Here is a 226,448-nt window from a genome sequence, read left to right as displayed (position 1 = left end):
GGATATCCAGCGGGCTAATATCCACTTCCCCTTCAAGCGGATCATGATATTTTGTATCCCGAATCACAACACAGCGAGCAGGAAGGTTGACGCCCCATGCGAGCGTTGAGGTTGAAAACAGCAATTGGACCGTTCCATCTTTAAACCACGACTCAACGCGATCGCGATCGGCTTTTGAGATTCCCGCGTGATGGAATGCCACCCCGTCAGGAATCGACTTTCGGAGCGTTTCATTATCGAGTTCCTTCGCATCGGTGTGGAGATCATAGTCTCCACGCGCACCCATTGGGATATCTTGCTCTGCGATCACATCACGTGACTTTGTCGCGGCGCGAACGGCGTCCTGTCTGGAAGAGACGAACACAAGCGCCTGTCCACCATCGTTGATATGTGGTTTGGCAAGATCGATCGCTTTGAACAGTCGTCGATACTTATCAGCAAACGCGTTATCACCGTGGTTGTACGTCTTCACTTTTGCATGGAGATCAACCGGTCGATAGCCATCATCGAAGACAAACGTTGACGCAGGTGGTGCATCCAGCCAGGCAGCGACATCCTCGATGTTTGGCATCGTAGCAGAGAGTGCCACCACTCGTGGGTCACAGATGCGTCGAAGCCGAGAGATCGTTACCTCCAGAACGGCACCACGACCATCCGAATCAAGCAGGTGAACCTCATCAATCACACAGCAATCAATATCTCTAATAAATGAATAGCGTGCAGACGTATGCTTCCGGGTCGCAGAGTCCGTTTTTTCTGGTGTCATGACCAGAATATCTGCGCGTGCTGCCCGCCGTGGATTTAGATCGCGCTCCCCAGTAACAACATACACTGAATAGCCGAGCGCTTCAAATCGCTCCCAATCTGACTCTTTTTCGTTTGTCAACGCACGGAGTGGGGCAATGAAGAGCGCGGTTCCACCGTCGCGAAGCGTTTTACAAATCGCAAGCTCAGCAAGGGCAGTCTTTCCCGAGGCTGTGGGTGCACTCGCAACGACGTTTTCGTCGCCGTCAATGAGTGCGGGCAGCGCCTCCCGCTGCATCTGATTGAACTCGGAAAACCCGAAGGCGTCGGCGAATTCGGGGACCGCTTCGGCGACCTTCACAATCGCTCACCGCCGGCGTGACTCATCATATGACGGGGAGAACTACGGAGTCAAAGGCGTTTCCTTCGCGGCTCTTCGAGACAATAGATATGTGTGAAGTAGTATTTCATAAAGATTTAACAGTGAGTACTGGTAGCATATAGATGACATAGACAATCATGCAAGACTGACAGACAGAGTCAGTGAGATGTTGTCATATAGTTGGACCCCTATCGTATCATGAGTACACCACCACGATCGCAGATGACACGACGAAACGTTCTTGGAAGTATGGCCGGGCTTGGGCTGTTTTCGCTTGCCCCAAGCGGTGCTGCTGCCGATCGAATTGCAGACCGAGTCGAATCGGGAAATATTGGTGCCGATTCGTATCATCCTGGACACCCGCGGGTTGTCCACGTTGGTGAGAAACTGTGGAATCCGGTGTGGGTTTCGCCGGAGTTTATCAACGATCGGGATAACCTCGCACCGCGAGTGCCGAATCCGAGCGCTGAGCCAGAAAACTACGATCCTGATGATTTCAACTGGCGTGTCAAGGATCGACCCGAGGGCAGTAGCGCGGAGATCACATATCAAAGTTCGCTTCTCGATGAGCAGCCACGATGGGACGCCGAAAAAGACAACGTTGGAGAGTTTGAAGCTGATGTGGCGGGCAACTACACGATCGAACTGGAGGCACCGGATGGAACGCACGAGTGGACACTCTATGCATTCCCTGAAGCAAGCGGGGCGACTGGTGGCCCGCCTCGACTCGAATTAGATGCCACAGTTGATGATTCGTCGTTCACGATCGAGACAAACGGGGCGCTCGCACCGAACAGTCGCCAATCGTCACAGGATCTCGAAGCACACTTTTTTGCCGACGATCGGGACGCACTCGAGACGGCGGATATTGATGTAAATGGACTCAGTGCAGTTGTTGAGACCGCTGCGCTTTCCGATGAATCCGCTCGCGTACACGCGGTCGTCTACGATGGTGATCAGGCAAGCGTTATTGATACGATCGAACTCCATCCGGACGGCACGTTTGCGCTTCCAAACCGAGCGCCCGAGTGGATGGAAAATGGCGTCATGTATCAGATCTTTACGCGATCGTGGGCAGGGCGTCGCGGGGAGACAACGTTTGAGACACTCATGAACGGTGATGAGATCGCCCGTGGTGTCTCATATCTCGATGAGTTAGGTGTCGATGTGGTCTGGCTAACGCCGATTCATCCCGCAGTCAGCCCCGAGCGAGAGCTGGCCGGCGGTGGGCCACACGGCTACGACATTACGGACTATTTCGATATCGCACCGGATCTTGTCCCCGATGAAATGGACAGCCTCGAAGCATATGAGCAGTTCATCGAGGTCTGTCACGAACACGGTATCAAGGTCTGTTTAGATGTCGTTGTCAACCACTGTGGACGGTGGATGGATGAGTTCCAAGCGACGATCGAACGCCAGACGTCAGCGCCGGAGTTTTGGCCGATCGTCGAAGAATGGGATACCGAGTCAACATACTTTGACTGGTTCGATCGACTCGATGCACCGTTTGAGCACGATGGGGAACCGCTCGAAGTCGCGCCACGAGTGACCGGCTTTTGGGACCTGCAGCTGCATCCAAACTTTAATTTCGAAAACGTGGCCGTTCGTGAGTACATGCTCGCATTTGCGGACTTTTGGTCCGGCGAAATCGGCGTTGACGGCTTCCGCTGTGATATTGCATGGGGCGTCCCACACAGTTTCTGGAAGGAGATGCGTGAGGTTGTGCGGGCAAACAACAGCGAATTCCTGTTGTTAGATGAGGCAATCCCGAACGATCGTGCGTTCTCGGAGAACGAGTTTGATATGCATTTTGATACGGAGGGGTTCACCGTCCCGTGTCACGCAATTGCGCGTGGAGAAGCTGATATTGTCGAGCTATTTGATGCGGTTCGCGATCGGCAGAATCAGGGCTTTCCTGACTACTCGCTATTTTTGAACGCGATCGAAAATCACGATGAACACCGAACGCTTAATGAGGCGTTGGATGGAACGCGTGACGACCCGAAAAAAGCCCAGCGTGCAGTGTGGGCGGCAGGTGTTGCGCTGCCGGGCGTTCCATTCGTTTACTACGGGCAGGAACGGGCGATCTCCGTCTATGGAGACGGTCGCCATATGGGAGACGATGATCCTCGTGACGAAGGGGATGTCAACCCTGGTGGGAAACAGCGCGCGTTCATGAATTGGGAGGAGTACGACGAGGAGCAGGTAGCCTTCTATAAGTCAGTTATTTCGGCATATCATGAGCTGGATGTGTTGAAACCAACCGCCAAACTCTCCGGTGCATGGCACAACAGCTTCGGAGACGTGCTTGTCTTTGGCCGGGATGCGAGCGGACTGGATGACGTGAGTGGGCCAGAGCGCGTTGTCGTGCTTGTCAATCCGGACCCCGGAGCGGCACAGGTGTTCCTTCGACCAGGCGTCGAGGGAACAGACCTCATTACTGGCGAAGACATCAGCCAAGATACACCGTCAAATGCAACCGAGGTTGCAGTAGACACGATCGCAGTGCTTGAGACACCGGATCTGCTTGAGATCGGTGCTGACGTCTCAGTATTCGATGTTGAGACAGGGACCGATTACGGTCCGGGGTCATACGTCTATCCGGAAAACGAAGCCTACACTGCCGGCGCATTGGACATTGAGGAGTTTACGATTCACGAAACGCCACAGGAGTACCAGTTCCGGCTCTTGATCGAGGGTGATGTTGAGAACCCATGGGAGCTACCGGAAGGCTTCTCGGTGCAACATCTGCAGGTGTATCTGCACGATCCTGCGGAGGATTCGGGAACGACCACCCTACGCGATGGCGTCAATGCAACGGGAGAGGCGCCGCATCAGTACCGAGTGGTTGTCGATGGAGCGCATGGATCGCGGTTGGAAGATTACAACGGGAACGAACTGACAGCAGGGACGGTTCGCGTGAATGAGGTGACCGGCGGAATCATCGCCGCACTCCCAAAGGCAAGCCTCGATCGGCCAATCGAATCATACAGCATGGCACCGATCCTGCTTGGATACGATCCAGACGAGACAGGCAATGTTGCTCGCGTGACTGCTGAACCGAGCGACACAACATTCGGTGGCGGTGTCGATGATGACACGAATCCAAACATTATCGATATCGTGACGGATGCGACGGAGGAGCGATCGGATGCACTCAGCTATGAGTCCGAAACACAGGCGGAGATCAGCTATATCCCGCTTGAGACGCCGTTTGAACACGTCGAAACGATCGACGTTGAAACGGGCAAGCCGTACGGGCCGGGAACGTATGCAGTACCAACTGGCAGCGATTACTATGACGGCGCATGGGACATCTCGGAGTTAACAATCAACGAATCGCGTGATGATGTGCAGTTCGAGTTCACGTTTGCGGAGCCGATTCAGAACCCATGGAACTTTGATCCCGGGTTCAGTCATCCATTCTTCCAACTCTATATCCACAACCCGGATACCGATGATGAGGGAACGACCAGTGGGCGATCGGGGACACACATCGAGACTGAAGTCCCATATCACACGCGTGTTGTGGTTCATGGAGAGGGAACGATGGGTGTTGAAGCAGCCGACGGGAGTGGAGTCACCCGTGATGTCTACGCAGAGACAGATGATGAGACAGTAACGATTACCGTTCCACGACGTGCGATCGGCTGGGATCTCGACGAAAGTGGTATTGCAGTTGCGGCAACCGTGATGCCATATGATGGCTTCGGTGAGGGTGGGATCCGTCCGATCGGGGCGGATGCAGACGAACACACGATCGGTGGCGGCCAAAGCGACCTCCGCGATCCAGCCGTAATGGATATGGTAACGCCGGAGGGCGTCGATCGAACAGCCGTCCTCTCGGATTACGACTCTGACACGCGGCCGGCAATCCCGTTCGTCACGTTCGGTGAGCTACAGCGCGAAGATATTGTCGAACACGATACAGAATCAGCGGATGACGGCGACAGCCAAGATGATGAAGACGAACAGCGCGATACGAGCGACGCCGACGAGGCGGATGAAACGACACAAACCGATGATGGAATTCCTGGCTTCGGGATTGGGACCGGCGCAGCAGTGATCGGTGGGGGCGCATTGGCCGCGAAACGACTCGCCGATCGAAACGCAGGGTCGGACGAGCTATCAAAAAACGAATAGCTAAACCTCATGTTTTTGCCTCCCCGGACGAAGGGGTAGGTATGGCAAGCAGGCGACGGAAACCCGACTGGCTGAAGATGCGGCCCCCAGCAGGTCAGCGGTTCACCGACATCAAAGAAACCCTGCGCGATCGAAACCTCCACACCGTCTGTGAGGAGGCAAACTGTCCAAATCTTGGTGAGTGTTGGAGCGGCCGCGACGGACCGGGGACGGCGACATTCATGTTGATGGGCGATCGCTGCTCACGCGGCTGTAACTTCTGTGACGTCCAAACAGGCGGCATGGATGCGCTCGATCCGGATGAGCCGGAAAACGTAGCTGATGCGGTTGCGGAGATTGGGCTGGACTATGTTGTGCTCACGTCCGTCGATCGAGATGACCTCAAAGATGGCGGCTCCGCACACTTCGCACAGACGATTCGAGAGATCAAAGATCGCGACCCTTCAATTTTGGTCGAAGTACTGATTCCTGATTTTCAGGGAAACCGCAGGCAAGTACAACGGATTATTGATGCGCAGCCGGATGTGATCGCACACAACGTCGAAACAGTCGAACGGCTCCAGTGGCCGGTGCGCGATCGACGCGCAAACTACGAGCAGTCGTTTTCGGTTCTCAAACAAGTGAAACAGGAATCGGACATCTACACAAAAACAAGTTTGATGTTGGGACTTGGCGAGTACGATCACGAGATCTATCAAACGCTGTCCGACCTCCGGCAGATCAACGTTGACATCATCACCCTCGGACAGTATCTCCAACCATCGTTGTCGCACTTGGATGTGTTCGAGTACGTTCATCCGGATTCGTTCAATACATGGGAACGGGTAGCTGAAGAGGAGCTTGGGTTCCTCTACTGTGCCTCGGGACCGATGGTTCGATCGTCATACAAAGCCGGTGAACTGTTTATTGATGCACTGTTGCGAGAAGGGAAAACCGTTGCAGAGGCCAAAGCGACTGCAGCGGCCGCAGAGTAACATAGCCGACACGTTGCATAACGTCTATTGTCTTGTCGCCCGAATATGGGGGCATGGTTGAAGCAAAGACCCTCCTGAAATGGGCCGCGATCGGTCTGGCAGTGCTAGTACTGTTCCGGATTGCGCTGTGGGTACTCGGTGTGGTCGTCAGTGCGGTGTTTTGGGCGATTCAGATAGCATTCCTGTTGTTGATGCTTGGAGCCGTTGGATTTGGAGCATACTGGCTCTACAAAACGTTCGTTGCCGACAGTAGCTCAAGTACGAGTAGAAGCCGCGAAAAGATCTACGAACGGTAGAATGCGCCCTGATTGAGACGCTCGTCTCACACCACCACAGAATAGCCGCTGTTTTTACCAGAATCCGAACTCGCCAGTGAGCAGATACTGCACACCGGGCGAGGTGTATGCAGGCTCAGTGTCAGCATCGGAGGACGCACGTGATCGTGCTGTTTCCGATTCGCTGAGCAGTGGGTCTGCGTCAATCGGTCTGGACGATTCCGATCGGCCGTCGGTGTCTGGGTCGAACGGATGTCTCGTCACGCTCATATGAGAGAGAATGTCACACTACCTATTTGAGCGTTTCGGGCAACATTCGCAGGTAGTTTCGGTTCGAAGGCATATTAGCCAGGAATCTACACTCAACAATCGGCCGAATATTTCGCCTATTCATCCATTATTATTCAGGTAAATCCATGACAGACCGAATGCTTTCCGGATATTCGATATATAATTTAACAAATTGTTATTTCCTCTGCTTTGGAATGGACATGTATAGCATGATTTGGCAGATATTCACCGTATAGTAAACCTTTTACGAAAACCCTATAACTTGGGCGCGAAACAGTTACTACCATGTACAGGTGGATTCGATCGTGAGTGTCCTGGAACGCGACCCAGGCGATCTCGTACAAGTTCTCGATGAGGACGGTACCGTTGTTGGTGACGAACCGGATCTCGACGACGCAACAATCCTCGACATCTACCGTGATATGGTGTTGGCTCGGCACTTCGATCAACGTGCAGTGAGCCTCCAGCGACAAGGTCGGATGGGTACATATCCACCGCTGTCCGGACAGGAGGGTGCCCAAATTGCGAGTGCACACGCACTTGACGAACAGGATTGGATGTTCCCAAGCTATCGTGAACACGGTGCTGCAGTCGTTCGCGGACTCCCACTCAAACAGACACTGTTGTACTGGATGGGTCATGAGGAAGGCAATGCCGTTGCAGAGGATGCGAACATCTTCCCTGTTGCGGTGCCGATCGCAACGCAGCTGCTTCACGCAACCGGTGCTGCATGGGGTGCCTCGATCAAAGGCGATACCGACAAAGCCTTCATGTGTTATTTCGGGGATGGTGCAACCAGTGAGGGTGATTTCCACGAAGCACTGAACTTTGCAGGAGTCTTCGATACACCGAACGTCTTCTTCTGTAACAACAACCAGTGGGCAATTTCGGTCCCACGAGAACGGCAAACTGCATCGCGAACGCTCGCGCAAAAAGCTGAGGCATACGGGTTCGAGGGTGTCCAAGTTGATGGAATGGACCCGCTTGCGGTGTATGCCGTCACACGTAAAGCTATTGAGAAGGCAAAATCCGAGGAGCCACCAGCGGCTGGCCGGCGGCCAACACTGATTGAAGCGGTGCAGTACCGATTTGGTGCACACACAACTGCTGATGATCCGACTGTCTACCGTGACGATGAAGAGGTACAACGCTGGAAGGCAAAGGATCCAATCCCACGGTTGGAAAACTACTGCAGAAATCACGGATTGCTTGACGATGAATCAGTTGCTGCAGTCCGATCGGAGGTAGAAACTCGCGTGGCTGATGCGATCGACGCTGCAGAGTCAGAGCCGCGACCACTACCGGGAGAGATGTTCGAATCGGTCTACAACGAGCTTCCGGAGCATCTCGCAGCACAGGCCGCAGAGATTGAATCGCTCCGCGAAATATACGGCGACGAAGTTTTCTTTGAGCACTAATATGAGTACGACGAGTCAAACACAGAATCTAACGTTGGTACAGGCGGTTCGCGATGGTCTCTACACGGAGATGTCTGCGGACGAAGATGTCATTGTCATGGGCGAAGATGTCGGAAAAAATGGCGGTGTCTTCCGCGCAACAGAGGGACTCTGGGAAGAGTTCGGCGACGATCGCGTTATTGACACTCCGCTTGCAGAGTCCGGCATTGTTGGCACGGCCGTCGGAATGGCTGCATACGGGCTCAAACCGGTTCCAGAGATGCAGTTCTCCGGCTTCATGTATCCCGCATTCGATCAGATTGTGAGTCACGTTGCTCGCCTTCGAAACCGGAGCCGTGGGCGATTTACCTGCCCGATGGTGATTCGCGCACCATACGGTGGTGGAATCCGCGCGCCAGAACATCACTCCGAATCAAAAGAAGCGTTCTACGCACACGAGGCAGGACTCAAAGTTGTCATCCCGTCAACGCCACATGATACGAAGGGTCTGCTTATTTCTGCGATCCGTGATCCGGATCCAGTTATCTTCCTCGAACCAAAGCTCATCTATCGTGCATTCCGTGGTGACGTCCCTGAAGCGGAGTACACCGTACCGATCGGCGAAGCAGTCACTCGACGAGAGGGATCGGACGTCTCTGTGTTCACCTACGGCGCAATGAGCCGCCCAACGATGGAGGCAGCAGAGGAACTTGCTGAGGAGGGTGTTGATTGTGAGGTGATTGACCTTCGAACGATCTCGCCGCTCGATCGGGATGCAATTATCTCTTCATTTAAAAAGACAGGCCGCGCGGTGGTTGTAAACGAAGCGCCAAAAACTGGCAGTATCGCTGCAGAGATTACAGCGATCGTTCAAGAGGAGGCGCTCTTGTATCAGGAAGCGCCAGTCAAGCGCGTAAGCGGCTTTGATGTACCATATCCGCTGTATGCGCTCGAAGACTACTACCTGCCAAATGCAGCGCGAATCAAAGAAGGCATTATGGAGACGGTGGAGTTCTAACTGATGGCGACGAAAGAGTTCAAACTCCCTGACGTTGGTGAGGGAGTCGCAGAAGGAGAGTTGGTCAGTTGGCTCGTGTCCGCGGGCGAGACAGTCAGCGAAGACCAGCCTGTAGCAGAGGTTGAGACGGACAAAGCACTTGTTGAAGTGCCATCGCCGTACAATGGCACCGTGAAAGAGCTCCTTGCAGAGGAAGGAGAGATCGTCCCAGTCGGCAATGTGATCATCACGTTCACTGTTGACGGTGAGGACGACGACAGCGCATCGGAAGCAGAATCTGAAGGTGAAACAGCGGCAACCGACGATACGCCTGAGACACCAGGTGGACGTGTGTTCGCACCACCAGCTGTTCGCCGACTTGCCCGTGAGTTGGGTGTTGATATTGAGTCAGTGTCCGGCTCCGGTCCAAGCGGCCGGATTACGGAGGGCGATATCCGATCGAAAGCGGACGGAGCAAGTGCTGATGACGATGCGAAGCCGGCTCCAAAATCGTTTGAGCCAAGCGGCAAGGCTGCAGTCTCAAAAGACGGGCAGTCCGTCTCCGGTGGTGGGTTGAAGTCGGGACCCAAAACGACAGCAGAATCGACGGCAAGCGTTGAAAAGGCAGGCCGTGAGCGGACGCTTGCAGCACCAGCAACCAGAAAGCTTGCAGACGAAGCCGGTGTCGAATTACACGATGTTCCAACCGATGAAACACAAGACGGTGAGGCATTCGTCACGCCGGAGGCGGTCCAAGCGTATGCAGATGCAGTGAATGAGGCACAGGCCGCTGACGCAGCTGCTGCCACTGCAGCAACAGTTGGTGCAGATGGAGTGCGTGAACGGATTCCGTATCGTGGTGTTCGCCGAACGATCGGCAAGCAGATGGAGAAGTCCAAATACACTGCCCCACACGTCACCCATCACGACACGGTAACGGTAGACAATCTTGTTGAGACACGAAGCGAACTCAAGGAGATGGCCGCAGAGCGCGACGTTCGCCTGACATACATGCCGTTTGTGATGAAGGCGATTGTCCGTGCGATGAAAGCGTACCCAATCCTCAACTCGACGCTCGATGAAGAGGCAGAAGAGATCATCGTCAAAGGTGAGTACAACATCGGAATTGCGGTCGCAACGGATGCTGGCTTGATGGTTCCAGTTGTCAAAAACGTCGGGGAGAAATCGTTGCTCGAAGTTGCAGATGACGTGTATGATCTTGCCACCCGCGCCCGCGAACGGAAAATCAGTGTCGAAGAGATGCAGGGCGGAACGTTCACGATTACGAACTTCGGGGCGATCGGTGGCGAGTACGCAACGCCAATTATCAACTATCCTGAGACGGCTATATTAGGCTTGGGTGCGATCGAAAAACGCCCTGTGGTGCAGGATGATGCAGTTGTCCCAGCATACACACTGCCGCTGTCACTGACGATCGATCATCGTGTGATTGATGGTGCAGAGGCAGGGGCGTTCACGAATGAGGTTATGAAATACCTGAACAATCCAAAACTGCTGCTACTGGAGTCACAATAGATGGTCGTTGGAGATATCGCAACTGGAACGGACGTATTGATTATCGGCGCAGGTCCTGGCGGCTACGTGGCCGCAATCCGCGCTGCACAAAAAGGCCTTGACACAACGCTTGTCGAACGAGACAGCTACGGAGGAACCTGTTTGAACGTCGGCTGTATCCCATCAAAGGCGTTCATTACTGCGGCAGACCTCGCAGACGAAGTGAGCAACGCTGAACACATGGGGATCAGCGCTGACCCTGCTGTTGAGATGGCGACAATGACTGAGTGGAAAGATGGCGTTGTTGACCAGCTTACAAGCGGTGTCGAAAAGCTCTGTAAAGCAAATCAGGTGAACCTCCTCAAAGGGACTGCAACGTTTGCAGATGAGAACAAAGTTCGTGTCGCCCATGGGGGGGAGGGGCAGGGCAGCGAGTCGATCGAGTTCAAACACGCAATTATCGCGACTGGCTCACGGCCGATTCAAATTCCAAACTTTGCGTATGCCGACGAGCCAGTTTGGAGTTCGACCGATGCGCTTGCAGCGACCGAGGTGCCGGACAAACTGGTCGTCGTTGGCGCAGGCTACATTGGGATGGAGCTATCAACGACGTTCGCAAAGCTTGGCAGCGATGTGACCGTTATCGAGATGCTGGATGACGTGTTGCCAGGCTATGAAGATGATGTCTCCCGAATTGTGCGGAAACGTGCAGAATCGCTCGGCATCGAGTTCAACTTCGGCGAAGGTGCAAGCGGCTGGGAAGAGACCGACGACGGCATTGTCGTTACGAGCGAAACCGAAGACGGCGAGGAGTCGAGCTACGAGGCGGACAAGGTGCTTGTCGCAGTCGGCCGATCGCCAGTCTCTGACACGCTTGAGCTCGAGAATGCTGGCGTTGAGACGGACGATCGCGGCTTCATCACGACAGACGATCGAACCCGGACAAACGTGGACCATATCCACGCAGTGGGTGACGTCGCTGGTGAGCCGATGTTGGCACATGCAGCCTCAAAAGAAGGAATCGTTGCCGCGGAGGTGATTGCCGGAGAGCCGGCCGCAATGGATGTACAAGCAATTCCCGCAGCCGTCTTTACCGATCCGGAGATCGGAACGGTTGGGCTTACTGAAGCCGAAGCAGCCGACAACGGATTTGAGCCGGTTGTTGGTGAGATGCCGTTCCGTGCATCCGGTCGCGCACTCACAACAGGGCATACGGACGGATTTGTCCGGATCGTTGCTGATGAGCCAACCGGATTTGTACTTGGTGCACAGATCGTCGGACCGGAAGCCTCTGAGCTGATTGCAGAGGTGACGCTTGCGATTGAGTTGGGTGCGACGATCGAAGACATTGCATCGACGGTTCATACCCATCCAACGCTTGCAGAAGCCGTGATGGAAGCCGCAGAGAATGCACAAGGTCAAGCGATCCACACGCTGAACAGATAACGGCGATTCAGATACTGAACCCCTCCGTTTCCGATGCAGTTGTGTCAACTGCGACGACTAATTCTTACAATGGTTGCGTACGTGGTGTGTGCTATGGCCCCGCCAACTGATGATAAACCAACAGAATTTGATGAGAATACGGATCATACCAGTTCGCAGTCAGCCGATCACTCCGAAACGGTCAGTGAGCCACCGCCAACACGAAGTGACGTAACTGATCCGAGTGACGCTCACGAAAGCACACGCACAGACACAGATGTAACAGCTCCAGTTGAAACACAGCAGCCCGAAGATGCGATCGAACCACCCTCTGCTCAACGACCCCCAGTTATCGAAGAGGCCGCTGAAACGGAGATGAATAAAACGGGTTTAGCCGTAGACTCAAGTTGGTGGTACTGGGTTGCGGCGGTACCGCTCTACGTAATTGGTGGTATCGTCGGCTCAATTCTCGTTGGTGTCCTGTTCCTGTTCACGATTACGATCGATATCGTTGGAGCTGGCGGGATTGCAACCGGACTATTCACCGTGATTGTTGTGCTTGTCGCAGCAGCGTTTGGACTGTTCGGCATTGCGTTGTTGTTTCTGTTTCCGATCGGGATTTATCTCGATGCAAAAGAAATCACCGACGCAGATGTCGATTGGGATCCCGATGCAGTGTTGTATGGGTTGATGGCTGCTGGTTCTGCATTTTTGACCGCATTCACACTGAGCCTGGTCGTTGCACTATACTACCTTTACCGGCGGCATCAATATCTTGGCGAGCCATAAGAACAGTACATAGCGAACCGTACACACACGAGGTTTGGGTCGGAAACGATTTTACCGCGCCGTGAGTGAGGTTCAGTATGGATATCTTCGGTTCCAGCGGGGTCCGCGGTGTAGCGGGCAAGGGCCTCTCGCCGGAATTCGTCTTACGCATTGCACGGGCAGCAGCGACTGTGTGGGATGTTGATCGAGTTGCAGTTGCACGTGATACACGAACGACCGGGCAGCTATTTGCAAACATCGCTGCGGGGGGTGCAGCAAGCACTGGGACTGCAGTTGACCGTCTTGGGATTGCACCAACACCGGCAGTCACACGCTACTGTGAGGTCGAATCACTCCCTGGCATTCTTATTACAGCGTCACACAACCCACCGCAGTACAACGGTGTCAAACTGATCGGGACAGATGGAATTGAACTCCCTGTCCGGACGCTCGAACGGATTGAAGAGCACGTCTTGACTGAGCAGTTCACGATCGGAGAGTGGAATGAGATCGAGGAGACAACCCAAATCGAGACGGTAAATGACGACTATGTCGAAGAGTTGTTAGCATCAGTCGATCGGGAGACGATCGCGGATGCTAATCTGACTGTTGCACTCGATCCGGCACACGGTGCAGGGGCGCTCACCAGCCCTGAGTTCTATCGAGCGCTCGGCTGTTCAGTTATTACGGTGAACGCACAGCCGGACGGCCACTTCCCAGGTCGAATGTCAGAGCCAGTTAAAGAGCATTTAGAAGATCTTTGTACGCTTGTGGAAGCAACTGATGCAGATGTTGGGATCGCACACGATGGCGATGCCGATCGAGCAATCTTCATCGATGAGGACGGTAACTATATCGATGGCGACACATCGCTTGCCGCACTTGCCGCAGAAGCGCTTTCAAAAGGAGACACAACCGTTGCTGCAGTAAACGTCTCACAGCGGCTTGTCGATGTCTGTGACGATGTTGGGGCAACCCTTGAGCTGACGCCGATCGGTGCAACAAACATCATTACGAGAATCAAAGAGCTGTGGGCAGAAGGACAGACAGTTCCAATCTCTGGAGAGGGCAATGGTGGAATATTTTTCCCAAACTATCGGCTCGTTCGTGATGGTGCGTACATTGGGGCAAAGTTCCTTGAGCTACTTGCTGATTCAACCGCAAGCGAGGTTGTCGCACCGTATCAGTCATACCACAATGTCCGATACAATATCGAATACCGCTCGGAGTCGCAGCGATCGAAGATGCTTGCAGCCGCAGAGACATATGTTGAATCACAGGATGCAACACCAAATACGATCGACGGCTACCGGCTTGATTACGGTGACGCATGGGTATTAGTCCGTCCAAGCGGAACGGAGCCGAAGATCAGAATCTACGCAGAGGGACGCGAAGCCGACCGTGCTCAATCGCTTGCAGACGGAATACACGACGCGATCATGAGCGCCCAGCACTGAAATTACTACACGTCCCGCTTTGTTTCTTCGAGTGTCAATTCAAGTGACTCGATTGCAGAGACGATCGCTTCGTAGTCATCGACAATCTCACCGGATACAATTCGGGAAAGCGTCTCGTCATCCAGCTCTTCTTTGGCAGCAGCAGCGTCTCGTAGGGTAGTGAAATCCGGATTGTTTGTTAGCCGCCGGAGCGTCCGTAAATATCCCTCTAACGATTCATCACCAAGTTTTCGCGTCACCGATGAAAGCTCTTTGAGCCGAAATTGGAGTTCGTTTGCTTCCGCCGGTGGCCACTCGATTGTGAGTGGCTCAGCAGTGATCCGATCCAAAAATGTTCGATGCACAGCAACGTTTGTCCGGAGCGCTCCCGGATCTGAGACATAGTGATCAAGCTTTGACGAGGAGTAATCAACCAGATCAAGCAGTTTGGGAAGCGGCTTCTCACCCGCATCTTCTGTCTGTATATATTCGATAAGCTCCGGTGGTGGTTGCTCAAAATTCACAAGCGGGAATGATTTTGTTGCCTGAATGAAATTGAACAGTTTGCGTGCGTTTTCGTTCGTTTTAAACTGGGTAAACGCGTCAGTGACTGCGTTATTGTATGCCTCGATCGGCTCTTTCAGCTCATCAATTGGAACATCCAGATTGTAGTCTGTGAGGTCGGTGAGCCGTGCATACTCTTTTTCAGCCGATCGCAGCTCTTTGAGCCGTGTTTTTGCCCCACTGCGGGCCGTTCGGTATGCATCGATCGCCTCGGAGCGTTGCTCAAGCAGTTCAACAAATGTGCGTGCAGGCGCAACCTCGTCTCGGGCATAGTCAAAATCCTTCTGGCTGAGTCGGCGCTTGTCCATTCGATCGCTGGCGTTCGAAAATCCCTCGTATGCAGGAATCTCTTCGGACAGTTCCGAGACAAAATCAAGAAAGCTACTCTGGAACTGGAGATACGATTTAAAATCGCCAGTCCCGGTTGCGGTCTCTTCATACTGATCCAGCAGCCGAATCGCACGCCGGTAGGCGTCAGCAGTCGCAACAACGCGTTCTTCACCGTGCTCGTCGATCTCGGCTTGGACTGCATCAACAGTAGCGGTCGCTTCTGTAAGTGCGTTTCTTGCTTCAACACCGGTTGGGATCGACCCGTTAGCGTGCTCTGTTGACATAGCTAGTCGTATATTTCATCTGGATCAAAAACGGTTTCAACCGATTCAACAGCCTCACCATCGATCGTCCGGTAGAAACAGCTCTCTTTGCCAGTGTGGCATGCGCCACCAGTTTGTTCGACACGGTACAACAACGTATCTTTGTCACAATCGACTCGGATACTGTCGATTTGTTGGGTATGGCCGCTTGTGCCACCTTTTTTCCACAGCTGTTGGCGGCTGCGAGAGTAGTAGTGTGCATAGCCTGTTTCGACCGTTTTCGAAAGCGCCTCCTCATTCACATACGCGAGCATGAGTACCACTCCGGTTTCAACGTCCTGTGCGATCGCTGGTACCAACCCGTTTTCACCGAAATCAACATCCACGCCGATCGTCATTGTCTCGCTAAATGTGTTCACCCCGAATATGCCTTGTGTGTATGTGCAGTCAGTGGGACATGCTCAAAAAAGCCCAACCCATCCGAGATAGCCGAACAGGAGATCACCATAAGTAAACGAAACAACAAGCCCTAAGAACATCGGAACGATGAACGGGAATCCCGGAGAAACCCAAATTTCGTCCCGATCGATGATTGTTTCAAGTCCCTCTCGAAGCATTGCTGGTGTGGTCCCATATGCTGTGCCATCGATCTCTTCGAGGAACCGTGCTGCCCCCCACGGATCGTCCGCGCTATTGTCGACAGCATCCGATTTGGTTTCGACGACACCACCATCAGTTTGCGGGCCAACAGCAGTCCCGCCATCCGTTGGCTCGAACGTCTCGGTAATCGAGGCAGGATCTCGGTGTTGTGCTGGATCCGATCGAATCTCAGCAAGCGTCATCCCGCGCCATCGAAGATACATTCTGAGCGCATCAAGATCAAGCCCATTCCGAGTGAAACCCGATTGCGTCTCAAACAGTCGTCCATGCCGATCGGGGAGCGACTCAACATCGACTGGGCGTGCAAAAATAGTTTGTGAGGAGAGACGACCCTGTGCTGCGTTATAGAGGAAGATCGATAGCGGAATCACAGCCGCAAGAATCACCGTATTTGTGAGGACGGTGAACGAAAAGACACCTGTTGGAGTGTCAACAAGCGGATATGCAGCGGTCCCAATAAAATACGTTGGGAATGTTGGGAGGATAACAGCGATCGTAATGAGCGCCTTCGCATCAGCCCCACCAAAGCCACCAAGTCGCCAGAACAAATAGCCAAGCGGTGCGACAAAAAAGAGGCTTATGCCGGCCTGAATGAGAAACAGCCGCCCCAAGAAGGTATCAAATGGAGCTAACCGGAGCGCATCAAGACTGAGTGCGATCGCACCGACAATCAACAGTGGAAGCCAGATATTGCTCGGAATGCGACGCGTCTTGATGTCTCGGACCGCAGCCCACGCAAACACCGGAAGCACGAGCAGCCGGAGGAGATCCGAGGTCGTTGCAATCGATGTTGAGATTGACGTTACAAGGGCAAGTATGCTCTCAGTCACTGTCATGTGAGCACGAACTACGGGGAATTAGGTGTTGCCGTTGCGTACTGATAGGCTACGCACTGCTGGTGAAGAAATAAATAAAAAGAACTGAGCGCAAATCGTCTCAGGTTCAGATAACGCGGTTCTGAAGGTAGTCGAGATGCTTTGCGTTGTAGACGATCTTGACAACGTCGGCTGTTGGGGAGCCGATGCAGGTGAGTCGGACGTTTTTGTCGTTGACTTCCTCGTCAGAGAGGATCTGCTGCATGTCCATCTCGATGTCGCCTTCTTTGACGATCGCTGCACAGTTTGCACATGCGCCTGCACGGCACGAGAATGGCCAGTCAAAGCCTTGTGCTTCTGCAGCCTCAAGGATGTACTCGCCTTCGTTTACGTCAAGTGAACCATAGTCTTCGTCATCAAGGCCAGCATCTGCTGCGCTGTCGAAGAGGTCATCGTCGTCGAGCGACCAGCCGTTGTCATCAAGTACTTCGTAATTAAGGTATTCTACCGTGGGCATCACCTTTCGGTTGGATACCCACCCCATTAGACTTTGCTGTTCGTGACGGCCCACGAAACAATCAATATCATGCCACTACGTAGAATGAGTGTATGGGTGAGGCAGTCGTTGCAGATTTCGTTGGACGTTTTCACACTGCCGACATGAAACGGACCGAGCCAGTAACTGGTCGTGTCCTTTTAAGTCGTAAGCGATTGGTCCTCGCACACGACGGTGGGAAGACAACAATCCCACTATCGTCTGTGAGCGATATCAACGTTGGAACCGTCCCAGCAAAGCTCTCTGAATTCTTTAGTGATACAATCACACTCGCATATTCGATCGATGACGGTCGAAATGTAGCCGTCATAGAATCCGGTGGCGATAATGTTGGTCGCTTCAAAACGGTTCTTTTCAAAACATTGCTTGGTGGACACAAAGTTAAGGTTAAACATCCAGCCAAGGTTGGTGGCCGAGTGACCGATGCAAGCACAAAAACTGCGAAATTGAAGCTCTCTAAAGGCTCCTTACGAATTGTAACCCGAGATGGTAGTGTAACAATTGACCTCTCAACGGTGACAAACTTCCGCCGGGGGCAGTACGATATTGCTGGAAAAAAACGTCCAACGATCGAAGTGACACATATGCATAATGGAACAGCCAAAACAACGTTCATTAGCCTTCCGAACAATCGAAAACTCAATCTTCTCGGTCGATACCTACAGTTAGAGTACAAAGACGTAATGGAAGAGATTGCAGAAATTGAGATCTCACCGGAGCAGACTGAAGTCCTCGTCTCTCTGTACAGTGCCGGCGGTCAAGCAAAGCTTGGCGAGATTGTAACTGGCGATGTTGCAACCGTTCAGCTAGTCCTTGAAACGCTTCGGAAGAATGCATTGATTAGCGAAAATGGGTCAGCGCTATCGCTCACTGCAAAAGGTCGCGTGGTTGTCACAGAACAGATCGAAGATGTCAACATGTGATACTGGTTGCGGCTGAGAATACGGAACTCACTGCTGGTTCATCGCCTCACTCGCGATATTTCGGCCACGTGAATTAAGTGCGACTTCTCTTCGAACACGAACCTCTTCTAATACGTCAAGTTCGACAAGTTTCTCGAAGATTTCCTCGACTCGATCGACATCCATCCCAATAAACGCGGGAATTTCAAACGGTGAGACGCCCGAGTATAGCGCCATCAACACCTCTTTTTCGCTCTCTGAAAGATCAACATTTGCCCGGCTTCGGCGCTCGCCTTCTCGGAGGAATGCTTTGAGAAACATCAGCACGCGCCGCTCGCCAGTGAGATGGCTCTGGACGTTTGTCTGCCCTTCAGTGTGTTTTACTTCGATGACGGTTCGCTTCTCGTCATTTACTGTTCGCTCTTCGGTCCCAACACCGCTTATGTCATCGAGATCGAATCGAACGAACTTGCCGCTTTCGAGGGCTGCTGCGATCGCATCCTCTTCAACTTTCAGTCGAGCTTTCTCCCATTTTGTATCTTGGACAACACCACCTGCAACAGCAGGATGTTTCGCCTGGATCACCTTCTGATCCAAAACTGCCCGATAGATATCAGTCTCAAATGCTTCGTGGTCTGCCGCAGAGATCAGTAAGACATCTTCACCCAGTTTGAGGCTGACATAGCCAGACACCTGTGCGATTGTCTGATTCGGATCATGTCGTCCAGAGAGTCCTTGGACTTTTGAGAGCGGTATGGTTCGTTTTCCGCTGTTACCAATGAGAATAACACGACGGTTCGATAGCAGGATCCGGCCCTGTGTCCATGAAACGTCATTAACTGCTCGTCCATCTTTGACTGCCTGTGCAAACTTTCCTTTTGTATCTGCAACTTTGTATTCGCCTTCACTCATGTGTTAGTTTGACACCTCCATTGTCTGGGAGCCAACTGTGTGCGATTGTCAGATGTGTAAGCATCGCACTGATCATCGTTGACCACGCCCCCGAAGCTTCGAGATGGACGCAAACGCCCGTTTTCGAACGGCTTGGCTCTCATCTTCTGAGAGCTTTTCGAGTTTTGCCTTTGATCTCTGTCCGCCAACGTGTCCAAGCACAAACACCGCCTTTGCACGAGCGTCATCTGAGGCGTCGCTATCAACGAACTCGAGAAGCGCAGACTCGACGCGTTTACCACCAATCTCTCTGAGACCGGTCGCTGCAAACTGTGCTGTTGGTGTATCCGTATCATCAAGTCGGTCGACGAGTGCATCGATTACACGCTGTGGTGGGTCCTCGTCAATGACACGACCGATAAACCAAACGGCATTGCGACGCTGCCGGCGCTGGTTACTCTCTGTAATAATCTCCAATAGCGGGCCAAGAATTGTCTCAGTATCCGCCTCTTTGAGTTCGGTGACTACTGTTTCTCTGATCTTGTGACTCTGCTGTGTTGGGGCATTCGAAAGCAGCTCAATAATCGAAAATACAGCGGCATTCCTGACCCGTGCATTCTCATCAGAGAGCGCATCCGCAAGCGGTTGTACTGCACGAACCGATCGTGCGTTCCCGAGTGCAACCGCTGAGATCCGCCTGATCTCCGGATTCTCATCATGTAACATATCCAGCAGCGCTTGCAATGCTTTGCCGTTTCCAATATTTCCAAGCGCATTTGCTGCAGCAAGTCGAATCCGCCCGTTTGGATCGTCCAGTTGGCCGATAAGCTGATCGACTGAACCTGGATGACCCAGCTTACCCAACGCATCACAGACACGAATCCGAACTCGTGGATCCTCATCGGTTAATGTTTTCAGCAGTGATGGGATTGCGTTTGGCTCACCAAGTGTGCCCAGTGCATTTGCAGCGGCCATCCGGAGTTCAGGAATATCCGAAGAGAGCGCTGAGGCAAATCGCTTTGCAGTGGCCCAATCTGCACCCTGTTGAATTTTTGCACCAGTTACTTTTACAAGAAGTTGGTCAACTGCACCGGAGCCAATATCGTCCAAGGCATCGATCGCTGCGGCTCGGACATCCTCATCGTCATCACTCACAGCAACGGCAACGATCGATCCAACAACCTCTGTGTCGCTAACAGCAACCAGTTCGCCAAGTAGCTCGGCTGCTCGCTTTCTGACAGCAGCGCTCTCGCTATTTAACAGTCGATCCGTGATCGAATCAACGTCACCCGATCGTGCAAGTTGGTATAATGACATTACGACACCCGTCTGTATATCCGACAGCGTTTGTTTACCGCATCAAAGGAATCACGACACTCCGGTGGAACGGTTTCAGTCATTCCAACAACAAGGTAGCCGCCGTCAACCAATGAGTCAGCCACGGCTTCAAAAACGGGGAGTTTGAACTCAGTATCGATATAAATGAGCAGATTTCTGCAGAACGCAAGATGAAACCCGGATTTTTTCCCGTCTGCAATCAGGTCATGCCGCTCGAATGACACCATTGATTTTACAGAATCAGTGACGGTGAATTTATTGTCGTCTTGGGTAACATACTTTGTCGGGTTGTCTAACAACGAGAGTTCTTCTTCGATATTCGTTGTCCGTGTTGTTTCGTATGTCCCTTCTCGGGCGTGTTCAAGCGCTTCATCACTTATATCTGTTCCCAAGATCTCAATTCTTCGAGCGTTGATTTCTGGGTCATCAAGCGCCAACATTGCAAGCGAGTATGGTTCGCGCCCGTCTGCACACGGTGCGCTCCAAACCTTTATACGCCGGTTCTCTGCAGAAAGTTCTTGAAGAACAGGACGCAACGCATTCCACATCTTTGGGTTGCGGAAGAAGTTTGTGACGTTGATCGTCAGTGAGTCCATGAGTGCCTCCCTCTCATCCGGGTTTGATTGCAGAAATGAGAGGTACTCTGCATGCGTTTCAGTATCGCTTCGACGCATCCGCGCACTAATTCGGCGATTTAAATACGCCTCGTTGTAGTATTCGGGTTCGAAATCAACCGAATCATCGATCTCGTTGAGCACCCGCTGAAAATCTCGGCCGAGTTCGCTCACACCAACACCCCCTGGTGGTGTCCGATCATAGTGTCACCACGTCCAAGACCGCAACAACGTCTCCATCACCTAAGACAGCAGTCCCACTGAGGCCAGGGATGCCGCTTAAAACGCCCTCAAGCGGTTTGACGACAACTTCTTCTTGATCGAGAACGGTGTCACAATGAAGTGCGACCTGCCGTTTATCATCGCGAATACGTAGCAACATTCCACTACCGTTGACTGATGACGGCTCATCAAGTACGTCACTCAACCGAAGTACTGGGTAGATATCATCGTCGTGTTTGATGATTTCATCTCCATGCGTTGTCGTGATATCTTTTGCACGGGTGACTTCTGCGATATTCTTGACGGGGATTCCGTACTCTGTGCCACCGACTTCAACGAACATGACCTTCACGATCGCCACAGTAACAGGAAGACGCAGCCGAACAACGGTTCCCTCGCCAAATTCGCTATCGACATTAACCGTCCCGTCCAACTGCTTGACCGTGTTGTGGACAACATCCATCCCAACCCCACGGCCGGAGACATCTGTCACTTCCTCGGCGGTCGAAAAGCCCGGGTGGAAGATGAGATTATATATTTGGTTGTCATCCATCAGCTCAAGTTCGCTTTCGGTTTTGACGCCTTTTTCAATCGCTTTCGCCTTGAGCACGTCAACATCAAGCCCGGCGCCATCGTCTGCAACCTCAATCGTAACATGATCGCGCTCGCGCGTTGCCGTCAGTGAGACAGATCCAGTTGGTGTCTTACCAGCGTCTTCACGCGCGTCAGGCGGTTCGATCCCGTGATCGACTGCATTTCGTAAGATGTGGATCAACGGGTCACGAATCTCGGTGAGTATCGTCCGATCGAGTTCAATATCTGCACCGGAGACAGTGAAGTTGACATCTTTGCCAGTGTCTCGGGCAACATCACGCACAAGTCGTGGGAAGGTGTCCACCACTTTTGAGAGCGGGATGAGCCGCATATCCATCGCCGTATTCTGTAGATTTGCGGTGATCTTGTCCAGTTCGTCGAGATTATCCGAATCAAGACCTGCCTCTTCCATCTCCCGCCGGAGTTTAATTCGACTTGTCACAAGCTGTTCGACAAGGTTGTACAGTTCGTCGAGCTGATTTACGTCTACGCGAACAGACGCGATATCACTCTTGCTTTTTTTCTGTGGTCCACCTCGATCGGCATCGTTGCCAGCGTCGCTTGTATCGGTATTTGCAGCATCAGTGGTATCTACCTTTGTGCCGCCTTCTACGGACTCTACTGTCTCTGTGTCTGCATCTGCATCTGCATGTGTATCTGTCTCTGTGTCTGTGTCTGCACCTGAACCACCATTGAGTGCGTTAACGGTGAGGCGTTCAACCTGACTCAGTGCGGAGATGCCTGCATCAATCTCATCTGCAGTGTCCGCGACAATGAACACAGTGAACGACTCTTCGAACGCTCCGTCCTCAATCTGCTCGCGATCAGGAACGGTCGCAAACTCCTCGTAAGCATCCTCAATGGCGTTGAGTATAAACATCGAATCCACGCCAGGCATTGCCGTATCTCCGAGAGAGATCGCAGTTTCAAACACTGACTTCCCGTCGCTACATTCAATCGAGGCGATCGATTCGGGAACCTCAACAGTCGATTCGTCTGCAGGTGAACCTGTAGGTTCATCTCCGCCCTGAGACTCGTCTTCTGCGGTGTCTGCCTCGGTGTTACCGTTGTCATCTGCATTTGCATCTGCGTCTCCGTCAGAGCCGTTCGATTCCGATGTGGAGTCACTACCTTCTGTCGTGGCGTCTACACCGGCTGTTTCAGCAGGGTCTGATCCAGCATCCGCTGCGTCATCATCCGTGGCTTGCTCTTCTCCCGGTGCGCCAACCTCACCATCTGCAATCGCTCGAAGTTCAGTCTCAAGCTCTTCGACAGTGATAGTCGTCGAGCCCTCATCTGCAATTTCGCTGACCATCGCATCTAGATAATCAACGCCATCGAAGAGGAGATCCATCAGCTCCGTTGTGACTGCAATATCGCCCGATCTGACCTCATCAAGAAGATCTTCAAGCGCATGTGCAAGCCCGCTGACCTGCTCGTATCCCATTGCTGCTGCATTACCCTTGAGCGTATGTGCGATTCGGAAGATGGAATCCATTGCTTCTTCATCGTCCGGATCTGCCTCAAGCGCAAGCAGCGCGTTATTCAACTCCGTTATTCCTTCCTGGCTTTCGTGAACGAAAGCGTTGCGGTGTGCATCACTCATAGAATTCACCTCGATGCTCCCAAACAGGGGTCATATTAGTTTTCACCCCGAACAATTGCCCCAGCAATATCGTCTAGATCATGAACAGTATCGATACAACCGGTGTTGACCGCCCGTTTCGGCATCCCGTAAATCACGCATGTCTCTTCGCTCTGTGCTATTGTCCACGCTCCTGCTTCGTGCATTGCACAGATTCCATCGGCACCATCGTTCCCCATGCCGGTGAGAATAACACCAATCAGTGGGTCATCGATCGTCTCTGCGACAGAGGCCATCGTAACATCGACTGCGGGTTGCACCGAGTAGCCCTGATCGTCTTCAAGTAGTTTGATTCGAAGCCGACCATTACGGTAGCTTGAGACTTCCATGTGTGAACCGCCGCGAGCAACCAACCCCTCGCCGGCACCGATCCGTGCACCATCTGTAGCTTCTGAAATATTGTACTCGCTTGCAGTGTTCAATCGATCGGCAAACCGGGACGTAAACGCTTCAGGCATGTGTTGCACAATTAGTATCCGACAGTCGCCCGTTGGCAATGCAGAGACCACCTGCTCGACAGCATTTGGCCCACCTGTTGACGATCCAATAACGACGGTGTACGTATCGTCAAACGCTGCGCCATCCGCTACAGGTGTATCCGTAGATTGGACCGAACGTGTGCTTGTTCCGTTTTTTGACACCGACCGATCGAGGTCCGCGCCAGCGACAGTTCGAACGGTCTCGACCAGCTGGTCGCTCATTCGTGAGACCCCCATCGAAACCTCTCCACCAGGCTTTGCGAAGAAATCAACAGCCCCTTTCTCAAGCGCTTCAAATGTCACTTCAGCATCGTCGTCAGTGTATGCACTGAGCATCAACACTGGTGTTGGCTGCTCCTTCATTATTTGTTCAACGGCCTCAATACCGTTCATATTCGGCATCTCAAGGTCCATCGTAACGACGTCAGGCTCTTCACGGCGAATCACCTCCAACGCTTCACGCCCATCAGATGCCTCGCCAACAACTGGGATCCCACCATCGTCAAGAAGATCAGTAATAAGCCCGCGCATGAACCGCGAATCGTCGACAACAACAGTGCGTGGACTACGCACAGCTGTCACCTCCTGCTCCGCGGACAACCCCGTGCTGTAGAACAGTCTGTATCTGCTTCACGGGGAGCCACTCGTTTCGGAGTCGATCGCCCCACATTCTATTGCTTGATACCGAAACAGCGGGAATAAAGCCACCGCCCTGATAATCACCGCTGATAATTCGGCGGACAGAGTTAACTATCAAAACGAAGCAGTGTATGACACATGGCAGAGAGCAAAACACGGGCATCTGAGGGGCCAGATGCGGAGACAGCTGACTCGTCCGGAGAGACGACACAGGTACTTGAGTTTGGACTCGGTTCAGAGACATACTGTCTCGATATCGGCGTTATCGACGAGATTGTAGATGCCGGAGATTTGACCCGAATACCGAACTCGCCAGCACACGTCGAGGGGGTAATGGATCTCCGCGGCCGAACAACGTCGATTATCAACCCAAAGACGGTGTTCGATATTGATGAAGCCGGAGAACAAAATCGGATTATTGTCTTTGATCCCGATTCGATTGGTGATCAAGGAACAATTGGATGGGTTGTTGATGAAGTGTATCAAGTGAGCGATGTAGGCGTAAACGATGTTGATGAAACAACGACTGCGAACGATGATAACGTCCATGGAATCGTGAAAGCTGAAGATCGATTTATTGTATGGGTAGATCCAAACATCGCAGCAAGCACTGAATAAGGTCAAGCAGGTACCGTTGAATCAGTCCTGTTGTGTGTAATTCTCAACGCTGAAAACCGGGAGCGAAAACTTATATCTCAACCAAAAACAGTTGATGCATGCGTATTCCGAGCGGTGTATCTGGGTTCGATTCGCTCACAGATGGTGGATTCCCAGAAGGACGCCTTTATATTCTTAGTGGACCGCCCGGAAGCGGAAAAACCACCTTCTCTGCACAGTTTCTTACCAAAGGCTACGAGAACGGGGAACGCGGCCTGTATGTGAGTATGCACGAAACACGTGCAGGAATTATTCAGGATATGAGCGGCTACGAATTTGGTTTCGACCGTGCGATGCAAGATACGCGTGTGCATTTTCTTGATGCTCTTGGTTCCGAAGGAAAACGATTTTTTGGCTCACCTGGAGAGCGAGTCGATCGGAATAGTTTGGTGAACAGGCTGGTTGGGTTCGTGGAGTCACGGGGTATCGATCGCGTTGTCGTTGATTCGACTATGCTCTTGCGTTATCTGATGGATGATGATGAGAACACTGTGATGCGGTTTTTGAACGCCCTCAAACGGACTGACGCAACAACGCTGCTTATATCAGAGATGACAGACCCATCTGCGTACTCTGATGAGCATTTTCTCGCGCATGGCGTCATTTTCTTCCATAACTATCTGAAAGACGACCAAATGAGACGAGGAATTCAGGTAGTGAAGATGCGTGGAACGCCAGTTGATACAGATATCCACCAATTCTCGTTTACACCGGCTGGAATTGTAATTGAGCCGGAAACACAAGCGGAGAAGTGATGTACGAACAGACATACGACACCGATTGGGTATCGCTTTCTCGTGAGGAATCAATCGAACGAGGCTTTGCATTAGGTGTTGCCACCGCCTGTGGGTGTCCGAATGAGAAAGAATACCAACGACTAGTTGCTTCCGTCGAAACCACGTACGATCAAAGTATCGTTGAACTTGCATTTAGAGAGGGTCTTGCAAAAGGGAAAGATAAATACAACAATGGGATGACATCTAATCAGGTTTGGGAGATGCTAGTCGAACCAACAGTATCTGCACAGGAGACAGGATATCCGGGGGGAGAGTATCTACCCGGAGCGTTGGGGCGTACGACGCTCTTTGATACACAACGCGGTCCACCTGGATTGCTTGAACAGCCATCGTTTCTCACTAAAGATTGATAAGTGCAGACACGAAAGGTACTGTTACCCAAATACGCGATAATTTAAAGAGCGACAATATCTAATGCCTGAAAATAGACACCCACTGCCGTCAGCACTTGACCTTCAAAAAGAGAGTATTGTGATCTCTGGTCCACCGATGAGTGGGAAGTATGAGCTTTGGCACCGACTCCTTGGGACGGAAGCCGATCGATCGCTGGTTATTTCAACAGGCCATCCAGCGGATCGAGTTCGTGACGATTACATCACACTCAGTGGCCACAGTGGTGACAGCATTGGGATTGTTGATTGTGTAAGCCGTGAACAGCAGCGGGACGTCGCTGATGATGAGTTTACGAAGTATGCTTCTTCGCCAAAGAACCTCACAGACATCGGGGTGAAGTTTACAGAGTTGATCGAAACGATGCGGGGCGAAGAAGTTGCTGTTGGCGTTCATTCGCTTTCACAGCTGCTGATGTATTGGGATGTCGATCGAATATACCAATTTACTCGTGTACTGTTAGGCCAAGCGCGAAGCGAGGGCTGGCCTACGATCGCAGTAATCAATTCAACGATGCATGAAGAGCGGGTCTTACACACACTGCTTGATCCGTTTGAAGCGGTTATTGACACAAGAACGACAGACACCGACCGCGAGCTTCGTGTCCGTGATCGAACCGGGCTTCCTGGCGAGTGGGAGCGTTTTTAAAAATAGCTGGCGTCAGATTGCATCAATTGCGGTCTCTGCGCCGGAGCCGATCGCAACCAAGGCACCAATATAGAGAACAGTTCCTGCGATCGAGAAGACTGGAAACTTGTAGGTTGGGGTCCGAGAGAGCGCAACTGGAATAATAAGGTATCCACGCACACCCGGGAGCGTATTTGTGACCAACAGCGCTGGGAGGCCCCACTCCTCAAACCAACCATTCGTTTTCTCAACCCACTCATCTTTGAGTCGGAGCCTCCGAAAAAGCCTGTTTTCGTCGATGTATGGCGATCGGATGAGAATAAACAGGATGCACTGGCCGATCGTTGCACCGATAACAGCAGTCACAAATAGGGACAGGTACCCAACGAGTGATCCTCCAAGAAGGATGACCGCCGTAATAAATAGTGTCCGGGTCGGAATCACCTTTCCAACCAGTGCCCCCTCAAGCGCAAAAATCGCAAAGAGAGCAATGAGTCCGTACGTTTCGACGAACCCGGCCGCAACACTAGCGATCGATCCAAGCATACGTACTACTACGTTGTCATGCTATTTATCCATGTGGTCAAAACGTGGTATGTGGGCACGAGATACACAATAACACGACATTCAGCAATTCGATACAAGCGTTGTTAATTGTTGACAGTCAACATAATTGGGAGCCATGAATTCCGCACATGGAGCGGTTGCACTCCTTGCAAATTCAGAAAACCGAGTTGCGGTGCTCGAGGTGCTTCAGCAGGGGCCTATCGATCGTGCAGCTATCCAAGCAGAAACAGCAGTCTCAAGTGCGACACTGCGTCGAATACTCACTGATTTTGAAGCACGGTATTGGATTGTGCCCCAAGGTGACACATGTGAGTTGACTCCCCTTGGTGCGTGGGCTGTCGAAGAATTTACCAATTTTTTGAATATGATGCAAACATGTTGTGAACTCCAGCAGATATCGAATGGTTGCCCAGAGACGAGCTGCCGTTCGACATTCGATGTTTAAACAGGAAACGGAAGAGATCGCAGCACATCTACAAAAACAGATGGCTGCAGATGACTAACTACTGTTGAGAGCCACTATTTTATATCTCAACATATGGTTTATTGAGTCGGATCGTCCGGCTTTTATTAACGCGGGAACGGAGTTCAGGTATGGTTGAGTTCGATCCAGAACGCTTCGAGGACAAGTACGTCCACTATTTCCCACAGCTACAGCGCGCGTACAAGAACGCATTCAACACGATGAACAACGAGTTTGATTCAACGCTCATTCACGCGATCGATCAGCAGGTCCTCAACGAGTCAGAACCAATGTACGACACGGAATCGGAGTCATTCTATGTCGACCTTCCAGACGACCCGTACGATCGGCTCACGGCGGTTGTCATTGATGAAGCGAAGTTTGATTCAGTGCTTGAACAGTATCAAACGGAGATTCGGTCGGAACTCAGACGTGTTTTCGGACTCCAGTGAACCAAAGGCCTAAGACCGTTCACAGCCAACTTGGGCGCATGAGCACGGAAAGCGCGGATTCGGAAAACGAACTTCGAGAGCGGATTACAAACTTCCTTCGCCGGAACTTCCCACAGATTCAGATGCACGGTGGGAGTGCAGCAATCAGCCACCTCGATCGAGAGACCGGCGAGGTCCACGTCCAGCTCGGCGGTGCCTGTTCCGGCTGCGGTATCTCACCGATGACGATTCAAGCGATCAAAACCCGGATGGTCAAAGAGATTCCAGAGATCAACGAGGTTCACGCTGACACCGGGATGGGAGCCGGTGCAGACGGCGATCTTGGTGGGATGGGTGGCGGAATGAGCCCGTCGTTCCCGGGTGAAACCTCAGACGACGATAGTAACGAAGGCCCACAGGCACCGTTCTAGGGTTTTGCAGTCTTTCTTTTGTTTTTATTCGATCTGAGCAGCAGCATCGTACGCTGTACAGTGGGTATAGGACTATTGGCTGTCTATTTACTGTGATTCGTTTATTTTGATAGTGGCTAATTTACCGATTGTATAAACTGAATATAGCGATATAGAATTGTAGAAATAAGGCCAGAAAAGGCTGGACGATCCTTCTCGTCGTACTGTTGGAAGGAGCAAGTTGGTTGGTCAAACGGGCCAAATTAAAGCCTTTTGCGTGTGAAATAATAACTATTTGATATGAAACGGCGATACGTTCTTGGCGTGGTCGGTGCTGCAGGCGCATCAGTAGCAGGCTGTATCGGTGACGAGGACAGCCCAGACGCAGAGTGTGAGACTGAGGTTATCGGTGGCGATGACGGTACCGTCATCCAGCAGGCGACGGTGGCTCCGCGCGATGGCGGCGGCGTCCTCGAAGTCGTCTTCGGGGACGAGTCGGCGGCAGCAAGTGGTGCAAGCCGGCTCTCGGTGTTTCAGGAGGACGACCTGTTGCATTACATTCCAGTTGGGGACCGACGGACGTACCGGGTGACGGTCGGTACTGTACCCGTCCACGGAGTGTATCGGATCGTCGCATCCGATTCGGAGAGAACGGAACTCGACACGATGGTTATCGAATTTAATTGTTTCACTGACGAGTAGCATCCACCCCGGACTGAGCACTGAGCGTTACTTTTGATACCTCCTGAGTGAACACCAGCAGTGCGGAATATGCGTGGTGTTCAGCACTACGTGACGGACTTCACTCAAACCTGAACGTAGACAAAACAGTCACTAATCAGTAGCGTGCGAGTCAAATAGAGGACGAAAACAACCAATTCAGAACCCAAATTCATACATTTACATAAGAATAGCCGACTGTCCTGCTCGCTGAAAATATGTTTAGGGATACTGACATAGAAAGCTGGGATATGGCCGATCGAATCCTCGTTGCACTTGATGGATCAACCCGCAGTGAAGACGCGTTACGATATGCGTGTGAGACGTTTCCAGATGCATCGATAACCACACTGTTTGTCCGAGATCCATTCGGACACTACAGCGAAGAACAGGCGTTCCCTGATCGCGTTTCCGATTGGATAGCACAGCTTGACGAGCGAGCAGATGAGATCTTTGCGGAGGCAGCGGCGATCGCAGATGCCGGAGGCAAGACGGTCGAAACAAAACGGCGAACCGGGAAACCACCGCGGGAGATTGTTGCCGAAGCGATCGAAGGAGAGTATGATACTGTTGTCGTTGGAAACCATGGCAAGCACGGAGTTGTTGATGTACTGCTTGGTAATGTGGCGAAGACAGTGGTCGATCGGTCGCCAGTGACGGTGATCGTTGTCAAAACCGATCAACAGTAAGGGGTGGTTTTTTGGTTATGTCGTCCGACTCGCGGCTATGAACTACCGCGAAGTCACGACAAGTCGTGAGTTCCTTGCACGGCTTGAAACCGGCGCTGACTGGCGCGAGGAGATTGAATCGCTTGCGCGCGCAGAAGAGATTGAGGCAGGCTGGTTCAACGCGATGGGTGCTGTCCAGGATGCGGAGGTCTGGTTTTACGACCAAGATGACAAGGAGTATCAGTCGGTTACGTTCGACGAACCGCTTGAGGTGGCCGCTTGTGTTGGAAATATCTCGCTCTTAGACGATGAGGTTTTCGCGCACACACACGCAGTCCTTTCGCGACGGAGTGGCCAGGCGCTTGCCGGACATCTCAATGCGGGAACCGTCTTCGCGGGGGAGGTATACATGCGTGAGTTCGACAGATCGCTTGAACGATCGCACGACAGCGTGACCGATTTAGATCTGTGGCTCTGAGATGACCGATAACGAGGGGGTATCGGTATGAGTATGCGGCCGGAAGACGAACGCTATTTCGGACGGATTGAGGATCGGTTGGATGAGGCGCTTGCACTGGCAAGCGAAGCGAAAGCACAAGGAAAGGATCCCGAAACGGAGATCGAGATCCCGGTTGCACGGGATATGGCCGATCGAGTCGAGAACATTCTTGGGATTGATGGGGTTGCAGAGCGGGTCAGAGAGCTCGAAGAGCAGATGTCTCGTGAGGAGGCCGCCCTCGAACTGGTAAACGATTTCGTTGAGGAAACCGTCGGCGACTACGATAGCCGAGAGGGGAAGATCGACGGTGCGGTTCGAACCGCTGTGGCACTGTTAACAGAGGGTGTTGTTGCAGCGCCAATCGAAGGAATCGATCGGGTTGAGCTGCTCAAAAACGATGATGGAACCGAGTTTGTCAACGTCTACTACGCAGGTCCAATCCGATCCGCTGGTGGGACTGCACAGGCACTGTCGGTACTTGTTGCGGACTATGCACGATCGCTGCTCGGCATTGCGGAATACAAAGGCCGGGATGATGAGATCGAACGATACGTCGAAGAGATCGGTCTGTACGACAAAGAGACTGGACTGCAGTACTCACCAAAAGACAAAGAGACCCGTTTTATTGCCCAGAATATGCCGATTATGTTGGACGGTGAGGCAACCGGGGATGAAGAGGTCTCCGGCTACCGTGATTTAGAACGGGTTGATACAAACTCCGCTCGCGGTGGAATGTGTCTCGTGATGGCGGAAGGGATTGCACTGAAAGCCCCGAAGATACAGCGCTATACCCGACAGCTGGATGAGGTTGAGTGGCCATGGCTGCAGGATTTGATCGATGGGACGATCGGAAAAGAAAGCGGATCCGAGGAGACCAACGATGGCTCCGATGTGGATAGCGACGAATCAGAGAGTGAGACGGAGGCAGACGAAGAACCAGAAACGGGCGACTCTGAGGGACCGGTTCGAGCCGAGCCTGCAACAAAGTTCCTTCGTGATCTGATTGCGGGGCGGCCTGTGTTTGGACATCCATCCGAACAGGGTGGCTTTCGGCTGCGGTATGGCCGCGCGCGAAATCATGGCTTTGCGACCGCAGGCGTTCACCCTGCAACGATGCATCTGATTGATGATTTCCTTGCAACAGGGACACAGATCAAAACCGAACGGCCAGGGAAGGCAGCCGGTGTTGTCCCTGTTGATTCGATCGACGGTCCGACAGTCCGACTTGCAAACGGTGACGTTCGGCGGATTGATGATCCACAGGAGGCGCTTGAGATCAGAAACGGTGTTGAGAAGATTATCGATATTGGGGAGTACCTGGTTAATTTCGGTGAGTTCATCGAAAACAACCATGCGCTCGTGCCAGCGTCATATGTGTATGAGTGGTGGACTCAGGATATGGAGGTTGCTGGGGCGAACGTACAAGCGATGCTGGATGATCCCAGAATGGATCTTGACGATCCAACGCCAGATGAGGCGATCGAGTGGGCAACAGAGTATGACTGTCCGCTGCATCCACAGTACACCTATCTGTGGCACGATATTTCTGTAGACGAGTTTCTCGCGCTTGCGGATGCCATTGATTCAGGAGAGATAGTCGATGGGATACTCGCCATCGAGCGAACGGACATGACCCAGCAGGCGCTCGAACATCTTCTTGTTGAGCACACAGCAACGGCGGATGCCCTTCGTATTCCGGAGTGGCGGCTGGTTGTTCGATCGCTTGGGATGACAGAGAGCCTTAGAAAATCGTGGACGAAGGCGGACCTCAGCGATCGGGCGCTGACGTGGGACGGTGGAGCCAACGCAATGGAAGCGGTTCGTGAGGTCGCACCGTTTGAGCTGCGAGAGCGTGCGCCAACCCGGATCGGGAATCGAATGGGGCGGCCCGAAAAGTCAGAAAAACGTGACCTCTCCCCAGCGGTTCACACGCTATTTCCAATTCGTGAAGCCGGAGGGAATCAGCGAAGCGTCGGCCAAGCGTCGCGGCAGATGGATGACAAAGGCCGACGTGGCGTCTTTGATCTCCAAGTTGGCATGCGCGAGTGTCCGAGCTGTGGCGATCACACGTATAAATCACAGTGTCCGGACTGTGGCGATCATACGGAGCCATACTACGAATGTGATGACTGCGGGATCGAGTGTGAGCCGGATGAATCCGGCCGTGTTCTCTGCCCCCGATGTGAGTCGGAGATTTCCTCCGCTGTGTGGCAAGAGGTCAGTGTCCGAGCGGAGTACCGCGGTGCATTAGAGTCGCTTGGCGAGCGCGAGGCCACATTTGATATTCTGAAGGGTGTCAAAGGCCTTACCTCCGCGCACAAGATTCCAGAGCCGATGGAAAAGGGCGTGCTGCGATCGAAACACGGCGTCTCCTCGTTCAAGGATGGAACTGTCCGCTACGATATGACTGATCTGCCGGTGACCGCGGTTCGACCGGAGGAGCTTGATGTGACAGTTGATCATTTCAAAGAGTTAGGCTATGAGACGGATATCAACGGCGATCGGCTCATACATGATGACCAGTTGATCGAACTGAAAGTCCAAGATATTGTTCTTTCGGATGGTGCCGCGGAGCATATGATTCGGATTGCCAACTTCGTCGATGAGCTGTTGACCGACTACTACGATCTACCGGCGTTTTATGAAGTGAACGGACGGGATGATCTGGTCGGCGAACTTGTATTCGGAATGGCTCCACACACCTCTGCTGCAGTTGTTGGGCGTGTTGTTGGCTTCACAGCAGCAGCAGTCGGGTATGCACATCCGTACTTCCACGCCGCGAAACGGCGCAACTGTGACGGTGACGAGGACTGCGTGATGCTGCTCATGGATGGATTGTTGAATTTCAGTAAATGCTATTTGCCTGATAAGCGAGGGGGCTCGATGGATGCGCCGTTGGTGATGTCATCACGGATCGATCCCTCCGAAATCGACGACGAGGCGCATAATATGGATATTGTCCGGCAGTACCCACGCGAGTTCTACGAGGCGACCCTCCGGATGGCAGACCCAGGTGAGGTTGAGGAGTTGATCCAGATCGGAGAGGATACGCTCGGGACGGATGAGCAGTATCGTGGATTCGATCACACGCATGATACAACGAATATCCACATGGGTCCAAGTCTGTCAGCGTACAAGACCCTTGGTTCGATGATGGATAAGATGGATGCACAACTGGAACTGGCTCGAAAGCTTCGGGCAGTAGATGAGACCGACGTTGCAGAGCGAGTGATTGAGTATCACTTTTTGCCCGATCTGATTGGAAACCTTCGAGCGTTCTCCAGACAAAAAACACGCTGTCTTGATTGTGGTGAAAAATACCGGCGGATGCCACTGACCGAGGAGTGTCGCGAGTGTGGCGGGCGGGTCAATCTCACCGTACATCAAGGCTCTGTGAACAAATATATGGATACCGCAATTGAGGTGGCCGATCGCTTCGGCTGCAGAGAGTACACGAAACAGCGACTTGCGATCTTGGAAAAGTCGCTTGAGTCGGTCTTTGAGGATGATACAAACAAACAAAGCGGAATTGCCGACTTTATGTGAATTGTAACTGATAATTCACAAATTAACGAAACTACGTTTAAATTGAATATGTAACTAGATATGGCCACAATCAGTAGATGTATCACCCGTAATTCCGCTCCAGTACATGATATATCACAATTTCTGATGTGTTTGTTTGTTCAAAAATCAAGAAATGATAACTATTGACATCGTTAAGTTATTGGTTTGCGTATCTGCAGGTATGAGCAACGCAACAGAAACGATCGAGCTTGAGCTGAGAGACACCGTCTACGATGCGGATGGGACTGAGCTTGGAGTTGTTCGCGGGTTCGATGATGCAGGGTTCTATGTGGCGGCAAACGCCCATGTCGAAACGATCAGCGCCGATCGCACACCGGGGAGTTCCGTTGGTGAGGCGTACTTGATGTGGCGCTGTTGGGAGTGTGGCGAAATGGGGGAGTTGGATACGCTTCCGGAGTCCTGTCCTGCATGTGGTGCGCGAAAAGAAGAGCTGTACTACTGGACTGAGGACTGAAACGACAGCCAACGCTGATCGACGGAGTTGAGACGATCGAGGGAAACAGAGCCACATGGAGATCGTTGTCATTGGTGCTGGGAGCCTTGGAACGCTGATCGGTGGCTTGCTTGCCCGCAAGCACGCGGTGACATTGGTTGGCCGAGGCCCGCATATGGCCGCGATCCAAAAAAACGGGCTGAATATAACCGGTGCGATCGACGAGCAGACATATCCACAGGCAGTGACCGATGCAACAGGGGCGGACGCAGCGCTTGCAGTTGTGACTGTCAAAACGTATGATACAGCAAGCGCGATCGAAGTCATCAAAAGCGGCTCGTATCAAGCCGTTCTGTCGCTCCAAAATGGGCTTACAGAAGAGCAATTAGCAGCAGCGATCGATGCAGAAGTGCTTGCAGGGACGGTCACGTACGGTGCACAACACACTGAGCCTGGAAGAGTCACGTGTACTGGGATTGGAGAGGTTGTCCTTGGCGCACATGGTGGTGGCAAGAGTAGCCACGCGGACCGTGCGGGGGATGCCTTCGATCAGTGTGGAATCAATACCATTGTTGGGACAGATATGCCAACACGGCGGTGGAAGAAAGTCGCAGTGAATGCAGGAATCAATCCCGTGACCGCGCTCGCGCGCGTCAAAAATGGGGCATTGCAATCAGAGCCGTTGCGGACGATCGCACGGCAAGCGACGAAAGAGTCAGCGCGAACCGCGCGGCAAAGCGGCGTTCCGCTCTCAAACCGAGAGGCGATCGCCGAGCTTGAGCGTGTGGTTACAGCAACGGCTGCAAACCGTTCATCAATGTTGCAGGATGTGGATGCAGGCAAGCGAACGGAGATTGATGCAATATGCGGTGTTGTCCGTGAGAGAGCTGATCGCTACGGGGTTGACGTTCCAATGACGAAGACACTGCTCGGACTTATTCGGGGCTGGGAAAAAGAAAACGAGGTTCGAGAGTCAACAGACGATTAGCACCATTCTGAAAGGACTGGCGCGTCGGTTGTCTGTACCGACACCCACGCCTCATCGCGGGACACATCCGCAATAATAAGCGTCGAACGAGCGTTTGCTGCTTCAACTGAGGCCATAACCTCAGTGTCCGAATCGTCCGAGCCTGGTGTGGGGTTCGGTGTCATGGTTGACAGTCACACCCTCTAGTATATAAACCCGTCGAAGCGAGAGTCAAATAATAAACATATTCATGTATGGTTTACGGTTCGAAAAGCGATCGCTTCGGAGTATACAAGAGGCTGGCCAACGGTAGAACCGTTTATGAACGTAGCAGACGCGATGACGCCAGCCGAGAAGTTGGTGACGGTTTCGTTGCCAGGTACTCGCGATGATGTTTTAACGTACTTGCAAGATCACGGCTTTTCATCGGTTCCAGTTGTAAAAGATGTAGACGGTGTGTCGGTTTTCCGTGGACTTGTCTCCCGGGATGACTTGATTGAGAATCCGGATGAAGACCAGCTTGCGCTTTTGATGCGAGAAGTCCCAACGATCGGAACGGATGCAACGTTGTCGGAGGCCGCTGCGCTGATGGTCCGGGAGGGTGCACGACGTGTTCCAGTTACATCCGGCGCGGAACAGCCAACGCTTGATGGGATCATTACCGTCACGGATGTAATTCGAGCGATCGCACGTGGAAACGCAAACGGTGAGGCCACCGTTGGCTTGCTCGCAACAGCAGAAGTCAATACCACATATATCGAGACACCACTGCCTGTGGCAGAGCGAGAGATCTACTACTCAAACGTCCCGTACGCAGTCGTGTTGGACGATGATGCAGAGATGGCAGGCATCATCACGGAGGCAGATATAGTCAAAGTTGCGCGTGTTGTTGAAGGTGAGGACAACACTGGTGAATCGATCGCAGAACAGGACTCAGAATGGGCATGGGAAGGAATCAAAGCAGTCGGTGGACGCTACCTCCCAACCCGAAACGTCGAAATCCCAGTCGAGCCGGTTTCGGAGTTCATGACCGCAGATACGGTAACCGTGAGCAAACGGAGAACGGCAAAAGAGGCAGCCCAGGAGATGATTTCATCCGATATTGAACAGATTCCACTTGTTTCTGGTGGTGAGTTGGTCGGAATGGTTCGGGATATTGATCTGCTGGAGGCAGTATAGATGGCAAAACAAGCAGACATTATGGAGCTCTCGAAGCGCCGAGGGTTCTTTTTCGGCTCGAACGAAGTCTACGGCGGTGTTGCAGGGTTCTACACCTTTGGTCCACAAGGGGCAGCACTGAAACGGAACGTTGAGTCAGCATGGCGTGATCAGTTTACCGTCAGACTCGGTAATGACGAGATCGAAGCACCAACCATCATGCCTGAAGCGGTGTTTGAGGCGTCAGGGCACTTAGAGGGCTTCGATGATATGCTGGTTGAGTGTGCCGAATGTGGACAGAGCCATCGTGCAGATCACTTGATCGAGGACAACGTCGCGGGGATCGAGGATGCTGAAGCGCTTGGACTCGAAGCAGTAGGCGAACTCATCGCGGAACACGAACTTGAGTGCCCCGCATGTAGTGCGTCGCTCGCAGGCGAGCCGGTTGAGGATTTCAACCTCATGTTTGAGACATCGATCGGCCCGGGAACGGGACAGCCGGGGTATATGCGACCGGAGACGGCGCAAGGAATCTTTGTTGAGTTCCCGCGACTGCGAGAGTATGCGCGCGGCCAACTGCCGTTTGGTGTGACACAGATCGGTCCAGCCTACCGAAACGAAATCAGCCCACGTCGGGGGATTATTCGCGTGCGCGAGTTTACGCAGGCTGAACTTGAGCAGTTCATCGATCCAGAGGAGGATGAGCCACCACTTGCTACCGTTGAGGATGTTTCGGTGACGCTATATCCGGTTCCAGAACAGGAGTCGGAGAATGGCGAATACATTGAGACAACGATCGGCGCGGCAGTCGAGGCAGGAACGATCGCCTCCCCATGGGTTGCATACTTCCTCGGAATTGCGCAAGAGTGGTACGAACGAGTGGGGGTGGATATGGACCGATTCCGGTTCCGTCAACATCTCCCTGGTGAGCGCGCACACTACGCTTCTGACTGTTGGGATGCAGAGGCGGAGATTTCGGGCAACTGGATCGAGATTGCAGGCTTTGCATATCGTGGCGATTACGATCTCTCAAAGCATGGCAAGTACTCCGATGAGCGCTTTACCGTATTCAAACGATATGATGAGCCACAGACCGTAGAAAAGGCCGTTGTTGATCCGGATATGTCCGCGCTTGGCCCAAAGTTCGGGGGGGCCGCAGCACAAATTGCAGACGAGCTCACAGCGCTGGCTGAGCGCGATCCGAGTGCGTTTGATGCAGAGACTGTCTCTGTTGAGGTTGATGGTGAGCGCTACACCGTCGAAAGCGACATAGCTAATTTCTCGGTCGAAGAGCAGACAGAATCCGGAGAACACATCACACCACACGTTGTCGAGCCATCGTTTGGTGTTGGCCGGACCGTCTACACGCTACTGGAGCACGCATACAGCGAGGACGAAGTTGACGGTGAAGAGCGGACATATCTCTCGCTTGCACCGGAAGTTGCGCCAACCGATGTTGCAGTGTTCCCGCTTGTCAAAGAGGATTCGTTGTTGGGTCTCTCCTCGGATATTCTCCGGGAACTGCGATCAAGCGGACTGAGCGTGACATATGATGAGTCGGGGTCGATCGGCCGTCGCTACCGCCGACAGGATGAGATCGGAACCGCATTCTGCGTCACAGTCGATCGAGATGGAATCGAAGGCGACGAACCAAACACAGTGACGGTTCGTGAGCGGGATACCGCAGCACAGGTTCGGGTACCTGCTTCGGAGCTAAATACGGAGCTATCAGCGTTGTTACGTAGCGAAGATAGTCGATCGTTTGATGATCTCATCGAGGCCTACACAGTTGTCGAAACAGGTGTTTCGACGGAGTAAGAGCCAGCGTGTCACTTGAACTTGGAAGACGGGTAGTCCATGCAAGCGGTGTTGGAATTCCGCTGTTGTATTTGTTGAACCTCGCAACGTGGACACAGGTCAGATATGTGTTGCTGTTAGCAACAGCGATCGTTTTTATATTGGAGTTTCTTCGGTTGGGTGTTGGGTTGAATCATCGGATCTATGATGAACTCACACGGGAGTATGAACAGGAGTCGATCGCAGGCTACGCATTATATATGATAAGCATGTCCGCGGTTGGATTGATGTTTACGCCAGTCGTTGCGATTCCCGCAATGTTGATGTTGAGTATTGGCGATCCGATTAGCGGAATGCTTGGTTCAAATGGTCCACACGAGCACAAGGCACCACAAGTATGGATTGCCATGTCGATCGTCTGTTTCACACTGGCTGCGGTGATTGTTGTACCAGCGGTTGGAGGGTTCATCGCAGTGCTTGCAGCCGCTCTCGGTGCAGTGGCGGCGGCGATCGCAGACGGGATTAAACCAATCATTCGTGGGATCCCAGTGGATGATAACCTTACAATTCCACCCGCGGGGGCACTGGGAATTGCGATCGTGCTCTGGCTTGGCGGTGTTGGGCCAGTAGTCGATCCGGTAGTACCATTTTAGTATCCCCGTGGAGTAGGTGGTTCACAGTGCAAGAACGTAGAGACCATAGGGCAGTCTCGGATAACAGTCAACAGCAGGGAACTCAACGGGTTAAAAACCTTGATACAGCGGCGCTTCGAACGGTTATTAATGCTGTTGATGACATCATTTTCGTTCTTGATGCAGAGTATCGACTACAGTACTGGAATGGCTCATTAGAGTCACTGACAGGCTACAGTGCCGATGAGCTAGCCGGAAAGAACGCACTCGAACTTATTCCAGAAGAGGGGGTTGCAGAAACAAAAAATAAGATAGCAGACATTCTTGACGGCGCAACGGTGCACCTCAGGGGTAAATTACAGGCTGCTGATGGAACGCAGATACCGGTCGAATATACTGCAACACGTCTTGATAGACCAGAACAGACCGATTTAATCTGCGGTGTGGTGAAGGATCTCACAGCGTACAAAAAGCGAGAGCAGCGACTGAGAGAACAAACCGAACGCTTCGAGTTGCTGACCGAAAACCTCGATGAAGTGGTCTGGATCAGAGAGGGAGATAAGAAACAGGTTGTTTTTATTAGTGACTCTTATGAGCGAATTTGGCAACGATCGCCGGACGAGCTATATGAAGATGCTGACGCATTCTTGGAGACAATATACCATGAAGACCGCGATCGAGTGACAGAAGAATTAACGCGCGCAGATACAGCTGATTTGGATATTGAGTACCGAATTAGTCGGCCAAATGGAGATATCCGGTGGATACACGATACTGCCAAAAGCGTATATAATGAGGTTGATGAGTCAATTCAGATTGTTGGTATTGCACGAGATATTACCCACCGAAAGCGGCGTGAGGACCAACTAAACGCATTACATGACGTAACGCAGTCGCTTATTGAAGCAGAAAGCCGGTCGGAAGTGGCACAGATCGCCGTCCGTGCATCAGATCTGATTCTTGGATTCGATAAAGTTGGGCTCCATCTGTACGATGCGGAGACCGAACAGTTGGAACCGATCGCACATACACAAGCGCTAGAACGAGTGCTTGGAGGGGAGCCACCAACGTTCGAGCGCGGTGATGGGTTAATTTGGGACGCATTCAATAGCGGGGTGGCAGTGTATCATAACGAAATTCAATCGGACCCTAACCGGTATAATGACGACACACCGTTCAGAAATGAGCTACACGTCCCACTTGCAGAGTATGGTGTGATTGTTTTTGCTTCGACGAGTGCACTACCGTTTACACACAACGAGCGGTCGCTTGCGGAGCTTTTGGGCGCAAATATTCGCTCAACACTCCGAAGCATCGAGCGAGAGGAACTGATTGCTACGCAGCGCGATCGGTTAGACGAGCTGTTGGGGATCATTTCGCATGATATACGCAATCCGCTCAATATCGCAAATGGGCGCGCAAAAATGGCATACGAAACGGGAGATGTTACCCATCTCGAACCAGTCATTGATGCAATAGAGCGTGTTGAGTCGCTTACAAATGATCTCTTGTCATTGGCTGGTGGTGATCGGGATGGCAAGACACATGAACAGTTGTCGCTGGATGAGTGTGTCGCTGACGCATGGGAAATGATCGAACACGAGCAAGCAACGCTCTCTGTTGAAGATGCACTGCCAACCGTCTCTGGGTCGGAGAGTCAACTACGACAGCTCTTTGAGAATCTCTTCAGTAATGCTGTACGTCATGGTGGAGAAATAGTCTCAATCGGTGTTGGAACAATCAACGATGGATTCTATGTCGAAGACAATGGGCCGGGGATTCCAGCAGATGTACGCGAGAGCGTATTTGACATGGAGTACTCAACTGCAGAAGAGGGGACCGGATTTGGTCTGATGATTGTCGAACAGGTTGTCGAAAATCACGGATGGTCAATCTGTATTGAAGAGAGCAAATCAGGTGGCGCACGGTTTGAAATTCGGTTTGGAACACAAAAGACCCCGAAAACGCCGAATGTGGATGACTAACAGACATCACGACATCCTTTTGTACGATTGGATCACATAATTCGATAATGAACGGAACTCGCCGTTTTGATTCGCTCTGTTTCCGAGAGCGGCGGGTCCGACAACCACGACACCGACCACGACCGGTCGGTGCTCGGCGACGGCCGGCCCTTTGGGCCTAAATTATACTTACTTTCCACGTCGCCGTCGAAGATGTTCCCTCAATACCATCCAGTTTTTGGTCGCATAGTATCCAGTATCTTATTTTATTTCAAAAGCTAAAGCGTTGAATTTAATAGGTGCAAGGTATGAGAAGGAGGTAATGACACAGCGCGTGGCACTCGCGTTCAGCGGTGGACTTGACACAACAGTATGCGTTCCGCTCTTAGAAGAAGAGTACGGATACGACGAAGTAATTGGAATCACAGTCGATGTAGGACAGCCAGAAGCGGAGTTCGTTGAAGCCGAAGAGACGGCAGACGCACTCGATCTTGAACACTACGTGATCGACGCAAAAGATGAGTTTGCACAGCTTTGTCTTGACAGCGTTCGCGCAAACGCGGATTACCAAGGGTACCCACTCGGAACTGCGCTTGCGCGCCCAGTAATCGCGAAGGCGATTCTTGAATTAGCGATCGAAAAAGGCTGTACGGGGATCGCACACGGCTGTACTGGAAAAGGAAACGATCAGCTCAGATTCGAGACGGTCTGGCGTGGAAGCGATCTTGAAGTGATCGCACCCGTGCGTGAACTCGGCCTCACACGCAAGTGGGAGATGGAGTATGCAGAAAAGAAAAACCTCCCAGTGCAGGGTGGCAACGAAGGTGTCTGGTCGATCGATACCAATATTTGGAGCCGCTCGATTGAGGGTGGAAACCTCGAAGACCCAAGCTACGTCCCACCGGAGGACATCTACGAGTGGACAACAGCACCAACGGGTGAGACAGAGACAATCGAGCTCGAATTCGAGAACGGCTACCCAGTTGCGCTTGACGGTGAAGAAGTGACACCGGTTGAGCTGATTGAGATTCTTAATGAGAAAGCAGGTGCCTACGGCGTCGGCCGGACGGACATGATGGAGGATCGTATGCTCGGACTCAAAGTTCGCGAGAATTACGAGCACCCGGCAGCGACAACGCTTCTCAACGCACACAAAGGGCTTGAAGGGCTTGTGCTGACCAAAGACGAGCGCGACTTCAAAATGCAGGTTGACAACGAATGGTCCCAGAAAGGCTATGAAGGACTCGTCGATGCACCGGTTGTCAAAGCGCTCGAAGGATTCATTGCGGAGACACAGACAAAGGTCACCGGTACGGTGACGATCAAATTCCAAGGTGGACAAGCACGCGTCGTTGGACGTGACAGCGAGTACGCCGTGTACTCCGAATCGGCAGCGTCGTTCAACACCGAGACGGTTGACGGAATTGAGCAGGAAGATGCAACCGGCGTTGCAAAATACCACGGCTTCCAGAGCCGTCTTGCAAACCAGGTCACTGCGTCAATTGCACAAAAGAACACAGAGACGGAAGATGACGAAGAGCCGAAACTGAAAGCAGACGGCGGCCAGCTCGAATAACAATGTCTGAGAAACGCTCCGAGACAGTGATTCGTCGCGATCGCTTTAGCGGCGGGCCTGCCCGTGGGTTCATGTCGAGTCTGCAAGCAGATGAGCGCATTTTTGCTGCGGATCTCGCGGTCGATCGCGCACATACACTCATGCTTGTAGAGCAAGAGATACTCAGTGAGTCTGAGGCAGGCGCAATTCTTGGGGCGTTAGAGACAGTCGAAGCGGATGGGCACAGTGCACTTCCGGATGGAGAGGATGTCCACGAAGCGATCGAATCAGCCGTGATTGGTCACATCGGTCCGGATGGCGGTAAGATGCATACCGCGCGAAGCCGCAACGATGAGGTTGCAGCGTGTATTCGCTACCAACTTCGTGCAGATATCATTGATGCGATCGAAGCAACGATCGCGCTTCGGGAAGGACTGATCGAAACGGCACGCAAACACGTCGAAACAACGATGCCCGGCTATACGCATCTACAGCCAGCACAACCGATTACGGTTGCGCACTATCTGTTGTCCTACGAGGCAACAGTCGCGCGTGATACAGCACGACTGGTTGATGCGTACGATCGCACAAATCAGTCACCGCTCGGTGGCGCTGCGTTTGCTGGAACACCGTTCGATATCGATCGCGAGCGCACAGCAGAGCTACTTGGCTTTGACGGCGTGATGCGCAACTCGATGGACAGCTCCTCAGCGCGTGATTTCCTTGCGGAGACAACCGCTGCACTAGCAACACATGCGACGACGTTGTCGGGACTTGCAGAGGATCTAATTATTTTTGCGAACAAAGGGTTCGTCGATCTCGCAGATGCGTACTCATCAACATCGTCAATCATGCCGCAAAAAAAGAATCCGGATACACTGGAGCTAACGCGTGCGGTTGCAGGTGATGCAACTGGGGCGCTAACTGGATTGTTGACAACGTTAAAAGGGCTTCCACGTGCGTATAACCGCGACCTACAGCGTGCGCACGGACACACATTTGAGGCGATCGATGTCGTCAGTGAAGCAACGTTGATCGCAGCCGGTGCGGTGACGACTGCAAGCTGGAACGATGAAATACTCGCAGACGCTGCAGGAGATGGGTTCTCAACGGCCACGGGAATCGCGGACCTGCTCGCAATGGCAGGGCTACCGTTCAGAACCGCCCATGAGGTAGTCGCGGATGCTGCAGAAGCGGCTGAATCAACGGATTCGAAAGTTACTGCCGCAAATCTTGACGCGGCCGCGCAAAAGGTACTGGGTGAGTCACTATATGAGTATGTGACAGCGGAATCGATCGAAGATGCGCTTGACCCACACCAAAGCGTTGTGAGTCGTGACTCTCAGGGCGGGCCTGCACCGACGGCAGTTACAGAGACGCTTGAAAAAGCAGTGGATGAGCTGCAGATTGCAGAAAACGCACTTGTCGATCGGACCAGTTCGCTTGCGGCTGCAACTGAGATGCGTATGACAGAGGTGCAACAGTATGTCTGAATGCCAACCGCGACGAGTGCCACGAATGCGACCCCGGCGGGTCGTACGACAACCCCCGCGGTCCCCCTTGGGGACAGATATCTAAACATGAAATTTAACCGAGAATTTCTACGAATTGCTGAAACGCCTGATATCTCCGTTAGCTGAGCCTCTATCTTTTGTTTAATTTCTGACAAGTTCGAAGCCTTTATGTATTCATACCCAGTAGAGGTAGGTACACTATGACAGAAGCAGAATGCGTCGAGTGCGGGGCTGAGCTGTCCCTACACGACGATTTGGAAGCTGGAGAGATTATTGACTGTGGAACCTGTGGCGCAGAGCTCGAAGTTATTGACACCGAGCCGCCAGTCCTCGACCGAGCCCCTGAGCTCGAAGAGGACTGGGGTGAGTAACAGTGCACGTCGGAATACTCTACTCTCGAATCCGCCGCGATGAGAAACTCCTCCTCTCTGAGCTTCGCAATCGCGGTCACGATGTCGAAAAAATCGACGTCCGTAAACAGCAGTTTAGCTTAGACGGGACGACAGCGGATATTTCGAATCTCGATCTTGTGGTCGACCGCTGTCTGGCAACGAGCCGATCGCTGTATGCGACCGAGTTCCTCGAAAGCTACGGCGCAACCGTGATCAACAGCCCAAAGACGGCTGATATTTGTGCTGACAAAGCAAAAAACAGTCTCGCGCTCGCGAATGCAGGCGTCCCAACACCAGTGACGAAAGTCGCATTCACGACTGATGCGGCGCTCGAGGCGATCGAATCGTTCGGCTATCCATGTGTCCTGAAGCCAGTCGTTGGCTCGTGGGGACGCCTAATGGCAAAGATCGACTCGCGTAACGCCGCAGAGGCTATCTTAGAGCACAAAGCAACGCTTGGGCACTACGAGCACAAAGTGTTCTATGTCCAAGAGTTCGTTGCAAAACCAGGTCGCGATATTCGCGTGCTGGCAACGGATGGTGAGCCGATCGCTGCGATGACGCGCTCATCGGATCACTGGCTCACAAATGCGGCAAAAGGTGGGAAGACAGCCGCATTCGAGTTGGATGAGACTGCGCTTGAGCTTGTGAAGAAAGCAAGCGACGCAGTCGGCGGCGGGCTACTTGGCGTCGATCTGATGGAAGTCGGTGGTGCAGGAAGCGGCGAATACACTGTCCACGAAGTGAATCACACAGTTGAGTTCAAAGCACTCAACGAGGCGACACCAGTCGATGTCCCAGCAAAGGTTGTCGATTGGATGGAAGCAAAAGCGGCCGAAACGAGCGACGAAAAGGCGGAGGCGCCAGCGATATGAGCGAGGGTGAAACGCTCAGTGCTGCCGTTATTGGTGGCTCGGGATTTACTGGTGGCGAGCTACTGCGTCTGCTTGCAGGTCACCCGAACTTTGAGATTGCACAAGCAACCAGTCGATCGTACGATCGTAAAACCGTTGGATCGGTGCATCCGAATCTCCGCGGCGTCGATCTGCGATTTTCAGACCCTGCAGATCTTGAATCGGTAGATGTCTTGTTTGCAGCAACGCCACACGGCGTCTCAATGGGACAGATTGACACCTTTTTTGAGCACGCAGATACCGTTGTTGATCTCTCTGCCGATTTCCGTTTGAACACGGTTGAACAGTATGATGAGTGGTATGATGGACACACTGCGAGCGAGTATTTAGATAAAAGCGTCTACGCACTGCCGGAGCTTACTCGTGAAGAGCTCCCTGGTGCAGAACTAATCGCAGGTGGTGGCTGCAATGCAACGGCAACCATTCTTGGCCTGAAACCGCTGTTCGATGCGGAGATTCTCGACGGATCAGAGCAGATTGTTGTTGACGTGAAAGTAGGCTCCTCAGAGGGTGGTGCAGGCGGTGGCGAAGCGTCAAGCCATCCGGAACGATCGGGAATCGTTCGGCCATACGCACCGATCAGCCACCGCCATGAGGCCGAGATCGAACAGTTCCTCGGCGTCTCGGTTTCGTTCACCGTTCACGCGGTGGATATGATTCGTGGAGCATCGGCAACCTGTCATGTCTTCCCGGGCGCACCGGTCTCGAAGGGCGATCTCTGGAGCGCATACCGCGGTAGCTACGAAGATGAGCCGTTCATGCGGCTGGTTGCAGGCGGAGGTGGCGTCTACCGCTACCCAGAGCCGAAAGCAGTTGCAGCAACGAACTACGGTGAGGTCGGATTTGAGCTGGACCCATCGAACAAGCGGATTGTTGTCTTTTCGGCGATCGACAACATGATGAAGGGATCAGCCGGGCAAGCGATCCACGGCGCAAATATCGCGCTCGGGCTTGAAGAGACAGCAGGGCTCGAATTTATGGGTCTACATCCGGTTGGAGCACCGTAGCTGACGAGAGATTTTTATACGAATTGACTGAGCACATATGACACATACCTCTTACACGCGCGAGGAACTCCTCGCTGCACACGACGACCTCATTGATGCCCACGAGTGGCACGATGAGACGGGAGCACAGCCCGCCACCACGGCGAATCAACTTTATACCGACGGTGGCGAAGTGCGGAGCCCGCCGGTTGTTGTGAAGATCGGTGGCGCAAAAGCCGTCGATCCGGAGGGTGCGGTCGGTGATATTGCACATCTCGTCGCGAATGGCCGTGAGGTCGTTGTGGTTCACGGTGGCTCAACCGCGGTCGATGAGACGTTAGAACGGATGGGTATGGAGCCGACATATGTTGAAACCCCAAGCGGAGTGACTGGTCGATTTACCGATGAGGAGACGATGGACGTATTCTCAATGGTCATGGCTGGAAAGCTCAACACAGAGCTCACAACGCTGTTTAGAAACGCAGGCGTTGATGCTGTTGGGCTCTCTGGCGTCGACGGTGGATTGCTTACGGGTCGTAGAAAGTCAGCAGTCCGTGTGTTGGAGGATGGAAAAAAGAAAATCAAGCGCGGTGATCACTCCGGGAAGATTACCGATGTGAACGCAACCCTACTGCAATCGTTGCTTTCGGATGGCTACACGCCAATCGTCTCCGTGCCAATGCTCGGCGAGGAGAAAGACGGACGCGTTACTGCAGTGAATGCTGACGCCGATCGCTCTGCAGCAGCGGTTGCAGGCGCACTTGGCGCAGAGCTCGTGATTCTCACGGATGTGGAAGGCGTGTATGCTGATCCGGACGATCCATCCACACTGATTGAATCTGCAGAAACAGGCGAGGAGCTAGCGGCGATCGAAGCGGCCGCAGAAGGCTTCATGACAAAGAAGGTAATGGCTGCAAAAGAGGCGCTCGAAGGCGGTGCAACGACAGTACATGTGTCCGATGCGAACGTCCGTAATCCGATCGTCTCCGCACTAAACGGAGCAGGAACGGCGATCAGCGCAACTGCAATCACGACGGAGGTGGAGCAATGAGTGGTTTTGTATTTTCGGAGAAACCAATCACGATCGAATCGGGCGAGGGACCGTACCTATACGACGACAACGGCAATGAGTATCTTGATTTCGGTGCAAACTACGCTGTCACGCCGCTTGGTCATAGTCATCCCGCAGTGACCGACGCGATTCAATCGCAAGCGGAAGCACTCACGTATGTGCAGGCGTCGTACCCGAATACGGTTCGAACAGAGTTATACGATCGTCTTGCAGCCGTGTCACCAGGCGATCTTGAGAACGTCTGGCTCTGTAACTCAGGAACGGAGGCAAACGAAGCCGCGATGAAGTTCGCCCGCGCAGCAACAGGAAACTCCAAGATCGTTGCCACAAAACGCGCGTTCCACGGTCGAACAATGGGTGCGCTTGCGATGACGTGGAAAAAGAAGTACAAAGCACCGTATGAGCCACTGGCAGGAGATATTGAGTTCGTCAGCTACGGCGATGCCGAGGAACTTGCATCGGTTGTTGATGAGGAGACTGCAGCAGTGTTTCTCGAACCGGTACAGGGAGAGGGCGGAATCCACCCTGCGACGGTGTCATATCTCGAATCCGCTCGCGAAATTACTGAAGATGTAGGCGCAGCGCTCGTCTTTGATGAGATTCAGACGGGAGTCGGCCGAACCGGAACGCTGTGGGCCTGTGAACAGTCAGGCGTTGTCCCCGATATGCTGACAACCGCAAAAGGGATCGCGAATGGACTCCCACTCGGTGCGACGCTCTGTGCAGACTGGATTGCGGAGAATCACGGAGATCATGGGTCAACGTTCTCCGGCAACCCGGTTGTCTGTGCCGCCGCAAATGCAACGCTTGAGACGATCGTGTCCGAAGATATCCCAACGCACGCAGGCGATATTGGATCATATTTGATGGAATCGATCGAAGCCGCTGCTGAGGAACACGACCTCCCAGTTAGAGATGTGCGTGGAAACGGGCTGATGATCGGTGTTGAGGTGAAACGCGGGGCAAACCGCGTGCTCCGTGACCTTGCACTGAACAGCGGTGTGTTAGCGTTGCCTGCAGGGCGAACGGTTGTTCGGTTCCTGCCGCCGCTTATTATTGAGGAGGAGCATGCAGACGAGGTTGGTACTGCACTGACGGAGGCGCTCTCATGAGTGCAGTGTATGAACCGATCGGCGCAGACGATCACCCTGCGTTGAATACGGACGGGAGACAGTTGCTGTACGACCTGGTTTCGATACCATCCGTCTCAGGCGAGGAAGCGGAAGCCGCAGCACAGCTTGCAGCGTTTTTCGAAGCGAATGGCCGTGAAACGTTCATTGATGACGTTGGAAACGTCCATGCACCGGGTGATGATACTGTACTGCTTACATCCCACATTGATACGGTCCCTGGAGATATTCCAGTCGAAATCAAGGAGGGTACAGACGGTCCGGAGCTGTGGGGTCGTGGCAGCGTTGATGCGACAGGGCCGCTTGCGTCAATGGCCGTCGCAGCGGTGAAAACCGGAGCGTCATTCATTGGTGTCGTTGGCGAGGAGACAAGCTCTCGTGGCGCACGCTACGTTGTCGAGACGAGAAATGAGCCGGATGCGGTGATCAACGGTGAGCCGTCCGGTTGGGATGGAATCACGCTTGGCTACCGTGGCTATGTCGCAGGAACGTATGTAGCGACAAGCGAGTCCGGGCACACGTCCCGTCCAGACCCGAATGCGATCCAACACGCGATCGCATGGTGGAACCGCGTCGAAGAGACATTTGACCCGGATGAGTGGATGCCGGTGTTCGAACAGGTGACGACAAAGCCAGTTGGTTTTGATGGTGGTGTATCCTCGGATGGGCTCTCAATGGAGGCGATCGTGGACGTGCAACTGCGTGTCCCGCCGAATCGAACGATCGACGAAGTGCGTGAGCTAGCGGATGCACAGCTGGAGACTGGAACGGTCAATTGGAAGGAGCCAATTCCGCCAGTGATGACGAATCCACGAACACCGCTTGCGAGAGCGTTCCGCGTTGCGATTCGTGGTGAGGAGGGCGATCCACGTCTCCTCAGAAAGACAGGAACAAGTGATATGAATCTCTTTGCAGCCGAGTGGAACTGTCCAATGGTGACGTACGGGCCAGGTAACTCTGATCTTGATCACGCACCGGATGAACACCTCCCACTTGCAGACTTTGATAAGGCAGTGAATGTATTGATAACCGTGTGTGAACGTATGGGGGTCGGACAATGAGCGACGAATCAGGACTTGGAATAACCAATTTTCTCGATATAGATGATCTTGATGCAGCAGGGGTAGAGCAGGTGCTCGATCGGGCGGAAGCGCTCAAATCAGGGGCGGACCAGACACAGCTCTCACAGAAGACGCTCGGAATGTTGTTTGAAAAGCCGAGCACACGAACACGAATCTCGTTCGAAACGGGGATGACAAAGCTTGGTGGGCATGCGATCTTCCTCGGCCCAGAGGATATCCAGCTTGGTCATGGAGAGCCGTTAAAAGACACTGCACGTGCTGCCTCACGCTATGTAGACGGAATTATGGCGCGGCTGTTTTCGCACGAAGATATCGAGACAATCGCCGAATACAGCGATGTGCCAGTGATTAATGGACTCACTGATGATGCACACCCATGCCAGACGCTTGCAGATCTACTGACGATCCGAGAACACTTCGACGACGACGTGAATGTTGCATGGGTTGGCGATGGTAATAATGTCGGCCAGTCGTTTGCGATCGGCTGTGCGCTTGCGGGGATCGATCTTTCGATCGCAACGCCACCGGCGTACACAATGGACGAGACGGTGATCGAGCGTGCAAAAGAGCTTGGTGGCGATTTTACCGTAACGACAGATCCGAAAGCTGCGATCGAAGATGTCGATGTGGTCTACACGGATGTGTGGGTCAGCATGGGACAGGAAAATCAACGCGAAGAGAAGTTGGCAGCGTTCGATGGCTTCCAACTCAACGAGGAGCTACTCGCTGGAACGGATGCAAAAGTGATGCACTGTCTGCCGGCCCACCGTGGGGAGGAGATTACGGATGCAGTTGTTGAGAGCGATCGCGCGATCGTGTGGGATCAAGCGGAGAATAGACTTCACGCACAGAACGCGTTACTGGTTGAGTTGCTTGGACAGTAACAAAAAATGGGCGAACCGTCGTGTTAGTTACTGACGATTGCGGTGTAGACGCTACCAAGGGTTGCACCGTAGACAACGTGTCCAACGAGACTCATCGGGTTCACATCGGGGACTGGTGGTGCCATCGGCGTTATTGCACCAACCCATGCTGGCATGACGAAGGTTGCGAGGATCGCCCAGAGGACAGCCCCGTAGACGACACCAAGACCGATCGTTTTGAGGAGTGAAGCATCACGAGAAAGGGCAAGGCCTGCGATCGCAGCGAAGCCAACACCGAGAATCGCAGAGTGAGACAGATGGAGGAACCACCCAGCAAGTGGGCCCTCAAGACCGTACATGCCTGGTATTGCCATCTCCATAATCATCGGCATCATCATGGCCATCATAACACCGAAGATGAGCCCACCGGCGAGGCCGCCAGCGACACCTGCTTTCCAATCGCCCAGCTCAGTTGCAGTACTCGTTGTTGTAGTTGCGGTTTCAGTTGACATACAAAGAGAGATCCGCGAGAATAGCAGAAAATATTGCCTCAAAAATGCATCTGATCCACACACCACCAACGGATTTAAATATAGGCAACAAAGCTACCGAAATGCGGGTGGAAGCATCCACCGCACCATATACGCCTTTCCACCCCGTTTTTCGATCAGTTTCACCGTGGTTCCCGAGACTTTTAGCCACATGGCGGCCAAAACCCAGTAGTGGCAACCGCAGACGACAGCCTTCGGTTCTTTCCGTACGAGGAGCCGTACCCGAATCAACGGGAGGCGATCGATCGGATTCAGAACGCACTCGCTAGGGAGCAAGACGTACTCTTAGAGGGTGCTCCGGGAACTGGTAAGACGCTTTCAGCGCTCGTACCAGCGCTATCGTATGCACGGGAGCACGACAAGACGGTCGTGATCACGACAAATGTGCACCAGCAAATGCGACAATTCATTCAGGATGCACGATCGATCACCCGAACCGAACCCATTCGAGCAGTTGTTTTTCGCGGAAAGTCATCGATGTGTCATATCGATGTTGGCTATCAGGAGTGTCAGACGCTTCGGGATACAACACGCGCACACGTTGAAAAACAAGCCGATAAAGCACAGCTAAAAGCGCGGGAACAGGAACTGCTCTCGGAGAGCCAAGGCGGCGATCGAACTGCGGCAGACGCACGGAGTGCTGTTGTTGAGGAGTTGGAATCACTCGATGAAGAGCTTGCGAATATTTCGGAGACAAACATCTGTGAGCATTATCACAACAACCTCACAGAGAATACGGACGAGTTCTTTTCGTGGCTTTTTGATGACGTTCGAACGCCTGATGAGATTTTCGAGCATGCAGGTAATCAAGGGTTCTGTGGCTATGAGTTGCTGAAAGAAGGGATGGAGGGTGTCGATCTTGTGGTTTGTAACTACCACCATCTGCTTGATCCGATGATCAGAGAGCAGTTTTTCCGCTGGCTCGATCGTGATCCGGCAGACGTCATCACGGTCTTCGACGAGGCGCATAACATCGAAGGGGCCGCACGCGACCATGCGACGCGAACGCTTACAGAGAACACGCTTGCGTCGGCACTCAATGAACTCGAAGGGCTAGATGATTCACGTGCTGAGCCTGCACGCAACGTGATCGAAGCGTTTCACGATGCGCTCACTGAGACCTATGATAGCTCGTTTGGGTTTGGTGAAAAAGAGCAGGTCGGGGAGAACTGGCAAGATATTGCGATCGCAAACGAGAACGCAAGGGACGATCTGACACTGGAGTTTCTCGATCGCTACGAAGGCCGAGGCATTGGAATCGAGATTGAGTTAGCACACCAACTTGGGCAGGTGCTTGATGAGGAGTACGAACAAGCATACAAAGACGGTAAGGCGACGACTCGTGCGGAGTGTCAAACGTTGGAAGCAGCCGCATTTATTAGCACCTGGATGGACGAAGGTGGAGAGCTTGGCCAACATCCAGTAGTTGGTGTCCGTCGGGATGCAGGCACAGAAGAGGTGTACGGCCGCGCAGAGCTGTACACATGTATTCCACGAGAGGTGACAAGCGGACTCTTCGAGGAGGTGTATGCAAGTGTCCTAATGAGCGCAACGCTTCGCCCATTTGATGTAACTGAGGACGTGCTTGGACTGGAGTCGCCAGTGACACTGGCATACGGGTTGGAGTATCCCGAAGAAAATCGTCGAACATACGCTGTGAAAACACCGGCGCTCTTTGCAAGCGAGCGATCGAATCCGGAGACGCAAGCGGTGCTGGCTGATATGTTATCCGATGCGATCCGATTCACTCCCGGGAATACGCTGTTGTTTTTCCCATCATATGCAGAGGCAGAGCGATACTACGATCGACTAGGTGGAAACTCGATTGCAGAGACGGAGCTTGGCACGCTCATTCTGGATGAAGCGGGCGTAAAGACAGAGGACCTTCGACAACAGTTGGTCCAAAGCGACAATGCAACGCTTTTTACTTCGCTTTGGGGGACGCTTGCAGAAGGTGTGAGCTTTGATGGTGATGATGCCCGGACGATCGCTGTGGTCGGTGTTCCGTATCCACACCTCTCCGAACGGATGGATGCGGTCCAAGATGCATACGATCGGATTTACGGTGGTAAACCGGGCGGTCGTGACGCTGGCTGGGCGTACGCGGTTGAGATTCCAACCATCCGAAAGACACGACAGGCGCTTGGTCGGGTGATTCGATCACCAGACGATTTCGGTGTTCGAATTGTCGCTGACAAACGCTACACGAAGGCGGATATGGGGAAATACAGCGTTCGTCGATCGTTCCCGATCGAAGAACGAAAAGAGCTCACAGATATTGCACCGGAGAAACTCAAGTTTGCATTGTTGAATTTTTATACTGATCACGATACCTACGACGGGGACCCGCCACAGCCGTAACCGCTATTCGCTCGGCGGCCACACAATGTCGTAGTCAGAGAGGAAATCGCCAAACTCGGACTCGGGAAAGATTGGGACATCGTTTGCGTCGGCATCATCCTGTTTTCGCTGTCCCGGATTATCGCCAATCACAAGATAGTCCGTGTTGCCGGAGACGCTCCCGGTTGCATTCGCGCCGTGTTGTTCGACATATGATTGTGCGTCGCTTCGAGAGACCGACAACGATCCGGTGAAGACAAACGTGAGCCCGGTAAGCGCATCGCCAGCATCGTCGATAGCAACTGTCTGTGGCGCAACACCACACGATCGAAGCTCCTCGATCACAGCCTGATTCTCCGGGTTCTCGAAGAACGTTGTAATCTTTGTTGCAACGACCGGCCCCACATCAGGGACTGCTGACAGTTCGTCTTCCGTTGCGTCTGCGATCGCCGTAAGCGATCCAAACTCACGAGCCAGGTTTGCAGCCGTTGATGAACCGACCTCAGGAATTGAAAGCGCAGTCAAAAAGTCCGAGAGCGACGGTTCACGGGCGGCTTCAATCTCGGACACAAGGTTGTCTGCACTTTTATCACCAAGTCCCTCCAACTCGGCAAGGGCATCCCGCTCAAGCCGGTACAGATCAGGAAGCGTCTCCAACAAGCCAGCATCTCGAAGCTGTGCAATGCGTTCAGCTCCGAATCCTTCTATATCTAATCCGCCGCGGCTCACGTAGTGTTCGATCGCACGAGCAGCCTGTGCATCACACCCTAATCCCCCACTACAGAACGCGAGTGGCCCATCTCGATCTACGTCGCTTCCACAGATCGGACAGGTTGCTGGGAATGCAAACGTGTCATCCGTGTGTTTCTCAACGACCTCATCAATGTATGGAATAACGTCTCCGGCACGCAGGACGCGGACCGTATCACCAATATTGACACCGAGAGAATCGATCTCACCAGGATTGTGTAGCGTCGCCCGTGAGACAGTTACCCCACCAACTTGGACCGGATCAAGCAGTGCAACCGGTGTCATACGGCCAGTTCGGCCAACTTGCACAACAATATCGGTGATCTGTGTGACTTCCGTCCGGGCAGGGAATTTGTAGGCAAACGCCCATCTGATCGAGCGAGCGGTTGCACCGAGTGACTCACAGGCGGCAGTGTTGTTGACTTTGATAACAATCCCATCAATCTCATAGTTGAGGTCCTCCCGAATCTCACCAATCCGGTTGCGGTAGTCGATCGCGCCGTCAATCGTGTCGACACGTTCGGCCTTGTCATCAATTTTGAGCCCCCACTGCTGCAGTTTCGACCGCTCCTCGGAGTGTGTCTCAGGCCGTGGTGTCTCATCCTCGTAGGCCATAATATCGTAAAAGTAGCAATCAAGCGGACGGTCGGCGACAACGGATGGATCGAGCTGACGGATCGTTCCTGCGGTTGCATTTCGTGGGTTAGCGAACGGCTCCTCACCGCGCTCAACGCGGTCTTTATTGTGTTCGCGAAAGCCATCCTTCGGCATGAGGACCTCACCGCGAACGGCAAGAAACGCTGGATGAGTGCCGCGAAGTTTGCGTGGGATCGATCGAATCTGTTTGATTTGGGCGGTTACGTCATCGCCTTTGTATCCATCGCCACGGGTGGCTGCACGGACAAGATCACCATCTTCGTAGACGACTTCGAGGGAGATACCGTCAAACTTTGGCTCACAGACGTAGCCGATCGATGCAGGGTCAAATCCACCGTCCTGGAGCCGTCTGTGTGTCCGCTCGTCGAATGCTCGGACATCGGCTTCATCACCGCTTTGATCGATCGACAGCATTGGTGCGGTGTGTTCGATCGTTTCGAGTTCGTCAAGTGGCTCCCCACCGACCCGCTGTGTTGGGCTGTCAGGTGAGACAAGATCAAACTCGTCTTCGAGCGCTTCAAGCCGAGTAAAAAGAAGATCGTAGGTCCGGTCAGCAATGAGCGGGTCTGCTTTGACGTAGTAGCGATAGTCATGTTCGCGGATTGCCTCACGGAGCAGACGCACCTGTGTCTCAGCAGCGGTTTGATCAAGGGTTTCAACCGGATCAAATTCTGTCGGAGGATCCTGAATGTATGGGTTTGCTGAATCCGAAGCCATTGTCATACACTAGGAAACAGGGCACAAAACTGCAGTGATGGATATCGAAGAGCGCGAGTAGAATTGTAACTGAAACTTTATTCGGCCTTACGCATTCTGGCAAGAAATTGCGTTCTGCCACGCTCAAGACTACCCGCGATGACAAGTAGCAGAATACCTGAGAGGACAAGTGCAACTGGTCCTGAGAGGCCATCAACGATCGTTGAAGAGAGAAACACCAGAATTTGTACAAAGAACAGCACAATTGCGGTATTGACCAATATAATAGAGGCACCAGTGTAGCCGACGACAACGGTTGCAAGCAAGAACAGCAGACAACAGAGGTGCAATAAGAAGAATCCGCTCTGTCCGGAAAACGGTGCAACCGTAGTAACTGCAGCAGCGCCCGCGAGTACGACTCCCGAAACAAGCGGCCATCCAATTGCGTCGAGCCATCGTTTTCGAAGAGAGTCTGTTCTAACAGAGCCAAGTAAAGTGTCAAGTAAAACGGTGCTTATAAGCAGTGTGAGCGGCCCAATGAGTTCGGTTTGCAGAGAGAGTCCAGAAAAGCTACGTGGCCAAATAGCTGGGATCCAAAGCAATGAGATTGTAATTCCTGTTGCGCCAGTTAGTCGATATGCGTCGCGAAGTTGGCTGGAAGCTGGAAACCGAGGGGCACCAGCAGTTGCAATCAGTAGTATCCCGTACACACCAACAGGGAGCAGTAACATCGAAGATGTAGAAAGCAACCCAACTGTCCACCCACCAAGTCCAAGACCAAACACGGTTGTCAGAAGAGACGTGAAAATATGTCCTGCAAGGATAACCGTCGCTGCCCAAATCGCTAGGAGTAGTTCATTTGACGCGCCAAAGAGAAACAGGTCGTTCAGTGCAAACAATGAGACACCCACCGTTGCGCTCGCAGCAATCCATAATGCATGCCCGACACGAGAATCAGCTACAGTGTGCCGCAGCCGCCAGCCCCCAGCAAACAGCCCGATCGGTGTGCTGGCAAGCAATCCCGCTCGGAGTAGTGTGGGAATTGAATCCCAGTTTGAGACGAGATACACAAAAATCCCCGTCGCGACGAGAAATGCACCCATTAAAGAAAGCGCTAACACAGTACGCGAGCGACTGGTACGGCTGTCTTCGGCCGCTGTATCTCGATCTGCGATGGTGTCAGATGGAGATAGCGTTTCGGGTTCAGATTGATATTGTGAGCGAATCCGTTGTGACTGTTCCGCTGAAATAATATCAGTTGCTTCCCACCGATCGAGTTCACGGGTAAGCCATGTCCACTGCCTCGGAGAAACGGTCTGCGTTGACTGATCAGTGGGTTCAGATTCCGGTGGAGAGTCCGAATCTGGAGGGACCATGGGCGTATTCTCACGGCGGAGCCAATTACGTGTTTTGGCAGGCAGTGGTATCAACCACAGTGCCAAAACTGAGCGGTATCAAAACTCCCATGCCACCTGACTGCGAACTGTAGGTACGAACAAGGTGTCTGCTGTGACAAAAAAACAAGAGTACAAAGACAACTATCCTGAGAAGAAACTGTATCTCCCTGGTCCAACCCACGTGCGTGATGACGTTATTGAGGCGATGTGTGAACCGATGTTCGGCCACCGAATGGATCGGATGACCGATCTGTACACGACGATCGTCGAGGATACAAAGGAGTTCCTCGGCACCTCAAATGACGTGATTGTGCTGAGTGCGTCGGGAACGGAGTTCTGGGAGGCATCAACGCTTAATCTCGTCGAAGATACGGCACTCTGTGCAACGAACGGCAGTTTCAGCGAACGTCAGGCAAACGTCGCAGAGCGACTTGGCAAGAACGTCGACCGGCTTGAGTACGACTGGGGACAGGCAGTCAAACCCGAAGATATCCGCGAGGCGCTTGAATCCAGCGACAACGAGTACGACGCCGTGATGGTCGTCATGAACGAAACCTCAACCGGTGTCCGTAATCCGATCGAAGAGATCGGTGACGTCGTTGCAGAGTATCCAAACACGTTCTTTATTGTGGACGCAATTTCAGCCCTTGGTGGCGACTATGTCGATATCGAGAAACACAACATCGACGTGATCTTCACGTCGGTACAGAAGGCGTTCGCAATGCCGCCAGGGCTTGCGGTCTGTGTCGTCAACGATGCAGCCTACGAGCGCGAACTTGAGCGTGACTCAGCATCGTGGTACGGTGGCTTCCAGCGGACGATCGACTACTACGATCGAAAGGGACAGACCCACTCAACGCCAGCAATCCCGCTTATGCTTGCATACCGAAAACAGATGAAGTACATGCTTGAAGAGACCCACAAGGGTCGAGATCAGCGACACAGAGAGATGGCGGAGTACACCCGTGAGTGGGCGCGTGAGCACTTCGACCTCTTCGCAGAGGATGGCTACGAGTCCCAAACCGTGACCTGTGTCGAGAATACACAGGGAATTGATGTTGCCGCAACGATCGAGGCGGTGTCCGAAGAGTACGATATGGTATTCTCGAACGGCTACGGCTCAACGCTCGGTGAGAAGACGTTCCGCATTGGTCACATGGGCGAACATACGGTCGAAAGTATCAAAGAGCTCACAGACGCGATCGAAGACATCGCCGACTTATAGACGTATATTCGATCGCGCACGCAACGTGCACGACCGACACGTCCTTTTTAAATTCGCGTTCAAATACCCTCGTGTATATGTCTGAAAAGAAGTATGCAGTGTTGCTGAACGCCGATACAGATGAGATAGGACAGATGGCAAACGGGTTACAGTATGCGATCGATCTTGACGATACGGGTTTCCATGTTGAGGTGTACTTTGATGGAGCAGCAACAGCATGGCCGGATGAACTGAAAGAAAATCCAGAGAATCCAGTGAAAGAGTATTATGATGAAGTCTACACACGCGATCTTGTTGCTGGTGTCTGCGGCTACTGTGTTGGAGCGTTTGATGCCGCAGACGGTGTTGAGGAGGATAATCTCAACCGGATTGGTGGCACTGAAGAACACGGACCAGACGTTGGGCAACTAGCTTCGGAAGGATACGAACTGATTACAGTCGGTTAATTTATTGGGCAAGTGCCTTTTTCTCTGCTGGTCGCGTAGAAATGGGTAGTGAAACGCCTCATTCTCTCGGATATTCATGCAAATCACGCCGCGTTAGATGCAGTGCTTGCTGCGGAGACAGACTGGGATGAGCTGCTCTTTTTAGGCGATGCAGTGAGCTATGGTCCACAACCTGAGGCGGTATTACAACGGCTTGCAGACTGTGCCGGCGTCTTCATCAGTGGGAATCACGATTCGGAGATTGCTACATTGAAAAAAACGGGAAGGCCATCGGATGCAGAAACGTATGATGAGTGGACACGAAATGCGCTTTCTGCTGAGAGTCACCGGTTTCTACAAACATTTGGGGGTGATCGGCAACAGCAGTTTGGAGAGCGGTCCGTTCGTATTCATCACGGTGATTTCACCGTTGAAAAGCAGTCGTGGAACGGGCGCCTCTGGCCAGATACTCCCACCACAGTGTATCATACGATCGCCACTCAGTATGATGAGCCGATTATCTGTTCGGGGCACTCACACGTTCAGTTTGACAAAACAGTGAACGGAACACGGTTTATTAACCCCGGCAGTGTCGGACAGCACAGATTAGGGGTTGTTGAAGCCTGCTACGCGGTCGAGGAAGATGGAGTTATGCAGTTGCGATCAGTCCCATACGATACGGAGCCAGTACTCTCTGCACTGGCTGAGTTACCGCTACCTTCTGGGCTCTGTGAGCGGTGGCGATCGGTGTATGTCAATGGGGTACTTCCTGGGCGGATGCGGGAGTTCAAGCAGCTCCGAACCGCTGGCTACCAGTAAACCGTACGGTCCGTGTGATAGACACTCACAGCGGCGGCTTTTGCCGTAACTGACGCTCATAAACGTTTGAAGAGATATGCATCTCATACATGACTCGTGGGTTCCACACGCGGAGTTTGCACGCTGGGCAGACCCCAGATGCCGAAACTGGGGCGCGTGCGCCGCCAATTCACCAGACAACATCGTATGTGTTTGACGATGCGGACACTGCTGCATCTCTCTACGCGCTCGAACAGGAGGATCATGTCTACTCTCGAATCTCGAACCCGACTGTCTCAATGTTAGAAGATCGCCTTGCTAATCTCGAAGGCGGTGTTGGCGCAGTCGCAACGGCGGCTGGTATGGGTGCGTTGGATGCTGCGACAACGATTCTTGCGGAGGTAGGCGATACGATCGTTGCAAGCGAAGAGATGTACGGTGGGACTGGTGCGTACTTCTCAAAGCTTGCGAGCCGGCGTGGAATCGAGACACAAACAGTTGGAACCCTAGACTACGATGCATATGCGGATGCGATCGACGAGGATACTGCATTCGTTCACGTCGAAACGCTCGCGAACCCATCGCTTGTTACACCTGATTTTGAGCGATTAGCGGAGATCGCACACGATAATGCAGTACCACTTGTTGTCGACAACACGTTTGGAACCCCCTACCTCTGTCGACCGATCGAACACGGTGCAGACATTGTCTGGGAGTCTACAACGAAGTGGATCCACGGTTCGGGAACCACTGTCGGGGGTGTGTTGGTTGATGGTGGTACGTTCCCGTGGGATCATCCAGCGGCGAACTATCCGGAGCTATCCGGTGAGAATCCGGGCTTTGGATTTGACTTCACGGAGCGCTTTGGAGACCGTGCGTTCACGATGGCAGCACGACACAGAGCAGTCAGAGCGCTCGGAAACCAACAGTCGCCGTTCGACGCCTGGGTGACGTTACAGGGACTTGAGACGCTTCCGCTTCGAATGGAAAGACACTGTCAGAACGCGCGTGCAGTTGCGCAGTTCCTTCGTGACGATCCGCGGATTGATTGGGTTACGTATCCCGGATTCCAGAACCATCCAACCCACGAGAACGCAACACAGTATCTCGATGGATACGGCGGGATGGTTACCTTCGGCGTTGATGGCGGCTTTGCGGCTGCAAAAGGCGTCTGTGAGAACGTATCATTGATTAGTTTTCTTGCAAACATCGGTGATGCAAAGAGCCTCATTATCCATCCGGCATCGACTACACACGCCCAACTCAGTGCCGACGAGCAGCGTGCCGCCGGTGTTGGACCGGACATGCTCAGACTCTCGGTTGGGATTGAGGACGAACAGGATATCATTGCAGATTTGGACCGATCGCTTTCGGTCGCGACCCAATAACAGGAGGAACACACAATGACAACAATTGAAACAGGAACAAAGGCGCTCGGCGAATTTCGGTTTGAGTGTGGAGAGTCGATCGATGAACTGGAGATGGCATACGAGACCTACGGTGAGTTCGACGGTTCGAATGCAATCTTGATCTGTCATGCACTCACCGGCAGTCAAAATGTTGCCAGCTATGAAACACGTGGCACGGCAGGTCAAGCCAGAGCATGGTGGGGCGATATTGTTGGCCCCGGAAAGGCGATCGATACAACGGAGTACTATGTTGTCTGTGCGAACGTTCCTGGGTCGTGTTATGGCTCATCCGGCCCGACAACCAAACGCTCGAACGGTGAACCGTATGGCACGGAGTTCCCACCGGTAACGATCGGCGATTGGACACGGGCGCAACGTCACTTGCTTGATGAGTTGGGTATTGGTCGGCTTCGCGCCGTGATCGGTGGAAGCGTCGGCGGGATGAACGTCTTAGAATGGGCAAAGCGATATCCGGACGACACCGACCTTATTGTCCCGATCGCATCTGCTGGGCGGCTGGACCCGCAGTGTTTAGCACTCAATTCGATCGCCCGACGGGCGATTCGAATGGATCCTAACTGGAATGGTGGGGAGTACTATGGGGACGAACCACCAAAGCAGGGACTTGCACTGGCTCGACAGATCGGCCACGTGATGTATCTCTCAAAATCATCAATGGACGATAAGTTTGGACGGCGATCCGCACGGCAGGATGCGGCCGCTGAGGGGTTATTCCCGACTGATCGAGCCGCCGGGTTCTTCCCATATCGGGATGTTGAGTCCTATCTTGATTACAACGCAAACAATTTCGTCGATCGGTTTGATGCAAACTCGTATCTGTACCTCACACGCGCGATGGACGACTACGATCTTGCAGAGGGGCACGGAACTGACACACGAGCGCTATCTGCATATGAAGGCGAGGCGTTGATTATGTCGTTCACTGGCGATTGGCACTTTACTGTTGACCAGTCAGAATCGCTTGCGAAGGCGCTTCGATCGGGAGGTGTTCCAGTGGCCCATCACGTCGTTGACTCCGATCACGGCCACGATGCATTTCTTGTTGAGCCGGAGAACGTTGGCCCGCCGCTTGCAGACGTGCTCTCGCAGGGACTAGACGGACGAGCAATCACGGATACGGCATCCGGTGATGAGGAGCGATCCAACAGCTCGGAGTTCGCACCAGTTCACAATAGTCTCTTTTCAGGGTGATGTATTAGCGAACGACTGTGACTGGTGCTGGCGATCGACGGAGGACTTCTTCTGCTGTACTGCCAAGCAAGAACCGGGAAAGCCCTTCACGTCCGTGGCTTCCCATGACAATGTGGTCGATATCGTTGTTTTCTGCAAACTGAACAATCTCCTTTGACGGGAGGCCCTTCACGGTTTCAGCTATTGCAGTAAAGCCTGCATCTGTTGCGCGTTCAAAAGCCATTTCGAGTACGCGCTCGGCTTTGTCAGCCTCCGACTTGAACTCGGCATCGGTTGTGTAGCCGGGATATGAAAGCGATCGGCTATATTCGATTTGAGGGTTGATTACATACAAAAGCGTGATCGCTGCATCTGGAAAGTGTGCGCCAACGTGGTCGATCGCAGCACGTGATTTTGGTGACCAATCAACAGGGATGAGAATCGAATACGACATAGTTGCAGTTCTATATCCGTCAATAAATAACAGTGTCACCGAGAAACTGCAACCGCAATAAGGTAGGTTGCGATCGCAACGAGGATGATCATTGCACCTGTCGCAATGTTCCAGTAGTATGAGAGAAGAATACCGCCGATAATAGCAACTTGGCCCAAGAGGACAGAGAGCAACATTCCACGGTTGAAGCTATTGGTAAGCTGCATTGCTGCGGCAACAGGGATGACAAGCATCCCAGCAACAAGAATCGCACCGAGAATCTGCATCGCTGCCACCACGACAAGCGCTGTGAGCACGATCAACAGTGTATCGTAGAACCAGACATTGATTCGGGCAAGTCGGGCCGCTTCCCGATCGAACGTAATAAAAAGCAGCTGCTTGTGCGTGAGCGCAACCGTCGCTGCAACAATTAGCGTCAGCCCGACCATCAGTTGGACGTTCTCAAACGGAACGAATAGAATATCTCCGAAGAGGTAGCTCTCAACAGTTGCGCTGAACACAACACCATAGGATATCACTGCAATACCGACAGCGAATCCACCAGTAAGCATAATTGCGATCGGGATGTCCGCATAGCCATCTGTTGTAACGGCGATGTACTGCATTCCAAGGGCACCGACTGCAGCAGCAATAAGTGCGAATCCGAGCGGATAGTTGAGCGATGGGATCGCAGCACCGACAAACAACCCGATCGCAACGCCACCAAATGCGGTGTGCGCAAGCGCCTCCCCAATGAGTGCCATCTGGCGGTTGACCAGGTATGCGCCAACGATCGGTGCAGTGATTCCAATAAGAATACCCGAGGTAAAGCCGCGCTGCAGGAAGCCACTACAGACTAACCAGGTATCAATTGTTCCGCATGCAGTGTCCCAAAAGAAACTATAGACGGGTGGGAATCCCCAGAAAATAAATCCAATAAGCGCGAGCAAGCCGATCGGGATACTTGCGAGCAACAGCGTGAGTTCTTTTTGTGTGTGTGCTGTTCGCAGCGACATTCTCAGTTGCCCCCTGCCGGTGCATTTGCGCTCAGCACCCGTGCGGAACTAAATGCCCGCTCAAGCGCGTCAGTTTTGAGAAACTTGCTCGTTTCAGCGTGTGCGTATAGCTCACCATCGAGACATGCGATCGATGTTGCATGCTCGGTGAGCAGTCCGATGTCGTGTTCAATCAGAATGATCGTGATACCGTCGGTATTGAGTTCATCGAGCAGCTGATAGAATTTTTCAACCGAGTTTGCATCAACCCCAACAGTTGGCTCATCAAGCGCCAACAGATCGGCTTCGGAGGCGAGCGCCCGAGCAATATACGCGCGCTGTCGTTGCCCACCGGAGAGACGGCTGATTCGACGATTTTTGAGATCAGCGATGCCGACTTTTGTGAGCGATCGATCGATGATGTCTCGATCCCTCTCGCTCAGCCGTCGGAGCCCAGCGTGTGCATAGCGACCCATCGCAACGACTTCACGAACCGTCACAGGCATTGTTGCATCGGATTCTGTGGACTGTTGAGAGACATACCCCAACCGAGCACCGTCTTCGAACGATCGTGCCGGTTCTCCAAACAGTTCTACGGTACCGGAGTCAGGCGTTTGTAACCCGAGCATGATCTTCAACAGTGTTGTCTTTCCTGACCCGTTCGGGCCAATCATTCCGAGAAAGTCGCCCTCACGAACCGAGAGCGAGATGTCTTTCAAAACAGGTTGGTCATCATAAGAGAAATTGACATTGTTGACAGTTAGTATATCACTCATGGCTATTGGGTCGAAATTGTATACGTAGCAGATATCATTAGTGCGAGAGTGTTGGTAGCTGATTACTGTTCTTCCGACTTCAATGCTGTTGAAATCGAGGGGAGGTTTAGCTGACGGAAGTGGTCGATATATCCCCAATCAGGCTTCATTTCGACAGTTGGGTCAATATCTGGACTGCCATCAATTTGTGTTTCAACCGGCGACAGTGGAAGAATATCAGCACCAACCTCGTTGGCGAGTGACTCTGCAAGTGGTGATGGTTCACCAACATCGTAGAGCACATGCTCAATATCAAACTCCTCGATTAGTTCCTCGATCTCTTGAACGTCTTGCGGTGATGCAGCATCATCCGGCGAGGTACCAACGGGTGAGTAGATGTCAATGCCGTACCGTCGGTTCCACCACTGGAAGGAGTCATGTGTGGCAACAACGATCGAGTTGAGTGCTGCCTGATCGACGATTGCTTCAAAATCTTCGTGAAGTGCTTGCAGCTCCTCGTTGAACGACTCCGCGTTGGCCATGTAATCATCAGCGTGTTCGGGATCAATTTCACTGATTCCTTCCGCAATATTGAGCACGCCAGTTTGACATTCAAGTGGGTCCATCCACCAGTGTTCGTCATCATCTTCTGCGGGACTATCGAAAAACTCGATTCCTTGAGAGGCTTCAATGACAACAATATCGCCATCCTCACGGAGTTGTGTTGCGGCATCATCCTGCCAACTCGAAAAGTCGCGAAGATAAACAAAGCCATCGGCCTCATCAAGATCTCGAACCGTACCCGGTTCCGGGTTCCAGTCGTGACCGTGTTCGCCAACTGGAACAAGGTCAATCACATCCATGTGCTCGCCTGCTACTTGGCGGACAAAGTCCCAGACTGCAGGCATTGTTGCAAAAACAGTAAACGAGTCACTGCTGTCGTCGCCGCTCGGGTTGCTATTCGCTTGTGGGTCATCACCAAGACAGCCCGCAAGCCCGAAAGCAACGCCACTGGCGCCAATGAGCGCCTGACGTCGCGTGAAATATGTTGATTCCGAGTGAGAAGTCATTAGCTCTAATTCAAGTGCGTTAAAGTATAAATATTACGCATCAACAAATAAATTTAGACCTATCTAAAATAACTATGGGTAATCCAATTGGTAGATTATTATGCATGGGTTTAGGCGTGCACAGGTAGAATATGTACAACAATGCCTGAAGAGAAGCAGTTTGAAACCCGAAGTTTGCATGCAGGTGTCGAGCCGGACCCAACAACTGGTGCTCGTGCACCACCAATCCATCAGACAACATCGTATGTGTTTGATGACGCAGCAGATGCTGCTGCACAGTTTGCACTTGAAAAGCCGGGGCACATCTACTCGCGACTGATGAACCCAACTGTTGGGATGCTCCAAGAGCGGCTAGCATCCCTTGAGGGCGGGGTTGGTGCAGTCGCAACCGCATCGGGGATGGCATCGTTCGACCTTGCGACGTTCCTCCTTGCAGAAGCCGGCGACAATATTGTCTCTTCGTCCTCACTGTATGGTGGCACATACACGTACCTGACCCACACAGTGGAGCGGCGTGGTGTAACAACACGATTTGTTGATACGCTCGATTATGATGCATATGCAGACGCGATCGACGCCGATACCGCATTCGTTCATTTGGAAACGATCGGTAACCCTGCACTCGTAACGCCGGATATTGAGCGAATCGCCGATATTGCGCACGAACAGGGGGTACCGTTGTTTATTGACAACACCTTTGCAACGCCGTATCTGTGCCGACCGCTCGAACACGGCGCTGACTTGGTGTGGGAATCGACAACGAAATGGATTCACGGCTCAGGCTCAACTGTTGGTGGGGCGCTGATTGACGGTGGATCGTTCCCGTGGAGCGAGCATGCGGAAAAATACGCCGAAATTGCGAAACCAAATCCCGCATACCATGGTGTAAACTTTGCAGAGACGTTTGGCGATGCAGCGTTTACATATGCGGCGATCGCACGCGGATTGCGTGACCTTGGAAATCAACAGTCACCGTTTGATGCATGGGTTGTCCTCCAAAAATCCGAGAGCCTCCCACTTCGGATGCAGAAACACTGTGACAATGCGCTTGCCGTTGCAGAGTTCCTCGAAGATCATCCTGACGTCTCATGGGTGAACTACCCAGGATTAGAGGGCCATGAGACACACGCAGAGGCCTCAAAATATCTTGAAAATGGCTACGGGGGAATGATTACGTTTGGGCTTGCTGGTGGCTATGAGGCTGCAAAAGGCGCTGTTGAAAACGTCGAGTTAGCATCGCTGCTTGCCAACGTTGGCGATGCAAAAACACTCGTTATTCATCCAGCATCAACAACACATCAACAGCTGTCTGATGAGGAGAAGCTTGCTGCGGGTGTGACCGACGATATGGTCCGGCTTTCAGTTGGGATCGAGAATGTTTCCGATATTATTGGAGATTTAGATCAAGCGATCGTCTCAGCAACAAACTAGCAGTTTGTTGGCGCTTCTCAGATTTTGGGAAACGGATATGAATTAAACATTGATCGATTCCTACGACTGCGTGCGGACCTATTGAGGCCCCAAAATAGGTACGTGCGTCTGTCGATACGAAACGGTCATGTCACCGATCCATTGACATACGATTTCTCTCTACCGTGCTCTCTCTTTATTTTTTGAGGCACCCAGAACAGCAATTTAAATCATAAAACCACGCCGTTTTATAACGCGTTAGACAACCTGTTCGCCGTCATCGTCGTACAAACGAATCGCATCAACCGGGCAGACACGTGCGGCGAACTCCGCATCAAACTCCTCGTCTTCCGGTACTTCGAGGACAAACAAATCCTCTTCAGTCTCTTCGCTTCCAGCGAGGTCGGCCTTTCCGTCATCCATATTCTTCTCGAATGTCGCCCATTCGTCGACACATTGGTACATGCCAATGCAGGTATCTCGATCGAATTCGATCCTCATACCCAGCCGTTTGACAGCCGGCTACAAAGCAATGCCGACAGTCAGCGCAAGCCACCACACTCACCGAGTCCGACAATTTAAACCGAGAGACGGGCCAACTGCAAGCAATGAATCCAGCTTCGATTCCTGGCTTGCCATCGGGGATCTCCGAACAGCTCGCAGACGACGGCATTGAAGAGCTGTATCCACCGCAAGCGGAGGCGGTCGATGCTGGCTTGACAACTGGCGAAAGCATTGTTGCATCGGTTCCGACTGCATCCGGAAAAACGCTCATTGCGGAGTTGGCAATGCTCTCTGCGATCGAGCGTGGTGGAAAAGCGCTCTACATCGTTCCGCTTCGAGCGCTTGCAAGCGAGAAGAAATCCGAATTTGAAAAGTGGGAGAAACACGGGTTCTCGGTTGGTGTTTCCACTGGAAGCTACGAATCCAGCGGTGAGTGGCTCGCAACCCGGGATATTATTGTCGCGACGTCCGAGAAGGTTGATTCGCTGCTTCGAAATAACGCCCCATGGATCGCTGATCTCTCCTGCGTTGTCGCCGATGAGGTGCATCTCGTTGACGATCGTCACCGAGGCCCAACCCTCGAAGTAACGCTCGCAAAACTGCGAACAGTAAACCCTGGCCTGCAAACCGTTGCGCTTTCTGCGACAGTCGGAAATGCATCAGAGGTTGCAGACTGGCTTGATGCGACCTTGGTACAGTCTGATTGGCGGCCGATCGAACTCCGCACTGGTGTCCACTACGGGAGTGCGATCAACTTCGACGATGGAAGCCAAACAGCACTCCCAACCGGATCGCACGATCGGCAAACGGAGGCGATCGTTGATGATACGCTCTCGGATGGTGGTTCAACGCTCGTATTTGTCAACTCCCGTCGAAATGCAGAGTCGGCGGCAAAGCGACAAGCAGGAGTAACAAAACGGCATCTCACAGATTCGGAGCGATCTTCGTTATCGGAGCTTGCGGATGCGATTCGAGATGTCTCTGACGCGGAGACAAGTGATACCCTTGCGCGTGTGGTTGAAAAGGGTGCAGCGTTTCACCACGCTGGATTAGCAGCCGAACATCGGTCGATCGTCGAAGATGCATTTCGCGATCGGCTGCTCAAAGTGATCGCAGCAACACCAACGCTTGCCGCAGGTGTCAACACGCCAAGTCGACGTGTGATTATTCGGGATTGGCGGCGGTATGATGGTGAGTATGGCGGGATGAAACCGCTTGCTGTCCTTGAGATTCATCAGATGTGTGGGCGCGCTGGCCGTCCCGGGCTCGATCCCTACGGTGAAGCAGTGTTGTTAGCGAAAAGTGCCGATGAGATGGATGAGCTGTTTGAGCGGTACATTTGGGCGGAGCCGGAGGCAGTTCAGTCAAAATTGGCTGCCGAACCAGCGCTGCGGACGCACGTGCTGGCAACAATCGCATCCGGCTTTGCAACAACGAAAGAAGGCTTATTGGAGTTTCTGGATGGGACATTGTACGCAACCCAAACTGACGCAGGCGGCGAGTTTGGTCGGCTTGAGCAGGTCACTGATTCGGTGCTCGCGTATTTGGACGTCAACGAGTTCATTGAGCGAGACGGCGACAGTCTCAGCGCGACGCCGATCGGTCACACAGTGTCGCGGCTGTATCTTGATCCGATGAGCGCCGCAGAGATCATTGATGGGCTGCGATCGTTTGAAGAGGGAGCCACGACGGCAGTACGCCGATCGAAGCCAACACCGCCAGATGGCGAGCTGGAAACCGCATTTTCGACCGCATCTGATCTGCGTGAAACTGACCAACAGGAGACCGGCAATGCCGACGATCAAGAGACAATCGATCGGCCAACACCGCTTGGGCTCTACCATCTCGTGAGTCGCACACCGGATATGTACCAGCTCTACCTCAAATCCGGTGACAAAAGTACCTACACGGAGCTTTGTTACGAACGAGAGTCGGAGTTTTTGGGACAGGTTCCATCGGAGTTTGAGGATGTTCGGTTTGAAGAGTGGCTGTCGGCGTTGAAAACTGCTCGACTGCTCGAAGATTGGGCGTTAGAAGTCGATGAGGACCGCATTACTGATCGCTACGGTGTTGGACCGGGTGATATCCGTGGAAAAGTCGAGACCGCTCAGTGGTTACTCGGCGCTGCAGAGGAGCTTGCTGGAACACTGGAGCTTGGGTCGAATATTGCAGTCAGAGAGGCAAAGAAGCGAATTGAGTACGGTGTCCGCGATGAGCTACTTGACCTAGCTGGTGTTCGTGGCATTGGCCGAAAGCGAGCACGCCGGTTGTATGAAGCAGGTGTCGAGAGCCGAACCGACCTACGTGACGCGGAGAAAGGCGTCATTCTCGGCGCACTCCGTGGTCGACGGAAGACCGCTGAAACTATTTTAGAAAATGTTGGCAGGGAAAATCCATCAATGGCTGATGTACGAGAGATTGAGCCGTCAGTTCGATCGGCTGTCGCTCCGGATACTTCTGACGTCACTGATGAGGAGTCCGAATCCACGTCACAGACAAATTCGGGTGGGCAAGCAAGTTTGGGTGATTTTGAATGAGCGTACAGATTGTTGAGGGAACAGCGACCATCTCCGATCTTGATTCATTTTTGCGCAGAGTTCAGTCAATCAGCGAGGAGACTGGGACAGTCATCCAAGCGTTTGATCCTGCATATGTGGTCTCTAAACGGCATCTCATGCGATCGGTGGAACTTACTGACCGAGCATTCGACCGCGGCGAGAATGTTGCTCGCGATCAAGCAGTCGAAATACTGCTCTATGCAGCGGGGCGAAGACAGATCACAGATGCACTGGAAATGGGGGTCAGTGAATCTGATGATCCGCAACCGATTGTTATTGTTATCAGTGGAAAATCAGGTTCTACGGAACGATTGAGTGACATCCGACAGGCTGTGACACAGTTACAAGACTATATTACCAACGCATCTACGTTGGATTCGTATGATACAACAGTTGTAGACCGGTTCTATGACATTTCAGAGAGTGAGCTATCCGTTGTAGACGGCGATCGTGAAGCCGTTGTGCTTGAGCGTGTTGCATTACTTGATGTCAACAAATAATACAATTCGGTTGTGGGTTGTGAAGACATCTCGTACCCCTTTGTTTCGTATGGAGTTTTGTGATAGTCAGGAATAAGAGACAGTTCTGTGACACACTCATTATTGTACGTGAGCCCATACAATTAGCACATGCTCGAAGTAACAGTCTCCGGGTCGGTACCTGCTTCGTATGACCGAGTCGCAGACGTTCTTTCACCCCGATCGGTTATTGAGTTTGGTGGGACATATGATGTCGACACTGTTGTCGAAGACACAGATGGATGGCGAGTAACCGCATCTTCACCAGTGATCGACACCGATTTTGTTGTTATTGTTAAAATGCGGCCCGATGGATATGAGTACCGCCAAGCGACGGAGGCAGATGGTCCGTTTGAAACGGTAGAGACGACGATAACGCTACACGAAACGCATGATTCCTTATACGCAGCCGCACATGGCCCAGATGAGCTCGCGGAGATTGAGGCGATCGAGAACGGTGACTCAACGATTGTCGTTATTCACTCGGAGTACACGTTTGGTGGGCTGTTTGCTCCGGTGATCGATCGATTGGCAAAAAAGCGCCGCAAACAGGAGCTTGAACGGGTTATTTACGATATTTCGGCTGCAGCAACCGAGACCGATCGGTCTGAAGAGAGTGAGTCTGAAAGAGTAAACGAATAGTCCCACACGGATTCGAACCGCGGTCGTTGCCCCCAGAAGGCAACAGGATTGGCCTCTACCCCATGGGACTTCATTTTCAGTGACGGTACTCGATAACTAAACGTTGTCGTTTCCACTGCGTCTTGGTGGTGTATAGCGCTCTTTACACTAACAGTTTGTATACCTTGTTTAGCTCAAGAGTACCGTTGGAATAGATAAATTTGTACAAGTTTATGTCTACAATTCGTTTTTTAGATCGGTAGATACTACTATTCATGCATCAAACCATCGCCCATGTACATTGGACGGTTTGTTGTTGTTGGTCCAGGCATCGGTGGCTATCGAGTATCGTCGCGATCGTTTCCCAACCGACAGATTATTGATCGCAATGGGAGGGTAACCGTTGGTCCAACACCGGATGCGCCCGAGACTGACAACCCATACGTGTCCTACAACTGTGTGCGAACAGTCACGTCACCGTCAGAGCAAACAACGGTTGCGGTTGTTGGAAACGGCTCGCATGTAGATCCGATCGCAGAAAAAATCGAACTCGGGTATCCAGCGCGTGATGCACTGGCGCTGAGTCTGCTTGCGCTCGATTTCGAGAAGGACGACTACAATACGCCCCGAATCGCTGGCGTTGTGTATGAAGATTCGGCAGTGATTGCAACAGTTCGACACGATGCACTACACGTTGAAACGGTTACAGAGCCAACACTTGTTGCGACATACGAGCGCAACACACCGTCGAAGTATACCTTGGATGCAACGGACGCAAGCGGCGTTGCAATGGAATTGTATGACGCCACGTTTGAGCACGCAGTCTGTGCAGCGGGTGTAACAGTGACTCAAGAAGGCGTCTCTGTTGCGATTGAAAACGGGCAATAAGGTCGAGCAAGCGCTGAGACTATCGTTTTTGAGTCAGCACTGAGACTATTTTTTAAGTGGGTTGAGACAACAGCTAGTGAGCATGCGGCTTGGTGTCCTCTCAGATATTCACAGCAACTGGCCAGCGCTCAAGGCGGTTCATGATGATCTCCCTTCGATCGATCGGCTTGTCTGTGCAGGAGATATTGTTGGATATAATCCGTGGCCGAGTACGTGCGTCCGGTGGGTACGAGACAACAGTGATGTGACGATCGCAGGCAACCACGATCGAGCAGCCACGGCTGAGACGCCGTTCAATTTTACAGGAAGCGCGAGAGCTGGAATTGAGTACACAACAAAGCAGCTTCAGCCTGACGAGGTCGAATGGCTCCGGTCGCTTCCGACAGAGCAGCGGCTTACAGATGGTGATGTACTGGTGGTTCACGGACATCCGTCTGACCCCGATCGGTACGTCTATCCACACCAATTTACCTCACAGCTATTGGAGCGAGCGGAGGCATCCATACTAATTATGGGCCATACACACAAGCAAGCAATGGAGCGTGTTGACGGAGGAGTAATTCTTAATCCAGGCAGTGTTGGGCAGCCACGCGATCGCGACCCACGGGCAGCATATGCCGTGGTTGATACAGAGACGCTTGCTGTTGAGCTACATCGTGTTCCGTACGATATTGAAACCGTGGCTGCAGAGATACAAGCGGTCGGGTTGCCAGCGTCGCTTGCTGATCGCCTTTCTGCGGGGCAGTAGCTGTACGATCGGTGTATCGGTGGCTAGTCAGCAGTTGATTCAACCGCATTCGAAACAGGCTCAAGTCGTGCCGAAAAGTGTCTGAGCTCGGGCATTCCCGGTGTCTCTGTAACTGTGAGTCCAACAGTGCTGTCTGCAGCCGAAATAACTCGACGTGCAGTTTGAGCAACGTGTTCGAGATGCTCGCGGAAATAGGTTCGGCGAGGGAGTGCGAATCGAACGAAGTCCGGTCGATCGGTGCCCGGGAATGCGAACTGTCCGAGTTCAACGGTTCGGACACCACCCTCTCGGTACAGTTCACAAACTAATCGTTGACCAGGAAACTCCGATCGTGGAATGTGGTGATACAGTTCGTTTGCATTTGCGTACACCGCATGACCACCAAACGGCTCATACACCGGAAGGCCGGCGTTACGAAGAAGCCCCCCAAGCTCTGCAACCTGATCGATCCGATCGAACACGTACTCACTGGTTACTGCTTCTCTGAGGCCAACTGCCATTGCATGCAGATCCCGTCCTGCCAAGCCACCATATGTTGGAAATCCTTCGTACAAGGTTGCTCGCTGTTTTGCACGCTCAAAGAGTGTCCGATCGTTCATTGCAGCAAAGCCGCCGATGTTTGCTAATGCATCTTTTTTCCCGCTCATGGTGATTGCATCAGCATACGAGAGCTGTTCGCGAGCGATTTCAGCAACGGTTGCGTCGGTAAACTCATCTTCGTGTCGTTTGACGAACGCTGCATTCTCAGCAAACCGACAGGCGTCAATCACAAATGTTGCATTAATCTCCGCTGCAAACGCTGCAACGTCGCGGGTATTTTGGATGCTCACCGGCTGCCCAGCCATGGAGTTGTTTGTAATGGTGAGGACGATGACTGGGACCAACTCATGACCGATTTTATCGACTGTGTTTCGGGCACGATCGAGATCCATATCACCATTAAACCGAGTAGAGGCTGAGGTGGTGAGTGGACAATCAACTGGGTCCGCACCTTGTGCCGCAATATGTGCACGTGTGGTGTCAAAATGTGTATTATTGAGAACGGTCTCACCCTCAGAAACAAGTACACCGTAGAGGACGTTCTCCGCACCACGCCCTTGATGTGTCGGAACGACATGTTCGAATCCCATGACATCTTGGACGCTCTTTTGAAGTCGCTGAAAACTTCGGCTGCCAGCGTACGACTCGTCACCCTGTTGCAGTGCTGCCCATTGGCGATCGCTCATGGTACCGGTGCCGCTGTCAGTAAGCAGATCCATGTAGACGTCTTTCGACTGAAGATTGAACACGTTGTAGCCCGCGGTTTCGAGTGCACTCTCTCGATCCGGTTTTGCGAGGAGTGAGATTGGTTCAACTGCTTTTGCCTTGTACGATCGGACCGTTTGACGACCTCGATCGGGAGATGAGTTCATAAAAGAATAATGAGCCAAACTGTGAAAATATTCAGCGACGGTGTATGGAGAATACTGTGCGGACGGACGCTAAAAGTACAAAAATCGTGATCTGGCGGATAAAAAGAATGTACGATGTATAGTTATCATCGCCACCGTCTAAACCTGTACAACGACCGCTGTCAGAACTCGGATTGGACGATTTCGAGGATGTCTTCTCTGTCCTCCCAGTCGACAAACAGCGCAACAGATGTTGCACTCGTGATAACATCGTGGAGGTTGATTCCTGCATCGGCGATCGGTGTAAGAATATCACGGACAACACCAGGTCGGTTCGGCAGTTCCCCACCAGTTACGCGGATGACTGCAACACCATCATCAACAGTGATGCTCGAAAGTGTTTCATCTGCAACAACCTCTTCATGAAGAACTGCCTCCGCTTCCTCTGATTCCTCTGCATCAACGTAGAAGGTAATCGAGTCCATTCCGCTTGCAACACAGTCAACGTTAATGTCTGATCCTCGAAGTGCAGTCGAAAGCTCTGCGAGGATTCCCGGCCGGTTCCGCATCGCACGTCCCGCAACAGTCAGACATGCAAGTGGAGTTTCGCGCATGTCGATAAGATTCTCGAACTGCCCTTCAATTCGAGTCCCACCAGTAAGTAGATCACCGTGTTGATAATGAACAACGCGAACTCCCATATCACCCGATTTATACGAGAGCGCGCTCGGTGCGACAACCTCTGCACCACGGAAAGAAAGATTTCGGAGTTCGTCTACCGTGATCTGACCAACATTTCGTGCACCCTCGACGACACGAGGATCACCAGTCATAACTCCCTCAACGTCGGTCACAATAACGACCTCATCCGCGTTCATGTACTTCCCAAGCATCACAGCAGTGGTGTCTGAGCCGCCACGGCCCAGTGTAGTTATCTCTCCATCGTGATTTTGTGCAAGGAAGCCTGTGATTACCGGCACAACATTGTCAAGTTCGGATGCAAGCTCTTCGGCACGAGCAACGGTTGCCTCAACATCGACCTCACCGAGATCATTGGTAATGATTGGCCATTCTTTGGTTCCTGGCTCTAGGAATCGTGCGTTAACACCACGAGCGGTAAGTGCTGCTTTTAACATCCGAACGCTCGTTCGCTCACCCATTGAAACAATCTCCGCCCGATCCGCGTCGGCCGCTTCAAACTGGATTTCGTCGAGTAAATCGTCCGTTGTCGATCCCATTGCACTCGCAACAACAGCAATCTCGTGGCCTGCGTCGACCGCTTTTGCAATCGAGTCTGCGGCACGGTTAATTCGGTCACCGCTTCCAAGGCTCGTACCTCCAAACTTTGCAACTACTCGCATGAACATTCCTCCACCTGTTTGCTGTATCCGACAGTGAACTCAGTCATGCGCCATCGTAACGCGGGCAACTGCATAACGTTGTTCACTTCTCCAACCGTTGCCGATTCAACAATTCCGCTGAATTATCGTTGGTTGTGAACTTTGTTCATACCCCTTTGTTTCCAGTGGAGATCGATTCAAAACAGAAATTTAACTAGATGGTATGTATGAATAACAGGAATTCAACTGGATGTTACAGTACCGTATATATCGCTTATATATTATTCGTCAGTATCGCTAATTCCCCAGCCATCTGGGACTTCAATAACGTATCTGCCGTCTTCTCGCAGCGATATAATGTACTCATCACGATCGTACAGTTCCATGAGATTAATTTCGTACTGGCCAGGATTGAGAATCTTGATGCTCTCGAACTGTTCGTTGAGTTCATTGCGAAGTTGTTCTAGATCCGGTGACGGCTCGTCCGGTTGCGATTCCGTCGTGTCTGATTGGGTACGCGCGGCTGCAAGTTCCTCGTTTGAAACGACATCCGTCCGAGCACTAACTTGCGCGGAGTCCTCTTCGGCTGGTGTTTCGGCTGCTTCCAGTTCTGTCTGTGTATCCGATCGTTCAACAACTGCATCATTCGTGACCGCATCGATCGGTTTGTCACTCACAGGGTCAGAATCTGTTGATTGTTGACGCGTCTTACTCGGTGGTTGGTTCTGTTTCGGAGAATCTGTGGGTGGTGAATCTGGAGCCTGTGACGGTGTCGAGTCCGTAGCATCAGTGTTCCGCTGTGATGGCCATGGTGTGTATCCAGACTTAGTGTTGTTTTGTGTCGCTTCGCTGGAGCTCTGTAGAGGCTGTTCAGTCGACGGCTGTTGTTGGTCTGGATTTTGCGTTGTCGACGGCTGTTGTTGGTCTGGATTCTGCGTTCGCTGTGTTGCCGGGTTTTCGTTCACAGTCTCTGTCGTCTGTTTTTCGACTCGATCAACGCTTCCAGGGTGGAACTGAAACTTGTTTCCACCGCAGTCTGGACACCCGGAAAGCATCTCTTTTGAACCATCAGGGAACGTCAGACCGCAGTTAGTGCACTGGTGTGGCATCGGTAGTGACTATTTGTGTGAAACGAGCGCGCTAATGAGCGTCTCATCTTTATGAAGTGTTTCAATCTGATTTGCTGGTCCGATCACTGTGAGCTTCTTCGTTGATTGTCGGCCCATGAGGCGATCGAGGAAACTCTGATTTGCGGCCTGTGTACTTGGATATGTCTCGATTTCAATCCCGCTGAATCCGTCTGGGTTGATCTCGGACATTGTGACTTCAATAAGCCGTGACTCTTCATCCGGTGACAGCCCGGCTTCAAGAATAACAATTTTTCCCTCTCGAACGCTGTCGAGAATGAGTCTAATTTTTTCCATACTTGCCAACCCGTCCATTCTGGCACCGCTTATCAGGTCAATCCTGACCCCGTCTTCGTTTGTTGGTGTTGCTTCCGGCATGATCCTATCCAAAGTACTCCGCAATTTTGTCATATACCTCGTCCATGTTGTTTCCTTCAAGTGCAGAGAGCGGAACGGTCTCATGCTGTGGGAACGCATTTGCGACCCGTTGGACGTTTGATCCCTCAAGATCCGTTTTATTGGCAAAAATGAGAACCGGGAGTTCGCGGCTCTCTATAATGCCGATCAACATCGTGTTGACTTGTGTGAACGGATCTGCTGTTGAGTCAAGCACGTATATAACACCATCAACATCTTCACGAAGCCAGTGCATCGCTTCTGCAACACCTTCTGTTGCCTCGCGCGATCGCCGAACTGCGTCCTCTTTCTCCATGTCGTGATCGAGGAACTCTTTGTAGTCAACCTTGGTTGTGACACCAGGTGTGTCGACGACATCAATTGTGACGGTTTGGCTATTCCGTTCGATTGTTACATTCTCTTTCCTTCGTGCGCGCCGTGTCTCGTGTGGAATATGACTCTCAGGACCCACAGTATCGCCAGCCCAGTCGATCGCGATACGATTTGCCAGCGTTGTTTTGCCGGCGTTTGGTGGTCCATAGATTCCAATACGTTTTGGCTCGCTATCGGAGAAGAGCCGATCAGTGACCTTCGAAATGCTGTCTTTGAGATTCGTAAGTAGACCCATCCTAACCTCCCACGCCTCCCATCGTCCCAATCGATCTGGTACTGGAGGGGTGTATGAAACTATCTTCCAATCCGTGCACACTTAAGTACTACGTCAGACAGAGTTCATTTTAACCCAAGCTTACCGGTTGACGACAAGGGCGGTAGATAATGTCATGCAGTAATTGTGCTTGTGAGCGGTTAAAACGTCGGGGACAGATAATATACCTAAATGGTGATTAAATCACAGTCTCCACCCCCCACCCCTTTGTTTCGGGTGGAACCCAACGAAGGGGTAACCCCTTGATTGAGCTGAAACGGTGGTTGTGTTATTATTCATTCACGACCTCTAATAAAATAATATAACTGATAGTGAAATAAAGTCTCTTCGAGTACCGAGGGTACTGTTCGATAGACTTAGATATAAAACCGTTGGTTATCAGATGCTATCGGCCGAAATTGAGTACCCTCTCTCGGACAGTTCCAGTAGAAACAAAGGGGTGGGGGGCTAGTCCACCGTGGGTAGCATTAACAGGACAGTAGTATACCGATTCCACGACAAATCGGTACAAATGATATTCCGTGGAGTATGTACATTGTAATTCATACTTTACTATCGAGAATATCGATCCTAACACCAACTGAGACCAATTACGATTTGACACCAGCTGAAATTAGGTCAAAATACTCACGATATTTTCAATACTAGGATGGCATGCAAACGGTCTACAACTACCCGGAGAAAGATGATCACAATCTGAAAGATAGAAATTTACATTAAACATGTCAGCAATACTGATAGAGTAAGAACCAACTGTATCTCCATCTCAACGTGCTTGTCATCGTTAATAAATAACACTTTTGTAGGTCCTCTTCGTCTGCTTCGAGTGCATCAGTTGGACAACCCACACTCACATCTATCTCCGAATCCACGCCCCACGCACCTCTATCGCGTGTTTTATACTGGTTGTTGGGTTGCTCCACATGAAATGAGGGGGTACTATGGACGAAACCACCGACAACACTACGAAGAATAATTCACCACCAACCGACTCATCGACTGACGAAGACCCAGCTGAGGATCAAAACCGGTCGAACTCCACTCGAAACAAAGGGGTTGTGAGTGACTCTCGTAACAAGAAGACCGATCGCGAAGGCAACAACCAAACTGTCGAAATCGACGCTGCAGAGACAGGACGCGATCGGTCTTCCCCACGGTTCGACTTTGATAATGTGCTCAACGAGGGTGAAAACGAAAATAAAGGACTGTTTGATGATCTGCTCGCTGGAGAGCCAATCTTCGAGAATAAAGAGGTTCTTCGACCATCATATACGCCACACGAGCTACCACATCGTACAGATCAGATCAATCAGATGGCGACGATCCTCGTCTCAGCACTGCGTGGAGAAACTCCATCAAACATTCTCATTTACGGAAAAACTGGAACCGGAAAAACCGCGAGTGCAAAATTTGTAAGTCAGGAACTCGAGTCAACGTCACAGAAGTATGATGTTCCATGCGAAGTCCAGTATATCAATTGTGAAGTTACTGACACACAGTACCGCGTGCTTGCGCAACTGGCGAACAAATTTATTGAAAAAAATAAAAACGCGATCGACAACCGGCTTTCCGAACTCAAGTCGCTTATTGAACAAGTAACCGAGACTGACATAGACGTCGAAACTTCGCTTTCTGAGACCCAGTTTACGACCGTTTCTGGGATTGAGTCACGGATCGAAGAACTCGAATCTGATACCGCAGAGATGGAGCCCGTTCCGATGACAGGATGGCCGACCGATCGGGTCTATACAACGTTTTTTGAAGCAGTCGATTATAGCGAACGGGTTGTTGTGATCATGCTTGATGAGATCGACAAACTCGTTGAAAAATCAGGGGATGATACGCTCTATAATCTATCACGAATGAACTCTGAACTCAAAAACTCGCGAATCTCGATTATGGGGATCTCAAACGACCTCAAGTTCACGGACTTCCTCGATCCGCGTGTCAAATCGTCACTTGGTGAAGAAGAAATCGTGTTTCCACCATACGACGCTACCCAACTTCGCGATATTCTTCAACACCGTGCGGATGTTGCGTTTAAAAACGATGCCCTCACGTCAGACGTAATCCCTCTATGTGCTGCATTTGCCGCACAGGAACACGGTGATGCACGTCGAGCACTTGACCTACTTCGGACCGCGGGCGAGCTCGCTGAGCGTGGACAAGCCGATACGGTTACTGAGGCGCATGTTCGACAAGCACAGGACAAAATCGAACTCGATCGAGTTGTGGAGGTTGTTCGAACACTTCCGACCCAATCAAAGATTGTCCTCTTCTCAATTATTCTGCTTGAAAAGAACGGAGTCCACAATGTCAACACTGGGGAAGTATTCAATATCTACAAACGGATCTGCAATGAGCTAGAGGCAGATGTGCTCACTCAGCGCCGTGTAACTGACCTCATCTCCGAACTGGATATGCTCGGAATCGTCAACGCTGTTGTTGTTTCAAAAGGTCGCTATGGCCGAACAAAAGAGATCAGCCTCTCTGTCCCGATTGATGAGACCGAAGCAGTTTTGCTCTCAGACTCACGGCTCGGAGACATTGAAACCGTCCAACCATTTGTCCAAGCCCGATTCGATAACTGATACTATCATACACATTCGTGTATAGAAACCACAGTCGAAAAGACAATACTGCATATTCTCCAGTTGAAACGAAGGGGTTACTCTACGTTTTTCGACCTAAAACAGTGCTTCCAACTGCGGCGATCCCAAAGAGCGGGATTGTCGGCGTCAGAACGGCTTGTCCAGTGAATGCAAGCCGAATCCATCCGAGATATGGGATTCGGAACCGCGCAACACCAGTTATCCAGTCTTCCTCGACAACTGGGGCAATTCCGCTCACCTGATCATATCGGCCGTTGTTGTCACCCTTTGTGATGTAGCCGTCAGTTGGTGCAGGACACGCGGACATCTCTGAACAGGATCGATCGCCTGATGCATCCGGATCTGCCCGATCGCTCCAATCTTCACCCTCTTCGACATAGAGATGTGGTCGGTGAATAATTGGTGGCCCAATGGTTCCGGGTTCATCAAAGACGACGACAGAACCGGGCTTATTGAAACTCTCATACCCAACGTCTTCGCCGTGCTCAAGCGTCACCACCCCGTATTCATCTGCATCACTTGGGGAGAATCGATCAGGAGCAGTAACAAACACCAAATCATATATTTGGATGTTTGGCTCCATGCTTTCGCTTTCGATCGCAACCATCGGCGGCCACACCCCACTGAGCCCAAACAGTAGTCCACCAATAAGTAAGACAATTAATGCGCTAAGCAGGATCTCACGAATAAACATCAGTGGTCCATCATTTGCGTGATAGAAGCGATAGAAGAATCCGTGATCAGCACGAGGATCGACACTCGTTGATCGCTGATCTTCTTCAGCGTGGTCACCAGAAGAGGACGTTATGGGCTCGGTCTGTGTTGTCACTGCGTCGTCTATCGAGTTTGAGTTTGAGTCTGGGTCTGGGTCTGTAGAAGCGTTAACTCCAGTTTCAGTCTCAGTATCATTTCCAACTTCGGTTCCGGTAGGCGGTGTTTCCATCTCCGACGGTGACTTGTGTTGGTCATCCTCCGCTGGCACGTCACGCTCATCCTCTGGCGCGGGTTCGTCCCCGGAACTCATCGACACATCTTTTGTTCGGTGGGGTTTGAACTTTCTGGGTGGGCTTCTCCTATCGAGGCATCAATAGTTCGCTACGCTTTTTGTCACTCCACGCAGAGCAATGGGTGTGCCATCGGAGACTCCAGCGAGCGTTGTGCAATCACTTGCCCGTCATGGATACAACGCTGAACGGGAAGCAGTAACACTCCTCGCAAGAGCTCCAGACCCTCCAGAAGCCATCGGAGCCGTGCTTGAGAATATAAGCGAAGAGACACTCCGAATTACGGTTACAGATGTCCGTGCTGTCATTGACAGTGCACCTATTGAGGACCCTCCACAAGAGCCGCCAGTAGAAGCTCAAAATACCGAGTCCAACCAGGCAACTGATGCCGATTCTCCAGTTGAAACCGAGGGGGTTACTAGCAAACAGCCTAAGAGAGATGACCCAACGGATTCCAGTGCTGTTGATGATGCTGAAGAGATCGATACAAGCGGCAATCGAAGAGCATCGGATATCTCCTTACGATCGCTGTCGATCGCAAACGATATGACCGGACAAAGTACGGGGACAGGCGAGTACAAACAGTTTGTTCGGACGTTTCGCGATCGGTACGAACGGCTCTCAAAACTGCTCCGTAGCCGTGTCAATCACCGGCCGACGAAGGCAATCTCGAAGATGCCTGGTGGGAGTGAAGCTGAACTCATCGGGTTGGTGAACGATGTTCGATCGACGAAAGGCGGTCATTGGTTGATCGAACTTGAGGACACAACAGGGACATTTCCGTGTCTTGTCACCAAAGACAAAAACATCTCAGAGCTTGTAAACGAACTCCTTATGGACGAGTGTATTGCCGTCCAAGGGCGGCTCTCTGATGATGCGGGAATTATGTTTGTTGACTCGCTTCACTTTCCGGACGTTCCGCGGACGCACCGACCAAGTACCGCCGATCGTCACGTCCAAGCCGCACTCATCTCGGATATCCACGTCGGTAGTCAGGAGTTCATGGCTGAGGCATGGCATCAGTTCACGGACTGGCTCCATAGCGAAGAAGCACAACATGTTGAGTATCTGCTTATCGCAGGAGATATGGTCGAGGGTGTTGGTGTCTATCCAAATCAAGATAAAGAACTTGACATCATTGACATCTATGACCAGTACGAAATGTTTGCGGAGTATCTGAAAGAAGTCCCGGGCGATATGGAGATCGTGATGATCCCCGGCAACCACGATGCAGTCCGGCTTGCGGAACCACAGCCAGGATTCGACGATAGGCTCCGAGACATCATGGATATACACGACGCGCGCATTGTGAGCAACCCAGCGACGGTGACGATCGAAAACGTCTCTGTGCTCATGTATCATGGCGTCTCACTGGATGAAGTGATTGCCGAACTTCCCGAGGAGAAAGCAAGCTACGACGAGTCCCACAAAGCGATGTACCACCTTTTGAAAAAACGCCACGTTGCGCCACAGTACGGTGGCCGAAATCGGCTTGCACCCGAAACACAGGATTATCTTGTTATCGACAACGTTCCGGATATTTTCCATACCGGCCATGTTCACAAAATTGGTTGGGGAAAATATCACAATGTGCTTGCGGTAAACAGCGGCTGTTGGCAAGCACAAACTGATTTCCAAAAGAGCGTCAATATTAACCCTGACTCGGGGTATGCGCCGATCGTCGATCTCGATACGCTGAATATGACCGTACGAAAATTCGTCTAACCCTCTGGCTCGAGCCGATATCGAACCGTCCCCGCATTGTTAAATTGTGGGCCAGCGCCAACTTTTGTGAATCCTGCGTCCGTGGCAACGGTGCTCCGCTCGTCGTTTCCAGCCTCAACGAGTAACTCAACAGTCATCCCTTCAGCGGTTGCGAATCGAACTGGCTCTTCAAGGAGCTCAATACAGGCCTCACGCTGGCCACCAAACTGGGTGACATGCACTGTTGACTCCGCTGCATCAAAACTAACGAAGCCCAAAAGCGACGCTCCTGCACCCCCAGCGTCAACATTCGGATCGGCCGCCCGTGAGTTATCTGCTGCAGCAACCCGGACTGTTCGATCGTGTACAAGATTACGAACCACGTCAACAGGTGCATCACTCATTGCCGCGATCGCCTCCGCATCAGCTTCGACCGCGTCACGAATTTGCATACTATGCGTTCGGCGGCGGTGGCGATAAAACCATGGCCATCTGTCCCTCGTCAACCGATACTGAAGCCTTTAAGCACGTTCCACAATACCACACGGATATGAGCAAAGCGACCAAAATTACGCTCGGTACGATCGCCGTTTCAGCTGTCCTGTCGATTGGAATTATTCTGTCGTTCGCACTCGCGTAGATGTTTACAGAGCGATCGCTCTCAGAACCGCTTTCTGCGGTCCACAAAGCGTACGCTCCGGATGCACTCACCTTCTCGCTTGACACTGATTCGGAGATGCTTCCACCAGCGGTTGCAGAAGAGTTAGGGCTCGTTGTTGAGTCGCTTTCTCCTGCACAGTATCCCGCGTCGTGGCTGCCGTCCGATGCACCACAGCTGTTACAGCGCTACGCGAGCAGCGATTTCACGATCGGCATGCCAGGCGATGGGACCGTCATGTGGACAACACAGACGACACCACCATGTGTGTTTACGAAACATCGTGCAACCGGAACGCCAGATGCATTCCTTGATTTTCTGCTCGCAGAAGCATACGTACAACTACATCTTGCTGTGCCTGAGCACTTTTTACCGTACTTTGGCGAACAATACCGTGAGCTTGCGGCGGTCTCTGGACTCTCTCCAGGAGAGACGTATCAGCTCGCGGCTGCGCTGTTTGACGGCTGGGTCGGACTGCAGACACGGTCGGAGTTTCGATCGTGGGAAACCGAGCATCCAGCGCTATGGGAAAGTTGGGTAGACGCTGGAGAACGTCTTGAGGGCCGACTTGACTCGCTTTCCCGAGAGGTCGCACACGGCAAACTCACATTTGCGGAAGCAACAGAGTATGCTTGTTCAGCGATGAAACACGATCTCAAACTACCAGCACCGTTCTCCGCACTTAACACAACGGCATACATCGACCATGGGCCAAGCTATGCAGTTCGATGGGCGGAAAAAACGTTTGCACAGCTTCGAGATTAATCCGCCATCTCGACGTGGACGCTCCCATCTTCATCGAGATCGACAACACCAGCAAACAGTTCGCGGAATTTCGCAACCGTCGACTCATCGTGAACCTCTTTTGAGAGGTGGAAGATCCCAACTGCGTCGTTTTCTTCGAGGAGTGCCAGAAGCTGTTTTGATGCTTCATACACGCCATCATCGTCAGCGTAATATGCCATCTCCGTGAGCGAGTCCACACTAATTCTCACCTTTCCATCGTGTGATTCAAGAAAGCGTCTGGTCTGCTCAACAATCCCACTGAGATCGTCCGGTGAGGATACGTAGTGGACGTGATCTGAGGAGCGTCGCGAGTAGCCTCGCTCAACAGAGAGCGTATCTAAAATCACAGCTCGTGACTCGTCGACATCGTAGTGCTCAAGTTTCTGTTCGACTTCCCGAGCGGTCGTCCGAGTAGAAATAACGAGGAAGTGATCAGTGTCGGTTTTCAGGAAATCCGTGTCGATCCGATCGGTTTCACCGATACTTGGATGTAATAAGAGAAGCCCTGTGCCACCTGGAATTGTTTTTGGTGCCGACTCAATTGCAAGCGAATACTCCATATGGTTGTCACCCACCGAATAGCCTTAATCCTTCATGCTAAATGACCAATTCAAAAACATAACTATTTAAAATACACTATCCGCTGTTGCAGCGCCGACAACACTGAACACTGCGCCCACGCTCACCGCTTTGAATGTAATTATCGCGGTTTCGGCTGTCGTTGCGCCATTATCGAGCAAGAATGTATCAGGTGCGTCAAATAAGAGTGCAAGCACTAACACAGATCCAAATGCGATACACACCAACGAGAGAAACCGAACTGGGATTCCAACGATATCTTGTTCTTCGCTTGGATCTCGTTTTGTATCTGCCTTGTATAATGCTGCGTATCCAATTGCACAAACAATTCCGATCGTTGCGAACGCTTGCCAGAGGTTCATGCCCGCAGCAAGCAGCCATACTTCTTCGGTAACGACGAACGGCCCTGCAAGCAAAAATCCACCAACAATCTGCTGTGCTGAGTCCGCAATTCTGAAACGCCGACGCTTTCTGAACCCTTGTATCGGTGGGAGCCGTGGTCTCGATTTCACACTCTCATAATCAGTTCCAGTTAGGTAGCTGTTTTCGTCGATGCAAGCCGAACTCGTTTAACCGATCACCGCCCACTACCCAATATGAGCGTCCGTGAGGAGTTTGACGACTGGGCCACCGATGGCCGAGATAAAGGGATGGAGGAGCGTCATTGGCATACCGCAAAGCACGTGCTTGCACGAATGCCGATCGAAGCAGGCGAGACCGTTCTTGACCTTGGTACGGGAAGCGGCTATGCGCTCCGTGCACTCAAAGAGACAAAGTCGATCGGCCGGGGCTACGGGCTTGATGGCTCTCCAGAGATGGCTGCTAACGCAGCAGACTACACTGACGATGACTCGATCGGGTTTCTAATTGGCGACTTTGACTCGCTCCCATTTGCGGATAACAGCGTCGACCATGTGTTTACGATGGAAGCGTTCTACTACGCGGCAGATCCAGCACATACGCTCGAAGAACTGCAGCGTATCATCCGTCCCGGTGGAGCCGTCTACTGTGCAGTGAACTACTATGAGGAGAACGTCGCCTCTCATAGCTGGCAGGACAACATTTCCGTTGCGATGACTCGCTGGAGTCGCGACCAGTATCGCGACGCATTCCGCGAGGCTGGATTCCACGTTGCTGAACAGGATACGATTCCTGATCTCGAGATTGAAATTCCACCGGAATCAGCGTTCCCAACGGACCGTTGGGAGACACGAGACGCGATGATCGATCGCTACCGAACGTGGGGGACGCTTCTCACTGTCGGTGTCGTTCCATAACAGATCCATGACCGATCCAAACGACCTCCCTGCAGAGCGCCAGCCGATCGATGACGTTCCGACAATCACGTGCGCCCGTTGTAATGGTGAGTGGGACCTCTCCTATGAACTCGACGAGCTACAGGTTGGTAATCAGGCTGTTGAACAGTTTGCACTCGATCATAAACGCCATACCGGACACTTTCCGGATGATGTTGTCCCATGGATTGTGACCTGTACTCAGTGTCCAGATGGTGAGGAATATCTCTCCGATCGACCATCAAAACGATGGGCACGGACGCATGCTCGACATACCGGCCATCGGGTGATGGTCCATCATCAGTCGCTCGATGAGAGCCTCACGATCGAGCCATCGGACACCCACAGCTAATTTGGTATGTTAGTTGACAGTGACAATATGTGCATGCTCAGGCGCAAACGTTACTGTCACTTCACCTGCTAGCGGATCGGTTGTTCGCAAACGCAGCTCTTGTTTTTTCCATGTCAGATGGACGCGGGTTGTTTCGCCAAGGAATTCGGATTCGACGACCGATGCGACGAGTTGATTTGTTGCCGTTGTCTCCTGTGTCTGTACCTGCAACTGTTCGGGTCGGATACAGAACGTCACCCGATCGCCTGTTGTAAGTGAGTGATCTGCAGAGACTCCAATGTGTACCACTGTTTGGGCAACCGACACACGAGCAGTCCCTGCGGCCACCTGTTCGACCGTTCCTGTAAACAGATTATTGTCACCGATAAAGTTCGCCACAAACGGTGTCTGTGGTTCGCGATAGATTGTCTGTGGCGTTGCGATCTGTTCAACCCCTCCACCGTTGAGCACTGCAACCCGATCGGAGATTGAGAGCGCCTCCTCTTGATCGTGGGTGACGTACACCGTGGTAATTCCAAGCTCGGACTGAATCTGTTTGATTTGCACGCGAAGCTGTTCACGGAGCTGTGCATCAAGCGCGCTCATCGGCTCATCAAGCAGGAGCAGATCCGGGCCTGGCGCAAGCGCCCGTGCAAGCGCAACACGCTGTTGTTGCCCACCTGAGAGCGCTTCCGGATCGCGATCACCCATTCCAGGTAAGTCGACAAGCTCCAGTAGCTCCGTTACCCGATCGCCAACGGAAACCCCACCTGGCGGATCAGTAAACCGAAGCCCATAGGCAATATTCTTCGCGACAGTCATGTGCGGGAACAGCGCGTAGTTTTGGAACACAACACCAACACCTCGCTCTTCCGGTGGGACACCGGTCATCTCCCGGCCATCAAACCGGATCGCCCCGCTTGTTTGAGACTCAAACCCTGCAATTAACCGAAGCGTTGTTGTCTTTCCACAGCCGGATGGCCCAACGAGCGTAAAAAACTCCCCATCAGATACCTGTAAAGAGATCTCATCCACAGCGGTTGTTTCTCCATACCGTTTTGAAATTGTGTCCAACTCGATCGTTGTCATCGTTCCTCCGTCATCATAATCCACCACCGCGTTGTTCCGCATCGCCACCAAAGCGCTCAATGATCACGAAACTTAGCGCCGTCACGACAAGCAGAATACAGCCCATGGCGGTTGCTGGGCCAAGCCGTCTTCCAAGATAGCGCTCGATCGCAACGGGCATCGTGTACTCACCGGAGCCAGTTGCCAACACGATCGTCGAATTGAATTCGCCAATACTAATTGCAAATGCAAACGCTGCACCTGCAACGACACCAGTCCACACAAGCGGAAGTTCGATATCAATCACTGTTCGGACACGGGTTGCACCCAAACTCCGAGCTGATTCGATCAGCGTCCGATCGAGCGACGCTAACCCTGGTGTAACGTTCCGGGTGACAAACGGATATGCACTCACCGCATGGGCTGCGACGATCGCAAGCGAACCAGCAACCGCAATTCGCCACCCTGCAATCTCGACACCAAACACTAGCCCTCGAAGCAGCCCAAGGCCGACAATGATCCCAGAGACCGCAAGCGGTGCCATTGCGATCGCGTCCATCACCTTTCGACCCCGATACTGCCGCGTCGTCAGAATAGAGACAACAACACCCATCGGGAGCGCAATTGCAAGCGTCCCAACCGCAAATATGAGCGAGTTCCGAATTGCAGGCAGCGGTCGTACCTGAAAGCTTGCACCCGCTGTCTGTCGCTCAAGCAGGAACTGATAATGCGAGAGCGTGAACGATCCATCGCTCGTTGTAAGGCTGGCAATAATCATGCTTGCGATCGGGCCAACAAACACGAGCAGTGCAACAACGGTATACCCAGCGACTGAAATCCGTGTGAATACGGTCTTTAGCGACCATGCGGTCGGAATGAGCTGTCGGCGTGGCTGGGTGTGGATACCTCGGCGAAGCGTTCGTTGTGCATCCTCATAACGGAGATATGCGTATAGCAACCCAAGTGAAATAACGAGTTCAATTGTCGCAAGGGCTGCGGCTTCAGTGTAGTTGAGATTCGTTAGCTGTCGGTAGATGAATACCTCGATGGTTGCCAGTTGGTAGCCACCAAGGGCCAACACGATCGGAAACGACGCAAACGTAAAAATGAACGTTAGCGTTGCACCCATCACGATCGCCGGTTTCAGCTGTGGAAACACCACATCGTAGAACGCACGCCATGGAGATGCGCCGAGGCTTCGAGCCGTTTCGATCGCTCGTGCATCGACTGACTCCCACGCAGCGGTTGTGATCCGAGCAATAAGCGGTGCATTGTAGAACGCATGTGCAATGACGATCGCGTGCAGCGTAAACAGCAGATTTGTTGGTCCGAGCCCAACCAGGCCGAGTGCCCGATTGAGGGTTCCATTCGCTCCAAACGTCGCCACAAATCCAACCGCGACCATAATTGAGGGCAGCACAAACGGGAGAATTGTAAGCGAGCGTATCGTCTTTCGCCCGCGAAACTCAAATCGCGCGAGAATCCACGCAGCTGGTAACCCAATTGCCACACTCAAAAGCGTTGAGAGTGCGGCCTGATACGCTGTAAATCCGATCACACCCATCCGAGGATCGGCAAATCCAGCTGCAGCGCGTTGAATAAGGGCATCGATCGCTGCAGTGAGCGACCCTGCACCAGTAATCGAGGCTAGCTCACCAACATAGAACTCGTCTGTAAGGATCTCAACAAAAGCGGAGAGTGAGAACGCCCCATCAACGCGAACAGCCTCAACGAACACCGTGGAAACCGGATAAAAAAACAGCAGCACAAGCAGTCCGGTTGTGGCGATCGCACACACTGTTAGCAGGTGCTTTTCGACCCACGATCCTCCAGCACTCATTGTTCGTCTCACCGCTCTGTTGGCGGCAAGTTAGTTTCCTGCGAACTGTCGTTCCCAGGCATCGATCCACTCACTGAGATTTCCGTCGAGTTCGTCGTATGTGAAGGTCACTGGCTCAGGAGGTTCATGCGCGAACTCGTCATATTCGGGATCAAGCTCTGCAGTGTCGGTTGCTGGGAAGACAACATTTCGCTCCGCGATCTCTCCTTGTACATCCGGCCGAAGGACAAACTCCATGAAATCGGTCACAAGATCCGTATTCTCCGAATCAGTAAACTGTGCCATCCCTTCCGGATTCGCATAGGCCTGATCGTTGAGGAATCGAATCTGATGTTCGCTCAGATCTGCGTCCTCCATGTTTGCAAACACTTGGTCTGTTGAGTAGGAGACGACCATCGGTGCCTCTCCCCCCTCGTATGCGGCGTACGAATCGGACCATGAGCCAAGCACACGAACATCATTGTCCTGAAGTTCCTGCCAGTAGTCTAGATACTCGTCTTCGCCAACGGTGTATATTGTGTGCAAAAAGAATGCACGGCCAGTTTGGCTCTCTGGGCTCTGTGCAAGCAGCTCGCCTCTGTGTTCTTCTTCAAGCAGTCCCTCAAACGTCTCCGGTGCCTCGGTTTCGTACTCATTGTAGACGAGCGAGATGTAGCCAGTCTCGAACGGTACGGCCCTGTTCTCCGGATCAAACTGCAACCCTTCGCGAATATCGTCTGCACCTGCGAGCTCTCCTGCTGGAGCAAACAGCGAACCGTTACTCAGGTTCTCATCAACGCGGATAAGATCGTCTGTCGTCAACCCCAGATACAGATCGGTATCAACGGGTGACCCTGCATTTGCCTGTTCAATGTAGTTGTTGACTCCGTTTGACGGTGTCTCCCAGATGAGCTCAACGTCGTACTCCGCTTCAAATGCTTCTTTGAGCCACTCTCCCGGGCTTGTACTTGGCGCGTCAATAAAGGACTCATACGTCCCTACTGTAAGCTCCGTCGGCTCATCTGGGTCGGTTGTTGCACCGTTTCCGTTGCTATCGTCGCTCCCGTTCCCGTTCTCATCCGGTGTTGCGTCTCCATTCCCGTTTGTCTGTTCGGCTGTACAGCCTGCGAGCAGGGCAACAGCACCTGCCGCTCCCGCGGACTGTAAAAATTGTCTGCGACTATGTGGCTCCATTACTGGATAATCACACTCGGTGGTAGTTAAAAAGTGTGATTTTCTCATCTGTTGACCTATCAAAAAAATAGTTAGAGAGCAACGGTTTTACCTTCCCGCTGTGGGTTGTGTGTATGGTTACACGCGGGCAGGTCATTGGCGGGGTTTTGCTCGCAATGGCTGTTCTCTCGACGGTTGTCTTGTGGGATGTGCTTCCGACGGTATTATTTGCGATTACGGTTGCGTATGTGCTGACCCCGCTTCGGCGCCAGTTCAGAAAACGTGGGTACTCAAAACGAGTCTCAAGCGTTGCGACAACGATCGTTGCAGTTATTGGTCTTCTGATTGCCCTTACACCGATCGTCCTATTGCTTGTCGTTCGGTTTAATGACGTTATTGCAGTGCTTGAGACGCTTCCAGACGAACTCACGGTTGAGTTTGCTGGATTTGCATATACACTTGTCCTCGCTGATCTATTCGATATTGCGATCGGCTGGCTCAGCAGTGTTGGAGCGACTGTCGCGGCCGAAATTCCGGTGCTGTTGATCAAACTCGCACTGTTTATTCTGCTTGTGTTTGGGCTGCTCCAAAACGAGCGAAATATCCAGCAAGCAATCCTCGGTATCGTTCCACCTGCATATCGTGATGTTGCGGAGGCGCTGGCAGAGCGTGCCCGCGAAACACTGTTCGCAATCTACGTCTTACAGGCCGCAACTGCAGTTGGAACATTTATTATTGCGCTTCCGATTTTCTTGGCCTTCGGCTATCAGTCGCCGGTCGCCCTTGCAACGATCGCAGGTATCTTGCAGTTCATTCCGATCGTTGGACCAACCGTTTTGATTGGTATTCTCGCTATTGCACATGTTGTCGCTGGCGAATTTCTCTCAGCAATCGCAATCGTCGTTATTGGTGGTGCTTTTATTAGCTGGCTCCCCGACCTTGCAATCCGACCACGGCTTGCGGCTTACACCGCTGATCTTGATGGTAGTCTCTATTTTATTGGGTTCGTTGGTGGGTTGCTCACGGTTGGTGCGATCGGTGTCATCGTCGGTCCGTTGGTTGTTGCACTGCTTGCAGAAGCGGCCAAGATCGCAAAACAGGAGTACAATCCTGCGGTTGAATCAATAGCGGGTGTTAGTGATTCAGAAGATTCGGAGGATGATCTCGGCGATCGGCGGGGTGAGGAAGGCCTCGACGAAGCCAGCGATGACAAAGACGATCGCCAATCCGATGAGGACCCGGTAAACAAGCCGTAGTGCTGTCGCCACAGCATACCGATCCTGTGTGCCACGAAGCGCACCGACCGTTACGCCTGCAAGATGGAAGCCTGCTGCACATGCGATAAAGATTGCAGGCAACTCGATGATCCCATGCGGTGCAACGAGCGCATAGAAGACGATCGGATCGGACACACCGTAAACAATGCCAACGATCGCCCCATTGAATAGCAAACTCATTACTGTTGGAATCCCGACAACGACTCCACCAAATGCAGCAGCCGCGCCGACAAGCCAGTTGTTCACCGAGATTGAGATGAAGGTTCCCACCGGGAATGCACCGAACACTGCACCAACATCTTCTGGCTCGCCGAACGGAATCTCTGCCCCAGCCGTGAGGCTCCAGCCAAACAGTGCGCCACCAGCAAATAGCGCTGCTGCACCAATATGCGCAACCGGATGTGACCGAATAAATCCACCCATCGTTCTGATACCATCACTAAAGATTGTCTTGAGTCGATCGCCGGTTGGTGGTGTTTCGATCGGTGTATGCGCTCGCTCGGCGTACAATGACGTTTTGAACGTGTCCATGAACGGTAAGAAGACGAGCGGGCTCAACAGTGCAGAGAGCTGTGAGACTCCAAGCGCACCAAAGATACCTGACAGCGTTCCGGTGAGAACCAACATCCCGATCGCAACGAGAATGTAGCCACCAAACCCGATCGGGTTGCGCACGATGAAGCTGAAACTGCCTCGGATCCCAGTGAGGACGCCAACGTCGTCTACCACAATTGATTGTCCTGCAAACGCAAAGCCAAGGAGCACAGTAAGGACGACAACAAGTCCGATGAACAACGACAATAAGAAACTCACTGCGCCGATCGCAGGCGAGCCAAGCGCAATCAGTGCAAGCGAGAAGGCGATCGGAATCCCCGTGAGCAATAGGAGGGTAACTTCGATCAGACTGAGCGCAACAAAGGACTTCCAGCGCGCTACAATCCCATCGACCGCAGCGTCAACGCCGTCCTCACCACGCAGTGCCGCGTAGACCGCACTGAGTGTTGCTGCGTTTGTGAACCCGCGTGCAAGGAGGACCACAAGGACGCTGCCGATAACCCCGAGGAAAAACAGTGCAACCACTGTCGGCGTAAACACGTTCAACAACGCCTCCTCAAACCCGGGTGGGAAGGCTTCGGCTGCGGCTTCAGGGCTCTCAGGATCGAACGTCTCCGGATCAAATGCGTCCGGATCGATCGCTTCAATCTCTGTGAGGAGTGCACTCACCGCACCGGTTTGTACGAGAATGAATGCAATTGCACCAAGCGCCAGTAAGATTGGTACTTGTGCTGTTAGAAGGAGGCCTGTTGCCAGAAGATATACGGGAAACACATCGCTTGTGCGATCGAGCAGTACTCGACCGCCCGCGCGAAGGGAGGTTTCGATCGACATGGTAACCAAGTGTTTGTGCGCCACTCATGTAGAGGTATGTGCTTTTATTATTGCTACAGCACTCACATAGAGAGGTCTCTTGTGCAATAGAATTTAGAATGGATATCAGGGCGCAAATCTGAGACATTGGGTTGCTGTCTCAAACGGTAGATGGCTCTCACGAAGAATCGTTTTTCGAACCAGACCGTTTAACGGTATGTTTTGCGGACAGACGAGAATCACAATGACAGCAAACAATAAACCTGTTTTGACGTTAGTTCTCTTTGTCTTCGGTAACCGTCGCTCCTGGCGCGTTTTGCATAACGCTACGGAGTCCCTTCTGGGCGTTATGTTTCCGGGTGTACCCCTCGCCGCTGATGGCAATGATGTTGCCGTTGCGGTGGCGGAGCCGCCAGCGCCATTCACCTCCTTTGTCGCGGAAGATCTCGAACCCGGCGAGCGTCTGCGATTCGTCCGCAGCTTTGACTGGCATAGGTAGTGCACTGCTTTCTATAAACGATTCTTCGGTAGTGTCGACGGGTATTTCATCGTCTTCGACAGGGGGTTCCTCGGTGGTGTCAGCGGGAGCGTCGTCGTCTTTCACACTAGATTTCCCTGTCGGCTCGGCGGGACCTTCATCGAATTCGACTTCCGTATGAGGCCACTCCAATTCGAGCTCTAGACTTAGTTCGTCGTCTTCTATTTCGAGTTCGATCTCTAGCTCAAGTTCTTCAGGTACTTCGACGACGATCGAGTGATCCGCGTCACCAAAACGGATGGATCCTGCGGTGATGCCATCAACCACGCCGCTAAGCACTGCTGCTATTTCCTCACGAGATGCTGTCAGCTCAGACTCGTACTCTTGATCCATAGTATCTGCTTCGGTGTCAGAGGTGGTAAAGCTCATGCCGACGACGAGCCGGTGTTGCCAGCGTTTCTGGGCAGCCCTCGATAACACACTTACTCAGCACGCAGTCCTTGCTGGGGCTGATGGATTCTAACAGAGCCACATTTTTGTTTCTGTAGCTGACATGAAACATATGCTCTCTAATACAACTATTCGACACGCTGAACAGACAGACATCTCTTCGATTCAGTCTGTTTCCCGATCGAGTTGGCACGCGGCATACGACGACATTCTTGGCAGTGAGACAGTCGATCGAATGGTTGATGAATGGTATACGAGAGACGCACTCGAAGCAGCTATCGACCGATCGATCTTCTATGTTGCGGCATATGACTCCGAAATTGTGGGCTTTTCGAATGCGGGACAGATTAGTGAAGATGGGTCGTCGTTTGAACTGTTCCGTATCTACGTACGCGAACAGCATTGGGGAAACCAGATCGGCACTGCACTTCTCGAATCCACTATCAACGCTGTTGTCGATGCTGGAGGAACAACACTTGAGCTATCAGTCCTTGCTGAAAACAGCGTTGGAATTCGATTTTATGAACACCGTGGATTCGATCGACGCTCCGAACAAGCGGTTACGCTCAACGGCGACACCTACGCTGAATATCGGTACGAAAAGCGTGTTACGTAACTGAGATTCCTGCTTCATTTTTGGTACACAGATAGAGGATGAACGAAGAGAGCCAATGCGAACCAGCATAGTCATCGATAACAGTGTTTCAGGCGCAACTGAGAGAAGCGGATTCATTAGGTTTCGATTCTCGTCTCTATCTGATTACTCAACGGTGTGTATAATACACATACTCTCGACTGCCGCGGTTGTCAAGTACGTTCGTCTCTAACAGCCGACAATGAGTGATACCGATTCGAGTCCCCTCTCTCCCGATCGGCCAGGACACGATCGACCGTTTCGGGTTGATGCACCGTTTGAGCCGGCAGGAGATCAGCCAACGGCAATCTCAGAACTTGTTGACGGTTACGTGAACGGTATGGAACGACAGACGCTGCTTGGCGTCACCGGCTCTGGAAAAACCAACACCGTCTCGTGGGTCGTTGAGGAACTCGACACGCCGACGCTTGTGCTCGCACATAACAAAACGCTTGCCGCACAGCTGTATGACGAGTTCAAGAACCTCTTTCCGGATAATGCGGTCGAATACTTCGTCTCCTACTACGACTACTACCAGCCGGAGGCGTATCTCGAACAGACCGACACCTACATTGACAAGGATATGTCGATTAACGAGGAGATCGACCGTCTCCGGCACTCTGCAACCCGATCGCTTCTCACCCGTGATGATGTGATTGTCGTTGCATCCGTCTCTGCAATCTACGGCCTCGGTGACCCAGCCAACTACGTTGAGATGGCGCTTCGGCTCGAAGTGGGCGAACAGATCGGACGAGACGAACTGCTCGCAAAACTCGTAGACCTCAACTACGAACGAAACGACATCGACTTCCAACACGGTTCGTTTCGAGTTCGTGGCGATACCGTTGAGATCTTCCCGATGTACGGTCGGTACGCTGTTCGCGTTGAGTTTTGGGGTGATGAGATCGATCGGATGATGAAAATTGACACGCTGAAAGGCGAACCACAGTCGAACGAACCGGCTGTGCTTATCCACCCAGCAGAGCACTACTCGATTCCTGAGGAAAAGCTCGAACGCGCAATTTCGGAAATTGAGGACCTGATGGAAAAACGGATCAGCTACTTCCAGCGACAGGGCGATCTCGTTGCTGCCCAGCGGATCGAAGAACGAACGACCTTCGACATTGAGATGCTTCGGGAGACGGGCTACTGTTCAGGTATCGAGAACTACTCAGTGCACATGTCCGATCGCCAATCCGGCGAAGCCCCATACACGCTGCTTGATTACTTCCCGGATGGATTTTTAACAGTTATCGACGAATCTCACCAAACCCTGCCACAGATTAAGGGACAGTTTGCAGGCGATAAATCGCGAAAAGACTCGCTGATTGAAAACGGCTTCCGACTCCCGACCGCTTACGATAACCGACCGCTGACGTTTGAGGAGTTTGACGAGAAGACCGATCGGACGCTCTACGTGAGTGCAACGCCCGGTGATTACGAACGCGATCGCTCCGAACGAATTGCAGAGCAGATTGTTCGGCCGACGCACTTGGTCGATCCAAAAGTTGAGATCGAACCTGCAACCGGACAGGTCGATGCGTTGATGGACCGGATTAACACACAGATCGAACGAGAGGAGCGGACACTTGTCACCACACTCACGAAGCGGATGGCTGAGGATCTCACGGAGTATCTCGAAGAAGCCGGCGTCTCAGTGGCGTACATGCATGACGAGACTGATACGCTCGAGCGCCACGAACTCATCCGGGACCTCCGGCTAGGCAATATCGATGTGCTTGTTGGAATCAACCTGCTCCGAGAGGGGTTGGATATTCCGGAGGTATCGTTGGTTGCGATTCTCGATGCTGACCAGGAAGGCTTCCTCCGATCGGAGACCACATTGATCCAGACGATGGGTCGTGCCGCACGGAATGTTGATGGAACTGTTGTGCTGTACGCAGACAAGCGGACAAACTCGATGAATGCGGCGATCGAAGAGACGCAGCGACGCCGGAAGATCCAACAACAGTTCAACAAAGAACACGGCCATGAGCCGATGACGATCGATAAACCGGTTGGCGAAACAAATCTTCCCGGTTCAAAAACCGACACATCCGGAATCAGCGTCAGCGATACACCTGCAAACGATGACGAGGCTGCTCGACAGGTCGAACTGCTCGAAGAGCGAATGCAAGAGGCGGCGAACAATCTGGAGTTCGAACTCGCAGCAGATATCCGCGATCGGATTCAAAACCTACGACGTGAGTTTGATCTTGACCGATCGGATGAAGGTGTCGAACCGGAGGCTGAACGGGGGGCGTTCTGAGTATGGATGACGACCGAGCAAAGTTTGCAGGTGGCCTCTCGCTGAATCTTGTTGGGTGGCTCGGAATCTTCATCTTAATTGTAGCATGGCCGGAGACGTTCCCACCCGGATTTGAGCCGCTATACACTCCAGCACGGGTGCTTTTAGGCCTCTTTGCGGTGATTTTCATTATGACTGGCGGCTACGTTGCGAACCAACAGTGGCAGGCGATTCGCCGATAATTAAACTAAACTTGTTCTATTGAAAGTAGACTGGGAAAGCTTTATCAGATATCGCCCAAAGAGAGTGATACGGTTCGCCCTCGTGCGCTTCGGCTCATTGCCGATTGCTTGGGAGCGATCGCCCTCGATCGTCCTCATCGACTATAGTGGCAACACTGGCTGAGCCACCGCAGCGTGGGAACCACCGCTCATCATGAGTCACGCAACAACCCAACACGACACTGTCCGACAACTGCTCAGACGAGCACGAACGGGCCACGAAGACGTACTCACAGACGACTCCCTCGACTCAATTCAAGCCGAAATTGAACGCGCGCTCTATGACGGCGCATCGGCTACCGAAATCGAGCAGGCAACAATCAGCGCACTCACCGCTCGTCTCGAACGTGATCCTGCGTTTGGTTCGGCAGCAGCAGCAGTGCATCGAGAGCAATCATATCGGCTTGCAGTTGACCCAACGTTTGCCCGAAACTCCGTTGATCCGACTCACACCGAATTTGTTGACACGTATCGTGATCAGTTCACTACAACGATCGATCGATGTCTCGCCGAAGAGCGGCTTGACGAGCGAATGGCCGAATTTGATATCGATCGACTCTCGGATGCGCTTGTGCCTGCACGAGACCTGCGATTCGACTACATGGCACTCGATACGCTCGATCAGCGCTACTATCTCCGCACTCCCGATGGCGAGCGTCTGGAACTCCCACAGATCTTCTGGATGCGCGTTGCAATGGGTCTCGCACTTCGTGAAGCGCCAAGCGAACGGGACGCATATGCGATCGAGTTCTACGAACTGCTTTCGACACTTCGGTTTATTCCATCCACACCAACGCTGTTTCATGCGGGAACAACACATCCGCAGCTCTCCTCATGTTATTTGACGACCGTCCAAGACGATCTGGATGATATTTTTGACTCGTACAAAGCACATGCGAACCTCTCAAAATGGTCCGGCGGAATCGGAACCGACTGGACAAATCTCCGGGCTGCAGGTGCGCTGATTGAGTCAACCGGCGTCGAGTCAACTGGCACGGTCCCGTTCCTCAAAATTTCGAACGATGTTACCGCTGCGATCAACCGATCGGGAAAGCGTCGGGGGGCAGCCTGTGCGTACCTCGAAGCATGGCATTTGGATTTCCCGGCATTCTTGGACCTTCGGCGGAACACGGGCGACGACAGACGACGTACCCACGATATGAACACGGCTGCGTGGATTCCCGATCTGTTTATGAAGCGTGTTGAGGCCGACGAACAGTGGACGCTGTTTTCACCGGATGAGGTCCCGGAGCTACACGGCAGCTACGGCCAAGCGTTTGAAGAACAGTACCTCACATACGAAGCACGTGCTGAGGCGGGTGAGCTCCGACAGTTCGAACGCGTTGATGCGGCTGATCTCTGGCGACAGCTTTTGACTCGATTGTTTGAGACGGGCCATCCATGGATCACATTCAAAGATCCGTGTAACATCCGATCGCCACAGGACCACGCCGGCACAATCCACTCCTCAAATCTCTGTACGGAGATCACACTCAACACCGCAGCCGACGAAACCGCGGTCTGTAACCTTGGCTCGGTAAATCTCACAAATCACGTTACGTCGGATGGAATCCAGCGCGAGAAGCTCTCTGTAACCATCGAGACTGCGATGCGAATGCTCGATAACGTCGTTGATCTGAACTTTTATCCAACCGATCGCGCCGAGCGATCGAATATGAAGCACCGTCCAGTGGGGCTTGGGATGATGGGATTCCATGACGCACTCATGCAGTTGGGTGTCCCCCTTGATAGCGTGGATGCGCTCGAAATCACGGATACAGTGACAGAACAGATTGCCTATCATGCAATCTCAGGCTCCGTCTCGCTTGCAGCTGAACGCGGGTCTTATGAAAGCTTTGCAGGGTCAAAATGGGACCGTGGTCTCCTCCCACAGGATACGATCGATTTCCTCGAAACAGAGCGTGGGGAACCGATCGAGGTCGACTACACCGAACGACTTCCATGGGATGAGCTCCGTGAACGAATCAGTAGACATGGGATTCGAAACTCAAACACAATGGCCATTGCGCCAACAGCAACAATCTCGACGATCGCTGGCACAACACCATCGATCGAGCCGATCTACTCGAATCTGTATGTCAAATCCAACATGTCCGGTGATTTCACCGTCGTCAATGAACGATTGATTGCGGACCTCAAAGCGCGTGATCTCTGGACTGATGGCATGCTCGATCGCCTCAAATACCACGATGGCTCAATCCAGGAAATTGGAGATATTCCAGCGGACGTTCGCGAGCTGTACCGTGGTGCGTTTGAGATTGACCCACGTCATCAGCTCCGACTCACCGCCCAGCGCGGCGTTTGGATCGACCAGAGTCAATCGCACAATGTCTTCTTCCCGTCTACTGATGGCTCGCTTCTCGACTCAGTCTACCGGACTGCATGGAAACTAGGGCTCAAAACAACCTACTATCTCCGAACGCTTGGCGCGTCCAGCATCGAAAAATCGACGATCGATATGAACGAGTACGACGATACGGCCCGTCGATCGAGCCAAGAGAACGATGACGGCGGCACAGACCGCTGTGATCTCCCGACTGTTGCAGATCCAACCTGTGACGCCTGCCAGTAACCATTCACAAACTCACCCAACCAATGTCTATCCTTACCAACGACAGCCAGCACGACCCGAATAAAATCCTGCCGATCGAGTACGACTGGGCCCGCCAGTACTACCGCGATGGCGTTGCAAACAACTGGGTTCCCGAAGAGGTTCCCATGGGCGACGATATTGCCCAATGGAACGGCGATGAACTCACCCCTGAGGAGCGACAGCTCATCGAGTGGAACCTCGGCTTCTTCTCAACTGCGGAGTCGCTCACCGCAAACAATCTCGTCCTTGCAGTCTACGACCATGTGACTGCACCGGAGTGTCGACAATACTTACTCCGGCAAGCGTACGAGGAGGCGATTCATACTGATACGTTCATCTACTGCTGTGATAGCCTCGGCTTCGAGCCGGAGTATCTCTACGGCATGTACGATAGAATCCCTGCGATCGAAGCCAAAGACGCCTTTGTGGTCGATCTTACAAAAACGATCGACGATCCCGACTTCACGATCGAAACCGACGACGATCTTCGAGCATTTCTCCGCGATCTTGTTGGCTTCTACATCATCATGGAAGGGGTGTTTTTCTACGCAGGCTTTGCGATGATGCTCGCGCTCCGACGACAGGGGACAATGCCGGGAATTGGTGAGCAGTTCCGATACATCATGCGCGATGAGTCGCTTCACGTCAACTTCGGTGTTGATCTTATCACCACTATCCGACAAGAGAACCCCGGCGTGTGGACTGATTCATTCGATGCTGAGATCCGATCGCTCATCATCGACGCTGTCGCGTTGGAGCGACAGTACGCAACGGAAGCCTGTCCGGACTCGATCCTTGGACTCAGTCCCGAAGCGTTCTGTGAGTATGTCGAGTACGTGGCCGATCGCCGACTCACACAGTTAGATTGCGGCCCAGCCTTCAATACGCAGAACCCATTCCCGTGGATGTCCGAGGCGATCGATCTCAACAAGGAAGCGAACTTCTTCGAACGAAAAGTGACTGAGTATCAATCCGGTGGTTCGTTGGACTGGTAACTACCAGCGCTGTTGGAATCCTCCGGTAGTGGTCTGATCGGTATGCTGAATACAGGACGCTTAGTCAACAAAATGTCGAGAGTCGTGAGCGTTGCTATGAGGTCACTATTCTGTGCACTCGCTCACCCCATCTCAACGCCAGTACACTCAAATCGTGTGCCGCCACCGGAGCTCTCGGTGATTTGCACGTTCCAGTGGTGTGCGTCAGCTATCTCCTTGATAATTGCTAACCCAAACCCGGTCCCACTCGAGGATGTGGTGTACCCGGATTCGAATACCTGCTCGCGTTCGTTTACGGGAATCCCCGGTCCGTTGTCTTCGACAAAAAACCCATCATCGAGTGCGCCGATCGTCACCGTGACATCTTCACCACCGTGTTCAATTGCGTTTCGTATGAGATTTTCAAACAGTTGCTTCATTCGGTTTCGATCGGCGAGTATTGTCAGGCGATCTTGACTGATCAGTTGGGCACCGGCCGTCTCAACCGCCTCCCAACTCTGTTGGACAATCACGGTGAGCTCAACTGGCGCTGGATTATGAACCGCTTTGCCGTGGCGCGCCAGATCGAGCACCTCTTCAATCAGCGTTTGCATACGGGAAAGCGATCGTTCAATTACATCGAAGTGCTCGCTTTCGAGCTGTTCACGAGCAAGTCCTAGCCGACCTTGCGCAACATTTAATCGATTCCGAAGGTCGTGAGTGATCACATTTGCGAAGTTATCAAGACGTTCATTTTGCCGCGCTAGTTCGCGGGTTTTTCGTTGTAGTTCGAGTTCGCTTTCTTTGCGCTCCGTGATGTCTCGGTACACACCGCGCAGCGCAATGATTTCCCCGCTCTCGTTATAATCTGCGATGCCGGTTGTCCGGACCCAATAGATATCACCATTCTCTCTGACCTCTCGAAGTTCTAAATCATACGTTTCTCCTCCGTTTTTAAGTCGATCGACCGCTGCAGTCAGAATCCGCCGGTCCTCGGGATGATAAAACTGGATGCCTTCCTCGATAGTCAGGTCGTAATCGGCCGGGAGTCCGCGGATACGAAGGACCTCCTCTGAGACGTGAAGCGTTTCTGACGGGAGGTCGATCTTCCATCCACCCACGCTGGCCGGTTCTAATTCCGATTTGTAGAGATCGATATTTCGGTGCCGCCGCCCATCGCTCCGGAGTTTCGTGAGCACGAGCGTTAGCCCGTCGATACTCGGGAAGACGAGTACTTCAACCCATGTCTGTGACTCTCCAGCATACCATTTAAATGACCGCTGCTGTTGGCTCTCAAGCGCCGTTTCAATCTCGGTTTGTGCGATGGTTCCACGCGAATCGGGAAATAACGTCCATAGAGAGGTGCCGATGCACTGGGTATCGATCGTTTGGAGCAATTGACTCGCGGCTGAGTTACAAGCTACAACTTCAAAATCAGTATCCGTCTGAATGAGGCCATCAGACAAGGGTCTTGATGTCTTCGTATAAAACGAGTGAATCCGAGAGTCAGTACCTCCAGTCACGTCTACCCTAGGCCGCACCAGTATTTCATGTTTGGGACAACCGGTACGACCGTATTTGAGCCAGCTAGTCCTGTTCTAAGACAACCTCTTTCTCCATATCGGCTTCCCCACCTTTGATATCTGTCTCCGTGATATCCAGTTCACCCAGCAGCTCGTCAATGTTGTCCAACCCAAGCCACTCTTTTGTCTCCGAATCGAACGGGAGGCTCTCAAGCGGCTGTGTTTCGGATTGCACATCGCTTCCAGTTAGCTGCTGTCCGTAGCGGCCAACAAGCGATGTGAGCTCTTGTGGGAGAATAAACGTGGTCGACTCTCCTTGACCGATCTTTTCAAGGGTCTCCATTCCACGCTCGATGATCGCACGCTCACCCATCGAGTCTGCGGCTTTTGCACGGAGGACAGTCGAGATGGACTCACCCTGTGCTTCCAAAATCTGACTCTGTTTTTCACCTTGTGCACGGATGATGTTCGACTGTTTGTCACCCTCCGCTTTCTCAACTGCACTGCGGCGTTCTCCCTGTGCTTCGAGAATCATTGCACGGCGACGGCGCTCTGCGGCTGTCTGTTGCTCCATCGCACGCTGAACTTCTGGGGATGGACTTACCTCACGCACCTCAACTGCCTCAACACGAATTCCCCACTCATCTGTTGGCTCATCCAACTCTTTTCTGATTTTCGCGTTGATTTCTTCTCGCCGTGAGAGGGTTTCGTCCAGCTCCATATCTCCAATCACAGCACGGAGTGTTGTCTGTGCAAGATTCGAGATCGCAACTTCATAGTTATCGACTTCCAAGAACGCTTTCCGCGCATCCATGATACGGTAGTAGACAACCGCGTCTGCTCGAACTGGCGAGTTGTCACGTGTAATTGCTTCCTGCCGTGGAACATCGATCGTTCGAGTTCGCATATCAAACCGATAGGTTCGAGAAACGAACGGCGGGATGATATTTAATCCGGGCTTGAGAAGCTTTCTGTACTCTCCGAAGACGGTAAGCGCTCGCTGCTCGTATGCGTCAACCATCTCAACAGCACTAGCAACGGTGACTGTTGCAACAATTAGTACGAGGAGGCCAATCGCTGTGATCGGATCTAAGCTACCGCTAAAGAGGAGGAATCCGACTGCAGCAGCACCGAGCACTGCGAGTGTTGTCCACACGCCATCGGGAATACCACTGGGAACCGGGCCTTGCTGGGTTGCTCGACCCGCCTGCTGAAACAGGCTTTCGCTCATGGTTAATATTACTACGCGAAGTACTTACGTCTGTGGTTGGATTCGGCTGTTTGGCTGCGCTATTCGCGCGATTCCTCGTCTTTCTCCGGGATTCGGAGGACGTTCTCACGTCCGATTCTGAAGCTCTCGATTTTCCCGTCATCTCGGAGCGCGCCAACGATCTGGCTCGTTCGAGCTGCACTCCACTCGAACGACTGCACCACCTCTTGTTGTTTCATTCGGCCGCCATTCTCTTCGACCAGCCGGAGCACGCGCTCTTCGTTGCTGAGAAGCTCTTCTGGAACCATGTTTGGTTCCTCCGTATCGGTGTCTTCTGCAACGCTCTGCGGCTCAGATGGGGTCGTTGGCTGCGCACCAGCTTCTGGCGCTTCTGTCGGCGTACTTTTTGAATCTACATCGCGTCGGAGCCACAACGCGCCACCGACAATCACCAATACCACTCCTAAACCGATCGCAACTCGATCAGCAGTGAAAAGCGGCGTTGATGCAGGCACAACCGTCACTCGTGGCTCATTCGGGGCAAAATCGATCGGCCCGTTCCAACTCATCGATCGATCGGTTTGTTCCGATGGCGATGGGGAGATGGATTCAACAGTATATCCCTCCGGATGTCGGATGATAAGCCTATTTTCTTCATCTAAAAAGAGTCCAGAGAGCGCATCACCTGCAACGATCGTGTCATCCGAAACCGCTGCAAATCCAACCCACTCGAACTCATATCGAACAATTCCGTACGGCCCCGGAAGCTCCTGTCTGTCGGTCTCAATGCGTGGGTTTTCGATCGCCATCTCCCGGCTTGTTTGGGATGCTGCATCGTCTTGGACACGCTGCATTCGATCGACAAACGGCTCCAAATATGCGTCCTCGTCGTCCGCAATTTCATCGCGGAGATCGTCAAAGGCCTCCTCGGTCGCGTCATCGTCTAACGCAATTCGGTAGCTAACGGTCCACGTTGCCGTACCGGCTTCATCGACGTTCGCCTCCAAGATGATTCTATCTGCATCCAACTCGCCGGTTTGTAACATCTCGTCTCCAACGAGCGTTGCAGGGGTTGCACTGCCAGTGAGTGCAACCGCTCCACCACACACGAGCAGACAGATGAAGACGATGGCGACCCGCATACCAACCTCTCTGTTGCCCCTTACTAAATTGGTTGCCTCTTTCTATCCAGATATCTCGCTCGATGGTTCGTCGTGCTTTTCATACCGTACCTCCTGAGAGTATTCGTGTTCAGCGTCAACGTTCCCGTCTCCGGGCGCACCAAACAGCTTGCAAACAGGATCCACCCAGATCTCATACAGTTCCAGCGAATGCGGGACCGACATACACTGGTCCTCAAACGATTCGACGATAGCCTCCTTGAGCGTGGGCTCTCGCCGAATCAGCAAGTTGCCGCGTTTCGGCATCTCCTCAGACCACTGGCTGCAAATACCGCACCGTTCACCGTTCGTGCAACACACATCGACACCTTTGACGAACCGCCAGTCGGTTCTGCACCTGTTGTGTATCTCGCCATCGAAAGTGAACCGCTCATGGAATTCCATAGGCGACTCGTCTCGGAGTTTGGTCCGATCGACGGACTCGAAGGTGAGAAATACACACCACATGTCACACTCGCCCGCGGTGGCGCGACAGCCGTGGCCGATCGACTCTCAGAAATGACCGTTGACCCGATTGAGTGGCGCGTTACGTCACTCGATATTTGGGACCCACAGTTTCGTGAAATCGCTGGTAGGATCTCGTTGACCGAATAGCCGGACTACGATCGCTTTGTGAGCCGCATTGCCATCGGCTCCTGTGGATGCATCGTGAGCGAGCCTCGGAGGCCAAACTCCCCCTTACCCAAGTAATCCAATTCGTACTCCTGTGCAACCATTGCGAGGATGAGCTTTGCCTCAAGCATGGAGAACTGTTTCCCGATACAGTGGCGTGGACCACCACCGAATGGGAAAAATGCAAACCGTGGGCGCTCTGACCGCCGTTTTGGTGCCCATCTTTCGGGCTCAAACTGGTCCGGGTTGGTGTACCACCGCGGCGATCGATGCACGACCCACTGTGGCAACATAATTCCTGCTCCCTCTGGAATCCGATAGCCACCAAGCTTCACGTCGATCTTTGGCTCGCGGAAGAGCGTATACACGGGTGGATACAGCCGCATTGCCTCGTTTAGGACCCACTCGGTATATTCGAGCTTTCTGGTATCCGCCGCTGTTGGCGTTTTTCCATCCAACACCTCCGCAAGCTCCGCGTGCAGTTTATCTCTCGCTTCTGGGTGTTCTGAGAGAAGGTACCAGGTGTATGTAAGCGTCAGTGCAGTCGTGTCGTGACCTGCCAGAAGCATGGTCATCATCTCGTCGCGCAAACTCTGTGTGGTCTGTTCGCCATCGTCGATCGCCCGCAGAATAATTGACAACAGATCCATTGGTACCTCCCCGTCTTCCGTCTCGTGATAGCCGGTTTCCCGTCGCTCTGCAACGAGTTCGTCAATAAGTGTTTCAAGCGTCTCGATCGCACCATCGAACTGTCTGTTCTCCGGTGTCGGTGCCCAGTTCGGCACTAAAAATCTCGTTGGATCCGGCTCAAACCGCGCCCCGAGCGGTTCGAGGTTTTCTTGGACTGCTCGTATCCGCTCATCGGCAATCTCGGTTCCAAACATCGCATTGACAATAATTTTCACTGTCACTCGTGCCATCTCTACCTGTGCATCAATTCGGTCGCCATCAGCCCATCCCGACAGCATTGCGTCGGTGTGGTCGGTCATCATCCCACCGAGCTTTGTGATGCGATTCATCCGAAAGGCGGGATTTGCCAGCTGTCGTTGTTTCTCCCAGGTGGCGCCTTCGCTCATCAAGAGCCCATCGCCAAGGAGATTGTAGATCGCGTCGTCTCCAAGGTCGAGCTTCTGATACCGTGCTGCATCCGACACCAACACGCGCTCAATATCGCGTGGATTCGTGAGCATGTACGTGTCGATCGGACCAAGGTCAAATCGCACGACGTCACCGTACGCATCGGCACACGCTTGCATGAATGAAAATGGGTCGTTCGCGTACTGTCTGCTGTTTCCAAACAGTGGTACACCCTTCGGTCCCGGCGGTCGGATACTCATTACTATTCGTAGGGTTTCGGTATGCAAAAGGATTCGGCCGGAAACCGTTTCTATCCGCCGAAATTGCTATATTTCGTCTTCAGGGTCATGTGTTTTCGACATCTTTGTCGCCTCCGTTGCGAACCGCTTTCTATCGGTCTCCAACACTGGTTCCAGCTTTTCAACTGGGGCTTCAATTGCTGCGGTAACCGTCCGCCCATGCTGCTGTAACGTGGCGGCGGCAAACTCTTTTCTCCGCTCGAGTTTTCCGTCCGTTGTTGCATATATCAGTGTTACCAAATCTCGGGTGTCAACCGATCGTTCGACGAGCCAGAGCTGTTGCATACCGATCAGTAGTTTTGCTGACGGTTTGTACGTGTGGGTTCCTATGTTGATTTGTTTGTTGTCGCGTAACAATTGATACCTACTAATTTCCTTGAACAAGCTACTTTGCTCCGTCTGTCGTATTTTCGGTGAACGACAGTGGCAACAGACGAACTCCTGTTGGGTTTCTCACAGAAACACGTCTTAATTACGGTGGCGATAGTGGCCTGTCTGCTCGGTGTTTGTCTCATTGTCCTCCCGACAGCAACTGCCGAAGTTGACAGCTCTCCACATATTAATGCGGTAAGCTATCACGGCGATGGGGTTGCAGTTGAGACCGCCGATCGGACGTTCCTCTGGGCGGAAGAATCCGCAACGCTGACGATCGCCGTGTCCCCCGATCGGGAGTCTGCTGTCTTTGTGTGTGCTTCGACGGAGGCACTCGAGAGTGATCACGTCTCCTTCGGCTGTGAATTCATCCCGCGAGGGACAGAGACAGCATATGTGCCGCTCCACATTGACCACTGGCCGGAGTCCGCACACGGAAACCAATGGATCTCGATTCGGCTCTACAGCGGGCATGGATCAACAGAACAACAGATTGTTGACACCCAAACCGTACCGGTTCATATTTTTCTGCCGGAAGGAGATCTCTCCGGGAATGGATTACTAAATGAGCAAGAGATCAGTGCCGGAACCCATCCCGCATACGCAGATACAGATGGTGATGGCCTCTCTGATGGCTTAGAAGTGTTACTTGGCACCAACCCACGAAACCCGTACACGCCGATCAACATCGGAATTGGACTCTTACTGATTGTCGGCGGGCTAGTCGGACTCGTGTCCGTTTTTACTGGTCGGTCTCCCCTCTCACTCCCATCTGCGATCGGCTCACGATCGCACACGTCCTCGAATACACCACAATCTCATACCTGGTCTGTTGATCGAACTCCCACAGCCGATCCAGCGGACACGGTTCCTCCACCGACCCGGATTACGACGCTGCTGGAAGAGGCAGGCGGCAAAAAGCGACAATCGGAGCTTGTTGTAGACACGAACTGGTCAAAATCAAAAGTTAGCCGTGTGCTCTCTTCGATGGAAGAAGACGACAAAATCACCCGTATTCGACTCGGACGAGAAAAGCTCGTCTGTCTCCGTGGGCATGAGCCGATCGACCTCTCGCCACCGTTCGAAAGAAATCAGTGAGCGCTCGCGTCACGTTCAAATCGCTGGCGACGTAATCTCTTTTGATGGATGTTTCGGCGCTTCGAACACGGGCCAGCGAACTCCCAACCGATCCGGGTGTCTACCAATTTCATTCGGGAGAGACGATTCTCTACGTTGGGAAAGCGGTCAATCTTCGCTCACGAGTTCGATCGTACGCTGATCCACGGAGCGATCGAATCCGACGGATGGTTCGGGCAGCCGATCGGATTGAGTTTGCAGTCACCGACACGGAAACGCAGGCACTGTTGCTTGAAGCGAACCTGATTAAGCGAAACCAACCGCGATACAACGTTCGACTCAAAGATGACAAATCGTATCCGCTTGTCCAACTGACAAATCATCCCTGCCCACGGATTGAGATCACACGCGATCCAAATGATGCGGCCACGATCTTTGGACCATATACTGATAAGACACGTGTTGAGACAGTGGTGAAAGCAATCCGAGAGGTGTATGGGATTCGTGGCTGTTCGGATCATAAGTTCCAGGGGCGCGATCGACCGTGTCTTGATTATGAAATGGGTCTCTGTACCGCCCCGTGCACTGGTGAGATCACCGCCGACAGTTACGCCGAGGATGTCACTGCGGCAATCCGGTTTTTTGAGGGTGAAACTGGTGTGTTGAGCGATCCGCTCAGACGGCAGATGGCATCTGCCGCTCAAAGCCAGCAGTTTGAGCGGGCGGCTCATCTTCGAGACCGCCTTGACGTTGTCGAGCAGTTCCATGGCGGTGGTGAATCCGCAATCTCTTCGCGACACGACGAACGAACCGTTGATGTATTGGGAGTCGCGATCGATGGTGACAGCGCCACCGTTGCCCGGCTTCACAGCGAGCGTGGACAGCTTGTCGATCGGTCACGGCACACGCTTTCTGCACCGGAGGGAGAGGATCGGATTGCAGCGCTGTTGTCTGCGTTTTTACCCCAATTCTACGCGGAGCGATCGCTCCCACATGCAGTCTTGCTCTCGGAGCGCCCGGATGATACGGATGTTGTGTCGTGGCTTGAATCGGAGGGTGTCGCCGTTCGTGTCCCCGGTGCAGGCCGGGAAGCAAAACTCGTTGAACTGGCGCTTAAAAACGCCAGAAAAGGCCCCAATCGCGGAGATCCGATCGGTGTGCTCGGTGATGAACTCCGAATCCCGCGACCAAACAGAATCGAAGGCTTTGATGTGAGCCATGCCCAGGGAACCGCCGCCGTCGGAAGTAACGTCTGTTTTGTTGACGGCAGTGCTGACAAGTCCGGCTATCGCCGAAAAAAACTCACTGATCAAAACGATGACTACGCAAACATGTACGAGCTACTCCACTGGCGAGCAACTCGGGCCATTGCGGACCGAGACGATCGGCCAGATCCTGATCTACTGGTTATTGACGGTGGAGGCGGTCAGCTGGGTGCGGCGATCGACGCACTTGAAACGACAGGCTGGGATGTTCCTGCAATTGCACTTGCAAAGGAGAACGAGTTGGTGATCACACCCGATCGAGTGATTGATTGGCCAAACGATGCACCGCAGCTACACGTACTCCAACGTATCCGGGACGAATCACATCGGTTTGCGGTTCAGTATCACCAAACGCTTCGCGATGATGTTACAACGGTCTTGGATGAGATTCCCGGTGTCGGTCCACAAACTCGATCGCGGCTCCTCCGACGGTTCGGAAGCGTCGATACGATTCGAGAGGCCTCCGTCGATGATCTCCGCGATGTTTCTGGGGTTGGGAAAAAAACAGCGGAAGCGATCGCCGATCGGCTCTAAGCGATTTTGTTATACTGCGTCGAGAGTTTCTCAGCCGCCTCGTCCATGAGTTCGCGTTCGTACTCGTCAAGCTCCCATTCGACGACTTCTTCGACACCATTCGAGCCAAGTTTCACCGGCACACCGAATGCGGTATCCTCGTATCCGAACTCACCATCGAGGACGATCGACGATGGAAGCACCTCACCAGTGTCGTTGAGGATTGCTTCGACAGTGTGGGCAACGCCCGTTGCTGGCCCCCACTGGGTTGCACCTTTTCGTTCGATGACGTCCATTGCGGACTCTTTGAGATCGCCGAGAATCTCCTCTTTTTCCTCAGCAGTGAACGACGGATCGCCACCGTTAACGCGGACCTTTGAGAATGCAGGCACCTGTGCGTCGCCGTGTTCACCAAGGATCGTTGCCTCAACGTTCTTGACTGGCGCATCGAATCGCTGGCTCAAAACGTAGCGGAAGCGAGCCGAATCAAGACGGCCACCGAAGCCGATGACTTTGTGTCGATCGCGATCGCCTGCTTCGTACAGGTGTCGGTTCAACAGATCAACAGGGTTTGATGTTGTAACCGTAATGAAATCGTCGTTGTACTGCGCCAACGAGGAGCCAATGTCTTCCATGATAGGGGCGTTGTCCCCTGCGAGATCAATCCGGGTCTGACCTGGCTGTCGTGGGATCCCCGCTGTGATAACAACAACATCCGACCCTTCGGTATCCTCGTAGCCACCCTGTCGGACAACGGTGTTGGAGTCGTAGGCAATGCCGTGGTTCGTATCCGCTGCTTGGCCAACCGTTTTGTCTTCCATATCCGGGATGTCAACAAAGACAAGTTCATCGACAATATCCCGAAGTGCAAGGTTGTATCCAGCCGCAGCGCCGACCGTTCCAGCCGCACCGATCACGCTAACTTTCGTCATTCCACGTAAACAGGCGGACGGATTCCGAGTAAACGTTTCGGAACCGGCGCAGAACTGCTGTATTGACGAATCACTATTCGCTGATTGTCGAATAATAGATCCCGCTGTATTTTTCCCGCCAACGACCGTGTGCTCGTGTATGAGTGATTTCGATAAGGAAGCCGAGCGTGAGAAACTTCGAAAGAAGTTTGCGAAAGATGAGGAGAAACGCAAACAGACCCAACGGATGAGCGAACTCCTCTTGCAGGGTGCAACGATGACGAACAAACACTGCGATCGATGCGGTGATCCGATCTTCCGCCATAACGATCAGGAGTTCTGTCCAACCTGCAAAGCAGAAGACAGCGATCGCACGAACGCACAACAACCAAACGCGACCAACAACGCCCACGCTGTCGAACAACAGGCCAACAGCGACTCCGTCGCCGTTGAGCCAACAGAGGCCGCTGACGCGTCCCGATCGCAGCCACAAGAACGCAGTACTGAGACGTCTACGGCTGAGACACAGCAACAACAACCACGGCCGTCTCAACAGCCGAAACAATCGAATCCAACGCAGCCACAACCAAGCTCGCAGTCATCACAATCGGGCGCTGCTGAGCTCGATGATGTTCGCACGTCCCTCCGGCGCACAATCCGAAAGTTCACTGTTGCAGCCGAACAGACTGACGACCCACGTCGTGCACGCGAACTCCTCTCTGCTGCTCGCGAAGCCGCAGAAACGCTCAACACCATTCGGTAAATACTATTGGTTTCATTTTGGCCTATTTGAGGCGTATTATGGTTTCTGAGTAGCCTAAAGTAGTTTCGCGCCATTTTGTGATCTGTGGCGTTCGGACATTCAACGGGCCGATCGCGAATTTCGCTCACCCGATCGGAGGTGACCGGTGCAGTCGGCGATTCGCTGACTGTCTTGCCGATCGTTGTCGCGCTTGCGCTTGTGACCGATATCTCGCTCGCACATGTCCTCATTGCATTTGGTATCTTCCAAATTGTCTGGGGTGTAGTGTACGGCTTGCCGATCTCCGTTGAGCCAATGAAAGCGCTTGCGGCGTTGGCGATCGCAGGCGCAATTACCTACGCTGAGCTTGCACTCGCAGGCATTATTTTGGGTGTGGTTTTGCTGACGATCGGTCTCACAGATACGTTATCGATCATCGAGCAGTGGATCGGTGAGCCGGTGATCCGTGGCATCCAGTTTGCCGTTGGACTGTTGCTTTTTGAAACTGGCGTTGGGCTTGGACTCTCCGATCCGCTCATCGGCTTACTTGCTGTTGGACTTGTCGGTGCGGTCATTGTAGTTGGCTATAAAAATCTCTCTGCGATCGTCGTTTTAGCAGTTGGCGTCGCGATCGCGGTGTACACCGTGGGCGTTCCAACACCACAGTGGCCTGGAGTTCCGCAACTCCCACCGATAAGCGAGGCGCTGACTCGTGCGACTGTTGACGGAATCACGGCACAGCTTGCGATGACGATCGGTAACGCAGCGCTTGCAACCTCACTGTTGTTCTCTGATCTGTTTGATCGAGAGGTGTCCCCTGATGATCTCTCAACCAGTATGGGTGTGATGAACCTGACTGCGGTACCGATCGGTGGTATTCCGATGTGTCACGGCTGTGATGGCGTGGCTGGAAAATACGAATTCGGTGCGCGGACCGGCGGTGCAAACCTTATTCTTGGTGTTAGCTATATTGCCCTCGCATTTATCGCAACAATGACTCTTCTGTCTGCATTTCCACTTTCCGTGCTTGGTGTGTTACTGATTGTTGTTGCGATCTCGCTTGGAAAGCATGTCCTTCGATCGCAGATGCGCTGGCTCTCTATCGGCATTGGGCTGCTTGCACTGGTGGTCAATCTTGGCGTTGCGTTCCTTGTCGGAATTGCAGTGCATCTACTGCTCACTCGAGGGGCTAAAACACATACTGCTGCGCCGTGAGTCGATCGTAATACGGTTCATCTGTCTCATGCTGTGGCTCACCGTACAACTGCGCTTCGCTACAGGTCTCCTCTCCGTGCTGTGGCGGTCCGTACAGTAACATTTCAACCTGCTGATCGTTGATGTCTCTGGAGACGAACGTACTACTCATATATGTCTAATCGTTCATGTTCAATAATAATCTTATTTCCTACGAACTGATATGCCGATTTTGGATGTTCTGCGGCCCTGTTCCGATCGGTCGGATAGTCGAGCTCTCACGTGGTGGTTAGGCTGGTTCCGCGTCCTGTGTCGAGGGATACTTTGACTCTGCGATCGCGAACGCAAGCGTGCTGATGACACCCAAGAGTGTTCCAACAGTGAGTGCAACCGCAAGCTCTGAGAGCGCAAACGGAACCATCCCATCCGTATTTGGCAAAAAGAAGCCTGACAGTCCGTAGAGGACGATCGCGATAGCGATTACATAAAACGGTGCATTCAGGTATCGCCAGCGGAACCGATCGGCCAGATACTCATCAGTCACCTGCCCAAGACTGCTTGTCACCCCTGCAGCAGCGAACCACTGGACTGCACCGTGAATAAACGCTGCACTTGCGGTGATGATCGCTAGTTGGCCGGCTGTTTGTTCCTGTGCGGCTTCGATCGTATTGATTCCCTGGACTGCTCCAACAACGATCAGTGCAAATGCAACCACGTAGGTAATGAGCGTGACACGGCCGGCATAGAGCACATTTCGGACCCGATCAGCGGTTGCATCCACGGACTCCTCAAGGCCCAACCCTCGAAACAACGTGTAGAGCCCGAGCAGTGCAGAAATCAAGCCTAACACGACTGCACCAGCAACTTCAAAAATCCCTGCAATCACCACAAGCGGGTAGATAAGCAGTAAAATCCCAAGTGGAACCAGAATTGTTCCACGGGTTTCTGGGTCCGCAAGCACCTGCTTCATCGTGTAGTACATCGACTCAAGATTTTGTGCTTGTCGAACCACAACCCGCCGAACCCCGTCGATCGGCATCCGCGATCGAATCACCGGGAGCACTGACTCATCCTGTGCCCCATCTGTGATGACGATTGCACGTGTCTCTTCGCCAGTTTGGAGGCTTGCCAAGATTGTATCAATCTCTTCGCCAACTTTTCGGTTCGCTTTGATGTCACTTCCTTCCAAGCCAGTAACAACGGCAACTTCCACTTCGCCGTCCTCCTCGGCTTTCAGTGTATCGTGAACGTTCATTCCTTGGAACATCACATTCACGTCGGAATCCTCTGGATCAACGGTTGCAAGCGCAACAGCCGCGTCGCGGACGTTCTCATAGCCGATTACTGGCGTTGAAAAGCCAGTCTTTCGGCCAAGATCGTCATCCAGATCGACACAGAGGATGAGATGCATCTCACTCTTCTATGCGACCCCCCAACATATGTGTTTTCGGGAGCAGGAGAGGGAGGCTACCCAAGGTGCTCGACGCCGCCCAGCAACTCATTGACCGTATCTGTCTCATCAATCAGCCGTGGATGTGCCCCAAGACAGACAACGAAATCATCTCCGGCATCGATCGCTGCAGTCACGTGTAGTGTAAGATCGACAGTGAAATTGAAATCCGTCGGTTGTGCTTCTGCACGATACCGCGTCACCTCAACCGTCTGCCCGAGGACGGTTTGGGTGCGAGTGCTATCGCGCTGCACCGATCGAATCTGTTCGTACCGGCTCTGTAGCTCTGCAACCAACTCATCGGTCTCCATCTCTCCGATCGGATTAAATGTCCGACCCAAGATATCCACCTTTGGAGTGCTTAGAACGGTGAAAATTGCACCTTGGAGGCGTTGGCCCAGAATCTCGATCGCTCGATCGTACTCCGCAAGCTGATTTGTCACTCGAACCTCTCGCTGTTGTCCGGCCGCCTCGTACGTTCGCGTAATATCAAACGTAGTCCGTTGGTACTCCTCATATCCAGTTTCTGATAGCGATGCGTCTGCGACGATCGCTGCTTCTGCGTTGAACTCAGTCCCATCCCCAAATAACAAGTCAGTGCCAATACATCCAGATAATCCAGCGACGCCAACGGCACCGACTGCAGAGAGAAGCTGTCGCCGTGATGGTGCTCCATCCGCCTGTTGTGTGTCTGCCCGTGTTCGATCCATACCCAATGAGGGCCATGCGTGAATAAAAACGATACGCGAGTGATGCTCGCATGGATCGTGAATGAAGAGTTAACAGCCATACGACGCTCGCTAACACACGTTTCGCACGCTTTTTGGCCCCTGAGAAAAAAGTACGGGTAACTGATGATCTCGAAGGGGTGTGAACAGTGCGCGAAAGGCGGGAAGATGGTGCTCTTCGTCTATGGGTACTGTGACCAGCGGGACTGTTTCTACTGTCCGCTTGGTGAAAACCGCAAAAATGTGACTGACGTGTACGCGAACGAACGACTTGTCGAATCCGACGAGGATGTGATCACTGAGGCAAAGCGGATGGATGCGCTTGGCACCTCAATCACCGGCGGTGAACCACAGGAAGCGATGGAGAAAACCTGTCGCTACCTCCGTCTGTTGAAAGATGAGTTCGGTGAGGACCACCATACACACCTCTACACTGGAATTACTGGCGGCCGAGAGAACATGCGGCGGCTCTCGGAAGCCGGCCTTGACGAGATCAGATTCCACCCACCATACGAGCTGTGGGGAGAGATGCACGGCACCGAATGGGAAGAGATTCTCTACATCGCACGTGAAGAGGGATTAACCCCTGCTTTTGAGATCCCGGGCATTCGTGCTGAACAGGAGTTCCTTGACTTCTTGGATGAGGGTGCAGCGGAGTTCTGTAACGTCAACGAGTTTGAAATGTCGGATGGAAACTATCGGCGAATGCAGGAAGCAGGCTACGAACTGCAGGAAGGCCACATGTCCGCAGTGGAGGGATCAAAAGAAGCGATCCTCGAGGAGATGGGCGACCATCCACGCGTCTACTTCTGCACGAGCGTATTCAAGGATGCCGCCCAGCACCGAAACCGTCTCAAACGGATGGCTCGGATCATCCGCCGAGAGTTCGATGAGGTAACCGACGATGGGACGCTCGTTTACGGAAAGACCTGGGCGACAGAGGAGCAGATGGATGCGTTGGGCGTTCCAGCCGAGTTCTACACCGTCAAACCGGATCACATCGAAATTGCATGGTGGCTACTCGAAGAGATGATTGACGAAGGCGATCTCGATCGCGGCGAGATCGTCGAACAGTATCCAACGGTCAACGGGACTGTTGTTGAGCGAACACCGCTTGCGTAATTTATTTTAAAACGCTGTTTCATTTTATGCGGGAGATCCCGCGATCGGCCTCACAAATTCGGAGGTGTAGACACAACTACTGAGACGTGTCTGCTGATGTAGACAACGATCGAAAACCAGCAATAAGAGGAGGGTCGGGGAAGAATTCGTGTGGAGGGGTGTTTATTGCGTCAGCGGGGTACGTGGAGGGCCGCGGTATGTCAGTGAGGAAGGACGATGTGGAGGGGGGAACCGTACGTCAGCGGCGATCGCACACTGTTACTCTTCAAACCGATAGCTCACGTCCACACTTGCGGAGACCGAAACAAGTCCTTGATCGATCTGTGTCGGTGGGCCGCCAGCGTCATCTGTCTCTTCCACTGCAACATCTGGTGTTGCGCGATGGGTACTCACCCGGCCGGGATCGGTCGTTACTGACTCAACACCCGTGAGTGTGAGGTTTTTCGCATTTGCGATGATTTCAGCCTCGTAGCGGGCATCATCGAGTGCAACCTCGATCGCCTCCTCTCGAAGTTCGTTCCGTCGATCTTCAGAGAGGCCAAAGATAATTCGGCCAACATCATCTGCACCACCGGCAACCGCAGTATCGATGATCTCACCAACTGCGTCAGGGTCGTCTGTCTCGATCTGAAACTCGTTGAAGCCTCGATAGCCTGCACTTTGTCGCTGTTCTCTGATATCGAACCGCCCAGTTGTGATCTGCTCGTCATCCAACCCATACGCAAGCAGGGTCTCTTTGAGTTCTTCTGCACGCTCTGCCAGCGCCGACCGTACCGTTTCTGCATCTGACCCGGTCTCTTCGAGTCCAACAGATACCGTTGCGGTGTTCGGTTCGGCTTCAACACGACCCTGCGCACCGACGTTGATGAGTTGGCCTGATGCAGCCGTCTCGGTAACTGTGGCCTGTCGGTTCACTGTCTGTGATTGTGCGTCCGCTTCTGTTTGTGCGTCGGAATCGGATGGATCGACTGCTGATTGCACCTGTGAGAGACACCCTGCCGTACTGAGTGTCGCACCAAGCGCGCCGGCAGCCGCAAGGACTGTTCGTCGTCGCATACAGCACACCTCACCAGAGACTGTATAAAACGCAGCGTAGGCACAAAGACGCGTTTTAGTTATCGTATTCCAGTCTGTATTCGATCGCAGTCACGCTGTTTTGATGACCTTTGGTAGCGGTTGTATCCGATCTCGTTACAAACGTATCCTTTGCAGCAAGTAAGCTCTCCATTCATCGGCCCACGTTACGCTTACAATGGTGACATGCGCATTGTTTATGTTCGGGATCGGTTGTTCGCTTGTCTACCAGCCAAACACCGGAACAAACCGGAAGACGAGATATGCACCGACTGTGGAAATAATCGGGACCACGTTCTGCATGATAATCACTCGTGCAGTGGTAGATGGGTCAAAGAGATCGGATGCACTCGGGATGTCTTCCGGTTTCTCCTCGCCGATCTTTGGGAGCTCTTGACCCTCCTCGTCGGCTGCAAGTGCACCGACAGACACGCGTGTGTCTTTCGCCTTTCCTCGAACGCTGTCGGACACTCTCGTTGTCCGTGTCGCTCGTCCCCATCCAAGGCCGATAATTGATGTTGTTGCAATCACGACGAAGCTCGCCGGAATACCAACAAGCGAGAGCGCAACAACAAGCGTTGCACTCACCGTTGCGACAATGATCGCAGCGGTCAATGGGAGTGCGGTAATATCGTTCCCGAGCGTCTCAAGCGTTCGACGTGCAATCGTAAACGCACCGATCGACACCGCAACACAGGCGATGATAATCCCGACATTCATTTCAAGTGCGCCACTGCCAACGAGCGGTGCGATCGCATTTGCGACGTTACTCGTTCCGGAACTGAATGCCATCACACAGCCAATTGCAACAACGACTGCCGTCCCAACGAACTCCCTTCGAGTCGTATTCGGGCCAAAACTAATCTTCGGAATCGTACCCGATCGGTCGATGGAGAACAGCGGGCCATCGCTTTGAACCAACGCAACCCGTCTGTTCAACTCCGCGTAGAAGTAGCGTCCAATAACGCCCGAGGCCCAAAAGCCGATCACAGGCGCGACAAGCCACCAGATAACAATCTCGCCCATCACTTCCCAGTTGAGCTGGTTTGTTGCCAGTCCAAGGCCGGCGATCGCACCCACTGCAGTCATGGATGTCGAGGCAGGAACGCCGAAGAAGTTGCCAACGAAGAGCGCCAACCCAATGAAGAACAGCACGGTGATGCTTGCTTCGAGCGTGAATATCGCGGAGTCGAAATCAGATCTTGGCCAAGCGTATCAACAACTCGTCGCCCGATCGTCCATGCACCAATGAAAAAGAAGACGGACATGAGGGCCGCTGCAAGCGTTTTTGTAATCACGCCTGCACCGACTGCCGGACCAAATGCGGGCCCGGTTGTCGCGCCACCAATATTGTAGCCGACAAACATCGCAACCACCAACCCGACAAGGAGCAACGGTTCGATCACAACAGTATCAAGAAGTGGTGGACTGGTAAATGGCCCGTTTTACGTCTCTGAGTCTGTGCCGTATTATTTTTCCACCAGTATGAACGACACTCCTGTATGCAAACGCTGATTGAAAAACGAGTCTTTGGCGAGCAGTTCGGGACAACTGAGGTGTGTATTGCGACCGAACTTGGGTTAGTTGTTGTCTCGGTTTCCGCTGATCAGGTCGGTGAGTTCTCACTTTCCTACAAGGGCGCTGTTTCGTCCGTCGCTGTGACTGCTGAGCGTGTTGCGATCAGCACTCCTGACGGTGTGTACACAGCTTCGACTGACGGCGAAGAGTATGGCGAGTTTGCCAACCAGTTCCCGAGCGAAAGTGTTGCTGTTGGATTCGGCTCTACCGGACTCTTCACTGCGGACTCCGATGGCGTTGTCTCCCGGATCAACTCCGATGGGTCCGTAACTAGCCTCGGTGACACAGCCGGTGTTCGGTCGATCGACCCGCCACTCATTGCGGCTGCTGATTCGGTCTACCGCATCTCGGGCGACGAACTTATTGAAGCCGGTCTCTCGGATGTCAATGATGTCTCTGGCATAGGGACGCCATTTGCAGCAACCACTGATGGATTGTATACACTCGGCAATGGGTGGATGGAAACACTGGATGGGCCGTTTTCACTGGTTGCAAGCGATGGACATGAACGCGCACACGCTGTTGGTGAAGACGGACTCTTTGTCGGCGTCAACGATGTGTGGGACGCGGAACCGTTCCCAGTTGACGAACCAATCAGTGCGATCGCTCACGGAAGCGGGATTGTCGCTGCAGTCACCGCGAGTGGACGGCTCTGTATCAATGCGGGCGATGGCTGGCGACACCAACTGTTAGGGCTGAAACGTCCAACATCGATCGCCGTCGCTCATGGGGACGAAATTTCAGTAGATTGAATTATGACTGGTAGTCACAGCACGCTCACGGACCGAAACGGCGTTTAACAGGGAGCCAGATTACACGAGTATGACGACGATTGTTCCCGGCTCGACATCACAGGCGCTTGCGGCCCAATTGGCTCGTGAGCTGTCGGCGTCGCTTACAGTACCAACGTACGATCGCTTCCCTGATGGTGAAACACTCGCGGCAGTGCCATCGCTCGACGATGAAAACGTAATTATCGTCGCTTCAACGACATCAAATGATGCGCACATTGAACTGCTGCAGTTGGGCGATGCGGTTCGTGAGGCTGGCACAACCGACGTGACCGTGGTTATTCCATACATGGGCTATGCCCGACAGGATCAGGCTTTCAACCCTGGGCAACCCATCTCCGCACGTGCGGCTGCACGGGCGGTGAGCACGGCTGCCGATCGAATTGTGCTTGTGAATCCACACGAGGGATCTGTTGCCGACTTTTTTACCGTACCTGTCGAGATCGTCGATGCTGCAGGCCAGTTGGCAACGCCACTCCCGGAAACACTCGATCAGCCGCTGTTTTTATCTCCTGATGCTGGTGCGATCGAGCTTGCAGAGACGACACAAGCAAGCTACGGACGTGGTGATGTCGATTACTTTGAAAAGGAACGCGATTACGACACCGGAGAGATTGAAATCACGCCAAGTGACGCCTCCGTTTCAGGTCGAGATGTTGTTGTCGTTGACGATATTATCGCAACCGGTTCAACAATGAGCGAAGCAGTTAGTGTGCTCACCGATCGCGGTGCAAACAGTATTTACGTCACGTGTGTGCACCCGATGCTCGTCGGAAATGCCCTCACAAAACTTTCTGCCGCAGGGATTACTCGCGTGTTCGGGACGGATACGATCGAGCGACCGGTCAGCGATATCTCGGTCGCCCCAACGATTGCTGCTGTGCTTGACAACTAATTTTACTGTTCCGATCGGACTGCCTGTACCCGTGGGAGCGCTTCAGTGATCCCGACTGCGTAAATGCCCATGTAGAGCGTGAGCACACCAAGCGCGGCGACCCACAGTGCAACGGTCACATCACCTGCAAGATAGAGCCCGTAGGCGATCGATTCAATATAGAGGCCAACCCCGGAAAGAAGGCCAGCACCGAGGAGATAGATGACGAGTTCGACGAGTCCCACCACGTACTCCGCTGATAGTTCCATGGAAGCCTGTGGACGTGCGCCATACTGACTCTTTCGGCTCACTGGTGCAACGAGATGCGTATGTTGCTCAGTGAGTACTACAGCATTGTATGGCTGATCCGGCATATCCAACCGTCATGCACCCGATCGAACCGGGCTGTTCACGATGCCCATCGCTTGTTTCCGATCGCACGACGATTGCATGGGGAACGGGACCGATCGATGCGGAACTCATGGATGCTCCCGATTTTACACCCGTCATATCAAAACATCTGGAGAGAGCGGCTAGGTATTCGGCGTCTGAGTATCGGTATGCGATCGCAGAGACAGTTGTATTGTGTTTGGCTGAGAGGAGTAACGTTCTTACACCCGGTGACCGATTCGACAAATATGCAAGAGGACTGTATCTTCTGTAAAATCGTTGCTGGAGAGATTCCAAGCCGTACGGTGTATGAAGACGACAATGTGTTTGCGTTTCTTGATGTGAACCCGCTTGCACCTGGACATACGCTTGTGATCCCAAAAGAACATTACGAGCGTGTTGCTGAACTGCCTGCAGAACTGTCCGCGAGTGTGTTTAGTGCGGTCTCTTCGCTTACGCCGCGTATTGAGTCAGCTGTTGACGCTGATGCAACAACGATCGGCATCAACAACGGCCCTGAAGCAGGCCAAGAGGTCCCACATGTTCATGCTCACATCATCCCACGATTTGAGGGGGACGGCGGTGGTCCCATCCATGCAGTTGCGGGCGACGAGCCGCTGTTGAGCGATGAAGAGATGGACAAAATAGAATCTACGATTCGTGGATAGGTCAGCCTACGGGACGTTTTGGACCCGAATTCCAAACGTTACCATTTGTCTGCAGCCGCGTAACGACTGCTTTAATTTCGGGGACCGGTGGGTGTGTCACGGTATATCTGGCAAGTTCTAGCTCTTCGCGAGGTGCATCGACGAGCATTTTATTTCTGCCCATTGCCGATCGCCGCGAATCCATCCCTGAAGCAGTTGGTACTCAGCCTCAGAAAGGGGCTGAACAGTGCGAACGCCACAGCGATGTAGTGTTGCTTTGATTATAATCCGCACCGTTGATTCATTCATCGCAATGGTTTCAACCGATTGTCCAGCAATTGCTGCCCGAACGATCGACGCTGCAGTGTCTGGGTCACATAACAACGCGTCACGATGTGCGTGGAGGACTGACCGAAGTGAGGTGGTTCCTGAATCAACAACAGCAACCGAGCGGGGACATTGCTCGTCTGTCAGTTCAATGTCGCTGGCAAGTTCCTCCAATGACATTATACTGAGTTCGTCGAGGAACCAATTATAAACCCTCCGATATGTCAACTATATCATTAACTCACATATCGATAATCGGTATCTAAAACCGACAGAAAGAGCTGCTATTAGTGGCCAGCACCCCAATTATTTATATATGATGTCTCAGCAGACAGTCAGATAAGCGATGTCAACAACACGGCATACGTGTCCAGAATGTGATAGTCTCGTCCGTAAACAGAATCGCGAATCAGTGTGTACACAGTGTGGGCTGATCATTGCGGAAGATAATCTTGATCGTGGCCCAGAGTGGCGATCGTTTGACGACGATGCGAGCGATCCGAAACGTACTGGTGCACCACTAACACCAACTCGTCACGATCGTGGGCTCTCGACACGGATTGGGCGGAGCCGCTCGACATCTCCACGCCGCCGCCGACGGATGGCCCGCCTCCGACAACAGCACCGGCGCTCTCAGACACGAACCAAACGCGAACGAAACCAACGTAATGCATTCATCGATATCCGCCAGCACATCTCTGCGCTTTCGCTTCCAAAGGTTGTCCATGAGACTGCGTGCAAACTATTCCGACAGGCACAGAATGCGGAACTGTTACAGGGCCGCTCTATTGAGGGGTTCACCGCTGCCTGTGTGTACGCCGCCTGTCGGATGGTGTCAATTTCCCGAACGAAAACCGAAGTTGTTGGGCATACAAAAGCCACCGATAACGAGTTTGATGCCGCATTCAAAGCGCTCAACCGTGAATTAGATATTGCGCTTGGACCCCCCGCACCTGCTGAGTTTATTCCACGATACGCCAGTCAGCTCGGTCTCTCTGCAGCAACGGAGTCACGAGCACATGAGTTTGCCATTGATTGTCGAGAGCGTGGTATTTCAAATGGCAAGAACCCGTCTGGTGTGGCCGCTGCCTGTCTGTATACTGCGGCACTGGAGCTTAGTGATGAGATCACACAGAAAGACGCAGCCTCAGTTGCGGATGTGTCACCAGTAACAGTTCGAAATACATACTCCGCACTTCAATCGTAGGACTCTACCTTTTTTGGCACAACGACCGGCACATTGAGCGTTTTGGCCGTCTCGACAATCGAAGCAAATGGTATCTCCTCAAGTAAGACTGGGGTTTCGATCGCAGAGAGCGAAATTGCAGCATACTGTGCGATCTGCTTGTTACCTGCATAGTCTGTGGGTGTCTCTCCAACGGCTACTGTTGGGTCAATTGCAGCGACTGCCTTTTTAAATGCAGGATACCAGCGGTCTACTGCCTGCTGTCGATACTGTTTTTGTCTGTTGCTTTTCCGATCGTACCGTTGGAGCCGCTTGTGCGCCTGTTCCCGGGTTTGGTGTGCTTTTGCCGTAAGCTGTTCAAGCTGTTGTTCTGCAGCAATCCGTTGGGTTTCGACCGCTGACCGCTTACGGAGTACTGTCTCCAACTCGTTTTTATCTGCTGTTGTTCGCCGCCCAGTTTGCGAAAGTGCACCGATGCTGTTCTGTAGTATGATTGCCCGTGCATCGAGCCGATCTGCTTGTTTTCTCAGCTCTGCAAGCTCTTTCCTGAGCGCTGCACGCTCGGTTGCCGTTGATTGGGAGGGTTGCTGCATAGTCTGCTGTTGGACAAGGGGCTGCTTCTGTCCTTCTTCATGTGTTCTTGCTGCGGCCGCAAGTAGCGTTGTTACCGAGGCGGTCGATGTACCACAACAGCGCCCAAGCTGTTTGTACCCTGGTTTGGCCGACTCTCCATTTGAGAGCGATTGACACTGTCCAGTCTGCAGCCATCGCCACAGTGTCTCAATACAGTCAGTTGGAAGCTGTTGTTCGCTGTAAGATTGCCTCCTTGGGTCTGCAACATATCGGACAATCATAGCGTCTGTGTATTCATTTCTTCAACTGTAGGATGGGATGTACCAGCAACAAAGACGTGGTAAGGGAGATGTTTCTTGTCACGGGTTTCGTATGCTCTTGCAGCATCCCGAATCGGTTTTTCAACTCGCTCAAACTCGTTGAACGTCTCTGTCTCGTGTACGAGAACGGAATCACCATGCTTTGCGCGTAGCCTGAGTACCAAGAATGCACTGAGCTCGGTCTCTTTGAATGCGACAACTCTTCCATGGCTGTGAACGATCTGCTCTGGGTAGTTCTGTGTCATGTTGCGAACCGTCTCCCGAGCTGATTTGCTGTAGGCGATTGCAAGCAACATACCCACGCTAATATATTTGATTTTCTAACTGTTTTGATTTTTTTCGTCGTATTCCGTAGACGGCATCGTATTCACCACGACGTTCCAATGTCATATCTATTATCAATCCGTTCTTCGCTGAGTCGCTCACTGAGCCAATCGCTTAACTGCCATGGCGACTGTAGGCTCACATATGAGCGATACTGCGCCAGTTCCGGCGCTTTCGGAGCGAGCGACTCACTGTGCTGATCGACTCCGATCGGCTTCATCTGTGCTTTTGGCCTCACACATTGATGCAGATGGATTAACAAGTGCGGCGGTCGCGTCACAGGCGCTTGAACGTGCTGGGATCTCGTTTGAGACGGTGTTTGCAAAACAGCTCGATCGTGAGGTGATCGAAGCAATTGCTGTCACGGATCACGAGACCGTGTTGTTCACTGATTTTGGGAGTGGACAGCTGGATATCATTACGGAATTCGAACAGGATGGTGCCTTCACGCCTGTTATTGCTGACCATCACCAGCCAGCGGATGCTGAGACCGAGTATCACCTCAACCCACTGCTGTTCGGGATTGATGGTGCATCTGAGCTATCCGGGGCTGGCGCAAGCTATGTGCTTGCCCGGGCATTGGAGCCAACGCCCGGCTCGAATCGTGACCTTGCCGCGTTGGCTGTTGTTGGTGCGGTTGGTGATATGCAAAGTGGTACGGACGGGTTGACTGGAGCGAATGAAGGTATTGTCGAAGATGGTGTAGCCGCAGGGGTTGTCTCCGTCAGTACCGATCTCACACTGTACGGCAAACAGACTCGACCGCTTCCGAAACTGCTTGAATACGCAAGCGAGGCTCGAATTCCGGGGATCTCAAATAACGAAGGTGGGGCGATCGCATTCGTCACCGAGCTTGCTATTGATGTTAAACAAGACGGTGAGTGGCGGCGGTGGGTTGATCTCTCAGATGATGAACGAAAAACGCTCGTGAATGCACTGATCCGACGGGCAGTCTCAAGCGGTGTGCCTGCTGATCGAATCAACGACCTCGTCGGCACTACGTATCAGCTCCCTGCGGAGGAGCTTGGGACCGAACTTCGAGATGTAAGTGAGTTTTCGACACTTTTGAATGCAACTGCGAGATATGATCGGGCGGATGTCGGGCTTGCCGTCTGTCTCGGCGATCGAGAGGATGCACTTTCTGAGGCTCGATCGTTGCTGTTGAACCACCGACGCAATCTTTCCGAAGGATTGCAGTGGGTTACCTCAGAGGGGGTCACTGTTGAGTCGAACATCCAATGGTTCGATGCAGGAACACGAATCCGCGAGACAATCGTCGGCATCATTGCAGGTATGGCAGTTGGAGCGGATGGCATTCGACACGACCTCCCAATCATTGCGTTTGCAGCGGAGTCCGCAGAGGAAACAAAGGTGTCTGCTCGCGGGAGTCATTTTTTAACTCGAAAGGGGTTGGATCTCTCTGTGGTCATGCGAGAGGCATCCCAGTCAGTCGGTGGTGATGGCGGTGGGCACAATGTGGCCGCAGGTGCAACAATTCCTGCTGGAACGGAGAATGAATTTGTTTCGGTAGCCGATCGGATTGTTGGCGAACAACTTACCTCAGACTAGCCTCGTCACGGTGTCTTAGTTTGTTCACCAAGGTCTCGAAACATCACACGATAATCCTCAGCAGTGAGTCCTTCCGCCATTTTGAGGAGTTCTTCATCCAGCGTATCCAACTCCGAGAGAAGCTCTGTATATTCGCTACTGTTTATGAGCTCTTCTCTGTCCTTTTCAGACTCTAGGAGCGCCCGTTTTGACGCAAGGGCCGCGGCCTCCTGTAAGAGGCCATCATAGTCACCTCGGACAAGCAGCGTCTCAACCGCGTCAATTAGTTCATCTCTGCTCACTGGCTTGACCACGTACAAATCAAAACCCATTCCAATAATATCAAAATCAGGCTCAACACCAGTTACCATCGCAACTCGACAGTCGTACTTCTGGTCTCGGATCGATTCGAGAACATCCGCACCCTCTCCGTCCGGGAGACGGCGATCAAGCAAAATTGCATCAACTGTTGGCTTTGTGTCAGAAATGACCCGATTTGTAGCCCCTTCTGCAGTTGTTTCCACCTCAACATCATATTTCGTGGAAAGAAACCGCTTGTATAGTCGTGCGATCGACTCATCATCTTCGACAATTAATACCGTATGTGTGCCCATTAGTTTCTCACCCGCAAAGTGGTCGCTGTCGTGGAATGACCAATTCCCACGAAATTCACCTGCTCCCGACCCATATGTACCAATACGCTTGTGCGAGAACCTATAAACCTAACTGAATAACTGGCAACAACATTGCAAATTCAGCTATATTATCTGGTACTATCGCTCACTTGGTTGGGTTGGTAGCCATCCCAAAGGCGGTGCTCTCTTTTAGGAGGGCAACATATGTCTCCAATAAGTGTGCCCATGTCAGACATAATCAGAACTGGAATTGATGGATTAGACTCCATCCTCGGTGGTGGTATTGGAGAGCGATCGACTGTCCTTGTAAGCGGCAACCCCGGAACGGGAAAAAGTATCTTTGGCATCCAGTATCTCTATACCGGGGCCACTGAGGAAGATCAGCGCGGAATCTACATCTCGTTTGAAGAGAATGCGGACGATATCCGCCGTGCTGCAGAAAGTATCGGAATGGAACACTGGCAAGAGCTTGTCGAAAGTGGCGATATCAAAGTCTACGGTAAAAACAAGATGCTCCGTGAGGGTGATTTCACCGCCACAATGGATCTGCTGTTAGAAGATTTTGCTGATGAGAGCTACGATCGGCTCGTGCTTGACTCACTGACGATGTTTCAACTCTTTTTCGACGATGAGAAAGAGAAGCGGACATATCTGTTGAAATTCTCCGATATTCTCAAACAACACGGAATGACTTCGCTGCTCATCAACGAACAGGGAGCTGTGTTCCCGGAGACGGAGATTGGGCTAGAGAATTTTCTGACAGATGGCAATATATACTTCATCCAGACACCGACTGACTCCGGAGTCAACCGATACGTCTGGGTTGCAAAGATGCGGAAACAGAGCATAAATACGGATATTTTCCCGATGGAAATCAGTGACGAAGGCATTACGGTGTATGAGCGAGCCGGCGGATTCTCAATGATGGGTGGCGGTAGTGGCCCATCGTTCTAACTGTTGTACTACTATCTAATGCGGGCACCACGGGCAGACAGTCGGGCATTCTGATCGTTGTACTTTCATTTTCACTCCTGTGGTGTGGCTGCGGCGGTAACTGACGATTATCAACGACGATTATGTATGCCCACGGCATGGCAACCGGAGAGCTGATCCGCTACTGGCGGGTATTCGATCGATTTTTGCTGCTATACCCCCGCATTTCGGCTGGAACATCTGTATTTGTTTGTTTTATCTGTTGTGTCATCAGAGACTGTCGATATCATCAAACGTTGCTCTCCTTCCGACCGATTGATCATATTGTCTACGAGAAACCGATGCTTATCGCAGAATGTCCATCAAAAACAAATTATACAAGACACTCATCCAGCAAAATATGATTCTAATATACAAATACCAAGCCTTATCCGTGTAACGGCAGTTTGTATAATTGCAATGGCAAACGGAAAAGTTGATTTCTTCAACGACACAGGCGGTTACGGTTTCATTTCGACGGACGATGCTGACGACGATGTCTTCTTCCACATGGAAGATGTTGGCGGCGAGGATCTTACGGAAGGAACGGAAATTGATTTCAGTATTGAACAGGCCCCAAAAGGCCCTCGCGCGACCAACGTTACCCGCGTATAATTTCAACTACATCTCTCGCATAGTCAGTTTCTGACATAGCGGATTTGTTTTTCTCTCAGAACACTACACTCGTGAGCAACTGCGATCGGGTGTCTGTGCTTTGATTCAATTATTGTGTACCTTGCAGCGATCGCGCTGATCTGTGTGCTATTTTTAATTCAAGTGGTCACGCTCACAAAGACCATTTCCACACCAGAAGGCTCCGATCCTAATTTACGAACAGTTAGTTAACACTGTTACTCACTGCTGGAATCAGATTCGGACAGCACGGCTGTTCGGCACAGTCACATGGACCTCCCTCAGCCGATAGATGTGCGATCGGTGCATCCAACGGTACCAGCAGACATCGATCGAACGATCGGTCGTCATGCCGACGCAATCGTCGAGTGCCGTCTCCACGGAACGATTGCGGGAAGAACTGCTCTTCAGCCTCATCGAACGGCCCGTCATACGCGGTTGCACCGTGTGTGCTTCGATCGCGTCGAAGCGATTGGTGAATCGATCGACGCATTTCTGCAACCTCGGCATATTCGACTGATACAACCTCACAAACGTCTTCGCTTGTGAGGATTGTTGTGCTGTTTTCGTAGATCGCAGCATCGTCGATCGTCCAGCCGCCAACGAAAAGATACTGGTCGTCGTGTCGAATCCGCTGGACGTAGCATACAGCCGGAAGCGGTGGCCCGTCTACCGGTGTTGCAATACAGGAACACACCAACTGTGGGGTTGTATGTACGTTTCCAACCGCGTACTCTTCGCCCCAGCGGTCTGGCATCGATCGCCGTGGCTGTGCGATCGCATCGCGATCGTCTGATCCCGGGCGGAGTTCCCAACAGAAGCCTGCTGTCGTTCCGCCATGAGCGGTTGTAACTGCGATCGATCGATCTGTAACCGCTACGTCGAGATCACGTCCCAATCCACCGAGGTCGATCGTGAGATGGTCGGTTCGTCCACAAATTCGCCCACTGTTGCTTGCTGTTGAGCCACTGCTACTGCTACTGCTACTGCTGCTGTCGCTACTTGATCCACCATTCGATCCTGATGATTCACTTCCGCTCGATTCCTGTGGGCCACCGCCCCAACAATAGATTGTATTGTCTCCACCACTACTCCAGGAGAACGCTTTGCCATCATCTGTCGCGTCGGTTGGGCCATCTCGTGCCAGCTGTTCGAAGAGCCGTGTGGGTGTTATTTCATCGACAAGTGATCGATCGTCTGCCACAAACGTCGCATCCGGCACGGTGACTGCAAAGCGGTGGCCGACCGCTGGCGTACCCGAGAAATACTCACGAAGGCGATCGGCGTCATTGCTGTCTTCGTCTTGATCGTCAGTCGTATCCTCGTCATCCGGTGGTTGCCACATCTCGTTTTTCCGTCGGTTCGATCGCGTTGAATTGTAGTCCTGCGCGAATACGATCTCATCTACATTCCACCCATCAAGTTGGACGCTCTGTGAGCGACCCTGTAGCTCTCCACGGGCGGTAATCGGGATATACTCGCGTGCGTAGCGTGTTGGTCGATCGGTATGCTCATCCTCACCTGCGTAGAATGCCGCTGGCGTTGCAGTGGTGGTTGAGATGAGCCGATCGGTCGCTGCGGCTTCTGCTCGGCCGGTAAGATCTTCAAGACAACCACTGAGGCTGACTGCGCCAACAGCTCCAAGCGTGGCAAGAATCGATCGGCGAGAGAATCGTTGGGGGGTGGTAGTTGGTGTACTATTCGATCGCATAATAACTGCGGAATAAACGCCAGCAAAGCGTATAGCCTTTCTCGTACCGATTAGTAACCAATCAGCTCCATCTCCGCAAGAGGATCAGTTATGACTTGATCAGGCGTCCGACATTGTTCGCCACACTTCGTCGAGTTTGTTTTTGACTTCCGACCGTTCGGAAATTTCGACGCTCATGCCGTTTTTAAAATCAATCTCGATCTGATCGACGTTCCGCCGGTAGACTTTGATTCGACGGTGTTCATCCGAGAGTGGTCGATCGTGTAGTTCGAGCAGGTCAGTTTGGGTGAGCTCGTTAATCCGCCGATAACAGGTTGCGATCGGCACGCCAAGTTCATCACTGAGTTCTTGGGCGGATTTTGGCTCGCTAGTTGCTGCGAGGATTTCGGTGTTGTACTTGTTTCCAAGCACCTCGATGAGCTCATCCGTAGCCATTCGTTGATATCTGCGTTCTTTGAAATAAAAAGGGTGTCGGTGCCCGCGTCAGCGATATTTACCCGATGTTATCACTGGTGGTATTTTGATAGCGATGCTTAACAGGCCCCACCTGATCTGTTCGAACCGTACATGAATTTCGTCGAAGTGCTGTATCTCGCCACAACTGCTGGACTTGCATTCGCGGGGCTCACCATGGTTTGGATGGCGATACGGGCATATTTGGATACCGAAAAGCACGCAATGGTCCATTTGTCGATCGGCTTTGCGCTCATCGTTGCCGCGGCGGTGGCAACGACAATCAGTGCCTTTGTCACTGATTTCGAGAACGTCCGATCGCTGCTGGTGGTTAACAGCACCTTAACCACAACCGGATTCATGTTCGTTGTCTATAGTTTAGTTTCCTACAATTAAGCCGGATTGAGGGTTGTTTTTGGGCGTGGTTCTGTTATCAGGACTGAGAACTGGAACGAGGTATAGTTGATCGGAGTGGTTATATGTAATTGGGCTAATTTGCCGAATTCGGGTTATTTGAGGGCTGAAGCATTGTTATCACTCTTGGTATTTTGGAAATTACCTTTATACGGTAGCTGTTGCTTCGTTGGAGTAACGTCTGGAACGGGCGATGCGTCCGCAGACGACAACAAACAATGTTCGGAAACAACTCAGAGTCGACAGATAGAGGTCAAGTGGGGATTGGGACCCTCATCGTATTCATTGCGATGGTCCTTGTTGCAGCGATCGCAGCAGGCGTCCTTATCAACACTGCAGGCTTCCTGCAGGCACAAGCAGAGGCAACCGGAGAAGAGAGCGCAGAACAAGTAAGCGACCGAGTACAAGTTGTCTCGGTGGTCGGAAACGCGAACGATAGTGAAGAGATTGACGAGCTTGAGGCATCAGTTCGCCGCTCGCCGGGTGCTGGTAATATCGACCTCAATAACTCCATTGTTGAGGTATTCGCCAATGGAAACTCGTCAACACTGACATTCGATGCAGACAGTGACGATGCGCCAGATGAAAATAACTTCAACATCACCATGATCGAAGGCGATGACAATGTTCTCGCTGACAGTGGTGACCGTGCTGATCTGATTGTCAATCTTTCTGCCAACGGACAAGCACTTGAAGAGGGTGACTCGGTAACCGTCACAATCACCACTGCGTCAGGTGGTACCGCGTTCGTTGAGAAACGCGCACCAAGTACCGTTGAATCAGACGAATCATACCGTCTGTAAATCACAGCTACATAATTCATTTATATACTAATGTTTGATAAAAACGACCGAGGTCAAGTGGGAATCGGTACGCTGATTGTGTTCATTGCGATGGTTCTCGTCGCAGCGATCGCAGCAGGTGTGCTCATTAACACCGCTGGCTTCCTGCAAGCACAAGCAGAAGCAACCGGTGAAGAGACTGCAGAACAAGTAAGCGACCGTGTCGAAGTTGTCTCCGTTGTTGGGACCGCCAACGACGACGACGAAATTGACGATCTCAACGTCTCAGTTCGACGTGCACCAGGTGCTGGTAATATCGACTTATCAAATGTCGTCGTTGAAGTGTTTGCCAATGGCACGTCTGCGACTTTGGTAAATGAGTCAGATGGTGACAACGAGTTCACGATCGAACAGATCCAAGGCGACGAAGATAACCCCGAAACCCTTGCAAGCAGTGATGATCGAGCTGAAATTCAGTTCAGCTTGAACGAAAACGTCGATGGTGCGGCGCTCGCACCGGGCGACAATGTTGTCATCACCATCACGACCGCAGCAGGTGGTACTGCATTCGTTGAGAAACGTGCACCAAGCACCGTTGAAAGCGGTCAGTCGTACAGATTGTAAACCAACATACGATTCCAAATTCAATTATAACAATGTTCAACGATAACGACAGAGGTCAAGTGGGAATCGGTACGCTGATTGTGTTCATTGCGATGGTTCTCGTCGCAGCGATCGCAGCAGGTGTGCTCATTAACACCGCTGGCTTCCTGCAAGCACAAGCAGAAGCAACCGGTGAAGAGAGTGCAGAACAAGTGGTTGATCGCGTCCAGATTTCCAGCGTCATTGGGAACGCATCTGATGAGGACCAGATCGATAAAATCGGAATGACCGTCCTTCGAAGCCCTGGCGCTGATGATATAAACCTCAATAATTCGATTATTGAAGTGTTCGCAAATGGGTCATCGGATACACTCACATTCGATGCCGAAGGTGGTATTGCGGATGATTTCGATGATGCAGACCCAAATGCCGGTGAAAACTTCTCCATCGTCAACATCCAAAACGCTGAAGAGGGTGACCTCTCCGACTCGAGTGACCGTGCGCAACTTGTCTTCGCACTTGGCGATGAGAGTGCACTCTCAGAAGGAGATACAGTCACGATCACGGTAACAACCTCATCAGGAGGCACTGCGTTCGTTGAGAAACGAGCTCCAAGTACGATCGAAACCGGCGAAACGTACCGCCTGTAAGTATCACACAACCTCTGCGGTTGTGTTATACTAATTCCGTACGTCTCTTATTTTATAATCACCAACAAGGCTGAGTCTCTCTATTATTTGTTTGATTATCAAATAAAATATTTTGACACTTGTTTTTATGTGAGTTAAATTGTAAGTTTTCATTGCCATCTACGCGTGCAGCCAACCAGCACAGCGTAGACAGTACATTACGCACCGATCATCTTGCTATGTCGATTTCGATGACTGTTGTTGCCACTTGCTTGAGAGCCGCCAGATGATGATGCGTAACCGTACTTGTGGAATGAAACACAGACGAAACAATGTTTAACACAAACGACAAAGATAGAGGTCAAGTGGGAATCGGTACCCTGATCGTGTTCATCGCGATGGTGCTGGTTGCTGCAATTGCCGCTGGTGTGCTGATAAACACCGCTGGATTCCTCCAAGCACAAGCAGAAGCAACTGGTGAAGAGAGCAGCCAACAGGTGGTCGATCGCGTCCAAATTTCGACCGTCATTGGTGAAGCTAATGACACTGATAATATTAGCAAAGTCGGGATTACCGTTCTTCGGAGTCCCGGTGCAGATGATATAAATCTCAATAACTCTATTATTGAGGTCTTTGCTGATGGCTCTTCAGATACGCTAACATTCGATGACGAAGGTGGTATTGCGGATGATTTCGATGATGCGACTCCCGGTGAAAGCGAGTTTGCAATCGTCGATATTCAAGGTGCCAGTGAAGGGTCACTCTCTGACTCAAGCGACAGAGCACAACTCGTGTTCGATCTTGACAATATTGAAACGCTGGCTGAAGGTGAAACAATGACTGTTACCATCACAACAGCGTCAGGTGGTACTGCATTCGTTGAAAAACGAGCACCAAGTACGATCGAAGAAGACCAAACGTACCGCTTGTAAACGACCATCACTCCATCGGGGAGTAACATTCATTTATTGAACACCACAACTACCACAGAGCCATGGCACCGGATGATTCTGACAAAAAGCAGAGCAAGCGCAAGCGTCGATCGGTCCTCGACCCCAACGACCTCGACATTTCGAGACGCCGAGAGGTCGCGGAGATCGACGAGGGCCGCTATGTTGTCTCACCGAGCGGCACCCCACGAGTCGATCCAGATGCACTGGAAAAACAGGACTGGCTGCAACGAGATGACGATGAGGACGCGGATGAACAAGCTCCGCAACCACAACCGAACACCACACAAACAGCCCAAACACAACCAGATCCACAGCCAACAGACACCCCAACGCCTGATCGATCGACACCCAACAAACCACCGGAGCCAAGCGGCAACATTAGCGCGAACGATGTGAGCCAGTGGCTTGCAAAATCGTTTGCGAAAAATCGAGGGCAGTATGGCTACGACTTGACGATCGACATGGAGGGCAACGTCAAACGGACGAGAGCTGCCTCCAACGACATCGGCAACGCGCTTGAATCGATGCTGCTGTGGTATGCCGATCAAGCGACAGACGAACTACCCCCGGAGCGTGTCATTGGAATTCTCCTCGCATCAATGGATACCGAGGTTGACTATCCGGTTCAGAGCGTCTATGGAATGTTGAAAACGTATGGGCTCACACCGGATGATTCGATCGCGGACCTTCTCACTGCTGTCAGACAAGAGGGGTCGTTCACCGTCCCACCGTCGCGAAAAGACTAACAAAACCCACGCTCACCGCCGGTGTCTGTTCTCACGGTTGATAACTGTAGGCAAGTGTTTAAGCGACTGCCATTGTCCATATTAGATATATGGCGAAGCGAGTGCTCATCGCAGATGATTCGGAGTTCATGCGCAATCTGCTCCGAGAGATTCTAGCAGGCGACTTTGAGATCGTTGGAGAGGCTGAAAACGGTGTTGAAGCGGTCAACCTCTATGAACAGGAAGATCCAGATATTGTGATGATGGATATTGTGATGCCGATCCGAAGCGGGATCGAAGCCACAGACGAGATTACCACAGACGATCCAAACGCAAAGATCATCATGTGTACCAGTGTCGGACAGGAAGAAAAGATGAAAGAAGCGATCAAGGCGGGCGCATCCGGCTACATCACAAAGCCGTTCCAGAAGCCAAACGTCTTGGACGCAATCAACGACGTGGTTCCAGCCTAAATGAGACTGGACATCCGCGAGCTCGGCCAATTCAACCATCTTGCCTCACAAGGGGCACAGCGAGCCGCGGCGTCGCTTTCCCAGTTGACTGGCGTTAAAATGAATGTCGAGGTGACTGACGTCAGTCTTGTCACAGACAGCGTTCTACAAGAGACATTCGGTGGCCGCAACTTTGTCGGTGTCTCTGTCGGACTCGAAGGCGGACTCTCCGGCGAGACGGTACTTGCGTTTGAGCGCGAACGCGCCGAAACGCTCCAAAAACTCCTTCTCAACAAAGCAGGTGCAAGTCAGGCACTTGCTCAAAGCAGCGTGAGTGAACTTGGAAACATCATGATCGGCGGCTTCATCGACGGATGGGCAAACCATCTGCATGAAGCGATCAACATGACGCCCCCAACCTATCTTGAGGCGAAAGGAACGCGAATTCTCCCACGCGAGACGCTTCATGCGGCGAGCGGAAAGGGTGTATTCCTTTTTGAGAGCAGGCTGGAAGCGATGAATGTCGATCTGGATTTCTCGATCTACATGCTTCCGGAGTATCAGGAGTTTGTGGATCTGCTTTCACGTAGCCCCAGCGAACCAGCCATTCCGGCAAACAAACTCAGAGCGTTTGATGGCCTCGCAAAGCGCGGTGCTCATCGGGCGGCCGAGCAGATCGGCATGATGACTGGAATGGAGACAAGCGTCAATATCAGTCGTATCCGGTTCGTCCCACTGACCGGCGTCCCAGCACAGGTTGGTGATGAAACGATGGTCGGGGTCGTATTCAAACTGACCGGGATGCCGAGCGGTTATCTTGTCATCCTGTTTGACGAACGATCCGCAAAAAGTGTTGCCTCGGCAATGATGCCCGGCGGAATGCAAGAGGATGGCATTGGCGCAATGACTGAAGGGGCGGTAAAAGAGCTTGGCAACATCATGACAAGCGGCTTCATTGATGGTTGGGCGAACGTCCTCGGAACAAGTATCGAACACTCACCACCGAACTATGTGCACGATATGGGCTCTTCAATTATGAGTCCGGTTGTGAGCAAGCTCGGCCAACGGCAAGATTATGCGTTTGTGATCGACTCAGCGATCGAGATGGGCGGTCAACAAGGCCACTGCGATATCTATGCGCTACCGGATGAAAGAGAGCTGGCGAAGACGCTCTCTGCGCTCCCTTCGAACGCATAACGCATAACTACGAACCCCAAATTTGAGAGTGCAAACGAGTGACTGTAACGTTGACAAGCCCAGATGGCGCGGCCGTTGATCGGGAAAAAGTTGGAATTGCAGATCTGGCAGTCGTAACTGACGACACTCAACTTGTTACGAGTGGGCTTGGGTCCTGTATCGGCATTGCACTGTATGACCCAGAAGCCGGTGTCTCCGGTCTGTTGCATGCAATGTTACCAACAGCGGACGATGGACGCAGTACTGCGCCCGAAAAATACGTTGATACCGGTCTCGAACAGCTAATTTCTGCAATGCAAACCGCAGGTGCGCAGCCACAGCGACTCCATTCGTGGATTGCAGGTGGTAGCCAGATGCTTGAGTTTTCAGGTGGCAAAAATAGTATCGGCGCACGAAATATTCGAGTAGCAACACAACAACTCTCGGCACGATCGATACCAATCGAGGGTGCTGACACCGGTGGAAGCAGTGGCCGATCGCTTATATTCAACCCAAAAATCCCCGGATTAATTGTTCGGACGGCAAAAGATGGGAAAAAAACGCTCTGAAACGGCGCAAAATCTCAACGCTGAAATTCGGAGAGGTGGTTTGAAGTAGGCTCGGAGTATGTTTTTCGGTAATGGGCCTCGGTATGTCGCTGTTGATTACACTCCCGGCGCTGACAGACGGTGGCCTGAGCGGTATCGAACTACTGCTGCTCGGGCCGGCCGCGATGGGTGCGTTCGGGCTCGTTGGTGCAAGCATCCTCGAACGGATCCTCGACAACAACTCCAAAGATGGGGATTCCGATGGAGGAGGAAGTGGAGACGCGTTGATGGATGATGCTGGAGGTGGCGGTGGCTTCGGCGATATGGGTGATGACTTTGATGATTTCGACGACATGGGTGGCTTCGGCGAGGGTGGCGATGCCTTTGGTGGAGATGATGGCGGAAATGGTGCGGATCTCGATGAGATCGAACACCAGCTCGATGAACTCGAAAATGAAGTTGCAACCCTCTCATCGACGGTCAACACCGTTCGAAGTGAAAATACCGAGATCTCCGAACGAGTTGAAGATGTTGAAGAAGACATCAGAAATCTTCTCGATATCTATGAGATGGTTACCCGCGGAATCAACCCGTTTGTCGACGAGGGAGGAAGCGACTTTGACCTCGGCGGTGACGGATCGCTTGGGTTGTTCGACTCAGGTGAGGAAGAAGAAGAGGCTGAAGAAGACGTCGATGAATCGATTATGAGTGCCGACGCAGAGGGCTTCTTTGATGAAGACCTCGATGACGACGACGCCGAAGACGAATTCGGCGACGAACTAGAAACAGAATCAGAAGAGATGGTCAGTGATCAAACCGAATCCGGTGGTAAGACGTTTAGCGAATTAAAAGAAGAGTACGACTCCGGCGAAGCTGAGTGGGCCGATGACGAGATGGGGGCCGACGATGAGTTCGATGATGGCTTCGACGATGAGTTTGAAGACGATGGCTTTGACGACGGCTTCGATGACGAGTTCGAGGATGAAGGCGGGTTCGACGATGAGTTTGATGACGGTGATGACTTCGGTGGCCCAATGGAAAACGGCCAGTCAAGCGAGGACCTCGCACCGATCGAAACCAACGCCGATGCAGAGCCAGAACCGACATCACAGTCCGGCGGCGGTGGCGCCGCAGGCAGTTTCCAGTTTGTCCAACCGGATCAACTGGCGGCTGGTGGTGAGAAGCCGTATCTCACACAGCTCCCCGGTGATTACGTTGGGGACCTCGTTGTGATGGAGTGGCTTGAGTTCCTTGTTGGTAAATCCAATGTTACGGATGCCGCACGCGCAGTGAACTATTATGAGCGAATCGAGTGGATCGGTCCGAATGTTGCAGATCAACTTCGATCGTTCCTTTCGGGTTTTGGCGATATCGATCGCAACAAAGTCGATCGACCAGGAACCGAACATCTCGAACGTAATCACCACATCAAGAGCCTGAAGTATATCATGCAGCTCAACGGGACAACCGCAACGTCGGTTATCCTCGATCGCTGGGATACGCTTTCAGGACAGGGCGACGGTGGGTTCTAACCGGATACTAATCGAGTGACTGCCAATATATGGGATTCAGTGTCAGTGCGTCAACGGCAATCATTGTGGTGGGGCTCTTCCTTGCGTTTGGGATGTTCTACCCCGCGATGGCAAACAGCGTTGACCGTGTCACTGATGCACAGGATGATCAAGCCGATCGGATGCTCTCCATACAGAATACGGCGATCGAGTTGGAGAACGCGACAAAAGAAGACATTGGAGATGAAGACGAAGAGTGGGAGGTCACAGTGAACGTAACAAACACCGGCTCAACGTCGATCCCACTAAGCAGGACTGATCTCTTGATCAATAACAGCTACCAAGACGAGCCAGAGACAATGATACAAGAAACCGAAGATACCGAGACGGATTTGTGGCTACCAGGTGAAACTGCGGAGTTCACCACCACGGTTGATCAGGAGCCTGATCGCGTCTCGGTTGTCGTCACACAAGGGATTCGTGTCTCTGGCGAACTTGAGACTGTTGAGGAGGAGGAGCAATAGATGGCAAGCGTCTCGACCTCTCATCTGATCATTTTCGTTGCAAGCCTTGTTGTTGCGGCGGGCGTCGTCGGCACACTGACCACCGGCGTCGATCGTGTCAGCAGCGCAGTGCAGGACGGAAGTTTGGATGTAAGCCAGCAGGTGCGGACGGATGTGACGATCATCAGCGATCCGGGGAGCAGCATTGTTGTTGAGAATGGAGATGAGGAGGTTGATGTGACGATTCACGTGAGGAACACTGGCTCCCAAACTATTCCGGCGAGGGAGTCTGCCATAGACATGTTCCTAAACGGACAGTTCCAGGGTGAAGAAGACTTTACGATTGAGGTGCAGGGGACGACAGATAATGCGGATGTCTGGCGGCCTGACGAAGTTGTCGAGATCACAATCACCGCTGAGGAAGCTGATCTCGACACGGACAACCGGATCTTCCTCACCGTAAATGGGGATCAAGAGGAGTTTGAATTTAGATCATGAGCAGAGCTAGACGCAACCTAATATCGCTTGGATTGGACGATCACGATCGACTCAATAAAGAGCTCGGGGGTGGGATTCCACACGGCAGTATCGTTCTCATGGAGGGTGACTATGGTGCTGGAAAGAGTGCAATCTCACAGCGCTTCAGCTATGGGTTCTGCCAGACAGGTGCGTCTGTGACGTTCCTTTCGACAGAACTCACGGTTCGTGGCTTTATCGACCAGATGCACTCGTTGTCCTACGATGTTGTGAAACCGCTGTTGAATGAACAGCTCCTGTTTTTGCATGCGGATATCGACAGTGCTGGCGCACTCACAGGTACGAAACAGGGCGAACGAAAGAAGCTCTTAAAACGGCTGATGGAGGCCGACACCATGTGGGAGCCGGATGTCATCGTCATTGACACATTTGACGCAATTCTCCGGAATGACCCGACGTTCGAGGCGCTTGTTCGACAGAACGAAGAACGGCAGGCTGCACTCGAAATCATTTCATTCTTCCGAGACATTATCTCGTCAGGGAAGATCATCGTTCTTACCGTTGACCCATCCGCGGTTGACGATGAGGCGATCGGTCCGTTCCGATCGATCGCTGATGTCTACCTCGAGCTCCAGATGGTCGAGGTTGGAAACGATATCCGCCGACAGGTGCAAGTAAAGCGATTCGCCGGAATGGGTGAACAGGTCGGTGATACGATCGGATACTCGGTTCGATCGGGAACCGGAATCGTCATTGAGAGTCGAAGCGTCGCATAACGAATGTGTGTCGGTTCTAAATATTAGAGAAGGAACATACTTGGGTTATGACGGATCAAGGCAAACCAAAACCATCAAACGAACTGAAGCAGATCGCGATGCAACGACCGCATCTCAGAGAGCATCTGCTGAAGTTCAAACAGATTACTGGTGAGTTTCCGTTACTTGTTGAAGATCCAGGCGATTATGAAGTCCGTCGCCCGAACGTTCTCTACCCCGTTGGTGGGCCTATCTACTGTCATATATACGGTGACGTTGGGCAAGATACGAAGTACTATGCTGTTGAACCAACGCTCTCGGAGGATGAATCAATCATTCTCGAACAGGTTAAACGAAAACTGCTCTCGATGAGTGGCCACCGAAGTGCACCCGAAGATGAAGCCGGATACGACGACCTTATTGAAGAACTGCTTGAGGATGTCACCTTCATCAATGACGGGAACACAACTTTTTACGATCGGGTCAAACACCTGTGGAACTTCGGCAAAATCGAAGTTTCTCGACAGACCTACAACAGTATCCGATACCGGCTTAACCGGGATATCGTCGGTCTTGGTCCGCTTGAACCAGTTATGCGTGACCCAGAGAATGAGGATATTCACGTCATTGGCCCGAAAGAGTGCCACGTCGATCACGGAACGTTTGGTATGCTTGAAACAACCATTGATTTCGGAACACCGGCGGAGTTCGATAGCTGGCTCCGAAATATGGGTGAGCGGATCGGAGACCCGGTTTCGGACTCTGATCCGATCGTTGACTCGACACTCCCGGATGGCTCTCGTATCAACATCATCTACTCGGATGATGTCTCGATCAAAGGGTCATCGCTCACGATCCGTCAGGGAGAGGAAGTGCCGCTATCGATCAATCAGATCACGAACTGGGGGACGCTCAGCCCAGAGCTGGCAGCGTATCTGTGGCTCTGTTTGGAGAACGAACAGACCGTGTTCGTTGTGGGAGAGACCGCATCCGGAAAAACAACGACGCTCAACGCCATCCTCTCGTACATTCCAAACGATTCGAAGATCTACACCGCAGAGGACACCGCGGAGGTCCTCCCACCACACAACACGTGGCAGCAGCTGTTGACTCGTGAGGGTGGTGGCGAGGATTCAAGCGAGGTTGATATGTTCGACCTTGTTGCAGCCGCGCTCCGTTCACGTCCTGACTACATTATTGTGGGGGAGGTTCGTGGTGCAGAGGGTCGGATGGCATTCCAGGCAGCCCAGACAGGTCACCCTGTTATGTTGACGTTCCACGCATCCGATATTGTCTCAATGATCCAGCGTTTCACAAGCGATCCGATCAACGTTCCAGAAACGTTCATGGATAACGCAGATGTAGCACTGTTCCAGAACCGTGTCAAGCAGGGTGATAAAGTGCTTCGCCGTGTGACAAGCGTGCAAGAAATCGAGGGGTACTCGAAAGAGATGGACGGTGTTGTTACCCGTGAAGTCTTTTCGTGGGATCCAGTCGAGGACGAGATTGTCTTCCAAGGAATGAACAACTCCTACGTGCTCGAAGAGCAGATCGCAACACTGCTTGGATACGCAGACACTCGAGACATCTACGATGATCTCCAGTTCCGTGCGGAGCTAACTGAGCGAATGATTCAGGAAGGTATACTGGGCTATCACGAAGTCAACGAAGCGATCAACGCATACCAACGCGATGGCGTTGAAGGATTACCATTCACCATGGCTCGATCACAATTTTAGCCGCCCGTTCTAACATCTATGTCTTCAGCACAGAAAATCACGTCACAGATCAACACTGCGCTCTCATTTCTTGGCGACCTCCTCGCTTCATACGACAAATTGGAGATCTCAAAGCGACGGTATGTGCTGTTGTTCCTGTTTCCCTCGCTGTTGTTCTTCATCGGGTCAGTTGCGCTTGCCGTAGTACTTCCAGTTCCGCTTGCGATTCAGCTCCCGATCCCGCTGCTTGGCTTGTTAATTTTCACAAGCGCAGTTATTTATCCAAAAATCTATGTAAGCCAGCGACGGATCCAGATCGAAAACCAGTACCATCTGGTGATGACACACATGACTGTCCTTTCGACAACAAATATCGATCGGATGGAAGTGTTTCGGACGCTTGCGCGCGAAGAAGAGTATGGTGTGCTCGCTGAGGAAATCGGCCGTGTTGTCCATCTGGTGGATACGTGGAACCAAAGTCTGGATGACGCACTTCGCCGCCGTGCTCAAGAGGTTCCGAGTAAAGCGCTTGCGGACTTTTTTGAGCGGCTTGGATACACCCTCGGTGCGGGACAGGAGCTTCGTGAGTTCCTGTTTAACGAACAGGAAGTAATGATCGAAAATTACATTACGATCTACGAGGGCGCGCTTCGGAATCTCGAAGTGATGAAGGAGCTATACATGTCGATGATTCTCTCGATGACGTTTGCGCTCGTGTTTGCGATCGTCCTTCCGATCCTTACGGGGGTCAATCCAACCCTGACAGTCGCCGGCGTGATTACGATGTTCGTCTTTGTTCAAACTGGCTTCTTTTTTGTTATTCGGACCATGTCACCGTACGATCCGGTGTGGTACTTCCCTGAGAACCGATTTTATGACAACCGTGGTCTGTGGGGTTCGCTGTTTATCGGCGCATTTGGGTCGATGGCGCTTATTATTTTCATGGGCCTCGGCTTTGTTGGAATCGGACCGGGACTTCCGGGGTTGTTGTTTTTCCTTGACAGCGTCCCACTCCCACTATACATTGCTGTGCCAGTGACACCCCTTCTTGTCACTGGTATTGTGATGCGCCGCGAGGAGCGGCTGATTCACGAACGTGACGATCAGTTCCCGAGTTTTATTCGTGCGCTGGGTGCTGCAGAGACCGCAAAACAGAGCACAACCTCAAACGTGCTCGAAACGCTTCGAACCAAAGACTTTGGCGGGTTGACGCCGGGAATCAACCGTCTGTACCGACGGCTAAAAATCCGGCTAAGCCCAGACCAAGCATGGTCGGAGTTCTCCACAGAGAGCAAGTCCTATCTGATGCAAAAGTTCAGCGAGATGTACCTTGTCGGCCGGCAGATGGGTGGAAGCCCAAAGCAGTTAGGTGAGCTGATTAGCCGAAATATGAACACCGTAAATCAGCTCCGACTCCAACGAAAACAAGCCACAACCACACTGATCGGATTGCTCTACGGTATCACTGCCGCTGCAACGTTCGCATTTTTCATCGGCTTGGAGGTCGTGAATATTCTTAAAGAACTCTCCAGTGATCTCACCGCAGAGCAGTTTGATTTTGGCCGGATTATCTATGCTGGTGTCTATGACATTCCGGTCATTGAGTACCTATTGCTCCTCGTGATTCTGTTTAACGCCGCACTTTCCGCACTCATGATCCGATCGATCGACGGTGGAAACAAAGCAACCGCATACATCCACTTTGTGCTCATGACATGGCTTGGCTGTCTAACCGCGATCGGTACCCGGATTGTGGTGGATGCAATCCTGTCTATCTAACGGTTTGCTGCTCGAATCAGCGGCTTTTAGCAATCGACTACCTATCTATCAGATATGACTCCCCACTTCCCAACATTTGAAGTGATTCCTGCAGTTGATGTGCAAGACGGAGAGGTTGTCCAACTGGTCCAGGGCGAACGTGGCACCGAAAAACGGTATGGAGATCCCGTTTCGGCGGCAACTGACTGGGTCGAACAGGGTGCAGCAACGCTCCATCTCGTCGACCTTGATGGAGCGTTCGAGGGTGAGCGGGTAAACAAAGCGGCGTTTGAGGCTGTTATCGACTCCGTTTCTGTTCCGGTACAGATCGGCGGTGGTATTCGTACTGCCGAAGATGCATTTGAACTGCTTGAACTTGGCGTCGATCGCGTTATTCTTGGGACGGCCGCGATCGAAAATCCGGATATTGTCGAAACAATAAGCGAAGAGTACCCAGACACGGTCACGGTGAGTCTTGACGCAAAAGACGGGGAAGTTGTCGTCTCCGGCTGGACCGAAAAAACAGGGCTTGATCCAGCAGCCGCAGCGAGCCGGTACGAAGCACTCGGTGCAGGTGCAATTCTGTTCACCGATGTCGATGTGGAAGGCCAACTTGAGGGAGTCAACACCGAACTTGTCTCTCGTGTCTGTGACGCGGTTTCGATCCCAGTAATCGCAAGCGGTGGTGTTGCAACGATCGACGACATCATCGCACTCAAAGATGCGGGTGCCGCAGCAGTCGTAGTTGGAACCGCACTGTATGAGGGTACATTCACATTGGAAGACGCGCTTTCAGCGGTCGAACGCGAGGCCGGTTCCGCATAGAGCGTAATCACCTTACGGTTTGGCTGTGTGAGTGTAGCCATGACCGATCGCAACGCGGCAGTCTCTCGAGAAACAGCAGAGACAACAATTGATGTGACATTGGTGATTGATGGTTCCGGTGAGTCGAAGATCGACACCGGAATCGGCTTTTTTGATCACATGCTTACGGCGTTTGCCAAACACGGGCTGTTTGATCTCACAGTCCAGTGTGATGGCGACCTCCACATCGATGATCACCACACTGTCGAAGATGTGGCGATCGTGCTTGGTGAGGCGTTTGATGAGGCGCTCGGTGACAAACGCGGTATTGTTCGCTACGCCGATCGGCGAGTCCCGCTTGATGAGGCCGTTGCATCCGTTGTTGTGGATGTCAGCGCCCGCCCGTACTTTGTTTTCAACGGCGAGTTCTCTCAGTCATATGTCGGTGATTTCACGAGCGATATGGCGAGACACTTTGCGGAGTCGCTCGCGATGAATGCTGGACTCACGCTCCATGTTGATATCGTTGGTGAGAATGCCCACCACGAGATCGAAGCGATGTTTAAATCGCTCACGCGTGCGCTTGACGATGCAACACGGATTGACGATCGGCGAAGCGACACACCAAGTACGAAAGGTGCATTATAAACAGGCTACAACGTCTTTTCAAGCGTTGGGACGTCGTAGTCGTGGTCTTCGAGTTCATACACGTCAACAACCTCATAGCCGCGCTTTTCATACATTTCAAGCAGATACGGATGTCCCGTATAGCTCCGGATCCGGAACCGATCCCAGCCCGCATCTTTGATCCACTGTTCGCCCTCCGCAAGCAACGCACCTCCAATTCCATTTCCTTTGTAGGAGTCATGCACTGCGAGCCGACAGAGCTCAAGGACGTCCCAGTATGATTTTGTTTGGATCTTACACGCACCGACGATCGCCCCCTCGCACTCTGCCACAAGCATGACTTCAGCCGTCTCAAGCCACTCGCACATCTCCGCTGCGGTCACGTCGTATGCACCGGTTTCGTAGCCGAGTTCAACAATCTCCGTATAGGCACTGTGGTAGATCTCAGCAAGTCGATCGGCATCCGAAACAGTCGCCTCTCGAAATGTCACGTCGGAGGGGTCCATTACTGTCTACTCACGGTGGTGGCAAAAGATAACAACGGTTCCGGAACGATCGACCGCAGTAGCTGAGAGATCCGCAGAATTAAGCCACCGCCAGCACGAACAACGCCAACAGATGTTTGATGAGATCATGGAGAAGTTCGAAGGCAGCCCAAGCCAGCAAGCGGTGATTCGGCTGCTGTTGGAGCGTGGCTTTTCTGTCAATGAGGAGGGCCGTGTTGTCTCCGGGGGGATCGAAATTCCGTTTACCGGGATTGCCAGAGAGATTGACGTTGATCGCCGCGTTGTCGACTCAACAACCGATGCGATCCTGTCGGACCCGGAGCTCAAACGAATCTTTCAGAACATCTCCTCGATTCCGAGTCTGATGGACCTTGCACCCGTGCTTGATCTGGCCGTACTCACTGTGGAAGTCGCAGCGGCGGATGAATCCGGTATTGTTTCGGAAGTTACCTCCCTCATTGCAAACCACGGCATTTCGATCCGCCAAGTTATCAGCGAAGATCCGGAGTTTACGGATGAGCCAAAGCTGTACGTGATTACCGACGATCCAATCCCGGGCAATCTTTTGGTCTCAATTCGATCGCTTCCGTTTGTTCGTCGTGTTGAGTTTTAAAACTGAACCGGCACAAATCGAAACGACTGTTTGTCAACCCGACGAATCAACGGACAGTGACCCGACGCGAAACGCTGTTGAACGTTGTTGGTGTGCAGGCAGCACTCATTACCGCGGCAGCACACCTGCTGTGGCTCTATCCACAGCTCTCATGGTCCCTTCTGACCGGTGCTGTCACTGACGTTCGGCCATACCTTTTTCTCCTCGCATCGACCGTCCTAGTTAGCGGCTCAGTTGCAGTGTTCAACGGAGCCCACTACAGACGGCTATACGCGCTGTTGATCGGGACGCTTGGCTCGCTTTGTGTCGGATTCATCCTCTGGGAAGGAACAAACACCCTTGCCGCGCTTGCGGGTGAACCGCTTGCAACGGTTGCGAAAGGAGCCGAAATCATCGGTATTCTCGCTTTTTCAGGGTTGTACTGGCTGCATCATCCCGATCGATATGGGCCGGATGTCGCGTCGAAACCCGACCCCGATCGGTAGCCATTACACGTATCCAATCATACGTGCGTGTGTGACAGACCCAGAACCGTTTACCACCGTCTCAAAGCGAGCATCAGCCCGCTTTGAGATTCGGGGCTCTGAGTTTATTGGCTACATTGCACCTGTTGATACTGTGTCGGAGGCTGAAGCATTCATTGCGGAGATCAACGAGCAACATGCTGATGCAACACACAACGTTCCAGCCTATCGTGTTCCGGCTGGAAACGCCTCAAGCGCACGGCCTGGGGACGGCTCGGTAATGATTCGTGAGTGGTGTAGTGATGATGGTGAACCATCAGGCTCCTCCGGCAAGCCAGCCCTCAACGTCCTCACTCAACAGGACATCAGAAACGTTGCTGCCGTCATCACTCGGTACTATGGTGGGACGAAGCTCGGAGTGGGAGGCCTCGCACGCGCGTACTCGCGAGGTGTGAAAGAAGCGATCGCCGCAGCCGGAACAGTCGAAAAAATCCCGCATGAACGGTTTACCGCGCAAGTCGAGTATGACGATTCCGGGACGGTCCGTGGGATTCTTGAATCAACTGGGGTGACGTTCGATGCACAGTATGAGTCGACCGTCAGCTTCGAGGTACGGGTGCCGATCGACGAAGCCGCCACACTACGCGAACGGCTCCGTGACGCCACAAGCGGTCGAGTCAAACTCGCCTGACCATTTCCGGCTTCCGACGCTTTTTCACGGCACCGGTCAACAACGAACCATGGAGCCAATTTCGGCCACAGAGTATCACGATATTGCGAAGCCTACATCTCCTGCGGTCTCCCCGGACGGTGATCTTGCTGCATTCGTTCGCCAACAGCCGGATGACGACGAATCATACAACGGGACGATCTACACTGTACCCGTTGATGGGAGCGATGGACCAACACAGTTCACTGCCAGCGATGGCGTTGACAGCCAGCCAACGTGGAGTCCAAGCGGCGATCGGCTTGCGTTTGTCTCCACACGTGGCGGCGATGACGATCGCCCACAGCTGTGGGTCCTCCCACGACATGGCGGGGAGGCCAGACAAATAACAAACGTTCCAGGCGGCGTCCAACAGATTCAGTGGTCACCTGCTGGCGATCGGATCGCATTCATTCAATCGACAACTGAATCCGAACGCGAAGCTGGGCTCGATCTGGATATCTCCGATGAGGAGGAGTACGAACGCGAAACGCCTGATCCAAGGGTGATCGATCGGCTCATCTACCGACAGGCGGCCAGCTACATTGATGGAACACGGAGCCATCTCTACGTCGTCGACCTTGAGACTGCGCTCGACGGTGATAAGCATGGCATCTCACGACTCACCGATGGTGCGTACGACCATGGCTCGCCAGCATGGAGCACAGATGAGACGCTCTACTACGTCTCAAAGCGAGAGGATGACCCTGATGACAACGTTATTGTCACCATCTTTGCCTACGACCTCCCCGCAGAGACGGAGACAGAGGTCCACCAAACGACCGGGTGGGTCGCAGAGATCGCAGTAACGGCAGACGATCGGATTGCGTACCCGCGAACGCCCGAAGATGCAGCGACGCTTAAACAGACAGAGCTTGAGGTGTTCGATCGAACTGCGGATACGGTCTCTGTGCTTACCGATGGGATCGATCGAACGGTTACCCCTGGCGGCTTCATGTGGGGCTCAGCCGAAGAGAAAGTCTACTTTGTGACTCCAGATGAAGGCCATAACGCACTTCGATCGGCTCCTGGTGACGGGGCTGTTGACCCAACGACGCAGATTCGAAATGGGACGCTTACCGAGTTCGATATTAGCAATGGGTCGATCGTCTTTGCGAAAAGCGAGTGGGACCATCCGGGCGATCTGTTCTGCGCACCGATCGGCGGAGGCGAAGAAACGAGACTCACGGAACTGAACGCGGCGTATCTTACCGACAAGGCCATCCAAGAGCCGGAGGAGCTTCGATATGAGAGCGAGGATGGCGAGGTTGAACTTCACGGCTGGTTCCTGACCCCGCCGGAGTTTGATCCCGACGAATCGTATCCCCTCGTTGTCGAGATACACGGTGGTCCACACGCAATGTGGTCAACATCCGGAACAATGTGGCATGAGTTCCAGACACTGGCCGCTCGTGGCTACTGTGTGTTCTGGTCAAATCCACGCGGCTCAACCGGCTACGGCGAGGCGTACGCGGCCGCGATCGAACGCGATTGGGGCGAACTCACAATGAGCGACGTGATGGCTGGTGTGGACGTTGTCGCCGACCGTGACTACGTCGATACCGACAATGCATTCGTCACTGGCGGCTCGTTTGGTGGGTTTATGACTGGCTGGATCGTCGGCCACACAGACTTTTTCAGCGGTGCTGCCGCACAGCGTGGGGTGTATGATCTCTCCTCGTTCTACGGCTCAACAGATGCATTCAAATTGATTGAGTTTGACTTTGGCACCACACCATGGGAGGAACCCGAGTTCCTTTGGGACGAGTCTCCGGTTGCGTATGCCGATTCCGTAGATACACCAACGCTCGTTATCCACGCGGACAACGACTTCCGTGTCCCGGTCAACAACGGCGAGATGTTCTATCTGTTTTTGAAAAAGAACGGGGTCGAGACGCGATTAGTCCGCTATCCGCGCGAAGGCCACGAACTCTCACGATCGGGTGAGCCAGGCCATGTTGTCGATCGGATCGAGCGTATCGCCCGCTGGTTTGATGGCTACTCCGAACATCATGATGCCCCACGCGCACTCGATCGCGGTGATGACGGATTAACCAGTGGTGAAACGAACGAGAACGAAGACACAGACCAATAGCGACCACCAGAGTCATATATACCACTCCAAGGGTTGATTTACGTGGAACTTCTGTTCCCGTCAGACGATACTACTGCATGCGGTTTTCGAGTTGAAGAAAGGGGGTTCAGTTCGTTATTTTGTCCGGAATGCTCTGTCGCCTGCATCACCGAGACCAGGGACAATGAATCCGTCATCGTTGAGATACTCATCAATGGAGACGGTGAGCAGATCGGCCTCTGGGAACGCCTCTGAGACGCGGAGCAAACCATCCGGGGCCGACACTGCAGAGAGCACAAAGAGGTTCTCGTATCCGTCTGCTTCGCTTAGGACGTGTTCAAGTACGGTACACATCGTTGAACCTGTTGCAAGCATCGGGTCAGCTACGATCACGGTATCCTTTTCGGTGATCTCAGGCAGTTTCACGTAGTCGATCGTAATTGGGAACTCGCCATCTTCGTTCATGCCTGCGGCTTCATCACGGCCTGCTGAAATGACGCCCTGCTTTGCACGTGGAAACGCCTTTAAGAGCCCTTCAACGAACGGCGTTGCGGCACGGAGTACGTTGACAATCACAACGTCATCAAGTCCTTTGACACGCTCACCGGTTGTTTCCTCAAGCGGTGTTGTGACTGGGACGTACTCGGTGTCCATTGCGCCATCAATGATCTCGTAGCCGGCGATTCGACCGAGCTTGACGAGGCCTTTCCGGAATGCAACCTGTTCGGTTTCGACGTCTCTGAGTCTCGATAGCGTATCTTTTGCGAGTGCGTGCGTGATGAGATACGCGTTATCGCGGTCTTCGATCGGCATTACTCAATACGCGGGCGGCCGACCAAATAAAGGCCTTCATACGCGTGCGATCCTGTGATTAGGGCTGAATCATCAGATATGCGATTGAAAAGAGAACGATCGCTGCGGTGACGACATTCAAAAGCGAGTACTCAATAAATCCAACATAGTCCAGCCCCCATACCAGTGTGTTACCAAACATAATTGATAACAGCACATTGAGCGCGATGAATACGCGAAAATCACCCTTCGATTCGTTGATCGCGTCGCCAAACCCGCCTTTATCGCTCATAGCACTCCTCTTATTCGATCGAACTTAGCTTCTTTGCCATTGAGTCACAATGATGTGGTATGGCACTCACCAATCGCGATGGCGTGCCCGTCGATCCTGTGCCGTGTTTCGTCGTTATCGGACTCGCTGCAATGGTGTTGCTTTCGTTCGGGCCGATCTACGGAACCGCCTTTGGCCTCTCAATCCGGACTGGCATCATTATCTCCGGTGCGTTGACAGTCGTCGCCGCTGGTTTGAGCTACTATCGGATGATCTGGCTCTTTGATCCGGTTCACGAGGCCGAACTTACCGGCGAAACCAGGCTTCGGCGCTTGATTTACTTGATGGCAATCTTGATCGCGGTTGCGCTGCTGCTTACGATACCCCTTTTATGATTGACGAGTAGACATTCCCATGCGCGAAGTCAGCGTCTCGCGGTTTGTTCGGGCAACCACCGAAGAGCTGCAGCGTGAACTCACACCCGCACGGATTGTCCAGTATGAGGGCAGCTTTGATGCCACAAGCGTCGAACCAGACGGTGACGGCACGATTGTCACCGCTGAAAAGCGTGGCCTGAGTTTTCAGCTCCGATTTGAGCCACAGGAGAATGGCTTCTACTACACACAGGTTGGCGAGATGGGCCCATTTGAGGAGATGGAGACCTGGCTCACGATGAAACGAAAGGATGATGGGAGCGTTGTCACTGTCCGATCGGCCGTTGACCTTGGAATTCCACTCCCCGGAACAGGCCGATTTGCCGCATGGAAGCGAAAAGGCGAACTCAAACGCCTGCTCGATCGCCTTGCAGACGATCACTAATCCGCAACGGCTGTGCATTCTAGACGGACAACCGAACGAGCGTTTTTATCCTACAGCGTAACCCACGAATATGACCCTTGTTACCACAATAAAATCGCTGTTACTGAGTCCGGCCTCAACCGTCAAACGGGATGAACAGCCGATTGGCGCATACTGGTGTTACGACTGCTCCGAACGGATTGCTGCGAAAGACACTGAAACTGATTCCCCGCCCTGTCCATCATGTGGTGATGCGATGGAGCTTGAGCGATCGGCTGGTACGGCTAGCTGTGCGTGCTAGCTCAAGCTACGACTCTGCAAGCGGTGGCTCTCGAAGCGTGACTGTCTCTTCTGGCGCGGTTGGGAAGCGGCTGTCTTCCATCTCTGTCTCGGGTGACACGAGTGCGTCTACAAGCGCTTCTCGAAGCGACTCCTCGTTGAGGTCGGTCCCAATAAAAACGAGCTCGGTCCGTCGATCGCCAACTGCCGCATCCCACTGGAGGTTCGGCCGATTCGATCGGTACAGATCTTGGTCGATCTTTGGAAGCGACGCAACCCACGGCCCAAGCGACTGCATATAGGCTGATGGCCCGGCTTGGCTAAATGTGAGTTTCATCTCATTTCCCGCGACCCAACAGGTGCCTTTCGATCGGACGATACCGGTGGGAAGCGTTGAAAGGATCTCGTATAGCCGGTCGGCATCGAACGGCTGCTTCGATCGGAAGGTAAACGAACGCACACCGTACACTTCGTCCGGGTGTTTGTGATCGTGGTGGTCGTGATCATGTCCATCCACCTCATGGTTATGGCCGTGCCCGTGACTGTGATCGTGCGTCTGTTCGTCCTCGCCGACGTCATGTTTTCCGTCTGCAAGAAGCTGCTTCCATCCTGCCAACTCAGCCATCGGCTTCATCGAAAAGCGTTCAGTGTGAAGCAGTTTCTCGGGATCGATCGCAGATTTCACTGTCTGGTGAATAACTGCATCTGGTTGGAGCGTAGAGACAAGTGCAGACGCCTCCGTAATCTCTTCGTCAGTACAGAGATCACACTTGTTCAACAGCACAATATTCGAAAACTCGATCTGTTCGATCACCAGATCCGAGAGCGGCCGTGTCTCTTCATCCCCATCTTGCGGCTGCCGCTCTGGAACGTCTACCCCTGAGAACATATCAATAAAGAACCGCGTATCGACGACTGTCACGAGCGCATCAATATCATACAATGCTGCAACCCGAGACTCCGTGGTAAAGAGCCGAGCGATCGGCGCTGGCTCGCTAATTCCAGACGACTCAACGACAAGGTGATCGAAATCCCGATCGCGCGCGAGCCGGACGACCGCGGCGTTGAGATCATCCTGTAGCTCACAACAGATACAGCCGTTTGAAAGCTCAGCAACGCCATCATCAGCGGTCAGCTCGGATGAGTCGTTGATGAGATCCGCGTCAATATTCACTTCACCCATATCGTTAACCAACACCGCGATGTCTCGATCGCCAGCGTTCCGAAGAAGATGATTCAAAAGCGTTGTTTTGCCCGCACCAAGGCTCCCACTGAGCACGGTCACCGGAATAGTCTCACGCGTCATACTCGAACAGTGCAGACCTATGCTATTTAAGATCATGATATTTGATGGTCAGTGCCATGTGAACCCGACACGCTTTTTTTACCACCAGCACGTGCATGTAAAACAATGACACTTGCCGCACGGATCGAACGGACAAAAGCGATCCTTGAAGAGTGGCTCAGAGGGCTCTATCACGGGATGATCTCGCACCCTGCCTACGAGAAGATTGAAAAAGAGGCAGAAGATATTGAGGACACATTTATGCTTGCATGTTTCCCGGATGCGTTTGGGATTCCATCGCCAATCTCGTATTACACCGCAGAGCTGCTCCCATATCTCGAAAACGAGTTTGAGTCCTGGGAGCGGCGGATGTGGGATCGACAATCGCTCATCGAACGAAAAGGCCACCAGTACCACTTCTAATCTATGGAAAAATTTGTCTTCTTCGGCGGGAAAGGCGGTGTTGGAAAGACGACCGTTTCGTGTGCGTACGCGCTCAAATGTGCCCGAAACGGACTCGAAACGCTCGTTGTCTCAACTGATCCTGCACACAGCACAACTGACGTATTCGATCAGCCCTTTAGCGACGAGCCAACGCCAGTTACAGGCGAAGCGCATCTCTCCGCAATGGAAATCGACCCCGAAGACGAGGTGATTCGACATCTTGACGAGATTCGATCGGATCTCTCTGCACAGGTCAGCGCCTCGATGGTCAATGAGATCAACCGACAGGTTGAGATGGCACACCAAACGCCGGGTGCCTACGAATCCGCGCTCTTTGATCGATTCGTTGACGTAATGAAGAACTCCGAAGCGTACGATCGCGTCGTCTTTGATACGGCTCCAACTGGGGGGACGCTCCGACTTCTCGGACTGCCGACATTCCTTGAGGGCTGGATCGAGCGGCTTGCACACAAACGCCGCCAGAGTATTGACCTGTTTGAAAAGGCAGCGATCGGAAACATGGAGCCACGCCGAATTATGGACGGTGATCCAGTACTTGAACGACTCCAACAGCGCAAAGAGTTCTTTGAATATGCTGGTGAGACGCTCAGAACAGATGCGGCGTTCTTTCTTGTCTTTAATCCCGATCAGCTCTCAGTCAACGAAACAAAGCGAGCTATTGATGGGATGGATGACAGAGATCTCGCGGTTCGAGGGCTGGTTGCGAACAAACTCACACCGGAACCCGATGCGGACGAGAACGGCCGCGGTGCCCGATTCCTTCGTGATCGTGTCGCGACCGAAAATGAGCGGCTCTCTCAGGTACGATCGGAGTTTGCCGTCCCTCTCATTGCCGAGATTGAAACACGAACGAAAGAAGTCAAAGGTGACATTCTTGGTGATGTTGCTGCTGCGCTTGCAGTTGATCTATAACGCCGGAGATATTTCTCTCTCGTATTTGGTTAGAAATTAAGTATTTCTGGCCATCAGTAATGATCATATGTTTCTTACGATGTGGATAACCCAGGGCTATTGAGGCATTTTTTACTCCTACTTCAGCGTATAACACGAACCTTTATGTGAGATATGTACACATGGTGCGATTGAGGTAGCGTCACATGACACAAGTAATTTGGATCGTCCTTGCTGTACTGGCTACATTTAGTGTGGGGTATCTTAGCTACTCAAAATACCTCTCCCGGTTCGTCGAACTTGACGACGACAATGAGACGCCAGCGCACAAGTACGAAGATGGACAAGAATATGTACCGGCGAAGAAGCCGGTCTTATTGGGGCACCACTATTCGAGTATTGCGGGCGGCGCACCGATCGTTGGACCGATCACGGCGGGTGCAATCTGGGGATGGCTTCCGGCTTTGCTCTGGATTGCGATCGGAAATCCACTGATGGGTGCGGTTCACGATTTTGTATCGCTTTCCGGCAGCCTTCGACACGAAGGAAAATCGATCGGATACATCGTCGGCGAATACGTTGGTGAGCGCGGGAAGAACCTCTTGTTGTGGTTCGCGTTCCTAACGATCATTCTCGTCGTTGCAGTGTTCGCACTCGTTGTGGCGATCGTGTTTAATGCGTTCCCACAAGTCACAACCGCGAGCTTCGTCTACATCGCGCTTGCGTTCATATTTGGTGTGTACCTGTACCAACTGAATGGGCCATTTATTCCGGGCACAATCCTCTTTGTCGGGGGTGTCTTTGCCGGTGTGTGGCTCGGTATTGAGTTCCCATTCGCACTCTTCCCAGGTGACTACCCAGCAGGAACTGCTGTGTTGTTCTCCGGCGGTGGTGAGTGGATTCCTGGTGCAGCGGAACTTGGCGTTAACACTGCTGCATGGGTTCCAATCATCATGCTCTATGGTGCGCTCGCAAGTGCGCTTCCAGTTTGGGTGCTGTTGCAACCACGTGATTACCTCTCATCGTTCCTCCTGTACACGGGTGTTGGTGGAGGTATTCTCGCAATCATTGTCGGGACGATCTTTGCAAGCTCATCGCAGCCGCTTGTCGTTGATTCGTCGATCCCGATGTTCCACGGGTTCTGGGGTGCTGAAGGGTTATTAGTCCCGCTTTTCCCAATCCTCTTTATCACGATCGCCTGCGGGACAATCAGTGGATTCCACTCGCTTGTCTCCTCAGGGACAACATCGAAACAGCTCAATAAAGAAAGCGATGCACGGCTTATTGGATACGGTGGCATGCTTGGTGAGGGACTCCTCGCCGCGCTTGCGCTTTCGACACTCGCCGTAGCAGGGTTCGCTGCTGACGCAGCCGCTGGTGGTATCGGTGGTGCATTGCCGAACTTCGCAACCGGTGGTGGAATTATCCTCACAAGCTTCGGTATCCCAACGTCTGTCGGTGCGCCATTTATGGCGCTCGTCCTTGTGAGCTTCCTGCTTACATCGACTGACACTGCGGTTCGACTTGGCCGATACATGATGGAAGAGATCGTTGGCACACCTGCTGGCGCAAGCGATAGTGGTCTGTCCGCAGATCCAAAATCGCTCGTACGTGGTCGATACACCAATCCGATCGTCCAAATTCTCCCTGCATATATCCTTGTCTCCTCCGGGCAGTGGGTGACGCTTTGGGCACTGTTCGGCGGTGCAAACCAGCTGCTTGCAGCGCTTGCACTCCTGACTGCAACAATCTGGCTTGCAAACTGGGACGACACAAAACAACTCATCAGTACCGGTGCACCAATGGCTGTGATGGTAACGATTACTATCCTCGGGCTGTCGTGGTTGATCTTCTATGATAACCTCTACGTAAATATCATCCAAGGTGAGGCAGCAACAACAATCGCACTCGCATCGAGTGTCGTCCAGATGGTGCTTGCTGCCACGCTAATCTACTTGGCACTCTCGTTGGTAAAAATTGGCTATGGAAACATCCAACGGGTCCGTCGTAACAAAAGTGCGGTTGCGACAGATGGAGGTGAGTCCGAAGACTAAAGAGTACGATTCACAGACGAGTCGTTGAACTGTCAGTCCCTGCGCTACTCTACTCTATTCTCTACTCCACCAAACACTACCCTCACTGAGCAACGGCGATCGCCCGTTATTTCCAAAACCGGTGGGCGATCCGGGAGAAAATCCCCTGTTTTTGCGGTGCAATATGCTCCCAAAGCGTACACGCTTCGATTGCATCCGCATTCATACTTCCAACTGCAGTCTCGCTCTCTGGGTCAACAACAATGAGATTGATTTCGTAGTGCCCGTAGTACCCAAACTTCAGCAGGTTTCGATCGTGGAACCCTGAGACAAGTGATCGAACGTCGTCAGTGATTGATTCAGTGACCAAAATAAACGTGAAATCCGTCCCAAAGTGCTCCTCATCGGCAATAATCCACTCGTCTGCGAGGGTGTGACCCAATTCAACGAATCGCTGCACGTCGCTCACTCGAAGCGACGGAACACGCTTTCCAAAAAGATACTCCTCGGTGTTATGATTCGCATAATTGAGTGCTGGGTGGACAAACTGCTTTTGAATCTCCATCCGAAGTTCGCCATAGAGATCAAATCGTTCTCCACCGACGCGATGGTCCTTTTCGAGGTCGTAGTTGTACATGAGCCGATCGCTCACTCGATCGAAGTACTCATTTTCCCACGTCGGGACTGCGTCAACGATCTCATCCGGGAGTGCCTCCGGTGGAACTGCATCGCTACCGCTACCAGACTCATTCTCACTACCACCTTTGCTGGCTGCATTTTCACTCATTGGCTGGCTCGTATGGAACTGCATCACCTGACACTGCTGGTGCTCCAAGTGCGAGGACAGTCACATCGGTTGCTGCGTCGGCTGGATTGTAGGCTCGATGGGGACTCTCCGAATCTGCGACAAACAGTGATCCAGCACTCACGGTGATGTCTGTTTCGGGTGTTTCGACCGATAGCGTCCCTGAAAGCACGTAGAACGCCTCCTCTTGTTCTTCGTGATAGTGGTATGCAAGTGGTATCTGCTCACCCGGAGCGGCTCGAAACTGATTGAGTGCAACCGAAGATAGCTGTGCTGGCTCGCTGAGCCGTCGAAGCTCACAGGGCCGATCGCCAGTCGGCTCGACTGTCTTCGGATCCACGATTCGATATCCCATGCGTGTTTCTACCATGGTGCACTCAAAAATCCGTCGACAGCGATTGCTACTGGTCCCTAACAAATCGGACCCACCGGGACAACGATTATCATGCGTTAGCACGTAGTGATGGTACGATCAAGAATGGGTTCAAAAAACACAGAGGCGTGCGGCCGCTGTTCGATGACAACCGTTATTGACGCCGTAAGCAGTGATGATGAGGAGTCCCAATCGCGCCGTGATCCGTTTAATGGCGATCGAATTGAGGTTGATGAGGATCAGATTCGACGGATCTCACCTGCGGCCTGGATTGGTGGCATAACGGAACGAATCGATACTGCAGCCACAAACTTTGTTTACGGTAACAAGCGGTGACCGCCCACGTGTGTGCGTACCAAACTCAGAGACGCTTATACCATAGTCCCACGTAGCGTACCCTCAACGAAATGGAAGAGAGCATCGCTGGCTTCAAAGAACGCGGCAGTTGGGGTGATGTCGTTGAACACGGTGAACGAGTCACTCAAGCACTGCGCGAACTTGGTATTGAGAGTGACGCCTTTGCGGAATGGGAAGAGTGGCGTCCAAAACCCCATGAACGGCTCAACAAAGACGTCAATAAAAAGACTGCAAAACAAGCAAGTGTCAATGAGGGCGAGGGTGAAAAGAAAGGTAAAAATGTTGGTGACGATCTCAAAACCGCTGGAGAAAAGCTCACAGAGTCGTATGAGAAAGTCGAAAACGGCGACAACGATGGCGCATTAAAACGCTGGGAAGAAACGATTGATTATGTCGCCAGAGCTGCGGACTCTGCTAGCCGAAAAGCAATTCGAAAAGTCGAAAATACGGTGTATCAGAACGTCATGACACAGCTTGCACCATACTATTTCGATAACGAACTCGTCAGTGCGAACATTCAAAAAACAAATCGTGGTCCGACAAGCGACGAGCAGTACTTTATTTTTGAAGTCAATATCAACGACGACACACTCAAAACACAGGTGTCCGAACTGCTTGGCGAATATGAGTCATCAATCGATCGTTGGCACGTGACCACAGAGAAAGAAACGGCCAACGTTGAAGCCGCAGAAGGTGTTGAACCACCGATAGAACCCGAACAAGACGATCAATCGAAGTTTACAATCAATTGAAATGGGACCAAAACCACCACTTTGCGTCCACGCCGGCGAGTGCAGTACTGACGAGATCGTTGCTGCATTAAACGAGGACCGGCGCGTCCGGATCACGGTTGAAATGATGGGTACTGAGCGAATTGTTACTCTTCGGCGAGACGGAAACACGTATTACTGTGATACGCCAACAAAACTGCTGAAACATACCGGCGAGACCGAAATTCGCAACTGCATTAAACGGATGGGATATGCTCGCCCTGATGAATGATTGCTCGCTGACACTCGTTTGCAGCGATACGGGGATTTAACGATGAGAGCGACATCAGTGTAGTTATGAGTGATACCCCAGAGATGGATGAGATTATTGGGGACCACGACCCGGACTTCAAACATGTCCTCTCGTGTGTATTTGGGATTCAAGATCATGAGAGCAGAACCTATCTCGTCTTATGTGATTATCCAGGAAGTACCGTTGCAGAGCTTGCAGACGTGCTCGATCGGGACCGATCGAATGTGAACCGATCGCTGACAACCCTTCTAAACAAAGGACTTGTCGAACGTGAGCGCCGGCTGCTTGATCCGGGTGGCTACGTCTATCAGTACACTGCCGTCCCACTGCCGGAGGCAAAAGAGATGCTTCACACAGCTCTCGATGAATGGGTTGACTCCGTCCATAATAAAATCGACGCGTTTGGCGAGTGAGGTAGGTGTCACAGCATCCGCCAACACCGACCGTCTTTTACTCATTGGAACCAACCAATCTTATAATGAGTTTGGCACTAACTGCGCCGGTACAAACAGAGCCGGCGTGTGCAGACGATGGTGTCTGGTTAGAGTGTATTGAATGCGGTGAGCAGTTTGCACCATTTGACGATATTCGATATACTTGTGACGAGTGTGATGGATTACTTGAGGTTCGATATGCGAACCCACCAACATTCGAGGAGTTTGGATCGGATGGGCGGGTCGAAACTGCACCCGATCGTGGTGTGTGGAGATATGCCGCCTCGCTCCCATTTGATGAAGGTATCTCACTACCCGAGGGAGATACGCCGCTACATGAGGTACCGCGGCTTCGTGAGTCGATCGGCGTGAACCGACTCCGCATCAAACATGAGGGGATGAACCCAACTGGTGCATTCAAAGATCGTGGGATGACCGTTGGCGTTCGAGTCGCCAAAGAGCTTGGCGTCGATCGGCTTGCGTGTGCATCGACCGGAAATACAAGCGCAGCCCTGGCCGCATATGGTGCACGCGGGGGGATGGAAACACTTGTACTTCTTCCGAAAGGAAAGGTTGCGGCTGGAAAGATTGCACAGGCGAGCCTGCACAATGCTCGAATCCTTGAGGTTGATGGTAATTTTGACTCCTGTCTCGATATTGTCCAAGATCTCGCTGCCCGTGGAGAGGCATATCTTCTCAATTCGTTGAATCCGTTCCGTCTGGAGGGCCAGAAGACGATCGGATTCGAGATTCTCGAAACGTTCTACGAAGACCATGGAAAATATCCCGACCGAATCGTCCTTCCGGTTGGCAACGCAGGTAACACCGCTGCACTATATAAAGCGTTCCGCGAACTTGTCCAAGCAGGCTCGCTTGATCCATCCGATGTGCCGAAACTGACTGGCGTGCAAGCAGAGGGTGCTGCACCGATGGTTGAAGCAATCCAAAACGGTGCTGACGAGGTCAAACGGTGGGAGCACGTCGAAACTCGTGCAACCGCAATCCGGATCGGAAACCCGGTTAATGCACCAAAGGCACTCCCTGGCGTTCGAAACACTGGTGGAACTGCGATTTCCGTCACTGATGATGAGATCACTCAAGCGCAACGCGATCTCGCTGCAGAGGGTGTTGGTGTTGAACCTGCATCTGCAGCCTCTGTTGCTGGCTTGCGAAAACTCGTTTCCGAAGGGATTGTTAGCACTGATGAAGACGTGGTCTGTCTCACAACCGGCCACCTACTGAAGGATCCAGATGCGGCATTTGCTGCTGGTGATGATCCAGAGCCAGTGCCAAACGACACTGATGCTGTCCTCGAACATCTCCACAGCTAACCAATCGGCAACTACTGCCGCATGACTACCGTCTGACGAGTCTTTTTGTATTCGTGTGACTATATAACATACATGTGGTCATCAGAACTCCCGACCGGAACGGTTAGCCCGGATCGAACCGGCGATCGCACTTACCCACTTGATCCATCAACTCCTGATGGAGTCGATACGCAGCCATACCCAACTCGATCGGAGCTCACAGCCGCAGCCCGTGACAGATCGCGTGCCGTTCGAGAAGCGAACCAGCTCCGAACACAAGTAAGCCTCCTTCGTGATGAACTCGATCGAGAACGTACCGAGCGAAGACAGGTTGTTGAACGCTACGAGTACCTACTCGCAGATGTCCAACGCACAAAAAACGAACCAAAACGGACCGCAGGTGTCTGTGAACGCATCGGCGCACACATTGATGCTGCATTCACGTCACTTCGAAATACCGTTCAACGGTAACTGCTGTTACTGATCGTCGAGCGTTATCTCTTTGACTTCGATAATCCGATCGTCAGAGAGCAACTCGTCACGAACGGCATCCGGTACTGACTGATCGAGGTTGTAGACGGTGAGTGCCTCCCCGCCGATCGTCTCGCGGGCATTGAACATCCCTGCAATATTGATGTCGTTGTTTCCAAGCACGGTTCCAATAAACCCGATGACTCCCGGTTTGTCATAGTTTCGTGCAACGAGCATGTGTCCGTACGGGATCGCATCGACGCGATAGCCATCAATGCGGACAATTCGTGGATCTTCGCCGGCAAAGAGCGTCCCACAGACGGAGAGCTCTTCGTCGCCATTTCTGACAGTTACAGTCACCAAACTCTGGAAGTCATCAGCTTGTCGGGTTTTAGACTCCGTCACTTCGATGCCGCGGTCCTTCGCAAGCTGTGGCGCGTTCACCGAGTTCACCTGCCACTCAAGCGGTGTGAAGACGCCTTTAAGTGCACTTGCTGTAAGCAGGTCAATCTCTTCAGCTGCGATATCTCCCTCATACAGCACTTCAATCTCCGTAATTCGTTTTCCAAGTAGCTGTGCGGCAACCTTTCCTGCGGTTTCAGCGAGCGGAATATACGGCTTGATTCGTGGGAATGCGGTCTCATCAACCGACGGTGCGTTGAGCGCGTTGAGAACCGGCTCCTGATTGAATGCTGCAATCAACTGCTCTGCGGTATCGATTGCAACGTTCTCTTGAGCCGCCTCCGTTGCAGCACCAAGATGCGGTGTGACAATGATATCGTCCACAGCAAGCAGTGGGGAATCTTCGGGTACCGGTTCTTCAGCGAATACGTCGAGTGCAGCGCCTTCGATCGTTCCGTTTGCAACTGCGTCGGCCAGTGCAGTTTCATCAACAATGCCACCACGGGCACAGTTGATAAGATAGCCACCATCCATTAGTTCCAACTCTTCTTTGGAGATCATGTTCTCTGTCTCCGGAAGCAGTGGCGTGTGAATCGTCACAAAATCAGCCTGTGCGAGACAGTCGCCGAGATCGTCGACGAGCGTTGCACCGAACTGTTGGGCGCGCTCTTGGGAAATGTATGGGTCAAATACAACAAGATCCATGCCAAGCGAGTCAAGCCGTTTTGCGACTTCTTGACCAACCCGTCCGAGACCAACAATACCGAGCGTTTTGTTGTTTACTTCGGTGCCAAGGTAGTCGGACTTTGCCCACTCCCCATCTTTGAGTCGAGCGTGTGCCTGTGGGATCGATCGTGCCACTGCGAACGCCATGGCAACGGTGTGCTCTGCTGCGGCACGAACGTTACCCTCGGGTGCGTTTGCAACAATAACACCGTGGTCAGTTGCTGCTTCGATGTCGATGTTGTCGACACCAATTCCAGCACGACCAACAATAATAAGCTCCGATGCGGCTTCGAACACCTCTTTTGTGACTTCCGTTCCCGATCGGACAATCAATCCATGTACGTCCGAAACTGCCTCAAGCAGTTCGTCTCCTTCGATTTCGTAATCGATCGTTACCTCGTAGCCTGCCTCACGTAACCGTTCGAGCCCCGCGTCGGCGACTGGGTCCGTGACGAGAACTTTCATGTCTGTACGGTCCGGTGGATGCCGGTTAAGGGTTTCCACGTCGGCCGAATATGTCTGTTAGAGACCCACACGCACCTGTTGCTGCGTTGATGTTCGTTGCCGAAATGATGCAGTTTCAAACCAGTTGCTGCATATACACAAATATGGCACTGATCGCCTTCGATTTCGATGGCACACTGTCGGATTCGGAAATGACTGTCCTTCTTGGAAAGCGACTGGGCGTTGCAGACGAGATGGCCGAGATTACAGAACAAGCAATGAATGATGAAATCAGCTACGCAGAGAGCCTCCGTAGCCGTGCAGAACTTCTGACTGGGCTTGATGAGCAGTTGGCAGAAGAGGCATATAGCGAAGTCAAACTCCGACCGTACGCTGGTGAACTCATTACCAGACTCCGTGCGGCAGGCCACACGGTTGCCATTCTTACTGGTGGGTTCGAGCGTGGCGTTGCAAAGGCGCTTGATGCAGCCGGTGCGGAAGTAGATGCAATTGTCAGCAATGCGTTGCCAATCGAGAATGGCGAGCTTACCGGTGCTGTCACTGGACCGCTCATTGAAGGAACCAAAGACGAACAGCTTGAAGCACTGGCCGAGCGTGAAGGTGTTGCGCTTGCAAGCACGATCGCCGTCGGAGATGGCGCAAACGATCTCCCGATGCTTGAGGTTGCGGGACTTGCAGTCGGGTTTATTCCAAAGCCAGCGGTTGAGCCGGCTTGTGATCTCACCGTTAGCTCCATGACTGAGCTTGAAGCAATCTTTGAAGATCGGCAACTGCTGGACGCAGACGACAGCTAATTCGGCCCGCGGATTTATTTTGACTCCCTACGTAGTATATGGTATCAATGGGTGTTGGGTGCTTAGCACGTTGGCTACAAGTCGGTGTTTGTCCGCAACATGGTTGAGCTAACATACTTGCAGTTCCATGCAGTATTTATTCTCCCCGTTATTGGACTGCTCTTGTTCCTGCTGTACAGAAACGATCGTACAGGAGCAATTCGCGGCGCAATCGGGATTTCCATTTTAGTGACGATCGCATTTATTTATACGACCCCGTGGGGGAGCTATATGATCCAGCGTGGTGTCTGGTGGTACGGTGACGGTGCGGTAGTGGCGACGGTACTCTCAATCCCGCTTGGAGAGTATCTGTTCTTTATTTTTCAAACGGTTATTGTTGGGCTCTATCTCTACCTCCGTGGCTTTGACCCAACGTTCCGCGCCGGGGACTTTGCATGGCGACCGCGACTCCTCGGTGTTGGTGCGGGTTTCATACTGTTTGTCAGTGGGATCTGGCTTGTTTTCCAAGACCCATCGTACCTCTATCTTGGTGGGCTCATTGCCTGGGTCGGCCCCGTCATTATGCTCCAGTGGGCCGTTGGTGGTGGCTACCTGATCCGAACACCGCGAATCTGGCTCGAAGCAGCACTTGTCCCAGCACTCTATCTGTGGGTTACCGATCGGATTGCGATCGAAATTGGGACCTGGGTTATTTCCGAGCAGTACACGACTGGTATCGCTGTTCTCGGTCTCCCGATTGAGGAGATGCTCTTCTTTTTTGTGGCTGGCTTGATGACGGTTAACGGGCTGGTCCTTTTTGAGTGGGTTCTAGACTACTGGGACACATATGGCTGGCCCGCGCCGATCGCGACGATCCTCCCAACGGTTGAGACACCACCCACAGCAACGCAGGCTGCAGATACAGTTGACGAACAGTTGAACAATCAATGAGCCATTCACTACGACTCTCGCTCCCGGTTCAGTCAGCGCTCTCCCAAACAACCGTTCGGTGGCCAATGCTCCTGCTTGGTGGCGTTGTATTGTTCTCACCACTGATTCAGTGGCTACCTGAAACAGTGCTGTACCTCCCGTTTCTCTTGAGTGTGGTTATTTTTGGACTCCCACATGGTGCCGTTGACCACCTTGTTCCAGCACGTCTGATGTCTCTCCCTCGTCGCCGGTCGTTCGCTCTTGTTGGGGCGTTGTACGCCCTCGCGGGCGGAGCGTATCTGCTGTTTTGGCTGCTGTCACCCGCGCTCGCGTTTGTGAGCTTTATTCTGCTCACATGGTACCACTGGGGGCAAGGCGACGTCTACACTCTCTATGCAGTGTCTGGGCTGGATTCGCTTGGAAATCAAGTCGATCGCTGGCTCACAATTCTGCTTCGCGGTGGCTTTCCAATGTTTATTCCACTGCTCTCGCATCCAGGCCAGTATGAGCAGGTTGCAGTGGCGATCGTCTCGCTGTTTGATCCTGCTGCAGTCCCGATGCTCGCGGTCGTGTTTGATCCATCTATCCGTATTGGTGGCGTTATTGCATTCACGGTTCTTACACTTGTGGTCATTGCGCTTGGCTACTATCGTGTGCATACGGGTATCGATCCGCACCGCGGATGGCTGGGAAACTGCGCCGAGATCGGCCTGCTTTGGATCTACTTCTGGGTACTGCCGCCGGTATTTGCGATCGGCGTCTACTTTGCATGCTGGCACAGCATTCGTCATATTGGGCGGCTCGCTGCGATCGATGATCGATCTGTGGCTGCGATCGAACGAGGGTCGATCAAGACTGCACTCCGCCAGTTCGGCTCTGATGCTGCACCACTCACAGCCGCCTCTCTAATCGTCTTTGTTGGGCTGTTCATTGGCCTTTCAGTGGGTATTGACGCCAACTCACTGTTGGCAGTGTATCTTGTTGGCATTGCACTGCTTACACTTCCACACGTTCTCATTGTCACGTGGATGGATCGTACACAGCTCCCAAGTTGGGTCGCCACCGAGTGACAATTGGCAAAACTATTATAATCGATTGTGGGGTTAGCTACAGATGAGATGAGCAAACGCGATCGACAAAAAGTAACTGAGTGGGCACAACTCACCGGCGAGCGCGTCTGTGAATCTGCGCTTCGGCCACGCGAACAGCTGTTTGCTGTGGACTTTGCCAAACACGCTGACGAGGCCTACAATACTCAGGAGCAATCCTAACTTTACTTTCACTGCGCTTGACGAACGCTTAACAGGCCCTGTCTCATACACGAGATAATGGCGGTCACAGACGACGTTGCGTACGTTGAACACCCGCTTCTCAATCCCTCGTTTATTCAGCGACGCCTCTATCAGATCCAACTTGCAGGCGCGGCTCGGACCGATGACACGCTTGTGTGCCTTCCAACTGGGCTTGGAAAAACGACCGTTAGTCTGCTTGTTACTGCAACCCGACTGCACGATATTGGTGGCAAAGCACTCTTTTTAGCACCTACAAAGCCGCTTGTCCAACAGCACGCGGACTTCTATCGGGAAGCGCTCTCGATCCCTGATGAGGAGATTGTTGTCTTTACTGGCAGCGTTCGACCTGACGATAGAGCAGCGGTTTGGGATGATGCAACGATCGTGATTGCAACCCCACAGGTTGTCGAAAACGATCTTGTTGGCAACCGAATTAGCCTCGCGGACGTCACCCACCTCACGTTTGACGAGTGTCACCGCGGCACCGGTGAGTACGCATACGTTTATATTGCAGAGCGGTATCACGCAGATGCTTCGAAACCGCTCGTTACTGGAATGAGTGCGTCACCCGGTGGGAATAAGGAAGATATTCTTACCGTCTGTGAGAACCTTGGCCTCGATCGCGTCGAGGTGATGTCCGAAGAGGACGCGGATGTCTCCGAGTACACCCATGACACAGCGGTTGAATGGAAGCGAATCGACCTTCCAGCAGAACTGCTTGAGATTCGCGACCTACTCAACAAAGTGATTACCGAACGGCTCCAATCGCTCAAAGAGCTTGGCGTCACGAACGCCACGTCACCCGACATCTCTCAAAAACAGCTCAATACGATCGGCGGTAAACTGCGACGACTTATTGACAACGATAAATCAGAAGGCTACCAAGGAATGTCGGTCCATGCGGAGGTGATGAAGCTCAAACGAGCGGTTGAGCTCGTTGAGACCCAAAGTGTCGAATCCGTCCGTCGATACTTCGATCGACAGCGCAACGCCGCTCGGTCATCCGGTGCGTCAAAAGCCAGCCAGCGACTTGTTGCGGATCCAAATGTTCGGCGTGCGATGCGGAAAGCCGAGACCTACGACAAACTCCATCCGAAGTTCTCACAGACACGAATCTTGCTCGCGGAAACGCTTGGAATCAACGGCGGCGATCGAGTCATTGTGTTCACCGAGTCGAGAGATACTGCGGAGGCGCTGACCGAATTCCTCTCGGAGAGCTTTGACGCACAACGATTTGTTGGGCAAGGAAACAAGGAAGGGTCACCGGGAATGACACAAAAACAGCAGCAAGAGACGCTCAACGCGTTCCGAAACGGTGAGTTCACTGTCTTAGTGTCAACATCGGTTGCAGAGGAAGGGCTTGATGTCCCGGAGGTCGATCTCGTGTTGTTTTATGAACCAGTCCCGACTGCGATCCGATCGATTCAGCGAAAAGGCCGAACCGGAAGGCAAGACGAAGGCCGTGTCGTTGTGTTGATGGCAGAGGATACGAGAGATGAGGCGTACTTCTGGATCTCCCGCCGAAAAGAACAGCAGATGGAATCTGAGCTCCGCGAACTCAAACAGCTCGCCACTGATGTTGAAACCGAACTCAGTGCGGGCACACAGTCCGGACTATCATCGTTTGACGCTGATTCAGCTGATGGGGACACCGATCGCACCGACACAACCGAGGGCACTGACACGCCAGCACGATCGGGCTCGACAGAACAGCGTGAGAAACCAGCGCCACAGTCTCGATCACATACAAACGGCCAGCCAGGACTCACCGACTTCGGGATGAAATCGGAATCGGACGATACAGACGAATCAGCGTCAGAATCAGAATCGGAATCGAAACCAAACCCAGACGACACCACTCCCGACGAAGAAACCGAGTCTGGCGGGATTGTTGCGACTGCGGGTACTGCTGACGACGACCAGGTTGAGGTTGTGATCGACCAGCGTGAACTCGACTCCACCATTGCACGCGATCTTTCAACTCGTGAGGGGATCACGACCCGGCTTGAGACGCTTGCTGTCGGCGACTACGTGCTCTCCGATCGGGTTGCTGTCGAACGAAAATCTGTCGACGATTTCCTTGACACGCTGACAGGCACCGATCGGTCGATGTTCGAGCAAGTTGGTGACCTAGCTCGCAACTACTCGCGGCCCGTCGTTATCATTGAAGGGACCGATCTGTATGGAACGCGGAACATCCATCCGAACGCAATTCGTGGTGCGGTCTCCAGTTTAGCGATCGACTACGGAGTGAGCATCCTCCGAACTGAGGACGAACAAGATACAACCGAGATGCTTGCGATGATCGCTCGACGTGAGCAGGAGGTTCGTGAGCGATCTGTTCGTGTCCATGGCGAGAAAACCACAAAAACGCTTGCCGAACAGCAGGAGTATGTTGTCTCTTCGATCGCAGATATTGGCCCGGTCACTGCAGAAGCGCTGCTCAACCACTTCGGAACGGTTGAAGAAGTGATGACTGCCAGAAAAGACGATCTGTTGGAGGTGACTGGCGTTGGGAACGTTACTGCCGATCGGATTCGAGATGTGATCGGCTCATCATATGCTGAACAGTCAGCCACAGACGACACGGAAAATGAATAGCGCTGGGATTACAATTGATCTGCAAGCAGCTCGCTTGCGGTGAGCAGCGATCGAAGCTCAATATCGTGTTCTGCAAGCAGCTCTTTTGCACCCTCTTCTCGGTCGACGACCACGTAAATGACGTCAACGTCTGCACCAGCGTCTCTGAGTGCTTCGACTGCATCGAGTGCGCTCTTTCCTGTCGTTGCAATATCTTCGAGGACAACAACCTCCTCACCCTCATTTAATCGGCCCTCGATACGTTTGGCTGTCCCGTACTCTTTGGCTTTCTTTCGAGCAATAACGTATGGGAGCTGCATCTCAACAGCCGTCACAGCAACGAGTGGCACCGCACCGAGTGCAACGCCTGCAAGCGTTTCGGTGTTATCGTCGATCGCGTCAGCGAACGCTTCTGCAATCAGTTTCAGACAGGTTGGATCTGTCTCAAAAAGGTATTTATCTACGTAGTAGTCGCTTGTCCCGCCGTGAGAGAGTTCGAATTCACCATACTGTACTGCCTTTGCATCTTTGAGCGCCGCAATAAGCTCCGAATCGGCCATTATTCCAGTTGGAGGTTGCCAGTGGCTTAAACAGACGGGATCAACGGTGGCGGTCGGCGGTTTAGACGGACACAAACAATTTACTACCGGATCGTGTAGTAGGAGTCAACCGATGCTCCGATCGGCTCTCCGCAGCCGTCCTCGCTGTCCACGCTGCGATCGACGGTTCTGTTTCAAAATTCGAGACGGGACTGTGCTTGCAAGCGAGACATACGAGTACGACCAATCGACACACGACAGTGTCAGCTCCGACGCTGACGTTTTTGAGACAACAACGTATGATCTCTACCGATGCTACCTCTGTTTTGAGACATTTGATCGTGCTTCAGACTCGTAATTACTCAAGCACATGGACATGCCGATCGAGCGATCGATGCACACGGCGGACAAACCGCTCCGAAACCGTCCAGCCAGCCGCCTCGGCTTCGGTGTCCCATGAGCGATCGGCCACCATGACAGCCCGCGGTGCAACACGGCGCACCTCCGCCAGTGCACCGGAAACCAGCTCGGATAGCTCGTGTCTTGCAATCTTTGATTGGCGACCGTATGGGGAATCAAACACCACCGCGTCGATCGAATCATCCCGGAGTGGAAGCGCCGTTGCATCACCGCGACAGACGGCAAACTCCTGGTCTGCATCTAAATAGGCTTCGAGGTTTGTCGCTGCACCGTGCGCCATCTTCGCTTGTGCATCGATTCCGATCGGTCGCGCTCCCACCAATCCGGCCTCTAAGAGGATCCCTCCAGTCCCACACATTGGATCAAGGACGGTTGTTCCGGGGCCACCCCCAGCGATATTCACAAACGCACGGGCATCGATCGGAGCCATACTCCCGGGTTGGAAAAACGGCCGATCCGTCGGTGCTCGTGTCTGGAAATCCCGAACGCTCTCTACGGCAACCCAGCCGAGCAGACAGACCGATCGAGGCTCCCCATCCACGTCACCCTCCGAAAATAGCACACGCAGCTCGTGATCCGGATTCTCAAGGTCAACGCTAAACCCTTTTTCAACGAGCTTGCCACCAAGTGTTCGTTCAGCCTCGCTTGTGCTTACGCCGGTCGCTCCGCGAACGTCACGTGCTCGTACTGCGATCGATCCTGTGCGATCGAATGAGGCTGCCTCGAGTGCAAGTGCTGCGCCACTAATATCTGCATCCGCCTTTGCAATGAGCTCGATAGCTGAATGCGTGTATGCAAGTCGGCGAACACCATCACGATCGATACCTCGGGCAGTTGCAAGCCCAGGGGCTACGTGCTCAACTGCAGATGATACCGTTTTCGCCTCACAGATGGCAAACGAGTCGGACTCGCCAGCAAGTTCGAGACAGTACACATTCGATCGAATGGGGAGCGATTAAATCAGCATATCGATCGCTGCTGTATCCGATAGAATTGTCTCATTACCTCCACTAAGGAGAAAGTACTGATGTATGGGTGTCTAACATAGGTTGTATGGTCCTTGCCTCCCTCACGCCATCACTCACTTCAGTTGAACTTCAGTGGTGGCTGCTTGCACTCCTGTTCTATGGTGCTGGTGACTACATTACGACCGTTGTTGCGGTGCAGCGAGCCGATATCGTCGAGGCGAATCCTGCAATTCGGTTGCTTCTCTCCGAGCAACCAACCCCGATCGGATTCGCGGTGGTCAAATCAACCGCGCTTGTCATCTGTTTTCTCGGCTTTCTCTCCATCTATGAGAGCGCCATTGCGATCGGGATTCCGGTCATGATTACAATGCTGGGTGTGCTCGTTACAGCGGTCAACCTTCGAACCCTTGCGCGGAGTTCAACACAACTGCATACCAGCCGATCGGCCGATCGATAACTCACTTTTATGATTCTAACAAACTATACATACGTCATGACGGACCCCACGGACTCAATCTCGATTGAGAACGTCGTTGCCTCCACCGCGATTGGACATGAACTTGAGCTCCAACACGTTGCGATGGATCTTGACGGTGCAAACTACGACCCAGAGCAGTTTCCAGGGCTTGTCTACCGGACCCAAGAGCCAAAATCTGCTGCCCTCATCTTTCGATCCGGAAAAATCGTTTGTACCGGTGCAAACTCGATCGATGCTGTCCATGAGAGTTTGGCAATCGTTTTTGATAAACTTCGTGCGCTTGAGCTTCCGATCGACGAGGATCCAGAAATCACGGTGCAAAACATTGTCGCAAGTGCCGACCTTGGTGTGACACTCAATCTAAATGCCATTGCGATCGGACTTGGCTTAGAAAATATTGAGTACGAACCAGAGCAGTTTCCGGGGCTTGTGTATCGGCTTGATGAGCCTGCGGTTGTCGCACTGCTATTTGGGTCCGGGAAACTCGTGATTACTGGCGGAAAACAACCGGAGGATGCTACAAGTGCGGTTTCCGTAATCGGCGAGCGTCTTGACTCGCTCGGACTCTTATGACACAGTACCAGACCGAAACCAATAGTTTGTGCAATTACCTATAGAATCGTAATGGCACTCTCTTCGCCGATCGTCCTTCAGGCCGCATCTACGCTTGCAATTATCGGGACTGTTGGACTGTTTGCCGTGTTTCTCTCCACTACGGCCCATATTGCCGCTCGAAACGTGCTTGGTGATGTTTCAGTTATCAAAGCGTTCGGCGTTGGCCCAATTCCGGCTGTTATTTCCGTTGTCGCACAGGCACTTGGAGTTCCAGCAGTTGTGTCGCTCCCGCTTGCGATCGTTGCGGATGGGGCTGCAATCAACTACTTTTACGGCGAGTCACGACGGATTACGGCATACATTACAGTAATCCATATCGTCGTCACAATCATCATTGGGACCGTTCTCTTTGGAATTCTTACGATCGCAATGACTGCCCCTGGTGGATAGCACAGAACATAACTCCAACAAGTAGGATATTCATATACCGCGCTGAAATGAGGTTATTCGACGAGTCGTTCGATCTCGGTGACTAAAATTCCGGTTGCACCAACACGTTTGAGATCGGTGATGACCTCAAACACTTCACGCTCGTTGACGACAACATGCACTGCGACGTCGTCCGTTCCTGCAATATCCATCACTGTCGGGCCACCAAGCCCCGGAATGACCTCTCGAACCGCATCTAGGTCCTCGCGTGCAACATTCATCATCAGGTAGCGTTTGCCGTTCGCGGCAAGCACCGAATCGAGCGCTGTTTGGATTTGTTGGACTTTTGGGTCATCGACGACATCCGATCGGGCAAACAGCCGGACTGAGCTTTCGAGCACGTCATCAATAATGGCCAATCGGTTGACTGCAAGCGTCGTTCCGGTAGAGGTAATATCGATAATCGCATCGGCCATCTCAACGTGTGGTGTCAGCTCTGTTGCACCGGTTACTTCGACAATATCGGGATCGATCGACAACGAAGCGAAATACGATCGTGCAATCTCCGGGAACTCGGTTGCGACTGTCTTGCCAGCGAGGTCCGCTGGCGCTGTAATGTCGCCATCCTCCGGCGCAGCAAGGACAAGCCGACAGCGACCAAACTCCAAATCAAGCAGTTCGGTGAGTTCTCGGCGGGACTCTCTGACCTGATCGAGACCGGTAATGCCGATCTCTGCAGCGCCATCATGGACGTATTCCGGAATGTCCGCTGCACGGGCAAACAGGACAGTTACGTCCGGATCGACCGTTTCAGCGTAGAGTTTCCGATCGGCACCGTTTTGGATATGTAACCCTGCTCGCTCAAGCAGTTTGAGCGTTGGTTCGTGGAGACGGCCTTTGTTAGGCACGGCAATGCGCATACTCAATGGGTTGTCACGGGTCTTCAACTGTCTTTCCCTCCGTAGCCTCCATCTCCTGAACGAAATCCTTTCACCAGTTCGCCAGAATCCACCAGTATGCACTCGATCGCAATGCGTTTGCCTCCAGATACTGCGGTGGTTTTTGGGACGACGCCACTACAGGTCCAAGTCGACCCACTCATTTTTGTGAGCGTTTCTGTTGTGCTCTTTTTTGTTGCTGCGCTGTTTGGCCCGCTGCTGTTGCTTCGCTTCCGTGATGCCCGTCTCCCAACTGATCCTGAGCGGGGTATCATCGACGATTTGCTTACTGTCTCCGAGTTTACACCTGCAGCGTATCGTGTCGTTGAGACGATCGGTGAGCACTCAATCACGCTTTCAATCCGCGGACCACCTGGGCGCCGATATCTTATCGTCTCCGATTATGTTATCCAAGAGCTTGATTCCGATACTGCAGCCGCGCTCCTGGCTGCTGAAGCGGAACGTGCGCGGCTCTTTTATTTGGAGTACCGAATCGTTGCTGCCGGCTCCGTGCTCGGCATTGCGACCGCAATGTTCGCTGGCTGGTTGAGCTTTAGCGATGGGCTGTTTATCCTTGCAGTTGCTGCGCTTGCGCTGTTTTGGATCGGTCGGCAGTTTCAGTTCCGCGCCGATCGAAATGCGGCAGACAAAGTCGGCCCGAACGAACTCGCAGATGCATTTGAGCAGGTTGCAGACCTACGGGGTGTTACGCCAGAACAGGCAAGTTGGACGACGTGGGTTGAGATTCAGCCACCGCTCGGGCAACGGATAACGCGGCTCCGTAACCACGCAAAGTAGCGTTTTTTATGCTAGTCCGGCCGAGCATACAAGCTTGCAGTCCCGATGCATAGAATCCCGAAGACGAACGAGAGGAGTGCGATCGTTGAGGAGATCGATACCAGAAGGGAGACAGGCCCAAACGCAACCGCTGCAAAGCCAGGAAGCATAATCGCCAGAAAGATCGCACAGATACCGATCATTGCGAGATCGATCGGCCGTTCAACAATCGACAGTGAGCCAAACAGCGGGACGAGCCACGCGGCCCCAAGCGGCTGTGTTCGCTCGTAATCGGTATCCTGTGGAGGAATGAGCGTCCATGACTCGCTGTGTTCTCGTGCCAACACTCGTTCGCCAACAATATAATCGATCGAGGCTGCACTGTAGCCCAGCGATCGAACCAACCGAATAAATGAATTCTCATCAAACGTTTTCGGTGTCGGCCAGGGATACGTTGTCTCAGTACGTTCGCCTGTAGGAAGCGCAAACGAAACAATGACCTCCTCACCGTCTCGCTGCCAGCCGGTGATTTCAGCTGTTACCCAGCCACCTTTGTGGGTGTGCTCCTCAAGCAGATACAACTCTGTGGTGTCATCGATCGTCTCCGGCTCTCGACTTGCAAATGCTCCATGCCGATCGCTCGAAGTCATCAACAAACCATTCGAGGTCAATACGCTTGAGTATGCGGATGTTTCACATAGCCTGAGTATCCGCGACGGTGATCACAGAAAGTCGGTGCATTGAGAACGGCTGCAAAACAATGGCGTGTATGGATACGTACTGTCTCAGCGGTGGGTTGGTTCTCACACCGGAGTTGGACGTTATTTCGGCGAATGTTGTAGTCGATCGGGATTCAGGAACCATTGAATCAATCTCACCAGATGCGAGCGCGCCTGAGATGATTGATATTTCAGGTTGTCTCGTTACCCCCGGGCTTGTGAATGGGCACTGTCATGGGGCGATGACACTGCTTCGTGGCTATGCCGATGATAAACCGCTCGATGCATGGCTCAGAGAGGATATTTGGCCCGTTGAGGCCGAGCTCACGCCCGAAGACATCCGTGTTGGAACCGAACTGGCAGCGGTTGAGATGATCCGATCGGGTGTCACTGCGTTTGCAGATATGTACTTTGCCGTGGATGAGGTCGCCTCAGTGGTTGATACAGCAGGGCTTCGTGCTCGGCTCGGCCACGGTGTTGTGACGGTTGCAAAAAATGAGGCGGATGCGTGGGACGATCTCGAAGAGAGTTTTGACGTTGCAGCCTCGCTTTCCGGTCGTGCAGACGGCCGTATCCAAACCGCAGTCATGCCACACAGTTTGACCACTGTTGGCGAAGCGTACCTACAAGCAGTCGCTGACTGGCTCTCGGAGGCGGATGCAGAGATCGGCCTTCACCTGCATGCAAACGAGACTACCGATGAGGTTGCGCCGATCGTCACAGAGCGAAATATGCGGCCGATCGAATACGCATCCGAGCTTGGACTCCTCGGTGAGAACACGTTCCTCGCACATGGTGTTCACCTGGATGCAACCGAAATCGAACTCCTTGCAGAGACAGACACACGCGTTGTTCATTGTCCAGCCTCGAATATGAAGCTCGCAAGCGGAATTGCTCCAATTCAGGAGCTCATTGACGCTGGTATAACGGTTGGTCTTGGCACGGACGGTGCGGCCTCGAATAACGATCTGGATGTTTTCGATGAGATGCGTGATGCAGCAATGATCGGCAAGCTTGCCACTGGGAACGCTGAGGCGGTTGCCGCAGCGTCCGCAGTTCAGATGGCAACCTCGTGGGGCGCAGAGGCGATCGGACTTCCCGGTGGACAGCTCAGAGAGGGCGGTGTTGCTGACCTTGCCGTGATCGATTTCGACGCTCCACATCTCACACCGGCACACGACTATGTAAGCCATCTTGCGTATGCCGCTCGTGGTTCGGATGTTCGTCACACAATCTGTGATGGGCAGTTCCTCATGCAGGATGGGGCGCTCCAGACGCTTGCTGAAGCGTCAATTCTGGACGAGGCCGCTGACGCAGCAGTGTCGCTTGTCGATCGGGCAACCAACTGAAAACAATATCCTGCTTCGGTAGCGTTTTGGGTTCACTACCCAAAGATGTAGCTATGAGTGAAACCGCGTACCCACCTGTCTCAAAACATCTCGACGATGTCGAGGCTGCACAGACAGAGGGCCGACGGAAAATGGATTGGGCGCTTCAGCATATGCCGATTTTGCAGGCGCTTCGATCGGAGTTTGAAGCCGAACAGCCGCTTGCAGGCGAGCGCGTCGGCATGGCAATGCACGTCGAAGCAAAGACGGCAAACCTTGTCGAGCTGCTTGCACTGGGTGGGGCAGAGGTCGCAATCACCGGCTGCAATCCGCTTTCAACACACGACGATGTAAGTGCTGCATTGGATGCACACGAAAACATCACCTCTTACGCTGTCCGTGGTGTCGATGATGAGGGATACTACGACGCGATCGACTCGGTTATCGACCACAACCCGACGATCACCGTCGATGATGGCTGTGATATGATCTTCCGTATCCACGAGGAGTACCCCGAACTTATTGAAACGATCATTGGTGGCTGTGAGGAGACGACAACTGGTGTTCACCGCATCCGTGCGATGGAGCGCGACGGCGCACTCAAATACCCGGTGTTCGCTGTCAATGACACCCCGATGAAGACGCTGTTCGACAACGTTCACGGCACTGGTGAGTCCTCGCTTGCAACGATCGCAATGACGACGAACCTCTCATATGCGGGCAAAAATGTCGTTGTTGCAGGCTTTGGCTACTGTGGGAAAGGTGTCGCAAAGAAGGCTGCCGGCCAGAACGCCAACGTGATCGTCACTGAGGTTGACCCACGGAAGGCGCTTGAGGCACACATGGAAGGATACAACGTGTTGCCGATGAGCGAGGCTGCTGGCAAAGCGGACCTAATCATCACAACGACCGGTAACCGAGACGTTGTTGTTGAGGAGCACTTCACCGAAATGAAAGATGGCGTCCTCCTCGCCAACGCAGGCCACTTCGACATTGAGCTTGATCTTGAAGCACTGAGCGAGCTTGCGGTCGATGCGTATGAAGCACGAGACGGCGTTGATGCGTACGAACTTGAAGATGGCCGTCGGCTCAACGTCCTTGCAAAGGGTCGACTTGTGAATCTTGCCAGTCCGATCGCACTTGGGCATCCGGTTGAAGTGATGGATCAATCGTTTGGTGTCCAAGCAGTGTGTGTCCGTGAACTCGTCGAAAATACGGCTGCATACGATGCCGGTGTGCACGACGTTCCTGATGACCTTGACAAAGAGATCGCATCGATTAAACTCGACGCAGAGGGTGTGTCTCATGATTCACTCTCGGATGAGCAAATCGACTATCTCGGCAGTTGGGATCACGGAACATAACGCGGCAGCACACCACAGATGGTTTTCAAATCTATTTAACGTAACAAATACTTATTAGTTCACAGCCTACTCTTTTCACGAATGACCGACGACGAAATGACGATCCATGTTCTCCACGTCGATGATGAGCCGATGGTGTCGGAGATCGTCGAGTCAATGCTTACTCGATACAGCGATCGATTCATCATGACGAGTGCAACAACTGCAGCCGAAGGGTTGTCGGTGCTTTCGGATCCAACTGTGTCGATCGATTGTATTGTCTCAGATTACGAAATGGACGGGATGAGTGGATTAGAACTGTTGCACGTCCTCCGAAGCGGTGGTGATGAAACACCGTTTATTCTGTTTACCGGCCATGGCTCAGAGGAGACTGCGAGTGACGCGATCGCAGCTGGTGTTACAGACTATCTGCAAAAACAAACTGGTACTGACCACTATACTGTCCTTGCAAACCGGATTATCAACGCAGTTGAGCAGTACCGAACTCAGTCTCGACTCAAACAGAACCAACAGGAATCGAAAGCCATTCTGGATCTTGCCCCGATGATGGTTTTTGTCGGTCAGGACGGCCGATTTGTATATGTAAATGACGCAGCTGTTGAACTGACTGCTGCTGAATCACAAGAGTCGCTCCTTGGAACCGCGATTGTCGAATGGTTCCACCCGTCTGATCGAGAGACCATTCAATCAAACATTAATCCAGTTGAAACTGGTGAGAGACAGGTCCGCCGAAGCAAGCGGACACTTATCACTGCCGATGACACTGAAGTCCCTGTTGCGGTCACATCGCGAGGAATCACATATGGTGGCCACCCATCAGCACTTGCGATTGTTCAAGACCGGCGTGCTGAACACGAAAAGCAAGCGCAACTTAAACGTCATCGAGAGAAGTTAAGTGCACTGCACACCGCTGCAGAGCAGTTTATGACCGCAACGAATCCACAGATGGTATATGACCGGGCAATCGAAGCTGCAGAGCGTATCCTTGCATTCGATATCTGCACGATCAATATTGCAGAGGGTGAGTACCTTCCACGGAAAGCAACATCAACCGGTATTCCATTGGTTCGCAACGAGCCAAAGACCGTTACCGATGGGATTGCAGGCAAAACATATCAAACTGGTGAGTCGTTTCTGATCGCGGACCTTTCCGAGGAGCCAGATGCCCAGCCAACTGACAATTTCCAATCAGCTCTTAGTGTCCCTATTGGGGGACGAGGTGTATTTCAGGCTGCGCGACGAGGCCCAGAGCGGTTTTCTGATGCGGATCTCGAACTCGCTGAGCTGTTAGCAATGCATGTGCAGATCGCTGTTGATCGAGTTGAGCATGAAACAACGCTTCATGAGCAAAATGAACAGCTCCAGCAGTTTGCAACCGCAATTTCGCACGATATGCGTAATCCACTATCAATTATTCAAGGTGCTGTCAACACTGCAACAAAAACTGACGACAGTTCATCACTGGCCGCCGCAGGCCGGGCCGCCGATCGGATGGACTCGCTCATCGATGACATTTTATTCCTCACTCGTCGCGGTGAGTGGGTCACACGTCGTTCACCGGTTTCTCTGCAATCTATTCTCACCGCTGCCTGGGGGCAGACTGGTGCACAGAGCTCAGCAACGGTTACTTTCGACCTCCCGCCTGAGATGACCATCTCTGCTGATGCGCCTCGACTCCAACAACTCTTTGAGAACCTCTTTGCAAACAGCCTTGAGCACGTTGGAACCAACTGTTCGATTACGGTCTCAGTGACAGAGACGACGATCAGCGTTACAGATGACGGCGATGGATTTCCGGAGGAAAACGTGTTTGATCTTGGCTACTCCGGTTCCGAAACTGGGTCAGGACTTGGGCTCTCTATCGTTCACTCGATCGCAACCGGCCATGGATGGGATGTCTCGATTGACCACTCCACAGCAGGTGGAACGGTTGTTATTACGGATATCGACTCGCTCTCGGTCCCAAATGCGCCACGAGATCGCCCATCCTGATGACTCTCATGATAGCCGACCTTTTATTGGCTGCGGCGATAGGCGAGGTATGCACGCACAAACTCGGGTTCAGGAGGTGTCCTAACGGTGGCGAACTCGAAAGGCGATCGACGTGAACGAGAGCTCGTAAACCGGCTTGATGAGCGTGGCTTTGCAGTCATGCGGGCACCCGCAAGCGGTGGGGCAACGCAACGAGAGCTGCCAGATGTGTTAGCGGGCGATGGGTCGACGTTTTATGCGATCGAAGCAAAAGCAAGCAGTGGTCGACCGATCTATCTCTCCGGTGAAGAGATTGAAGCACTCATCTATTTTGCGCAAAACTTCGGTGCGAAGCCGTTGGTTGCAGCGAGATTTGACCGTGAGCAGTGGTACTGCTTCCACCCTGCGGACCTCTATCAAACTGCCGGTGGTAACTATCGAGTTAAAAAAGAAACTGCGATCGAATCGGGGACGCCTCTTGCTGAACTCTCAACAGCGTCAACCGATACCGACCACTCTGTCAGAGATGTCCTTGTTGCTGTCGAACAGGGGCTGCTCACCGTTGATGAAGCGACAGAGATGCTTTGATCTCCTCAGAAATCGTGAAAAAACGGTTTGTGGGTAGCGCTCGGCTGTTGTGGTATATGGTTTCGATTTGGTCACGGCGGACTGTACTTGCTCTCTGCGGTGGATTCGTTGGTATTGGTGGGTGCCTTCGGCAACAGACCGCGCTCTCAAGACCGATCGACATACATGTGTTCAACCACGCTGATGAAGAGCGGCGTATCGAAGTCGAAATTAGCACCGTCGATGCGACCATTCGGTATGCTGAGCGGCTTACACTGACACCGGGAGAGACCTACATTGAAGCTGACATTCTCTCACAACAGGACCGATATACAATTACGGTACGTGGGCCTGATACTGATGACACCGTTTTTCGGTGGGAAGCTGCAAATGAAACGTTTTGCGATCGAATCGAAGTTCATGCGGATGGGAGCGATCGACTCGCTGTGACTGTGCCTCGATGTTTCGATCACGAAGAGCGCGACGATTCGTAACCCACGCCCGGATACCGCATTGCTCGGCGCGCGTCACTAAAACGCTGGATGCGTGACGCCGGAAACCCATATCGTGGTGCATCCTCAATTGACTGGTTCGGCCCAACTGATCGCGCATAGGTCGCAAGAATAACCGGCTCGTGATCTCCGTAGGCTGCATTTGATGGGTAGGCGGCGATCGGTGTCCCATCCGCTGTTTGGTACACATCTGCCCGAAACGGTGTTATTGCGATGACAATTAACGTGGCGTTGGTCTCTCGATCGCGAACAAACTCACCGCTGTCAGGGTGGTGGTCTTTACAAAGGCCCGGCTGGCTGTTGTCCTCGATCGGTGCTGCACAGACAGCACAAAATCGATCGGCTGTTTGCAGGGTCCCATACACAAGCTCCCATTGCACGCGATGTTGGTGTTTGCATTTTGTCGATCGAATTGCTGCATCTGCACACGTACAGGTTTCAGCATCTGGATCAACGACGTACGTTCCGCCAGTCGTCTCAACAATGAACCGGTCCTCACCAAACCGGCGGATCTGCATTGGCTCTCGCAATGCTTTCTGCATTCGGCTTGGGAGCGCATTTTCGGGCACTTCATGCCGCAACTCCCACACCGTCTCGAGCCCACGTGTTGCTGCTGTATTCATGTTTGTACCTATGTTCCCTGACTGTATGAGGTCATCTCTCCCGCCCAGTATCTGTTATCAATACGGTCGCTAATTGGCACTCCCGCGTTTCGAAGTTCTTTTGACCTGCGCGAACGGACGGCTGAGCATGGAATTCGATGCGGAGCTCCTCCGACAGATCGGTGTTTCTATGGGTGCGGCTGGTATCTTTTTGGCTGCACTGTTGGCGATCGGTGCGGCGGAGAACGGCGCTGATGGACTCTCTGCAGACGGCGCACTCGCAATGGTTGGGGCGCTTGTTGGCTTTGTCCTTTTGATGGCAATTCTCGGCGCCTACCTCTCACGAAAGTAACGTTATTGGACCGAGCACGACGAGGCTCGTTGTATGTTTGACCCACTCATTGATGGCGCGTTCTCACTGCTCCTTGCTGTTGGACTTCCGGCGCTCTTTCTCCTGTTCGTTTGTAAAGGAGCGATCATCGGCAAACCGCTCCCAACAAGTGTCTTTTTACCAGGATACATACTCGCGGTCTCGACTGACCGGAGACATATCGTTGTGAGCATTACTGTTGCATCTGTCGGCTACGTCTGTGGGCAACTCGTTATTTATCTGCTTTCCCGGCAGCGTGGCTTTGAGGCAATCGACGCACTTCCATACAGTAATCCAACAGAAAAGCAACTTGCACAGGCGGACTACTGGTTTGAGACCTATAGCGGTGCTGGAATCTTCATTACGAACCTCGTTCCATATCTTGGGAGCTTTATTTGTATCCCTGCTGGTATGGCCTCATACCCAATTGGCAGGCTTCTCTTTTGGGCGCTCACCTCAACCGTCCTCAACTACGTCATCATCGTCGGTCTGACGGTTGGCTCATATACACTTGTCTTCGCCTAGCGCCTATGATCGTGTCTCCCGCCAATCAGTCACATCGTCGCGCCGTTGCTCAACCTGTTTTTTGTAATAGGTGAGTGGATCACCGGCCTGTTTCCAATGTTCGTCTTCGTTGTGGCAGATCCCATATGTATTGAGCGTTTCACACGATGGCGGTGGGTACTGTGTGCCTCGGTCATCTTTGAGATACTCGATCTGATATCTGATGCCTTCCGGATCAAGTGAAGATGCGTCACAGAACGCAACAATCTCATCGGCATCCATTCCAATCCCTGTTAGAAATGCCATGAGTGTAAAGCTTTCAACCGGGATAAGCTGTGTCTCATTCTCCGCTTTCTGTAACAGATTTTCGATACACGGTGGAAAGAGCTCTCGGGCGACGAAATCGATTGCCCCAACTGTACTGCGCTGTGAGAGCAACCGGTTGAGATCTGCTAACTCCGCTTCGAGTGCGTCGCTAATCGGATTATTTTCCAGCCCTTCGAATGGCAGCCCTGCTTGTACTTGATTTGTTACGGCTTTTTGAAGCAGTTTCTGTAACTCGTGCCGTTCAACTCTGACCTGCCCGTCTACGAGCTCACGATTGACAAGTTTCCATTTCTCTCTCCATGTGCTAGAAGACAGCTCAAGATATGGACCAACATCAATTCGGAACCAGGCTGGCTCTCGCGGTCCAGTTGTTGGTTCAGGGACAATGACTGCAGAGAGGCCCAACTCACGAAGCAGCCTCTTACGATCGAGACGGACTGTGCTCGTACTCCGGAGTTCATCATCATCGGCTTCGATATCGGTCTGAAGCCGATCGATTGCCGTTTTTGCTTCCGCTTGTGCATATTTTTCAATCGCTGGGGCTGAATTAAGGAGCGACACAAGGATTCGTGCGACCGGATATGAAAGCAGCTCTTGTGTCTCTGTCCATGCGTCGGGCGTTTCAGATCGTGCGGTTCCTTCAAGCAGCGATCGCCTCACACGCTCGTGTGCTCTCTCAACTGCGGGATCCTCAGCTGCAATCAGTTCAGAGAGGTCTACGTCTGCGTCCCGGACAGCATCACGGGCCGCCTCAAAGAACGGGTAGCGGGCGTGAAGCGAGTTCATCAGTTTCAGTTTTGAGGCGAGTTGAATAAGCACGACGGTCCGTCTTCGTGCAAACAGAACCGCACAACTCTTAGCGGATCGGCAACTACTGTTCGATCGTGCCGCGATTTCACTACCCGTGTCCTGGTTGTCGGACCACAAACAGCCTCCACGACGCCTCCTGTCGGTTTGAGGGGACACCGTGGCCCGAAATCGAGAACGCCTACACAGACATCATTGCTGTGCTTACAACGGACGAGATCACGGAAGCCGCGCTCAGAACGGAGGTCCATAGCGACTGGAGCGATCGACACAAAGGCGCATTAGAGACACTCAAACGCGATCGAAGGGTTGAGCAAGACAACGACGGAACGCTTCGGCTACTGACCGCAGCCGAGTACAAAGAACTCGTCTCCGAGCCAACAAACGAGCCAATGCGGACACTGTATGAATACGGGAGCGTCCCCGGCTGTCACGACCATGCGGTGTTTGCAATGATTGCATGGTACGAGATGGTTGGTCTCTCATGGCCCGAAACTCGTGAGAATGTCGTTAATTGGCTTCACTCAAGTGGAACATGGGCCCGTGGCGGGTTTGAGGAGCCGTCTCCGGAAGCGCTTGTCGAGGGGAAGCGCCACGTCTATGAGGCTGGCTACGGCTGGAAACAGGCCGCCCAAGAGGCAAAAGCCGTAATTGACCGATCGAGATAGCACAAACCGCACCACACAGTTAGGCTGTTCGATCTCTGTTATACTGTATGGCTCTCCCCCGTGCTGCAACTGGTGCCAACGCAACGGTTCCAGCCGGCGATGACACCACCATTGAGAACCCAAAACGGGCGTTGTGGACCGTTTTGCTGATTGTTTTCATCGATCTGCTTGGATTTGGCGTCATTATTCCGATCCTCCCGTTTTATGTCCGAAGCTTTGGCGTGAGCGATCTCTTTATTGGGTTGCTTGCGGCATCCTACTCGATCGCACAGTTTGTTGCTGCGCCAACACTCGGGCGGATCTCCGATTCGCGTGGGCGGCGTCCAGTTCTCATGCTCTCGCTTTTCGGAGCCACGATCGCCTGGGTTATTTTTGGACTTGCCGGCCAGATTGATGTTCTCTTCGGGACCACCGCGGCGATCACAACCTTGTTTCTTGCTCGGCTGGTCGCTGGGGCTATGGGTGGCAACATCGCGGCTGCACAAGCATATATCGCAGACATTACTGCACCCAAAGAGCGTGCTGGTGCGCTTGGCCTCATTGGCGCAGCCTTTGGTCTTGGCTTTATTTTTGGCCCTGCGATTGGTGGATTCTTCGCAAGCGAGGCGGTCGTTTCGACTGCAGATACGCTCCTCCCCGATGTTATTCCGACAACGCCGTATTCGCTCCCAAGCTTTGCGGCAGCTGCACTGAGTTTACTGAGCCTCCTGTGCGCAGCGATGTTCTTAGAGGAGCCTGATCGCGATCGAAGTAACGACACCTCGGAAACACTTGTCGGCCAGTTTGTGAGTGCCCTCCGTAATGAACGGCTCCGTGGACTTGTTGTGGCGTTCTTTTTGCTCTCTGTTGCGTTCTCCGGCGTCCAAGTAATGTTCATCCCGTTCGCAGCAGACAGCTACGGCTATACTGCCGCACAGACTGCACTCTTGTTGTCATATATTGGTGTTCTTGGTGTCCTTAATCAGGGAATCATTGTTGGAAAACTCGCAAAACGTATTTCGCCGCTTCGGATCGCCGTTATTGGTGGAACGTCGCTTGCTCTTGCCCTTGCGACACTTCCTCTTGCCCCACTTGCCAGTGGTGAGTTTGCACGACTCAATTCGATCGCTCCGTGGTTCACACCTGAACTGATTGCACTCCTTGTTGTCCTTGCCGGACTCTCATTCGGTAATGGGTTGCTTAATGTCGCGCTCTCAACGCTCGTGTCGCTCTCAAGCAGTGCTGAACGACAGGGAACTGCTTTTGGTGTTACACAGGGTGCTGGAAGCCTAGGTCGAACTATTGGCCCACCACTGATGGCGTTTCTTTACGCCTTTGTTGCGGGCTGGACACCGTTTGTGTTTGGAGCCGTGCTTCTCGTCCCGACCCTGATTGCGGTCATAGCCGGAACGAGTCGGGAACAAACGGGGCTCTCATAACAGGAGGCTCAACACTGCAAGCACGAGGAAAATCAACACGAAGATACGCGCAATCTCCATTGTAATGCCTGCAACACCACTGAACCCGACCGCTGCGGCAACGATCGCTAATACAAAAAAGACGATCGCATACCACAGAAAGCCACTCTGCAACGGCATGAGTCCGAACGCGACTGCGGCACCAACAGACATGATCACACCCTCGCGAGATGGACCACGTCTGCTGTGATCTCTGTAATTGCAGCCGCTTGGAGTGCATACTCGTCGTTACTTTGATCGGTCCATCCACGTTTTGAGAGGAGCCGATCGGTGAGACTTGCATCCGGATCAATATATACGGTCCCATCTTCGACTGCGACAACGTAGCCAACTGTCTCTCTGTCGGCATTTACAACACGCTTTCCGACATCTGACGCAGTCACGGTGGTAGTCATGGAAACGGTGATACCACAGCCACCTGTTTAGTTCTACTTTCAGTTATGGTGAGTACTCTGCAAGCGTGACTGTCTGGAAAATAGTTGCAACGAGGCCTGTCGTTAGTCGCTCTGAATACGTGGTGCGAGCATGTAGGTGACGTGGCCAAGGCCTTCCGCAAACTCATAGTGGAGTTTGACAGGGAACTCCTCGCCAAGGTCGATCGTCACTTCTGCATCTTTTGGTATCGCTTTGTTCATGTCTTTGAGGTAATCAAGCGAAAAGAGCGAATCTGCAGCGCCAACCGTGATATCGATCATATCTTCACGCTCGAGCTTCAGATCGACATCGTCTGTGTCCCCTTGTGCTTCGATGTAGAATGCTTCTTCTGCCTCATCCACGCGAAGTGCAATATGATCTGATACCATATCTGCGGCTTTGATCCCGCGATTGAGCTGTGCACCTTCAATGACAACCGATGCTGGCAGATCAAGCTGTGGAATATCGGGTTCCTGTCGGATCGAATCCGGGTCAATGAGCGCAAGTGTATATGAGAGTCCTTCGACTTGAATATGGAGCTTTCGTGTCTCCTCATCAAGTTCGAGATGGATGAGATCGCCCGAGCCAGCCATTCCTGCAATATCTTCTAAACGGTTGAGGTTGACGCCAATAACGCCACCATCGGCCTCATACGACTCAAACGCCGCGGCTTCGAGGGTTAGATCAACCATCCCGACATTTGCTGGATCGACTGCGCGAACTCCAAACTCATCTTCATTTAATCGGATCTTACACTCATCGACCAGCACACTCACGGAATCGAGCGCATTACGGAGTGTTGACGCGCTCACGATGGCCTTGAACATATGAATTTTGCTACGTAATCGCTGCGTAAAAAGGCACCCGATTTACCGGGGAAAAACGCGGTCGTGTCTCAGCTATATCTGTGCGTTCACAACCGGCTCAACCAGCTGTTTTCCTGCCTCAAGAACCGTTTTTAACCGATCGATACTGGATGCTTCTGCATAGACGCGAAGTTTTGGTTCGGTCCCGCTTGGTCGAACAAGTAACCACGAGCCATCAGCCAACAGGAGTTTAAATCCATCTTTCGTAACGATCGAATCAATCTCCTCTCCAGCAACGGTTTCCGGAAGCACATCTTCAAGTGCGTCAAGAACGAGCTGTTTCTTTGCATCTGGACACGCAACACTGATTTTGTCTGCGTGAATCTCGCCATAGGTCTCCGCAATTGCGTCCAGCCGCTCATCGAACGGTTGCTCAGCCGCAATCGCCGCAGCAACAAGTGCCATTAGTACACCATCTTTCTCCCGTAGATGACCACGGACAGAGAAACCACCAGACTCCTCACCACCGACGATCACACTCGGGTCATCCATCCCTTGTGCGACCCATTTGAATCCAACGGGAACTTCTGTCACAGATTCACCGTGTGCATCAGCAATTCGATCGAGAAGGAATGTTGTTGAAACCGTCCGTACAACATTGTTCGATCCTGATTCTTCGGTTCCGTTGCTCTCTAAGAGCGCCTCATACAACGCTGCAAAGAACAGGTTCTCATCAAGATAGCCACGCTCTGGCGTACATAGTGCGATCCGGTCGGCATCACCATCGTTTGCAACGCCGAGGTCTGCACCATGCGCTTGGACGGCTTCAACGAGTCCTTCAAGATTCTCTGCGCTCGGTTCGGGTGAGCCACCACCAAACGTCACATCTCGATCAACACGACGAGTGACGACGGTTGCGCCCGCCGCTTCCAGCAGTTTGTCAGTGACTCCGCGGCCGCTTCCGTGGATTGCATCGTACACCACCGTCACATCGGAGAGGTCTACATCACCGAAATACTCCGAAACGAGGTCTTGTGCATGTGCTGCATGTGCACTAACCGGTTCTACTCGATTGATTGATCCACGTTCTGCTTCAGCAACGGATGTCGGCTCTTCAAGTCGGGATTCGATCGACTCGGTAACGTCAGGCAGTGCTGGTGCCCCATCATCCGGAATGAACTTCACACCGTTATACTCCGGTGGATTATGCGAAGCGGTGACCATGAGCGCCCCTGCGAGGTTTCGGTCAACAATTGCGTAGGCTGCAACCGGTGTTGGACAGTCACGTTCCGGCAACAACACATCGAATCCATTCCCAGAAAGAACCTCAGCGAGGCTTTCTGCAAACCCTTCCGACGTTTCACGTGCGTCATAGCCGATAAACACCGGCCGCTCGTCATCCTCCGCTTGCAGATGGTTGGCTACTGCTTGGCCAACGACTCGGACTCGATCGTCTGTGAATGTGTCAAGCGTTGCTCGCCAGCCGTCGGTTCCAAAAGAGATGGCATCCATACGTACACTCATGACTCCGAATTCAAAAAATAGTATGCACATCGCAAAACTCGGTGTCTTTTTTCATATCCGGATCTGACGGAGTGTATGGTACGAATCCTCGCTGTGAGCGGTAGTCGCCGCGAAAACAGCACTACTCGGGCAGCTCTCCAACACGGGCTTTCATTCGCTGATGAACGCGGTGCAGAAACCGATCTTCTTCATCTCGGTGCTGTTAACCTTCCACTATATCATCCCGATGAAAATGAACAAGGAGACTCTGCCGCGCTTTGCCAACGCGTTCTGGAGGCAGATGGCGTACTTCTCGGCTCACCGGTGTATCATGGATCATACTCGTCAACATTCAGGAATTTCCACGACTACTGCGGGTGGGACGAGTATGAGAATACAGCCGTTGGATTGCTTGCAACCGCTGGTGGAGGCTCCTACGGGGCGACGCTTGAACACATGCGAAGCACGGTTCGTGGCGTTCATGGCTGGGTTGTCCCACAGCAAGTCGGCATTCGTGGCGCATCACGGAAAGTCGAAAACGGGGTTGTGGCTGATTCGGATATCACCGCGCGAATTGAGAAGATGACACAACAGGTTCTCGAAGAGGCAGAACGACTCAATCCGAGACCGTAGGCGTCTCGCTGTTTGCAACTAGCTTTTCTTTCTTCGCCCTTCGTAATTGTTTAATTTCGTACTCTCGGCTCATTGCGGTTGATCGATCGCCGTAGGATTCGAGGTGAACGATCGAAACCGGGACTCGTCCGCGAGTGTATTTTGCACCAACCCCGTCGTTGTGCTCTTTGAGACGGCGGGCTGGATCTGTCGTGTATCCAGTGTAGTAGCTACCATCGTTGCAATGAAGAATATACACGTAGTGCACGCTAGTCACTTTGCACCGTATCGCAAAAAATCCGGGTCGATGGAACGACCATGTTCGGCCACTCCACAACGGCCACGTCGATTACTGTGATAGACGAGAGGCAATCGAGATAGCCACAGATTGTGTGTGTACCGGCCGATCGTCCCGATTACAGGTTTTGTAGACGGGACCTGTCCCGTGCCGCCTCTGCAATCCCCGCATTAGCCGAGCAAGAAGGGCACGCATTAAGTTGCCCATACTCATCAGCGAACACGCGTGCGAAGCGGTCCGAAACATGCGACCCGCAATGGTCACAACTTGGCATTCGTTGGACCGGCATCCACCGCTGCCGGCATTCTGTGTACGCGCTGGACTCTCAAATACTCTTCCTCTATCGGCTCACTGCAGTTTCTCCCGATAAATATTGGATGGTATCCAACTGTCGGCTATTATCGATCGCCTGCAATACGACGGGCAATCAACCCTGCCTGTGCACCAGCAGTAAATCCAGCATCAATATTAACTGTTGTTAACACAGTGCACGATTGAAGCATTCCATATAACGCAGCCTCTCCCTTCCCTCCTGCGCCGTAGCCGATCGATGTCGGAAGCCCGATCACGGGGGCGTCCACTAACCCTGCAACGACGGTTGGGAGTGCGCCCTCTCGTCCAGCAGCCACAATCACAACATCTGCTTGTTTGATTCTGTCCAGTTGGTCGACCATTCGTGTGAGATTTGCAACCCCGACATCCGTGATGAGCGTTGTCTCAATCCCGATCGCCTCTGTAATCGCTTTTGCTTCTCCTGCAACAGGAAGGTCTGCGGTTCCACCAGTGACAATCGCGACAGCTGCCTCAACTGTCGGCTGCTTGAACTCCGAAGAGTGCATAATTACCGTCCGTGCCCGCTTGTCGTGTGAAATGATCGTTGTGTCGTCAACTGCATTTTTGAGCATTGTTGCCTCTGTCTCATCAATACGTGTGATGATCGCACGATCGGTTGTATTCAGTGCGGTCTGAGTGAGTGAGATAATCTCTTCTGTTGCTTTTCCGTCTGAAAGAATGGCTTCCGGTATGCCGCGGCGGGTTTCACGGACGGCATCAAAACGTCCAGCATCGGTTGTCGCATAGCCTGAGAGTTTTGCCTCTGCCTCTTCGACAGTCAGCTCACCATCAGCAAGCGCGCGTAACGTCTTCTGCATATCAATACGCAAGTAAAGGACACTCTCGAACCTTCCGATCAGTCTTTTTTGTGTACGATTCCCCCTTCGAATGTAGATCGATATATAAATGTGGCGGTAGATATGGGCCGAAACGGCCGTCTACGGGTGTTTCACGCGTTTCGGATGGGAACCCTTATTAATAAGGACTTAGTACGAGCGACTGCATGGCAGATCTTATCGTCAAAGCAGCCGTCAAAGAAGCGCTCGCAGACAAAAACGTTGCTTCAGACTTCTACGACGCGCTCGATGAGGAAGTTGCAGAACTGCTCGAAGATGCTGCACGACGTGCAGAAGAAAACGACCGGAAAACGGTTCAGCCGCGCGACCTGTAACCCCCGGTATCAACCACTTTTAACTATTTGACCGCTGAGCGGCCCCATGCCGCTTACCGGTCGATTTCGTAGCACGTAACATCTTTAGCGGTGCCAACGTACACTGCCGTTGCGAGCCCAGTGAATAGCCCGTGTTCGACGACTCCAGGAATTGATGACAGTGTTTCTCCAAGCGATCGAGGCCCTCCAATTGCCCCAAACGAGCAGTCAAGCACAAAATTTCCATTGTCGGTGACTACCGGACCATCCTTTTTTGTCGCTTCTCGAAGCGTTGCTGTTCCACCGTGTTTTGTAAGTGCTGCTGTGACCGACGTTCGAGCGGCTGGAAGGACCTCGATTGGTACCGATCGATCCAGCGTCTCGGTCACTTTTGATGGGTCCGCAACAATGAACAGCTCCGATGAGATGGAGGCAACAATCTTTTCTCGAGCATGGGCCGCACCACCACCTTTTATACACGCTCCTGTTTCTGTCACTACCTGATCTGCACCGTCAATCGTCAGGTCTAGCTCCTCAACGGTGTCTAATGACCGCAGTGGAATCCCGACCTCTCGTGCGAGCATTTTCGACGCGAACGATGTTGCAACCCCATGTATCTCACATCCACCATCGACGGTCGACCCAAGCGCTCGAATCGCGTGTGCGGCTGTGCTCCCGGTTCCAAGCCCAACAACCATCCCATCCTCAACGTGCGCTGCAGCAGCCTCACCTGCTCGTCGTTTTTGTTCTGTGGTCCCGCCCTCAGTCTTCATGCACTACGCTCTGTGAGCAGCACCAAAAAATCGATGTCATTCAGTTCGAGACCTGCTGTTATTTCAATCGATCGAGCACCGCTTGTGGATCATACAACAATGTGAGCGCGCGAGACCGACCACGGCCATCAACCTCCGCATACTCCGCAGCAATAATACCGAGTTGATCGAGTTTATTGATAATCTCGGAGTATCGCGTATAGCCTAACCCTGTTTTTTCGTAGAATGCATCATACACTTCACCGGCTAGTTTTCCATCGTGTTCTGCAAGCACTGCAAGCAGTGCTTCTTCGGAGTCCGAAAGTCCACGGAGCCGCCGTGAAAGATGGACATATTTTGATTTATCATAGGCGTTTTCAACATCCTCGATCGCGATCGTCCGAGATGCACGCATTTCTGCTTGCAGCCCTGCCCGTCGCATCAGGTCAATCCCAACACGGAGGTCTCCACTTTCCGCAGTGAGCTCTGCAATCCGATCGAGTTCAACGGTTCCAAGGACACCGTCATGGAATCCTCGACGGGCACGCTCACGAAGAATGTCTACAACTTCGTTTACGTCATACACGGGGAAGTAGATCTCTTCGGGACGGAAGACGCTCTGGACACGTGTGTCCAACTCATCCATCACGTCTAATGAGAGATCTGATGAGATGATAATCACGCCAATACGTGCACCGGTATGTACCTCATGTGCGCGAAGAAGCGAATACAGCGAGTCAGAGGCCTCATTTTCATAGAACAGATAGTTCGCATCATCCAGTGCAACGATGAGTACTTCATCTTCTTCGACCAGTCGATCGGCAACCTGCCCGAACAGCTTCTTAAATGAGATTCCAGATGATGGTGGCTCGTAGTCAAACATCTCTTCGAACAGCCGGGAGAAAACGGCATATCGAGTTGAATCAACTTGGCAATTGACGTGAACAGTTCGGACACCGCTTTGTGAGTCAAGTTCACCAAAGAGTTTCTGCACTGCCGTTGTCTTCCCAGTCCCTGGCGGACCGCGAACGATCGAGTTCAGCGGTCGAGAGCCACGAACTGCAGGACGAAGCGTGTATTTGAGGCTCTCTAACTGCGTTTCACGGTGACGGAACGTTTCTGGAAGGTGATCAATCTCGAAAACGTGCTCATTTCGAAACACCGTCTCATCCCATGACAGCATTCCGCCATCCGGTTCCTCAGCCATTGTCCCGATAGGGACGCGCCGAGTACTTAATGATTCCCCGCCTCTCTTGCCTGTATAAAAATCCTAACCGCTCAGAGTGCAACTGACTCCCTTGTCTCATACACCGGGCCACTGTCTGTCACCACACTTTCTTTCAATTTGATTTGCTTCACTCGAAACGATCCCACCGAAACATCACTCCCCTGCAGTGCTTGAACCGCTGACTTCCCACGTGGATCTGACATTCGTGCAAGCGTCACATGTGGCGTAAACTCTCGTTCGTTCGGTTGAACACCGATCGCGGTGGTTTCTTGCTCGATCGCAGCGTGCAGTCTGGACAACCGCTCGGCTGCAACTGCATTCTCGACGCCAGTCCAGATTACTGAAATATACTCCGGGCTTGGAAAGACACCGACTCCGCCGATCGAACAATCAAATGGGCCAACCGCTGCGGTTTCAACTGCGGTTTCGATCGCAGCCGCAATCTCTTTTTCCCGCGCTTCAGTTCCGTCAACCTCTCCAAGGAATTTCAGCGTGAGATGTGCGTTGTCCGGATCAACCGGGCGAACATTTGGTGTCTTTGGAAGCTGTGACTGCAGCGCTACAAATCGTTCCCGCAACGTTTCAGGGAGATCGATCGCAACAAAACAGCGCATACGCGAGACATTCTCATCGAACGACGTAACGCTTACCCGACCAGCCGCGCTATCTGTGGCTATGACTGACGATCGAGAGCGTCGCCACCGGTTTTCGGAGGGCCAAGGCGTTGATGACGACTACGATGAGTTCACGCTTGATCCGCCTGAGCTGAAAGTTGATCCAACGAAAGTCGATCCCGTTGACTCTCGTGTATTGACTGATATCCTCGATCAACGAAACATCAATACCGATAGTGTCGATGTTGAGACGCTCATTGATGTTGGGCTCTCATACATGGGAATCAATCGATTTGAGGAGGCAACAGAGACGTTTGAGCGAGCGGCCCGCTTCGCCGACGAAGACTCACACGAAGCCCAAGAAGCATGGGTCAACAAAGGCGTTGCACACGCGGAATTAGAAGAGTACGATGAGGCGATCGGTGCCTACCGGGAAGCACTTCGAATTGACGATGATTCGGAGTATGCCGCGAGTGCGGAAACAAACCTTGCATATGCACTCTGGGAGTTCGGTGAGGCCGAAGATGCGCTGCATCATGCAGAGCGGGCGGTTGAGATCGATCCACGATCTCCGCAGGCGTGGTACAACCGTGGCTTCTTCCTCTCAGAACGAGGGCTGCACGAAGATGCCGTCAACGCCTTTGATAACGCAATTCGACTTGGAATGCGAAACGCAGGCGTCCTTGAGGAAAAAGCGATCGCCCTCGAAGAACTCGGCCGCTACGAAGAAGCGGAAACTATCCAAGACCAGGCCGAAGAGCTACGTGCTGACGCCGAAGAGCAACTCATCAACGAACACGGTCGGGGCCAGTAACGGTCGCGCTCGTTTCGATCGACACATGCAACTATCTGCGGTCAATACTGCCATATGAATGCTCCTACGTGAACGCGAAACACCGAAGGGATTGTTGGTTTCACTCTGCGATCGTGACTGCCTTGGTGAGACGTTCGCGGAGGATGAGCTGACGCTCACTGTGAATGAGGGTTTCTACGGCGGTGACGAAGCAGAAAATGTCGATGTCTCCGAGGCAATGGACGGGCTTCGACGTGCAGCCGTTGCAAATATTGTTGGCGAGCAAGCGGTCACCGCAGCAATCGAGGAGGGAATCATCGACCCCAATCGCGTGCTTGAGATTGATGGCACACTCCATGCACAGCTCATGTGGATGTGAGTGTCGAAACTGTAATTGGTTTCGTTTTGCTGTCTGGATCGAAGGGATGTTAGCCTTTGAGCCCGTCTTTTCTGGTAATGAGTACCCAACAGACGTATCCGATCGACGTTGAGTCGATCCGGCAAGACTTTCCGATCCTCTCACGGAAAGTCGGGGGTGATGTTACCGTTGCTGGCGAAAGCGAAAACGACACTGAACCGCTTGTCTATCTGGATAACGGTGCCACAAGTCAGACGCCAACACAGGTTGTTGACGCGATCGTTGACTACTACTACGGGTACAACGCAAACGTTCACCGTGGAATTCATCAACTGAGTCAGGAGGCATCTGTTGCATACGAGGAGGCACACGACCGCGTCGCGGCGTTCATCAATGCAAACGGGCGCGAAGAGATTGTGTTTACCAAAAACACCACCGAAGCGATGAACCTCGTCGCCTACGCGTGGGGGCTTGAAGCGCTCGGACCTGGTGACTCGGTGGTTGCAACCGAGATGGAACACCATGCCTCGCTCGTCACCTGGCAGCAGATCTGTAAGCGAACCGGCGCTGAGATTCGATATATTCAGATTGACGATGAAGGCCGACTGGACATGGATCACGCAGCCGAACTCATCGACGACAGTACACGGATGGTATCTGCGGTGCATGTCTCAAATACGCTTGGCACAGTCAATCCGGTCGGTGATCTCTGTGATCTTGCACACGAACACGATGCGTTTGCATTCATTGACGGTGCCCAAGCCGTCCCGACTCGGCCGGTTGACGTGAAGGCGATCGATGCGGATTTCTATGCCTTCTCAGGGCACAAGATGCTTGGTCCGACGGGGATTGGCGTTCTCTACGGGAAAGAAGAGATCCTTGAGGCAATGAACCCGTACCTGTACGGTGGCGAGATGATCCGCAGCGTCACGTATGAGGATTCAACATGGGAAGATCTGCCGTGGAAGTTCGAGGCTGGAACGCCCGTTATCGAACAAGGAATTGCACTCCATGCGGCGATCGACTATCTCGACGACATTGGCATGGAGAACGTTCAAAAACATGAGGAACTCCTCGCGGAGTATGCATATGATGAACTCTCGGCGTATGATGATGTAACGATCTACGGCCCACCGGGAGACGATCGTGGAGGACTTGTCGCGTTCAACGTTGATGGCGTTCACGCGCACGACCTCTCAAGTATTCTCAACGATTATGCAGTCGCTATCCGTGCTGGCGACCACTGTACGCAGCCGCTCCACGACAAGCTTGGTGCACCCGCATCCGCTCGTGCTTCGTTCTACATCTACAATACGACCGACGAAATCGATCGGCTCGTCGAAGCGGTTGATGCTGCCCGACAGCTGTTCGCATAACACTAAGACCCCGGAATCCTTTTGCAGCAGACTCCCATATACCGTACCAATGGGACTCGGCTCTGATATGTATCGTCAGCAGATCCTCGACCACTACAAAAGCCCTCGAAATTACGGGGAGATGGAGGATCCAACCTTCACACACGTAGGGGAGAACCCCTCCTGTGGCGATACGATCAAAATTGATGTACAGCTCGATGACGATGAAGAGACGATCGAATACGTTACTTTCAGCGGCGATGGCTGTGCGATTTCACAGGCCTCCGCAAGCATGCTTTCGGAGCGACTGCAAGGAATGTCGCTTGATGAGCTACATGACCTCGACACTGATGATATTACAGAAATGCTTGGGGTGACGATTTCACCGATGCGAGTTAAGTGTGCAGTGCTTGCACGGCAAGTTGCTCAAGATGGCGCAAAACTCTACCACGGTGATGTTGAGGATCTCGATATCACAAAAACCGAAGACTAACCGGGCGTTAGAGGCGATCGGCTAACTGTTCTGTGAAGTATGTCAAGATGAGGTCGGCTCCTGCCCGTTTGATAGATAACAGGGATTCATAGGCTGTTTCTTCGACGTCAAGCCAGCCCTTCTCACCGGCCGCGTGCAGCATTGCATACTCGCCCGAGACGTTGTAGGCGGCGATCGGCTGATCAAACTCCGTTCGGAGATCACGAACAATGTCCAGATATGGAAGTGCAGGCTTGACCATGAGCACATCTGCACCTTCTTCAACATCGATTTGAACCTCTCGAAGCGCTTCTCGGGCGTTTGCAGGGTCCATTTGGTAGTGTCTTCGATCGCCAAACGATGGTGCACCATCTGCAGCGTCACGGAACGGCCCGTAGAAGGCGGACTCGTACTTCGCAGCGTAGCTCATCACCGGAATGTGAGAAAAGCCAGCTTCGTCAAGCCCGGCTCTGATTGCACCGACCATTCCGTCGGTCATAGAGGATGGCGCAATCATATCTGCACCTGCCGCTGCTTGTGAGACGGCAGTCTTCGCAAGCAGTTCGAGTGTCTCGTCGTTTTTGACTGTCAGTGTCGGGTCGTTGTGTGCGTGTGGTTCAACGACACCACAGTGACCGTGATCGGTGTACTCACAGAGACAGACGTCTCCAATAAGATAGACATCCGTTTCCTGACTGATTGCACGCATTGCGCGTTGGACAACCCCATCTTCAGCGTATGCACCAGTTCCACGCGCATCTTTCGTATCAGGGATTCCAAACACCATAATCGCTGAGACACCGGTTTCGGTGATCTCTTTGACCCGATCGACGGCCTGTTCGACCGGCACTCTGTCGTGTCCGGGCATCGAGTCGATCGGCACGCGTTTATCGGTTGTTTCATCGACAAAGATGGGCGCAATCAGATCGTTAGCACTCAGCGTCGTCTCTCGAACAAGCGGCCGCACACCATCGGTACGGAGCCGTCGCGGACGAGCAGTTGGCTCAAACGTCATTCGTAGCTCATACTCGGTGGGGTGGCGGCAAAATCGTATCGTTGGAGGTTCGGTGAAATGTTGCTCGATATACTCGACGATTATCGCTCGGTGCGAGTTACGTCAAGCTGTTCTCGAAGTGCAGAAAGATCGTCGGAGTCAGAAAGCTCCGCTAACCGATCACGGAAGTGTTCCGAACAGAGTCCAACTTTGATATTGTCGGTTTCTGCGGCATAGGCAGCCTCACGCTCACAGTAGTGACAGCGCATACTACTGCTATGCGCCCAATCGGGTATAACGTTCCGCTTTTGGCAATGCCGATCGGAACGTGTCGGCCTTTGCTCCGGAGAGTCCAGCATGACCGAGTGTCTCTCCGTGGGCATCGCTGCCCCCAGTTGCAAGGAGACCATGTGCTTCGATGAGTGCATCAACACGACCTGTATCAACCGCAAATCCATACGGATAGTATCGTTCGACACCGTCAAGTGCCGACGTCAGCTCTAATGCTGCTGCTGAATCCTCATACCGGAACGGATGCGCAAGTGAGACGACTGCACAGGCCTCCGTAAGAAGCTCGACACCCGCTTCGAATGAAGTCACCGCTCGTGGCACAAAGCACGGTCCGTTATTCCCAATGAGCTCGTCAAACGCTCTCTCAACATCATACGGTGCATCGCTCGCGTCGATCGCCCGGGCAATATGCGGTCGGCCTAATCCTGTACGTGGTTCGATATCGAGATCGATGTCAAGATAGGATTCGACGCTCTCGATGATCTCTGCGCCGCGATCGATTCGGTTCTGTTGGATTCGATCGAGCTCTGTTTCAAGTGCGTCAGTCCGAGAGACTGCATAGCCAAGCAGATCGATCTGCTCTGTTGGCGTTTCAACTCGCAGCTCAATGCCTCGAACAACAGTTAGCGAATCAAGGGCCACAACCGGTGCTGGTATCTTTGGGTGAATCACATCGTGGTCAGTTACCGCAATAAGATTTAACCCGGCAGCGTCCGCTGCAGTAGGGAGATCCCCAACAGTAAGGATTCCATCTGATACGGTGGTATGCAGGTGCAGGTCTGCGGTCGGGGGACTCTCGCTCATACAGAGACCACTACATCCGCAGTGGAAGCAATTCCGACACGATTCCAAATTAATATTCCTTAAGGAATGGGGTTTTCATCATATTCATACATGGAAAATCATTAAGAATGTGCTCCCCCGACACGTAGCTGATGCGATTGCACAGCACCGACGACCTGTTGAACGGTCACGAGTATCCTGCGACAACCACTGAGCTGATCACCGCCTATGGCGACAGCCAGATCGAACTTCAAAACGGGACCGAGACACTTGGCGACGTACTCTCTCGGCTTGGAGAAGAGACGTACCACGACTCGGAGGATGCACGAACTGCCGTGCTCTCCGCGTTGAGTCACAAAGCGATCGGCCGTCGGTACTACAGCGATCGTGATCAGTATGCGTTAGGTGAAAACGGGCCCGACCCGGTTTCATTCTAACCTGTATCGCTCGATAACTAACCCGTGTCACCATCTGTTCTGTAGCAGCCGAATCTGGCTGTTACTTTTGACGTAATTCGCTCGTGAGCTCAAGCGGCACCGATCCAACCGTGTATCCTTCAAACCTACCGTCTGGTCGCGCTCGAAAAATCACTGCGGGCTTATGATTCACCATCGGCTGTGCTGCAAGGATTGTCTGCCAGTCATCATCCGGGAACGATGAGCAGTCGACAAACAACACGACACCACCAGCGTGTGCATCGAGCTGTCCTGTTGCCTTCGAACTTGCCGTCTCTTTTATCGCTCGTGTTGGTGAATCAATTGCACGACGATTTGGGGGAAGCGGCCGCGTTACTTCGACAAGAACTCCATTGGATCCGTCCGACCCAATAGGGTCTGCGCGGTAGTCGATCGAATGACCCGTTGTTACTTCAATTTCCGGCGTAATCTTGTATCCCGCATCGACAAGCAGCCGGCCTACAACGAACTCACCCATTGCAGCCGCCATTCGAGTCTCGTCAAGATACTCCGATGTGCCGAGTTTTCCAGCCATTACCGCACGATAGTCATCGAGCGCACCCGTTCTGAGAAATGACTCAAAAAACTCAAGCGCGTCAGTTTGGGTCGCATCAGGGAATCCTGCAGCATACTCTGTAAAGAACTCACGGGTCGTCTCCCGACCGTCTTTCGAGAGAAATACTGGCAAAAAAAACCACGACACATGCGGATAGGGCTTCAGCCATGGCGACTCCTCATGCAGTTGTGCGAGGAGTTCACGCTGTGCCCACCGTCCAACAGGGTATGGAACCTGCTCAAATCCATACTTGTCTGTGCGCCAGAGCGATTCCGGTGTTTCGGTGTTCCCGAGCCAGTAGCCTGCAGGCCCCCCACCGATTTCAGCTGGGCCATCGTCCCGATCGGTCCAACAAAAAAGCGCAATGTCCCCGTTATCCATCTCAAACCGCTTCGCCTCATACCCTGGTGGTGGACGGAACCATGGTGTTCGAGCGGTTGCACCTAGATTGGCATCCAACGATCGAAAAATATTGTTATGGACACGCTCGGCTGTCCATTTCCCGGGTGCATACCTGAAGCGAAGCGGTTTAGCCACACAAAACTGGATGCGATACTCCCAATTACGTGTTTGGATACGGTGTGGCCGTGTTTTCCTGACTATCAGATTTTATATATAACGATTGAACGTAACCGTTAGATATATACACAACTGTTACCAAGTGAAACTATACCATGTCAATGGGTGCCTACGACGAAGAAGAACACGAACGCCGCGAACAGAAGACCGCTACGATCGATGCTGACTTCGATGAACAGCGGACAGAGTACCGCGGAAAGCTTACATACGACTCCGGTGAGTCCGCCGAAGATCTGCTTACACAGTTCAAGCAGATTCACGGCAAGTGAGCCGAAGTACGACTACCCACTTGTTCTCCATACGGTCAAGCTAATTGCAGCCGTTGAGACGACGGCTACTGCAATCACGTGTCCAACGATCGCGAGCAAAAGCACTGTCTCACTCCAAATGAACGGGACAAGCACAAGCTGAATAATTGCAAACCCAACGTTCATTACATCTAATCGGATGAACAGCTGCGCAGTCTCCCGATCAACTGGAACTCGTATTGCTCGCCACAACGAGACGACTGCCGCCCACCACGACGTTCCAAGCCGGTAACAAAGATCCCATAGTACAAGCAGTGTGAGATAGATCACGACGACCGGGGGTTCCGGCCCAAACAGCCGCGTAATAAGCGGAATTCCATCCGTATTGAGTGGGTCAAACACAAACAGATGTGTCACGAGTGCAATAAACGCTAGTACACCAAGTACAACTTCGATACTGGAGCCGAACAGCAGCCGATAGTAGGTGTGTGGAACGTCGAGCGACCGGTTAATATGCCCAAGTCGTAACATTGCGACGCTTCCGACTGCTGCGACAAACACCGCTGCAGTGCCTGCAATGGCCGCTTCTGGAAGCCCATAGAGCAATCCAAACACTACGACTGCAACCTGAAACAGCCCAAGCTGGATCGCAACCGCTTGCGTATCTGAAAGCGACAGCCCAGGAAGCGCACCGACGATGCTCTCATAGACCCACGTTTGTCCGTACTCTGCATCCCGTATCATCCCTGTACAACTGGTATCACAGGTTCGACGCTGCTCTTCGCTGATCGATTGACTAGCGCCTGTGCGACTGCCGTCTCAAATGGTGTGCGTTCGATCGGGATGATCGTCTCAATTCGGTGATCGGTTACCGTTACTGGGTTTTTGAGTCCAGACACGAGCGGTCGAGCAGCAGCAGGCGGGACATCGGTCACTAGCCCAATCCACCGCGAGGAGAGTTCAGGAGACAGCACTGGAACGGGAACGATAACTAGCCGTTTTCCAAGCTGTGCTCGAACACGCCGGAGTATCTCAGCGTATGTAAACACATCAGGGCCACCGATCTCATACGTCTCTCCTGCAGTCTCTGGATGTTCTAACACACCAACGAGATATGTGATCACGTCATCAATCGCAATCGGTTGGCATTCAGTCAATACCCACTGTGGGGTAATCATCACTGGGAGCCGATCGGCCAACTGCCTGATGAGTGTGAAACTGAGGCTGCCCTCACCGATGATGATTGCCGCTCGAAGGACTGTTAACGCGAAGGATCTTTCTTCGAGAATGTGCTCTACTTCGCGACGCGATCGAAGATGCTTCGAGAGCGATGCCGAATCATCACCAAGCCCTCCAAGATAGACGACTCGTCTTACACCACCTGCTTCAGCTGCAGCAACAAAGTTTCGTGCCGCGATCCGATCGTACTCCTCAAATGCAGATCCGGAGTCAAGCGAGTGAACCAAATAGTAGGCAACATCCACATCGAATCCGTCTGTAAGCGTCTCCGCGTCCAATAAATCCCCCTCAACAACCGTCACATCGGCACGAGATTTGTACGTTCCTGCATCGCGCGTTAACGCAACAACCTCATGCCCTGCGTCAACGAGTGCAGGAACCAGCCTACTCCCGACAAATCCTGTTGCACCCGTGACTAAAATTCGCATACATGATACACGACTGCTGTTATGATAACTATTCGCACCACCTACGGGTTCCAGCCTGTTGTCTCCGGTGCACCGTGATCCGTTTCATATATTGCTGGATTGTCCACAACTGCACGCGTTCCTGCTGCATCTGCTCGCTTCTCCCAGTGTTCGATTGTTTTTCCAACCCACGACTCTGCACTATGTGCTTTTGATTGGTACGTTTCAGCAATCGCTTTATTTATATCAAGCATTCCGGGGCTCGACCCACTGGCAATACCCACAAAGAGCGATCGGTCGTACGCTGTGAGCGCATTCGCAGCCAACCGATCGACAACACCCGAGAGTTCGTCGGGGTCCGGGTAGCCGAATATTTTCGACCCAACTGCCCCAGCAAACTGTGGCTGTGATCGGTTGTCTGGTGGCGTCGCATCAATCAGCCGTATCCCGCCAAACACATCCTCCACACGCTCGCACTCCGTTTCTTGATCCATATGCAGGTTATCACCCGGATACACCGAACAGGTCTCCGGATACAGGTCGTCTCCATGAATCCGGCACTGAAGCGTTTCGGGATCGAGAAAGGCACACGACCGGAGCCATTGTCGGTGCTCACCAAACGGGGCAACCGGTTTAGGGGGCTTTCGGAGCCCAAGGTAGAATACCGGCCGATCGCCAATCGCTGCAAGATCAAATCCATCGACTCGGATGCAATCGTCATCTGGCCCCGCTTCAAACAATCGTGGTGTCATCGCATCACCATAGCCGCAATCAACCAACGAACGCGCTTCATGGCCTCGAAGCGGTACTAGATTGTATGTGTCGTCAATCGGTGCTCGATCGCCCTGCCTCTCATGCGCAACCGGATCTGACACAAGTGCGCGCCAGTCGATACAACAGCCTGCACAGCCAGCGCAGTTGACCTCCATAGTATGTTGTATGCTAGCAACAGTGATTAATGCCGGGGAGCGGAGTGTTCTTTTGAGCCAAACCCATACTGGTTGTATGGCGAAGCGACGCTGCGACGGCTGTCAGACGAAGGTCAAGATTGCAGGCGGCATTGGCGATCTCTGGAGTTTTAGTTGGGGCCCAACCGGTGGGATGATTCTTGAACTTGCCGATGGTAGCGACCATTTTCTCTGTTTGGACTGTGTTGACCAGCTCCCAGCTGATAAAGAACCAACTGCGGAGGACGTCCACGCGCTCCCAAGCGAAGAAACATAACCCGGATACTGACCACCTGCATCCGCATACTTTTCACCGAGGACGCCTGATCGATTCTCGTGCAACCCGCTCGGATCTTTGAGGCGTTTCCGGCACCGAGCTACCGCGGCGCGCAAAAACAAGCCCTCACCGATATCAAAGCCGCATTCGACGCTGGAAACGACGTGGTCCTTGTTCGTGCTCCAACTGGAAGCGGGAAGTCGCTGCTTGCCCGAGCCATCATGGGCTGTGCCCGATCGCTCCAAGAAGCAGACCCCGCACAAGCCACGGGCGCGTATTATACCACACCACAAGTCTCACAGCTCGATGACGTTGCAGATGATGACCTGCTCGACGATCTCAACGTTATTCGTGGAAAGAGCAACTACAACTGTATCCTTCCAGGTGAACACAGCACGCCAGTTACTCAGGCGCCGTGTGTTCGTCAACGAGGGTACGATTGCACGGTTAAACACCGCTGTCCATACTATTCCGATCGGGCCATCGCATCCAGTCGCGAGATTGCAGCTATGACGCTTGCATACTTCATGCAAACTGCAGGCTCGGAGATATTCCGTAAGCGCGATGTCGTTGTTATCGACGAAGCGCACGGCCTCGCAGAATGGGCGGAAATGTATGCAACTATTGAGCTTACTCCTGCTCGGGTTCCAGTGTGGGAATCGATCGGCGTTCCGGCAGTCCATGCAGAAGGAGACCCTATCGATCGGACTGCGAGGTTCGCTGAAACGCTCGTTGGTGTCTGTTCGCGCGCAAAGGATGAGCTCACCGGGAGGCCGGAGCTCAGTCCTGATGAAGTCGCTCGACGCGATCGGCTTAATGAGCTCATTTCGGAGCTTAATTGGTTTGTTGAGGACTACCGTGACCCGGAGAGTCCAACGACGTGGGTTGTCGATCAGCCAGATGGTGAAGGCACGTCACTGACGATTAAGCCGCTCGATCCTGCACGGTATCTTCATCACACGGTCTGGGATCGTGGAAACAAGTTCGCACTTCTTTCGGCAACAATTCTTAATAAAGACGCATTCTGTCGAGGTGTCGGCCTTGCCCCCTCACGTGTCGCACTTGTTGATGTCCCCCACACATTTCCGCTCAAAAACCGGCCAATATACGATGTAACGCAGGGAAAAATGACATTTGAACACCGAACTGAAACAATCCCTCAACTCGCTCGTGTCATCGTACAACTCATGGCACAACACCCTGACGAGAAGGGATTGATCCACGCACACTCTTATAGCATTGCGGAGGAGTTGACCGATCGGCTCTATCAGTTCGGTGTAGGCGAGCGAGTTCGCAGCCATACGTCACAGAATCGGGATGCTGAACTGGACAGTTGGAAAGCAACCGATCGACCGGACGTCTTTGTTTCGGTAAAGATGGAGGAGGCGCTTGATTTGAAAGATGACCTTGCTCGCTGGCAGTTGCTGTGTAAGGCACCGTATCTCAATACCAATGATTCACGAGTTGCACGGAGACTTGAAGATGGACAATGGCCATGGTACCATCGAGCAGCACTTCGAACGGTCATCCAGGGCTGTGGTCGTGTTGTCCGTGCTCCAGAGGATTATGGTGCGACCTACCTTGGCGACTCAAGTTTGCTTGATCTGTTCGATAGGGCGGCCTCAGATACGCCACCGTGGTTCCAAGCAGGGCTTGACGCAATGACAACTCCATCTCTTCCTCCATTTGATCCAGATGCTGCACTCTCAGCGTACAGCGGCTCTGCAGCCCCGACGCAGCGAGCCGGGCGCTCGTCACCGTCGGCTTCTCGATCTCTTCGATCGACTAATGGAACGTCTCAGGGTGAAAATCAACAACCCGGCCGATCGGCTAGCCGGAAGAAACGACACCCACTCTCCGACGTTTGGGGTGACGAGTAGCAGACCTCAGAGGAACGTTGCTCCCCACGCGATCATCGAGCTCATCATAAGGAACGCGAAGAAGATCGCGAAGAACTTGCTTCTGTCCATACGCGACTATTGGTATTCGTCTATCTTATTTCCTCCGTCTTTCGTACATGTTGTGCAACGACCTCTACAGCAATGCATGTATATAATGTTCGTTAATGTTATTACGTAAAGATAAACTAAAAAGCTCAAATAGTATTTGTTTGTTAACTTTGACAGAGTCTTACATGGTTGTGTTGTTACTCATTCTCACGATAGCTTTACATACGTCGCTATCTCATTACCTGTATGGCGACACACGGTCTCCAAACCGCACTTACACTGTACCGCAGCGGAACGCTGACACTTGAGCAGGCTGCTGCTCGAGCAGGACGGACAGTTTCGTCATTTGAACGCGTCCTTGAACAGTACGGAATCGATCACACCAACATCGAGACCCAAGACGTACACGCGGTTTCGGAGCCATCAATTCGCGCAGACTAAACGCTCTGCGTTACACTCGTTGTTCTTACGTATTTTTCCGCTGAGAAGAGCGGCACACAGCTCGAATGACAAGGAGCTCATCCACTTGGTTCGATCGCTGTGTGCTTCGTTTTCACACGCTTTTGTTATGTTCGGAGCAGCGAGTAGCTGGTACCCGATCGCTCCGTTTTGACCCAACAACCATTCGTATAAAAGTAGATTGCACATACATTCTGATACAATCGACGTACCAACTGTTGCATTCGTAAATGTATGCTTACAACTGAAGCGAGTCAGGGACGATATGGATTCCCTCCGTACTTTTCAACACTGGAACCATTGGTGCGTTCGGATCGAAAAAATCCGGTCGTGCGACGGTTTTGGCTTCGTACGTCTCTGGATCGAGAATCTGTACCGCATGTTCATCTTCGACGGTTACAACTGTGGTTTCAACCGCATCGTCGATCGTTCCCAACTTGGTTGCGTCGGGAGCAGTTCCGTCCTCTCTGTCTGCTTCGTATCGATCGCCGGTTGTAAGATATTCGCCTTTTAGATTTCCACGGGCACTCGTCACCAAGACAGGTCCGTTCTTGTCACCTACTGGCAAAATAATATCTCCGGGAATATACCGAGGGAGTCGAACAACGAATGTGACACGATACACTTCGTTTCCGTCACCATCCTCAGTGACAAGCGTTGGATGGTTATCGATCGTGCCACCGAGTTCATCCGTAATCCGTGAGGCAGCACCCTGTCCCATTTGGTTTGTTGAGAGCTTGATGTCGGCCCCATCGTCGGTTCGTTTCGACTCGGTAATGAAGGCGTTTCGATCGCCTTTTTGTTCTCTGTTTGCAATGTAGGATTCGACAATCGCGATCGCTCTGTCGACCTCCTCACTCGTTGGTGTCCGTTCATCGGCTCGTAGCTGAATAAGACTTGCAAAGTAGCCACCAGCAATCCGTCCACACCGGTCACAAGAGCCGTAGGAGAACTTTACAGGGACAGTCACCTCCTCTTGAAGCGATGTCTCACGAACAACGCCAGTGAATACACAGTGCATTCGGATCGTTGTCTGATCTACCTGTTCCGGTGTTACCATCCAGTCTATCTCGTCTGCGTTTACGTGAACGGAGAGCGCTTCTGTTACTTCGTCAATTGCAACGTCAGTGTAGTCGCGTGCGCCAATGTCGATCCACCGATTTCCACGTTCGATCGACCCACACTCCGAGCAGACCGAGACAAGAATTTTCTCCGGCGCATCGACGAGCGTGAAGTTCGCAAAGTAACAGGCATCACAGAGGACGGCATCACGCTCACGGGGCTCACCCGGGAGCGGTTCTGTTCGATCCGGAACTGGATCGCCACAGCGAGGACAAAAATCACGTGCCTGCGTCATGCACCGAGCTATGGTATGAGTGCTGATAAACAGCCCGAACAGGAGCGCATATCCACCATTTAAGCTCTCCTTACCATGTCGAAATTCTGAACTGTTTTGTGCGACAGTATTCCGGCTTTATTCCCTTCTCCCCGGAAGCATCAGGTGCCGCCACTCACCCCAGGCACCCAGGGACCGGCGGCAACCCCCGACCCACAAACTATGCAATTTGCACAACAGCCACAACAGAACGTTCCAGCGAACAGCCCGCAAACAATGGAGTCCACACAGCCACAGTCACAGATTTCACCTCTGCAACAACAGAACCCACGTGCGATCGCACAATCACAACCGCAGCAATTCTCAAGCCAGCTCCCACAGCAGGTTCCACAGCAACAGCAGCAGATTCCACAGCAACAGCAGCAGAACCCACAGCAACAACAGCAGATCCCACAACAACAGCAGCAGATCCCACAACAACAGCAGCAGATCCCACAACAACAGCAGATTCCACAGCAACAGCAGCAGATCCCACAACAACAGCAGCAGATTCCACAGCAACAGCAGCAGAACCCACAGCAGCAGAACCCACAGCAACAACAGCAGATCCCACAGCAACAGCAGCAGATCCCACAACAACAGCAACAGAACCCACAGCAACAGCAGCAGATTCCACAGCAGAGAACCCAGCAACCGAACCCACAGCAGGGAGCCCAGCAGTTTGAGCAGCCACAGAGCCTGCAAACGCAACCACAGCAGTCACCTCAGCAGCTCGGACTGCAACAGCCACAGCCTCAGCAGTTTGGACAGTCACAGCCACAATCCCAACAGCCACAGGAGGTGACCCAGAGCCAACCGATTCCACAGCAACAACAGCAACAACAGCCTGGACAGCTCCAAGCAAGTGAGTTTGCAGCGTATGGGAGCCAACCGATCGGTCAAGGACTCCAGTTCAGACAGTAACTGAGGATACAATGAACGATCCACGATATCCACAGCATCCGACCGGCCAACAGTCACAGTATACCCAGCCAATTGTCGGTCCGCGTGGATCGGCACCACCAGCTGTCGAATCACAAACTGGGATACAACCACAAGCACAACAAGCACAACAAGGAGTCAACCCGCTTTCAGCTGCAATCGGTACCGCTACTGCTCCACCCCCTACACAGGGTACTACTCAACAGGGTGTCACAACCGCATCACCTGCACAACCCCAGATGAGCGACCACACGGTCCAAGAGCAACAGTACGCTGCACTACCACAGCAGCCAGCGATCGACATCACTGAAACAGAAGACGAGCTGTTCATCTATGTCGATCTTCCTGGATTCGACACCGATGATATCACGCTCCAAACTGATGATCAGACGCTGATTATCACTGCAGAGCGCGATCTCAAATTGGATGAGAGCCACCAACTCATTCAACAGGAACGCCCAATACGCATGGAGCGTCTTGTGCAGCTCCCACTAGGGGCGACAGGAGAAGATGCCAGTGCAAAGCACGCAGATGGTGTCTGTCGAATCCGAATCCAAAAAGCCGAGTCAAGCAATCGACGAACAATAGGCTTCGAATAGACACGCACTCGAAGCCCGTTCTATACCACCCCACAATCGCTAAACCACCCCCACGTGACCCGCTTAGGCTCGTACTTTTTATACGAGCCGATCGCCCCACTTCGTTGATGACTGGACACCATCAACAAAGCAACTCTGTCTGAGTCAGTACAGTTTGGGGCGATCGGCTCAGCATCCACCGCGACACACCCATTTTATCCCTCTAGGAAAAGGTAATATACAACCGGTCACTCATTGTGTAGTAGGTCAAAGTTACACTATCACACGGGCATCATGCTGTGATGGGTAACTGTAAAGATATGAAAGAGTACACACGTATTTCCGAACTTAAACACGCCGGGCAGCGTATTACAGTTCCAGACCACGCACGCGACGTTACCGTTGAGCCAAGCACCAAACCGGGATACCTCCGTGTATCGTACATTACACCGGTTCATCGAGTCCCAATCGCTGATGCATCCGATTCACCAGCAGTCTCGTCGGGTGTCGATAGTGCAGCGGACGACTCACCGGCATATATCAATTAGTATTCCTGAAACGGTGTCTTATTCGTTGGCATCCCGAAGATAGCTGATTGCTTCCTCGTCTGAAACTTGTGTGAAGTTCCGATAATGTGATCCTACCGCACCAAACCAGCGTGGAATGTCAACGACAACAACTCGATCGGCGATCGATTTGAGTTCAGTAACGGTCTCCTCGGGTGCAACGGGAACTGCAAGTACAACTGTTCCAGCGTTTGCTGTGATGAGTTGTTGGAGACAGGCCCGTGCGGTTGCACCAGTTGCAATCCCGTCATCAACGAGTACAGCAACAGCACCGTCGACGGATCCAATTTCTGCCTGTGGATACTGCTCCACCTTTGCAGCAGCAGCCTCGGCTTCTTTTGTCCGTTCTTGTTCAATATAGGCTGCGTCAACATCTAACTGCGCTATGACCGGCTCATTAAGCCACATGCTTCCATCGGCAGCAACAGCACCGATCGCAAGCTCTGGATTGTGGGGTGCACCAATCTTTGTCCCAATAACCACACCTAGCGGTACAGAAAACGCGTCTGCAACCGGCTTTGCGACCGGAAGCCCCCCGCGAGGAATTGCAAACACATAGTCGGGCTCAATATCCTCTGTTTGGAGTTTTGCCGCGAGTTTCACACCTGCATCGTGTCGGTCTACAAAGGTCATGGTATCACGTTATATACAGCTGTGGTGGATCAACGACTTCGTCTGCTGCTTCCCGCCAACTGTGATGTGGCTGCCAATCTAACAGTCGATCGGCTTTCTCCATTGAAAACACACATGCATCATTTTCAAGCGTTGATTCATCAGGCACTGCATCAAAACACTCGGTAAATAGTTCGATTGTTGGTCGATCAAAATAGTTCTCAAGCGCCATTACATGAACTGGCTCGTGTACTGGCTGTTCATATTCAGCTATACATTCTATCGAAACTGCTACCGCTGCTGCAACATCTCTGACGTCTATGTAGGACCAAAAGTTTCCATCTCCTGTCTGTACATCTGTTAGTTGCTCGCCTGTGCGGCAGTGATACTCGCCAGGATACTGTATCCATGATGGCCGAAGCGATATTGCTGACACTTCTGCTTGTCGAACAACCATCTGGGCGATTTCTTCTGCAACAACTTTCCCGGTGCCATAGGGGTCTTCGGGTAAACATTGTGCGCCCTCTGTAATCGGCACCGACTGCGGATACTGCCCGTCACGGCCAAACGCGTAGCCGTAGACGCTCTCGCTTGATGCATTGATAATATCTGCACCGATACGACCTGCAGCAGTCAGGACGTTGTATGCTGCGATCGTATTCGTTTCATATACCTCACCACCGGAGTGCCGAGTCGGTGATGGATGTGCTGCCCAGTGGACCACGTATTCGGGCGCAATTTCGCCGATGAGATCGTACGTTTGTCCCCGATCGGTTAGATCAACGGCTCGGAAATCAACGTTCGGCGCTGGTGAGACCTCAAACCCCGGATGTGTGCGGTCAACACAGACTACCTGATATGTTGATGCTAGCCGATCCACGATCCACGCTCCGGATCGACCCAATCCCCCCGTCACAACGACTGTTTCCATACTAATCCCATTCTATGTTGTGTGTTAAAATACCACATGACAGCGGCCACTTCAGATACGAAAACTGGTCCGTCTCCGGTAGTGTTTAAGCCGGCGAGTGACTATCAACAGATATGAAATGGAGTACCGATTGGGGATTGCGTGGCCGCATGGCGATCACGATGTTCCTGCTCTTTGCCCTCTACATTGTCTTCCTCGGATTCCTTGTCGGATCCGGGATGATTGGGATGACGGGTGCAATCGTCGTTATCGGCCTGTTCTCGTTCGCCCAGTACTACTTCAGCGACCGAATCGCGCTTTACAGTATGGGTGCAAAAGAAGTGTCTGCAGACGAGCACCCGGAGCTACACCGCATGGTTGAACGGCTCTCTCAGCAGGCAGATCTTCCAAAGCCAACAGTTGCGATCGCTGACACACAGGTTCCAAACGCGTTTGCAACCGGTAGAAACCAGAAGAACGCAACCGTTGCCGTAACAACTGGACTGCTCCGTACGCTCAACCAAGAAGAGCTTGAGGGTGTGATGGCTCATGAGCTTGCACACATCAAGAACCGTGATGTGATGGTGATGACGATCGCATCGTTCCTCTCATCGATCGCGTTCTTGATTGTCCGCTGGGGATGGCTCTTTGCGGGCAACGATCGAAATGCACCGCCTGTCTGGGTTGCGATTGCCGTCTCGCTTATGGTGTGGGTGGTTTCGTTCCTCCTGATCCGCCTCTTGAGCCGCTACCGCGAGTATTCCGCCGATCGTGGTGCTGCGGTTATTACTGGGAACCCAGCCGCACTTGCATCCGCGCTCATGTCGATCAACGGCCGAATGGACACGGTCCCGAAAGAAGATCTGCGTGACCAAGCCGAAATGAATGCGTTCTTCATTTTCCCGATCCGATCGGGCCTCATCGGAAAGCTCGCAAGCACGCACCCATCCATGGAAAACCGTATTGCAAAGCTCCGTGAGATGGAAAAAGAGATGGCAACTGCCTAATCGCACTCGCTAGCAGCCAGTCTTCCACACTCAAGTTCGTCGGGTCTTTTACTCTTACACCCGTACACATGTGTATGGGAGTTTTTGATACGATCCGATCGGTCCTCGGTATCCGTGCGGAAGCGGATGCAACGCGGGATGCAGATCCGGAGGATCTCTTTGGGATGTCCACCGCGTACGTAACCATGGAAGCTGATCTTGGCTATGACAATGCGGGTGCTGCTGCGCTTTGTTTCTCCTCCGTAGACAGCAATAGTTTCTCAAAAATGGTCGAAGAGGTTGAAGCCATCCTTGAGGCTGGCGAGGAAGAGACCGGAACAACATTCCGTCGACATCTCGATCATCACGGCTACAATTGGGTTATTCTTGAGGATGCTGATCCGGAGGATTTGTTGACGAGCATCCACTTTGCTGCAGACACCTTCATTGAGGAGGGCTACGGCTCACGGCTGCTTGCAGCGATCTTTGCATTTGACAAAGGTGATCACCACGCCTACTGGATCTACTCATTCCGTCGGGGTGGCTACTATCCGTTCGTTCCAACCGGCTCCAGCACGCGAGACAACAAAACGGAGTTCAAACTTCAATCTGTGCTTGACGGTGAACTTGGGATCGAATCCGATGAAAGCTACTGGTATCCGCTGTGGCCCGATCGTGCGGGCGACTATCCGTGGGAGTGAGTGCGTAAAAAAGCGGACGTGAACCGCTCGCTTCCTGCCGCTGAAACCTGCTATTTGAGCGATCGCTTTGGTTGTAGTTTCACTTTCACTCTACGGTAAACGATGGTTTATGTATGGAGGCGAACAAGGACAAACTATGCCAGAAGACGATCTTGAATCCCTACCAGGTGTTGGTCCCGCAACCGCTGATAAACTTGTAGAAAACGGCTACGAAAGCTACCAAAGTATTGCAGTTGCGAGTCCGGGCGAACTCTCCAACCGAGCAGATATCGGAAATAGTACTGCATCAGATATCATCAATGCTGCTCGGAAAACTGCCGATATCGGTGGCTTCGAAACCGGGGCAACTGTGCTTGAGCGCCGTGAGCAGATCGGTAAACTCTCATGGCAGATTCCAGAGATTGACGAGATGCTTGGTGGCGGAATCGAGACACAATCAATCACCGAAGTGTACGGTGAGTTCGGTGCCGGTAAATCGCAGGTCACCCATCAGATGGCAGTAAACGTCCAACTCCCACCGGAGCAGGGCGGCCTTCGCGGTTCGTGTATTTTCATTGATTCGGAAGATACGTTCCGACCAGAACGGATCGACGACATGGTCCGCGGGCTCGAAGATGATGTAATCCAAGCGACCATGGACGATCGAGAGATTGACGGCTCCCCTGGTGACGAGGCTGCAATGGAAGAGCTCGTCAATGCATTCCTTGATCAGATCCACGTCGCAAAAGCGTTCAACTCCAACCACCAGATCCTGCTCGTAGAGAAAGCAAAAGAGATCGCAGGGAAACAAGAGGAGACAGAATGGCCAGTTCGAATGGTTTGTGTTGACTCCCTTACTGCACACTTCCGCGCAGAGTACGTTGGCCGTGGACAGCTTGCAGAACGACAGCAGAAACTGAACAAACACCTTCACGACCTCATGCGGATCGGCGATCTGTACAACACGTCAATTCTTGTTACGAACCAGGTTGCGTCCAACCCTGACTCATACTTCGGTGATCCGACCCAACCGATCGGTGGAAATATCCTTGGACATACGTCCACATTCCGAATGTATCTCCGAAAGTCGAAAGGAAACAAACGGATTGTTCGCCTTGTTGACGCACCAAATCTCGCAGACGGCGAGGGGATCATGCGAGTGAAAGGCGAAGGTCTCAAACCGGAATAACTGGGTTCTTCGTACTGCTTTTGTATTGTTTTCTGACTATTCGAATATTTTCAGCCGTGCCGAAACGAAAATATCTGAGTGGAAACGCCCTCTCGCGCATGTACTGGCAATATTGTCCGCGCGAAGCGCTAATCAACCAAAAGTAACTGAAATCTGATAATACATCTGTTAACTTTCCTCGCAATATTTGTCCAATGACACGTTGAATTATAACCTTATATTACATTAGTACATCCTAATATTTTGACTTTGTAATATATTTGAGGTCATAATTCACCTATCTCAACTCTAACATTTATATGGGAATGTTGCACACAGTTCAACCGTGACTTCAAAGACAATCCAAAAGCGAGTTCGTGGAATAGTCCACAAACGTTGTGAAGAATTATTACTTACTAGTGGAAATTACAGTTTTATGGGTGATAGATCATGATCGATCTCACCGTACTCGAAGTAACTGTTGGCGATCTTGAACAGATCGCAACAGGGATGAACCTGATGTGGGCGTTGACTGTCACCTTCTTAATTTTCTTCATGCACGCTGGCTTCGCGATGCTTGAAGCAGGACAGGTTCGATCGAAGAACGTCGCAAACCAGTTGACAAAGAACATGCTCACGTGGGCAGTCGGGATTGCAGTGTTCTTCGTAATCGGAATGGGTGTGTCAAACAACGTCGGTTCGTTGCTTGGCGGTGGTGAAGCAACACCACTTACCATGTTCGGTGAGAGTTCGTTTGACTGGGTCATGTGGCTCTTCAGTGCAGTGTTCGCAATGACTGCTGCAACGATCGTTTCCGGTGCGGTTGCAGGCCGTGCAAAGCTTCGTGCATACGTCGCATACACGTTCTTGCTTGCAGCCGTTATTTACCCGGTTGTCGCAGCAATGGTTTGGTATGCACCAGGCGGTACACCAATCCTTGAAAGTCTCGGATTCGCTGACTTCGCAGGCGGAATGGTCGTCCACGGTGTCGGTGGTATTGCCGGTCTCACAGCCGCATGGATCATCGGCTCACGCATCGACAAATACAATGACGATGGTTCAGCAAATGTCATCCCTGGCCACTCGATGACATTCGCCGTGCTCGGGACACTTATTCTCTGTTTCGGTTGGTTCGGATTCAACGTTGGAACCGCTGCAACAGTTATTGACGCCGGTACGTTCGAACTTGCAGACTTCAGCTACGTCGGTAGTGTTGCAATGGTAACCGCACTCGGTATGGGGCTCGGGGCACTCGGTGCAGCAACCGTTTCGCTCTACCTCAACAGCAAGGTTGACACGCTCTACGTCGCAAACGGAATGCTCGCCGGGCTTGTCGGTGTTACGGGGCCAACAGATCTCATCACCCCGATGGGTGCAATCGCGATCGGATTCATTGCTGGCGCACAGCTACCGATCGTCTTCCGTTTTGTTGAAAAACGTCTCAAAATCGATGACGTCTGTGCTGTCTTCCCAGTGCACGGTAGTGCAGGAATGCTTGGACTCATCCTCTATCCGCTCTGGTCGATTAACGGAACAGAACTCGGCGGCGGTGTTATCGCTGGTGGATTCCTTTCGATCGAAGCAAGCGCATTTGTCCCACAGATTGTCGGTGTTGCAGTGATTACGATCTGGACAGTCCTCGCAACAGCCATAATTTGGGGCGGACTCAAAGCGATCGGTCAAGCACGTGTGACACCAGAGCACGAACAAGATGGGCTCGACATTGCAGAACACGGTGTCGAAACCTACCCAGAGTTCGGCGGCAACCGCATTGCCACTGATGGCTCCGGCCTTACCGAACACAATATCCGTACCGATGGTGGCGACGATGTTCCTGCAAGCGGTAAAATCAATATGATCACCGCAATTGTCCGCCCAGAAAAACTCGGTGCTATTAAAAAGGCGCTCGCGGAAGCTGGTGCACCATCACTGACCGTCACAAACGTCTCCGGACGTGGAAGCCAGCCTGCAAAGAAAGGCAGCTGGCGTGGCGAGGAGTACACGGTCGATCTCCACCAAAAAGTAAAGATTGAGTGTGTTGTTGCAGATGTCCCTGCTGAGGATGTTGTTTCAGCAATCCGTGATGCAGCAAATACCGGTGAGCCGGGAGATGGCAAAATTTTCGTCCTCCCAGTAACCAACGCAACACAAGTCCGCACAGGAAAAACCGGCGTGGAGGCAGTCTAATACGATCGGGTACCTCCCACATCCGCTGCCCGTCGATCCGTTCCGGTGAGCACCGCCGGATCGACACTGCCCAACCGTATCGCTTCCTGACGCGCGTCCGTTAGTGACTTACATTGTGTGAATCAGCTACGACGATCCACTTCCACACGCAGCCCCAAAATGACGCACAGGGGCTGCGATTACTTCTGTTGTGTATCGCTATTTGAGTGGCAACACAACCGATCTCCAGAACGATTTTCTCACCCCCGATCGAATTTGGGTGTATGAACCACGATCGCTCACGCGCACTGTACGACCGAGCACTCTCAGTGCTTGCAGGTGGTGTCAACTCTTCGGTTCGAGCAACCAAGCCGTATCCGTTCTTTATTCAACGTGGCGATGGCGCACACGTCATCGACGCTGATGGGAACCGATATCTCGACTATGTCATGGGATATGGCCCGCTTCTGTACGGACACTCCGTCCCTGAAGAGATCCAAGCGGCAATCCAATCACATGCATCTGCGGGGCCGATGTACGGTGCACCAACCGAGATTGAAGTCGAACATGCGGAGTTTGTCTCTCGACACGTTCCAAGCGTTGAGATGATCCGGTTTGTGAACTCTGGTACTGAAGCAACTGTTTCTGCAGTCCGACTTGCTCGTGGCTACACAGGTCGTGACAAGATCGTCATTATGCAGGGTGGCTACCATGGTGCGCAGGAATCAACGCTCGTTGAAGGCTCTGCGGAACATCCGAAGCCAAGCACTGCTGGCATTCCTGAGAGTTTCGCACAACATACGATTCCAGTTCCATTCAACGATACCGAGGCGATCGAGCAGGTATTCTCCGAACACGGCTCAGACATTGCGGGTGTCCTTGTTGAGCCAATCCTTGCGAACATGGGAATTGTGATGCCTGTCGATGGCTATCATGAGACGCTTCGATCGCTGTGTGATGACCATGGCTCACTGCTCATCTTTGACGAGGTTATCACTGGCTTCCGTGTTGGTGGACTTGGGTGTGCACAGTCGAGGTTTGGAGTGACACCTGACGTAACCACGTTCGGAAAAATCATCGGTGGCGGCTTCCCGGTTGGTGCGATCGGTGGGCGATCGGAGATCATTGAACAGTTCACGCCTGCGGGACCGGTATTCCAATCAGGGACGTTTTCCGGGCATCCCGTGACAATGGCTGCAGGGCTGTCATACCTTGAGTATGCCGCGGAAAACAACGTTTACAGCCATATCAATGACCTTGGCTCTCAGCTTCGAACCGGCCTCTCAGAGATTGTTGCTGATCAAGCACCAACATACACCGTTGTTGGCACTGATAGTATGTTCAAAACGATCTTTACACGAGATGGCGCTCCTGACCCGGATGGTCACTGCAGCGGCGGCTGTCAACAGAACTCTGACTGTTCACGATTTGCTCACTGCCCAAAAACCGGTGCGGATGTCTCACGCGCGGAAACCGATCGGTGGGAGCGTATCTTCTGGCATGAAATGAAAGACAGGGGTATCTTCCTCACCGCAAATCAGTTTGAGTCACAGTTTGTCTCCTATGCACACACGAAAGCGGATATAGAACAAACGCTCGAAGCATACAAAGAGGCATTGTAGATGGTGACCGCGTCGTCAGATGGCGACGCACTACACACAGAGCGGTGGCGTTGGGCGCTTGAACGGCTCCTGTTTTTAATACCACCACTCATTGGTGTCGGTATCATCGGTGTGCTCCAACAGCTGGGTGCGCCAATTATTTCTGATGCACTCTTACTGTTCACCTCTGTTGGCTATCTGGTGCTCTCGGTTGGCATTCCAGTTTGCATCTTCCTGGATGCACGTGCAGTGTCTCGTGCAGCACGTGAAAGTGGTGTACGTCGTGCATGGAAACCAAACCCATGGCTCTATGCTGGATTTGCAATCCTTTCAGCACCGCTTGTAGGTATCTTTTATCTCTACCGTCGTCATACATTCACCCAGTGCGTACCGGGTGAGCCGTGGTGGTGGATCGTGATTGCTGTTGCTGTCTTCGCATACCTCTTCGGGATCGTACTCACAGCTATTGGTGCTGTGTTAGCCGTGCCTGCGTTCATTGTCGCAGGACTTGGGCTTGCTGGCGCGATCGCGTACGGGCTCTTTCCGGTTGCACTGTACGAAGATACACGCTACATTCGAGCGACTGATCCGCAGTGGAAACCAAATCCTGGGCTCTATTTTGGTATCGCATTTCTGAGTCTCTTTATTGCGATTCTCCAACCAATCGTCGCCATCTCCTATCTCATCATTCGACATCGTGAACTCGGCGTTCCATAGTGCCGACATCATGCCCCACGAGAGCCGTTCACGATCGAAGCCGGAACTGGTGACCTTTTCACTCCCCACCGCTGAAACACAGGTATGACTACAGACACGACATTTCGCTTGGCGACGCGTGGCTCTGACCTAGCCCGTCGACAGGCATCACTTGTGCAGTCGTCGCTCGAATCTCGACGACGGACAGTGACGCTCACAGAAGTTTCGACACGCGGTGATGAGATCCGAGACGAACTTATTCACCGACTTGGAAAAACAGGTGCATTTGTCCGATCGCTTGATGAGAAAGTGCTTGCAGGCGACGTCGAGGCTGCCGTTCATTCGATGAAAGATATGCCAACCGAAATGCCCGACGCCCTTGTTGTCGCAGGCGTTCCAGAGCGTGCACCTGCTGGTGATGTTCTTGTTACCCCAGAGGGGGATGAACTCCATCAACTTCCTCCAAACGCAGTCGTTGGCACATCCTCACTCCGTCGAACTGCGCAGTTGAACGCAAACCGACCCGATCTCGAAGTTGTCCCGATCCGCGGTAATGTCGATACACGTGTTCAAAAGCTCCTTGCACCAACGCTTCAACGCGAGCACGAGGCTCGGATGGAAAGTGACAGCGATGATGCGTTTGACCAGACCGCAGATGAGTGGTTTGAGACGCTTTCAGAGCTCGAACGTGAGGCGCTTGGGCGAAACGTCGATACAGCGTTCGATGCGATCGTCCTTGCTGAAGCAGGGCTGAAACGAATCGGTTTGCTTGACCAGCTTGCAACCACGCGACTCGATCGCCGCGAGTTTGTCCCCGCTCCGGGACAGGGCGCGATCGCGGTTACCGCAACGGACTCGGATGTGATCGACACGATCAAAACTGCGGTTGATCACCCACAAACCCGAATTGAGACGACAGTTGAGCGAACGGTGCTTGAGACGCTCGGCGGTGGCTGCATTGCGCCGATCGGGGTCCATGCAATTCTTCAGGGCAGCCACGTCAAAACACATGTTCGCGTGCTTGCTAGTGATGGCAGTGAAGAGGTTAAATCAACCCGCGATATCCCCGTTCGTGACCATGCAAGAGAAGCGGAATCGTTCGCACATGACCTTCGCGAACAAGGCGCAGCAACCTTGATTGAGGAGGCCAAACAGACGGCTACTGAAACCGATGAGTAACGAAACAGCAGAGACAATCGGCAAAGTGTATCTCGTTGGGAGTGGCCCTGGCGACCCAGACCTCCTCACAGTGAAAGCAACGCGGCTGCTTGAGACTGCTGACGTTGTCCTCCACGACAAACTCCCTGGCCCAGAAATTCTCTCGTTGATTCCCGAACATAAACGTGAAGATGTTGGAAAACGAGCTGGTGGCGAGTGGACGCCACAAGAGTATACAAACAATCGACTTGTTACCCTCGCGCTGGAAGGAAAAACGGTTGTCAGGCTGAAAGGCGGCGATCCGTTTGTGTTCGGCCGCGGTGGCGAGGAAATGGAACACCTCGCTGCGAATGAGATTCCGTTCGAGGTTGTTCCGGGAATCACGTCTGCAATCGCTGGCCCTGGTGTTGCGGGGATTCCAGTTACACACCGAGACCACGTTTCAAGCGTCTCGTTTGTCACTGGACACGAGGACCCAACAAAAGACGAATCTGCGATCGACTGGCAAGCGCTTGCAGATACCGGTGGTACACTCGTCGTATTGATGGGTGTTGGGAAGCTTCCGCTCTATACGCAAGCGCTGCTTGATGCGGGAATGAGTCCAGAGACACCAGTTGCACTCGTTGAACGTGCAACATGGCCAACTATGCGCACTGTGACCGGAACGCTCTCAACGATCGTCTCCGTTCGAGATGAACACGAGATCGAACCGCCTGCAATTACCGTCATTGGTGATGTTGCAGCAACTCGCGATCGCGTGCTCTCCTTTTTGGAGAACACCTCCCTCCCGGAGGATACATGAGCGATCGTCCACGTGTTGCGGTATTTCGCCCAAATGATGAGCGCATCGAATCCGCGATCGAGACGCTTGAGTCGATTGGTGCCACTGCCGTCCCCGATCCAATGCTCGAAATCGAACCAACGGACGCAGTTCCAGAATCCGGTGCTGAGTTTGTCATCTTGACAAGCAAGACTGGTGTCGAACTTGTCTCTGCGGCTGGATGGGGGCCGACAACCGAAACGCTCTGTTGTATCGGTCCGAAAACCGCAGCCGCATGCGAAGCAGCCGGTTGGGCTGTCGATCTTGTCCCGGATACATACACCTCACGCGGGCTTGTCTCACTGCTTGTCGATCGTGTTTCCGGGCAGACAGTTGAGGTTGCGCGAAGCGATCACGGGAGTCCAGTCCTCACGGATGGGCTTTCGGATGCAGGTGCACTTGTGCATGAGACGATCCTCTATCGGCTCACCCGACCTGCATCCGCTGGCCGATCGGTTGAACTTGCTGCAACAAACGAACTTGATGGCGCCGCATTTACTTCGTCCCTGACTGTTGAGCACTTTATTGAGGCTGCTGTTGAACGTGGAATCAAAGACGAGGCGCTTGCTGGGCTTGATCATGCGGTTGTCGGGGCAATTGGCCCACCAACTGCAGAGACCGCTGCTGCTCTTGACATAGACGTCGATATTGTACCAACCGAGGCTACGTTCGACCGTCTGGCAACCGCTGTTGTCGATCGAATCAACGAACGTAATATATAATCCCAGTTTTTGTTACGTCGTCCGGAGGTAGCCTTGATTTGGCTCGTACACCTCACCGCGCCGTTTGAGGCTCTCAATTTCTTTTTCAGCTTTTGAGCCATCAATCCCAATCTCTGCTGCCCGATCGAGAACCTCCTCATACGGTGCGCCGTTTTCGTACTCTTTGGCGATCTCTTCGATCAGTCCGTTAATGCTCATCTTTCGATCGCGCTGTGTTTTTGATGTCCCGGTTTCAACAACATCCGCATCGAACTCACCCGTCTCTGGATCGACACCAATATCTTGCAGACATGATCTGACAATCTCGATTACCCGATCAGCATCTTCTGATTCAACCGTATCGGAGAGTCTGATTCGAGCGCTTGCTTCCGAAAGCCGGACCAGTCCTTCGAGCTTACGGGCTGTCACTGGAACGGGTGCATCCTCATCTGCGCCTTTCGCTCGAAGATCGACATAGAAATCCCGAATTGCCTGCTTTGCCTCATCAGTCATTGTTGGGAAGCAGCTCCGTTTTGAGTGGGCGATATACTTTCTGAGGAGCTCAGCGTCGATCTCTGGGGCCACCTCTTCGGTAACCGAATCAACCTCCTGTTGCGTGAACTCGGACGTTGTTAACCGCTCTCGTTGGGTGTTGAGCTCTCCTGCATAGTTTGTTTTGAGAATATGGTCGGCCAGCTTTCCATCGTGCTCCGGATCCGGCTGGTCGGTGACGGTGAAAATAAGGTCGAATCGAGAAATCAACGCAGGCTCAAGGTCGATCTGCTCGCCAATCGGTTCGTAGCGATCGAAGCGACCATATTTTGGGTTTGCAGCGCCGAGCAATGAACAGCGAGACTTGAGTGTTGCATTGATTCCGGCTTTGCTCACACTGATCCGCTGCTGTTCGAGCGCTTCGTGCATTGCCGATCGATCCTCCGGTCTCATTTTATCTAGCTCGTCGACGGCAGCAATTCCTTTATCAGCCAACACGAGCGCACCAGCCTCTAATGTCCACTGTTGACCATCTCCGAAGTCGTCGCGAACAGCTGCAGCAGTGAGACCTGCCGAGCTGCTACCTTTCCCGGATGTGTACACCGATCGAGGCGCAATATTCTGGATGTATGAGAGCATCTGACTTTTACCTGTTCCGGGATCACCAATAAGCAGCATATGTAGATCGCCACGGATCCGCGACCCATCCGGGAGGTTCTTTGTAACGCCTGAGAAGAGCTGCAAGATCATCGCGAGCTTCTCCTCGTCATAGCCGTAGATCGATGGCGCAACCGATCCAACCATCTTCTCGTAAATCCCTGGGTCGGATGAGAGTTCCACAATCTCTCGGACATCTTCCTCAGATATATCCATGTCTTCGAACTCTTCGTCCTCGATCTTGATCGAGACGCCATCCATATACAGATCAAAGAGTGCAGACTTTTCTTGGCCATTTGACATCTGCTCGATATGGAGAATGCCGACGATCGTCACGTGGTCTCCAGGCGTTACTTTTCCTGTAATATCATCTTCAACATTGATGTCGATGCTCTGTGGGGTTTCACCACCGCGCAATCCTTCTGGGCTCTCTTGGACACGGACCTTTTGAGCATCGATGAACTCCGACTGATCAAAATTGATCCTGAACGGCCCCTGCCGCTCACAGCCTTGACACTCATGTGGTTCTTGGAATCCACCATCTGTCTGTGGAATATATGTCATCGTTCCACAGCGCTGGCATTCAAATGCAGCATCAGTGACCTTCGGACGGACATCGGTTGCTTTTCGTACGATTCCCTGTACGGCGATCAGTTTGCCAATATGGTCATCGTGAACCCGGATACTCCGGATATCGATCGTCTCCGGTAGATTCTTGATTCGTACATGTGCATTTCCAAGCTTCACATCCGCCGGGAGGTCGAACAAACGAAGCCCTTCCTCAGCATACTCTTGTAGCTGATCCGGTTTCGTTTTGTAGTCTTCCGCAAGGTCTCGATCGAAGCGATATAGATCGTCATAGTCGATATAGAGCGAGCGCTGTTCATTTGGGTAGCGCTGAGCGAGTTTGCCGATCGCCTCTCTGTAGTACCCCCGATAGAACTGAATGAACCGCTCGGTAAGTTCCTGATTACCCGCCTGAGCCATTGAGAATACTGTAAGGGGTCATCACGTATGAATCTCATGCTCGGTGTGTGCCCATACTGACCGAGCGTAGATTTTAGCCCGATCGACTTAGCGAATCCTCATCAGGCCTCCGTGATGGATTCGAGTCCGCGAGGGGATCGACTTCACCGTTCGGTAATCGCTCTCGCGGTCTGCTGTCGGTGGGTGTTGTCTCCTGCGCTGCGCTCCCGTTTTCATTTACTGCAGCCTCTGGCCCTGCGCCTGTGGTCGGTGGTTGTCCTTCACCTGCATCATTTACTACACCAGCCTCCCCGTCATCGCCACGCAACCCCCACCACAATGCTGCGGCGGCACCGGCTGTTGCGGCGAGTGCTGCTGCAAGTAATCCAAGCCACGTCCGATCGTCGCCTCCACCGGCTGCTGCACCAGCCTCCTCGGTTACGGCCGGTGTTTCAGTTGGCGTGGTTGGTTCCGTCCCCGTCCCCGTCTCTGTCTCTGTTGTCTCAGCCGGCTCGTCAGTTGGTTGTGGTGTTTCAGTTTCGGTCTCGGTCTCTGTTTCTGCTGGGGGCTCTGTGTCAGTGGGCGTTTCAGTTTCAGTCTCGGTCTCCGTTTCAGTCTCAGTAGGTGTCTCGGGCGGCTGTGGATCAGGATTAACAAAATTCATGAGTACATCACTACCCCCTTGGACAATTTCGAGGCGATCGATTGCTTTGCCTGCATTTGTCTCGTCAGCACTGAACGTCTGTGGCGCAGTATAACCAGTCGCATCGCTAAACTCCTGTTCGACACCATCTGTAAACCGAACTACTGCGCTATCGAACTCCGATGTGCCAGCAAACTCTTCGGCAGTAATTGTGACTTGATCTCCATCAAAAATCACAGCCGGCTCCTCAGTTGGTGTACAGTTTGGATCCGGGGCCTCCACCGTGAGATCCTCACCACCAAACTGGATGCGATCGATCGCCCGTCCAGGTGAGCCAAACAGTTCCTGTCCTGCATTCACTGGTGGATCCCACAACTTCTCAGAGCCATCGATGAAGAACAGTGCAATATCATCACCATCTCCTTCGCGTGTTACTGATGAACAGTTGAACTCTAACTCTTGGACGCCACACGGTTGCGTCTGTGAGATGGTACGTGTCTCGTTTCCTTCCCGAACAAGCAACTGCTCGATTGCACCCTGAAAGGTTTCGAACGTCCGATCGGCCGGCGCATCAGCGAGCGGCCCATATCCGGCATATCCAAATGTATTCTCTCCGGTGTATCCGTCATCAAACAGTACTGTTTCGCCGGTGACAAACGTGAGTTCAACTTCGTCATAGGACGCTGCATCGATACCGACATCGTAGCAGCTGACTCGAAGTGATGGTTCGAATGGCTCGTCTGTTGGTGTTGTCGTTTGATTCTCTTGCTGTGCCTGCCCGTTTGAAGCGATCGCTACACTTGCAACTCCAACACTTCCAATCGTTTGGAGTACCACCCGGCGATTTATTTGTCCGCGTCGATCGTCCATTTCAACCGTCCCTTACTCAATCGGGAGGATTAGGCGTTCTTTCAGAATATATTCCATATACATTTTATTTTATAACCGATCGTCAGCATACGATCGAATTTGGATCGGCATGGATGTCCGCTCATCCGTCTACAGCGTCCGTGGATTGAGAATCGCTCCCAACAGAGACCACTCTCAGCAAACGCCCTCTTCACAGCTGTAACTTGATTAAGAACAGCCGTCTTGAGTTGTAAAAAATAACCGACAAAGGCTGTCGGATTGTATTTGAATAGAGTGGGTTCGCCCAGATTTGAACTGGGGTCACAACGTCCCAAACGTCGAAGGATACCAAGCTACCCCACGAACCCATTACGTCTTACTGCATTCACGAGTAATCCGCTGTGCATCTAAAGGGTTTCGTTCTACCGGTCCTGTGACAGCGACTCACTCAATCATCTTGTGGTTACGATTACCGTACTTGTACCTCGTTTTTATCGTATCGTTCTCTGAACCGATTTGAAACCACGATCGAAGCACACTGCTCTCAGATTAAGATCATCATGTGTTCCGTTCACAAGAATCAAGTACGAGCACGATGGGATTCGAACCCACGGCCGTCGGATTACTTCTCATCACAGCAATGGGGCTGTCATGATTAGAAGTCCGACGCTCTGTCCAGACTGAGCTACGTGCCCTCGTTCGATCGATCGAACGCAGTACCTAAAAGCGATTCGGGTTTGGTTGCGCCCAACAGTACTACGGGATTTCGTTACCCGTGAAACCGATATAACGAGGTCACGAATGGCAGCCGATTGAGCATCCAGATCGCGATCGGCAGCCCAATAATCGTCAGTGCCAACAGCGCGGCCACGTTCGCCCAGAGCAAACTGAGCCACCACCCGATGAATACGAAATAGAGGGCACGAACTATGAGCGATCGCTGTCCACGCCCAGCAGTCGCATCCGAGAGCGATCGTGGCTCAGCAAGCGTCAACACGGTTGGTACAAGATTGATCAGTTTGATCCCGATCGGCAGCAAAATCACCGTGACGTTCAGAACCCAGGCAACATTGATGACGACCGGTGTGACCCACCAGCCAACAAAAATAAACCACAGTGCTCGAATGAAAATCGATCGTTGTCCCATGCTGTACTCCACAGTCTCAAGCGACAAAACCACGCCGACTGTCTCGATCGGGTGCATACCGTACACAGACAACAGCACATCTAAGTTCGTCCTCGAAGTACCGCTCGGTATGCGAGTACTTGGAACCGTTGGGCTTCCCGGAAGCGGGAAAGGTGAGGCTGCGGTGGTCGCTGAAGATCGGGGGATTCCGGTCATCACAATGGGCGACGTTATTCGACAGGCGTGCCGAGACCGTGGGCTGGACCCTGCGGAGCATCACGGACAGATGGCACGGACACTTCGTGAGGAAAACGGCCCAGCCGCGATTGCTGAACGATCAATCCCGATGATTAACAAGGCACTCTCGGATGCGGATACCGTTCTCGTTGATGGGCTGCGATCGATGGTTGAGGTTGATGCTTTTGAATCCGAGTACGGCGATGGGTTTCTTCTCGTGAGCATTGAAGCACCATTCGATGTTCGTGCAGAACGGCTTGGTGATCGTGGCCGCGATGAATCCGATGGCGACCTCGAAAAGCTCAGAACACGCGACGAGCGGGAACTCGAACTGGGGATGGGCGACGTTATCGACTATGCCGATCTGACAATCAAGAATACGAATACGCTCGAAGCGTTCCATGACCAGATCAACGCCATTTTTGATGGCGATGCAGATGTGTTCGAACAACAAACGGAGACACAATGATATACAGCATTGATGTCCGGATTGAAACCCCGGTCAACGATACAGAGGTAACCGATCGAGTCGCGGATGCGATTCAACATGTATTCCCGAAGGCAACCGTTGAGTCCCGCCCTGGCAAACTCGTTGCAGAAACACATAGTCTCGATGCGTTCTCCGATGTTCTTTTTGAACAAGAGATCCTTGATACTGCTCGGCGAGAGTTCTTCAAACACGCAGACGAAGCGGGGTTCACATTCTCACTCAAAAAACAAGCCGCCTACAAAGGTGTCGTCAACTTTGCGGTCGGAAACCCGGATGAACTTGGAGATATCACAGTTACTGTTACTGTTCGTGAACCGGACGTTGAATCATTTATTGACCATATTGCGCCACCAACAGAGGATGGACGTCCGATCGATCCAAACAGCCGGTAACGCCAACCTTCCACCTACAGCGAGAGCAACAGTATCACAGACAGTCCAATAAAGATGATTTTCAACACAGTATTCAGGATGATCACTTTTGTTCCGAACTCCGGGCCCCAAATTCCATACTGAAACGGAATAGACCGCTTAAATGTCGATACTGCAAATGAAACAATCCCACCGAGTAGCAACGTCGCAACGGCTTGTACTGGTGTGAAAATCTCATCTAACATCGGTGCGATCGTTGCGGCACCAGCGGTCGTATCGAACGTATATACCGCAATGACGGCGACTGCCTCTACTGGGAGCCCAACAAGACTGGCGATCGGGTCTGCCACTGCCGTCACCGACTGCACATCAATGTAGGTGATGAGCAGCGTCACTGCGGTATAGACCACCACAAGCCGGGGAACCAATCGTCGCAGTGTCGGGTATGTTCGTTCCCATGCAGCTACTAACCGTTCTTTTGTTGTTTGGTCTTCCGAATCAAGCGCGTCCGGATCGAGTTGGACATCCGGGTTGATGTTCTGCGAAGAGAGCAGTACCATCCCCGCGAGGACTCCGACAATCGTGATTGCAAGTGCGATCGCTGCACGCATTGCAACATAGAATCCCCCGACGTACCAACCAAGAATTGGGATCAGTACGGGAATATAGAACGTGAATACGTGTTGTGCAAATCCAAAGAACGTGTTCATCGTCACTGCAACAAGCGTCGCTGTGTCATCCAAATACCCCGATTCGCGTAGGTCGGCTAACATCGCATAGCCCGCGGTCGTCGATGCAGTCGTTGTCAAGATTGCAGTTCCAACCTCATCCGGAAGGTTTGCTGGCCCGGTCAGGAATCGAGAGAGCCCTGCAATCTTTTCAACAAGCCCGAATGCGACTGCGGTGTTTGCAATATACACTGCGATCGAAATAACGATCGAGATCTGTACGACTCGGAGTAATACCTCACCGAGGGTTCCTGCAAACTCCGAAAGCAAGACAGCTGTCTGCACACATACTGTTACAATTCTGATTGCATATGCGCATCGATCTCTTCAGTTATTGGCCATATTTCTATGACGGTTGTCTCCATACACTCTGTATGCAGTTCACTGTCCAAACAACCGATCGAACCGAAGTCATTGATGTCACCGATCATGTCGAAAATACGCTCCCCGAGCAGCATACGGGTCTCTGTACGATCTTTGTTCGACACACGACTGCTGCACTCATCATCAACGAGTCAGAGCATCGGCTGCTCCGGGATCTC

Annotated in this window: 241 protein-coding genes, 3 tRNA genes and 1 pseudogene (2 of these 245 running past the window's edge); 153 read left to right on the top strand and 92 right to left on the bottom strand. The window is 52.6% G+C overall.

Going from position 1 to position 226,448, the window contains the following annotated elements:
• Positions 1-1,105: the 5' end (the start) of a DEAD/DEAH box helicase gene (locus tag AArcSt2_RS04185; RefSeq protein WP_250583092.1), read on the bottom strand. The gene continues 1,238 nt to the left of window position 1, outside the view; the window shows 1,105 of its 2,343 coding nt (coding positions 1-1,105); the start codon lies at positions 1,103-1,105; the stop codon falls past the left edge of the window.
• 219 nt (positions 1,106-1,324) lie between these two features.
• Between AArcSt2_RS04185 and AArcSt2_RS04180 the strand changes: the two genes are divergently transcribed.
• The 3 genes from AArcSt2_RS04180 to AArcSt2_RS04170 are packed head-to-tail and all read left to right on the top strand — an operon-like array spanning position 1,325 to position 6,542.
• The gene (locus AArcSt2_RS04180) at positions 1,325-5,272 is read left to right on the top strand and encodes a glucodextranase DOMON-like domain-containing protein (protein ID WP_250583090.1); all 3,948 of its coding nucleotides are present in this window, start codon (positions 1,325-1,327) and stop codon (positions 5,270-5,272) included.
• Positions 5,273-5,313: 41 nt separating this feature from the next.
• Positions 5,314-6,246, top strand: a complete 933-nt coding sequence (gene lipA, locus AArcSt2_RS04175) for a lipoyl synthase (protein WP_250583088.1) — start codon at positions 5,314-5,316, stop codon at positions 6,244-6,246.
• 53 nt (positions 6,247-6,299) lie between these two features.
• A complete protein-coding gene (locus tag AArcSt2_RS04170) occupies positions 6,300-6,542 on the top strand; it encodes a hypothetical protein (RefSeq protein ID WP_250583086.1) in 243 nt (80 codons plus the stop codon).
• Positions 6,543-6,596: 54 nt separating this feature from the next.
• On the opposite strand, the gene AArcSt2_RS04165 is transcribed toward AArcSt2_RS04170, so the two are convergent.
• Positions 6,597-6,791 (bottom strand): hypothetical protein, encoded by a 195-nt coding sequence (locus AArcSt2_RS04165; RefSeq protein WP_174652360.1) that lies wholly within the window; start codon positions 6,789-6,791, stop codon positions 6,597-6,599.
• 326 nt (positions 6,792-7,117) lie between these two features.
• On the opposite strand from AArcSt2_RS04165, the gene pdhA reads away from it, so the two are divergent.
• The 6 genes from pdhA to glmM all read left to right on the top strand — a co-directional run bounded on the left by pdhA (position 7,118) and on the right by glmM (position 14,371).
• Positions 7,118-8,230 carry a pyruvate dehydrogenase (acetyl-transferring) E1 component subunit alpha gene (gene pdhA / locus AArcSt2_RS04160; RefSeq protein ID WP_174652361.1) on the top strand — a complete coding sequence of 371 codons (1,113 nt, stop codon included), beginning with the start codon at positions 7,118-7,120 and terminating at the stop codon, positions 8,228-8,230.
• A gap of 1 nt (position 8,231) precedes the next feature.
• A complete protein-coding gene (locus tag AArcSt2_RS04155) occupies positions 8,232-9,227 on the top strand; it encodes an alpha-ketoacid dehydrogenase subunit beta (RefSeq protein ID WP_174652362.1) in 996 nt (331 codons plus the stop codon).
• 3 nt (positions 9,228-9,230) lie between these two features.
• Entirely contained in the window at positions 9,231-10,742 is a 1,512-nt protein-coding gene (locus tag AArcSt2_RS04150) for a dihydrolipoamide acetyltransferase family protein (RefSeq protein WP_250583084.1), read from the top strand.
• Entirely contained in the window at positions 10,743-12,167 is a 1,425-nt protein-coding gene (lpdA, locus tag AArcSt2_RS04145) for a dihydrolipoyl dehydrogenase (RefSeq protein WP_250583082.1), read from the top strand.
• Between the two features lie 93 nt (positions 12,168-12,260).
• Entirely contained in the window at positions 12,261-12,935 is a 675-nt protein-coding gene (locus tag AArcSt2_RS04140) for a hypothetical protein (protein ID WP_250583080.1), read from the top strand.
• Between the two features lie 77 nt (positions 12,936-13,012).
• The gene (gene glmM, locus AArcSt2_RS04135) at positions 13,013-14,371 is read left to right on the top strand and encodes a phosphoglucosamine mutase (RefSeq protein WP_174652366.1); all 1,359 of its coding nucleotides are present in this window, start codon (positions 13,013-13,015) and stop codon (positions 14,369-14,371) included.
• A gap of 5 nt (positions 14,372-14,376) precedes the next feature.
• Here glmM and AArcSt2_RS04130 read toward each other — a convergent pair whose 3' ends face one another.
• From AArcSt2_RS04130 to fer, 4 genes are all read right to left on the bottom strand, one after another.
• On the bottom strand, positions 14,377-15,528 hold the full coding sequence (locus AArcSt2_RS04130) for a DUF7118 family protein (protein WP_250583078.1): 1,152 nt from the start codon (positions 15,526-15,528) through the stop codon (positions 14,377-14,379).
• Between the two features lie 2 nt (positions 15,529-15,530).
• Positions 15,531-15,905, bottom strand: a complete 375-nt coding sequence (hisI, locus tag AArcSt2_RS04125; RefSeq protein WP_174652368.1) for a phosphoribosyl-AMP cyclohydrolase — start codon at positions 15,903-15,905, stop codon at positions 15,531-15,533.
• Positions 15,906-15,968: 63 nt separating this feature from the next.
• On the bottom strand, positions 15,969-16,997 hold the full coding sequence (locus AArcSt2_RS04120) for an A24 family peptidase (RefSeq protein WP_250583076.1): 1,029 nt from the start codon (positions 16,995-16,997) through the stop codon (positions 15,969-15,971).
• 112 nt (positions 16,998-17,109) lie between these two features.
• Positions 17,110-17,499: a ferredoxin Fer gene (gene fer / locus AArcSt2_RS04115; protein ID WP_174652370.1), complete on the bottom strand. Its 390-nt coding sequence runs from the start codon at positions 17,497-17,499 to the stop codon at positions 17,110-17,112.
• A gap of 92 nt (positions 17,500-17,591) precedes the next feature.
• On the opposite strand from fer, the gene AArcSt2_RS04110 reads away from it, so the two are divergent.
• On the top strand, positions 17,592-18,461 hold the full coding sequence (locus tag AArcSt2_RS04110) for a CheF family chemotaxis protein (RefSeq protein WP_250583075.1): 870 nt from the start codon (positions 17,592-17,594) through the stop codon (positions 18,459-18,461).
• Between the two features lie 27 nt (positions 18,462-18,488).
• On the opposite strand, the gene AArcSt2_RS04105 is transcribed toward AArcSt2_RS04110, so the two are convergent.
• From AArcSt2_RS04105 to cheB, 5 genes are all read right to left on the bottom strand, one after another.
• Positions 18,489-19,352: a CheF family chemotaxis protein gene (locus AArcSt2_RS04105; RefSeq protein ID WP_174652372.1), complete on the bottom strand. Its 864-nt coding sequence runs from the start codon at positions 19,350-19,352 to the stop codon at positions 18,489-18,491.
• Between the two features lie 72 nt (positions 19,353-19,424).
• Positions 19,425-20,648 carry a HEAT repeat domain-containing protein gene (locus AArcSt2_RS04100; protein WP_174652373.1) on the bottom strand — a complete coding sequence of 408 codons (1,224 nt, stop codon included), beginning with the start codon at positions 20,646-20,648 and terminating at the stop codon, positions 19,425-19,427.
• On the bottom strand, positions 20,648-21,457 hold the full coding sequence (locus tag AArcSt2_RS04095) for a CheR family methyltransferase (RefSeq protein WP_302928226.1): 810 nt from the start codon (positions 21,455-21,457) through the stop codon (positions 20,648-20,650). Before AArcSt2_RS04095 ends, AArcSt2_RS04100 begins: the two co-directional genes overlap by 1 nt.
• Positions 21,458-21,482: 25 nt before the next feature.
• Positions 21,483-23,705 carry a chemotaxis protein CheA gene (locus AArcSt2_RS04090; protein WP_250583073.1) on the bottom strand — a complete coding sequence of 741 codons (2,223 nt, stop codon included), beginning with the start codon at positions 23,703-23,705 and terminating at the stop codon, positions 21,483-21,485.
• A gap of 35 nt (positions 23,706-23,740) precedes the next feature.
• Complete coding sequence (gene cheB, locus AArcSt2_RS04085; protein WP_250583155.1) at positions 23,741-24,754, bottom strand: chemotaxis-specific protein-glutamate methyltransferase CheB; 1,014 nt, start codon at positions 24,752-24,754, stop codon at positions 23,741-23,743.
• 246 nt (positions 24,755-25,000) lie between these two features.
• Between cheB and AArcSt2_RS04080 the strand changes: the two genes are divergently transcribed.
• The 4 genes from AArcSt2_RS04080 (at position 25,001) to AArcSt2_RS04065 (ending at position 27,354) form a co-directional block, all read left to right on the top strand.
• Positions 25,001-25,480 (top strand): chemotaxis protein CheW, encoded by a 480-nt coding sequence (locus tag AArcSt2_RS04080; RefSeq protein WP_250583071.1) that lies wholly within the window; start codon positions 25,001-25,003, stop codon positions 25,478-25,480.
• Between the two features lie 98 nt (positions 25,481-25,578).
• Positions 25,579-26,274 carry an RAD55 family ATPase gene (locus AArcSt2_RS04075; RefSeq protein WP_250583069.1) on the top strand — a complete coding sequence of 232 codons (696 nt, stop codon included), beginning with the start codon at positions 25,579-25,581 and terminating at the stop codon, positions 26,272-26,274.
• Positions 26,274-26,666: a DUF8057 family protein gene (locus AArcSt2_RS04070; RefSeq protein WP_250583067.1), complete on the top strand. Its 393-nt coding sequence runs from the start codon at positions 26,274-26,276 to the stop codon at positions 26,664-26,666. The genes AArcSt2_RS04075 and AArcSt2_RS04070 overlap by 1 nt, the downstream gene beginning before the upstream one ends.
• Before the next feature lie 64 nt (positions 26,667-26,730).
• Positions 26,731-27,354, top strand: coding sequence for a DUF7504 family protein (locus tag AArcSt2_RS04065; protein WP_250583065.1), 624 nt, complete (start codon positions 26,731-26,733; stop codon positions 27,352-27,354).
• Between the two features lie 12 nt (positions 27,355-27,366).
• Here AArcSt2_RS04065 and AArcSt2_RS04060 read toward each other — a convergent pair whose 3' ends face one another.
• Complete coding sequence (locus tag AArcSt2_RS04060) at positions 27,367-27,879, bottom strand: DedA family protein (RefSeq protein WP_250583063.1); 513 nt, start codon at positions 27,877-27,879, stop codon at positions 27,367-27,369.
• 136 nt (positions 27,880-28,015) lie between these two features.
• On the opposite strand from AArcSt2_RS04060, the gene AArcSt2_RS04055 reads away from it, so the two are divergent.
• The 9 genes from AArcSt2_RS04055 to AArcSt2_RS04015 all read left to right on the top strand — a co-directional run bounded on the left by AArcSt2_RS04055 (position 28,016) and on the right by AArcSt2_RS04015 (position 36,100).
• Complete coding sequence (locus tag AArcSt2_RS04055; RefSeq protein WP_250583061.1) at positions 28,016-28,345, top strand: hypothetical protein; 330 nt, start codon at positions 28,016-28,018, stop codon at positions 28,343-28,345.
• Between the two features lie 149 nt (positions 28,346-28,494).
• Positions 28,495-28,815 carry a DUF5783 family protein gene (locus AArcSt2_RS04050; RefSeq protein ID WP_250583059.1) on the top strand — a complete coding sequence of 107 codons (321 nt, stop codon included), beginning with the start codon at positions 28,495-28,497 and terminating at the stop codon, positions 28,813-28,815.
• A gap of 38 nt (positions 28,816-28,853) precedes the next feature.
• On the top strand, positions 28,854-29,225 hold the full coding sequence (locus tag AArcSt2_RS04045; protein WP_250583057.1) for a NifU family protein: 372 nt from the start codon (positions 28,854-28,856) through the stop codon (positions 29,223-29,225).
• A gap of 279 nt (positions 29,226-29,504) precedes the next feature.
• Positions 29,505-29,906, top strand: coding sequence for a hypothetical protein (locus AArcSt2_RS04040; RefSeq protein WP_250583055.1), 402 nt, complete (start codon positions 29,505-29,507; stop codon positions 29,904-29,906).
• 269 nt (positions 29,907-30,175) lie between these two features.
• Positions 30,176-30,613 (top strand): universal stress protein, encoded by a 438-nt coding sequence (locus AArcSt2_RS04035; protein WP_250583053.1) that lies wholly within the window; start codon positions 30,176-30,178, stop codon positions 30,611-30,613.
• Positions 30,614-30,650: 37 nt separating this feature from the next.
• Complete coding sequence (locus tag AArcSt2_RS04030) at positions 30,651-31,070, top strand: PPC domain-containing DNA-binding protein (RefSeq protein ID WP_174652385.1); 420 nt, start codon at positions 30,651-30,653, stop codon at positions 31,068-31,070.
• A 33-nt stretch (positions 31,071-31,103) separates the two neighbouring features.
• Complete coding sequence (locus AArcSt2_RS04025) at positions 31,104-34,637, top strand: DNA polymerase II large subunit (protein ID WP_250583153.1); 3,534 nt, start codon at positions 31,104-31,106, stop codon at positions 34,635-34,637.
• A 202-nt stretch (positions 34,638-34,839) separates the two neighbouring features.
• Complete coding sequence (locus AArcSt2_RS04020) at positions 34,840-35,133, top strand: DUF7130 family rubredoxin-like protein (protein WP_174652386.1); 294 nt, start codon at positions 34,840-34,842, stop codon at positions 35,131-35,133.
• 55 nt (positions 35,134-35,188) lie between these two features.
• On the top strand, positions 35,189-36,100 hold the full coding sequence (locus AArcSt2_RS04015; RefSeq protein ID WP_250583051.1) for a ketopantoate reductase family protein: 912 nt from the start codon (positions 35,189-35,191) through the stop codon (positions 36,098-36,100).
• Here AArcSt2_RS04015 and AArcSt2_RS04010 read toward each other — a convergent pair.
• A complete protein-coding gene (locus AArcSt2_RS04010; RefSeq protein WP_174652388.1) occupies positions 36,097-36,264 on the bottom strand; it encodes a DUF7556 family protein in 168 nt (55 codons plus the stop codon). The two genes, AArcSt2_RS04015 and AArcSt2_RS04010, sit on opposite strands and share 4 nt — an antisense overlap.
• A 136-nt stretch (positions 36,265-36,400) precedes the next feature.
• Here AArcSt2_RS04010 and AArcSt2_RS04005 point away from each other — a divergent pair, with 136 nt between their 5' ends.
• The 13 genes from AArcSt2_RS04005 (at position 36,401) to argF (ending at position 51,159) form a co-directional block, all read left to right on the top strand.
• A complete protein-coding gene (locus tag AArcSt2_RS04005; RefSeq protein ID WP_174652389.1) occupies positions 36,401-37,258 on the top strand; it encodes a CBS domain-containing protein in 858 nt (285 codons plus the stop codon).
• Positions 37,259-39,055 carry a glycine--tRNA ligase gene (gene glyS, locus AArcSt2_RS04000; protein ID WP_250583049.1) on the top strand — a complete coding sequence of 599 codons (1,797 nt, stop codon included), beginning with the start codon at positions 37,259-37,261 and terminating at the stop codon, positions 39,053-39,055. It abuts the gene before it with no gap.
• 8 nt (positions 39,056-39,063) lie between these two features.
• On the top strand, positions 39,064-39,687 hold the full coding sequence (locus tag AArcSt2_RS03995) for a diacylglycerol/polyprenol kinase family protein (RefSeq protein ID WP_250583047.1): 624 nt from the start codon (positions 39,064-39,066) through the stop codon (positions 39,685-39,687).
• Between the two features lie 26 nt (positions 39,688-39,713).
• Positions 39,714-41,651, top strand: coding sequence for a PAS domain S-box protein (locus AArcSt2_RS03990; RefSeq protein WP_250583045.1), 1,938 nt, complete (start codon positions 39,714-39,716; stop codon positions 41,649-41,651).
• 301 nt (positions 41,652-41,952) lie between these two features.
• The gene (locus AArcSt2_RS03985) at positions 41,953-43,206 is read left to right on the top strand and encodes an argininosuccinate synthase (RefSeq protein ID WP_250583043.1); all 1,254 of its coding nucleotides are present in this window, start codon (positions 41,953-41,955) and stop codon (positions 43,204-43,206) included.
• 2 nt (positions 43,207-43,208) lie between these two features.
• Entirely contained in the window at positions 43,209-44,678 is a 1,470-nt protein-coding gene (gene argH / locus AArcSt2_RS03980; RefSeq protein ID WP_250583041.1) for an argininosuccinate lyase, read from the top strand.
• A 221-nt stretch (positions 44,679-44,899) separates the two neighbouring features.
• Positions 44,900-45,070 (top strand): lysine biosynthesis protein LysW, encoded by a 171-nt coding sequence (gene lysW, locus AArcSt2_RS03975; RefSeq protein ID WP_174652395.1) that lies wholly within the window; start codon positions 44,900-44,902, stop codon positions 45,068-45,070.
• Positions 45,071-45,072: 2 nt separating this feature from the next.
• The gene (gene lysX / locus AArcSt2_RS03970; protein WP_250583038.1) at positions 45,073-45,966 is read left to right on the top strand and encodes a lysine biosynthesis protein LysX; all 894 of its coding nucleotides are present in this window, start codon (positions 45,073-45,075) and stop codon (positions 45,964-45,966) included.
• Positions 45,963-47,012 carry an N-acetyl-gamma-glutamyl-phosphate reductase gene (argC, locus tag AArcSt2_RS03965; protein ID WP_250583036.1) on the top strand — a complete coding sequence of 350 codons (1,050 nt, stop codon included), beginning with the start codon at positions 45,963-45,965 and terminating at the stop codon, positions 47,010-47,012. Before lysX ends, argC begins: the two co-directional genes overlap by 4 nt.
• 37 nt (positions 47,013-47,049) lie before the next feature.
• Complete coding sequence (locus AArcSt2_RS03960) at positions 47,050-48,042, top strand: acetylglutamate/acetylaminoadipate kinase (RefSeq protein ID WP_174652398.1); 993 nt, start codon at positions 47,050-47,052, stop codon at positions 48,040-48,042.
• Positions 48,039-49,175 (top strand): aspartate aminotransferase family protein, encoded by a 1,137-nt coding sequence (locus tag AArcSt2_RS03955; protein WP_250583034.1) that lies wholly within the window; start codon positions 48,039-48,041, stop codon positions 49,173-49,175. The genes AArcSt2_RS03960 and AArcSt2_RS03955 overlap by 4 nt, the downstream gene beginning before the upstream one ends.
• The gene (locus AArcSt2_RS03950) at positions 49,172-50,254 is read left to right on the top strand and encodes a [LysW]-lysine hydrolase (RefSeq protein ID WP_250583032.1); all 1,083 of its coding nucleotides are present in this window, start codon (positions 49,172-49,174) and stop codon (positions 50,252-50,254) included. Before AArcSt2_RS03955 ends, AArcSt2_RS03950 begins: the two co-directional genes overlap by 4 nt.
• The gene (gene argF, locus AArcSt2_RS03945) at positions 50,251-51,159 is read left to right on the top strand and encodes an ornithine carbamoyltransferase (RefSeq protein ID WP_250583030.1); all 909 of its coding nucleotides are present in this window, start codon (positions 50,251-50,253) and stop codon (positions 51,157-51,159) included. Before AArcSt2_RS03950 ends, argF begins: the two co-directional genes overlap by 4 nt.
• A gap of 23 nt (positions 51,160-51,182) precedes the next feature.
• On the opposite strand, the gene AArcSt2_RS03940 is transcribed toward argF, so the two are convergent.
• Positions 51,183-51,650 (bottom strand): histidine kinase, encoded by a 468-nt coding sequence (locus tag AArcSt2_RS03940; protein ID WP_250583028.1) that lies wholly within the window; start codon positions 51,648-51,650, stop codon positions 51,183-51,185.
• A gap of 210 nt (positions 51,651-51,860) precedes the next feature.
• Here AArcSt2_RS03940 and AArcSt2_RS03935 point away from each other — a divergent pair, with 210 nt between their 5' ends.
• Positions 51,861-54,050 carry an ATP-dependent DNA helicase gene (locus tag AArcSt2_RS03935; protein ID WP_250583026.1) on the top strand — a complete coding sequence of 730 codons (2,190 nt, stop codon included), beginning with the start codon at positions 51,861-51,863 and terminating at the stop codon, positions 54,048-54,050.
• 3 nt (positions 54,051-54,053) lie between these two features.
• Here the strand turns inward: AArcSt2_RS03935 and ligA are convergent, their stop codons facing one another.
• The gene (gene ligA, locus AArcSt2_RS03930; protein ID WP_250583024.1) at positions 54,054-56,159 is read right to left on the bottom strand and encodes an NAD-dependent DNA ligase LigA; all 2,106 of its coding nucleotides are present in this window, start codon (positions 56,157-56,159) and stop codon (positions 54,054-54,056) included.
• A gap of 71 nt (positions 56,160-56,230) precedes the next feature.
• Positions 56,231-57,508: a DUF2157 domain-containing protein gene (locus AArcSt2_RS03925; protein ID WP_250583022.1), complete on the bottom strand. Its 1,278-nt coding sequence runs from the start codon at positions 57,506-57,508 to the stop codon at positions 56,231-56,233.
• A gap of 133 nt (positions 57,509-57,641) precedes the next feature.
• Here AArcSt2_RS03925 and AArcSt2_RS03920 point away from each other — a divergent pair, with 133 nt between their 5' ends.
• The 5 genes from AArcSt2_RS03920 to metX all read left to right on the top strand — a co-directional run bounded on the left by AArcSt2_RS03920 (position 57,642) and on the right by metX (position 62,598).
• The gene (locus AArcSt2_RS03920) at positions 57,642-58,754 is read left to right on the top strand and encodes a pyridoxal-phosphate-dependent aminotransferase family protein (RefSeq protein ID WP_174652406.1); all 1,113 of its coding nucleotides are present in this window, start codon (positions 57,642-57,644) and stop codon (positions 58,752-58,754) included.
• Between the two features lie 77 nt (positions 58,755-58,831).
• On the top strand, positions 58,832-59,200 hold the full coding sequence (locus AArcSt2_RS03915) for a hypothetical protein (RefSeq protein ID WP_174652407.1): 369 nt from the start codon (positions 58,832-58,834) through the stop codon (positions 59,198-59,200).
• Between the two features lie 48 nt (positions 59,201-59,248).
• A complete protein-coding gene (locus AArcSt2_RS03910) occupies positions 59,249-59,998 on the top strand; it encodes a metallophosphoesterase family protein (RefSeq protein ID WP_250583020.1) in 750 nt (249 codons plus the stop codon).
• 89 nt (positions 59,999-60,087) lie between these two features.
• Positions 60,088-61,365 (top strand): O-acetylhomoserine aminocarboxypropyltransferase/cysteine synthase family protein, encoded by a 1,278-nt coding sequence (locus AArcSt2_RS03905; RefSeq protein ID WP_174652409.1) that lies wholly within the window; start codon positions 60,088-60,090, stop codon positions 61,363-61,365.
• Positions 61,366-61,380: 15 nt separating this feature from the next.
• Positions 61,381-62,598: a homoserine O-acetyltransferase MetX gene (gene metX / locus AArcSt2_RS03900; protein ID WP_250583018.1), complete on the top strand. Its 1,218-nt coding sequence runs from the start codon at positions 61,381-61,383 to the stop codon at positions 62,596-62,598.
• Between the two features lie 4 nt (positions 62,599-62,602).
• Here the strand turns inward: metX and AArcSt2_RS03895 are convergent, their stop codons facing one another.
• From AArcSt2_RS03895 to AArcSt2_RS03880, 4 genes are all read right to left on the bottom strand, one after another.
• Positions 62,603-63,031: a universal stress protein gene (locus AArcSt2_RS03895; RefSeq protein WP_250583016.1), complete on the bottom strand. Its 429-nt coding sequence runs from the start codon at positions 63,029-63,031 to the stop codon at positions 62,603-62,605.
• A gap of 35 nt (positions 63,032-63,066) precedes the next feature.
• On the bottom strand, positions 63,067-64,026 hold the full coding sequence (locus AArcSt2_RS03890; RefSeq protein ID WP_250583014.1) for a metal ABC transporter permease: 960 nt from the start codon (positions 64,024-64,026) through the stop codon (positions 63,067-63,069).
• A gap of 2 nt (positions 64,027-64,028) precedes the next feature.
• Positions 64,029-64,781 carry a metal ABC transporter ATP-binding protein gene (locus AArcSt2_RS03885; protein WP_250583012.1) on the bottom strand — a complete coding sequence of 251 codons (753 nt, stop codon included), beginning with the start codon at positions 64,779-64,781 and terminating at the stop codon, positions 64,029-64,031.
• A 62-nt stretch (positions 64,782-64,843) separates the two neighbouring features.
• Positions 64,844-65,830, bottom strand: coding sequence for a metal ABC transporter substrate-binding protein (locus tag AArcSt2_RS03880; RefSeq protein ID WP_174652414.1), 987 nt, complete (start codon positions 65,828-65,830; stop codon positions 64,844-64,846).
• Positions 65,831-65,971: 141 nt separating this feature from the next.
• Between AArcSt2_RS03880 and AArcSt2_RS03875 the strand changes: the two genes are divergently transcribed.
• The gene (locus tag AArcSt2_RS03875; protein ID WP_250583010.1) at positions 65,972-67,261 is read left to right on the top strand and encodes an O-acetylhomoserine aminocarboxypropyltransferase/cysteine synthase family protein; all 1,290 of its coding nucleotides are present in this window, start codon (positions 65,972-65,974) and stop codon (positions 67,259-67,261) included.
• A gap of 237 nt (positions 67,262-67,498) precedes the next feature.
• Here AArcSt2_RS03875 and AArcSt2_RS03870 read toward each other — a convergent pair whose 3' ends face one another.
• Complete coding sequence (locus AArcSt2_RS03870) at positions 67,499-67,741, bottom strand: ferredoxin (RefSeq protein ID WP_174652416.1); 243 nt, start codon at positions 67,739-67,741, stop codon at positions 67,499-67,501.
• A 107-nt stretch (positions 67,742-67,848) separates the two neighbouring features.
• Here AArcSt2_RS03870 and AArcSt2_RS03865 point away from each other — a divergent pair, with 107 nt between their 5' ends.
• The 3 genes from AArcSt2_RS03865 (at position 67,849) to AArcSt2_RS03855 (ending at position 71,462) form a co-directional block, all read left to right on the top strand.
• The gene (locus AArcSt2_RS03865; RefSeq protein WP_250583008.1) at positions 67,849-70,281 is read left to right on the top strand and encodes an ATP-dependent DNA helicase; all 2,433 of its coding nucleotides are present in this window, start codon (positions 67,849-67,851) and stop codon (positions 70,279-70,281) included.
• A complete protein-coding gene (gene cgi121, locus AArcSt2_RS03860) occupies positions 70,278-70,802 on the top strand; it encodes a KEOPS complex subunit Cgi121 (protein ID WP_250583006.1) in 525 nt (174 codons plus the stop codon). Before AArcSt2_RS03865 ends, cgi121 begins: the two co-directional genes overlap by 4 nt.
• 129 nt (positions 70,803-70,931) lie before the next feature.
• The gene (locus AArcSt2_RS03855; protein WP_250583004.1) at positions 70,932-71,462 is read left to right on the top strand and encodes a hypothetical protein; all 531 of its coding nucleotides are present in this window, start codon (positions 70,932-70,934) and stop codon (positions 71,460-71,462) included.
• Here AArcSt2_RS03855 and AArcSt2_RS03850 read toward each other — a convergent pair.
• Positions 71,460-71,532: transfer RNA gene (locus AArcSt2_RS03850), tRNA-Gln, on the bottom strand. The genes AArcSt2_RS03855 and AArcSt2_RS03850 overlap by 3 nt on opposite strands.
• Positions 71,533-71,735: 203 nt before the next feature.
• Here AArcSt2_RS03850 and AArcSt2_RS03845 point away from each other — a divergent pair.
• On the top strand, positions 71,736-72,329 hold the full coding sequence (locus tag AArcSt2_RS03845; protein ID WP_250583002.1) for an IMP cyclohydrolase: 594 nt from the start codon (positions 71,736-71,738) through the stop codon (positions 72,327-72,329).
• Positions 72,330-72,411: 82 nt separating this feature from the next.
• Entirely contained in the window at positions 72,412-73,077 is a 666-nt protein-coding gene (locus AArcSt2_RS03840) for a metallophosphoesterase family protein (RefSeq protein WP_250583151.1), read from the top strand.
• Positions 73,078-73,100: 23 nt separating this feature from the next.
• On the opposite strand, the gene AArcSt2_RS03835 is transcribed toward AArcSt2_RS03840, so the two are convergent.
• The 5 genes from AArcSt2_RS03835 to AArcSt2_RS03815 all read right to left on the bottom strand — a co-directional run bounded on the left by AArcSt2_RS03835 (position 73,101) and on the right by AArcSt2_RS03815 (position 77,959).
• Complete coding sequence (locus AArcSt2_RS03835; RefSeq protein ID WP_174652422.1) at positions 73,101-74,489, bottom strand: tryptophanase; 1,389 nt, start codon at positions 74,487-74,489, stop codon at positions 73,101-73,103.
• A gap of 161 nt (positions 74,490-74,650) precedes the next feature.
• A complete protein-coding gene (locus AArcSt2_RS03830) occupies positions 74,651-75,829 on the bottom strand; it encodes an aspartate kinase (RefSeq protein ID WP_174652423.1) in 1,179 nt (392 codons plus the stop codon).
• Positions 75,830-76,089: 260 nt separating this feature from the next.
• Positions 76,090-76,917, bottom strand: coding sequence for an OapC/ArvC family zinc-ribbon domain-containing protein (locus AArcSt2_RS03825; protein WP_174652424.1), 828 nt, complete (start codon positions 76,915-76,917; stop codon positions 76,090-76,092).
• A 9-nt stretch (positions 76,918-76,926) separates the two neighbouring features.
• The gene (locus AArcSt2_RS03820; RefSeq protein WP_174652425.1) at positions 76,927-77,313 is read right to left on the bottom strand and encodes a DUF2073 domain-containing protein; all 387 of its coding nucleotides are present in this window, start codon (positions 77,311-77,313) and stop codon (positions 76,927-76,929) included.
• Positions 77,314-77,317: 4 nt separating this feature from the next.
• A complete protein-coding gene (locus AArcSt2_RS03815; protein ID WP_174652426.1) occupies positions 77,318-77,959 on the bottom strand; it encodes an Era-like GTP-binding protein in 642 nt (213 codons plus the stop codon).
• A 980-nt stretch (positions 77,960-78,939) separates the two neighbouring features.
• On the opposite strand from AArcSt2_RS03815, the gene AArcSt2_RS03810 reads away from it, so the two are divergent.
• On the top strand, positions 78,940-80,589 hold the full coding sequence (locus AArcSt2_RS03810; protein ID WP_250583000.1) for a Cdc6/Cdc18 family protein: 1,650 nt from the start codon (positions 78,940-78,942) through the stop codon (positions 80,587-80,589).
• Between the two features lie 82 nt (positions 80,590-80,671).
• On the opposite strand, the gene AArcSt2_RS03805 is transcribed toward AArcSt2_RS03810, so the two are convergent.
• Complete coding sequence (locus tag AArcSt2_RS03805; RefSeq protein WP_250582998.1) at positions 80,672-81,634, bottom strand: S24/S26 family peptidase; 963 nt, start codon at positions 81,632-81,634, stop codon at positions 80,672-80,674.
• A gap of 106 nt (positions 81,635-81,740) precedes the next feature.
• Between AArcSt2_RS03805 and AArcSt2_RS03800 the strand changes: the two genes are divergently transcribed.
• Positions 81,741-83,339: a DNA-directed DNA polymerase II small subunit gene (locus AArcSt2_RS03800; protein WP_250582996.1), complete on the top strand. Its 1,599-nt coding sequence runs from the start codon at positions 81,741-81,743 to the stop codon at positions 83,337-83,339.
• Here AArcSt2_RS03800 and AArcSt2_RS03795 read toward each other — a convergent pair.
• On the bottom strand, positions 83,336-83,770 hold the full coding sequence (locus AArcSt2_RS03795; RefSeq protein ID WP_174652430.1) for a hypothetical protein: 435 nt from the start codon (positions 83,768-83,770) through the stop codon (positions 83,336-83,338). The two genes, AArcSt2_RS03800 and AArcSt2_RS03795, sit on opposite strands and share 4 nt — an antisense overlap.
• A 98-nt stretch (positions 83,771-83,868) precedes the next feature.
• Between AArcSt2_RS03795 and AArcSt2_RS16790 the strand changes: the two genes are divergently transcribed.
• Positions 83,869-83,958, top strand: coding sequence for a hypothetical protein (locus AArcSt2_RS16790; protein WP_425493640.1), 90 nt, complete (start codon positions 83,869-83,871; stop codon positions 83,956-83,958).
• Positions 83,959-84,741: a DUF7089 family protein gene (locus tag AArcSt2_RS03790; RefSeq protein WP_174652431.1), complete on the top strand. Its 783-nt coding sequence runs from the start codon at positions 83,959-83,961 to the stop codon at positions 84,739-84,741.
• Here AArcSt2_RS03790 and AArcSt2_RS03785 read toward each other — a convergent pair.
• Positions 84,738-85,322 (bottom strand): DUF7090 family protein, encoded by a 585-nt coding sequence (locus tag AArcSt2_RS03785; protein ID WP_174652432.1) that lies wholly within the window; start codon positions 85,320-85,322, stop codon positions 84,738-84,740. The two genes, AArcSt2_RS03790 and AArcSt2_RS03785, sit on opposite strands and share 4 nt — an antisense overlap.
• A gap of 66 nt (positions 85,323-85,388) precedes the next feature.
• On the bottom strand, positions 85,389-85,853 hold the full coding sequence (locus tag AArcSt2_RS03780; RefSeq protein ID WP_250582994.1) for a DUF2391 family protein: 465 nt from the start codon (positions 85,851-85,853) through the stop codon (positions 85,389-85,391).
• A gap of 84 nt (positions 85,854-85,937) precedes the next feature.
• Between AArcSt2_RS03780 and AArcSt2_RS03775 the strand changes: the two genes are divergently transcribed.
• Entirely contained in the window at positions 85,938-86,618 is a 681-nt protein-coding gene (locus AArcSt2_RS03775; RefSeq protein WP_250582992.1) for a class I SAM-dependent methyltransferase, read from the top strand.
• A 7-nt stretch (positions 86,619-86,625) separates the two neighbouring features.
• The gene (locus tag AArcSt2_RS03770; RefSeq protein ID WP_250582990.1) at positions 86,626-86,988 is read left to right on the top strand and encodes a DUF8062 family protein; all 363 of its coding nucleotides are present in this window, start codon (positions 86,626-86,628) and stop codon (positions 86,986-86,988) included.
• 9 nt (positions 86,989-86,997) lie between these two features.
• Here the strand turns inward: AArcSt2_RS03770 and AArcSt2_RS03765 are convergent, their stop codons facing one another.
• From AArcSt2_RS03765 to AArcSt2_RS03755, 3 genes are read right to left on the bottom strand one after another with little or no spacing between them, the layout of a single operon-like run.
• On the bottom strand, positions 86,998-88,056 hold the full coding sequence (locus AArcSt2_RS03765) for an ABC transporter ATP-binding protein (RefSeq protein ID WP_250582988.1): 1,059 nt from the start codon (positions 88,054-88,056) through the stop codon (positions 86,998-87,000).
• Positions 88,057-88,069: 13 nt separating this feature from the next.
• Complete coding sequence (locus AArcSt2_RS03760) at positions 88,070-89,875, bottom strand: ABC transporter permease (protein WP_250582986.1); 1,806 nt, start codon at positions 89,873-89,875, stop codon at positions 88,070-88,072.
• A 30-nt stretch (positions 89,876-89,905) separates the two neighbouring features.
• Positions 89,906-91,048 carry a thiamine ABC transporter substrate-binding protein gene (locus AArcSt2_RS03755; RefSeq protein WP_250582984.1) on the bottom strand — a complete coding sequence of 381 codons (1,143 nt, stop codon included), beginning with the start codon at positions 91,046-91,048 and terminating at the stop codon, positions 89,906-89,908.
• Between the two features lie 113 nt (positions 91,049-91,161).
• Between AArcSt2_RS03755 and AArcSt2_RS03750 the strand changes: the two genes are divergently transcribed.
• Positions 91,162-92,283 (top strand): AI-2E family transporter, encoded by a 1,122-nt coding sequence (locus AArcSt2_RS03750; protein WP_250582982.1) that lies wholly within the window; start codon positions 91,162-91,164, stop codon positions 92,281-92,283.
• Here AArcSt2_RS03750 and AArcSt2_RS03745 read toward each other — a convergent pair.
• Together AArcSt2_RS03745 and AArcSt2_RS03740 are read right to left on the bottom strand one after the other, a co-directional pair.
• Positions 92,170-93,693: a stage II sporulation protein M gene (locus AArcSt2_RS03745; protein WP_250582980.1), complete on the bottom strand. Its 1,524-nt coding sequence runs from the start codon at positions 93,691-93,693 to the stop codon at positions 92,170-92,172. The genes AArcSt2_RS03750 and AArcSt2_RS03745 overlap by 114 nt on opposite strands.
• 253 nt (positions 93,694-93,946) lie before the next feature.
• Positions 93,947-94,543, bottom strand: a complete 597-nt coding sequence (locus AArcSt2_RS03740; RefSeq protein WP_250582978.1) for an amphi-Trp domain-containing protein — start codon at positions 94,541-94,543, stop codon at positions 93,947-93,949.
• A 169-nt stretch (positions 94,544-94,712) separates the two neighbouring features.
• Between AArcSt2_RS03740 and AArcSt2_RS03735 the strand changes: the two genes are divergently transcribed.
• The 5 genes from AArcSt2_RS03735 to AArcSt2_RS03715 all read left to right on the top strand — a co-directional run bounded on the left by AArcSt2_RS03735 (position 94,713) and on the right by AArcSt2_RS03715 (position 101,372).
• Positions 94,713-95,216, top strand: coding sequence for a GNAT family N-acetyltransferase (locus tag AArcSt2_RS03735; RefSeq protein ID WP_250582976.1), 504 nt, complete (start codon positions 94,713-94,715; stop codon positions 95,214-95,216).
• Positions 95,217-95,436: 220 nt separating this feature from the next.
• Positions 95,437-97,503 (top strand): excinuclease ABC subunit UvrB, encoded by a 2,067-nt coding sequence (uvrB, locus tag AArcSt2_RS03730; RefSeq protein WP_250582974.1) that lies wholly within the window; start codon positions 95,437-95,439, stop codon positions 97,501-97,503.
• A gap of 2 nt (positions 97,504-97,505) precedes the next feature.
• Positions 97,506-97,724, top strand: a complete 219-nt coding sequence (locus tag AArcSt2_RS03725) for a putative antibiotic biosynthesis monooxygenase (RefSeq protein WP_174652444.1) — start codon at positions 97,506-97,508, stop codon at positions 97,722-97,724.
• 193 nt (positions 97,725-97,917) lie between these two features.
• Positions 97,918-100,356 carry a ribonucleoside-diphosphate reductase subunit alpha gene (locus AArcSt2_RS03720; RefSeq protein WP_250582972.1) on the top strand — a complete coding sequence of 813 codons (2,439 nt, stop codon included), beginning with the start codon at positions 97,918-97,920 and terminating at the stop codon, positions 100,354-100,356.
• 23 nt (positions 100,357-100,379) lie between these two features.
• Positions 100,380-101,372, top strand: coding sequence for a ribonucleotide-diphosphate reductase subunit beta (locus tag AArcSt2_RS03715; protein WP_174652446.1), 993 nt, complete (start codon positions 100,380-100,382; stop codon positions 101,370-101,372).
• 122 nt (positions 101,373-101,494) lie between these two features.
• Here the strand turns inward: AArcSt2_RS03715 and AArcSt2_RS03710 are convergent, their stop codons facing one another.
• The 3 genes from AArcSt2_RS03710 to AArcSt2_RS03700 all read right to left on the bottom strand — a co-directional run bounded on the left by AArcSt2_RS03710 (position 101,495) and on the right by AArcSt2_RS03700 (position 105,226).
• Positions 101,495-102,874: a PAS domain-containing sensor histidine kinase gene (locus tag AArcSt2_RS03710; protein ID WP_250582970.1), complete on the bottom strand. Its 1,380-nt coding sequence runs from the start codon at positions 102,872-102,874 to the stop codon at positions 101,495-101,497.
• Positions 102,875-102,938: 64 nt separating this feature from the next.
• The gene (locus AArcSt2_RS03705) at positions 102,939-103,895 is read right to left on the bottom strand and encodes an SPFH domain-containing protein (RefSeq protein WP_250583149.1); all 957 of its coding nucleotides are present in this window, start codon (positions 103,893-103,895) and stop codon (positions 102,939-102,941) included.
• Positions 103,896-104,164: 269 nt separating this feature from the next.
• Entirely contained in the window at positions 104,165-105,226 is a 1,062-nt protein-coding gene (locus AArcSt2_RS03700; protein ID WP_174652450.1) for a helix-turn-helix transcriptional regulator, read from the bottom strand.
• A 105-nt stretch (positions 105,227-105,331) separates the two neighbouring features.
• Here AArcSt2_RS03700 and AArcSt2_RS03695 point away from each other — a divergent pair, with 105 nt between their 5' ends.
• Positions 105,332-105,859, top strand: coding sequence for a 2'-5' RNA ligase family protein (locus AArcSt2_RS03695; RefSeq protein ID WP_174652451.1), 528 nt, complete (start codon positions 105,332-105,334; stop codon positions 105,857-105,859).
• Between the two features lie 5 nt (positions 105,860-105,864).
• Here AArcSt2_RS03695 and AArcSt2_RS03690 read toward each other — a convergent pair whose 3' ends face one another.
• Together AArcSt2_RS03690 and AArcSt2_RS03685 are read right to left on the bottom strand one after the other, a co-directional pair.
• Positions 105,865-107,214 carry a cytochrome P450 gene (locus tag AArcSt2_RS03690; RefSeq protein ID WP_174652452.1) on the bottom strand — a complete coding sequence of 450 codons (1,350 nt, stop codon included), beginning with the start codon at positions 107,212-107,214 and terminating at the stop codon, positions 105,865-105,867.
• Positions 107,215-107,280: 66 nt separating this feature from the next.
• Positions 107,281-107,538, bottom strand: coding sequence for a DUF7967 family protein (locus AArcSt2_RS03685; protein WP_174652453.1), 258 nt, complete (start codon positions 107,536-107,538; stop codon positions 107,281-107,283).
• 138 nt (positions 107,539-107,676) lie between these two features.
• Between AArcSt2_RS03685 and AArcSt2_RS03680 the strand changes: the two genes are divergently transcribed.
• Positions 107,677-108,723, top strand: a complete 1,047-nt coding sequence (locus tag AArcSt2_RS03680; protein ID WP_250582968.1) for a DUF7343 domain-containing protein — start codon at positions 107,677-107,679, stop codon at positions 108,721-108,723.
• Between the two features lie 44 nt (positions 108,724-108,767).
• Positions 108,768-110,501 (top strand): excinuclease ABC subunit C, encoded by a 1,734-nt coding sequence (locus tag AArcSt2_RS03675; protein WP_250582966.1) that lies wholly within the window; start codon positions 108,768-108,770, stop codon positions 110,499-110,501.
• Here AArcSt2_RS03675 and mdh read toward each other — a convergent pair.
• Positions 110,498-111,412, bottom strand: coding sequence for a malate dehydrogenase (mdh, locus tag AArcSt2_RS03670; RefSeq protein WP_250582964.1), 915 nt, complete (start codon positions 111,410-111,412; stop codon positions 110,498-110,500). The two genes, AArcSt2_RS03675 and mdh, sit on opposite strands and share 4 nt — an antisense overlap.
• Positions 111,413-111,551: 139 nt before the next feature.
• Between mdh and AArcSt2_RS03665 the strand changes: the two genes are divergently transcribed.
• Positions 111,552-112,154: an Sjogren's syndrome/scleroderma autoantigen 1 family protein gene (locus AArcSt2_RS03665; RefSeq protein WP_174652457.1), complete on the top strand. Its 603-nt coding sequence runs from the start codon at positions 111,552-111,554 to the stop codon at positions 112,152-112,154.
• Between the two features lie 84 nt (positions 112,155-112,238).
• Entirely contained in the window at positions 112,239-113,348 is a 1,110-nt protein-coding gene (locus tag AArcSt2_RS03660) for a putative sulfate/molybdate transporter (RefSeq protein ID WP_250582962.1), read from the top strand.
• Here the strand turns inward: AArcSt2_RS03660 and AArcSt2_RS03655 are convergent.
• From AArcSt2_RS03655 to AArcSt2_RS03645, 3 genes are all read right to left on the bottom strand, one after another.
• Positions 113,323-113,499, bottom strand: coding sequence for a hypothetical protein (locus AArcSt2_RS03655; RefSeq protein ID WP_174652459.1), 177 nt, complete (start codon positions 113,497-113,499; stop codon positions 113,323-113,325). The genes AArcSt2_RS03660 and AArcSt2_RS03655 overlap by 26 nt on opposite strands.
• Before the next feature lie 117 nt (positions 113,500-113,616).
• Positions 113,617-114,738: a DUF373 family protein gene (locus tag AArcSt2_RS03650; RefSeq protein WP_174652460.1), complete on the bottom strand. Its 1,122-nt coding sequence runs from the start codon at positions 114,736-114,738 to the stop codon at positions 113,617-113,619.
• Positions 114,739-114,794: 56 nt separating this feature from the next.
• Positions 114,795-115,487 carry a DUF6517 family protein gene (locus AArcSt2_RS03645; protein ID WP_250582960.1) on the bottom strand — a complete coding sequence of 231 codons (693 nt, stop codon included), beginning with the start codon at positions 115,485-115,487 and terminating at the stop codon, positions 114,795-114,797.
• 144 nt (positions 115,488-115,631) lie between these two features.
• On the opposite strand from AArcSt2_RS03645, the gene AArcSt2_RS03640 reads away from it, so the two are divergent.
• Positions 115,632-116,627 (top strand): radical SAM protein, encoded by a 996-nt coding sequence (locus tag AArcSt2_RS03640; protein WP_174652462.1) that lies wholly within the window; start codon positions 115,632-115,634, stop codon positions 116,625-116,627.
• Positions 116,628-116,885: 258 nt separating this feature from the next.
• Here the strand turns inward: AArcSt2_RS03640 and AArcSt2_RS03635 are convergent, their stop codons facing one another.
• Both AArcSt2_RS03635 and AArcSt2_RS03630 read right to left on the bottom strand, forming a co-directional pair.
• Entirely contained in the window at positions 116,886-117,683 is a 798-nt protein-coding gene (locus AArcSt2_RS03635; protein ID WP_174652463.1) for an SIMPL domain-containing protein, read from the bottom strand.
• A 243-nt stretch (positions 117,684-117,926) separates the two neighbouring features.
• Positions 117,927-119,107: pseudogene (locus tag AArcSt2_RS03630) on the bottom strand (anion permease).
• A gap of 96 nt (positions 119,108-119,203) precedes the next feature.
• Here AArcSt2_RS03630 and AArcSt2_RS03625 point away from each other — a divergent pair.
• Together AArcSt2_RS03625 and AArcSt2_RS03620 are read left to right on the top strand one after the other, a co-directional pair.
• On the top strand, positions 119,204-120,031 hold the full coding sequence (locus AArcSt2_RS03625) for an HVO_0234 family beta-propeller protein (protein ID WP_250582958.1): 828 nt from the start codon (positions 119,204-119,206) through the stop codon (positions 120,029-120,031).
• 70 nt (positions 120,032-120,101) lie between these two features.
• Positions 120,102-120,965: a ribose-phosphate diphosphokinase gene (locus AArcSt2_RS03620; protein WP_250582956.1), complete on the top strand. Its 864-nt coding sequence runs from the start codon at positions 120,102-120,104 to the stop codon at positions 120,963-120,965.
• Between the two features lie 2 nt (positions 120,966-120,967).
• On the opposite strand, the gene AArcSt2_RS03615 is transcribed toward AArcSt2_RS03620, so the two are convergent.
• Positions 120,968-121,318: a DUF8151 family protein gene (locus tag AArcSt2_RS03615; protein WP_174652467.1), complete on the bottom strand. Its 351-nt coding sequence runs from the start codon at positions 121,316-121,318 to the stop codon at positions 120,968-120,970.
• Here AArcSt2_RS03615 and AArcSt2_RS03610 point away from each other — a divergent pair.
• Positions 121,303-121,608 (top strand): hypothetical protein, encoded by a 306-nt coding sequence (locus tag AArcSt2_RS03610; RefSeq protein WP_250582954.1) that lies wholly within the window; start codon positions 121,303-121,305, stop codon positions 121,606-121,608. The two genes, AArcSt2_RS03615 and AArcSt2_RS03610, sit on opposite strands and share 16 nt — an antisense overlap.
• Positions 121,583-122,002 carry an HIT family protein gene (locus tag AArcSt2_RS03605; RefSeq protein WP_174652469.1) on the top strand — a complete coding sequence of 140 codons (420 nt, stop codon included), beginning with the start codon at positions 121,583-121,585 and terminating at the stop codon, positions 122,000-122,002. Before AArcSt2_RS03610 ends, AArcSt2_RS03605 begins: the two co-directional genes overlap by 26 nt.
• A gap of 117 nt (positions 122,003-122,119) precedes the next feature.
• On the opposite strand, the gene AArcSt2_RS03600 is transcribed toward AArcSt2_RS03605, so the two are convergent.
• Entirely contained in the window at positions 122,120-122,488 is a 369-nt protein-coding gene (locus AArcSt2_RS03600; RefSeq protein WP_250582952.1) for a DUF7858 family protein, read from the bottom strand.
• Positions 122,489-122,654: 166 nt separating this feature from the next.
• Here AArcSt2_RS03600 and AArcSt2_RS03595 point away from each other — a divergent pair, with 166 nt between their 5' ends.
• On the top strand, positions 122,655-123,515 hold the full coding sequence (locus AArcSt2_RS03595; RefSeq protein ID WP_174652471.1) for a transcription initiation factor IIB: 861 nt from the start codon (positions 122,655-122,657) through the stop codon (positions 123,513-123,515).
• Here the strand turns inward: AArcSt2_RS03595 and AArcSt2_RS03590 are convergent.
• Both AArcSt2_RS03590 and AArcSt2_RS03585 read right to left on the bottom strand, forming a co-directional pair.
• Positions 123,506-124,348: a DUF7856 family protein gene (locus AArcSt2_RS03590; protein ID WP_250582950.1), complete on the bottom strand. Its 843-nt coding sequence runs from the start codon at positions 124,346-124,348 to the stop codon at positions 123,506-123,508. The two genes, AArcSt2_RS03595 and AArcSt2_RS03590, sit on opposite strands and share 10 nt — an antisense overlap.
• Positions 124,345-124,683 carry a DUF7855 family protein gene (locus AArcSt2_RS03585; protein WP_174652473.1) on the bottom strand — a complete coding sequence of 113 codons (339 nt, stop codon included), beginning with the start codon at positions 124,681-124,683 and terminating at the stop codon, positions 124,345-124,347. Before AArcSt2_RS03585 ends, AArcSt2_RS03590 begins: the two co-directional genes overlap by 4 nt.
• A 172-nt stretch (positions 124,684-124,855) precedes the next feature.
• Here AArcSt2_RS03585 and recJ point away from each other — a divergent pair, with 172 nt between their 5' ends.
• Positions 124,856-126,280, top strand: coding sequence for a RecJ family nuclease (recJ, locus tag AArcSt2_RS03580; protein ID WP_250582948.1), 1,425 nt, complete (start codon positions 124,856-124,858; stop codon positions 126,278-126,280).
• A gap of 5 nt (positions 126,281-126,285) precedes the next feature.
• On the opposite strand, the gene AArcSt2_RS03575 is transcribed toward recJ, so the two are convergent.
• The gene (locus AArcSt2_RS03575; protein ID WP_250582946.1) at positions 126,286-126,873 is read right to left on the bottom strand and encodes a response regulator; all 588 of its coding nucleotides are present in this window, start codon (positions 126,871-126,873) and stop codon (positions 126,286-126,288) included.
• A 246-nt stretch (positions 126,874-127,119) separates the two neighbouring features.
• Here AArcSt2_RS03575 and AArcSt2_RS03570 point away from each other — a divergent pair, with 246 nt between their 5' ends.
• Together AArcSt2_RS03570 and AArcSt2_RS03565 are read left to right on the top strand one after the other, a co-directional pair.
• Positions 127,120-127,848 carry an RAD55 family ATPase gene (locus AArcSt2_RS03570; RefSeq protein ID WP_250583147.1) on the top strand — a complete coding sequence of 243 codons (729 nt, stop codon included), beginning with the start codon at positions 127,120-127,122 and terminating at the stop codon, positions 127,846-127,848.
• Positions 127,849-128,286: 438 nt separating this feature from the next.
• Entirely contained in the window at positions 128,287-128,481 is a 195-nt protein-coding gene (locus AArcSt2_RS03565; RefSeq protein WP_174652476.1) for a cold-shock protein, read from the top strand.
• Positions 128,482-128,704: 223 nt separating this feature from the next.
• On the opposite strand, the gene AArcSt2_RS03560 is transcribed toward AArcSt2_RS03565, so the two are convergent.
• Positions 128,705-130,210 (bottom strand): hypothetical protein, encoded by a 1,506-nt coding sequence (locus AArcSt2_RS03560; protein ID WP_250582944.1) that lies wholly within the window; start codon positions 130,208-130,210, stop codon positions 128,705-128,707.
• Positions 130,211-130,309: 99 nt separating this feature from the next.
• Entirely contained in the window at positions 130,310-130,645 is a 336-nt protein-coding gene (locus tag AArcSt2_RS03555; protein ID WP_174652477.1) for an ArsR/SmtB family transcription factor, read from the bottom strand.
• A 132-nt stretch (positions 130,646-130,777) separates the two neighbouring features.
• Between AArcSt2_RS03555 and AArcSt2_RS03550 the strand changes: the two genes are divergently transcribed.
• The 17 genes from AArcSt2_RS03550 to hisB all read left to right on the top strand — a co-directional run bounded on the left by AArcSt2_RS03550 (position 130,778) and on the right by hisB (position 145,119).
• Complete coding sequence (locus AArcSt2_RS03550) at positions 130,778-131,059, top strand: DUF7521 family protein (RefSeq protein WP_174652478.1); 282 nt, start codon at positions 130,778-130,780, stop codon at positions 131,057-131,059.
• A gap of 236 nt (positions 131,060-131,295) precedes the next feature.
• Entirely contained in the window at positions 131,296-131,880 is a 585-nt protein-coding gene (locus AArcSt2_RS03545; protein WP_250582942.1) for an archaellin/type IV pilin N-terminal domain-containing protein, read from the top strand.
• Positions 131,881-131,910: 30 nt separating this feature from the next.
• Positions 131,911-132,483, top strand: coding sequence for an archaellin/type IV pilin N-terminal domain-containing protein (locus AArcSt2_RS03540; RefSeq protein ID WP_250582940.1), 573 nt, complete (start codon positions 131,911-131,913; stop codon positions 132,481-132,483).
• A gap of 32 nt (positions 132,484-132,515) precedes the next feature.
• Positions 132,516-133,112, top strand: a complete 597-nt coding sequence (locus AArcSt2_RS03535; RefSeq protein ID WP_250582938.1) for an archaellin/type IV pilin N-terminal domain-containing protein — start codon at positions 132,516-132,518, stop codon at positions 133,110-133,112.
• Positions 133,113-133,423: 311 nt separating this feature from the next.
• On the top strand, positions 133,424-134,023 hold the full coding sequence (locus AArcSt2_RS03530) for an archaellin/type IV pilin N-terminal domain-containing protein (RefSeq protein ID WP_250582936.1): 600 nt from the start codon (positions 133,424-133,426) through the stop codon (positions 134,021-134,023).
• A gap of 62 nt (positions 134,024-134,085) precedes the next feature.
• Positions 134,086-134,790, top strand: a complete 705-nt coding sequence (locus AArcSt2_RS03525; RefSeq protein WP_250582934.1) for a DUF7500 family protein — start codon at positions 134,086-134,088, stop codon at positions 134,788-134,790.
• A gap of 89 nt (positions 134,791-134,879) precedes the next feature.
• The gene (cheY, locus tag AArcSt2_RS03520; RefSeq protein ID WP_250582932.1) at positions 134,880-135,242 is read left to right on the top strand and encodes a chemotaxis protein CheY; all 363 of its coding nucleotides are present in this window, start codon (positions 134,880-134,882) and stop codon (positions 135,240-135,242) included.
• Positions 135,243-136,418, top strand: coding sequence for a chemotaxis protein CheC (locus AArcSt2_RS03515; protein WP_250582930.1), 1,176 nt, complete (start codon positions 135,243-135,245; stop codon positions 136,416-136,418).
• Positions 136,419-136,456: 38 nt separating this feature from the next.
• Positions 136,457-136,966 (top strand): chemotaxis protein CheD, encoded by a 510-nt coding sequence (locus AArcSt2_RS03510; RefSeq protein WP_250582928.1) that lies wholly within the window; start codon positions 136,457-136,459, stop codon positions 136,964-136,966.
• Positions 136,967-137,037: 71 nt separating this feature from the next.
• Entirely contained in the window at positions 137,038-138,477 is a 1,440-nt protein-coding gene (locus AArcSt2_RS03505; RefSeq protein WP_250582926.1) for a FlaD/FlaE family flagellar protein, read from the top strand.
• 29 nt (positions 138,478-138,506) lie between these two features.
• Positions 138,507-138,980 carry an archaellum stator protein ArlF gene (gene arlF, locus AArcSt2_RS03500; protein WP_250582924.1) on the top strand — a complete coding sequence of 158 codons (474 nt, stop codon included), beginning with the start codon at positions 138,507-138,509 and terminating at the stop codon, positions 138,978-138,980.
• Positions 138,981-139,457, top strand: a complete 477-nt coding sequence (arlG, locus tag AArcSt2_RS03495; RefSeq protein WP_250582922.1) for an archaellum stator protein ArlG — start codon at positions 138,981-138,983, stop codon at positions 139,455-139,457. It begins immediately after the preceding gene.
• On the top strand, positions 139,454-140,212 hold the full coding sequence (arlH, locus tag AArcSt2_RS03490; protein WP_174652489.1) for an archaellum protein ArlH: 759 nt from the start codon (positions 139,454-139,456) through the stop codon (positions 140,210-140,212). Before arlG ends, arlH begins: the two co-directional genes overlap by 4 nt.
• 47 nt (positions 140,213-140,259) lie before the next feature.
• Positions 140,260-141,930 (top strand): type II/IV secretion system ATPase subunit, encoded by a 1,671-nt coding sequence (locus AArcSt2_RS03485; RefSeq protein WP_174652490.1) that lies wholly within the window; start codon positions 140,260-140,262, stop codon positions 141,928-141,930.
• A gap of 18 nt (positions 141,931-141,948) precedes the next feature.
• On the top strand, positions 141,949-143,688 hold the full coding sequence (gene flaJ / locus AArcSt2_RS03480) for an archaellar assembly protein FlaJ (protein WP_250582920.1): 1,740 nt from the start codon (positions 141,949-141,951) through the stop codon (positions 143,686-143,688).
• Positions 143,689-143,742: 54 nt separating this feature from the next.
• Positions 143,743-144,492, top strand: coding sequence for a 1-(5-phosphoribosyl)-5-[(5-phosphoribosylamino)methylideneamino]imidazole-4-carboxamide isomerase (gene hisA, locus AArcSt2_RS03475; protein ID WP_174652492.1), 750 nt, complete (start codon positions 143,743-143,745; stop codon positions 144,490-144,492).
• A gap of 39 nt (positions 144,493-144,531) precedes the next feature.
• Positions 144,532-145,119 carry an imidazoleglycerol-phosphate dehydratase HisB gene (gene hisB, locus AArcSt2_RS03470; RefSeq protein ID WP_250582918.1) on the top strand — a complete coding sequence of 196 codons (588 nt, stop codon included), beginning with the start codon at positions 144,532-144,534 and terminating at the stop codon, positions 145,117-145,119.
• A gap of 5 nt (positions 145,120-145,124) precedes the next feature.
• On the opposite strand, the gene AArcSt2_RS03465 is transcribed toward hisB, so the two are convergent.
• Positions 145,125-145,604: a GNAT family N-acetyltransferase gene (locus AArcSt2_RS03465; protein WP_250582916.1), complete on the bottom strand. Its 480-nt coding sequence runs from the start codon at positions 145,602-145,604 to the stop codon at positions 145,125-145,127.
• 112 nt (positions 145,605-145,716) lie between these two features.
• On the opposite strand from AArcSt2_RS03465, the gene trpY reads away from it, so the two are divergent.
• From trpY to AArcSt2_RS03445, 4 genes are read left to right on the top strand one after another with little or no spacing between them, the layout of a single operon-like run.
• Positions 145,717-146,217, top strand: a complete 501-nt coding sequence (gene trpY, locus AArcSt2_RS03460; protein ID WP_174652495.1) for a TrpY family transcription regulator — start codon at positions 145,717-145,719, stop codon at positions 146,215-146,217.
• A 56-nt stretch (positions 146,218-146,273) separates the two neighbouring features.
• Positions 146,274-146,702, top strand: coding sequence for a hypothetical protein (locus AArcSt2_RS03455; RefSeq protein ID WP_250582914.1), 429 nt, complete (start codon positions 146,274-146,276; stop codon positions 146,700-146,702).
• 31 nt (positions 146,703-146,733) lie between these two features.
• Positions 146,734-147,372, top strand: a complete 639-nt coding sequence (locus tag AArcSt2_RS03450; protein WP_174652497.1) for an IMPACT family protein — start codon at positions 146,734-146,736, stop codon at positions 147,370-147,372.
• 49 nt (positions 147,373-147,421) lie between these two features.
• Positions 147,422-149,482: a S9 family peptidase gene (locus tag AArcSt2_RS03445; protein ID WP_250583145.1), complete on the top strand. Its 2,061-nt coding sequence runs from the start codon at positions 147,422-147,424 to the stop codon at positions 149,480-149,482.
• A gap of 114 nt (positions 149,483-149,596) precedes the next feature.
• On the opposite strand, the gene upp is transcribed toward AArcSt2_RS03445, so the two are convergent.
• Positions 149,597-150,274 (bottom strand): uracil phosphoribosyltransferase, encoded by a 678-nt coding sequence (gene upp / locus AArcSt2_RS03440; protein ID WP_174652498.1) that lies wholly within the window; start codon positions 150,272-150,274, stop codon positions 149,597-149,599.
• Positions 150,275-150,332: 58 nt separating this feature from the next.
• Positions 150,333-150,545 carry a DUF8107 family protein gene (locus tag AArcSt2_RS03435; protein ID WP_174652499.1) on the bottom strand — a complete coding sequence of 71 codons (213 nt, stop codon included), beginning with the start codon at positions 150,543-150,545 and terminating at the stop codon, positions 150,333-150,335.
• Between the two features lie 59 nt (positions 150,546-150,604).
• On the opposite strand from AArcSt2_RS03435, the gene AArcSt2_RS03430 reads away from it, so the two are divergent.
• The 3 genes from AArcSt2_RS03430 to AArcSt2_RS03420 all read left to right on the top strand — a co-directional run bounded on the left by AArcSt2_RS03430 (position 150,605) and on the right by AArcSt2_RS03420 (position 151,623).
• Complete coding sequence (locus tag AArcSt2_RS03430; RefSeq protein ID WP_174652500.1) at positions 150,605-150,919, top strand: hypothetical protein; 315 nt, start codon at positions 150,605-150,607, stop codon at positions 150,917-150,919.
• A gap of 19 nt (positions 150,920-150,938) precedes the next feature.
• Entirely contained in the window at positions 150,939-151,343 is a 405-nt protein-coding gene (locus tag AArcSt2_RS03425; protein WP_174652501.1) for an SRPBCC family protein, read from the top strand.
• Between the two features lie 70 nt (positions 151,344-151,413).
• Complete coding sequence (locus tag AArcSt2_RS03420; RefSeq protein ID WP_250582912.1) at positions 151,414-151,623, top strand: zinc-ribbon domain-containing protein; 210 nt, start codon at positions 151,414-151,416, stop codon at positions 151,621-151,623.
• Positions 151,624-151,629: 6 nt separating this feature from the next.
• Here AArcSt2_RS03420 and AArcSt2_RS03415 read toward each other — a convergent pair whose 3' ends face one another.
• Positions 151,630-152,907 (bottom strand): CobW family GTP-binding protein, encoded by a 1,278-nt coding sequence (locus tag AArcSt2_RS03415; protein ID WP_250582910.1) that lies wholly within the window; start codon positions 152,905-152,907, stop codon positions 151,630-151,632.
• Positions 152,908-153,012: 105 nt separating this feature from the next.
• On the opposite strand from AArcSt2_RS03415, the gene AArcSt2_RS03410 reads away from it, so the two are divergent.
• The 3 genes from AArcSt2_RS03410 (at position 153,013) to AArcSt2_RS03400 (ending at position 156,296) form a co-directional block, all read left to right on the top strand.
• On the top strand, positions 153,013-153,309 hold the full coding sequence (locus tag AArcSt2_RS03410) for a DUF7990 family protein (protein ID WP_174652504.1): 297 nt from the start codon (positions 153,013-153,015) through the stop codon (positions 153,307-153,309).
• Positions 153,310-153,312: 3 nt separating this feature from the next.
• Positions 153,313-154,263 carry an ArsA family ATPase gene (locus tag AArcSt2_RS03405; RefSeq protein WP_174652505.1) on the top strand — a complete coding sequence of 317 codons (951 nt, stop codon included), beginning with the start codon at positions 153,313-153,315 and terminating at the stop codon, positions 154,261-154,263.
• 185 nt (positions 154,264-154,448) lie between these two features.
• A complete protein-coding gene (locus AArcSt2_RS03400; protein WP_174652506.1) occupies positions 154,449-156,296 on the top strand; it encodes a carbon starvation CstA family protein in 1,848 nt (615 codons plus the stop codon).
• Between the two features lie 106 nt (positions 156,297-156,402).
• Here the strand turns inward: AArcSt2_RS03400 and AArcSt2_RS03395 are convergent, their stop codons facing one another.
• Positions 156,403-157,062 carry a DUF8052 family protein gene (locus AArcSt2_RS03395; protein WP_250582908.1) on the bottom strand — a complete coding sequence of 220 codons (660 nt, stop codon included), beginning with the start codon at positions 157,060-157,062 and terminating at the stop codon, positions 156,403-156,405.
• Complete coding sequence (locus tag AArcSt2_RS03390; protein ID WP_250582906.1) at positions 157,055-157,435, bottom strand: cupin domain-containing protein; 381 nt, start codon at positions 157,433-157,435, stop codon at positions 157,055-157,057. Before AArcSt2_RS03390 ends, AArcSt2_RS03395 begins: the two co-directional genes overlap by 8 nt.
• A gap of 123 nt (positions 157,436-157,558) precedes the next feature.
• Between AArcSt2_RS03390 and AArcSt2_RS03385 the strand changes: the two genes are divergently transcribed.
• The 6 genes from AArcSt2_RS03385 (at position 157,559) to AArcSt2_RS03360 (ending at position 161,048) form a co-directional block, all read left to right on the top strand.
• Entirely contained in the window at positions 157,559-157,789 is a 231-nt protein-coding gene (locus AArcSt2_RS03385; protein WP_174654508.1) for a DUF8007 family protein, read from the top strand.
• Between the two features lie 71 nt (positions 157,790-157,860).
• Positions 157,861-158,562 carry a DUF5828 family protein gene (locus AArcSt2_RS03380; protein ID WP_174652508.1) on the top strand — a complete coding sequence of 234 codons (702 nt, stop codon included), beginning with the start codon at positions 157,861-157,863 and terminating at the stop codon, positions 158,560-158,562.
• Between the two features lies 1 nt (position 158,563).
• Positions 158,564-158,812, top strand: a complete 249-nt coding sequence (locus AArcSt2_RS03375) for a DUF8001 family protein (protein ID WP_250582902.1) — start codon at positions 158,564-158,566, stop codon at positions 158,810-158,812.
• Positions 158,813-158,877: 65 nt separating this feature from the next.
• Entirely contained in the window at positions 158,878-159,246 is a 369-nt protein-coding gene (locus AArcSt2_RS03370; protein ID WP_250582900.1) for a helix-turn-helix domain-containing protein, read from the top strand.
• A 65-nt stretch (positions 159,247-159,311) separates the two neighbouring features.
• The gene (gene thrC, locus AArcSt2_RS03365; RefSeq protein WP_174652511.1) at positions 159,312-160,598 is read left to right on the top strand and encodes a threonine synthase; all 1,287 of its coding nucleotides are present in this window, start codon (positions 159,312-159,314) and stop codon (positions 160,596-160,598) included.
• Between the two features lie 72 nt (positions 160,599-160,670).
• Positions 160,671-161,048: a hypothetical protein gene (locus AArcSt2_RS03360; protein WP_250582898.1), complete on the top strand. Its 378-nt coding sequence runs from the start codon at positions 160,671-160,673 to the stop codon at positions 161,046-161,048.
• Between the two features lie 6 nt (positions 161,049-161,054).
• Here the strand turns inward: AArcSt2_RS03360 and serA are convergent, their stop codons facing one another.
• Entirely contained in the window at positions 161,055-162,641 is a 1,587-nt protein-coding gene (gene serA, locus AArcSt2_RS03355) for a phosphoglycerate dehydrogenase (RefSeq protein WP_174652513.1), read from the bottom strand.
• Positions 162,642-162,784: 143 nt separating this feature from the next.
• On the opposite strand from serA, the gene serB reads away from it, so the two are divergent.
• The 5 genes from serB to AArcSt2_RS03330 all read left to right on the top strand — a co-directional run bounded on the left by serB (position 162,785) and on the right by AArcSt2_RS03330 (position 168,237).
• Positions 162,785-163,435 carry a phosphoserine phosphatase SerB gene (serB, locus tag AArcSt2_RS03350; RefSeq protein WP_250582896.1) on the top strand — a complete coding sequence of 217 codons (651 nt, stop codon included), beginning with the start codon at positions 162,785-162,787 and terminating at the stop codon, positions 163,433-163,435.
• A 99-nt stretch (positions 163,436-163,534) separates the two neighbouring features.
• Positions 163,535-164,365 (top strand): lycopene cyclase domain-containing protein, encoded by an 831-nt coding sequence (locus AArcSt2_RS03345; protein WP_250582894.1) that lies wholly within the window; start codon positions 163,535-163,537, stop codon positions 164,363-164,365.
• Entirely contained in the window at positions 164,362-165,414 is a 1,053-nt protein-coding gene (locus AArcSt2_RS03340; RefSeq protein ID WP_250582892.1) for a Brp/Blh family beta-carotene 15,15'-dioxygenase, read from the top strand. Before AArcSt2_RS03345 ends, AArcSt2_RS03340 begins: the two co-directional genes overlap by 4 nt.
• Before the next feature lie 27 nt (positions 165,415-165,441).
• Positions 165,442-165,615, top strand: coding sequence for a hypothetical protein (locus tag AArcSt2_RS03335; protein ID WP_174652517.1), 174 nt, complete (start codon positions 165,442-165,444; stop codon positions 165,613-165,615).
• Between the two features lie 57 nt (positions 165,616-165,672).
• A complete protein-coding gene (locus AArcSt2_RS03330) occupies positions 165,673-168,237 on the top strand; it encodes a DEAD/DEAH box helicase (protein WP_250582890.1) in 2,565 nt (854 codons plus the stop codon).
• 8 nt (positions 168,238-168,245) lie between these two features.
• Here the strand turns inward: AArcSt2_RS03330 and pyrE are convergent, their stop codons facing one another.
• Entirely contained in the window at positions 168,246-168,776 is a 531-nt protein-coding gene (pyrE, locus tag AArcSt2_RS03325) for an orotate phosphoribosyltransferase (RefSeq protein WP_250582888.1), read from the bottom strand.
• A 112-nt stretch (positions 168,777-168,888) separates the two neighbouring features.
• Here pyrE and AArcSt2_RS03320 point away from each other — a divergent pair, with 112 nt between their 5' ends.
• The gene (locus AArcSt2_RS03320) at positions 168,889-169,113 is read left to right on the top strand and encodes a hypothetical protein (protein ID WP_174652520.1); all 225 of its coding nucleotides are present in this window, start codon (positions 168,889-168,891) and stop codon (positions 169,111-169,113) included.
• Here AArcSt2_RS03320 and AArcSt2_RS03315 read toward each other — a convergent pair whose 3' ends face one another.
• Complete coding sequence (locus tag AArcSt2_RS03315; protein ID WP_250582886.1) at positions 169,114-170,109, bottom strand: methyltransferase domain-containing protein; 996 nt, start codon at positions 170,107-170,109, stop codon at positions 169,114-169,116.
• Positions 170,110-170,228: 119 nt separating this feature from the next.
• On the opposite strand from AArcSt2_RS03315, the gene AArcSt2_RS03310 reads away from it, so the two are divergent.
• Genes AArcSt2_RS03310 through AArcSt2_RS03300 form a run of 3 tightly spaced genes read left to right on the top strand, consistent with a single transcriptional unit; the run spans position 170,229 to position 171,626 of the window.
• Positions 170,229-170,600, top strand: coding sequence for a DUF5658 family protein (locus AArcSt2_RS03310; protein ID WP_250582884.1), 372 nt, complete (start codon positions 170,229-170,231; stop codon positions 170,598-170,600).
• Between the two features lie 36 nt (positions 170,601-170,636).
• A complete protein-coding gene (locus AArcSt2_RS03305) occupies positions 170,637-171,194 on the top strand; it encodes a TATA-box-binding protein (RefSeq protein WP_174652523.1) in 558 nt (185 codons plus the stop codon).
• Between the two features lie 51 nt (positions 171,195-171,245).
• A complete protein-coding gene (locus AArcSt2_RS03300) occupies positions 171,246-171,626 on the top strand; it encodes a DUF7473 family protein (RefSeq protein WP_250582882.1) in 381 nt (126 codons plus the stop codon).
• Positions 171,627-171,679: 53 nt separating this feature from the next.
• On the opposite strand, the gene hisG is transcribed toward AArcSt2_RS03300, so the two are convergent.
• Positions 171,680-172,525: an ATP phosphoribosyltransferase gene (gene hisG, locus AArcSt2_RS03295; RefSeq protein ID WP_250582880.1), complete on the bottom strand. Its 846-nt coding sequence runs from the start codon at positions 172,523-172,525 to the stop codon at positions 171,680-171,682.
• A 96-nt stretch (positions 172,526-172,621) separates the two neighbouring features.
• Here hisG and AArcSt2_RS03290 point away from each other — a divergent pair, with 96 nt between their 5' ends.
• Positions 172,622-173,341 (top strand): M48 family metalloprotease, encoded by a 720-nt coding sequence (locus tag AArcSt2_RS03290; protein WP_250582878.1) that lies wholly within the window; start codon positions 172,622-172,624, stop codon positions 173,339-173,341.
• 11 nt (positions 173,342-173,352) lie between these two features.
• Here the strand turns inward: AArcSt2_RS03290 and AArcSt2_RS03285 are convergent, their stop codons facing one another.
• Complete coding sequence (locus tag AArcSt2_RS03285) at positions 173,353-173,970, bottom strand: hypothetical protein (protein WP_250582876.1); 618 nt, start codon at positions 173,968-173,970, stop codon at positions 173,353-173,355.
• Positions 173,971-174,089: 119 nt separating this feature from the next.
• Between AArcSt2_RS03285 and AArcSt2_RS03280 the strand changes: the two genes are divergently transcribed.
• The 5 genes from AArcSt2_RS03280 (at position 174,090) to AArcSt2_RS03260 (ending at position 179,763) form a co-directional block, all read left to right on the top strand.
• Positions 174,090-175,388 (top strand): amidohydrolase, encoded by a 1,299-nt coding sequence (locus tag AArcSt2_RS03280; protein WP_250582874.1) that lies wholly within the window; start codon positions 174,090-174,092, stop codon positions 175,386-175,388.
• A gap of 53 nt (positions 175,389-175,441) precedes the next feature.
• Positions 175,442-176,731: an adenosylhomocysteinase gene (locus AArcSt2_RS03275; protein ID WP_250582872.1), complete on the top strand. Its 1,290-nt coding sequence runs from the start codon at positions 175,442-175,444 to the stop codon at positions 176,729-176,731.
• Between the two features lie 81 nt (positions 176,732-176,812).
• Positions 176,813-178,723, top strand: coding sequence for a response regulator (locus tag AArcSt2_RS03270; protein WP_250582870.1), 1,911 nt, complete (start codon positions 176,813-176,815; stop codon positions 178,721-178,723).
• Between the two features lie 87 nt (positions 178,724-178,810).
• Entirely contained in the window at positions 178,811-179,290 is a 480-nt protein-coding gene (hjc, locus tag AArcSt2_RS03265; protein WP_250582868.1) for a Holliday junction resolvase Hjc, read from the top strand.
• A gap of 56 nt (positions 179,291-179,346) precedes the next feature.
• A complete protein-coding gene (locus AArcSt2_RS03260; protein WP_174652532.1) occupies positions 179,347-179,763 on the top strand; it encodes an Ig-like domain-containing protein in 417 nt (138 codons plus the stop codon).
• Here the strand turns inward: AArcSt2_RS03260 and AArcSt2_RS03255 are convergent.
• On the bottom strand, positions 179,739-180,404 hold the full coding sequence (locus AArcSt2_RS03255; protein WP_250582865.1) for a hypothetical protein: 666 nt from the start codon (positions 180,402-180,404) through the stop codon (positions 179,739-179,741). The two genes, AArcSt2_RS03260 and AArcSt2_RS03255, sit on opposite strands and share 25 nt — an antisense overlap.
• A gap of 127 nt (positions 180,405-180,531) precedes the next feature.
• On the opposite strand from AArcSt2_RS03255, the gene AArcSt2_RS03250 reads away from it, so the two are divergent.
• Together AArcSt2_RS03250 and AArcSt2_RS03245 are read left to right on the top strand one after the other, a co-directional pair.
• Entirely contained in the window at positions 180,532-180,735 is a 204-nt protein-coding gene (locus tag AArcSt2_RS03250) for a DUF7472 family protein (RefSeq protein ID WP_174652533.1), read from the top strand.
• A gap of 33 nt (positions 180,736-180,768) precedes the next feature.
• Positions 180,769-181,278 carry a DedA family protein gene (locus AArcSt2_RS03245; RefSeq protein WP_174652534.1) on the top strand — a complete coding sequence of 170 codons (510 nt, stop codon included), beginning with the start codon at positions 180,769-180,771 and terminating at the stop codon, positions 181,276-181,278.
• A 3-nt stretch (positions 181,279-181,281) separates the two neighbouring features.
• Here AArcSt2_RS03245 and AArcSt2_RS03240 read toward each other — a convergent pair whose 3' ends face one another.
• Complete coding sequence (locus tag AArcSt2_RS03240) at positions 181,282-182,370, bottom strand: DNA primase large subunit PriL (RefSeq protein ID WP_250582863.1); 1,089 nt, start codon at positions 182,368-182,370, stop codon at positions 181,282-181,284.
• Positions 182,371-182,468: 98 nt separating this feature from the next.
• On the opposite strand from AArcSt2_RS03240, the gene AArcSt2_RS03235 reads away from it, so the two are divergent.
• Positions 182,469-183,059 carry a DUF7474 family protein gene (locus AArcSt2_RS03235; RefSeq protein WP_250582861.1) on the top strand — a complete coding sequence of 197 codons (591 nt, stop codon included), beginning with the start codon at positions 182,469-182,471 and terminating at the stop codon, positions 183,057-183,059.
• 47 nt (positions 183,060-183,106) lie between these two features.
• Complete coding sequence (locus AArcSt2_RS03230; RefSeq protein ID WP_250582859.1) at positions 183,107-184,477, top strand: MFS transporter; 1,371 nt, start codon at positions 183,107-183,109, stop codon at positions 184,475-184,477.
• Here AArcSt2_RS03230 and AArcSt2_RS03225 read toward each other — a convergent pair.
• From AArcSt2_RS03225 to AArcSt2_RS03210, 4 genes are all read right to left on the bottom strand, one after another.
• Positions 184,472-184,669, bottom strand: coding sequence for a DUF1328 domain-containing protein (locus AArcSt2_RS03225; protein WP_250582857.1), 198 nt, complete (start codon positions 184,667-184,669; stop codon positions 184,472-184,474). The two genes, AArcSt2_RS03230 and AArcSt2_RS03225, sit on opposite strands and share 6 nt — an antisense overlap.
• Positions 184,670-184,671: 2 nt before the next feature.
• Positions 184,672-184,911, bottom strand: a complete 240-nt coding sequence (locus tag AArcSt2_RS03220) for a PRC-barrel domain containing protein (protein WP_174652538.1) — start codon at positions 184,909-184,911, stop codon at positions 184,672-184,674.
• 102 nt (positions 184,912-185,013) lie between these two features.
• A complete protein-coding gene (locus AArcSt2_RS03215; RefSeq protein WP_174652539.1) occupies positions 185,014-185,757 on the bottom strand; it encodes a DNA polymerase sliding clamp in 744 nt (247 codons plus the stop codon).
• 72 nt (positions 185,758-185,829) lie between these two features.
• Positions 185,830-187,248 carry a phosphoglucomutase/phosphomannomutase family protein gene (locus AArcSt2_RS03210; protein WP_250582855.1) on the bottom strand — a complete coding sequence of 473 codons (1,419 nt, stop codon included), beginning with the start codon at positions 187,246-187,248 and terminating at the stop codon, positions 185,830-185,832.
• Between the two features lie 87 nt (positions 187,249-187,335).
• On the opposite strand from AArcSt2_RS03210, the gene AArcSt2_RS03205 reads away from it, so the two are divergent.
• On the top strand, positions 187,336-187,872 hold the full coding sequence (locus AArcSt2_RS03205) for an NADPH-dependent FMN reductase (RefSeq protein WP_250582853.1): 537 nt from the start codon (positions 187,336-187,338) through the stop codon (positions 187,870-187,872).
• On the opposite strand, the gene AArcSt2_RS03200 is transcribed toward AArcSt2_RS03205, so the two are convergent.
• The 3 genes from AArcSt2_RS03200 to larB all read right to left on the bottom strand — a co-directional run bounded on the left by AArcSt2_RS03200 (position 187,856) and on the right by larB (position 189,300).
• Positions 187,856-188,119 (bottom strand): GIY-YIG nuclease family protein, encoded by a 264-nt coding sequence (locus AArcSt2_RS03200; protein WP_174652542.1) that lies wholly within the window; start codon positions 188,117-188,119, stop codon positions 187,856-187,858. The two genes, AArcSt2_RS03205 and AArcSt2_RS03200, sit on opposite strands and share 17 nt — an antisense overlap.
• Before the next feature lie 148 nt (positions 188,120-188,267).
• Positions 188,268-188,423 carry a DUF7563 family protein gene (locus AArcSt2_RS16785; protein ID WP_425493639.1) on the bottom strand — a complete coding sequence of 52 codons (156 nt, stop codon included), beginning with the start codon at positions 188,421-188,423 and terminating at the stop codon, positions 188,268-188,270.
• A 124-nt stretch (positions 188,424-188,547) separates the two neighbouring features.
• Positions 188,548-189,300: a nickel pincer cofactor biosynthesis protein LarB gene (gene larB, locus AArcSt2_RS03195; protein ID WP_174652543.1), complete on the bottom strand. Its 753-nt coding sequence runs from the start codon at positions 189,298-189,300 to the stop codon at positions 188,548-188,550.
• 185 nt (positions 189,301-189,485) lie between these two features.
• Between larB and AArcSt2_RS03190 the strand changes: the two genes are divergently transcribed.
• A complete protein-coding gene (locus AArcSt2_RS03190; protein ID WP_137197702.1) occupies positions 189,486-189,653 on the top strand; it encodes a DUF1931 family protein in 168 nt (55 codons plus the stop codon).
• Positions 189,654-189,706: 53 nt separating this feature from the next.
• Here the strand turns inward: AArcSt2_RS03190 and rpiA are convergent, their stop codons facing one another.
• The 3 genes from rpiA to thpR form a co-directional block, all read right to left on the bottom strand.
• Positions 189,707-190,405, bottom strand: coding sequence for a ribose-5-phosphate isomerase RpiA (gene rpiA, locus AArcSt2_RS03185; protein ID WP_174652544.1), 699 nt, complete (start codon positions 190,403-190,405; stop codon positions 189,707-189,709).
• Between the two features lie 58 nt (positions 190,406-190,463).
• Complete coding sequence (locus tag AArcSt2_RS03180; RefSeq protein WP_174652545.1) at positions 190,464-191,591, bottom strand: ORC1-type DNA replication protein; 1,128 nt, start codon at positions 191,589-191,591, stop codon at positions 190,464-190,466.
• Positions 191,592-191,662: 71 nt separating this feature from the next.
• Positions 191,663-192,226 (bottom strand): RNA 2',3'-cyclic phosphodiesterase, encoded by a 564-nt coding sequence (gene thpR / locus AArcSt2_RS03175; protein ID WP_250582851.1) that lies wholly within the window; start codon positions 192,224-192,226, stop codon positions 191,663-191,665.
• A gap of 61 nt (positions 192,227-192,287) precedes the next feature.
• Here thpR and AArcSt2_RS03170 point away from each other — a divergent pair, with 61 nt between their 5' ends.
• The 4 genes from AArcSt2_RS03170 to AArcSt2_RS03155 all read left to right on the top strand — a co-directional run bounded on the left by AArcSt2_RS03170 (position 192,288) and on the right by AArcSt2_RS03155 (position 195,225).
• Positions 192,288-193,040 carry a tetratricopeptide repeat protein gene (locus tag AArcSt2_RS03170; protein WP_174652547.1) on the top strand — a complete coding sequence of 251 codons (753 nt, stop codon included), beginning with the start codon at positions 192,288-192,290 and terminating at the stop codon, positions 193,038-193,040.
• Positions 193,041-193,098: 58 nt separating this feature from the next.
• Positions 193,099-193,398, top strand: a complete 300-nt coding sequence (locus AArcSt2_RS03165; RefSeq protein WP_174652548.1) for a DUF424 domain-containing protein — start codon at positions 193,099-193,101, stop codon at positions 193,396-193,398.
• A gap of 77 nt (positions 193,399-193,475) precedes the next feature.
• Positions 193,476-194,753 carry an aminotransferase class V-fold PLP-dependent enzyme gene (locus AArcSt2_RS03160; RefSeq protein ID WP_250582849.1) on the top strand — a complete coding sequence of 426 codons (1,278 nt, stop codon included), beginning with the start codon at positions 193,476-193,478 and terminating at the stop codon, positions 194,751-194,753.
• Positions 194,754-194,802: 49 nt separating this feature from the next.
• A complete protein-coding gene (locus AArcSt2_RS03155) occupies positions 194,803-195,225 on the top strand; it encodes an iron-sulfur cluster assembly scaffold protein (protein WP_174652550.1) in 423 nt (140 codons plus the stop codon).
• Positions 195,226-195,232: 7 nt separating this feature from the next.
• Here the strand turns inward: AArcSt2_RS03155 and hemB are convergent, their stop codons facing one another.
• The 3 genes from hemB to AArcSt2_RS03140 all read right to left on the bottom strand — a co-directional run bounded on the left by hemB (position 195,233) and on the right by AArcSt2_RS03140 (position 197,293).
• A complete protein-coding gene (hemB, locus tag AArcSt2_RS03150; RefSeq protein WP_250582847.1) occupies positions 195,233-196,219 on the bottom strand; it encodes a porphobilinogen synthase in 987 nt (328 codons plus the stop codon).
• 80 nt (positions 196,220-196,299) lie between these two features.
• Entirely contained in the window at positions 196,300-196,467 is a 168-nt protein-coding gene (locus AArcSt2_RS03145) for a DUF6757 family protein (RefSeq protein WP_174652552.1), read from the bottom strand.
• A gap of 7 nt (positions 196,468-196,474) precedes the next feature.
• Entirely contained in the window at positions 196,475-197,293 is an 819-nt protein-coding gene (locus AArcSt2_RS03140) for a PHP domain-containing protein (RefSeq protein WP_250582845.1), read from the bottom strand.
• 131 nt (positions 197,294-197,424) lie between these two features.
• Here AArcSt2_RS03140 and AArcSt2_RS03135 point away from each other — a divergent pair, with 131 nt between their 5' ends.
• On the top strand, positions 197,425-197,709 hold the full coding sequence (locus AArcSt2_RS03135) for a DUF5789 family protein (protein ID WP_174652554.1): 285 nt from the start codon (positions 197,425-197,427) through the stop codon (positions 197,707-197,709).
• A 61-nt stretch (positions 197,710-197,770) separates the two neighbouring features.
• Here the strand turns inward: AArcSt2_RS03135 and AArcSt2_RS03130 are convergent, their stop codons facing one another.
• Positions 197,771-198,820, bottom strand: a complete 1,050-nt coding sequence (locus AArcSt2_RS03130; protein ID WP_250582843.1) for a DUF5784 family protein — start codon at positions 198,818-198,820, stop codon at positions 197,771-197,773.
• A 137-nt stretch (positions 198,821-198,957) separates the two neighbouring features.
• On the opposite strand from AArcSt2_RS03130, the gene AArcSt2_RS03125 reads away from it, so the two are divergent.
• Complete coding sequence (locus AArcSt2_RS03125) at positions 198,958-199,131, top strand: DUF5786 family protein (RefSeq protein WP_174652556.1); 174 nt, start codon at positions 198,958-198,960, stop codon at positions 199,129-199,131.
• Between the two features lie 12 nt (positions 199,132-199,143).
• Here the strand turns inward: AArcSt2_RS03125 and AArcSt2_RS03120 are convergent, their stop codons facing one another.
• From AArcSt2_RS03120 to AArcSt2_RS03110, 3 genes are read right to left on the bottom strand one after another with little or no spacing between them, the layout of a single operon-like run.
• Complete coding sequence (locus AArcSt2_RS03120; RefSeq protein WP_174654513.1) at positions 199,144-199,851, bottom strand: DUF7530 family protein; 708 nt, start codon at positions 199,849-199,851, stop codon at positions 199,144-199,146.
• The gene (locus tag AArcSt2_RS03115; protein WP_174652557.1) at positions 199,851-200,777 is read right to left on the bottom strand and encodes an NAD(P)H-binding protein; all 927 of its coding nucleotides are present in this window, start codon (positions 200,775-200,777) and stop codon (positions 199,851-199,853) included. Before AArcSt2_RS03115 ends, AArcSt2_RS03120 begins: the two co-directional genes overlap by 1 nt.
• A 41-nt stretch (positions 200,778-200,818) precedes the next feature.
• On the bottom strand, positions 200,819-201,685 hold the full coding sequence (locus AArcSt2_RS03110; RefSeq protein ID WP_250582841.1) for a YkgJ family cysteine cluster protein: 867 nt from the start codon (positions 201,683-201,685) through the stop codon (positions 200,819-200,821).
• A 76-nt stretch (positions 201,686-201,761) separates the two neighbouring features.
• Here AArcSt2_RS03110 and AArcSt2_RS03105 point away from each other — a divergent pair, with 76 nt between their 5' ends.
• From AArcSt2_RS03105 to AArcSt2_RS03095, 3 genes are all read left to right on the top strand, one after another.
• Positions 201,762-201,980, top strand: a complete 219-nt coding sequence (locus tag AArcSt2_RS03105; protein ID WP_174652559.1) for a DUF7561 family protein — start codon at positions 201,762-201,764, stop codon at positions 201,978-201,980.
• Positions 201,981-202,039: 59 nt separating this feature from the next.
• On the top strand, positions 202,040-203,860 hold the full coding sequence (locus AArcSt2_RS03100) for a helicase C-terminal domain-containing protein (RefSeq protein WP_250582839.1): 1,821 nt from the start codon (positions 202,040-202,042) through the stop codon (positions 203,858-203,860).
• A 315-nt stretch (positions 203,861-204,175) separates the two neighbouring features.
• Positions 204,176-204,370, top strand: a complete 195-nt coding sequence (locus AArcSt2_RS03095) for a DUF7317 family protein (RefSeq protein ID WP_174652561.1) — start codon at positions 204,176-204,178, stop codon at positions 204,368-204,370.
• Positions 204,371-204,626: 256 nt separating this feature from the next.
• Here AArcSt2_RS03095 and AArcSt2_RS03090 read toward each other — a convergent pair whose 3' ends face one another.
• Positions 204,627-205,745, bottom strand: coding sequence for a 60S ribosomal export protein NMD3 (locus AArcSt2_RS03090; RefSeq protein ID WP_250582837.1), 1,119 nt, complete (start codon positions 205,743-205,745; stop codon positions 204,627-204,629).
• Positions 205,746-205,946: 201 nt separating this feature from the next.
• On the opposite strand from AArcSt2_RS03090, the gene AArcSt2_RS03085 reads away from it, so the two are divergent.
• The 3 genes from AArcSt2_RS03085 to AArcSt2_RS03075 all read left to right on the top strand — a co-directional run bounded on the left by AArcSt2_RS03085 (position 205,947) and on the right by AArcSt2_RS03075 (position 207,831).
• Positions 205,947-206,687, top strand: coding sequence for a hypothetical protein (locus tag AArcSt2_RS03085; RefSeq protein WP_250582835.1), 741 nt, complete (start codon positions 205,947-205,949; stop codon positions 206,685-206,687).
• A gap of 11 nt (positions 206,688-206,698) precedes the next feature.
• Positions 206,699-207,304, top strand: coding sequence for an Hsp20/alpha crystallin family protein (locus tag AArcSt2_RS03080; protein WP_250582833.1), 606 nt, complete (start codon positions 206,699-206,701; stop codon positions 207,302-207,304).
• 299 nt (positions 207,305-207,603) lie between these two features.
• Positions 207,604-207,831 carry a hypothetical protein gene (locus AArcSt2_RS03075; protein ID WP_174652565.1) on the top strand — a complete coding sequence of 76 codons (228 nt, stop codon included), beginning with the start codon at positions 207,604-207,606 and terminating at the stop codon, positions 207,829-207,831.
• Positions 207,832-207,849: 18 nt separating this feature from the next.
• On the opposite strand, the gene AArcSt2_RS03070 is transcribed toward AArcSt2_RS03075, so the two are convergent.
• On the bottom strand, positions 207,850-208,482 hold the full coding sequence (locus tag AArcSt2_RS03070; RefSeq protein WP_250582831.1) for a phosphoribosyltransferase: 633 nt from the start codon (positions 208,480-208,482) through the stop codon (positions 207,850-207,852).
• 4 nt (positions 208,483-208,486) lie between these two features.
• Positions 208,487-209,392, bottom strand: coding sequence for an NAD-dependent epimerase/dehydratase family protein (locus tag AArcSt2_RS03065; RefSeq protein ID WP_174652567.1), 906 nt, complete (start codon positions 209,390-209,392; stop codon positions 208,487-208,489).
• 113 nt (positions 209,393-209,505) lie between these two features.
• Between AArcSt2_RS03065 and htpX the strand changes: the two genes are divergently transcribed.
• The 9 genes from htpX (at position 209,506) to AArcSt2_RS03020 (ending at position 219,368) form a co-directional block, all read left to right on the top strand.
• The gene (htpX, locus tag AArcSt2_RS03060) at positions 209,506-210,378 is read left to right on the top strand and encodes a zinc metalloprotease HtpX (protein WP_174652568.1); all 873 of its coding nucleotides are present in this window, start codon (positions 209,506-209,508) and stop codon (positions 210,376-210,378) included.
• Positions 210,379-210,452: 74 nt separating this feature from the next.
• Positions 210,453-211,058 carry a PspA-associated protein PspAB gene (gene pspAB / locus AArcSt2_RS03055; protein ID WP_174652569.1) on the top strand — a complete coding sequence of 202 codons (606 nt, stop codon included), beginning with the start codon at positions 210,453-210,455 and terminating at the stop codon, positions 211,056-211,058.
• A 136-nt stretch (positions 211,059-211,194) separates the two neighbouring features.
• Positions 211,195-212,226, top strand: coding sequence for a DNA repair and recombination protein RadA (radA, locus tag AArcSt2_RS03050; protein WP_174652570.1), 1,032 nt, complete (start codon positions 211,195-211,197; stop codon positions 212,224-212,226).
• Between the two features lie 429 nt (positions 212,227-212,655).
• Positions 212,656-214,392, top strand: a complete 1,737-nt coding sequence (locus AArcSt2_RS03045) for an ammonium transporter (RefSeq protein WP_250582829.1) — start codon at positions 212,656-212,658, stop codon at positions 214,390-214,392.
• 263 nt (positions 214,393-214,655) lie between these two features.
• Positions 214,656-215,993, top strand: a complete 1,338-nt coding sequence (gene hemL / locus AArcSt2_RS03040; RefSeq protein ID WP_250582827.1) for a glutamate-1-semialdehyde 2,1-aminomutase — start codon at positions 214,656-214,658, stop codon at positions 215,991-215,993.
• The gene (locus AArcSt2_RS03035) at positions 215,994-216,689 is read left to right on the top strand and encodes a hypothetical protein (protein WP_250582825.1); all 696 of its coding nucleotides are present in this window, start codon (positions 215,994-215,996) and stop codon (positions 216,687-216,689) included.
• Between the two features lie 108 nt (positions 216,690-216,797).
• On the top strand, positions 216,798-217,847 hold the full coding sequence (gene hemC, locus AArcSt2_RS03030; protein WP_174654514.1) for a hydroxymethylbilane synthase: 1,050 nt from the start codon (positions 216,798-216,800) through the stop codon (positions 217,845-217,847).
• On the top strand, positions 217,840-218,628 hold the full coding sequence (cobA, locus tag AArcSt2_RS03025) for a uroporphyrinogen-III C-methyltransferase (RefSeq protein WP_174652574.1): 789 nt from the start codon (positions 217,840-217,842) through the stop codon (positions 218,626-218,628). The genes hemC and cobA overlap by 8 nt, the downstream gene beginning before the upstream one ends.
• Positions 218,625-219,368 carry a uroporphyrinogen-III synthase gene (locus tag AArcSt2_RS03020; protein WP_250582823.1) on the top strand — a complete coding sequence of 248 codons (744 nt, stop codon included), beginning with the start codon at positions 218,625-218,627 and terminating at the stop codon, positions 219,366-219,368. Before cobA ends, AArcSt2_RS03020 begins: the two co-directional genes overlap by 4 nt.
• 12 nt (positions 219,369-219,380) lie before the next feature.
• On the opposite strand, the gene AArcSt2_RS03015 is transcribed toward AArcSt2_RS03020, so the two are convergent.
• Positions 219,381-221,483, bottom strand: a complete 2,103-nt coding sequence (locus AArcSt2_RS03015; RefSeq protein WP_250582821.1) for a minichromosome maintenance protein MCM — start codon at positions 221,481-221,483, stop codon at positions 219,381-219,383.
• A 179-nt stretch (positions 221,484-221,662) separates the two neighbouring features.
• On the opposite strand from AArcSt2_RS03015, the gene AArcSt2_RS16780 reads away from it, so the two are divergent.
• A complete protein-coding gene (locus tag AArcSt2_RS16780; protein WP_425493644.1) occupies positions 221,663-222,220 on the top strand; it encodes an MspA family porin in 558 nt (185 codons plus the stop codon).
• Between the two features lie 1,029 nt (positions 222,221-223,249).
• On the opposite strand, the gene AArcSt2_RS03005 is transcribed toward AArcSt2_RS16780, so the two are convergent.
• The 3 genes from AArcSt2_RS03005 to AArcSt2_RS02995 form a co-directional block, all read right to left on the bottom strand.
• Positions 223,250-223,322: transfer RNA gene (locus tag AArcSt2_RS03005), tRNA-Pro, on the bottom strand.
• Positions 223,323-223,541: 219 nt separating this feature from the next.
• Positions 223,542-223,649, bottom strand: a tRNA-Arg gene (locus tag AArcSt2_RS03000).
• Between the two features lie 74 nt (positions 223,650-223,723).
• Positions 223,724-224,101: a YccF domain-containing protein gene (locus AArcSt2_RS02995; RefSeq protein ID WP_250583142.1), complete on the bottom strand. Its 378-nt coding sequence runs from the start codon at positions 224,099-224,101 to the stop codon at positions 223,724-223,726.
• A 109-nt stretch (positions 224,102-224,210) separates the two neighbouring features.
• On the opposite strand from AArcSt2_RS02995, the gene AArcSt2_RS02990 reads away from it, so the two are divergent.
• Together AArcSt2_RS02990 and AArcSt2_RS02985 are read left to right on the top strand one after the other, a co-directional pair.
• Entirely contained in the window at positions 224,211-224,786 is a 576-nt protein-coding gene (locus AArcSt2_RS02990) for an AAA family ATPase (RefSeq protein ID WP_174652577.1), read from the top strand.
• A complete protein-coding gene (locus AArcSt2_RS02985) occupies positions 224,783-225,199 on the top strand; it encodes an RNA-binding domain-containing protein (RefSeq protein WP_174652578.1) in 417 nt (138 codons plus the stop codon). The genes AArcSt2_RS02990 and AArcSt2_RS02985 overlap by 4 nt, the downstream gene beginning before the upstream one ends.
• Positions 225,200-225,213: 14 nt before the next feature.
• On the opposite strand, the gene AArcSt2_RS02980 is transcribed toward AArcSt2_RS02985, so the two are convergent.
• Positions 225,214-226,191, bottom strand: a complete 978-nt coding sequence (locus AArcSt2_RS02980; RefSeq protein WP_250582817.1) for a nucleoside recognition protein — start codon at positions 226,189-226,191, stop codon at positions 225,214-225,216.
• Between the two features lie 89 nt (positions 226,192-226,280).
• Here AArcSt2_RS02980 and AArcSt2_RS02975 point away from each other — a divergent pair, with 89 nt between their 5' ends.
• Positions 226,281-226,448, top strand: the 5' portion of a protein-coding gene (locus AArcSt2_RS02975) for a secondary thiamine-phosphate synthase enzyme YjbQ (protein ID WP_174652579.1). 213 nt of this gene lie beyond the right edge of the window; 168 of the gene's 381 nt are visible here — the first part of the coding sequence; the start codon lies at positions 226,281-226,283; its stop codon lies beyond the right edge, outside the window.

This window comes from Natronocalculus amylovorans (genome assembly GCF_023638035.1).
GTDB classification, from domain to species: domain Archaea; phylum Halobacteriota; class Halobacteria; order Halobacteriales; family Haloferacaceae; genus Natronocalculus; species Natronocalculus amylovorans.
The sequence above is the reverse complement of the archived record's forward strand: the minus strand, read 5'-3'. Positions and strand labels throughout refer to the sequence as shown.

Bases quoted from the DNA above. Each gene is read 5' to 3' on its own strand.
- AArcSt2_RS04180 (WP_250583090.1), top strand. From the start codon at position 1,325: ATGAGTACACCACCACGATCGCAGATGACACGACGAAACGTTCTTGGA.
- lipA (WP_250583088.1), top strand. From the start codon at position 5,314: ATGGCAAGCAGGCGACGGAAACCCGACTGGCTGAAGATGCGGCCCCCA.
- AArcSt2_RS04170 (WP_250583086.1), top strand. From the start codon at position 6,300: ATGGTTGAAGCAAAGACCCTCCTGAAATGGGCCGCGATCGGTCTGGCA.
- AArcSt2_RS04165 (WP_174652360.1), bottom strand. From the start codon at position 6,791: ATGAGCGTGACGAGACATCCGTTCGACCCAGACACCGACGGCCGATCG.
- AArcSt2_RS04155 (WP_174652362.1), top strand. From the start codon at position 8,232: ATGAGTACGACGAGTCAAACACAGAATCTAACGTTGGTACAGGCGGTT.
- AArcSt2_RS04150 (WP_250583084.1), top strand. From the start codon at position 9,231: ATGGCGACGAAAGAGTTCAAACTCCCTGACGTTGGTGAGGGAGTCGCA.
- lpdA (WP_250583082.1), top strand. From the start codon at position 10,743: ATGGTCGTTGGAGATATCGCAACTGGAACGGACGTATTGATTATCGGC.
- AArcSt2_RS04140 (WP_250583080.1), top strand. From the start codon at position 12,261: ATGGCCCCGCCAACTGATGATAAACCAACAGAATTTGATGAGAATACG.
- glmM (WP_174652366.1), top strand. From the start codon at position 13,013: ATGGATATCTTCGGTTCCAGCGGGGTCCGCGGTGTAGCGGGCAAGGGC.
- AArcSt2_RS04130 (WP_250583078.1), bottom strand. From the start codon at position 15,528: ATGTCAACAGAGCACGCTAACGGGTCGATCCCAACCGGTGTTGAAGCA.
- hisI (WP_174652368.1), bottom strand. From the start codon at position 15,905: ATGACGATCGGCGTGGATGTTGATTTCGGTGAAAACGGGTTGGTACCA.
- fer (WP_174652370.1), bottom strand. From the start codon at position 17,499: ATGCCCACGGTAGAATACCTTAATTACGAAGTACTTGATGACAACGGC.
- AArcSt2_RS04110 (WP_250583075.1), top strand. From the start codon at position 17,592: ATGGGTGAGGCAGTCGTTGCAGATTTCGTTGGACGTTTTCACACTGCC.
- AArcSt2_RS04105 (WP_174652372.1), bottom strand. From the start codon at position 19,352: ATGAGTGAAGGCGAATACAAAGTTGCAGATACAAAAGGAAAGTTTGCA.
- AArcSt2_RS04100 (WP_174652373.1), bottom strand. From the start codon at position 20,648: ATGTCATTATACCAACTTGCACGATCGGGTGACGTTGATTCGATCACG.
- AArcSt2_RS04090 (WP_250583073.1), bottom strand. From the start codon at position 23,705: ATGAGTGATGCACACCGCAACGCTTTCGTTCACGAAAGCCAGGAAGGA.
- cheB (WP_250583155.1), bottom strand. From the start codon at position 24,754: ATGCGCGGGCTTATTACTGATCTTCTTGACGATGGTGGGATCCCAGTT.
- AArcSt2_RS04080 (WP_250583071.1), top strand. From the start codon at position 25,001: ATGGCAGAGAGCAAAACACGGGCATCTGAGGGGCCAGATGCGGAGACA.
- AArcSt2_RS04075 (WP_250583069.1), top strand. From the start codon at position 25,579: ATGCGTATTCCGAGCGGTGTATCTGGGTTCGATTCGCTCACAGATGGT.
- AArcSt2_RS04070 (WP_250583067.1), top strand. From the start codon at position 26,274: ATGTACGAACAGACATACGACACCGATTGGGTATCGCTTTCTCGTGAG.
- AArcSt2_RS04065 (WP_250583065.1), top strand. From the start codon at position 26,731: ATGCCTGAAAATAGACACCCACTGCCGTCAGCACTTGACCTTCAAAAA.
- AArcSt2_RS04060 (WP_250583063.1), bottom strand. From the start codon at position 27,879: ATGCTTGGATCGATCGCTAGTGTTGCGGCCGGGTTCGTCGAAACGTAC.
- AArcSt2_RS04055 (WP_250583061.1), top strand. From the start codon at position 28,016: ATGAATTCCGCACATGGAGCGGTTGCACTCCTTGCAAATTCAGAAAAC.
- AArcSt2_RS04050 (WP_250583059.1), top strand. From the start codon at position 28,495: ATGGTTGAGTTCGATCCAGAACGCTTCGAGGACAAGTACGTCCACTAT.
- AArcSt2_RS04045 (WP_250583057.1), top strand. From the start codon at position 28,854: ATGAGCACGGAAAGCGCGGATTCGGAAAACGAACTTCGAGAGCGGATT.
- AArcSt2_RS04040 (WP_250583055.1), top strand. From the start codon at position 29,505: ATGAAACGGCGATACGTTCTTGGCGTGGTCGGTGCTGCAGGCGCATCA.
- AArcSt2_RS04035 (WP_250583053.1), top strand. From the start codon at position 30,176: ATGGCCGATCGAATCCTCGTTGCACTTGATGGATCAACCCGCAGTGAA.
- AArcSt2_RS04030 (WP_174652385.1), top strand. From the start codon at position 30,651: ATGAACTACCGCGAAGTCACGACAAGTCGTGAGTTCCTTGCACGGCTT.
- AArcSt2_RS04025 (WP_250583153.1), top strand. From the start codon at position 31,104: ATGCGGCCGGAAGACGAACGCTATTTCGGACGGATTGAGGATCGGTTG.
- AArcSt2_RS04020 (WP_174652386.1), top strand. From the start codon at position 34,840: ATGAGCAACGCAACAGAAACGATCGAGCTTGAGCTGAGAGACACCGTC.
- AArcSt2_RS04015 (WP_250583051.1), top strand. From the start codon at position 35,189: ATGGAGATCGTTGTCATTGGTGCTGGGAGCCTTGGAACGCTGATCGGT.
- AArcSt2_RS04010 (WP_174652388.1), bottom strand. From the start codon at position 36,264: ATGACACCGAACCCCACACCAGGCTCGGACGATTCGGACACTGAGGTT.
- AArcSt2_RS04005 (WP_174652389.1), top strand. From the start codon at position 36,401: ATGAACGTAGCAGACGCGATGACGCCAGCCGAGAAGTTGGTGACGGTT.
- glyS (WP_250583049.1), top strand. From the start codon at position 37,259: ATGGCAAAACAAGCAGACATTATGGAGCTCTCGAAGCGCCGAGGGTTC.
- AArcSt2_RS03985 (WP_250583043.1), top strand. From the start codon at position 41,953: ATGACACAGCGCGTGGCACTCGCGTTCAGCGGTGGACTTGACACAACA.
- argH (WP_250583041.1), top strand. From the start codon at position 43,209: ATGTCTGAGAAACGCTCCGAGACAGTGATTCGTCGCGATCGCTTTAGC.
- lysW (WP_174652395.1), top strand. From the start codon at position 44,900: ATGACAGAAGCAGAATGCGTCGAGTGCGGGGCTGAGCTGTCCCTACAC.
- argC (WP_250583036.1), top strand. From the start codon at position 45,963: ATGAGCGAGGGTGAAACGCTCAGTGCTGCCGTTATTGGTGGCTCGGGA.
- AArcSt2_RS03960 (WP_174652398.1), top strand. From the start codon at position 47,050: ATGACACATACCTCTTACACGCGCGAGGAACTCCTCGCTGCACACGAC.
- AArcSt2_RS03955 (WP_250583034.1), top strand. From the start codon at position 48,039: ATGAGTGGTTTTGTATTTTCGGAGAAACCAATCACGATCGAATCGGGC.
- AArcSt2_RS03950 (WP_250583032.1), top strand. From the start codon at position 49,172: ATGAGTGCAGTGTATGAACCGATCGGCGCAGACGATCACCCTGCGTTG.
- argF (WP_250583030.1), top strand. From the start codon at position 50,251: ATGAGCGACGAATCAGGACTTGGAATAACCAATTTTCTCGATATAGAT.
- AArcSt2_RS03940 (WP_250583028.1), bottom strand. From the start codon at position 51,650: ATGTCAACTGAAACCGCAACTACAACAACGAGTACTGCAACTGAGCTG.
- ligA (WP_250583024.1), bottom strand. From the start codon at position 56,159: ATGACAATGGCTTCGGATTCAGCAAACCCATACATTCAGGATCCTCCG.
- AArcSt2_RS03925 (WP_250583022.1), bottom strand. From the start codon at position 57,508: ATGGTCCCTCCAGATTCGGACTCTCCACCGGAATCTGAACCCACTGAT.
- AArcSt2_RS03915 (WP_174652407.1), top strand. From the start codon at position 58,832: ATGTCTGAAAAGAAGTATGCAGTGTTGCTGAACGCCGATACAGATGAG.
- AArcSt2_RS03905 (WP_174652409.1), top strand. From the start codon at position 60,088: ATGACTCGTGGGTTCCACACGCGGAGTTTGCACGCTGGGCAGACCCCA.
- metX (WP_250583018.1), top strand. From the start codon at position 61,381: ATGACAACAATTGAAACAGGAACAAAGGCGCTCGGCGAATTTCGGTTT.
- AArcSt2_RS03895 (WP_250583016.1), bottom strand. From the start codon at position 63,031: ATGTCGTATTCGATTCTCATCCCTGTTGATTGGTCACCAAAATCACGT.
- AArcSt2_RS03890 (WP_250583014.1), bottom strand. From the start codon at position 64,026: ATGTCGCTGCGAACAGCACACACACAAAAAGAACTCACGCTGTTGCTC.
- AArcSt2_RS03885 (WP_250583012.1), bottom strand. From the start codon at position 64,781: ATGAGTGATATACTAACTGTCAACAATGTCAATTTCTCTTATGATGAC.
- AArcSt2_RS03880 (WP_174652414.1), bottom strand. From the start codon at position 65,830: ATGACTTCTCACTCGGAATCAACATATTTCACGCGACGTCAGGCGCTC.
- AArcSt2_RS03875 (WP_250583010.1), top strand. From the start codon at position 65,972: ATGCCTGAAGAGAAGCAGTTTGAAACCCGAAGTTTGCATGCAGGTGTC.
- AArcSt2_RS03870 (WP_174652416.1), bottom strand. From the start codon at position 67,741: ATGAGGATCGAATTCGATCGAGATACCTGCATTGGCATGTACCAATGT.
- AArcSt2_RS03865 (WP_250583008.1), top strand. From the start codon at position 67,849: ATGAATCCAGCTTCGATTCCTGGCTTGCCATCGGGGATCTCCGAACAG.
- cgi121 (WP_250583006.1), top strand. From the start codon at position 70,278: ATGAGCGTACAGATTGTTGAGGGAACAGCGACCATCTCCGATCTTGAT.
- AArcSt2_RS03855 (WP_250583004.1), top strand. From the start codon at position 70,932: ATGCTCGAAGTAACAGTCTCCGGGTCGGTACCTGCTTCGTATGACCGA.
- AArcSt2_RS03845 (WP_250583002.1), top strand. From the start codon at position 71,736: ATGTACATTGGACGGTTTGTTGTTGTTGGTCCAGGCATCGGTGGCTAT.
- AArcSt2_RS03840 (WP_250583151.1), top strand. From the start codon at position 72,412: ATGCGGCTTGGTGTCCTCTCAGATATTCACAGCAACTGGCCAGCGCTC.
- AArcSt2_RS03835 (WP_174652422.1), bottom strand. From the start codon at position 74,489: ATGAACTCATCTCCCGATCGAGGTCGTCAAACGGTCCGATCGTACAAG.
- AArcSt2_RS03830 (WP_174652423.1), bottom strand. From the start codon at position 75,829: ATGCGAGTAGTTGCAAAGTTTGGAGGTACGAGCCTTGGAAGCGGTGAC.
- AArcSt2_RS03825 (WP_174652424.1), bottom strand. From the start codon at position 76,917: ATGCCACACCAGTGCACTAACTGCGGTCTGACGTTCCCTGATGGTTCA.
- AArcSt2_RS03820 (WP_174652425.1), bottom strand. From the start codon at position 77,313: ATGCCGGAAGCAACACCAACAAACGAAGACGGGGTCAGGATTGACCTG.
- AArcSt2_RS03815 (WP_174652426.1), bottom strand. From the start codon at position 77,959: ATGGGTCTACTTACGAATCTCAAAGACAGCATTTCGAAGGTCACTGAT.
- AArcSt2_RS03810 (WP_250583000.1), top strand. From the start codon at position 78,940: ATGGACGAAACCACCGACAACACTACGAAGAATAATTCACCACCAACC.
- AArcSt2_RS03805 (WP_250582998.1), bottom strand. From the start codon at position 81,634: ATGAGTTCCGGGGACGAACCCGCGCCAGAGGATGAGCGTGACGTGCCA.
- AArcSt2_RS03795 (WP_174652430.1), bottom strand. From the start codon at position 83,770: ATGCAAATTCGTGACGCGGTCGAAGCTGATGCGGAGGCGATCGCGGCA.
- AArcSt2_RS16790 (WP_425493640.1), top strand. From the start codon at position 83,869: ATGAGCAAAGCGACCAAAATTACGCTCGGTACGATCGCCGTTTCAGCT.
- AArcSt2_RS03790 (WP_174652431.1), top strand. From the start codon at position 83,959: ATGTTTACAGAGCGATCGCTCTCAGAACCGCTTTCTGCGGTCCACAAA.
- AArcSt2_RS03785 (WP_174652432.1), bottom strand. From the start codon at position 85,322: ATGGAGTATTCGCTTGCAATTGAGTCGGCACCAAAAACAATTCCAGGT.
- AArcSt2_RS03775 (WP_250582992.1), top strand. From the start codon at position 85,938: ATGAGCGTCCGTGAGGAGTTTGACGACTGGGCCACCGATGGCCGAGAT.
- AArcSt2_RS03770 (WP_250582990.1), top strand. From the start codon at position 86,626: ATGACCGATCCAAACGACCTCCCTGCAGAGCGCCAGCCGATCGATGAC.
- AArcSt2_RS03765 (WP_250582988.1), bottom strand. From the start codon at position 88,056: ATGACAACGATCGAGTTGGACACAATTTCAAAACGGTATGGAGAAACA.
- AArcSt2_RS03760 (WP_250582986.1), bottom strand. From the start codon at position 89,875: ATGAGTGCTGGAGGATCGTGGGTCGAAAAGCACCTGCTAACAGTGTGT.
- AArcSt2_RS03755 (WP_250582984.1), bottom strand. From the start codon at position 91,048: ATGGAGCCACATAGTCGCAGACAATTTTTACAGTCCGCGGGAGCGGCA.
- AArcSt2_RS03750 (WP_250582982.1), top strand. From the start codon at position 91,162: ATGGTTACACGCGGGCAGGTCATTGGCGGGGTTTTGCTCGCAATGGCT.
- AArcSt2_RS03745 (WP_250582980.1), bottom strand. From the start codon at position 93,693: ATGTCGATCGAAACCTCCCTTCGCGCGGGCGGTCGAGTACTGCTCGAT.
- AArcSt2_RS03740 (WP_250582978.1), bottom strand. From the start codon at position 94,543: ATGGATCAAGAGTACGAGTCTGAGCTGACAGCATCTCGTGAGGAAATA.
- AArcSt2_RS03735 (WP_250582976.1), top strand. From the start codon at position 94,713: ATGCTCTCTAATACAACTATTCGACACGCTGAACAGACAGACATCTCT.
- uvrB (WP_250582974.1), top strand. From the start codon at position 95,437: ATGAGTGATACCGATTCGAGTCCCCTCTCTCCCGATCGGCCAGGACAC.
- AArcSt2_RS03725 (WP_174652444.1), top strand. From the start codon at position 97,506: ATGGATGACGACCGAGCAAAGTTTGCAGGTGGCCTCTCGCTGAATCTT.
- AArcSt2_RS03720 (WP_250582972.1), top strand. From the start codon at position 97,918: ATGAGTCACGCAACAACCCAACACGACACTGTCCGACAACTGCTCAGA.
- AArcSt2_RS03715 (WP_174652446.1), top strand. From the start codon at position 100,380: ATGTCTATCCTTACCAACGACAGCCAGCACGACCCGAATAAAATCCTG.
- AArcSt2_RS03705 (WP_250583149.1), bottom strand. From the start codon at position 103,895: ATGGTTGACGCATACGAGCAGCGAGCGCTTACCGTCTTCGGAGAGTAC.
- AArcSt2_RS03700 (WP_174652450.1), bottom strand. From the start codon at position 105,226: ATGCGGGTCGCCATCGTCTTCATCTGTCTGCTCGTGTGTGGTGGAGCG.
- AArcSt2_RS03690 (WP_174652452.1), bottom strand. From the start codon at position 107,214: ATGAGTATCCGACCGCCGGGACCGAAGGGTGTACCACTGTTTGGAAAC.
- AArcSt2_RS03685 (WP_174652453.1), bottom strand. From the start codon at position 107,538: ATGCAACAGCTCTGGCTCGTCGAACGATCGGTTGACACCCGAGATTTG.
- AArcSt2_RS03675 (WP_250582966.1), top strand. From the start codon at position 108,768: ATGGATGTTTCGGCGCTTCGAACACGGGCCAGCGAACTCCCAACCGAT.
- mdh (WP_250582964.1), bottom strand. From the start codon at position 111,412: ATGACGAAAGTTAGCGTGATCGGTGCGGCTGGAACGGTCGGCGCTGCG.
- AArcSt2_RS03665 (WP_174652457.1), top strand. From the start codon at position 111,552: ATGAGTGATTTCGATAAGGAAGCCGAGCGTGAGAAACTTCGAAAGAAG.
- AArcSt2_RS03655 (WP_174652459.1), bottom strand. From the start codon at position 113,499: ATGAGTAGTACGTTCGTCTCCAGAGACATCAACGATCAGCAGGTTGAA.
- AArcSt2_RS03650 (WP_174652460.1), bottom strand. From the start codon at position 114,738: ATGCATCTCATCCTCTGTGTCGATCTGGATGACGATCTTGGCCGAAAG.
- AArcSt2_RS03645 (WP_250582960.1), bottom strand. From the start codon at position 115,487: ATGGATCGAACACGGGCAGACACACAACAGGCGGATGGAGCACCATCA.
- AArcSt2_RS03640 (WP_174652462.1), top strand. From the start codon at position 115,632: ATGATCTCGAAGGGGTGTGAACAGTGCGCGAAAGGCGGGAAGATGGTG.
- AArcSt2_RS03635 (WP_174652463.1), bottom strand. From the start codon at position 117,683: ATGCGACGACGAACAGTCCTTGCGGCTGCCGGCGCGCTTGGTGCGACA.
- AArcSt2_RS03625 (WP_250582958.1), top strand. From the start codon at position 119,204: ATGCAAACGCTGATTGAAAAACGAGTCTTTGGCGAGCAGTTCGGGACA.
- AArcSt2_RS03620 (WP_250582956.1), top strand. From the start codon at position 120,102: ATGACGACGATTGTTCCCGGCTCGACATCACAGGCGCTTGCGGCCCAA.
- AArcSt2_RS03610 (WP_250582954.1), top strand. From the start codon at position 121,303: ATGGCTGATCCGGCATATCCAACCGTCATGCACCCGATCGAACCGGGC.
- AArcSt2_RS03615 (WP_174652467.1), bottom strand. From the start codon at position 121,318: ATGCCGGATCAGCCATACAATGCTGTAGTACTCACTGAGCAACATACG.
- AArcSt2_RS03605 (WP_174652469.1), top strand. From the start codon at position 121,583: ATGCAAGAGGACTGTATCTTCTGTAAAATCGTTGCTGGAGAGATTCCA.
- AArcSt2_RS03600 (WP_250582952.1), bottom strand. From the start codon at position 122,488: ATGTCATTGGAGGAACTTGCCAGCGACATTGAACTGACAGACGAGCAA.
- AArcSt2_RS03595 (WP_174652471.1), top strand. From the start codon at position 122,655: ATGTCAACAACACGGCATACGTGTCCAGAATGTGATAGTCTCGTCCGT.
- AArcSt2_RS03590 (WP_250582950.1), bottom strand. From the start codon at position 124,348: ATGATTGTCCGATATGTTGCAGACCCAAGGAGGCAATCTTACAGCGAA.
- AArcSt2_RS03585 (WP_174652473.1), bottom strand. From the start codon at position 124,683: ATGTTGCTTGCAATCGCCTACAGCAAATCAGCTCGGGAGACGGTTCGC.
- recJ (WP_250582948.1), top strand. From the start codon at position 124,856: ATGAGCGATACTGCGCCAGTTCCGGCGCTTTCGGAGCGAGCGACTCAC.
- AArcSt2_RS03575 (WP_250582946.1), bottom strand. From the start codon at position 126,873: ATGGGCACACATACGGTATTAATTGTCGAAGATGATGAGTCGATCGCA.
- AArcSt2_RS03570 (WP_250583147.1), top strand. From the start codon at position 127,120: ATGTCAGACATAATCAGAACTGGAATTGATGGATTAGACTCCATCCTC.
- AArcSt2_RS03565 (WP_174652476.1), top strand. From the start codon at position 128,287: ATGGCAAACGGAAAAGTTGATTTCTTCAACGACACAGGCGGTTACGGT.
- AArcSt2_RS03560 (WP_250582944.1), bottom strand. From the start codon at position 130,210: ATGCGATCGAATAGTACACCAACTACCACCCCCCAACGATTCTCTCGC.
- AArcSt2_RS03555 (WP_174652477.1), bottom strand. From the start codon at position 130,645: ATGGCTACGGATGAGCTCATCGAGGTGCTTGGAAACAAGTACAACACC.
- AArcSt2_RS03550 (WP_174652478.1), top strand. From the start codon at position 130,778: ATGAATTTCGTCGAAGTGCTGTATCTCGCCACAACTGCTGGACTTGCA.
- AArcSt2_RS03545 (WP_250582942.1), top strand. From the start codon at position 131,296: ATGTTCGGAAACAACTCAGAGTCGACAGATAGAGGTCAAGTGGGGATT.
- AArcSt2_RS03540 (WP_250582940.1), top strand. From the start codon at position 131,911: ATGTTTGATAAAAACGACCGAGGTCAAGTGGGAATCGGTACGCTGATT.
- AArcSt2_RS03535 (WP_250582938.1), top strand. From the start codon at position 132,516: ATGTTCAACGATAACGACAGAGGTCAAGTGGGAATCGGTACGCTGATT.
- AArcSt2_RS03530 (WP_250582936.1), top strand. From the start codon at position 133,424: ATGTTTAACACAAACGACAAAGATAGAGGTCAAGTGGGAATCGGTACC.
- AArcSt2_RS03525 (WP_250582934.1), top strand. From the start codon at position 134,086: ATGGCACCGGATGATTCTGACAAAAAGCAGAGCAAGCGCAAGCGTCGA.
- cheY (WP_250582932.1), top strand. From the start codon at position 134,880: ATGGCGAAGCGAGTGCTCATCGCAGATGATTCGGAGTTCATGCGCAAT.
- AArcSt2_RS03515 (WP_250582930.1), top strand. From the start codon at position 135,243: ATGAGACTGGACATCCGCGAGCTCGGCCAATTCAACCATCTTGCCTCA.
- AArcSt2_RS03505 (WP_250582926.1), top strand. From the start codon at position 137,038: ATGGGCCTCGGTATGTCGCTGTTGATTACACTCCCGGCGCTGACAGAC.
- arlF (WP_250582924.1), top strand. From the start codon at position 138,507: ATGGGATTCAGTGTCAGTGCGTCAACGGCAATCATTGTGGTGGGGCTC.
- arlG (WP_250582922.1), top strand. From the start codon at position 138,981: ATGGCAAGCGTCTCGACCTCTCATCTGATCATTTTCGTTGCAAGCCTT.
- arlH (WP_174652489.1), top strand. From the start codon at position 139,454: ATGAGCAGAGCTAGACGCAACCTAATATCGCTTGGATTGGACGATCAC.
- AArcSt2_RS03485 (WP_174652490.1), top strand. From the start codon at position 140,260: ATGACGGATCAAGGCAAACCAAAACCATCAAACGAACTGAAGCAGATC.
- flaJ (WP_250582920.1), top strand. From the start codon at position 141,949: ATGTCTTCAGCACAGAAAATCACGTCACAGATCAACACTGCGCTCTCA.
- hisA (WP_174652492.1), top strand. From the start codon at position 143,743: ATGACTCCCCACTTCCCAACATTTGAAGTGATTCCTGCAGTTGATGTG.
- hisB (WP_250582918.1), top strand. From the start codon at position 144,532: ATGACCGATCGCAACGCGGCAGTCTCTCGAGAAACAGCAGAGACAACA.
- AArcSt2_RS03465 (WP_250582916.1), bottom strand. From the start codon at position 145,604: ATGGACCCCTCCGACGTGACATTTCGAGAGGCGACTGTTTCGGATGCC.
- trpY (WP_174652495.1), top strand. From the start codon at position 145,717: ATGTTTGATGAGATCATGGAGAAGTTCGAAGGCAGCCCAAGCCAGCAA.
- AArcSt2_RS03445 (WP_250583145.1), top strand. From the start codon at position 147,422: ATGGAGCCAATTTCGGCCACAGAGTATCACGATATTGCGAAGCCTACA.
- upp (WP_174652498.1), bottom strand. From the start codon at position 150,274: ATGCCGATCGAAGACCGCGATAACGCGTATCTCATCACGCACGCACTC.
- AArcSt2_RS03435 (WP_174652499.1), bottom strand. From the start codon at position 150,545: ATGAGCGATAAAGGCGGGTTTGGCGACGCGATCAACGAATCGAAGGGT.
- AArcSt2_RS03430 (WP_174652500.1), top strand. From the start codon at position 150,605: ATGGCACTCACCAATCGCGATGGCGTGCCCGTCGATCCTGTGCCGTGT.
- AArcSt2_RS03425 (WP_174652501.1), top strand. From the start codon at position 150,939: ATGCGCGAAGTCAGCGTCTCGCGGTTTGTTCGGGCAACCACCGAAGAG.
- AArcSt2_RS03420 (WP_250582912.1), top strand. From the start codon at position 151,414: ATGACCCTTGTTACCACAATAAAATCGCTGTTACTGAGTCCGGCCTCA.
- AArcSt2_RS03415 (WP_250582910.1), bottom strand. From the start codon at position 152,907: ATGACGCGTGAGACTATTCCGGTGACCGTGCTCAGTGGGAGCCTTGGT.
- AArcSt2_RS03410 (WP_174652504.1), top strand. From the start codon at position 153,013: ATGACACTTGCCGCACGGATCGAACGGACAAAAGCGATCCTTGAAGAG.
- AArcSt2_RS03405 (WP_174652505.1), top strand. From the start codon at position 153,313: ATGGAAAAATTTGTCTTCTTCGGCGGGAAAGGCGGTGTTGGAAAGACG.
- AArcSt2_RS03400 (WP_174652506.1), top strand. From the start codon at position 154,449: ATGACACAAGTAATTTGGATCGTCCTTGCTGTACTGGCTACATTTAGT.
- AArcSt2_RS03395 (WP_250582908.1), bottom strand. From the start codon at position 157,062: ATGAGTGAAAATGCAGCCAGCAAAGGTGGTAGTGAGAATGAGTCTGGT.
- AArcSt2_RS03390 (WP_250582906.1), bottom strand. From the start codon at position 157,435: ATGGGATATCGAATCGTGGATCCGAAGACAGTCGAGCCGACTGGCGAT.
- AArcSt2_RS03385 (WP_174654508.1), top strand. From the start codon at position 157,559: ATGGGTTCAAAAAACACAGAGGCGTGCGGCCGCTGTTCGATGACAACC.
- AArcSt2_RS03380 (WP_174652508.1), top strand. From the start codon at position 157,861: ATGGAAGAGAGCATCGCTGGCTTCAAAGAACGCGGCAGTTGGGGTGAT.
- AArcSt2_RS03375 (WP_250582902.1), top strand. From the start codon at position 158,564: ATGGGACCAAAACCACCACTTTGCGTCCACGCCGGCGAGTGCAGTACT.
- AArcSt2_RS03370 (WP_250582900.1), top strand. From the start codon at position 158,878: ATGAGTGATACCCCAGAGATGGATGAGATTATTGGGGACCACGACCCG.
- thrC (WP_174652511.1), top strand. From the start codon at position 159,312: ATGAGTTTGGCACTAACTGCGCCGGTACAAACAGAGCCGGCGTGTGCA.
- AArcSt2_RS03360 (WP_250582898.1), top strand. From the start codon at position 160,671: ATGTGGTCATCAGAACTCCCGACCGGAACGGTTAGCCCGGATCGAACC.
- serA (WP_174652513.1), bottom strand. From the start codon at position 162,641: ATGAAAGTTCTCGTCACGGACCCAGTCGCCGACGCGGGGCTCGAACGG.
- serB (WP_250582896.1), top strand. From the start codon at position 162,785: ATGGCACTGATCGCCTTCGATTTCGATGGCACACTGTCGGATTCGGAA.
- AArcSt2_RS03345 (WP_250582894.1), top strand. From the start codon at position 163,535: ATGGTTGAGCTAACATACTTGCAGTTCCATGCAGTATTTATTCTCCCC.
- AArcSt2_RS03340 (WP_250582892.1), top strand. From the start codon at position 164,362: ATGAGCCATTCACTACGACTCTCGCTCCCGGTTCAGTCAGCGCTCTCC.
- AArcSt2_RS03330 (WP_250582890.1), top strand. From the start codon at position 165,673: ATGGCGGTCACAGACGACGTTGCGTACGTTGAACACCCGCTTCTCAAT.
- pyrE (WP_250582888.1), bottom strand. From the start codon at position 168,776: ATGGCCGATTCGGAGCTTATTGCGGCGCTCAAAGATGCAAAGGCAGTA.
- AArcSt2_RS03320 (WP_174652520.1), top strand. From the start codon at position 168,889: ATGCTCCGATCGGCTCTCCGCAGCCGTCCTCGCTGTCCACGCTGCGAT.
- AArcSt2_RS03310 (WP_250582884.1), top strand. From the start codon at position 170,229: ATGGTCCTTGCCTCCCTCACGCCATCACTCACTTCAGTTGAACTTCAG.
- AArcSt2_RS03305 (WP_174652523.1), top strand. From the start codon at position 170,637: ATGACGGACCCCACGGACTCAATCTCGATTGAGAACGTCGTTGCCTCC.
- AArcSt2_RS03300 (WP_250582882.1), top strand. From the start codon at position 171,246: ATGGCACTCTCTTCGCCGATCGTCCTTCAGGCCGCATCTACGCTTGCA.
- hisG (WP_250582880.1), bottom strand. From the start codon at position 172,525: ATGCGCATTGCCGTGCCTAACAAAGGCCGTCTCCACGAACCAACGCTC.
- AArcSt2_RS03290 (WP_250582878.1), top strand. From the start codon at position 172,622: ATGCACTCGATCGCAATGCGTTTGCCTCCAGATACTGCGGTGGTTTTT.
- AArcSt2_RS03285 (WP_250582876.1), bottom strand. From the start codon at position 173,970: ATGACTTCGAGCGATCGGCATGGAGCATTTGCAAGTCGAGAGCCGGAG.
- AArcSt2_RS03280 (WP_250582874.1), top strand. From the start codon at position 174,090: ATGGATACGTACTGTCTCAGCGGTGGGTTGGTTCTCACACCGGAGTTG.
- AArcSt2_RS03275 (WP_250582872.1), top strand. From the start codon at position 175,442: ATGAGTGAAACCGCGTACCCACCTGTCTCAAAACATCTCGACGATGTC.
- AArcSt2_RS03270 (WP_250582870.1), top strand. From the start codon at position 176,813: ATGACCGACGACGAAATGACGATCCATGTTCTCCACGTCGATGATGAG.
- AArcSt2_RS03260 (WP_174652532.1), top strand. From the start codon at position 179,347: ATGGTTTCGATTTGGTCACGGCGGACTGTACTTGCTCTCTGCGGTGGA.
- AArcSt2_RS03255 (WP_250582865.1), bottom strand. From the start codon at position 180,404: ATGAATACAGCAGCAACACGTGGGCTCGAGACGGTGTGGGAGTTGCGG.
- AArcSt2_RS03250 (WP_174652533.1), top strand. From the start codon at position 180,532: ATGGAATTCGATGCGGAGCTCCTCCGACAGATCGGTGTTTCTATGGGT.
- AArcSt2_RS03245 (WP_174652534.1), top strand. From the start codon at position 180,769: ATGTTTGACCCACTCATTGATGGCGCGTTCTCACTGCTCCTTGCTGTT.
- AArcSt2_RS03240 (WP_250582863.1), bottom strand. From the start codon at position 182,370: ATGAACTCGCTTCACGCCCGCTACCCGTTCTTTGAGGCGGCCCGTGAT.
- AArcSt2_RS03230 (WP_250582859.1), top strand. From the start codon at position 183,107: ATGGCTCTCCCCCGTGCTGCAACTGGTGCCAACGCAACGGTTCCAGCC.
- AArcSt2_RS03225 (WP_250582857.1), bottom strand. From the start codon at position 184,669: ATGTCTGTTGGTGCCGCAGTCGCGTTCGGACTCATGCCGTTGCAGAGT.
- AArcSt2_RS03220 (WP_174652538.1), bottom strand. From the start codon at position 184,911: ATGACTACCACCGTGACTGCGTCAGATGTCGGAAAGCGTGTTGTAAAT.
- AArcSt2_RS03215 (WP_174652539.1), bottom strand. From the start codon at position 185,757: ATGTTCAAGGCCATCGTGAGCGCGTCAACACTCCGTAATGCGCTCGAT.
- AArcSt2_RS03210 (WP_250582855.1), bottom strand. From the start codon at position 187,248: ATGGATGCCATCTCTTTTGGAACCGACGGCTGGCGAGCAACGCTTGAC.
- AArcSt2_RS03205 (WP_250582853.1), top strand. From the start codon at position 187,336: ATGGTACGAATCCTCGCTGTGAGCGGTAGTCGCCGCGAAAACAGCACT.
- AArcSt2_RS16785 (WP_425493639.1), bottom strand. From the start codon at position 188,423: ATGCCAAGTTGTGACCATTGCGGGTCGCATGTTTCGGACCGCTTCGCA.
- larB (WP_174652543.1), bottom strand. From the start codon at position 189,300: ATGCAGAAGACGTTACGCGCGCTTGCTGATGGTGAGCTGACTGTCGAA.
- AArcSt2_RS03190 (WP_137197702.1), top strand. From the start codon at position 189,486: ATGGCAGATCTTATCGTCAAAGCAGCCGTCAAAGAAGCGCTCGCAGAC.
- rpiA (WP_174652544.1), bottom strand. From the start codon at position 190,405: ATGAAGACTGAGGGCGGGACCACAGAACAAAAACGACGAGCAGGTGAG.
- AArcSt2_RS03180 (WP_174652545.1), bottom strand. From the start codon at position 191,591: ATGGCTGAGGAACCGGATGGCGGAATGCTGTCATGGGATGAGACGGTG.
- thpR (WP_250582851.1), bottom strand. From the start codon at position 192,226: ATGCGCTGTTTTGTTGCGATCGATCTCCCTGAAACGTTGCGGGAACGA.
- AArcSt2_RS03170 (WP_174652547.1), top strand. From the start codon at position 192,288: ATGACTGACGATCGAGAGCGTCGCCACCGGTTTTCGGAGGGCCAAGGC.
- AArcSt2_RS03165 (WP_174652548.1), top strand. From the start codon at position 193,099: ATGCTCCTACGTGAACGCGAAACACCGAAGGGATTGTTGGTTTCACTC.
- AArcSt2_RS03160 (WP_250582849.1), top strand. From the start codon at position 193,476: ATGAGTACCCAACAGACGTATCCGATCGACGTTGAGTCGATCCGGCAA.
- AArcSt2_RS03155 (WP_174652550.1), top strand. From the start codon at position 194,803: ATGGGACTCGGCTCTGATATGTATCGTCAGCAGATCCTCGACCACTAC.
- hemB (WP_250582847.1), bottom strand. From the start codon at position 196,219: ATGACGTTTGAGCCAACTGCTCGTCCGCGACGGCTCCGTACCGATGGT.
- AArcSt2_RS03145 (WP_174652552.1), bottom strand. From the start codon at position 196,467: ATGCGCTGTCACTACTGTGAGCGTGAGGCTGCCTATGCCGCAGAAACC.
- AArcSt2_RS03140 (WP_250582845.1), bottom strand. From the start codon at position 197,293: ATGAGCGAGAGTCCCCCGACCGCAGACCTGCACCTGCATACCACCGTA.
- AArcSt2_RS03135 (WP_174652554.1), top strand. From the start codon at position 197,425: ATGCGATTGCACAGCACCGACGACCTGTTGAACGGTCACGAGTATCCT.
- AArcSt2_RS03125 (WP_174652556.1), top strand. From the start codon at position 198,958: ATGTCAATGGGTGCCTACGACGAAGAAGAACACGAACGCCGCGAACAG.
- AArcSt2_RS03115 (WP_174652557.1), bottom strand. From the start codon at position 200,777: ATGCGAATTTTAGTCACGGGTGCAACAGGATTTGTCGGGAGTAGGCTG.
- AArcSt2_RS03110 (WP_250582841.1), bottom strand. From the start codon at position 201,685: ATGGAGGTCAACTGCGCTGGCTGTGCAGGCTGTTGTATCGACTGGCGC.
- AArcSt2_RS03105 (WP_174652559.1), top strand. From the start codon at position 201,762: ATGGCGAAGCGACGCTGCGACGGCTGTCAGACGAAGGTCAAGATTGCA.
- AArcSt2_RS03095 (WP_174652561.1), top strand. From the start codon at position 204,176: ATGGCGACACACGGTCTCCAAACCGCACTTACACTGTACCGCAGCGGA.
- AArcSt2_RS03090 (WP_250582837.1), bottom strand. From the start codon at position 205,745: ATGACGCAGGCACGTGATTTTTGTCCTCGCTGTGGCGATCCAGTTCCG.
- AArcSt2_RS03085 (WP_250582835.1), top strand. From the start codon at position 205,947: ATGCAATTTGCACAACAGCCACAACAGAACGTTCCAGCGAACAGCCCG.
- AArcSt2_RS03080 (WP_250582833.1), top strand. From the start codon at position 206,699: ATGAACGATCCACGATATCCACAGCATCCGACCGGCCAACAGTCACAG.
- AArcSt2_RS03075 (WP_174652565.1), top strand. From the start codon at position 207,604: ATGAAAGAGTACACACGTATTTCCGAACTTAAACACGCCGGGCAGCGT.
- AArcSt2_RS03070 (WP_250582831.1), bottom strand. From the start codon at position 208,482: ATGACCTTTGTAGACCGACACGATGCAGGTGTGAAACTCGCGGCAAAA.
- AArcSt2_RS03065 (WP_174652567.1), bottom strand. From the start codon at position 209,392: ATGGAAACAGTCGTTGTGACGGGGGGATTGGGTCGATCCGGAGCGTGG.
- htpX (WP_174652568.1), top strand. From the start codon at position 209,506: ATGAAATGGAGTACCGATTGGGGATTGCGTGGCCGCATGGCGATCACG.
- pspAB (WP_174652569.1), top strand. From the start codon at position 210,453: ATGGGAGTTTTTGATACGATCCGATCGGTCCTCGGTATCCGTGCGGAA.
- radA (WP_174652570.1), top strand. From the start codon at position 211,195: ATGCCAGAAGACGATCTTGAATCCCTACCAGGTGTTGGTCCCGCAACC.
- AArcSt2_RS03045 (WP_250582829.1), top strand. From the start codon at position 212,656: ATGATCGATCTCACCGTACTCGAAGTAACTGTTGGCGATCTTGAACAG.
- hemL (WP_250582827.1), top strand. From the start codon at position 214,656: ATGAACCACGATCGCTCACGCGCACTGTACGACCGAGCACTCTCAGTG.
- AArcSt2_RS03035 (WP_250582825.1), top strand. From the start codon at position 215,994: ATGGTGACCGCGTCGTCAGATGGCGACGCACTACACACAGAGCGGTGG.
- cobA (WP_174652574.1), top strand. From the start codon at position 217,840: ATGAGTAACGAAACAGCAGAGACAATCGGCAAAGTGTATCTCGTTGGG.
- AArcSt2_RS03020 (WP_250582823.1), top strand. From the start codon at position 218,625: ATGAGCGATCGTCCACGTGTTGCGGTATTTCGCCCAAATGATGAGCGC.
- AArcSt2_RS03015 (WP_250582821.1), bottom strand. From the start codon at position 221,483: ATGGCTCAGGCGGGTAATCAGGAACTTACCGAGCGGTTCATTCAGTTC.
- AArcSt2_RS02995 (WP_250583142.1), bottom strand. From the start codon at position 224,101: ATGGGACAACGATCGATTTTCATTCGAGCACTGTGGTTTATTTTTGTT.
- AArcSt2_RS02990 (WP_174652577.1), top strand. From the start codon at position 224,211: ATGCGAGTACTTGGAACCGTTGGGCTTCCCGGAAGCGGGAAAGGTGAG.
- AArcSt2_RS02985 (WP_174652578.1), top strand. From the start codon at position 224,783: ATGATATACAGCATTGATGTCCGGATTGAAACCCCGGTCAACGATACA.